The 228491-nt window shown below is 60.0% G+C and carries 221 protein-coding genes, 1 tRNA gene, 1 other RNA gene and 4 pseudogenes (2 of these 227 cut by a window edge); 111 read left to right on the forward strand and 116 right to left on the reverse strand.

Annotated elements, in window-relative coordinates; genetic code table 11:
* From QO002_RS18625 to QO002_RS18635, 3 genes are all read left to right on the forward strand, one after another.
* On the forward strand, positions 1-474 hold the 3' portion of the coding sequence (locus tag QO002_RS18625; protein ID WP_307232364.1) for an electron transfer flavoprotein subunit beta/FixA family protein. 273 nt of this gene lie to the left of the window's left edge; only the last 474 of its 747 coding nucleotides appear in the window; its start codon lies off the left edge, out of view; its stop codon occupies positions 472-474.
* Between the two features lie 25 nt (positions 475-499).
* Entirely contained in the window at positions 500-1423 is a 924-nt protein-coding gene (locus tag QO002_RS18630) for an electron transfer flavoprotein subunit alpha/FixB family protein (protein WP_307232366.1), read from the forward strand.
* 215 nt (positions 1424-1638) lie between these two features.
* The gene (locus QO002_RS18635) at positions 1639-2511 is read left to right on the forward strand and encodes a 3-hydroxybutyryl-CoA dehydrogenase (protein WP_307232368.1); all 873 of its coding nucleotides are present in this window, start codon (positions 1639-1641) and stop codon (positions 2509-2511) included.
* 3 nt (positions 2512-2514) lie between these two features.
* Here QO002_RS18635 and QO002_RS18640 read toward each other — a convergent pair whose 3' ends face one another.
* Together QO002_RS18640 and tlpA are read right to left on the reverse strand one after the other, a co-directional pair.
* Positions 2515-2763: a type II toxin-antitoxin system VapB family antitoxin gene (locus tag QO002_RS18640; RefSeq protein ID WP_307232370.1), complete on the reverse strand. Its 249-nt coding sequence runs from the start codon at positions 2761-2763 to the stop codon at positions 2515-2517.
* Positions 2763-3431 carry a thiol:disulfide interchange protein TlpA gene (gene tlpA, locus QO002_RS18645; RefSeq protein ID WP_307232372.1) on the reverse strand — a complete coding sequence of 223 codons (669 nt, stop codon included), beginning with the start codon at positions 3429-3431 and terminating at the stop codon, positions 2763-2765. The genes QO002_RS18640 and tlpA overlap by 1 nt, the downstream gene beginning before the upstream one ends.
* A gap of 44 nt (positions 3432-3475) precedes the next feature.
* Here tlpA and argH point away from each other — a divergent pair, with 44 nt between their 5' ends.
* The 4 genes from argH to QO002_RS18665 all read left to right on the forward strand — a co-directional run bounded on the left by argH (position 3476) and on the right by QO002_RS18665 (position 9268).
* Positions 3476-4879, forward strand: coding sequence for an argininosuccinate lyase (gene argH / locus QO002_RS18650; RefSeq protein ID WP_307232374.1), 1404 nt, complete (start codon positions 3476-3478; stop codon positions 4877-4879).
* A gap of 87 nt (positions 4880-4966) precedes the next feature.
* On the forward strand, positions 4967-5158 hold the full coding sequence (gene lptM / locus QO002_RS18655; protein WP_307232377.1) for an LPS translocon maturation chaperone LptM: 192 nt from the start codon (positions 4967-4969) through the stop codon (positions 5156-5158).
* Positions 5159-5187: 29 nt separating this feature from the next.
* Entirely contained in the window at positions 5188-6456 is a 1269-nt protein-coding gene (gene lysA / locus QO002_RS18660; RefSeq protein WP_307232379.1) for a diaminopimelate decarboxylase, read from the forward strand.
* Between the two features lie 184 nt (positions 6457-6640).
* The gene (locus tag QO002_RS18665; RefSeq protein WP_307232381.1) at positions 6641-9268 is read left to right on the forward strand and encodes a TIGR02302 family protein; all 2628 of its coding nucleotides are present in this window, start codon (positions 6641-6643) and stop codon (positions 9266-9268) included.
* 1 nt (position 9269) lies between these two features.
* On the opposite strand, the gene QO002_RS18670 is transcribed toward QO002_RS18665, so the two are convergent.
* The 3 genes from QO002_RS18670 to QO002_RS18680 all read right to left on the reverse strand — a co-directional run bounded on the left by QO002_RS18670 (position 9270) and on the right by QO002_RS18680 (position 11174).
* Complete coding sequence (locus QO002_RS18670; RefSeq protein ID WP_307233509.1) at positions 9270-9632, reverse strand: response regulator; 363 nt, start codon at positions 9630-9632, stop codon at positions 9270-9272.
* 173 nt (positions 9633-9805) lie between these two features.
* Positions 9806-10351 carry a hypoxanthine phosphoribosyltransferase gene (gene hpt / locus QO002_RS18675; protein ID WP_307232383.1) on the reverse strand — a complete coding sequence of 182 codons (546 nt, stop codon included), beginning with the start codon at positions 10349-10351 and terminating at the stop codon, positions 9806-9808.
* A gap of 70 nt (positions 10352-10421) precedes the next feature.
* Positions 10422-11174 carry a hypothetical protein gene (locus tag QO002_RS18680; RefSeq protein WP_307232385.1) on the reverse strand — a complete coding sequence of 251 codons (753 nt, stop codon included), beginning with the start codon at positions 11172-11174 and terminating at the stop codon, positions 10422-10424.
* A gap of 189 nt (positions 11175-11363) precedes the next feature.
* Between QO002_RS18680 and ftsE the strand changes: the two genes are divergently transcribed.
* The 4 genes from ftsE to QO002_RS18700 all read left to right on the forward strand — a co-directional run bounded on the left by ftsE (position 11364) and on the right by QO002_RS18700 (position 14718).
* Entirely contained in the window at positions 11364-12023 is a 660-nt protein-coding gene (gene ftsE, locus QO002_RS18685; protein ID WP_307232387.1) for a cell division ATP-binding protein FtsE, read from the forward strand.
* Positions 12016-13026, forward strand: coding sequence for a cell division protein FtsX (locus QO002_RS18690; RefSeq protein WP_307232389.1), 1011 nt, complete (start codon positions 12016-12018; stop codon positions 13024-13026). Before ftsE ends, QO002_RS18690 begins: the two co-directional genes overlap by 8 nt.
* Before the next feature lie 90 nt (positions 13027-13116).
* Positions 13117-13815: a YdcF family protein gene (locus tag QO002_RS18695; protein ID WP_307233510.1), complete on the forward strand. Its 699-nt coding sequence runs from the start codon at positions 13117-13119 to the stop codon at positions 13813-13815.
* Positions 13816-13923: 108 nt separating this feature from the next.
* Positions 13924-14718, forward strand: a complete 795-nt coding sequence (locus QO002_RS18700) for a lysophospholipid acyltransferase family protein (protein WP_307232391.1) — start codon at positions 13924-13926, stop codon at positions 14716-14718.
* A 17-nt stretch (positions 14719-14735) separates the two neighbouring features.
* Here the strand turns inward: QO002_RS18700 and QO002_RS18705 are convergent, their stop codons facing one another.
* On the reverse strand, positions 14736-15263 hold the full coding sequence (locus QO002_RS18705; protein ID WP_307232393.1) for a gamma-glutamylcyclotransferase: 528 nt from the start codon (positions 15261-15263) through the stop codon (positions 14736-14738).
* 156 nt (positions 15264-15419) lie between these two features.
* Between QO002_RS18705 and QO002_RS18710 the strand changes: the two genes are divergently transcribed.
* Entirely contained in the window at positions 15420-16439 is a 1020-nt protein-coding gene (locus QO002_RS18710; RefSeq protein WP_307232395.1) for a DUF2125 domain-containing protein, read from the forward strand.
* Between the two features lie 6 nt (positions 16440-16445).
* On the opposite strand, the gene QO002_RS18715 is transcribed toward QO002_RS18710, so the two are convergent.
* From QO002_RS18715 to QO002_RS18725, 3 genes are all read right to left on the reverse strand, one after another.
* Positions 16446-17369 carry a prephenate/arogenate dehydrogenase family protein gene (locus QO002_RS18715; protein WP_307232397.1) on the reverse strand — a complete coding sequence of 308 codons (924 nt, stop codon included), beginning with the start codon at positions 17367-17369 and terminating at the stop codon, positions 16446-16448.
* Between the two features lie 2 nt (positions 17370-17371).
* Positions 17372-18472 (reverse strand): histidinol-phosphate transaminase, encoded by a 1101-nt coding sequence (gene hisC / locus QO002_RS18720; RefSeq protein ID WP_307232399.1) that lies wholly within the window; start codon positions 18470-18472, stop codon positions 17372-17374.
* Positions 18473-18553: 81 nt separating this feature from the next.
* Positions 18554-19318 carry a class I SAM-dependent methyltransferase gene (locus QO002_RS18725; protein ID WP_307232401.1) on the reverse strand — a complete coding sequence of 255 codons (765 nt, stop codon included), beginning with the start codon at positions 19316-19318 and terminating at the stop codon, positions 18554-18556.
* Positions 19319-19391: 73 nt separating this feature from the next.
* Here QO002_RS18725 and gloB point away from each other — a divergent pair, with 73 nt between their 5' ends.
* Positions 19392-20162 (forward strand): hydroxyacylglutathione hydrolase, encoded by a 771-nt coding sequence (gloB, locus tag QO002_RS18730; RefSeq protein ID WP_307232403.1) that lies wholly within the window; start codon positions 19392-19394, stop codon positions 20160-20162.
* A 1-nt stretch (position 20163) separates the two neighbouring features.
* Positions 20164-20601, forward strand: coding sequence for a cupin domain-containing protein (locus QO002_RS18735; RefSeq protein WP_307232405.1), 438 nt, complete (start codon positions 20164-20166; stop codon positions 20599-20601).
* Here QO002_RS18735 and yddG read toward each other — a convergent pair whose 3' ends face one another.
* The 3 genes from yddG to QO002_RS18750 all read right to left on the reverse strand — a co-directional run bounded on the left by yddG (position 20602) and on the right by QO002_RS18750 (position 23585).
* Positions 20602-21492, reverse strand: a complete 891-nt coding sequence (gene yddG, locus QO002_RS18740) for an aromatic amino acid exporter YddG (protein ID WP_307232407.1) — start codon at positions 21490-21492, stop codon at positions 20602-20604.
* A gap of 148 nt (positions 21493-21640) precedes the next feature.
* A complete protein-coding gene (locus QO002_RS18745) occupies positions 21641-22534 on the reverse strand; it encodes a sensor domain-containing diguanylate cyclase (protein ID WP_307232409.1) in 894 nt (297 codons plus the stop codon).
* Between the two features lie 274 nt (positions 22535-22808).
* Entirely contained in the window at positions 22809-23585 is a 777-nt protein-coding gene (locus QO002_RS18750; RefSeq protein WP_307232411.1) for a DUF3108 domain-containing protein, read from the reverse strand.
* 337 nt (positions 23586-23922) lie between these two features.
* Here QO002_RS18750 and rpmB point away from each other — a divergent pair, with 337 nt between their 5' ends.
* Complete coding sequence (rpmB, locus tag QO002_RS18755) at positions 23923-24213, forward strand: 50S ribosomal protein L28 (RefSeq protein WP_307232413.1); 291 nt, start codon at positions 23923-23925, stop codon at positions 24211-24213.
* A 139-nt stretch (positions 24214-24352) separates the two neighbouring features.
* Positions 24353-24997, forward strand: a complete 645-nt coding sequence (locus QO002_RS18760; RefSeq protein ID WP_307232415.1) for a queuosine precursor transporter — start codon at positions 24353-24355, stop codon at positions 24995-24997.
* A 43-nt stretch (positions 24998-25040) separates the two neighbouring features.
* Here QO002_RS18760 and QO002_RS18765 read toward each other — a convergent pair whose 3' ends face one another.
* From QO002_RS18765 to QO002_RS18780, 4 genes are all read right to left on the reverse strand, one after another.
* Entirely contained in the window at positions 25041-26072 is a 1032-nt protein-coding gene (locus tag QO002_RS18765) for an esterase-like activity of phytase family protein (RefSeq protein ID WP_370878520.1), read from the reverse strand.
* Between the two features lie 106 nt (positions 26073-26178).
* Entirely contained in the window at positions 26179-28083 is a 1905-nt protein-coding gene (gene cobT / locus QO002_RS18770) for a cobaltochelatase subunit CobT (RefSeq protein WP_307232417.1), read from the reverse strand.
* A 3-nt stretch (positions 28084-28086) separates the two neighbouring features.
* Positions 28087-29082 carry a cobaltochelatase subunit CobS gene (gene cobS, locus QO002_RS18775; protein WP_307232419.1) on the reverse strand — a complete coding sequence of 332 codons (996 nt, stop codon included), beginning with the start codon at positions 29080-29082 and terminating at the stop codon, positions 28087-28089.
* Positions 29083-29159: 77 nt separating this feature from the next.
* On the reverse strand, positions 29160-29798 hold the full coding sequence (locus QO002_RS18780) for a J domain-containing protein (RefSeq protein ID WP_307233515.1): 639 nt from the start codon (positions 29796-29798) through the stop codon (positions 29160-29162).
* 141 nt (positions 29799-29939) lie between these two features.
* On the opposite strand from QO002_RS18780, the gene QO002_RS18785 reads away from it, so the two are divergent.
* A complete protein-coding gene (locus QO002_RS18785) occupies positions 29940-30221 on the forward strand; it encodes a BolA family protein (RefSeq protein WP_307232421.1) in 282 nt (93 codons plus the stop codon).
* Between the two features lie 60 nt (positions 30222-30281).
* Here QO002_RS18785 and QO002_RS18790 read toward each other — a convergent pair whose 3' ends face one another.
* The 3 genes from QO002_RS18790 to QO002_RS18800 are packed head-to-tail and all read right to left on the reverse strand — an operon-like array spanning position 30282 to position 33294.
* Positions 30282-31589 carry an HlyC/CorC family transporter gene (locus QO002_RS18790; RefSeq protein WP_307232423.1) on the reverse strand — a complete coding sequence of 436 codons (1308 nt, stop codon included), beginning with the start codon at positions 31587-31589 and terminating at the stop codon, positions 30282-30284.
* The gene (aroB, locus tag QO002_RS18795) at positions 31586-32704 is read right to left on the reverse strand and encodes a 3-dehydroquinate synthase (RefSeq protein ID WP_307232425.1); all 1119 of its coding nucleotides are present in this window, start codon (positions 32702-32704) and stop codon (positions 31586-31588) included. The genes QO002_RS18790 and aroB overlap by 4 nt, the downstream gene beginning before the upstream one ends.
* Before the next feature lie 11 nt (positions 32705-32715).
* Positions 32716-33294, reverse strand: a complete 579-nt coding sequence (locus tag QO002_RS18800; RefSeq protein WP_307232427.1) for a shikimate kinase — start codon at positions 33292-33294, stop codon at positions 32716-32718.
* A gap of 243 nt (positions 33295-33537) precedes the next feature.
* On the opposite strand from QO002_RS18800, the gene QO002_RS18805 reads away from it, so the two are divergent.
* The 5 genes from QO002_RS18805 (at position 33538) to QO002_RS18825 (ending at position 37606) form a co-directional block, all read left to right on the forward strand.
* The gene (locus QO002_RS18805; RefSeq protein ID WP_307232429.1) at positions 33538-33687 is read left to right on the forward strand and encodes a hypothetical protein; all 150 of its coding nucleotides are present in this window, start codon (positions 33538-33540) and stop codon (positions 33685-33687) included.
* Positions 33684-34637 carry a site-specific tyrosine recombinase XerD gene (xerD, locus tag QO002_RS18810; RefSeq protein ID WP_307232431.1) on the forward strand — a complete coding sequence of 318 codons (954 nt, stop codon included), beginning with the start codon at positions 33684-33686 and terminating at the stop codon, positions 34635-34637. Before QO002_RS18805 ends, xerD begins: the two co-directional genes overlap by 4 nt.
* Positions 34638-34703: 66 nt before the next feature.
* Positions 34704-35657 carry an acetyl-CoA carboxylase carboxyltransferase subunit alpha gene (locus QO002_RS18815; protein ID WP_307232433.1) on the forward strand — a complete coding sequence of 318 codons (954 nt, stop codon included), beginning with the start codon at positions 34704-34706 and terminating at the stop codon, positions 35655-35657.
* Positions 35658-35891: 234 nt separating this feature from the next.
* On the forward strand, positions 35892-37370 hold the full coding sequence (locus tag QO002_RS18820) for a L,D-transpeptidase family protein (RefSeq protein ID WP_307232436.1): 1479 nt from the start codon (positions 35892-35894) through the stop codon (positions 37368-37370).
* The gene (locus QO002_RS18825; protein WP_307232438.1) at positions 37370-37606 is read left to right on the forward strand and encodes a sulfurtransferase TusA family protein; all 237 of its coding nucleotides are present in this window, start codon (positions 37370-37372) and stop codon (positions 37604-37606) included. Before QO002_RS18820 ends, QO002_RS18825 begins: the two co-directional genes overlap by 1 nt.
* A 13-nt stretch (positions 37607-37619) precedes the next feature.
* Here QO002_RS18825 and QO002_RS18830 read toward each other — a convergent pair whose 3' ends face one another.
* Together QO002_RS18830 and QO002_RS18835 are read right to left on the reverse strand one after the other, a co-directional pair.
* Positions 37620-38756, reverse strand: a complete 1137-nt coding sequence (locus tag QO002_RS18830; protein WP_307232441.1) for a CobW family GTP-binding protein — start codon at positions 38754-38756, stop codon at positions 37620-37622.
* Positions 38757-38795: 39 nt separating this feature from the next.
* Positions 38796-39866 (reverse strand): D-alanyl-D-alanine carboxypeptidase family protein, encoded by a 1071-nt coding sequence (locus tag QO002_RS18835; protein WP_307233518.1) that lies wholly within the window; start codon positions 39864-39866, stop codon positions 38796-38798.
* A 183-nt stretch (positions 39867-40049) separates the two neighbouring features.
* Between QO002_RS18835 and QO002_RS18840 the strand changes: the two genes are divergently transcribed.
* Entirely contained in the window at positions 40050-41213 is a 1164-nt protein-coding gene (locus QO002_RS18840; RefSeq protein WP_307232443.1) for a M20 aminoacylase family protein, read from the forward strand.
* Between the two features lie 7 nt (positions 41214-41220).
* Positions 41221-41685 carry an Lrp/AsnC ligand binding domain-containing protein gene (locus QO002_RS18845; protein WP_307233520.1) on the forward strand — a complete coding sequence of 155 codons (465 nt, stop codon included), beginning with the start codon at positions 41221-41223 and terminating at the stop codon, positions 41683-41685.
* A 126-nt stretch (positions 41686-41811) separates the two neighbouring features.
* Here QO002_RS18845 and QO002_RS18850 read toward each other — a convergent pair whose 3' ends face one another.
* Complete coding sequence (locus QO002_RS18850) at positions 41812-42852, reverse strand: NAD(P)-dependent alcohol dehydrogenase (RefSeq protein WP_307232445.1); 1041 nt, start codon at positions 42850-42852, stop codon at positions 41812-41814.
* A 216-nt stretch (positions 42853-43068) separates the two neighbouring features.
* Here QO002_RS18850 and QO002_RS18855 point away from each other — a divergent pair, with 216 nt between their 5' ends.
* Positions 43069-44010 carry an AraC family transcriptional regulator gene (locus QO002_RS18855; protein WP_307232449.1) on the forward strand — a complete coding sequence of 314 codons (942 nt, stop codon included), beginning with the start codon at positions 43069-43071 and terminating at the stop codon, positions 44008-44010.
* Positions 44011-44179: 169 nt separating this feature from the next.
* A complete protein-coding gene (locus QO002_RS18860) occupies positions 44180-44440 on the forward strand; it encodes a hypothetical protein (RefSeq protein WP_307232451.1) in 261 nt (86 codons plus the stop codon).
* A 94-nt stretch (positions 44441-44534) separates the two neighbouring features.
* On the opposite strand, the gene QO002_RS18865 is transcribed toward QO002_RS18860, so the two are convergent.
* A complete protein-coding gene (locus tag QO002_RS18865; protein ID WP_307232453.1) occupies positions 44535-45017 on the reverse strand; it encodes a transglutaminase-like cysteine peptidase in 483 nt (160 codons plus the stop codon).
* Between the two features lie 385 nt (positions 45018-45402).
* Here QO002_RS18865 and QO002_RS18870 point away from each other — a divergent pair, with 385 nt between their 5' ends.
* The gene (locus QO002_RS18870; RefSeq protein WP_307232455.1) at positions 45403-46071 is read left to right on the forward strand and encodes a GntR family transcriptional regulator; all 669 of its coding nucleotides are present in this window, start codon (positions 45403-45405) and stop codon (positions 46069-46071) included.
* Between the two features lie 76 nt (positions 46072-46147).
* A complete protein-coding gene (locus QO002_RS18875; protein WP_307232457.1) occupies positions 46148-46822 on the forward strand; it encodes a GntR family transcriptional regulator in 675 nt (224 codons plus the stop codon).
* A gap of 3 nt (positions 46823-46825) precedes the next feature.
* On the opposite strand, the gene QO002_RS18880 is transcribed toward QO002_RS18875, so the two are convergent.
* Entirely contained in the window at positions 46826-48721 is a 1896-nt protein-coding gene (locus QO002_RS18880; RefSeq protein WP_307233522.1) for a bifunctional sugar phosphate isomerase/epimerase/4-hydroxyphenylpyruvate dioxygenase family protein, read from the reverse strand.
* 251 nt (positions 48722-48972) lie between these two features.
* On the opposite strand from QO002_RS18880, the gene QO002_RS18885 reads away from it, so the two are divergent.
* The 7 genes and pseudogenes from QO002_RS18885 (at position 48973) to QO002_RS18915 (ending at position 53753) form a co-directional block, all read left to right on the forward strand.
* Positions 48973-49803, forward strand: a complete 831-nt coding sequence (locus QO002_RS18885) for a transporter substrate-binding domain-containing protein (RefSeq protein WP_307232459.1) — start codon at positions 48973-48975, stop codon at positions 49801-49803.
* A gap of 110 nt (positions 49804-49913) precedes the next feature.
* Positions 49914-50357, forward strand: coding sequence for a type II 3-dehydroquinate dehydratase (gene aroQ, locus QO002_RS18890; protein WP_307232461.1), 444 nt, complete (start codon positions 49914-49916; stop codon positions 50355-50357).
* Positions 50358-50387: 30 nt separating this feature from the next.
* Positions 50388-51056, forward strand: a complete 669-nt coding sequence (locus QO002_RS18895) for an amino acid ABC transporter permease (RefSeq protein WP_307232463.1) — start codon at positions 50388-50390, stop codon at positions 51054-51056.
* 11 nt (positions 51057-51067) lie between these two features.
* Positions 51068-51712 (forward strand): amino acid ABC transporter permease, encoded by a 645-nt coding sequence (locus QO002_RS18900; protein ID WP_307232465.1) that lies wholly within the window; start codon positions 51068-51070, stop codon positions 51710-51712.
* A gap of 85 nt (positions 51713-51797) precedes the next feature.
* Complete coding sequence (locus QO002_RS18905) at positions 51798-52526, forward strand: amino acid ABC transporter ATP-binding protein (protein WP_370878560.1); 729 nt, start codon at positions 51798-51800, stop codon at positions 52524-52526.
* A gap of 55 nt (positions 52527-52581) precedes the next feature.
* Positions 52582-52779 (forward strand): annotated as a pseudogene (locus QO002_RS18910) (gfo/Idh/MocA family oxidoreductase); the annotation flags it as partial.
* Between the two features lie 140 nt (positions 52780-52919).
* Complete coding sequence (locus QO002_RS18915) at positions 52920-53753, forward strand: shikimate dehydrogenase family protein (RefSeq protein ID WP_307232468.1); 834 nt, start codon at positions 52920-52922, stop codon at positions 53751-53753.
* 64 nt (positions 53754-53817) lie between these two features.
* Here the strand turns inward: QO002_RS18915 and QO002_RS18920 are convergent, their stop codons facing one another.
* The 3 genes from QO002_RS18920 to QO002_RS18930 are packed head-to-tail and all read right to left on the reverse strand — an operon-like array spanning position 53818 to position 56399.
* Positions 53818-54594, reverse strand: a complete 777-nt coding sequence (locus QO002_RS18920) for an ABC transporter ATP-binding protein (RefSeq protein WP_307232470.1) — start codon at positions 54592-54594, stop codon at positions 53818-53820.
* A 3-nt stretch (positions 54595-54597) separates the two neighbouring features.
* Positions 54598-55431 carry an ABC transporter permease gene (locus QO002_RS18925; protein WP_307232472.1) on the reverse strand — a complete coding sequence of 278 codons (834 nt, stop codon included), beginning with the start codon at positions 55429-55431 and terminating at the stop codon, positions 54598-54600.
* A gap of 8 nt (positions 55432-55439) precedes the next feature.
* A complete protein-coding gene (locus QO002_RS18930) occupies positions 55440-56399 on the reverse strand; it encodes an aliphatic sulfonate ABC transporter substrate-binding protein (RefSeq protein WP_307232474.1) in 960 nt (319 codons plus the stop codon).
* Between the two features lie 325 nt (positions 56400-56724).
* Here QO002_RS18930 and QO002_RS18935 point away from each other — a divergent pair, with 325 nt between their 5' ends.
* Positions 56725-57354 carry an RBBP9/YdeN family alpha/beta hydrolase gene (locus tag QO002_RS18935; RefSeq protein WP_307232476.1) on the forward strand — a complete coding sequence of 210 codons (630 nt, stop codon included), beginning with the start codon at positions 56725-56727 and terminating at the stop codon, positions 57352-57354.
* 64 nt (positions 57355-57418) lie between these two features.
* Here the strand turns inward: QO002_RS18935 and QO002_RS18940 are convergent, their stop codons facing one another.
* From QO002_RS18940 to tauA, 3 genes are all read right to left on the reverse strand, one after another.
* On the reverse strand, positions 57419-58258 hold the full coding sequence (locus QO002_RS18940) for an ABC transporter permease subunit (protein ID WP_307232478.1): 840 nt from the start codon (positions 58256-58258) through the stop codon (positions 57419-57421).
* On the reverse strand, positions 58255-59064 hold the full coding sequence (locus QO002_RS18945) for an ATP-binding cassette domain-containing protein (protein WP_307232480.1): 810 nt from the start codon (positions 59062-59064) through the stop codon (positions 58255-58257). Before QO002_RS18945 ends, QO002_RS18940 begins: the two co-directional genes overlap by 4 nt.
* Positions 59065-59135: 71 nt before the next feature.
* Positions 59136-60146: a taurine ABC transporter substrate-binding protein gene (gene tauA, locus QO002_RS18950; protein ID WP_307232482.1), complete on the reverse strand. Its 1011-nt coding sequence runs from the start codon at positions 60144-60146 to the stop codon at positions 59136-59138.
* 277 nt (positions 60147-60423) lie between these two features.
* Between tauA and QO002_RS18955 the strand changes: the two genes are divergently transcribed.
* Positions 60424-61881 (forward strand): FAD/NAD(P)-binding protein, encoded by a 1458-nt coding sequence (locus tag QO002_RS18955; protein WP_307232484.1) that lies wholly within the window; start codon positions 60424-60426, stop codon positions 61879-61881.
* 23 nt (positions 61882-61904) lie between these two features.
* Here the strand turns inward: QO002_RS18955 and ssuD are convergent, their stop codons facing one another.
* Entirely contained in the window at positions 61905-63074 is a 1170-nt protein-coding gene (gene ssuD / locus QO002_RS18960; RefSeq protein WP_307232486.1) for an FMNH2-dependent alkanesulfonate monooxygenase, read from the reverse strand.
* A 181-nt stretch (positions 63075-63255) separates the two neighbouring features.
* The gene (locus tag QO002_RS18965) at positions 63256-63447 is read right to left on the reverse strand and encodes a hypothetical protein (RefSeq protein WP_307232488.1); all 192 of its coding nucleotides are present in this window, start codon (positions 63445-63447) and stop codon (positions 63256-63258) included.
* 547 nt (positions 63448-63994) lie between these two features.
* On the opposite strand from QO002_RS18965, the gene QO002_RS18970 reads away from it, so the two are divergent.
* A complete protein-coding gene (locus tag QO002_RS18970; RefSeq protein WP_307228781.1) occupies positions 63995-65374 on the forward strand; it encodes a transposase in 1380 nt (459 codons plus the stop codon).
* 158 nt (positions 65375-65532) lie between these two features.
* Here the strand turns inward: QO002_RS18970 and QO002_RS18975 are convergent, their stop codons facing one another.
* Together QO002_RS18975 and QO002_RS31135 are read right to left on the reverse strand one after the other, a co-directional pair.
* A complete protein-coding gene (locus QO002_RS18975; RefSeq protein ID WP_307232490.1) occupies positions 65533-65829 on the reverse strand; it encodes an immunity 53 family protein in 297 nt (98 codons plus the stop codon).
* 155 nt (positions 65830-65984) lie between these two features.
* Positions 65985-66766 (reverse strand): annotated as a pseudogene (locus QO002_RS31135) (IS5 family transposase).
* 531 nt (positions 66767-67297) lie between these two features.
* Between QO002_RS31135 and QO002_RS18990 the strand changes: the two are divergent.
* Both QO002_RS18990 and QO002_RS18995 read left to right on the forward strand, forming a co-directional pair.
* On the forward strand, positions 67298-68782 hold the full coding sequence (locus tag QO002_RS18990) for a sugar ABC transporter ATP-binding protein (RefSeq protein ID WP_307232492.1): 1485 nt from the start codon (positions 67298-67300) through the stop codon (positions 68780-68782).
* Positions 68779-69810, forward strand: a complete 1032-nt coding sequence (locus QO002_RS18995) for an ABC transporter permease (RefSeq protein ID WP_307232494.1) — start codon at positions 68779-68781, stop codon at positions 69808-69810. The genes QO002_RS18990 and QO002_RS18995 overlap by 4 nt, the downstream gene beginning before the upstream one ends.
* 114 nt (positions 69811-69924) lie before the next feature.
* Here QO002_RS18995 and QO002_RS19000 read toward each other — a convergent pair whose 3' ends face one another.
* Positions 69925-71340 (reverse strand): LLM class flavin-dependent oxidoreductase, encoded by a 1416-nt coding sequence (locus QO002_RS19000; protein ID WP_307232495.1) that lies wholly within the window; start codon positions 71338-71340, stop codon positions 69925-69927.
* Positions 71341-71733: 393 nt separating this feature from the next.
* On the opposite strand from QO002_RS19000, the gene QO002_RS19005 reads away from it, so the two are divergent.
* Positions 71734-72756: a substrate-binding domain-containing protein gene (locus tag QO002_RS19005; RefSeq protein ID WP_307233524.1), complete on the forward strand. Its 1023-nt coding sequence runs from the start codon at positions 71734-71736 to the stop codon at positions 72754-72756.
* A 170-nt stretch (positions 72757-72926) separates the two neighbouring features.
* Complete coding sequence (locus tag QO002_RS19010; protein WP_307232497.1) at positions 72927-74138, forward strand: acyl-CoA dehydrogenase family protein; 1212 nt, start codon at positions 72927-72929, stop codon at positions 74136-74138.
* A 115-nt stretch (positions 74139-74253) separates the two neighbouring features.
* Here the strand turns inward: QO002_RS19010 and QO002_RS19015 are convergent, their stop codons facing one another.
* The 10 genes from QO002_RS19015 to QO002_RS19060 all read right to left on the reverse strand — a co-directional run bounded on the left by QO002_RS19015 (position 74254) and on the right by QO002_RS19060 (position 86064).
* Positions 74254-75468, reverse strand: coding sequence for an SfnB family sulfur acquisition oxidoreductase (locus QO002_RS19015; RefSeq protein WP_307232499.1), 1215 nt, complete (start codon positions 75466-75468; stop codon positions 74254-74256).
* Between the two features lie 27 nt (positions 75469-75495).
* Complete coding sequence (locus QO002_RS19020; RefSeq protein ID WP_307232501.1) at positions 75496-76500, reverse strand: ABC transporter permease; 1005 nt, start codon at positions 76498-76500, stop codon at positions 75496-75498.
* A 1-nt stretch (position 76501) separates the two neighbouring features.
* A complete protein-coding gene (locus QO002_RS19025) occupies positions 76502-77551 on the reverse strand; it encodes an ABC transporter permease (RefSeq protein ID WP_307232503.1) in 1050 nt (349 codons plus the stop codon).
* Positions 77541-79079: a sugar ABC transporter ATP-binding protein gene (locus QO002_RS19030; protein WP_307232505.1), complete on the reverse strand. Its 1539-nt coding sequence runs from the start codon at positions 79077-79079 to the stop codon at positions 77541-77543. Before QO002_RS19030 ends, QO002_RS19025 begins: the two co-directional genes overlap by 11 nt.
* Positions 79080-79145: 66 nt before the next feature.
* The gene (locus QO002_RS19035; RefSeq protein WP_307232506.1) at positions 79146-80150 is read right to left on the reverse strand and encodes a sugar ABC transporter substrate-binding protein; all 1005 of its coding nucleotides are present in this window, start codon (positions 80148-80150) and stop codon (positions 79146-79148) included.
* Between the two features lie 259 nt (positions 80151-80409).
* Positions 80410-81471, reverse strand: coding sequence for an ABC transporter ATP-binding protein (locus tag QO002_RS19040; protein WP_307232508.1), 1062 nt, complete (start codon positions 81469-81471; stop codon positions 80410-80412).
* A gap of 9 nt (positions 81472-81480) precedes the next feature.
* Positions 81481-82989, reverse strand: coding sequence for an apiosidase-like domain-containing protein (locus QO002_RS19045; RefSeq protein WP_307232510.1), 1509 nt, complete (start codon positions 82987-82989; stop codon positions 81481-81483).
* Between the two features lie 2 nt (positions 82990-82991).
* A complete protein-coding gene (locus QO002_RS19050; RefSeq protein ID WP_307232512.1) occupies positions 82992-83858 on the reverse strand; it encodes a carbohydrate ABC transporter permease in 867 nt (288 codons plus the stop codon).
* Complete coding sequence (locus tag QO002_RS19055) at positions 83855-84739, reverse strand: carbohydrate ABC transporter permease (protein ID WP_307233527.1); 885 nt, start codon at positions 84737-84739, stop codon at positions 83855-83857. Before QO002_RS19055 ends, QO002_RS19050 begins: the two co-directional genes overlap by 4 nt.
* A gap of 77 nt (positions 84740-84816) precedes the next feature.
* A complete protein-coding gene (locus QO002_RS19060) occupies positions 84817-86064 on the reverse strand; it encodes an extracellular solute-binding protein (RefSeq protein ID WP_307232514.1) in 1248 nt (415 codons plus the stop codon).
* A 236-nt stretch (positions 86065-86300) separates the two neighbouring features.
* Here QO002_RS19060 and QO002_RS19065 point away from each other — a divergent pair, with 236 nt between their 5' ends.
* Positions 86301-87515, forward strand: a complete 1215-nt coding sequence (locus QO002_RS19065) for an ROK family protein (protein WP_307232516.1) — start codon at positions 86301-86303, stop codon at positions 87513-87515.
* A gap of 205 nt (positions 87516-87720) precedes the next feature.
* Here QO002_RS19065 and QO002_RS19070 read toward each other — a convergent pair whose 3' ends face one another.
* Genes QO002_RS19070 through QO002_RS19080 form a run of 3 tightly spaced genes read right to left on the reverse strand, consistent with a single transcriptional unit; the run spans position 87721 to position 90504 of the window.
* On the reverse strand, positions 87721-88860 hold the full coding sequence (locus QO002_RS19070) for a mandelate racemase/muconate lactonizing enzyme family protein (RefSeq protein ID WP_307232518.1): 1140 nt from the start codon (positions 88858-88860) through the stop codon (positions 87721-87723).
* An 11-nt stretch (positions 88861-88871) separates the two neighbouring features.
* Positions 88872-89792: a dihydrodipicolinate synthase family protein gene (locus tag QO002_RS19075; protein WP_307232520.1), complete on the reverse strand. Its 921-nt coding sequence runs from the start codon at positions 89790-89792 to the stop codon at positions 88872-88874.
* Complete coding sequence (locus QO002_RS19080) at positions 89785-90504, reverse strand: GntR family transcriptional regulator (protein WP_307233529.1); 720 nt, start codon at positions 90502-90504, stop codon at positions 89785-89787. The genes QO002_RS19075 and QO002_RS19080 overlap by 8 nt, the downstream gene beginning before the upstream one ends.
* A gap of 125 nt (positions 90505-90629) precedes the next feature.
* Between QO002_RS19080 and QO002_RS19085 the strand changes: the two genes are divergently transcribed.
* From QO002_RS19085 to QO002_RS19105, 5 genes are all read left to right on the forward strand, one after another.
* Positions 90630-92225, forward strand: a complete 1596-nt coding sequence (locus QO002_RS19085) for an ABC transporter substrate-binding protein (RefSeq protein WP_307232522.1) — start codon at positions 90630-90632, stop codon at positions 92223-92225.
* A 75-nt stretch (positions 92226-92300) separates the two neighbouring features.
* Positions 92301-93314, forward strand: a complete 1014-nt coding sequence (locus tag QO002_RS19090; protein WP_307233531.1) for an ABC transporter permease — start codon at positions 92301-92303, stop codon at positions 93312-93314.
* 5 nt (positions 93315-93319) lie between these two features.
* The gene (nikC, locus tag QO002_RS19095) at positions 93320-94225 is read left to right on the forward strand and encodes a nickel transporter permease (protein ID WP_307232525.1); all 906 of its coding nucleotides are present in this window, start codon (positions 93320-93322) and stop codon (positions 94223-94225) included.
* Positions 94218-95069: an ABC transporter ATP-binding protein gene (locus tag QO002_RS19100; protein ID WP_307232527.1), complete on the forward strand. Its 852-nt coding sequence runs from the start codon at positions 94218-94220 to the stop codon at positions 95067-95069. The genes nikC and QO002_RS19100 overlap by 8 nt, the downstream gene beginning before the upstream one ends.
* The gene (locus QO002_RS19105; protein ID WP_307233533.1) at positions 95069-95827 is read left to right on the forward strand and encodes an ABC transporter ATP-binding protein; all 759 of its coding nucleotides are present in this window, start codon (positions 95069-95071) and stop codon (positions 95825-95827) included. The genes QO002_RS19100 and QO002_RS19105 overlap by 1 nt, the downstream gene beginning before the upstream one ends.
* Positions 95828-96001: 174 nt before the next feature.
* Here QO002_RS19105 and QO002_RS19110 read toward each other — a convergent pair whose 3' ends face one another.
* Entirely contained in the window at positions 96002-96403 is a 402-nt protein-coding gene (locus QO002_RS19110) for a hypothetical protein (RefSeq protein ID WP_307232528.1), read from the reverse strand.
* 241 nt (positions 96404-96644) lie between these two features.
* A complete protein-coding gene (locus tag QO002_RS19115) occupies positions 96645-99986 on the reverse strand; it encodes a M10 family metallopeptidase C-terminal domain-containing protein (RefSeq protein ID WP_307232530.1) in 3342 nt (1113 codons plus the stop codon).
* 415 nt (positions 99987-100401) lie between these two features.
* Here QO002_RS19115 and QO002_RS19120 point away from each other — a divergent pair, with 415 nt between their 5' ends.
* The 8 genes from QO002_RS19120 (at position 100402) to bioZ (ending at position 107574) form a co-directional block, all read left to right on the forward strand.
* On the forward strand, positions 100402-101352 hold the full coding sequence (locus tag QO002_RS19120) for a lytic transglycosylase domain-containing protein (protein WP_307233535.1): 951 nt from the start codon (positions 100402-100404) through the stop codon (positions 101350-101352).
* A gap of 336 nt (positions 101353-101688) precedes the next feature.
* Positions 101689-102357, forward strand: a complete 669-nt coding sequence (locus QO002_RS19125; protein ID WP_307232532.1) for a GntR family transcriptional regulator — start codon at positions 101689-101691, stop codon at positions 102355-102357.
* A gap of 197 nt (positions 102358-102554) precedes the next feature.
* On the forward strand, positions 102555-103559 hold the full coding sequence (bioB, locus tag QO002_RS19130) for a biotin synthase BioB (RefSeq protein WP_307232534.1): 1005 nt from the start codon (positions 102555-102557) through the stop codon (positions 103557-103559).
* Positions 103556-104704 carry an 8-amino-7-oxononanoate synthase gene (locus tag QO002_RS19135; protein WP_307232537.1) on the forward strand — a complete coding sequence of 383 codons (1149 nt, stop codon included), beginning with the start codon at positions 103556-103558 and terminating at the stop codon, positions 104702-104704. The genes bioB and QO002_RS19135 overlap by 4 nt, the downstream gene beginning before the upstream one ends.
* Positions 104704-105336 (forward strand): dethiobiotin synthase, encoded by a 633-nt coding sequence (gene bioD / locus QO002_RS19140; protein WP_307232539.1) that lies wholly within the window; start codon positions 104704-104706, stop codon positions 105334-105336. Before QO002_RS19135 ends, bioD begins: the two co-directional genes overlap by 1 nt.
* Positions 105333-105659 (forward strand): aminotransferase class III-fold pyridoxal phosphate-dependent enzyme, encoded by a 327-nt coding sequence (locus QO002_RS30920; RefSeq protein ID WP_370878522.1) that lies wholly within the window; start codon positions 105333-105335, stop codon positions 105657-105659. Before bioD ends, QO002_RS30920 begins: the two co-directional genes overlap by 4 nt.
* A gap of 2 nt (positions 105660-105661) precedes the next feature.
* Complete coding sequence (locus QO002_RS19145) at positions 105662-106588, forward strand: aminotransferase class III-fold pyridoxal phosphate-dependent enzyme (RefSeq protein ID WP_370878523.1); 927 nt, start codon at positions 105662-105664, stop codon at positions 106586-106588.
* Positions 106588-107574: a 3-oxopimeloyl-[acyl-carrier-protein] synthase BioZ gene (gene bioZ / locus QO002_RS19150; RefSeq protein ID WP_307232541.1), complete on the forward strand. Its 987-nt coding sequence runs from the start codon at positions 106588-106590 to the stop codon at positions 107572-107574. The genes QO002_RS19145 and bioZ overlap by 1 nt, the downstream gene beginning before the upstream one ends.
* Before the next feature lie 77 nt (positions 107575-107651).
* On the opposite strand, the gene QO002_RS19155 is transcribed toward bioZ, so the two are convergent.
* The 6 genes from QO002_RS19155 to QO002_RS19180 all read right to left on the reverse strand — a co-directional run bounded on the left by QO002_RS19155 (position 107652) and on the right by QO002_RS19180 (position 113361).
* On the reverse strand, positions 107652-108242 hold the full coding sequence (locus QO002_RS19155) for a phosphate/phosphite/phosphonate ABC transporter substrate-binding protein (protein WP_307232543.1): 591 nt from the start codon (positions 108240-108242) through the stop codon (positions 107652-107654).
* 92 nt (positions 108243-108334) lie between these two features.
* A complete protein-coding gene (locus QO002_RS19160) occupies positions 108335-109378 on the reverse strand; it encodes a carbohydrate kinase family protein (protein WP_307232545.1) in 1044 nt (347 codons plus the stop codon).
* Entirely contained in the window at positions 109375-110406 is a 1032-nt protein-coding gene (locus QO002_RS19165; RefSeq protein ID WP_307232548.1) for a beta/alpha barrel domain-containing protein, read from the reverse strand. Before QO002_RS19165 ends, QO002_RS19160 begins: the two co-directional genes overlap by 4 nt.
* 50 nt (positions 110407-110456) lie before the next feature.
* Positions 110457-111239, reverse strand: a complete 783-nt coding sequence (locus QO002_RS19170) for an ATP-binding cassette domain-containing protein (protein WP_307232550.1) — start codon at positions 111237-111239, stop codon at positions 110457-110459.
* Positions 111239-112225 (reverse strand): ABC transporter permease, encoded by a 987-nt coding sequence (locus tag QO002_RS19175; protein WP_307232552.1) that lies wholly within the window; start codon positions 112223-112225, stop codon positions 111239-111241. The genes QO002_RS19170 and QO002_RS19175 overlap by 1 nt, the downstream gene beginning before the upstream one ends.
* Positions 112226-112347: 122 nt before the next feature.
* A complete protein-coding gene (locus QO002_RS19180) occupies positions 112348-113361 on the reverse strand; it encodes a substrate-binding domain-containing protein (protein ID WP_307233537.1) in 1014 nt (337 codons plus the stop codon).
* 335 nt (positions 113362-113696) lie between these two features.
* Here QO002_RS19180 and QO002_RS19185 point away from each other — a divergent pair, with 335 nt between their 5' ends.
* Positions 113697-114932 carry an ROK family transcriptional regulator gene (locus QO002_RS19185; protein WP_307232555.1) on the forward strand — a complete coding sequence of 412 codons (1236 nt, stop codon included), beginning with the start codon at positions 113697-113699 and terminating at the stop codon, positions 114930-114932.
* A gap of 40 nt (positions 114933-114972) precedes the next feature.
* Here the strand turns inward: QO002_RS19185 and QO002_RS19190 are convergent, their stop codons facing one another.
* The gene (locus tag QO002_RS19190) at positions 114973-115410 is read right to left on the reverse strand and encodes an Lrp/AsnC family transcriptional regulator (protein ID WP_307232557.1); all 438 of its coding nucleotides are present in this window, start codon (positions 115408-115410) and stop codon (positions 114973-114975) included.
* Positions 115411-115529: 119 nt separating this feature from the next.
* Between QO002_RS19190 and rocF the strand changes: the two genes are divergently transcribed.
* The 3 genes and pseudogenes from rocF to QO002_RS19205 all read left to right on the forward strand — a co-directional run.
* Entirely contained in the window at positions 115530-116450 is a 921-nt protein-coding gene (gene rocF, locus QO002_RS19195) for an arginase (protein WP_307232559.1), read from the forward strand.
* Between the two features lie 27 nt (positions 116451-116477).
* Positions 116478-117539: an ornithine cyclodeaminase gene (gene ocd / locus QO002_RS19200; RefSeq protein ID WP_307232561.1), complete on the forward strand. Its 1062-nt coding sequence runs from the start codon at positions 116478-116480 to the stop codon at positions 117537-117539.
* Positions 117532-117783: pseudogene (locus QO002_RS19205) on the forward strand (hypothetical protein); the annotation flags it as partial. The gene ocd and the pseudogene QO002_RS19205, both read left to right, overlap by 8 nt.
* 44 nt (positions 117784-117827) lie before the next feature.
* On the opposite strand, the gene QO002_RS19210 reads toward QO002_RS19205, so the two are convergent.
* The 3 genes from QO002_RS19210 to QO002_RS19220 form a co-directional block, all read right to left on the reverse strand.
* A tRNA-Met gene (locus QO002_RS19210) sits at positions 117828-117904 on the reverse strand.
* A 153-nt stretch (positions 117905-118057) separates the two neighbouring features.
* The gene (gene mnmA / locus QO002_RS19215) at positions 118058-119254 is read right to left on the reverse strand and encodes a tRNA 2-thiouridine(34) synthase MnmA (RefSeq protein ID WP_307232565.1); all 1197 of its coding nucleotides are present in this window, start codon (positions 119252-119254) and stop codon (positions 118058-118060) included.
* Between the two features lie 213 nt (positions 119255-119467).
* Positions 119468-120199: a LuxR C-terminal-related transcriptional regulator gene (locus tag QO002_RS19220; RefSeq protein WP_442417765.1), complete on the reverse strand. Its 732-nt coding sequence runs from the start codon at positions 120197-120199 to the stop codon at positions 119468-119470.
* Positions 120200-120694: 495 nt separating this feature from the next.
* Between QO002_RS19220 and sciP the strand changes: the two genes are divergently transcribed.
* Together sciP and QO002_RS19230 are read left to right on the forward strand one after the other, a co-directional pair.
* A complete protein-coding gene (gene sciP / locus QO002_RS19225; RefSeq protein ID WP_062455190.1) occupies positions 120695-120970 on the forward strand; it encodes a CtrA inhibitor SciP in 276 nt (91 codons plus the stop codon).
* Positions 120971-121173: 203 nt separating this feature from the next.
* Positions 121174-121455, forward strand: a complete 282-nt coding sequence (locus QO002_RS19230) for a GNAT family N-acetyltransferase (RefSeq protein WP_307232575.1) — start codon at positions 121174-121176, stop codon at positions 121453-121455.
* A gap of 153 nt (positions 121456-121608) precedes the next feature.
* On the opposite strand, the gene QO002_RS19235 is transcribed toward QO002_RS19230, so the two are convergent.
* Complete coding sequence (locus QO002_RS19235) at positions 121609-121959, reverse strand: flagellar export protein FliJ (RefSeq protein WP_307232577.1); 351 nt, start codon at positions 121957-121959, stop codon at positions 121609-121611.
* Between the two features lie 443 nt (positions 121960-122402).
* On the opposite strand from QO002_RS19235, the gene ctrA reads away from it, so the two are divergent.
* Complete coding sequence (gene ctrA / locus QO002_RS19240) at positions 122403-123101, forward strand: response regulator transcription factor CtrA (RefSeq protein ID WP_024270822.1); 699 nt, start codon at positions 122403-122405, stop codon at positions 123099-123101.
* Between the two features lie 222 nt (positions 123102-123323).
* Here the strand turns inward: ctrA and QO002_RS19245 are convergent, their stop codons facing one another.
* Both QO002_RS19245 and chpT read right to left on the reverse strand, forming a co-directional pair.
* Positions 123324-123686 (reverse strand): response regulator, encoded by a 363-nt coding sequence (locus QO002_RS19245; protein WP_307232583.1) that lies wholly within the window; start codon positions 123684-123686, stop codon positions 123324-123326.
* A gap of 122 nt (positions 123687-123808) precedes the next feature.
* Complete coding sequence (gene chpT, locus QO002_RS19250; RefSeq protein WP_307232585.1) at positions 123809-124456, reverse strand: histidine phosphotransferase ChpT; 648 nt, start codon at positions 124454-124456, stop codon at positions 123809-123811.
* A gap of 276 nt (positions 124457-124732) precedes the next feature.
* On the opposite strand from chpT, the gene QO002_RS19255 reads away from it, so the two are divergent.
* Positions 124733-125323, forward strand: a complete 591-nt coding sequence (locus QO002_RS19255; RefSeq protein WP_307232586.1) for a DUF1134 domain-containing protein — start codon at positions 124733-124735, stop codon at positions 125321-125323.
* Positions 125324-125481: 158 nt separating this feature from the next.
* Complete coding sequence (locus QO002_RS19260) at positions 125482-126651, forward strand: coiled-coil domain-containing protein (protein ID WP_307232588.1); 1170 nt, start codon at positions 125482-125484, stop codon at positions 126649-126651.
* Positions 126652-126662: 11 nt separating this feature from the next.
* Here the strand turns inward: QO002_RS19260 and QO002_RS19265 are convergent, their stop codons facing one another.
* Positions 126663-127490 carry a TrmH family RNA methyltransferase gene (locus QO002_RS19265; RefSeq protein WP_307232590.1) on the reverse strand — a complete coding sequence of 276 codons (828 nt, stop codon included), beginning with the start codon at positions 127488-127490 and terminating at the stop codon, positions 126663-126665.
* Positions 127491-127504: 14 nt separating this feature from the next.
* The gene (locus QO002_RS19270; RefSeq protein WP_307232592.1) at positions 127505-127888 is read right to left on the reverse strand and encodes a hypothetical protein; all 384 of its coding nucleotides are present in this window, start codon (positions 127886-127888) and stop codon (positions 127505-127507) included.
* Between the two features lie 33 nt (positions 127889-127921).
* Here QO002_RS19270 and QO002_RS19275 point away from each other — a divergent pair, with 33 nt between their 5' ends.
* The 3 genes from QO002_RS19275 to rpoH all read left to right on the forward strand — a co-directional run bounded on the left by QO002_RS19275 (position 127922) and on the right by rpoH (position 130480).
* A complete protein-coding gene (locus QO002_RS19275) occupies positions 127922-128953 on the forward strand; it encodes an RluA family pseudouridine synthase (RefSeq protein ID WP_307232594.1) in 1032 nt (343 codons plus the stop codon).
* Positions 128954-129044: 91 nt separating this feature from the next.
* The gene (locus tag QO002_RS19280; RefSeq protein ID WP_307232596.1) at positions 129045-129302 is read left to right on the forward strand and encodes a DUF2171 domain-containing protein; all 258 of its coding nucleotides are present in this window, start codon (positions 129045-129047) and stop codon (positions 129300-129302) included.
* Positions 129303-129577: 275 nt separating this feature from the next.
* A complete protein-coding gene (rpoH, locus tag QO002_RS19285) occupies positions 129578-130480 on the forward strand; it encodes an RNA polymerase sigma factor RpoH (protein ID WP_307232597.1) in 903 nt (300 codons plus the stop codon).
* 210 nt (positions 130481-130690) lie between these two features.
* On the opposite strand, the gene QO002_RS19290 is transcribed toward rpoH, so the two are convergent.
* Both QO002_RS19290 and QO002_RS19295 read right to left on the reverse strand, forming a co-directional pair.
* Entirely contained in the window at positions 130691-133084 is a 2394-nt protein-coding gene (locus tag QO002_RS19290) for a hypothetical protein (protein ID WP_307232599.1), read from the reverse strand.
* 77 nt (positions 133085-133161) lie between these two features.
* A complete protein-coding gene (locus tag QO002_RS19295) occupies positions 133162-134460 on the reverse strand; it encodes an adenylosuccinate synthase (RefSeq protein ID WP_307232601.1) in 1299 nt (432 codons plus the stop codon).
* A gap of 219 nt (positions 134461-134679) precedes the next feature.
* Between QO002_RS19295 and QO002_RS19300 the strand changes: the two genes are divergently transcribed.
* Positions 134680-135582, forward strand: coding sequence for a DMT family transporter (locus QO002_RS19300; RefSeq protein ID WP_307233539.1), 903 nt, complete (start codon positions 134680-134682; stop codon positions 135580-135582).
* A gap of 32 nt (positions 135583-135614) precedes the next feature.
* Here QO002_RS19300 and QO002_RS19305 read toward each other — a convergent pair whose 3' ends face one another.
* The 14 genes from QO002_RS19305 to tolQ form a co-directional block, all read right to left on the reverse strand.
* A complete protein-coding gene (locus QO002_RS19305; RefSeq protein WP_307232603.1) occupies positions 135615-136124 on the reverse strand; it encodes a GNAT family N-acetyltransferase in 510 nt (169 codons plus the stop codon).
* Between the two features lie 147 nt (positions 136125-136271).
* Positions 136272-137867 (reverse strand): phosphoglycerate dehydrogenase, encoded by a 1596-nt coding sequence (gene serA, locus QO002_RS19310; protein WP_307232605.1) that lies wholly within the window; start codon positions 137865-137867, stop codon positions 136272-136274.
* Between the two features lie 85 nt (positions 137868-137952).
* On the reverse strand, positions 137953-139131 hold the full coding sequence (locus QO002_RS19315) for a phosphoserine transaminase (protein WP_307232607.1): 1179 nt from the start codon (positions 139129-139131) through the stop codon (positions 137953-137955).
* 143 nt (positions 139132-139274) lie between these two features.
* Positions 139275-140147 (reverse strand): outer membrane protein, encoded by an 873-nt coding sequence (locus tag QO002_RS19320; protein ID WP_503128897.1) that lies wholly within the window; start codon positions 140145-140147, stop codon positions 139275-139277.
* 152 nt (positions 140148-140299) lie between these two features.
* Entirely contained in the window at positions 140300-141067 is a 768-nt protein-coding gene (locus QO002_RS19325) for an outer membrane protein (RefSeq protein WP_307232609.1), read from the reverse strand.
* A 220-nt stretch (positions 141068-141287) separates the two neighbouring features.
* Entirely contained in the window at positions 141288-142640 is a 1353-nt protein-coding gene (gene glmM, locus QO002_RS19330; RefSeq protein ID WP_307232611.1) for a phosphoglucosamine mutase, read from the reverse strand.
* 340 nt (positions 142641-142980) lie between these two features.
* Positions 142981-144915, reverse strand: coding sequence for an ATP-dependent zinc metalloprotease FtsH (gene ftsH, locus QO002_RS19335; RefSeq protein ID WP_307232613.1), 1935 nt, complete (start codon positions 144913-144915; stop codon positions 142981-142983).
* Positions 144916-145013: 98 nt separating this feature from the next.
* Positions 145014-146360: a tRNA lysidine(34) synthetase TilS gene (gene tilS, locus QO002_RS19340; RefSeq protein ID WP_307232615.1), complete on the reverse strand. Its 1347-nt coding sequence runs from the start codon at positions 146358-146360 to the stop codon at positions 145014-145016.
* 10 nt (positions 146361-146370) lie between these two features.
* A complete protein-coding gene (gene ybgF, locus QO002_RS19345; protein ID WP_307232617.1) occupies positions 146371-147384 on the reverse strand; it encodes a tol-pal system protein YbgF in 1014 nt (337 codons plus the stop codon).
* A 180-nt stretch (positions 147385-147564) separates the two neighbouring features.
* Positions 147565-148089, reverse strand: coding sequence for a peptidoglycan-associated lipoprotein Pal (pal, locus tag QO002_RS19350; RefSeq protein ID WP_307232619.1), 525 nt, complete (start codon positions 148087-148089; stop codon positions 147565-147567).
* A gap of 175 nt (positions 148090-148264) precedes the next feature.
* On the reverse strand, positions 148265-149575 hold the full coding sequence (gene tolB, locus QO002_RS19355; protein ID WP_307233543.1) for a Tol-Pal system beta propeller repeat protein TolB: 1311 nt from the start codon (positions 149573-149575) through the stop codon (positions 148265-148267).
* A 26-nt stretch (positions 149576-149601) separates the two neighbouring features.
* Positions 149602-150675, reverse strand: a complete 1074-nt coding sequence (tolA, locus tag QO002_RS19360) for a cell envelope integrity protein TolA (protein ID WP_307232622.1) — start codon at positions 150673-150675, stop codon at positions 149602-149604.
* Between the two features lie 9 nt (positions 150676-150684).
* Positions 150685-151140, reverse strand: a complete 456-nt coding sequence (gene tolR / locus QO002_RS19365; protein ID WP_307232624.1) for a protein TolR — start codon at positions 151138-151140, stop codon at positions 150685-150687.
* A 40-nt stretch (positions 151141-151180) separates the two neighbouring features.
* On the reverse strand, positions 151181-151900 hold the full coding sequence (gene tolQ, locus QO002_RS19370) for a protein TolQ (protein WP_307232627.1): 720 nt from the start codon (positions 151898-151900) through the stop codon (positions 151181-151183).
* Positions 151901-152210: 310 nt separating this feature from the next.
* Here tolQ and QO002_RS19375 point away from each other — a divergent pair, with 310 nt between their 5' ends.
* From QO002_RS19375 to ligD, 3 genes are all read left to right on the forward strand, one after another.
* Positions 152211-152483: a hypothetical protein gene (locus QO002_RS19375; RefSeq protein WP_307232628.1), complete on the forward strand. Its 273-nt coding sequence runs from the start codon at positions 152211-152213 to the stop codon at positions 152481-152483.
* Positions 152484-152615: 132 nt separating this feature from the next.
* Complete coding sequence (gene ku / locus QO002_RS19380) at positions 152616-153476, forward strand: non-homologous end joining protein Ku (protein ID WP_307232630.1); 861 nt, start codon at positions 152616-152618, stop codon at positions 153474-153476.
* A 12-nt stretch (positions 153477-153488) separates the two neighbouring features.
* Positions 153489-156074, forward strand: a complete 2586-nt coding sequence (gene ligD, locus QO002_RS19385; RefSeq protein WP_307232632.1) for a DNA ligase D — start codon at positions 153489-153491, stop codon at positions 156072-156074.
* A 3-nt stretch (positions 156075-156077) separates the two neighbouring features.
* Here the strand turns inward: ligD and ybgC are convergent, their stop codons facing one another.
* From ybgC to ruvC, 8 genes are all read right to left on the reverse strand, one after another.
* The gene (ybgC, locus tag QO002_RS19390; protein WP_307232634.1) at positions 156078-156521 is read right to left on the reverse strand and encodes a tol-pal system-associated acyl-CoA thioesterase; all 444 of its coding nucleotides are present in this window, start codon (positions 156519-156521) and stop codon (positions 156078-156080) included.
* 79 nt (positions 156522-156600) lie between these two features.
* The gene (locus QO002_RS19395) at positions 156601-156921 is read right to left on the reverse strand and encodes a hypothetical protein (RefSeq protein WP_307232636.1); all 321 of its coding nucleotides are present in this window, start codon (positions 156919-156921) and stop codon (positions 156601-156603) included.
* Positions 156922-157063: 142 nt separating this feature from the next.
* Positions 157064-157582, reverse strand: a complete 519-nt coding sequence (locus QO002_RS19400) for an NUDIX hydrolase (RefSeq protein WP_307232638.1) — start codon at positions 157580-157582, stop codon at positions 157064-157066.
* A 1-nt stretch (position 157583) separates the two neighbouring features.
* On the reverse strand, positions 157584-158624 hold the full coding sequence (gene ruvB, locus QO002_RS19405; RefSeq protein ID WP_307232640.1) for a Holliday junction branch migration DNA helicase RuvB: 1041 nt from the start codon (positions 158622-158624) through the stop codon (positions 157584-157586).
* On the reverse strand, positions 158621-159025 hold the full coding sequence (locus QO002_RS19410) for a type II toxin-antitoxin system VapC family toxin (RefSeq protein WP_307232641.1): 405 nt from the start codon (positions 159023-159025) through the stop codon (positions 158621-158623). The genes ruvB and QO002_RS19410 overlap by 4 nt, the downstream gene beginning before the upstream one ends.
* Positions 159022-159306, reverse strand: a complete 285-nt coding sequence (locus tag QO002_RS19415; protein WP_307232643.1) for an AbrB/MazE/SpoVT family DNA-binding domain-containing protein — start codon at positions 159304-159306, stop codon at positions 159022-159024. The genes QO002_RS19410 and QO002_RS19415 overlap by 4 nt, the downstream gene beginning before the upstream one ends.
* A 65-nt stretch (positions 159307-159371) precedes the next feature.
* The gene (ruvA, locus tag QO002_RS19420; RefSeq protein ID WP_307232645.1) at positions 159372-159989 is read right to left on the reverse strand and encodes a Holliday junction branch migration protein RuvA; all 618 of its coding nucleotides are present in this window, start codon (positions 159987-159989) and stop codon (positions 159372-159374) included.
* Positions 159990-160066: 77 nt separating this feature from the next.
* Positions 160067-160579, reverse strand: coding sequence for a crossover junction endodeoxyribonuclease RuvC (gene ruvC, locus QO002_RS19425; RefSeq protein ID WP_307232647.1), 513 nt, complete (start codon positions 160577-160579; stop codon positions 160067-160069).
* Positions 160580-160751: 172 nt separating this feature from the next.
* On the opposite strand from ruvC, the gene QO002_RS19430 reads away from it, so the two are divergent.
* The gene (locus tag QO002_RS19430) at positions 160752-161768 is read left to right on the forward strand and encodes an LLM class flavin-dependent oxidoreductase (RefSeq protein ID WP_307232649.1); all 1017 of its coding nucleotides are present in this window, start codon (positions 160752-160754) and stop codon (positions 161766-161768) included.
* Positions 161769-161957: 189 nt separating this feature from the next.
* Here QO002_RS19430 and QO002_RS19435 read toward each other — a convergent pair whose 3' ends face one another.
* From QO002_RS19435 to QO002_RS19455, 5 genes are all read right to left on the reverse strand, one after another.
* Positions 161958-162704 (reverse strand): YebC/PmpR family DNA-binding transcriptional regulator, encoded by a 747-nt coding sequence (locus QO002_RS19435; RefSeq protein ID WP_307232651.1) that lies wholly within the window; start codon positions 162702-162704, stop codon positions 161958-161960.
* A gap of 86 nt (positions 162705-162790) precedes the next feature.
* A complete protein-coding gene (locus tag QO002_RS19440) occupies positions 162791-163264 on the reverse strand; it encodes a hypothetical protein (RefSeq protein ID WP_307232654.1) in 474 nt (157 codons plus the stop codon).
* A 49-nt stretch (positions 163265-163313) separates the two neighbouring features.
* Positions 163314-164153: an MBL fold metallo-hydrolase gene (locus QO002_RS19445; protein ID WP_307232656.1), complete on the reverse strand. Its 840-nt coding sequence runs from the start codon at positions 164151-164153 to the stop codon at positions 163314-163316.
* A gap of 141 nt (positions 164154-164294) precedes the next feature.
* On the reverse strand, positions 164295-165119 hold the full coding sequence (locus QO002_RS19450) for a TIGR00282 family metallophosphoesterase (RefSeq protein ID WP_307232658.1): 825 nt from the start codon (positions 165117-165119) through the stop codon (positions 164295-164297).
* On the reverse strand, positions 165116-165706 hold the full coding sequence (locus QO002_RS19455) for a 5-formyltetrahydrofolate cyclo-ligase (protein ID WP_307232660.1): 591 nt from the start codon (positions 165704-165706) through the stop codon (positions 165116-165118). The genes QO002_RS19450 and QO002_RS19455 overlap by 4 nt, the downstream gene beginning before the upstream one ends.
* Positions 165707-165969: 263 nt before the next feature.
* Between QO002_RS19455 and QO002_RS19460 the strand changes: the two genes are divergently transcribed.
* Entirely contained in the window at positions 165970-166182 is a 213-nt protein-coding gene (locus tag QO002_RS19460; protein WP_307232662.1) for a helix-turn-helix domain-containing protein, read from the forward strand.
* 77 nt (positions 166183-166259) lie between these two features.
* On the opposite strand, the gene ssrS is transcribed toward QO002_RS19460, so the two are convergent.
* The 3 genes from ssrS to QO002_RS19475 all read right to left on the reverse strand — a co-directional run bounded on the left by ssrS (position 166260) and on the right by QO002_RS19475 (position 167203).
* A non-coding RNA gene (gene ssrS / locus QO002_RS19465) (6S RNA) lies at positions 166260-166418 on the reverse strand.
* 108 nt (positions 166419-166526) lie between these two features.
* Complete coding sequence (locus QO002_RS19470) at positions 166527-166904, reverse strand: cell division protein ZapA (protein ID WP_307232664.1); 378 nt, start codon at positions 166902-166904, stop codon at positions 166527-166529.
* 26 nt (positions 166905-166930) lie between these two features.
* Positions 166931-167203, reverse strand: a complete 273-nt coding sequence (locus tag QO002_RS19475; protein WP_307232666.1) for a DUF4164 domain-containing protein — start codon at positions 167201-167203, stop codon at positions 166931-166933.
* A gap of 331 nt (positions 167204-167534) precedes the next feature.
* On the opposite strand from QO002_RS19475, the gene tkt reads away from it, so the two are divergent.
* From tkt to QO002_RS19505, 6 genes are all read left to right on the forward strand, one after another.
* On the forward strand, positions 167535-169517 hold the full coding sequence (gene tkt / locus QO002_RS19480) for a transketolase (RefSeq protein ID WP_307232668.1): 1983 nt from the start codon (positions 167535-167537) through the stop codon (positions 169515-169517).
* A gap of 74 nt (positions 169518-169591) precedes the next feature.
* A complete protein-coding gene (gap, locus tag QO002_RS19485; protein WP_307232670.1) occupies positions 169592-170602 on the forward strand; it encodes a type I glyceraldehyde-3-phosphate dehydrogenase in 1011 nt (336 codons plus the stop codon).
* A gap of 4 nt (positions 170603-170606) precedes the next feature.
* Positions 170607-171170, forward strand: coding sequence for a putative glycolipid-binding domain-containing protein (locus QO002_RS19490; RefSeq protein WP_307232672.1), 564 nt, complete (start codon positions 170607-170609; stop codon positions 171168-171170).
* 10 nt (positions 171171-171180) lie between these two features.
* Positions 171181-172383 carry a phosphoglycerate kinase gene (locus QO002_RS19495; RefSeq protein WP_307233545.1) on the forward strand — a complete coding sequence of 401 codons (1203 nt, stop codon included), beginning with the start codon at positions 171181-171183 and terminating at the stop codon, positions 172381-172383.
* 200 nt (positions 172384-172583) lie between these two features.
* On the forward strand, positions 172584-173609 hold the full coding sequence (locus QO002_RS19500) for a class I fructose-bisphosphate aldolase (RefSeq protein WP_307232674.1): 1026 nt from the start codon (positions 172584-172586) through the stop codon (positions 173607-173609).
* Between the two features lie 143 nt (positions 173610-173752).
* Positions 173753-174604 carry a hypothetical protein gene (locus QO002_RS19505; RefSeq protein WP_307232676.1) on the forward strand — a complete coding sequence of 284 codons (852 nt, stop codon included), beginning with the start codon at positions 173753-173755 and terminating at the stop codon, positions 174602-174604.
* Between the two features lie 9 nt (positions 174605-174613).
* On the opposite strand, the gene QO002_RS19510 is transcribed toward QO002_RS19505, so the two are convergent.
* Positions 174614-174769: a hypothetical protein gene (locus tag QO002_RS19510; RefSeq protein ID WP_307232677.1), complete on the reverse strand. Its 156-nt coding sequence runs from the start codon at positions 174767-174769 to the stop codon at positions 174614-174616.
* 176 nt (positions 174770-174945) lie between these two features.
* On the opposite strand from QO002_RS19510, the gene QO002_RS19515 reads away from it, so the two are divergent.
* The 3 genes from QO002_RS19515 to rcdA all read left to right on the forward strand — a co-directional run bounded on the left by QO002_RS19515 (position 174946) and on the right by rcdA (position 177373).
* On the forward strand, positions 174946-176232 hold the full coding sequence (locus QO002_RS19515; RefSeq protein WP_307232679.1) for an MFS transporter: 1287 nt from the start codon (positions 174946-174948) through the stop codon (positions 176230-176232).
* Positions 176229-176420: a DUF1192 domain-containing protein gene (locus QO002_RS19520; RefSeq protein ID WP_307232682.1), complete on the forward strand. Its 192-nt coding sequence runs from the start codon at positions 176229-176231 to the stop codon at positions 176418-176420. Before QO002_RS19515 ends, QO002_RS19520 begins: the two co-directional genes overlap by 4 nt.
* 434 nt (positions 176421-176854) lie before the next feature.
* Entirely contained in the window at positions 176855-177373 is a 519-nt protein-coding gene (gene rcdA / locus QO002_RS19525) for a protease adaptor protein RcdA (RefSeq protein ID WP_307232684.1), read from the forward strand.
* Between the two features lie 160 nt (positions 177374-177533).
* Here rcdA and rpmE read toward each other — a convergent pair whose 3' ends face one another.
* Positions 177534-177755 (reverse strand): 50S ribosomal protein L31, encoded by a 222-nt coding sequence (gene rpmE / locus QO002_RS19530; RefSeq protein WP_307232686.1) that lies wholly within the window; start codon positions 177753-177755, stop codon positions 177534-177536.
* A 204-nt stretch (positions 177756-177959) separates the two neighbouring features.
* Between rpmE and QO002_RS19535 the strand changes: the two genes are divergently transcribed.
* Positions 177960-179759: an ABC transporter transmembrane domain-containing protein gene (locus QO002_RS19535; RefSeq protein ID WP_307232688.1), complete on the forward strand. Its 1800-nt coding sequence runs from the start codon at positions 177960-177962 to the stop codon at positions 179757-179759.
* Positions 179760-180006: 247 nt separating this feature from the next.
* On the opposite strand, the gene QO002_RS19540 is transcribed toward QO002_RS19535, so the two are convergent.
* From QO002_RS19540 to QO002_RS19560, 5 genes are all read right to left on the reverse strand, one after another.
* Positions 180007-181038 carry a peptidoglycan -binding protein gene (locus QO002_RS19540; protein ID WP_307232689.1) on the reverse strand — a complete coding sequence of 344 codons (1032 nt, stop codon included), beginning with the start codon at positions 181036-181038 and terminating at the stop codon, positions 180007-180009.
* Between the two features lie 3 nt (positions 181039-181041).
* Positions 181042-182130: a MotA/TolQ/ExbB proton channel family protein gene (locus tag QO002_RS19545; RefSeq protein ID WP_307232691.1), complete on the reverse strand. Its 1089-nt coding sequence runs from the start codon at positions 182128-182130 to the stop codon at positions 181042-181044.
* Positions 182131-182267: 137 nt separating this feature from the next.
* Positions 182268-183068, reverse strand: coding sequence for an inositol monophosphatase family protein (locus QO002_RS19550; RefSeq protein WP_307232693.1), 801 nt, complete (start codon positions 183066-183068; stop codon positions 182268-182270).
* A 282-nt stretch (positions 183069-183350) separates the two neighbouring features.
* Positions 183351-184517: a tetratricopeptide repeat protein gene (locus QO002_RS19555; RefSeq protein WP_307232695.1), complete on the reverse strand. Its 1167-nt coding sequence runs from the start codon at positions 184515-184517 to the stop codon at positions 183351-183353.
* A 9-nt stretch (positions 184518-184526) separates the two neighbouring features.
* Positions 184527-185180 (reverse strand): thiamine phosphate synthase, encoded by a 654-nt coding sequence (locus QO002_RS19560; RefSeq protein WP_307232697.1) that lies wholly within the window; start codon positions 185178-185180, stop codon positions 184527-184529.
* 99 nt (positions 185181-185279) lie between these two features.
* Between QO002_RS19560 and QO002_RS19565 the strand changes: the two genes are divergently transcribed.
* Both QO002_RS19565 and QO002_RS19570 read left to right on the forward strand, forming a co-directional pair.
* Positions 185280-186059: a sulfite exporter TauE/SafE family protein gene (locus QO002_RS19565; RefSeq protein WP_307232699.1), complete on the forward strand. Its 780-nt coding sequence runs from the start codon at positions 185280-185282 to the stop codon at positions 186057-186059.
* Between the two features lie 151 nt (positions 186060-186210).
* Positions 186211-186471 carry an ArsR/SmtB family transcription factor gene (locus tag QO002_RS19570; protein WP_307232701.1) on the forward strand — a complete coding sequence of 87 codons (261 nt, stop codon included), beginning with the start codon at positions 186211-186213 and terminating at the stop codon, positions 186469-186471.
* 47 nt (positions 186472-186518) lie between these two features.
* On the opposite strand, the gene QO002_RS19575 is transcribed toward QO002_RS19570, so the two are convergent.
* Positions 186519-186692, reverse strand: a complete 174-nt coding sequence (locus QO002_RS19575; protein WP_307232703.1) for a YdcH family protein — start codon at positions 186690-186692, stop codon at positions 186519-186521.
* Between the two features lie 211 nt (positions 186693-186903).
* Between QO002_RS19575 and QO002_RS19580 the strand changes: the two genes are divergently transcribed.
* From QO002_RS19580 to QO002_RS19605, 6 genes are all read left to right on the forward strand, one after another.
* A complete protein-coding gene (locus QO002_RS19580; protein WP_307232705.1) occupies positions 186904-187107 on the forward strand; it encodes a YdcH family protein in 204 nt (67 codons plus the stop codon).
* A gap of 51 nt (positions 187108-187158) precedes the next feature.
* Positions 187159-187623 (forward strand): 5-(carboxyamino)imidazole ribonucleotide mutase, encoded by a 465-nt coding sequence (gene purE / locus QO002_RS19585; RefSeq protein ID WP_307233547.1) that lies wholly within the window; start codon positions 187159-187161, stop codon positions 187621-187623.
* Positions 187620-188675: a 5-(carboxyamino)imidazole ribonucleotide synthase gene (locus tag QO002_RS19590; protein ID WP_307232707.1), complete on the forward strand. Its 1056-nt coding sequence runs from the start codon at positions 187620-187622 to the stop codon at positions 188673-188675. The genes purE and QO002_RS19590 overlap by 4 nt, the downstream gene beginning before the upstream one ends.
* A 178-nt stretch (positions 188676-188853) precedes the next feature.
* Positions 188854-188979: a type B 50S ribosomal protein L36 gene (gene ykgO, locus QO002_RS19595; RefSeq protein ID WP_018327898.1), complete on the forward strand. Its 126-nt coding sequence runs from the start codon at positions 188854-188856 to the stop codon at positions 188977-188979.
* A 162-nt stretch (positions 188980-189141) separates the two neighbouring features.
* Positions 189142-189741 (forward strand): tetratricopeptide repeat protein, encoded by a 600-nt coding sequence (locus QO002_RS19600; RefSeq protein WP_370878524.1) that lies wholly within the window; start codon positions 189142-189144, stop codon positions 189739-189741.
* 64 nt (positions 189742-189805) lie between these two features.
* On the forward strand, positions 189806-190831 hold the full coding sequence (locus QO002_RS19605) for an alpha/beta fold hydrolase (RefSeq protein WP_307232712.1): 1026 nt from the start codon (positions 189806-189808) through the stop codon (positions 190829-190831).
* 57 nt (positions 190832-190888) lie between these two features.
* Here the strand turns inward: QO002_RS19605 and pyk are convergent, their stop codons facing one another.
* Positions 190889-192328, reverse strand: a complete 1440-nt coding sequence (gene pyk, locus QO002_RS19610) for a pyruvate kinase (protein ID WP_307232714.1) — start codon at positions 192326-192328, stop codon at positions 190889-190891.
* Positions 192328-192753, reverse strand: a complete 426-nt coding sequence (locus tag QO002_RS19615) for a DUF1036 domain-containing protein (protein WP_307233550.1) — start codon at positions 192751-192753, stop codon at positions 192328-192330. Before QO002_RS19615 ends, pyk begins: the two co-directional genes overlap by 1 nt.
* Before the next feature lie 242 nt (positions 192754-192995).
* Between QO002_RS19615 and QO002_RS19620 the strand changes: the two genes are divergently transcribed.
* From QO002_RS19620 to QO002_RS19630, 3 genes are all read left to right on the forward strand, one after another.
* On the forward strand, positions 192996-193826 hold the full coding sequence (locus QO002_RS19620) for an N-formylglutamate amidohydrolase (protein WP_307232716.1): 831 nt from the start codon (positions 192996-192998) through the stop codon (positions 193824-193826).
* Entirely contained in the window at positions 193813-194118 is a 306-nt protein-coding gene (locus QO002_RS19625) for a DUF1244 domain-containing protein (protein ID WP_307232717.1), read from the forward strand. The genes QO002_RS19620 and QO002_RS19625 overlap by 14 nt, the downstream gene beginning before the upstream one ends.
* A gap of 106 nt (positions 194119-194224) precedes the next feature.
* The gene (locus tag QO002_RS19630) at positions 194225-194488 is read left to right on the forward strand and encodes a DUF2312 domain-containing protein (protein ID WP_307232719.1); all 264 of its coding nucleotides are present in this window, start codon (positions 194225-194227) and stop codon (positions 194486-194488) included.
* 78 nt (positions 194489-194566) lie between these two features.
* On the opposite strand, the gene QO002_RS19635 is transcribed toward QO002_RS19630, so the two are convergent.
* Together QO002_RS19635 and QO002_RS19640 are read right to left on the reverse strand one after the other, a co-directional pair.
* Positions 194567-196417, reverse strand: a complete 1851-nt coding sequence (locus tag QO002_RS19635; protein ID WP_307232722.1) for a peptidoglycan L,D-endopeptidase MepK — start codon at positions 196415-196417, stop codon at positions 194567-194569.
* A gap of 183 nt (positions 196418-196600) precedes the next feature.
* Positions 196601-198142: a sigma-54-dependent transcriptional regulator gene (locus QO002_RS19640; RefSeq protein ID WP_307232724.1), complete on the reverse strand. Its 1542-nt coding sequence runs from the start codon at positions 198140-198142 to the stop codon at positions 196601-196603.
* Between the two features lie 270 nt (positions 198143-198412).
* Between QO002_RS19640 and QO002_RS19645 the strand changes: the two genes are divergently transcribed.
* The 3 genes from QO002_RS19645 to QO002_RS19655 are packed head-to-tail and all read left to right on the forward strand — an operon-like array spanning position 198413 to position 202073.
* Entirely contained in the window at positions 198413-200275 is a 1863-nt protein-coding gene (locus tag QO002_RS19645) for a M3 family oligoendopeptidase (RefSeq protein WP_307232726.1), read from the forward strand.
* Between the two features lie 17 nt (positions 200276-200292).
* Positions 200293-201450: an aminodeoxychorismate synthase component I gene (locus tag QO002_RS19650; RefSeq protein WP_307232728.1), complete on the forward strand. Its 1158-nt coding sequence runs from the start codon at positions 200293-200295 to the stop codon at positions 201448-201450.
* Positions 201447-202073: an aminotransferase class IV family protein gene (locus QO002_RS19655; protein WP_307232730.1), complete on the forward strand. Its 627-nt coding sequence runs from the start codon at positions 201447-201449 to the stop codon at positions 202071-202073. Before QO002_RS19650 ends, QO002_RS19655 begins: the two co-directional genes overlap by 4 nt.
* Before the next feature lie 11 nt (positions 202074-202084).
* Here QO002_RS19655 and QO002_RS19660 read toward each other — a convergent pair.
* Positions 202085-202992: pseudogene (locus QO002_RS19660) on the reverse strand (GGDEF domain-containing protein).
* 152 nt (positions 202993-203144) lie between these two features.
* Between QO002_RS19660 and QO002_RS19665 the strand changes: the two are divergent.
* From QO002_RS19665 to QO002_RS19700, 8 genes are all read left to right on the forward strand, one after another.
* On the forward strand, positions 203145-204050 hold the full coding sequence (locus QO002_RS19665) for a heme-dependent oxidative N-demethylase family protein (RefSeq protein ID WP_307232733.1): 906 nt from the start codon (positions 203145-203147) through the stop codon (positions 204048-204050).
* 128 nt (positions 204051-204178) lie between these two features.
* On the forward strand, positions 204179-205630 hold the full coding sequence (locus QO002_RS19670) for a homospermidine synthase (protein ID WP_307232735.1): 1452 nt from the start codon (positions 204179-204181) through the stop codon (positions 205628-205630).
* A gap of 168 nt (positions 205631-205798) precedes the next feature.
* Positions 205799-206164, forward strand: coding sequence for an outer membrane lipoprotein Omp10 (omp10, locus tag QO002_RS19675; RefSeq protein ID WP_307232737.1), 366 nt, complete (start codon positions 205799-205801; stop codon positions 206162-206164).
* 223 nt (positions 206165-206387) lie between these two features.
* A complete protein-coding gene (locus QO002_RS19680; RefSeq protein WP_307232739.1) occupies positions 206388-208217 on the forward strand; it encodes a 5'-nucleotidase C-terminal domain-containing protein in 1830 nt (609 codons plus the stop codon).
* A 129-nt stretch (positions 208218-208346) separates the two neighbouring features.
* Positions 208347-209381, forward strand: coding sequence for a ferrochelatase (gene hemH, locus QO002_RS19685; protein ID WP_307232741.1), 1035 nt, complete (start codon positions 208347-208349; stop codon positions 209379-209381).
* Between the two features lie 167 nt (positions 209382-209548).
* A complete protein-coding gene (locus QO002_RS19690) occupies positions 209549-210553 on the forward strand; it encodes an SPFH domain-containing protein (RefSeq protein ID WP_307232743.1) in 1005 nt (334 codons plus the stop codon).
* Positions 210554-210556: 3 nt separating this feature from the next.
* A complete protein-coding gene (locus QO002_RS19695) occupies positions 210557-211015 on the forward strand; it encodes an NfeD family protein (protein ID WP_307232745.1) in 459 nt (152 codons plus the stop codon).
* 88 nt (positions 211016-211103) lie between these two features.
* Entirely contained in the window at positions 211104-212585 is a 1482-nt protein-coding gene (locus tag QO002_RS19700) for an outer membrane beta-barrel protein (protein WP_307232747.1), read from the forward strand.
* Positions 212586-212663: 78 nt separating this feature from the next.
* Here the strand turns inward: QO002_RS19700 and galU are convergent, their stop codons facing one another.
* Positions 212664-213551, reverse strand: a complete 888-nt coding sequence (gene galU, locus QO002_RS19705; RefSeq protein WP_307232749.1) for a UTP--glucose-1-phosphate uridylyltransferase GalU — start codon at positions 213549-213551, stop codon at positions 212664-212666.
* Positions 213552-213904: 353 nt separating this feature from the next.
* On the opposite strand from galU, the gene QO002_RS19710 reads away from it, so the two are divergent.
* Both QO002_RS19710 and QO002_RS19715 read left to right on the forward strand, forming a co-directional pair.
* Positions 213905-215077 (forward strand): lytic murein transglycosylase, encoded by a 1173-nt coding sequence (locus QO002_RS19710; protein WP_307233553.1) that lies wholly within the window; start codon positions 213905-213907, stop codon positions 215075-215077.
* Positions 215078-215269: 192 nt separating this feature from the next.
* The gene (locus QO002_RS19715) at positions 215270-216499 is read left to right on the forward strand and encodes an SGNH/GDSL hydrolase family protein (RefSeq protein ID WP_307232751.1); all 1230 of its coding nucleotides are present in this window, start codon (positions 215270-215272) and stop codon (positions 216497-216499) included.
* 81 nt (positions 216500-216580) lie between these two features.
* Here the strand turns inward: QO002_RS19715 and QO002_RS19720 are convergent, their stop codons facing one another.
* Together QO002_RS19720 and gltB are read right to left on the reverse strand one after the other, a co-directional pair.
* Positions 216581-218038: a glutamate synthase subunit beta gene (locus tag QO002_RS19720; protein ID WP_307232754.1), complete on the reverse strand. Its 1458-nt coding sequence runs from the start codon at positions 218036-218038 to the stop codon at positions 216581-216583.
* Between the two features lie 105 nt (positions 218039-218143).
* Positions 218144-222859: a glutamate synthase large subunit gene (gltB, locus tag QO002_RS19725; RefSeq protein WP_307232756.1), complete on the reverse strand. Its 4716-nt coding sequence runs from the start codon at positions 222857-222859 to the stop codon at positions 218144-218146.
* 526 nt (positions 222860-223385) lie between these two features.
* On the opposite strand from gltB, the gene QO002_RS19730 reads away from it, so the two are divergent.
* On the forward strand, positions 223386-224432 hold the full coding sequence (locus QO002_RS19730) for a threonine aldolase family protein (RefSeq protein WP_307232758.1): 1047 nt from the start codon (positions 223386-223388) through the stop codon (positions 224430-224432).
* Here the strand turns inward: QO002_RS19730 and QO002_RS19735 are convergent, their stop codons facing one another.
* On the reverse strand, positions 224433-225305 hold the full coding sequence (locus tag QO002_RS19735) for a LysR family transcriptional regulator (RefSeq protein WP_307232760.1): 873 nt from the start codon (positions 225303-225305) through the stop codon (positions 224433-224435). It lies immediately after the preceding gene.
* An 89-nt stretch (positions 225306-225394) separates the two neighbouring features.
* Here QO002_RS19735 and QO002_RS19740 point away from each other — a divergent pair, with 89 nt between their 5' ends.
* Positions 225395-226396 carry a bile acid:sodium symporter family protein gene (locus tag QO002_RS19740; RefSeq protein WP_307232762.1) on the forward strand — a complete coding sequence of 334 codons (1002 nt, stop codon included), beginning with the start codon at positions 225395-225397 and terminating at the stop codon, positions 226394-226396.
* A gap of 65 nt (positions 226397-226461) precedes the next feature.
* On the opposite strand, the gene QO002_RS19745 is transcribed toward QO002_RS19740, so the two are convergent.
* Positions 226462-226938, reverse strand: coding sequence for an Hsp20 family protein (locus tag QO002_RS19745; protein ID WP_307232764.1), 477 nt, complete (start codon positions 226936-226938; stop codon positions 226462-226464).
* A gap of 451 nt (positions 226939-227389) precedes the next feature.
* Here QO002_RS19745 and QO002_RS19750 point away from each other — a divergent pair, with 451 nt between their 5' ends.
* Positions 227390-228397: an alpha/beta fold hydrolase gene (locus tag QO002_RS19750; protein WP_307232766.1), complete on the forward strand. Its 1008-nt coding sequence runs from the start codon at positions 227390-227392 to the stop codon at positions 228395-228397.
* Here QO002_RS19750 and hisN read toward each other — a convergent pair whose 3' ends face one another.
* On the reverse strand, positions 228398-228491 hold the end of the coding sequence (gene hisN / locus QO002_RS19755) for a histidinol-phosphatase (protein WP_307232768.1). Its footprint extends 680 nt past the window's final position; only the last 94 of its 774 coding nucleotides appear in the window; its start codon lies beyond the right edge, outside the window; its stop codon occupies positions 228398-228400.

Raw genomic sequence — 228491 nt, forward strand, 5'->3', positions numbered from 1 at the left:
GTCGAGCCGCTCACTGTGGCCAAGATCGTCAAGGGTGTGGCCGAGGCTGAGCAGCCGGGCCTGATCATCGTCGGCAAGCAGGCGATCGATGACGATAGTAACCAGACCGGCCAGATGCTGTCGGCACTGCTCGGCTGGGCTCAGGGCACCTTCGCTTCGAAGGTCGAGATATCCGATGGCAAGGCAACCGTGACCCGCGAAGTCGATGGTGGCCTGCAGACGATCGACATCAAGCTGCCGGCCGTGGTCACCACCGACCTGCGCCTGAACGAGCCGCGTTATGCGTCGTTGCCGAACATCATGAAGGCCAAGAAGAAGCCGCTCGACAAGAAGACACCGGCTGATTTCGGTGTCGACACGACGGCACGCCTGAAGGTCCTGAAGACCGAGGAGCCGGAAGGCCGCAAGGCCGGCGTCAAGGTGAAGTCCGTCGCCGAGCTCGTTTCGAGCCTGAAGACCGCTGGCGTCCTGTAACCGGAAGATTTGAGGAGATATCACCATGGCCATTCTTCTTCTGGCTGACCACGACACCACCCACCTGTCCGACCAGACCGCCAAGGCGCTGACGGCAGCTTCCCAGATTGGCGGCGACGTCCACATCCTCGTGGCCGGCCCCAGGGCAATCGCCGAACAGGCCGCCAGGCTTGCGGGCGTCGCGAAGGTGCTCGTTGCTGACGATGCCGGTCTTGCCAACAATCTGGCGGAACCGCTCGCAGCGCTGATCGTCTCGCTGTCCGGCAGTTACGACACGATCCTCTCGGCGGCCACCTCGGTCGGCAAGAACGTGCTGCCGCGCGTCGCAGCCCTGCTCGATGTCGCCCAGATCTCCGAGATCACCGAGGTTGTCTCGGCCGATACCTTCAAGCGGCCGATCTATGCCGGCAACGCCATCCAGACGGTTCAGTCCACCGATGCCAAACGAGTGATCACCGTGCGCACCGCCTCCTTCGCTTCGGCTGCGGAAGGTGGTTCGGCTTCGGTCGAGAGCGTCTCGGCGGCTGCCGATCCGGGTCTGTCGACCTTCGTCAAGGATGCGCTGTCGTCGTCGGATCGTCCGGAGCTGACCTCTGCCAAGATCATCATCTCCGGTGGTCGTGCACTCGGTTCGTCGGAGAAGTTCCAGGAAGTGATCCTTCCGGTTGCCGACAAGCTCGGTGCTGCTGTTGGCGCCTCCCGCGCGGCCGTCGATGCGGGCTATGCGCCGAACGACTGGCAAGTCGGGCAGACCGGCAAGGTGGTTGCCCCGCAGCTCTACATCGCCTGCGGCATCTCCGGCGCGATCCAACATCTGGCGGGCATGAAGGACAGTAAAGTCATCGTCGCCATCAACAAGGACGAGGAAGCCCCGATCTTCCAGGTCGCTGACTACGGATTGGTCGGCGATCTCTTCGTCATCCTGCCGGAGCTTGAGAAGGCCCTCTAAGACAGCAATCGCCCTTTCCAAGGCGGCCGCGCGGACCTCGTGCGGCCGCCTTTTTATTGACCCTATTGATTAAGCCTGATGCGCGAACAGGCACGAAAAAGGCTGGAAACTTCGGGCATATCGCTTTATCACTGGCACCCGGAACCAAGTCCACCACACGGCTTGACCCGGCCCTGTGACCCGCATGGCCGTTGCAATGATGGAAACCCGGCTCAATGATCAAGACAATCGGAATTGTAGGTGCAGGACAGATGGGCTGCGGTATTGCCCAGGTATCGGCTGCGGCCGGCTACAAGGTCCAGATCTACGATATCTCCGCAGACCGGGTTGAACAGGGACTTGCTACCATCAACGGCAACATCTCGCGTGCGGTTTCTGCCGGCAAGCTTTCCGACGAAGAGCGCAAAAGTGCTTTGGCCTTGATCAAGGGCTCGTCCGACGTCAACGACCTCTCCCCTGCCGATCTCGTCATCGAAGCCGCAACGGAAGACGAGAGCGTCAAACGCAAGATCTACGGCGTCATCTGCCCGGTGCTGAAGGCGGACGCCATTCTTGCAACCAATACCTCCTCCTTGTCGATCACGCGGCTTGCATCCGCGACCGACCGCCCCGAACGCTTCATGGGCATCCACTTCATGAACCCGGTTCCGGTGATGAAGCTGGTGGAACTGGTGCGCGGCATCGCCACCGAGGAGGGCACCTTCGCCACCGCCAAGGCCTTCGTCGCCTCGCTCGACAAGACAATCACGGTGGCCGAGGATTTCCCCGCCTTCATCGTCAACCGCATCCTGCTGCCGATGATCAACGAGGCGATCTACACGCTTTATGAAGGCGTCGGTACGGTCGACGCGATCGATACCGCCATGAAGCTCGGCGCCAACCATCCGATGGGACCGCTGCAGCTCGCCGATTTCATCGGTCTCGATACCTGTCTCTCGATCATGCAGGTGCTGCATGACGGGCTGGCAGACTCGAAATACCGCCCCTGCCCGCTGCTTGTGAAATATGTCGAAGCCGGCTGGCTCGGCCGCAAGTCCGGCCGCGGATTCTACGATTATCGCGGCGAGACGCCCGTTCCGACGCGGTAAGCGTCAGGCCTCAGAACCGAACCAAAGACTATCGATCTCTTCCTTATCGAGAGGCCGGCCGTGAGGCCCAGCCAGTCGTGCGAGATCGTTGGCGGTAAGCGCTATGCGATCCGGGAGGCTTGTCTTTTGGTATTCCCGGCGCAACTCCCCTTCCAATGGTTGAATGACCACGGCTGTCATCGTCACGCCTCGCTTACTTGCGAGTTGCGCCGCAAGACTACGGGCGTGGGCGCTTCCGATTTGGAGCCTCATCACACCCCGCCCGTAGCGGCCTTGATCAGCGCCTTCGCATCGTCGCTATCCCAGGCGGCCGGACCGTTCATCGAAGAGATGAGGCAGCCCTTGTCGTCCATCAGGAGCGTGACCGGCAGGCCGAAGGCGAGGCCTTCCTTTTTCAGGGTGTTGAAGACGCCCATCGAGGCATCACGGTAGAAGCCGAGGTCGTGCACGCCGGTCTCGTCGAGGAAGGCCCTGGGTTTTTCGTCACCGCCGGTATCGATGTTGACGGCGATCACCTCAAAGCGGTCGCTGCCGGCCGCCTTTTGCAGGGCGTTCAGCGCCGGCATCTCCTCGCGGCAGGGCACGCACCATGTGGCCCAGAGATTGAGAAGCACGGTCTTGCCGGTGAAATCGGCGAGCGTCAGGTCCTTGCCATCTGCCCCGTTGAAGCTGAGGCCTGGAAGGGGGCGTGGTTCGGGAACCGGCGACATGGCGGCAACCTGTCCCTTCAGGAACGGCGTGATCGCGGCGCCCTTTCCAGCGGCCGTCGGGCAGCCTGCCGCGTCAGCAGTTTTGGCGCCTGCGCCATTGCCAGACCCGCTTTCCTTCACGTATACCACCGCCGCACCGGCGATCAGCCCCGCAAGGGCGGCGAGCGCCACGATCTTGGCGGCGGGAAGGCTCTTCTTCTGGTCTGTCATGTCAATTTCCAAGGCAACGGGTCATTTCAGGGCGGGCATACTTCATGGGCGACGGCACATCCGAAAGCAAATCCTCCAACCAGATGTGGGGCGGACGTTTCGCTTCGGGTCCGGATGCGATCATGGAGGAGATAAATGCCTCGATCGGCTTCGACAAGAAGCTTTTCGCGCAGGATATCCGCGGCTCAAAGGCGCATGCGACGATGCTCGCGCATCAAGGCATCATTTCGGCCGAAGATAAAGACAAGATCCTTCACGGCCTCGACACGATCCTGTCAGAGATCGAGAGCGGAAAGTTTGAGTTTTCCCGCCGCCTCGAAGACATACACATGAACATCGAGGCAAGGCTTGCGACCCTGATCGGCCCGGCCGCCGGCCGCCTGCACACCGCCCGCTCGCGTAACGACCAGGTGGCGCTCGACTTCCGCCTCTGGGTGAAGGAAGAGCTTGCGAAGACCGAGACCATGCTGACCGCATTGATCGCGGCCTTCCTTGATCGTGCGGAAGAACATGCCGAGACCGTGATGCCCGGCTTTACCCATCTGCAGACGGCGCAGCCGGTGACCTTTGGCCACCATTGCATGGCCTATGTCGAGATGTTCGGCCGCGACCGGCAGCGGGTGCGCCACGCCATCGAGCATCTGGACGAAAGCCCCATCGGGGCTGCAGCCCTTGCCGGCACCGGCTTTCCGATCGATCGTCACATGACGGCGAAGGCGCTCGGTTTCCGCGAGCCGACCCGCAACTCGATCGACACCGTTTCCGACCGCGATTTCGCGCTGGAATTCCTCTCCATCGCCTCCATCTGCGCCGTGCACCTGTCGCGGCTGGCTGAAGAAATTGTCATCTGGTCGACGCCGCAGTTCGGTTTCGTGCGTCTTTCCGACGCTTTCTCGACCGGCTCGTCGATCATGCCGCAGAAGAAGAACCCGGATGCGGCCGAGCTGGTGCGCGCCAAGACCGGCCGCATCAACGGTTCTCTGATCGCGCTCCTGACTGTGATGAAGGGCCTGCCGCTCGCCTATTCCAAGGACATGCAGGAAGACAAGGAACAGGTCTTCGACAGTGCAGAAAGCCTGGAGCTGGCGATTGCCGCCATGACCGGCATGGTCAGAGACCTGACCATCCGCACCGACAGGATGAAGGCCGCGGCGGGCTCGGGTTTCTCGACCGCCACGGATCTTGCCGACTGGCTGGTGCGCGAGGCGGGCCTGCCCTTCCGCGATGCTCACCATGTCACCGGCCGTGCCGTGGCACTGGCGGAGGAGAAGGGCTGTGAGCTGGCTGAGCTTTCCCTCGCCGACCTGCAGGCTATTCATCCTGATATCACCGACAAGGTGTTTAGCGTGTTGACGGTCGAGGCATCAGTGGCAAGCCGGACCTCCTTCGGCGGTACCGCGCCAAGCGAAGTAAAAAAGCAGATCGCCTGGTGGCGTAGCCGGAATTGAGATCAACAAAGAGGGTGCACAACATCCTCAAAAATCGATAATGCTTTTTCAGATTGATCCGGCAGGCGCCGGCACCGGGAAAACGACATGCTTTCGCGTAAGACGACCTATTTCCTCCTTGCCATCGCCGCTGCCGGCATCGTGCTCTCGGGTTGCGGTCGCAAGGGCGATCTCGACCGGCCGGGCGCAACCACGATCAACAGGAAAGCCGCTCCCGGCACGACCGAGAAAAAACCCGAGGCTCCTGAACGACCCTTCCTTCTCGACCCTCTTCTTTGAGCCCCTTTTCCGAGCCTAAGAGCAAAACCGTGAACCACTTCGAATATCGCGACGGCATTCTTTTTGCCGAAGACGTGTCCGTCATCGACATCGCCAAGGCCGTCGGTACCCCGTTCTACTGCTACTCCACGGCGACGCTTGAGCGCCATTATAACGTCTTCGCCAAAGCCTTCGAGGATGTCGATGCCCTCGTCTGCTATGCGATGAAGGCGAATTCGAACCAGGCGGTGCTGAAGACGCTCGCCCGGCTCGGCGCCGGCGTCGATGTCGTGTCCGGCGGCGAACTGCGCCGCGCCTTGGCCGCCGGCGTTCCGGCAAACCGCATCATGTTTTCCGGCGTCGGCAAGACCGTGCAGGAAATGGATCTGGCGCTCGAGGCCGGCATCTACTGCTTCAACGTCGAATCCGAACCGGAACTGGAAATCCTGAACCTGCGTGCCATTCGTCTCGGCAAAAAGGCGCATGTCTCCTTCCGCATTAATCCCGACGTGGACGCCAAGACCCACGCCAAGATCTCGACCGGCAAAAAGGAAAATAAGTTCGGTATCGGCTATGAGCGCGCCCGCGCCGTCTATGCCCATGCGGCCACCTTGGCCGGTATCAAGGTCACCGGGATCGACATGCATATCGGCAGTCAGATCACCGCGCTGCAGCCCTTCGAGGATGCCTTCAAGGTGCTGCGCGAGCTGGTCGATACGCTGCGCGCCGATGGCCATGCGATCGATCATGTCGATGTCGGCGGCGGTCTGGGTGTCCCCTACAAGGAAGACAACAATCCGCCGCCCCTGCCGGACGCCTATGCCGAAATCGTCAAGAACCAGCTGCGCGACCTCGCCTGCAAGATCGTCACCGAACCCGGCCGGCTGATCGTCGGCAATGCCGGTATCCTCGTGACCGAGGTGATCTATGTGAAGGACGGCGGCTCGAAGACCTTCGTCATCGTCGATGGCGCGATGAACGACCTCATCCGCCCGACGCTGTACGAGGCCTATCACGAGATCCGCCCGGTGAGGATTTCCGCGGCCAATGCACCGCGCATCACCGCCGATATCGTTGGTCCGGTCTGCGAGACCGGCGACTATCTGGCGCTCGATCGCGAGATGGCGATGCCGAAACCCGGCGACCTGATCGCCGTCGGCACGGCCGGTGCCTATGGCGCGGTACAGGCCGGCACCTACAATTCCCGCCTTCTGGTGCCGGAAGTGCTGGTCAAGGGTAATCGCTTCCATGTGATTCGCCCCCGCGGCACCTATGAGGATCTCATCGGCCTCGACCGCATCCCGGACTGGCTTGACTGAACGGCGCCTAGTGGAACAAGGCTCACATTGCTGCGCAATCCCATCACGTTTTCAGGATCGCCCTCGTCTTCGCCACAAACAATGTTATCTTCGTTCCCACAGGTGACAACCCGTAAGGGAAACGAGGGAACGTGACCGGATGGCGCAAGGGCCGCAGCGGCGACCGACCGAGGAAAAACCAAAGATGCAGACCGGCGAGCTTGCCAGGACACTGAGCTTCAAGCGCGCTTTGGCCCGCTTCGTAATCTTGGCCGAGGGCGCCATACCTCGGCTGCTGCCGCCGATTGCCCTGCTCCTGCTGCTGGCTTCTGCCGCCTGGTTCGGGCTTTTCCGCATTATGCCCTTCTGGCTGCACGCCGGCCTCCTTGCCATCAGCGTGCTGGTGTTTCTCGTTCTCCTCGCCCCATTGGTGCGACTGCGCATGCCGGATACCAATCAAACCGATCGGTTCCTGGAGGATCGCAACGCGCTGCCGCATCAGGCCATCAGCGTTCAGGCGGATACCCCGGCAACGGATGGCGCTTTCGGGCTTGCGCTGTGGCAGGAACACCAGCTGCGCATGGCCCGCATGATCGATGCATTGCAGACGGGCCTTCCTCGCCCGGATATTGCCCGTTTTGACAGCTATGCCCTCAGGGCTATTCCCGTCTTGCTCGCCTGCGTCGCCTTTGCCTTTTCCTTCTCGAACAGGGCCGGCAGTCTTGCGGACGCGTTTCGCCTGCCGCAGGCGCCGGTCATTCAATCGGATGTGCGCATCGACGCCTGGGTGACGCCGCCTGCCTATACCGGCAAGGCACCGATATTCCTGACAGGTCGTGAAACCACGCCAGCAGAGGTGCTGAACATTCCGCAGTTCAGCGAAGTGACGGTGCGCGTTGTGAGCGACGAGACCATGCCCGTGACGTTCCGCGAAAAAGGGACTGCCGAGGCCGTTTCCATACCCTTGCAGGAACAGGAGGTCGCCAAGGCAGGCGCAGGAGGCCCGCGGGATCCGCTGCCGGCTGGTGCCATTGCCTCCGCTCAGCAGCCGGCCGCAAAACCGGTATTGCCCGGCAGCCAGACCCATCTCTACAAGATCAGCCGCGACGGCGAGCTTTCCGTCGGTGGCCAGAAATGGACCTTCACCGTTATTCCGGACGGCGTTCCCGAAATTGCCTTTGACGGCATTCCGAAGACGACCGTGAATGCAGCCCTGGAAATTGCTTTCGCTGCCAGGGACGATTACGGCCTTCAGGATGCCTGGGCCGAGATCAAGCCACTTGACGAAGCGTCCCCGAATGCGCGTCCGCTCTATCCCCTGCCCGAATACCGGCTGGATCTGCCCAAGCGCAATGCGCGCGGGGCAAAGGGGCTGACCAGCCGCAACCTTTCGGAACATCCGCTCTCCGGCAAACGCGTACGCGTCACGCTCGTCGCACGGGACGCAGCCGGTCAGGAAGGCCGCAGCGTACCCCAGGACATGATCCTGCCGGCGCGGCAGTTCTTCGAGCCGCTGGCGGGCGCCGTTGCTGAAGAGCGACAGGTGTTCTCGCTTGATGCAAACGCCCTGCCCCGCGCAATCGACCTTAATGACGCGATCACGGCATTGGCTGAAGAGACGATCCCCAAGCTCACCCACTTCCTGCTGCTGAAATCGGCGCGCGCCCGGATGGAACTGGCCCGCGACGACGACATGCTCAGGGGTGCCGCCGATCATTTGTGGGAAATCGCGCTTGGCATCGAGGACGGCGATCTGGCCCTCGCCGACCGCAAGCTGCGCGACGCACAGCAGAAGCTTTCCGACGCGCTTGAGCGCAATGCATCGGACGAAGAAATCGCCAAGCTGATGCAGGAACTGCGCCAAGCCATGCAGGAATACATGGAGGCGCTGGCAAAGCAGGCCGCCAAGAACCCGCGCATGGCCGCCAACCCCAATCAGAACAACGTCGTCGATCAGCGCGATCTGCAGAAGATGATGGACCAGATCGAAAACCTCGCCAAATCCGGCGCCAAGGATCAGGCCCGCCAGATGCTGTCTGAAATGCAGCGGATGATGAACAACCTGCAGGCCGGCCGCTCGCAGCAGCAGATGCAGCAGGGCCAGGACAACAGCGAAATGCGCAAGCAGATGGATAAGCTCGGCCAGTTGATGCAGGACCAGCAGCGTCTGATGGATGAAACCTTCCGTTATGACCAAGCCCTTCGAGATCGCATGCAGCGCGGCGATCCGCTCGACGGGGAGGATCAGGAACTGTTCGATCAGGACATGCCACTGCCGCCGGGGCAGCAGCAGGACCAGAATGCCGGCGAACAGAGCCCGCTCGACCAGATGACCGAGGAACAGCTCAAACAGGCCCTCAAGGACATGAAGAGCCGGCAGGAGGCGCTGTCCAAGCAACTCGGCGACCTTCAGAAGGGCCTTGAAGGCATGGGTATCAAGCCCGGCAAGGGCTTTGGCGAAGCCGGGCGCGAGATGAAAGGCGCATCCGGCGCGCTCGGCGAAGGTCAGGGCGAAAAGGCTGTCGGCAACCAGGGACGGGCGTTGCAGGCGCTACGCGACGGCGCGCAGGATATGATGAACCAGATGCAGGGACAGGGCCAAGGTCCGGGACAAGGACAGGGCATCCCGCAATATGGGCAGAATGGCCGCGATCCGCTGGGCCGCAGGCAGCAGAACGCCGGCCCGGATTTCGGCGATCAGGTGAAAGTCCCGGACGAGATCGACACGCAGCGGGCGCGGGAAATCCTCGAGGAAATCCGCCGCCGCCTTGGCACCAACGCCTCTCCCGAAATGGAGAAGCAGTATCTGGAGCGGTTGCTGGATATTCGGTGAACTACGCCACCAGCGCCAGCGCCACAGCCTTGCGGATATCGGGTAATGTGAAAGGCTTGGATACGACGTCGAGCACCTTGCCGGAGAGATTGTCGGCGCGCTCGCGCTGCTCTGCATAGCCTGTCATGAGCAGGATCTTCAGCGAAGGAAATGTGGCGGACGCCTGCAGGGCGAGCTCGATCCCGTCCATGACCGGCATTCGGATATCGGACAGCAGGAGATCGAAGCTTTCGTCTTTCTTCAGAAGCGCAAGCCCTTCGGCACCGTCGGCCGCCTCGACCGTCTCGTGCCCATCCAGCTGCAGGGCACGCGCCACGAAGCGGCGCAGACTATCCTCATCTTCGGTAATCAGGATTTTCGCCATCATGGCCTCCATGGTTCAGATTGGCCGCTGCACGGGTTGCGGAAGTCATCTCCGGGATCGAATCACCGCAGCAACGGAGCGGCTTCTGGCCGCCCCCACTAAACCATCAGATTTTTCTTTGCTTTCCGTAAACGGGCCAGAGCGAGATCACACGGTGATCGTGCCGAAACGGATCACTCCGCGTCGCCGGTCACAATGCCGACGAAGGGAAGCTCGCGAAACGCGTAGGCGACGTCCATGCCATAGCCGACGACGAAATAGTCGGGGCATTCGAAACCGACATAATCGGCCTCAAGGTCGATCTGGCGTTTCACCTTCTTGTCGAGCAGCACGGCGAGCGACACCGACTTGGCGCCGCGCTCGTACATCAACTCCTTGGCAAAGCGCAGCGTGCGGCCGGATTCGAGAATATCATCAATGAGAAGGACATCGCGGCCATGCACGTCGCTATCGATATCCTTGATGATTTTCACGCCCTGGGAAACGGTCCCGGTGCCATAGCTGGAAAGGGTGATGAACTCCACTTCCGGGGCAAGACCTGCCGCATGCATCGCCCGGATCAGGTCGGCGGCAAAGATGAAGGAGCCCTTGAGCACGGAGATAACCAGCAGATCATCTGTCTTGCCCATGACGATTTCATTCGCCATTTCCTGGTTTCGCTTGGCGATGACGTCAGCGCTATAAAGCGGCTCGATATTTTTTCCACGAACGACGGGCATAAGGATATTCTCCGAAAACAAAAATGGAGACAGCCTCGGACGCCCCCGCAAGCATAGCCGCTTAGCACAGTCAGCGTGCGGATGCATCCGGCTTGCTGAATGAAACCTGCACGTCAGGCAGTTTTCCCCCGACGTGCGGAACGCGGGCCGCAAAGGGGCGACTTTCGCCAGGCGCCAGCATCGTTGCACCGGAAAGGACGCGGGCCGCCGTCTTGCGTCTGCCTTCGGTATCCACGTCAATCTGGATCACCGGCACGCTTTGCAGTTCGTTCGTCCGGTTTTCGACAACACCGTAGACCGAAATCACCTTCATGCCGTTGGCATCGCCGATCCGCGTCGTCACGTCGGAAATAACAAGCCCTGGCGTTGCCCCTGCCGACCCACCGATGAAGCCGACGACAAGGAAAACCACGGCGCAGAGCCCGGCCACCAGGGCAACAAAGGCACCGGGCGAAGCCAGACGAAGCAGGCGTTCGACATGCGCCATGGCTTCCGCGAGTATCGCAATCAGCAGCGACCCGACGCCCATTTCATCCGAAGGGTGCTTTTCCGCAGGCCGGCTGGCGGACGCGCCGCGATTGTTGTTGAAGATCGGATGGGAGGGACGGCGGCTGGGAAAACCTACGGTTTCGAACTCGACATCGACGATATCGGCGCGCCGGGCGACAGGCTTGGCCTGCGTTCGCGCCGCGTGTTCGGGCGGCAGGAAATCCATGCGCCGGGCGCCCTGCTCTTCCTGAAAGCGGAAAGCCTGCATCGCCTCTCCTTTCGCGGTCCAGAACCGCTCCGGAATGCCGGACGACCACAGGCCAGAATCCGGCATTGAAACAAATCTTTCCGACACGTAAACCTAAATGGTTAATGCTTCGAAAAGACTGCCCATAATCCGGCACGTTTTCATGGAAAATTAACCGGTGTTTAACCATGTTGGACCGGCCCCCGCGGTGACCGGAAGAACGTTTCAATCGACCGCGGGAGGCGGCAAACGCATGACGAGAGCTGGACTGCCCCGTTGATTCATTTTGAGAACGTTGGATTGCGCTACGGCATGGGCCCGGAAATCCTCCGAGACCTGACCTTCGACATTCCGCGAAAGTCGTTTCAGTTTCTGACGGGACCTTCGGGGGCCGGCAAGACAACGCTGCTGCGCCTGCTGTTTCTGTCGCTGAAGCCTACGCGCGGACTGATTCGCATGTTCGATCGCAACATATCCGCCATCCCGCGTGACGAATTTCCGATGCTGCGGCGGCGTGTCGGCATCGTCTTCCAGGATTTTCAGCTCCTCGACCATCTGACGACCTACGAAAATGTGGCGCTTCCACTGCGCGTGCGCGGCAAGGACGAATCATCCTACCGCGCCGACGTTCTCGAACTGCTCGGCTGGGTCGGCCTCGGCGAGCGCATCAATGTCCTGCCGCCGGTTCTTTCCGGGGGAGAAAAACAGCGCGCCGCCATCGCCCGCGCGCTGATAGACCGGCCGGAAATCCTGCTTGCAGACGAGCCGACCGGCAATGTCGATCCGCCGATGGCCCGCAGACTGCTTAATCTCTTCCTCGAGCTCAACCGGCTCGGCACCGCCGTCGTCATCGCAACGCACGATCTCTCGCTGATGGATCAGGTCGAGGCGCGGCGCATGATCCTCTCTGAGGGGCGGCTCGACATTTATGAGTGAAGCCCCCATCGCCAGCAAGGCGGAGCCAACAGGAGCTCAGCCTCGAAGAGCACCGTTGAAGGTGCGCGCGACCGCGCCGATCGTGCCCTCGACGAATGTTTCCGGCAATGCGCTGATGCTGGTCATCGCCATCATGGCGTTTCTCGCCTGCCTGACACTCGGCGCCGTCAGCATGGTGCACGCGACCGCGCAAAGCTGGCAAAGCCAGATTTCACGCGAGATCACCATCCAGATCAAACCGGACGAAAACCTGGATATGGAGAAGGCTCTCGCGGATGCGCGCGACCTGGCACTGACCTTCGACGGTACCACCGAAGGCAACATCGTGGATAAGGAAGCCACCGCACGACTGTTGGAGCCTTGGCTCGGCGAAGGGCTCGACCTTGACGAGCTACCCGTACCGCGGCTTGTGATCATTACCATTGATGAGCAAAATCCGCCGGATTTTGCCGCCATGCGCTCCGCCCTCGCGAAAGCCATCCCGCAGGCCTATCTGGATGATCACCGTACCTGGGTCGACCGGCTGGTCGCCATGGCGCGGACAACCGCGCTGATTGGCACCGGTGTCCTGGTTCTTGTCTTCTCGGCCATGGTCCTGACCGTGGTCTTTGCCACCCGCGGCACCCTGTCCGGCAACCGTCATATTGTCGAAGTCCTGCATTTCGTCGGCGCGGAAGCAAGTTTCGTGGCTTCCGAATTCCAGAAGCATTTTCTGAAGATCAGCCTGAAGGGTGCCGGGGCCGGCGGCCTGCTCGCCGCCCTTTGTTTCGCCGCAGCCGGCTTCTGGCAATCAAGGTCGCTTGCAACCCCGGAGAGCGACCAGGCGACCGCGCTCTTCGGCACGTTCACCATCGGTTATATGGGCTATGTCGGCATCGCCGCGATCATGATCGTGATTGCGCTTTTGACGACGCTGACGGCCCGTTTCACCATCATGCGCACGATCTACGAGATCGATCAGATCCGCTCGGATCCGGCGCGGATAGACACGCACCAGAATTGACCCCATGATGACGGCCCCATCCATCTACTCCTTGCCGCAATCTGCCGCTATGGACGAATCATGATGGCTGGGGAACCCGCAGGACAGGACATGCCGGAAGACGGCTCGACGCACCAGAAGCGAGCGTTCGTGCGCAGACACGTCAGCCTGCGGCGCCGGGTCGTGCGCGCGACGTTTTATGTCCTGCTGCTGGTGGCCGGCTGCGCGGCTGCAGGATTTCTTTATTTTGCGGATCAGGTTGCCTCGCTTCAACCGCCCGCCAATCCCCGGGCGGATGCCATCGTGGTGCTGACCGGCGGGTTCCAGCGCATCGATCAGGCGGTCGACCTTCTGAAATCCGGTGCCGGCAAGCGGCTGCTGATCTCAGGCGTTCACCCGTCCACGACCGGCGGACAGATCCGCCGCAACACCCAGAGTTCGGCCGATCTGTTCAAATGCTGCGTCGATATCGGCCATGACGCCATCGATACGATCGGCAATGCCAACGAGACGGCCAACTGGATCCGCGACAATCGCTATCAGAGCATTCTGGTGGTCACCAACAACTACCATATGCCCCGCAGCCTTCTTGAACTGCGCCGCGCCAATCCGGGTATCGAGTTCATTCCCTATCCGGTGGTGAACTCGGATCTGAAGAGCACCAACTGGCTGCGAAATCCGATGGTGCTGAAATCGATCCTGCTCGAATACGCAAAATTTTCAGCAGCCTCGGTCCGCGAGGCACTCGGCGCCCATCCATCCAGCGGATTGCGCACAACCCAGAACACGACCCCGATCGTAACCCAATAGAACGCCGGCCCCCTGTTTTCCTCCGCCTGATAATCGTGTACGCAGCCTGACGAATTCCTGCGTCAGCGCTGTGCCGATGCCCCGCCCGCTACCTGCGAAAGCCTGTCGATGATCATTCTGCGCTCGGTCCTGTTCAACATCGTGTTCTACGCAAATCTGATCCTGCAGATGGTCGTGATGACACCCTTCTACTTCATCGTTCCACGAAAGACGTCGTGGTTCGTGCCGAAGAACTGGGCGCGCAGCAACAACTGGCTGTTCGAAAAAATGGTGGGGACGACCTTCGAGATCGAAGGTCTGGAGAACCTGCCGGAAGGCGGCTATATCTTCGCACCGAAGCATCAGTCCTTCTGGGACGTCTACGCCCTTCTGCCCTGGCTTTCCGATCCCTTCTACATCCTCAAGCGCGAACTGACGTGGATCCCGCTGTTCGGCTGGTATGTCCGCAAGCAGCGCATGGTGCCGGTCAACCGGGCCGCGCGGGGCAAGGCGATGGCAGCCGTGATGGAACGCACCCGCCTGGAAATGGCAACGGGACGCCAGTTGATCATCTACCCCGAAGGCACCCGCCGTCCGCCGGGTGCTCCGCCGGAATATAAATACGGCATCGCCCGCCTCTACCGCGATCTCGGCGTGCCGGTCGTGCCGGTTGTCATGCATCCCGGCCTGTTCTGGCCGCGCCGTAAGTTCCTGCGCTTTCCCGGGCACTTCAGGGTTCGCATCCTGCCTGCGATCGCACCGGGCGACGATCCCGATCATTTCCACCAGACCCTGATGACCACGATGGAAGCGGCAAGCGACGCACTGCTGGTGGAAACAATCCGCGCCAATCCCCACCTGCCGCTGCCACCGACGGCTGCGCAGCGCTATCGGGAACTGACGGGGGATACCAGCCGGGGGTGAGGCGGCAGCTCCAAAACCTATCGCAAATATCCCGCCACCTCTTCCAGCCACGGATCGCGGATGGCCATCTCATTGAGATGGGCCAGCGTATTGACGACATACTCGCGGTTCAGCCCTGATTTGCCCTGCGCACCGGCAATGATATCGGCCGCATCACCCGTGGCAAGACCGCCGGCGTATTGGTGATGATTGCGGTCGACCACATAGGCGAGCGCCTGTACGCGGCGTCCGTCGGCCAGCGTCACCGGCAGGGTCCGTTCGAGATAGACATGCGTTACCAGTTCGCGCTCGCGCAGATAGGAGAGAACCGCGTCGCGCTGTCCCGAATGAACCTCGAATGCAACCCCGCGGCAGGAACCGCCACGATCGAGGCCCAGCACCAGCCCCGGCCTATCCGGCGTACCCCGATGAACGAAGGAGCGCACGCAGAGCGAGCGTCGATAACCGAAGGTGCGGGCAGCGATCTTGCTTTCAAACAGGAAGCCTGGATTCCACATCAGTGAACCGTAGCCAAACACCCAAAAATCGTCCATATCCGATGCCATCAGCAATATCGTCGCAGCGCGATCCGACCATCATTCTGAACTTTTCCTAACGCATATTCCCCTTCATCGGAATCAGTTTCGAGCCCTTCGGTCGGCAAAACCGCCCAGAGCGAAAGACAGTCCCGGCCCTGAAGGAGTCGATTATCGGAGACGGACATGACAGCAGCAGACCTTGCCGGCGATTCGGGCACAGCGAAAAAGTTTCGTCGCCTGACGATTGCCGTCGTCGCTGTGGTGATTGTCTATTGCGGCGCTTGGTTCATCGCGGCACAGCAGATCGAAAGCCGGCTGCAGCGCTTCTTCGACCAGACCAGGGCCGGCGGGTTTTCTGCAGAATGCAGCGACATGGATGTCCGCGGCTTTCCCTTCCGCATCGGCGTCTTCTGCGACAAGGTGCGGCTGGACGACACCGCATTCGCCGCTTCTGCCTCCTTCGGGGAACTCAGATCGGCGGCACAGGTTTACCAGCCCGGACATGCCATCCTCGAACTGGATGGCCCGGCCGAGGTTCGCATTTCGCCGGGGCTGACTGTATCGGCGGACTGGTCTCTGCTGCATGCCAGCGTGAATGCCGGTTTTTCCGGCGTAAACCGCTTTTCCGCGACCTATGATCAGATGAAGGCAACCGCGATGCTGCCGCTGACCGGAGACAGGCTCGATCTGGCCGCTTCCCACGGTGAAACCCATCTGCGCCGCAATGGCCCGGATCTCGACGTGGCTGCGAATGTGGAAGCGCTCGATGTCCGCGTTGATGACGATCCAAGCCTGCTGCCGCCAACGGCAGCAGCGGTCGATCTGACCTTGTTTGACCGGGCCGATCTCGTGGAGATGAAGCCGGTCAACCCGCATTTCCTGCGGGGATCAAAGGGAGAACTGCGCAATCTGACCCTGGATTTCGGAGGCGGGATGGTGGGCACGGCGTCCGGCCCTTTCAGCATCGATGACAAGGGACTGATTTCCGGGGAGTTCAAGGTGACGATCAAGGAGATCGCCAACCTTCGCCCCCTTCTGGTCAAGGCCTTCCCCGATGAAAAATCGGTAACCAATATCAACAACACCGCCAATATGCTGCGTGCGCTCAACGACGGCGGCGACGAGGCGACAGTCAAGATCGACGTGCGCGACGGCAATGCCTGGCTCGCCTTCTTCCCGCTCGGAGAACTGCCGGTTCTATAAGCCCTGCTACTTCTGATCCATGGCATGGCGGCCGAAGTCGGCCATGTCGGTATCCTGGCCGGCCTGAACGATGGAGCGGCGGATGGCGCGGGTGCGCGTGAAGAGATCAAACAGCTTGTCGCCATCGCCCCAGCGGATCGCCCGCTGCAGATAGGCGAGGTCTTCCGAGAATCGCGCCAGCATCTCAAGGATCGCATCCTTGTTGTGCAGGCAGACGTCGCGCCACATGGTTGGATCAGACGCCGCAAGACGGGTGAAATCGCGGAAACCCGAGGCGGAATATTTGATGACTTCCGATTCGGTCACCGTCTCCAGGTCATCGGCCGTGCCGACGATATTGTAGGCGATGATATGCGGCAGGTGGGAGACGATCGCCAGCACCTTGTCGTGGTGTTCCGGGTCCATGTCGTCGACCATGGAGCCGAGCGTTTCCCAGAAAACTCGCAGCTTCGCCTTGGCGTCTGCGTCCGTATCCGGCAGCGGCGTCAGGATGCACCAGCGGCCCTTGAACAGGCCGACGAAACCGGCGTCCGGGCCGGAATATTCCGTGCCGGCAATCGGGTGGCCGGGAATGAAATGCACATGGCTTGGCATATGCGGCTTCATCTGGGCGATGACGGACCCTTTGGTCGAGCCGACATCCGTCACGATGGCACCGCGCTTCAGATGCGGAGCAATTGCCTCTGCGACAGCGCCGGAGGCGCCGACGGGGACGGAAACGATCACCAGATCGGCATCCTTCACCGCATCGGCAGCACTCAGTGTATAGCGATCACCGAGGCCGAGCTGTTCTGCCCGCTTCAGCGTGTCCGGGCTTCGGCTTGAAACGACAACTGTCGAAGCCAGTCCCTTGTCCTTGATCTCGCGTGCCAACGACGAGCCGATGAGGCCGATGCCGATCAGCGCGATGGTTTCGAATTGCTTCGTCATGATCACCGGCCCATGAATTCGGCGAGCGCGGCAATCACGCCCTCATTGGCTTCCTCCGAGCCGATGGTCATGCGCAGGGCATTAGGGAAGCCATAGCCGCGCACGGCGCGCAGGATGTAGCCACGGCTCGTGAGGAAGTCGTCTGCATCCGATGCCCGCTTGCCATCGATATCTGGGAAGTGGATCAGGACGAAATTGGTGACGGACGGGGTAACCCTGAGATCGAGCGAGGACAGCGCCCCCGTGACACGGCCGAGCCATTCATTGTTGTACTCGATGGCCGTGGCGACAAAGGCCTGGTCGCGCATGGCGGCAGCACCGGCGGCAATAGCCGGCGAATTCATGTTGAATGGGCCGCGCACGCGGTTGAGCGCATCGATCACGGCCAGCGGGCCATACATCCAGCCGATACGCAACGCCGCAAGACCGTAGATCTTGGAGAAGGTGCGGGTCATCACGACGTTCTGGTTGGACGAGACCAGCTCGACGCCGGCTTCATAGTCGTTGCGACGGACATATTCCGCATAGGCTGCATCCAGCACCAGGATGACATGCTTCGGCAGGCCGGCCTGCAGGCGGCGGACGTCCTCGACCGGGACATAGGTGCCGGTCGGGTTTGCCGGATTGGCGAGAAAGACGATCCTGGTCTTCTCCGTCACGGCAGCGAGAATGGCGTCGACATCGACACGGCAATCCTTTTCCTTGACGACGACTGCCGTAGCACCCGCGGCCTGGATCTGGATCTTGTAGACGAGGAAGCCGTGCTCCGTGATGATGCCTTCGTCGCCGGTGCCGAGATAGACGTGGCAGAGCAGGCCGAGAAGTTCGTCGGAGCCGTTGCCGCAGATCAGGTTGGCCGTGTTGAGCCCATAGGTCGCGGCGATCGCCTCACGCAGCTCAGTCGCCTGACCATCCGGGTAACGCTCAAGGCTGGCGGCGGCCTTCTGGAAGGCTTCGATCGCGCTGGGGCTTGCGCCCAGCGGTGTCTCGTTGGAGGAAAGCTTGTAGACCTTGGCGACGCCCGGAGCATGCTCCTTGCCCGGCACGTAAGCGGCGATATCGAGAATACCGGGGCGCGGCGCGGGGGCGTTTGCAGTCGTCATGGGATTGGGCTTTCGAGAGCTGTTAAACAAGGCCTTTGGCAATAGCGATCCAAGGCGATCTTGTCGAGGGTTTCGCCGCGGTCACCGCCCCTTCGCCACGCTTTCACGGGTCGTCGGAACGCCCTGCGGTGCAAGGACCGGCACGAAGACCCGGCGCGAGGCGCGGGCGGCAACCGGAAGCCCCTGGTAAAGCCGCTTTTGCGCTTCGACGATGATGACACCGGAGAAGACGGGCCAGAGCGAACGGCCCAACTTTTCAAACCCGCTTCTGAGCTTCAGCACCATCTTCAGCTTCGAGGGCGGGAAGAACAGCGCTTCTGCCGAAGCACCCGGTGTGAAATTGGTCTCGCGCAGCAGCGAGGTCAGCTGGCCGCGCGAATAGGGACGACCTGAACCGAAGGGTGTATGCTCCATGCGCGCCCACACGCCACGACGATTGGGCACGACGATGACGAGGCGTCCGCCCGGCGCCAGAACCCGCCAGAGCTCCTTCATCGTCTCGCGCGGGTTTTCGGCGAACTCCAGCGAATGCACCATCAGCACCCGGTCAATCGACGAATCGGGCAAGGGCAGCTCCTCGTCAAAGACGAGCGCCGTGGAGGAGAGCTCAGCCACCGGCCAGTTCACCGCCCCCTGCCCCGCCGGCATGAATGCGAAGGTACGCTCGGTATCGGCACGGAACCGGTCGAGATAAGGGATGGTATAACCAAGGCCGACCAGTCGCTCTTCCGGCAGCCGCGCCCAGAGCGACGACAGCGCCATGGAAATAGACTGCTCGGCGAACCGGCCGAGCTGGGAATGATAGAACTGGCGAAGGTCGACGATATCAGCGTGCATGGGGCTCATGTTAGTTCGCCATGGCTGGACTTCAAGCCATGTCCCGCTACATTCCCTGCGACTCAGCTGAACGGGAACCGTCATGGCCGCGCTCGAAATCGAACTCTTCCTTTGCCGTACCGACAATTTCGGCGTGCTGCTCCATGACCCTGAAACCGGTACCACCGCCTCCATCGATGCGCCTGAAGAACAGCCGATCCTCGATGCCCTCCAGCGTCGCGGCTGGATGCTGACGCATATCCTGACCACGCATCATCATCAGGACCACGTGGCAGCCAATCTGGCGCTGAAGACGCGGTTCGACTGCGCGATCATCGGGCCTGCCAAAGAAGCATCGAAAATCCCGGGCATCGACATGACAATCGGCGGCGGCGGCGACTTCGATTTCGCGGGTCATCCGGTCGAGGCGATCGAGACGCCCGGCCATACGGGTGGCCACATCTGCTTCTACTTTCCAGACGATAAGCTGCTTTTCGCCGCCGACACGCTGTTTGCGCTTGGCTGCGGCCGCCTGTTTGAGGGCACGCCAGCCGATATGTGGTCGTCGCTGTCGAAGCTCATGCTGCTCCCGGACGAAACCACCGTGTATTTCGGCCATGAATATACACTGTCCAACGCCCGTTTCGCCGTGACCGTCGATCCCGACAATCAAGAGCTTGCAAAGCGCGCCGCAGATATCGAGGCGTTGCGCGCCAAGGGAGGTTTTACCGCGCCGACCACGATCGGCCTGGAGAAGCGCACCAATCCTTTCCTGCGGGCAAAGGATCCAGCGATCCGCAAACATCTTAGGCGCGAAACGGCATCGGATACCGAGGTCTTTGCCGAAATCCGCAAGCGCAAGGACAATTTCTGAGATGAGCGAGACCTTGCAGACGGCGGATATCATCCGCGCGCTCAAACTCGAGCCGCATCCGGAAGGTGGCTGGTACTTCCAGACCTTCCGCGACCTGCAGGGCGGCTCGCGCGGCCACTCCACGGCGATCTATTACCTGCTCGAAGCCGGCGATCGCTCGCACTGGCACCGCGTCCGCGACGCCGCCGAAGTCTGGCATCATTACGCCGGAGCGCCCCTGGCCTTGAGTTTTGCCGAAGAGGGCAAGCCGGCGAGCACGATCACGCTCGGCAAGGATATTCTGGCTGGCGAGAGGCCCCAGGCATTGGTCCCACCGAATTGGTGGCAGGCGGCGGTATCGCTGGGAGACTGGACGTTGGTCGGCTGCACGGTTTCCCCGGGCTTCGTCTTCTCCGCCTTCGAGATGGCCGCTGACGACTGGCAGCCGCCATCCGCCTGATCACTCGGCCGGCTGCGTCTCCCTGCGCATCTTGCGGAAGATCACGTCGCGCGCCGCAAGCACGGCGCCGCCGGTGACGAACACGCAGGCGAGCGCGATGCGCCAGGACGGCTCGGCAAAACCGAAGAGAACGAGAATGAGCGTCGACAGAACGGGCGCGGCATAACTTGCCACGCCGAGAAGCTGGATATCGCCGTTCTTGACGCCATAATCCCAGGCATAGAAGGCAGCACCCACCGGCAGAAGGCCAAGGCCGAGCACGGCCAGCCACTGCGCCGAGGTTTCGGGCCAGACGGTCTGCTCAAGCCCGAGATGGCAGATGAACGAGAGGACGGAGGTCGCAAGGCAGAAGGCCGTGACAACATCCGTCGAGACGGCATCGAAGCGGCGGCTGAGCAGCGAATAGGCCGACCATGTAAATGCACAGGCCAGTGCGGCACCGTAACCCAGCGTATAGGCCTCGTCGAACTGCACGCCATTGCGGGCGACGATCAGGATCGTTCCGAACAGGCCGCAGACCGCGCCAACGATATGAAACCAGCGCAATCTCTCGCCCGGTAGCAGGGCCGAGCCGACGACGATCAGCAGCGGCCAGAGATAGGCAATCAGCCCGGCCTCGACGGCAGGCGCATTCCGGAGCGCGGTGAAATAAAGGAAATGATAGCCGAACAGGCCGGCAATGCCGACGATCCAGACCTTGGCCGGCTGCTTCAAGAGCGCCAGCCGCTCCGGCTTCCAGATCAGGACGGCGATGCCCGGCAGGCTGCCGATGGCAAAGCAGATGGCGCTGAGCTGGAAGGGCGGCATGGTGCCGGAGGCGGCCGTGAACAGCGCCAGCAGCGACCACATGAGAATGGCGGAAAAGCCGATCAGCGTTGCCTTGACATTCACGTCGTTCTCCGTGGACATTTGAGGGCGGTGTACACGATAGTCTCAAATGTCGCTTCTGCCTCAAAAGGCCCCGGTTGTCACTTGGCTATGCGCACCATTCCGTTGCCTTATTCGGCCCTGCGGCGCAACGAAACATCGCGATGGGCATTTACAGAGCCGACACCCGGTTGCGCCCGGCCCGTTTCGACAGATAAAGCCCTTCATCGGCGCGTTTCAGGATATCGCTGGAAAAACGATCGGGTTGGCCAAATTCGCTGACACCGCCGCTGATCGTCGATTCGCAACGCAGACTTTCCCTGAGAACGATCGGAATATTTTCGCGCAGTCGCTCAGCGATTTCCAAGGCATCGCCACGACGGGTGCCAGGCATCACAACGACGAATTCATCTCCACCGAAACGCGCAATTACATCGCTCTGGCGCAGATGCTGGCGGCATAGCCGCGCTATTTCCACGAGGGCCGCATCACCCGCATGGTGTCCCATCTCATCATTGAGCCGTTTGAAATTATCCAGATCGAAAACCAGGACCGAAGTCTGGGACCTTTCGCGTTCAAATATCTCCAACCGGTGGTCCAGGGTCTCGAGCAGCTTCCGTCGGTTGTATAGTCCCGTCAGGGCGTCCGTTTCGCTCAGTTGGCGCAGCTTTCGCTGAACGTCGTTCTTTTCGGTGATATTGCTCGCCACCCAAACGACGGCAGCTTCGCCCTCGACCGGAAAACTCAGCGCCTGAACACGTCCTTCGAACCAGATGGAATAATCGGGTCCGTCGCCAGCTCCTTTCACGTCGCTGCCGCTAAGTTCATATTCGACGATATGAAGGACACCGCTTTCTAGTGCCTTTTCAATTTCGGCGGCGAACCATTGCGCCTTCTCCTCCTTCAACACATCAAACATGCTGCGCCCGACAAGCGTGCTACCATCGTGATAGTGCCGGAGGTCCTTCCCGCCGAATATTGCCGCATAACGGCCACTGCGCGTGAGAATGAATGCGGGATCTGGAAGGGAGGAAAGAATTGAAGTTAATTGCTGCTGCGTAAACAAGGGTCACTTTCCCACGTACCTAACGACACGGCCCTGCGAGAAAAATACCCGAAATGTGCACTCGCTCACTGCGCGTATTTCTTTTGCAAATCAGCCTCCTAGTTCCTCCAGATTACCACGGTAGCATTTCATTTTTCTAAATGCTGGGCGCTGGAACAACGAAGAACATCCTCGATTGGTAGCTTGATGGGCCCTTGGCGCCCAAGCGATCAACCTCGGCGCCTTCACCGTTCGTCTCGGTTGCCTTCGGCCTCAGCAAAGGGGGGTCCCCTCATCAGTCCCCAAACCTAGTCGCCCAGACCGTCACCGGCCCCAAACTCGTCGGTATCCGGACATAGACCGGGGCATAGACATTCACTGTTTCAGCCATGGCAAACCAGATTTCCATCGATTCGAGCTTTCGCAGGTATTCCACGTCGTCGCGGCCCTTGCGGTAGCCGGATTTCGGCACGAACTTCACGCCGCAGACGATGACGTCGCCGCTGAACCCTTCGGTCTTGAACGGCCGCGTGCCCTTGGAGGACAGCTTGAGGTCCATCCGCGATTCGCCGTCGAAGATCGGCAGGGTCTTGGGGCAGACACGGGTTTTTGCGGGGAAGATCAGCCCGGAGAGCGGATCCACGACATTGCGCAGGTCGCCCTTGGTGACCGGCACCCAGTTTTTCGGGATGCGGCGGGCCGGCGTCATGGTCGCGGATGTCACGTTGCCATTTGCAAACTGCACATCGATCGCGCGCGCCTTCTTGCCGCTTTGATAGCGCATGGAATATTCCGAGGCATTCAACCGATCGCTCCCGACAGTACCGGATACGGACGTCTGACCCGATGTGCTGGCCAGGATATCGGCTATCCCCGCGGATTTCAGCGTGCCGGAAATCCGATAGTGACCCGAATCGAGCTCCGTATGGAAGGAAGCCTTGGCGATCGGCAGGCCGGCGAGCGAAATGCTGTAGTCGGTAACGTGCTTGATCTCGGTGGCTTGAACGCTTCCTGTGGATAAGGTCATGGAGACCAATGCCACGAGCACGGCCACATTGCTCCGCCAGTTCATTCCGTCACCTTCTACGATCAACACAATCTTAGCAGATAGGGCGTCTTTGCGGCATTTCTGCGCCGCTTCTGTTCTGCCTATCCTTAATGGAGGGCTTTCAAAAGTGGAATTGCCAGCGTATCTCTTCGCGCAACCAAATCGGGTGATTTATTTGGGAAAATGCTGGCGAAGGCGGCCAGCGATTCAAGAGTTTTCCCTGAAATGGAAGGTTTGGCTTGACGCGCCAAGCTTCTCTGACTATAGAACCGCAACTTTCCAATCATGGCCAGTGGGAATGCGGCCTGGGCTCTAGGCCCGCAAACGCATTGTACGACGGCGAAAAGAAAATAGGTGCACAATGTCCCGTAGTTGCGAATTGACCGGCAAGGGCGTCCAGTCGGGCAACAATGTCAGCCACGCTAACAACAAGACCAAGCGCAAGTTCCTTCCGAACCTGTGCAACGTCACGCTGATTTCCGACGCGCTCGGCCAGCGTTATCGTCTGCGCGTTTCGGCTGCGGCCCTGCGCTCGGTCGAACACCGTGGCGGCCTTGATGCCTTCCTGCTGAAGTCCTCTGAAAACGAACTGTCCATGCGCGCTCGTCTGCTGCGCCGCCAGATCGCCAAGAAGACCGCAGAAGCCGCTTAATCGGCTCTATCCGGTTTGAACAAAAAGGCTTGCCTTTCAGGAGGCGAGCCTTTTTCGTGTGACCGCTTTACTTTCATCCGCGTGCGGACTTCCGCAGGCGACCGTCCCTCCAACTGGTGGCATACCCCAGGATAAAAAAATGCTTCAAGCACGCACGTTTGCACTTTATGTCGCGATGATGACCCTCGTGGTCATCGCCTCCAACATTCTCGTCCAGTACCCGCTCCCCGGCAGCATCGCCGGCATGCAGCTCGGCGATCTCCTGACCTGGGGCGCCTTCAGCTACCCCATCGCCTTCCTCGTCACCGACCTTACAAACCGCCAGTTCGGCCCGGCCATTGCACGCCGCGTCGTGATTGCCGGCTTTGTCGTGGCCATCGGCTTCTCGATCTTCCTCGCCACACCGCGCATCGCCATCGCCTCCGGCTCGGCCTTCCTGCTTGGCCAGTTCCTGGATATCTCGGTGTTCAACCGCCTGCGTCGTCAGAGCTGGTGGCGTGCGCCGCTGATCGGCTCGCTGGTTGGCTCGCTTCTTGACACAGCGATCTTCTTCTCGTTTGCCTTTGCGCCGTTCTTCGTGATCTTCGGGCCTAACGATCCCTTCGCGCTGGATAACGCGCCGATCCTCGGCCTTCTTTCCGCAGAGGCGCCTCGCTGGATCTCCTGGGCGCTGGGTGACCTCAGCGTCAAGATCACCGTCGGCCTGGTGATGCTCCTGCCCTACGGCGCACTGATGAGCGTGATCAAGCCGATGCCGGGCCTGAAGGCTTCCGCACAGGGTTGATACATTGAAGGACGCCGCTGGCGCCCTTTCTTTGTTCAGGCAATTACTGCTTCAGTCGGAATTCCAGCATCAGGTTTCGTTCCAGAATCGAGTGATTGTCATCGGAAACGAGGATGATGCGGATGTCGCCATCCGGCATGATGACGATATCCAGCCCTTCCATATTGTCGATCTGATTACCCATGTCGGCCTGCATCAGCACCTCGCCTTTGGCAACAGCCCCCGGGCGAATCTCGCTGCCTGGAATGCGGCGGATCTGCATGCCGATCCCCTGCGAGAAGCTGAAGCGGCGTTCTAGCAGAAGAAGATCGCCATTCGGCAGGAAGGCGCCATCCGTCACGGCAAAGGGCGCCTTGTGGATAACGCCGAAGGTACCCTTCAGCGGGCCATCGAGGATGGCGGCAAAGAGGTGATTGTTCCTGTCGAAGCTCGCCTCCGTCACGATGACGGCCGCGCCCCCGAGCGGGCTTGACAACGGGGCAACCGCAAGCGTTTCCAGCGAGCGGTTATCGCGAAGCTGCTTTACCGGGAGCAGAAGCGGCAGGCTGCGCAGCGGCTTTGCCTGCGAGAAGCCCGGGTCGGGATAGGCATCCACGCGGTGCAGGCCCTCACAGCTCACCAGAACTTCACCGTTACGAAAGGCAAGGCCCTCGGCATCCATGCGGCTCTTGACCTGCTCTGAGCGACCATTCTTGTCCATCATCGAGGTGGCCGTCAGGTCTTTGACCCCACTGAGCTTGCCATTGGCATCGCGAACAATCCTGCCCTCCAGCCAGTGGCCCGTATCCATGACCGCAACGAAGGACTGGTGGTCCGGACGGAACCGGATCGAGGAGATGGCGCCCAGCAGGGCGTTGGAAGACGACATCTCGATGCCGCCGATGAACTCCAGCTTGCCAAAGACCGTGTCGTCCGAGCCTATCTTGAAATTGGTAATCTGGCGGCTTTCGACCGGTACGACCTCCTGCGGAGGAAGGGGATCGGCGTACGTGAAAGACGCCGACTGCAACAGCAGCGCGGCACAAAGGGCAATCGACGTCGCTCTCAAATGAAAGTCCTTCCGGCAAGCGGGCATTAAAATATCAGAAGCGATTTCAGGAAAATAAGCAGGTTTGCAGTCGCATCAAAACAATGAGATGAAAAAAGCTGCCTGGGTTTCCCAAGGCAGCCTCTGTTGAAAATCAGCCTGTCCGGCGCATCGCACCGGCCGACCGGCGCCGCGTGCTTTCATCGTCGAAGAGCGAGGCAAGCTGCTCGGTCATCGCACCGGCCAACTCGTCAGCATCGACGATGGTGACGGCGCGGCGGTAGTAGCGCGTCACATCGTGGCCGATGCCAATCGCCAAGAGTTCGACCGGCGAGCGTGTCTCGATCTGTTCGATGACAGCGCGCAGGTGCCGCTCCAGATAGTTGCCGGGGTTTACCGACAGGGTCGAATCATCGACCGGCGCACCATCGGAGATCATCATCAGGATACGACGCTGCTCGGGGCGACCGAGCAGGCGATTGTGCGCCCAGATCAGCGCCTCGCCGTCGATGTTTTCCTTGAGCAGGCCCTCACGCATCATCAGGCCGAGATTGCGCCGGGCACGGCGCCACGGAGCGTCGGCCGACTTGTAAATGATGTGGCGCAGGTCGTTGAGGCGGCCGGGTGCCTGCGGCTTGCCGCTTGCCAGCCATTTTTCACGCGCCTGCCCACCCTTCCAGGCCTTGGTGGTAAAGCCGAGGATCTCGACCTTGACGCCGCAGCGCTCCAGCGTGCGCGCCAGGATATCGGCGCAGGTGGCGGCAACGGTGATCGGACGCCCACGCATGGAGCCGGAATTGTCGATCAGCAGCGTCACCACCGTATCGCGGAAATTGGTATCCTTTTCCCGCTTGAAGGAGAGCGGCTGCATCGGGTCGATGATCATGCGCGTCAACCGCGCCGAATCGAGGTAACCCTCTTCGAGGTCGAATTCCCACGAGCGGTTCTGCTGCGCCATCAGGCGGCGCTGCAGCCGGTTGGCGAGACGACCGACGGCGCCCTGCAAATGGGCAAGCTGCTTGTCCAGGAAGGCGCGAAGGCGATCGAGCTCCGCTTCGTCGCAAAGCTCTTCGGACGAGGTTGTCTCGTCAAACTCCTCGGTGAAGATTGCGTAGTCGACCTTCTCGTTGAAGTCGTCGAAGGGCGTTGCCGGGCGTTTGACTTCGCCGGGGGTCTCGCTGTCGTCCTCTCCATCATCGGACATTTCGTCCTCGGAGATTTCGGCACCGTCCATCTCGCCTTCTTCCATCTGCTCTTCGGCAGACTGGTTTTCCTCGGCGGGGGCGGCTTCGTCGCCGGCATCCTCATCGGAGCTGTTTTCGTCCTGCTCCTGGCTGCGCGGCTGGTCTTCGTCCGTCTGGGTGTCCTGATCGTCCGGCTCGATGTCATCGTCGCCGTATTTTTCCGCCACATCCATCGCGGTCAGCATGTCGCGAACGACGCGGCTGAAAGCCTGCTGGTCGTTGACAACAGCAGAGAGGTTCGTGAAATCGCCGGCAGTCTTTTCCTCGATGAAATCGCGCCAGAGATCGACGACCTTGCCGGCGTTCGACGGGGCGCGGCGGCCGGTCAGCTTTTCGCGCACGAGAAGCGCCAGTGCCTCGGCAAGCGGCGCATCGGCCTGACGGTCGATCGCGGCAAAGTTCGATTTCGAATATTTCTCCTCGAGCATCGAGGAGAGATTTTCGGCAACACCTTCCATGCGGATCGCGCCGATTGCCTCGACACGAGCCTGCTCGACTGCGTCAAAGATGACACGGGCATCCGCACCCTGCGGTGACATGGTCGCGTGAATGCGATTGTCATGGCAGGCCTTGCGCAGCGCCATAGCGTCGCCAAGTCCGCGGGTGACCGCAAGTTCGTGGCGCGTCGGGCGCTTGGAGATTTCCGGCAGGCGGATGCGCTCGCCGGCAAGGCCGGGGCGCTCGTTGGCAAACACCACCTCGACCTCGGCATCGCCCGCGATGGCGCGGACGCAGCCGGTCAGGGCCCGGCGGAACGGTTCGACATCGACAGTTCCGGTCGGCCTGGCTTTTGAATTGTCGCCCCGCCCCGCCATGGATCAGGCCGTGGCTTCGAGCACGATGTTGGCGGCACTTTCCTTCAGCTCGACACCAAAGGCGCGCTGATAGTGCTCGGCCACGAGCGCACGCTCGAGTTCGTCGCACTTGTTGAGGAAGGTGACACGGAACGCAAAGGCGATATCACCGAAGATATAGGCGTTTTCGGCCCAGGTGATCACCGTACGCGGGCTCATGACGGTCGACAGATCGCCGTTGATGAAGGAGGCGCGGGTGAGATCCGCCACGCGCACCATCTTCGACACCGTGTCGCGGCCGCGGGCCTGCGTGAAGCCCTTGACCTTGGCGGCAACGATATCGACTTCGTTGTCATGCGGCAGGTAGTTCAGCGTGGTGACGATCGACCAGCGGTCCATCTGCGCCTGGTTGATCTGCTGCGTGCCGTGATAGAGGCCGGTCGTATCGCCGAGGCCGACGGTATTTGCGGTTGCAAACAGGCGGAATGCCGGGTGAGGACGGATGACGCGGCTCTGGTCGAGCAACGTCAGGCGGCCGGATGATTCGAGCACGCGCTGGATGACGAACATCACGTCCGGCCGGCCGGCATCATATTCGTCGAAAACGAGAGCGACATTGTGCTGGTAGGCCCAGGGCAGGATGCCGTCCTTGAACTCGGTGACCTGCATGCCGTCCTTGACGACGATCGCATCCTTGCCGACGAGATCGATACGGCTGACATGGCTGTCGAGGTTGACGCGCACGCAGGGCCAATTCAGGCGCGCTGCGACCTGTTCGATATGGGTGGACTTGCCGGTGCCGTGATAGCCGGAGACCATGACGCGGCGGTTGTGGGCAAAGCCCGCGAGAATGGCGAGCGTGGTTTCGCGATCGAAGAGATAATCCGGGTCCGCATCCGGCACGTAGGCATCGGCCTTGGAATAGGCCGGCACGCGCAGGTCGCTATCGATGCCGAAGGCTTCCCGGACGGAAACGGTCGTATCGGGAAGATTGGAAATATCGAGGTCTACCTTGCTCATCATGTCTCCAGCACGGAAACATCAGGGCGTTCCCGTATATCGTCTTCAAAATGTCGCGACTGTATTAGAACGGGTTCCTAGCAGAAGCCAGCCTGTTTTAACAATTGGTAAGCCTGGATAACCGCGCGAAAACGCTCTTCGGAACCCCTGTCTCCGCCATTTGCGTCAGGGTGATGCTTTTTCACCAGCTCCTTGTAGGCCGCCTTGATCTCGGCGGCCGTCGCATTCGCATGGACGCTGAGGGTCTCGAACGCCTTTGCCTCCAGTGTCTTCAGCTTGCGCTGGCGCGGCTCCTGCTTGGGCGCGCGGGCACGCGCCTGCTCTACGAAGCCGAAGGGGTCACGCATGCGGGCCTGTGCACCGGCGGATCCGGAGCGCATCTGCGACTGGGTCGGCGCGTTCTTGGCATTCTTGTTGACGCCGACGGTCCAGGTCGGGCGATGGCCGGTGAGCGCCTCCTTCTGGTAGCGGGCGATCTCGTTGTCGGAGAGGCCGGAGAAGTAATTGTAGCCCTTGTTGTATTCCTTCACATGCTCGAAGCAGAACATGAAGAACTCGTTTTCGGCATTGCGGCCGACCGGCGCGCGATGCACGCCGTTTTCCTCGCAGCCGTCCCACTGACAGACAGGCGCCATAGGCTCCGGCTTCTGGGCTGCGCGGCGGCGACTGGTGCGTATCCCGTCGAAATATTTTGAATCGAGTTTCATGGCGCTAATTATGGGGTGTAGCTGGGATCACAACAAGAATTGACAAATGGGAATGTTGCAGGCTCTTTGCGACTATTTTGCACCGCGCAGGCATCCCGCCGGAGCGCAACGCGCAACCCTGCGGTAAAGCCAGAAGAACGGGGCCAAAACATGTCACTTCAGCAGTCTATCGAAACAAAACTGACCGAAGCTTTCGCTCCGGAACGATTGATCGTTTTGAATGAGAGCCACCTGCATGCGGGACATCAGGAAAGTTTTGACGGAAGCGGCGAAACCCATATGCGGGTCAGGATCGTTGCGAGCGTTTTTTCGGGCATGAGCCGGGTGGCCCGGCACCGGGCGATCAATGAACTGTTGAAGGCGGAACTGGATGCCGGGCTGCATGCGTTGGCGGTGGAGCCTGCGGCACCGGGTGAAGCGACGCGGTGGTGAAGTTTTTCTTGCCGTTTTTTTGAGTTTTTGGCGTTTATCCCCCTCTGAACCCGCCCAAAATCATTCCCCCGGAGGCACATCCTCCGCAGGCCTAATCCGCAATCGCGTAATCCGGTTCTTCACCCGTTTCATGACGATGAAGCGCTTGCCGTAGAAGGTGAAGGCCTGGCGTTCTTCCGGGATGCTGCGTGATTCGTGTATGACGAGGCCCGCGACGGTGGTGGCTTCCTCGTCAGGAAGCGACCAGTCGAGTGCGCGGTTCAAGTCACGGATCGGCACGCTGCCATCAACGACGATCGAACCATCAGCTTCCGTGCGCACGCCCTGGATGGCGATGTCATGCTCGTCGGCGATATCACCGACGATCTCTTCCAGAATATCCTCCAGCGTCACCAGTCCCTGCATCTCGCCGTATTCGTCGACGACGATGGCGAAATGGACCTTGCGGCGCAGGAAGGCGTTGAGCTGGTCCTTGAGATTTGTCGTATCGGGCACGAACCATGGCTTCTGCGCAATGCGGACGATATCGACGGTTTCAGGCGTAACGTCCGGTTCTGCGAGTGCCCGCAGGAGATCCTTGGCATGCAGAACGCCGATAATATTATCAGCCGTGCCGCGCCAGACGGGCATGCGTGTGTAGGAGCTATCAAGAACCGACCGCACCAACACTTCCGGCGCCTCGTCGGCGTTCAGCGCACGCATCAGCGTGCGGTGGATCATGATGTCGGAGACTTCGAGTTCGCCGAGATCGAGCACGCCACCCAGCCGGTCGCGATCGGCCTTTACGAAAGAGCCTTCACGATGGAGGAAATCGACGGCGCCGCGCAGTTCTTCATGTGCGGTCAACATGGAAATCTCCCGCGAAAGACTGACGCCGAACAGGCCCAGGATGCGGCGTACGATACCGTTGACCAGGCTGGACACGGGACCAATGATCAGCACGACAAGCCTGACTGGCCGCGCAACCGCCAGGGCGAAGCGATCGGGCGCAGAAATGGCCCAGCTCTTCGGCAGCACTTCGGCGAAAACCACGAGAATTATAGTCATGCCGAGAGTTGCATACGCCACGCCTCTAGCCCCGAACATCTGGAGCAAGACGCTGGTCGCGATCGAGGACGACAGAATGTTGGCGAGGTTATTTCCGATCAGAAGCGCCCCGATCAACCGGTCCCGACGCTGAATCAGTTGGGTCACAATGCCGGCGCGCTCGTCGCCATTGACTTCAAGGGTATGGATACGGGCGCGAGAAGCGGCGGTCAGCGCCGTCTCGGAGCCGGAAAAAAACGCCGACAGCCCGATCATGAGCACGATGATGGCGATGCTCACCCCATTATCTGCCAGAAATCCAGCGAACGCGTCGAGCATCATGCCGGGTGTTTCTCCTTCAGGAACGAGAGCACTTCGGAGGCCGGAACGTCATCGGCGACGAAAGCCTCGCCAAGGCCGCGTGTGAGGATGAAGGTGAGCTTGCCGCCCTTGACCTTCTTGTCCTGGGCGATCGCATCCATCAGCACTTCAGCAGGCGGCAGGGTGCCGGGGATTTCATCCATCGACGTCGGAAGGCCGACGGTCTTCAGATGGCTCTCGACACGTTTTGCCACGTCCGGGCTTGCAAGGTTCATGCGCGACGAGAACTGGTGGGCAAGCACCATGCCGATCGACACGCCTTCGCCATGCACAAGCCGTGTACCGTCATAGGCGGTTGCGGCTTCCAGCGCATGGCCGAAGGTGTGGCCGAGATTGAGCAGCGCGCGCTGGCCGTTTTCCCGCTCGTCGGCGGCGACGACATCGGCCTTGGCCTGGCAACTGATCGCGACAGCCTCGATGCGGGCATCGCCACCGGCAAAGACGGCCTGCCAGTTCTTTTCCAGCCATTCGAAGAAATCCGGCTTGTCGATCAGGCCATATTTGGCAACTTCCGCATAACCGGCGCGAAATTCACGCGGGCTTAGCGTATCGAGCACATCAGTATCGGCCAACACCAGATCCGGCTGGTGGAAGACGCCGATGAGGTTCTTGCCATGGGGCGAATTGATGCCGGTCTTGCCGCCGACGGAGGAATCGACCTGCGCGAGAAGCGATGTCGGGATCTGGATGAAGCGCGAACCGCGCCGGACAATACCAGCAGCAAAGCCGGTGAGATCGCCGATGACGCCACCGCCAAGCGCGATGACAGCATCATTGCGCTCTATGCGCGCGCCGAGGATCGTTTCGCAGACGGGGATCAGATGCTCGAAGCTCTTGGTCTTCTCGCCGGCCGGCAGGATTGCGCTGACCGCCTCGATACCGACGCTCGCCAAGCCATCCATAAGCGCGTCGAGATAAAGAGGGGCGACATTGTTGTCGGTAATCACGGCCATGCGACGGCCCTTGAGGCGCTTTGCAATCTCGGTCGCGGCTGAAGCGATGAGGCCCGGGCCGATCAGGATATCATAGGAACGATCGCCAAGTTCGACGCGAACGGTACGGGGGGATGCGGTCATGCAATCTACACTCACTTCTTTTCGAGTGAGGCAAGCGCGGTCAGCACTTCCTCGACCATGATTTCCTTCTTCACGTCGCGAGACACAACGGTGAGATCGGCCTGTGCATAAATGGGATAACGGACATTCATCAGGTTCTGGAGCGTCTGCTTTGGGTTTTCCGTTTTCAACAGCGGCCGCGTATCCCGCTTGTTGACCCGTTCCCACAATACGTCGAGATCGGCGTTCAGCCAGAGCGACAGGCTGTTCTTCTTGATGTGCCGACGGGAGCGCTCATTGACGTAGGCGCCACCGCCGGTGGAGACGACGCGCGGCCCGGAATTCAGCAGGCGCTTGATCACCCGTGCCTCCAGTGCACGGAACTCCTCCTCACCATAAGCTGCAAAAAGCTCTGATATGGTCATGCGCGAGACACGCTCGATCTCGTGGTCGGAATCGACGAAGGGAATGCCAAGAACCTGCGCCGTCATCCGGCCGATGGCCGACTTGCCAGCGCCCATCAGACCGACGAAAACCAGGTTGCGCCTGCCGAGAGCGGCCTTTGCCTTGACCAACAGCGCCTCTGAAACCGGTTCGATCACGTCGTTCATAAAGTCACACTTCCCCGTTCCGCTCCGGTATCGACAAAACGACGGAAAGCGTCAAGGGATTGGGCTGTGAGAAAGGTGGCCCCAAGCGCCTTCTTCTTGCACTTCCAAACCTGCATGATCATATAGACCGCGTACCTAAAGCGCGTCGCGATCCTCCAGATGCGCTTTAGGTCTTTGTTTTTGCGCATGCCGTTATCGCAAAACCGCTGCACACTTTTGCGCGACATGCTTCAGGAGTTGAAAATGCCCAGCCTGTTCCGCTTCCTGTTCATTTGCGCGGTCATTGCGGGCGTCATCTATGGAACCATGCTGGCCCTCGTGACCTTCGTAAACCCCGTGGAACGGGACGTGACCATCCGCATTCCCTCCGAACGGATCAACAAGCCCCAATGAGCGATTTTTCAGGCCTTCACGTCGAATCCTTCCTGGAAATGATGAGCGCCGAACGCGGCGCGGCAAACAACACGCTCGTCTCCTACGAGCGCGATCTTGAGGACGCCTGCTCGTTCCTCAAGACGCGCGGCGTCAAGGCGATCGAGGCGGGCTCCGAGGACCTGCGCGCCTATCTCGCCCACCTCTCGCAGCAGGGCTTCATGGCCTCCTCCCAGGCGCGGAGGCTTTCGGCGCTCCGGCAATTCTACAAGTTTCTCTATGCCGAAGGCTTGCGGCGCGACGACCCGACGGGCGTGCTTGATGCGCCGAAGAAGGGCCGCTCGCTGCCCAAGACGCTCAGCGTCGATGACGTTACCAAGCTGATCGAACGCGCGGAACTCGAAGCGAAAGAAGCGGGGCCGGCAGCGCTCGCAAAGCTGCGCATGCATGCACTGATCGAGCTGCTCTACGCCACCGGCATGCGCGTGAGCGAACTCGTCTCGCTGCCGGCAAGCGTGCTTTCACAAAACGGCCGCTTCCTTGTCGTCAAAGGCAAGGGCAACAAGGAACGTCTCGTGCCGCTTTCCCGCTCCGCGATCAGCGCGGTCGAGACCTACGGCAAGGCACTCACAACGGAGACGGCCGCAAACGAGAAGGCTGAAGACAGCCCCTGGCTGTTCCCCTCCTCCGGCAAGGCGGGCTACCTACCCCGGCAGGTTTTCGCGCGCGACCTCAAGGATCTGGCTGCGCGTGCCGGGATAAGAGTGGCGACGATCTCGCCGCATGTGCTGCGTCATGCCTTTGCAAGTCATCTTCTTGCCAATGGAGCCGACCTGCGCGCCGTGCAGGAACTCCTGGGCCATTCGGACATTTCAACAACACAAATCTATACGCATGTGCTGGAAGAGCGGCTTCACCAGCTCGTCCAGAACCATCACCCCCTTGCCAAACAGGCGAAAAAACGGGATTAGGACCGCCAGAACCCTTGGATCGCGCCCAGCGCGCCCATTGGCGCAAAACGATCGGAAACGTATCTCATGCACAACTACCTCGATTTCGAAAAACCCATCTCGGATCTCGAAGGCAAGATTCACGAGCTGAAGAAGCTGGCCGGCGAAGACGAGAGCATCGACACGAGCGATGAAGTTGGCCGTCTTGAAGTGCGTGCGCGCGAGGCGATGGTCGATATCTATTCCAAGCTCAACCCGTGGCAGAAGACCCAGGTCGCGCGACATCCGCAGCGTCCGCACTTCGTCGATTATGCCGCCGGTCTCTTCACCGAATTCACGCCGCTCGCCGGTGACCGCAAGTTCTCCAACGACGAAGCCATCCAGGCGGGCCTCGCCCGCTTCCGCGGCACGCCCGTCGCCGTGATCGGCCAGGAGAAGGGCAACGACACCAAGTCGCGCATCAAGCACAATTTCGGCAGCGCCCGGCCAGAGGGCTACCGCAAGGCGATCCGCGTCATGGAAATGGCCGATCGTTTCGGCCTGCCGCTCGTGACCCTCATCGATACGGCCGGCGCCTATCCGGGCATCGGTGCTGAAGAGCGTGGCCAGGCGGAAGCCATCGCCCGCTCCACCGAGATGTGTCTCAACGTGAAGGTGCCGATCATCTCCGTCGTCATCGGCGAAGGCGGCTCCGGCGGCGCGATCGCGATCGCGACCGGCAACCGCGTTTACATGCTCGAGCATTCGATCTACAGCGTCATCTCGCCGGAAGGTGCAGCCTCTATCCTGTGGCGCGATTCCACCCGCGCCCGCGAAGCGGCGACCAACATGAAGATCACGGCCGAGGACCTGAAGTCGCTCGGCATTATCGACGGCATCATTTCAGAGCCTGTCGGTGGCGCCCATCGCGATCCGGATGCGGTGATCGAGCGGACCGGCACTGTCATCGCCGACGCGCTGAAGGAAATGTCCGGTCGCAACGGCGAACAACTGCGCTCGGACCGTCGCCAGAAGTACCTGAATATCGGCCGCCATCTCTAATCAGGATGGGGTTCCGTAGATGCAGGCTGGCAACGCTGCCAGCCTAACTGTGGGAAATACGGCAATAAGGTGAGTTAAAGCCAAATCTTGGCCATAATCATAGGGTCAGGGAATGGTAGGCACGGGGCGGGCCTGCAAGGTTAATAATTTGTGAAGTATAAGGACGTATTGATTCCGGTGCTCCGTCTCGGGGAATCAGTAGATTTGACTGCAATTCATAATGGGCTCTTGCCAATGCGTCTGAGAAATCTCGTTATCATAGCTGCCGTCGCTGCCCTGCTTGCAGGCTGCACGAACGAGACGCTCGATGCATTTGATCAGGCCGACGTCGATATCAAGAGCGTCAAGAACAAGACAACATACGAGCTTTCCGGCAAAATCGTCGCCAATATGCGGGCGGCAAATATGCCGAAGAACTCTCCGGTCATGATCCGCATCTTCAAGGAAGAGGGCGCTCTCGAAATCTGGAAGGCGACCGCCGACAACCGTTTCGCGAAACTGCGTGAGTACAAGATCTGCGCCTGGTCCGGCAAGCTCGGCCCCAAGGTCAAGGAAGGCGACCGCCAGGCGCCGGAAGGCTTCTATCCCCTTGGCCCCGGCCAGATGAACCCGAATTCCAGCTATTATCTCGCCATCAACACCGGTTTCCCCAATCGCTACGACCAGGCGAATGGCCGCCATGGCACCGACCTGATGATCCATGGCGCCTGCTCGTCTTCCGGCTGCTATTCGATGACCGACGAGCAGATGCAGGAAATCTTCGCGCTCGCACGCGACGCCTACAAGGGCGGCCAGCAGACGATCCAGCTTCAGGCCCTGCCCTTCCGCATGACCGCGGAAAACATGGCCCGCCACAAGAACAGCCCGAACATCGAATTCTGGAACATGCTGAAGGTCGGCTACGACCAGTTCGAGATCACCAAGCGGCCGCCGGAAGTCAACATCTGCGAAAAGAAATACGTCTTCAACCAGCAGACTGACGGCAAGTTCAATCCAGCCAGCCAATGCCCGGCTATGTCGACGCCATCAACGATGCAGGTGGCGCTGGCGAGCTACAACAAGAAATACGACCAAGACTACACCAAGGCCCTGAAAAAATACGATGGCATGGTGTGGTACGAGCCGAGTGAAGCCGAACGCAAGGCCATTGTCGCCAAGCAGCGCGTCGGCAAGGAACTCGCCTATGCGCCGACCGGCACGTCGCTCGACGCCGGCAAGCTGATGAAGGCCGAGGAACTCGAAAAGCTCGAAGCAAAGCGCGCCGAACTCGCGGAAGCCAAGAAGGCGATCGAGATCCAGACGGCCGAGCTTGAAAAGAGCACCCGCGGCGGCAAGAACGTGCCGGTTCCGGTCGAAAACCCGATGCCGCGGCCAATCGAGCAGGCGTCTGCCGAAACGACGACGGCCAAGAAGAGCTTCTGGAGCCTGTTTGGCGCCAGGGACGTAGCGGAACCGCAACCAGCCCCCGCCTCGACATTGGTTGAAGGTGGACCGGATGCGGCTCAGCAGCCAGCCCAGCAGACCGCCTCCGTCCCCGCACAGCCTGAGAAGGCCGTGCAAACGTCGGCGACAGAAGCAAAGCCTGCCGCCGCAGCAGCGGCTGCCCCGCAGGCCGCACAGGCTGGCGACATAGCGGCAACCGATCAGGCTGTCATCGGACAGCCGGAAGAAGCCCCCAAGAAAAAGCCGTTCTGGAAGTTCTGGGGCAAGTGATGCCCGATACGGATGCCGTGGTTTATGACCTCAAGGGGCTGAAATGCCCCCTGCCGGTCCTGAAAACCCGCAAGCGCATGCGCACGCTCACCCCCGGCGCACTGATCGCGATCGAAACCACTGATCCGCTGGCGGTCATTGACGTCCCGCACTTCTGCAACGAGGACGGCCACACGCTGGAGCAGACAGATGCCGTGACCGGCGGCCACCGCTTCCTCATCCGCAAGAAGGCGTAGCGAGCCCGGACAGTTACATCTTCAAACCGGGAACCGCGAGCGGATTGTCTTCCAGCGCCTGACGATCAGCCCGGTCGATGGAGGGGCGGCCGGTGAAGGCATTGAAGAGATCACGCACAAAAGCCTCTTCCAAACCCTTGGTGATGATCACCATGCGGGTGCGCCGGTCATTCGGATCGGGCCAGGCGGCCAGCCGCTGCGGCGGATGGAAGACACTCTGGACACCGTGGAGGATCAGCGGTCGCTCCGGCCGGTCGGACATCGCAACGACGGCCTTCATGCGCAGGAGCTTTTCACCATGCGCCGAGCGCAGCAGATCAATGAACATGTCCAGCGCCATCGGATCGATCGGCCGGTCATGGACGATGCTGAAGGAACGGATATCCGAACCGTGACGGTTCTCGTCATGATGGTGGTGATGATCGTGTCCATCATGATCGTGGCCGCAATGATCGTGGCCAGCATGATCGTGGCGGGCTTCGTCCTGCAGCCAGCGGCCGACATCGGCAATCTTCGTCGTGGGATCATAGAGGCCGCAGTTGAAAAGCTCGGCCTTGCCGGCGAAGGGCGTGTCGCCGTCAATCAACTGGGCGCGGGGATTGAGCGCCAATAAGCGTGCCTTCAGGGCTTCAATGGCTTCAGCCGAGGCGAGCGTGGCTTTCGACAGCACCAGCCGGTCCGCCATCGCCACCTGCTTGGCGGCCTCTTCGTGATTGTCGAGCGTCGAGACGCCATTGACCGCATCGACGACGGTCACAACGCCGTCCAACTGGTAGCTCTGCGCCAGGATGGGATTGCCGATGACCGATTGCAACACCGGCGCCGGATCGGCAAGGCCGGTTGTTTCGATGACGACGCGCTTCAGCGGCCGGATGCGGCCCGTCTGCATGCGGTCCATCAGATCCGCGAGCGTATCAACGAGCTCGCCACGGACGGTACAGCAGACGCAGCCATCGGCAAGCTCGATGATACCATCGCTGGAGGCTTCGACCAGCAGATGATCGAGCGAGACATCGCCGAACTCATTGATGATGACGGCCGTATCGGAAAGATCCGGATCCTTCAGCAGCCGGTTGAGCAGCGTTGTTTTGCCGGCACCGAGAAAACCGGTCAGGATCGATACCGGCACCGCGTTCGAAGATGCAGTCATGAAATGTCCGATCGGATAAGGCGACGCCCGAAGCTGCTTTTAGAAAGTCGGCCGCGGAACCGGGATCGGCACGTTGGCTGCATCCCCCTGCCCGCCGGCCACCTGGCCCTTGGTGTCAGTGGAGCCGCTGCCCGGCAGCAGTTCGGCCGAAACCAGCCGCAGGGGCCGGTCGATCTGGTGGATGAAGGGCGACAACAGCTTCTGGCGACCCGCCTCGTCGCGACCTTCGCTGCGAACCTTGGCGGCATGGGCCGAGCAGATTTCCTTGCTGACATCCGCAACCGTATCGCGGGTCTCGCCATAAGGCGCAATCTCGCCGAGGCCCGGCTTGCTGGCGCTGCTTTCGGTGAGCGCCATCTGCAACAGGCGTGCGGATTCATCGGCACGGCCACCGAGGCTGTCGGCACCCAGCACCACCGAGACGACGCTGCGGCCATTGCGGGTCGCGGATGAAACCTGGTTGAAGCCGGAAGCGCAGATGAAGCCGGTCTTCATACCATCGGCACCGTCAAAGCGGCCGATCAGCATGTTGTAGTTGGGAACCTTTTTCTTGCCGGTCTGGAAACCTTCATAGGCGAAGTAAGGCGCATATTGCGGGAACTCGCGCTTGATGGTGATGGCGAGAACCGCGAGATCGCGCGCCGTCGTGTATTGTCCCGGCGCCGGGAGGCCGTTCGGATTGACGAAATGCGACGACGTCATGCCGATGCGGCGCGCTTCCGCGTTCATCATATCCACGAAGGCTGGCTCTGAACCAGCGACCGTCTCGCCGATAGCAACCGCGACGTCGTTGGCGGATTTGATCAGCATCATCTTGAAGGCGCTGTCGAGCGTCATTGCCTGACCGGGCTTAAGGTACATCTTGCTCGCAGGCTCGGCGGCGGCGTTCTTGCTCATGACCACCGGGCTCTCGATCGTGAGGCGCCCGGCCTTAATGGCGCGGAAGGCCGTATAGGCCGTCATCAGCTTGGTCAGCGACGCCGGATACCAGCGCTGGAAGATATCTTCCTGCTCGTAGACCTTGAGCGAGCTGACATCGACAACCAGCCGCGGGTTGGCCGCTGCCGGCAGCATGCTCGACATGAGCGTTGCGCAGCTCGCCGCCAGAATGGCAAACCTTCTGCCCCAGCCGCCCATACGATTTACCTTGTTCACCACAATAGAACCTCGAAAAATCGGGAATTGCCTCGTGTCGTCCCGCTATTTAACCTATATGGCAAGGTGATGGCAAAGACCTTTCTTTCAGTGTCCAAGCCATTTCCATGCCCCGCAAAGGACCGACAGGAAAGAACAATGCCCATTCTCAACCGCGCCGCCGAACTCCAGAACGAAGTCACCGAATGGCGACGCCACCTGCACACGAAGCCGGAACTCCTGTTTGCGGTGGAAAATACGGCAGCCTTCGTCGAAAAGAAACTGAAGGAATTCGGCGTTGACGAAATCGTGACCGGTCTCGGCCGCACCGGTGTCGTCGGGCTGATCCGCGGCAATCTCGGCGAAGGCCGCACCATCGGCCTGCGCGCCGACATGGATGCCCTGCCGATGACCGAGACAAGTGGCAAGCCCTGGGCATCGACCACGCCGGGCAAGATGCATGCCTGCGGCCATGACGGCCACACCGCCATGCTTCTGGGTGCCGCGAAGTATCTTTCGGAAACGCGCAACTTCAGGGGCGCTGTTGCTGTCATCTTCCAGCCGGCAGAAGAAGGCGGCGGCGGCGGCAACGAGATGGTCAAGGACGGCATGATGGAGCGCTTCTCGATTGTGGAAGTCTACGGCATGCACAACATGCCGGGCATGCCGGTTGGCGAGTTCGGCAGCCGCGTCGGCCCGATCATGGCGTCGACCGACGAATTCATCGTCACCATAGACGGCCGCGGTGGTCATGCCGCGCAGCCTCACAAGACGATCGATCCCATCGTCATCGGCGCGCAGATCGTCAACGCGCTGCAGACGATCGCGTCCCGCACCGCCGATCCGCTGGCCTCGGTCGTCGTCTCCGTCACCAAATTCAATGCGGGTTTTGCCCACAACATCATTCCGGAGCAGGCCGTGCTGGCCGGCACCGTGCGCACCCTGATGCCGGACATGCGCGACATCGCTGAAAAACGCATCCAGCAGATCGCCGAAAACCTCTGCGCGGCCTACGGCGCCAAGGCAACCGTCCGCTATATGCGCAATTATCCGGTGACGGTGAACCACGCCGCAGAAACAGCGTATGCGCTTGAGGCTGCACGGTCGATCGCCGGTGAAAATCAGGTTTCCGATGGGCTCGACCCGATGATGGGCGGCGAGGATTTTTCCTACATGCTGCAGGCGAGACCCGGCGCTTTCGTCTTCATCGGCAATGGAGATACGGCAGGCCTGCACAATCCCGGCTACGACTTCAACGACGAAGCAATCCCCCACGGTATTTCGTACTGGGTGAAGCTCGCCGAAAGCCGGCTTGCCGCCTGACATGTCGATACACGACGTCGATAAAATCGATCGAAAGATCCTCAACATCCTGCAGGGCGACGGCCGGATCACCAACCTGGAGCTGGCCGAGCGCATCGGCCTGTCTCCTACCGCGACCAGCGAACGGCTGCGCCGGCTCTTGAAGGACGGATATGTCTCCGGCTTCGGTGCCCGGCTCGATCCCCACAAGCTGGGTTTCGGCCTGCTGGTCTTCATCGAGGTCATGCTCGACAAGACCACCCCGGAGGTTTTCGATAATTTTGCGGACGCCGTCCGCAAGGCGCCGGCCGTGCTGGAGTGTCATATGGTGGCGGGGGGGTTCGACTATCTCGTCAAGACGCGCTTCGAGGACATGAACGCCTATCGCAACTTCCTCGGCCAGGTGCTGTGGACACTGCCGGGAGTGAAGGAAACGCGGACCTACGCGGTCATGGAAGAGATCAAGAACGACGGGCCGTTGCAGTTGTTGTGACAGGCTTCTCTTCTCCCCGCGGAGGAAAAAAGAGAAACATGCTGCACGACCAACAATAAAAACCCTCCCGTTTCCGGGAGGGCTCGTAACAGGCTTATGGCCTGAAACCGCAGGAACTCGTTGACGCTACAGCGTCGCCATATCGATCACGAAGCGATAGCGCACGTCGCTCTTGATGACGCGCTCATAGGCCTCGTTGACCTGATCCATGCGGATCATTTCGATTTCCGAGACAATGCCGTGCTCGCCGCAGAAATCCAGCATTTCCTGAGTTTCCTTGATCGAACCGATCATCGAACCGGAAATGCTGCGGCGTGCAGGAACCAGCGAGAACGCATGGACCGGTACCGGCTTTTCCGGAATACCCAGAAGAACCAGCGTGCCATCGACCTTCAGAAGGCTGGCATAGGCGTTCCAGTCGAGCTCGGCCGAAACCGTGCACAGGATCAGGTCGAAGGCACCTGCGAGTGTCTTGAAGGTCTCCGCATCGCTGGTGGCGTAGTAATGATCCGCACCCAGCTTCAGGCCGTCTTCCTTCTTCGACAACGACTGGCTGAGAACCGTCACGTCGGCACCCATCGCATGGGCAAGCTTGACGCCCATGTGGCCGAGGCCGCCCATGCCGACAACTGCGACCTTCTTGCCGGGGCCAGCATTCCAGTGACGCAGCGGCGAATAGAGCGTGATACCGGCACAGAGCAGCGGCGCGGAAGCTGCGAAATCGAGGTTCTCAGGGATGGAAAGCACGTAGCCTTCCTTGACCACGACGCTATCGGAATAGCCGCCATAGGTCGGCGTCGTGCCATCGGCTTCGAAGCTGTTGTAGGTGCCGACGAGGCCGGGCAGATATTGCTCGATATCGAGGTCGCGCGAGGCGCAGGCCGTGCAGGAATCGACGAAGCAGCCGACGCCGACGCGGTCACCGACCTTGAACTTCGTCACACCCGAGCCGACCTCGGTGACAACACCGGCAATCTCGTGGCCGGGAACCATCGGGAAGCTCGAATTGCCCCATTCGTTGCGGGCTTGATGGATGTCGGAATGGCAGATGCCGGAAAATTTGATGCTGATGACGACGTCGTCCGCATTGGGCGCACGTCGTTCGAAAGTGAAAGGTTCAAGCGGCTTGGACGCATCGGTCGCCGCATATCCTCTTGCCAGGGCCATGGATTGCTCCTTAAATTTCCTGAGATGGGACTATGAAAGCTCGATTGGCTTCTCCCGCCGCCAATATGCATCGGAACGAAACCGGCCGTTAGAGCAATCCTGCAAAATTTTTGCACGATCCTGCAAAACGCCGGCCCACAGATTTGCAGGTGGATGCGCAACTCCTAAATTCGGAATACAAAAATCGTGGTCCACGCATCGGAGAGACACGTCATCATGAAGGAGGGCACGCTTTTGCGCCAGCAGGAACTTATCGACACCATCTCCTCCCTCGTCACCAGGGATGGAGAGCATATGACCCCGATCAGGGGATTGATGATCAATCGCCTCTCCACCATCGGCATGCCCGTCTGTTCCGCGTTCAAGGCAAGTTTCGGGCTGGTTGCGCAGGGGATGAAGGAAGTCGTGCTGGGTGATGAAACCTATCGCTACGGCGGCAGCGACTTCCTGCTGACGTCCCTCGACCTGCCGGTGACCAGCCGCGTGGTCGATGCCACGACGGACCAGCCCTATCTCAGCATCGGCTTCGAAATCGACTTTGGCAAGCTGGCAAGCCTTATCCAGACGCTTGGCCCCGCCTCCCCGAACGCGGAGGTCAGCGAGCGCGGCATGGTGGTTACCCAGGTTACGGAAGATCTCATCGATGCGGTGATCCGGCTGCTTCGCCTCCTGGATCGCCCAAATGACATCCCCGTCCTGGCGCCACTTATCGAACAGGAGATCCTCTTCCGGCTACTGTCGGGACCTCAAGGCGCGCGGTTGCGTCAGATGGCGATGGCCGACAGCCAGTCCCACCAGATCAGCAAGGCCTGCGCCTGGCTCAAGGAATACTACGCGCTTCCGCTTCGCATCGAGGAACTTGCAAACCGCGTCAGCATGAGCGTCTCGTCGCTTCACCACCACTTCAAGGCCGTTACCGCCATGAGCCCGATGCAGTACCAGAAGCGCCTGCGGCTGCAGGAAGCGCGCCGGTTGATGCTGGAGGAGATGCTGGATGCCGGCTCTGCCGGCCATCAGGTCGGTTACGACAGCCAGTCCCAGTTCAGCCGCGAATATGCCCGCCAGTACGGCGAACCGCCTTTGCGCGACGTCGGGCGAGCGCGACGTTCGCTGCTCGATCGTTTTACTGGCAACGGCGAACTCATGACCGAAGGCTGAACGGAGGCGAATATTCAACCATAAGGCGAGATAACTATTTCAGGAGCCTGAATAGGTAGCGGAAGCAGGTCTTTTTTTGGGCGCGTTTCGCTTTCATCCGCTGCATTGCTTTACAACCTGCCGCCTGTGGTCTCTCATCATCTGGCATCTTCGAAGCGAGGGCGTTGCTATGCTTTGCTGGGATCTGCAATCCAGATCGATCAAGAGAATTTACTACGACGGCGCCGAACGACTGCTGGGTATCGTCTCGGCACGGGGGCATCTGCGTGTCTTCGATTGCCCCGATCGTTTTCTCGTCGACAGGATGGTCCAGGCCGAGAAACCTGGCACATTCTTCGAACTGGTCATTGCACCGGAGGTGAAGCAGCTTTCGTCCCTGTCACTGCGGCGTATGCGGTTCAGCCGGAGAGTGAAACACTCCACTCCTTGAGGAGTGCCCGCGGCGGAGCTGTCTCCAAAGCGCCGCATGGAACATGTGAAAATTCTTGCTCCAAAGCGTGTCGCGCAAAACCGTGCGACATCCTCTAGAAACGCCGGATCACCCCAGTTTTCAAATTATCCAGTTCGAAGGTGCCCTGCGTCGTGCGCACCAGCAGCGTGACGTGCCCCTGCCCGTCAGCGAGCCGAAACACCTTCACACCCATGGCAGTCGCCGGGATGCCGGCATTGATAAGCCGCCGTCGTTTGGTCATCACGTAGTCGTCGCAATCACCGGCCGCGACATCGGCCTGCCAGACGTCCTGCTGCTCCATGCGCGGCACAATTTCCGCATTCACCTGATGTTGCACATAGGCGATCGCCGACAGGATCTGCGGGGTCAAGGACACCCGCTTCGGACCCTTCGCCGGGCATTCGACGATATGCTTCAGGCAGTAAAGGGAAAAGGCAACCGGCGGGAGCTTCGGGTTAGGTTTGTCATTTGTTGGAGAAGGGGGGGAATAGTGGAACTGCAGCGCTGCGATAAGCACTGCGGAAAACGCCACGGAAATCCAGAAGCTCTTGCCCACCTGCCGCCACCATAAAATTGCACGAGGCGGCGTTCAAGACCGCACCGGACCGAATTATTCTCCCCCTTCCGGCCGCCATTTCAACGACAACCATCTTTCTCCCAACATACTCAATGAAACTCTAAAAAAGTGGCAATGACGAGGCCCAGAACACCCGTCAGGAAACAATTGCGCACTTCATGCCGGGCGACGTTACCGCTTCGATGTCCACCGGCAGGCCGATTTAGCTGCCGAAACCCCGTCACAAGCCATCCTTGGGAAACCAGCGACAGTCGAAACACCGATCATGTGACAAATTTCCGCTTGAACCTGATACGCCGCCATGTTGATTGAAACCGCCAGATCGAGATATATCAGATAATGCAACAAACGTCAGAGCATTTCCATGTCGCAGCTGCCTACCAATGAGACCATTGCCGAGAGCACCTATCGGCGAATTCGCGCCGATATCATTTTCGGCCGGCTCGTTCCCGGACAAAAGCTGAGGCTGGAAAACGTAAGGGAATCCTACGACACCAGCATCAGTACATTGCGGGAAATTTTGAACCGGCTTTCTTCCGAAGGGCTAGTCGTTGCAGAGGGACAGAAGGGGTTCGAAGTCTCTCCGGTTTCCGTGTCCGACCTGAAGGAAACGGCAGCTCTGCGGCTTCTCCTGGAGACCCACGCCATCGAGCAATCGTTCATGAATGGGGATGTCGACTGGGAAGCTCCCCTGGTCTCCGCGCACTACAAGCTGGCGCGCATGGAGCAGGTCATGGCATCCGGCGATACCAGCAGGGCGGAGGACTGGAAGCGCTACGATTGGGAATTCCATCAAGCCCTGATATCTGCCTGTGGATCAAAATTGCTTAGGGAGACCCACTCCGTGATCTTCGATCGATACCTCAGATATCAGATGGTCGCCTTGTCCTATCGCGGCGATGTCGCAGCAAACGAGCACCAGCAGCTTCTGGACGCGGCGCTACGGCGGGACGCGGAGACGGCAAAGCGGGTGCTGGCGCTGCATATCCAGGGTGGGGTCGAACATGCGCTGGCAAGAGGGACGCTCAGATGACGATGGTTCGAATAGGCCCTCCCAGCTTGAATTTACATCATCTGCCACTGCCACTGGTTGGGATGGAGGGGAAAACATGCTGAAGCAGGTCCATGAGCCAGCGGAAACGGTAAGCGAGGTCGTATTCCGGCAGATCCGCCAGGACATAATCTCAGGGACATTGCCGCCGGGTACCAAAATCAAGCTTGAGCAGGCAAAGGAGCGCTACGGGGTCGGCATTTCATCCCTTCGTGAAATCCTCAGCCGCCTGACTGCGGAGAACCTTGTTGTCGCGGAAGGGCAGCGCGGTTTTGAGGTAAGCCCTGCCTCGCGGCGCGAGTTGCTTGAACTCGCCGACCTCCGGATTGTCCTTGAGACGCACGCGATCGGTCTTGCGTTCGCTGCAGGAAATCTTGAATGGGAAGGCCGCATCGTAGCGGCGCACCACAGGCTTGCTGCCGCCGAACGCAATCTGCTTGCAGGCGATGTTTCGCGAACCGTCGATTGGGTCCGATACGACTGGGAGTTCCATCAGGCGATCGTTTCGGCCTGCAACTCGTCAACACTTCTGGCGACGTTGTCGTCGGTTTTCGACCGATTTCTTCGCTACCATATGCTCGCGGAAAGCTTTCGCGGAAAACCGGTCGTGGAAGACCACAAGCTCCTGTTCGAACTTTCCATCCGGCGCGACGTTGCCGGGGCAACCGACGTTGTCAGGAGACACGTTCAAAGCGGTGTCGAGCACGTGCTCAAGAGCGGCCGGATTCTGTAAGGTTCAAAGCGCGTCTTTCGGTATCCCTTCAGGACGCATCTGCCTCTTCAGGGCAGCAATCCGGAAGATTGCATTCGGCGCGCCGTATCCGCGATAGCCGCGGCGTTCGACGATCTCGAAAAAGAACCCCTCCCCGTATGTTCCGCTGTAAAGCTGGAAATACTCGCCCTGCTCGTCGCGGTCATAAAGGATATTGTCCGCCTTCAACCGCTCGGTCAGCGCCGGATCGAGGCCGAAGCGCGCTTCGACGTCGTCGTAGTAGTTCGGCGAGATATGCAGCGGTTTGAACCCACAGCTTTGCAGGTCACGGGCGGTCTTGAAGATATCGTCGGTGAGAAACGCCAGATGCTGGATGCCCGATCCGAACTTCTCGGCAATGAAATGCCCCGCAAGTGTGCGCCGGTTCTCCGCTCCGTTCATAGTTATGCGCAGGGCTCCGGATTCATTTTCAACAACCTGGCTTCGAACCACCCCCGCGGGGTCGATGATATCGACCATCGGGGTTTTCCTCGTCTCGAAAATCGAAGTGTAGAACAGCAACCACGTCAGCATTTCGTCATAGGCAACGGTCTGGGCGACATGATCGATCCGCAGAAGGCCGGCTGACGGCCCCTCATTGCCGTCAACCACCGGTCGAAAGTCGATTTCCGAAAACCGGCCCAGGGTGCTCTTGTCATCGATCAGATAGACAACCCCGCCGCCGACACCGCGGATGGCCGGCAACTCAAGCTCACCCTCCGCAACTGGCTGGATGAAGGCCTCGGCGTCCAGAGCGAGAGCGCGGGCATAGGCTTTTGCCGCGTCGTCAACAACGAGTGCGATCGCGTATGCAAAGGTACCGTGGACGGCATAGGCGGCATTCGCAAAGCCTTCCTGGTCGACATTGACCAAAATCCGTATCTCACCCTGCTCGAAGAGAAAGACCTTTTTCGTGCGGTGGACAGCAGTCTTGCGGAACCCGAGAGCATGCAGCAATGCCGTCAGCTCGACAGCGCCCTCTTCGTCCGTCGCAAACTCCACGAAACCGACACCTTTGACAGGCGCCCTTTCCGGCATATCCGGTCCCGTCATCGTCCCGCTGCCGAGACTGCGGCGCACCTGATCGCCCAGGTAAATCAGCGAGCGATGACCATCGGCGGCGATGGCTCGCGACGAGCCGCCACGAAACTGATCATTGAAGATCTCCAGCGAGAGGTAGCCGTCGTATCCTGTCGCAGCCACCGCCTCGGTGAAAGCAGTCACGGGGAGATCACCTTCTCCGGGCATGTTTCGGAAGTGACGGCTCCAGTAGAGCAGGTCCATGTCGATCAAGGGAGCATCGGCAAGCTGCACGATGAAAATCTTCTCCTTGGGAATGGAGCGGATCGAATTGACGTCGATCTTGCGCGACAATGTGTGAAAGCTGTCGAGGATAAGGCCGATATTCGGATGGTCGGCGCGGCGCACGATTTCCCAGGCGTCCCGATGGTCGCTGATATGCCGTCCCCAGGCGAGAGCCTCGTAGCCCACTCTCAGACCGCGCTTGGCAGCGCGTTCACCGAGTTCATGAAAATCTGCCGCCGCGCGATCGATGCCACCGACGGATGCCGGCGAAACATTTGAGCAGACGAGGACGAGATCCGTCCCGAGCTCCTGCATGACATCAAACTTGCGCTCTGCACGGTCGAAGGTGCGGCTCCGAAGCGGCTCCTGCATGCCCTCGAAATCGCGGAATGGCTGAAACAGGGTGATCTCCAGGCCATGATCCCGGACGAGCTTTCCGACATCTGCGGGACTGCCATCGAATGCAAGAAAATCATTCTCGAAGATCTCGACGCCATCAAAGCCGGCCCGCGCGATTGCCTCGAGTTTCTCCGGGAGTTCCCCACTGATTGTTACTGTCGCAATCGAGGTCTTCATTTCATAACCCTCCCGGTCTTGCACGACGGAATTCATGACCTGCGGATCGAACGATCCGTCAGTCGAAAAATCGAGCGCTGTCATTATTACAAATCTATCCGGAAATTCAAATAGGCTGCTGTGTTATAAATTCTCATATGATTTTGAAAAACTCTGTTGATTTGATCGCCATTGTCTGGCAATTATGATCTCACAGTCAAAGGTGAGGGTGGCTGTCCGGTCAAGCGACCGCCAAAGGAGGAGGAATACTTATGTTCAAATCTATGCTGACACGCAGAAATGCGATGCTTGGAGCCGTAGCCTTGGTGACTGCCGTCACCCTGACAAAACCTGCGGCGGCTATCACGCCGGATGAAATCAAGGCACGCGGCAAGATCATCGTCGGAATTCAGGGTGACAATCCCCCATGGGGCTTCGTCACCAGCGGCGGCAAGCAGGATGGACTGGATGCCGATATGGCGGCACTGTTTGCCCAGGAACTGGGCGTGACCGTCGAGTTCGTGCCGCTTGAAGTCAACAACCGCATTCCTGCGCTGACGGCAGGCCGCGTCGACGTCCTGTTTGCCACGATGGCAATGCTGCCGGACCGTGCAAAGGCGGTTCAGTTCAGCAAGCCCTATGTTGCCAACGCGATTGTTCTGATCGGGCCGAAGTCCGCTGAAATCAAGACAAATGCCGACATGGAAAAGTTCAGTGTCGGCGTCGCAAAGGGTGCGGCCCAGGACACGCAGGTCACGAAGAATGCACCGGCGAACACGACCATCCGGCGCTATGACGGTGACGCTGCAAGCGTTCAGGCCCTTGTTTCCGGCCAGGTCGACACGCTGGGCGGCAACATCTTCTATATGGACCGCGTGGAAAAGGCTCGCCCGGGCGAGTTCGAGAACAAGCTCGAGTTCCAGAAGCTTTACAACGGCGCCTGCACACGTCTCGGCGAGACGGAAATAAACGCGGCTCTCAACACCTTCATCGACAAGATCAAGGCAAACGGCGAGCTCAAGAAAATCTACGACAAGTGGATGAAGGTGCCGGTACCGGAATTCCCGGAAACCCTTGAAGGCATCCCCTTCACCGCAAAATGACAACTCCATAGATTGAGCGTTCGATCAACAGGTGGGCATCCTGACGATGCCCACCGATGCCACTGCCATGTTCAGAGACCGGCTCAGATCCGCGTCCGGGGAACACGATCATGAACAAGACAATCTTTGTGCTCAACGGACCGAACCTCAATCTTCTTGGTCAGCGCGAGCCGACGATCTATGGTACAACCACTCTTGCAGACATTCGCGAGCGATGCGTCGCGAAGGCGAAGACATTAGGCTTCGAGATCGAGTTCCGGCAGACCAATTTCGAGGGCGAACTGGTTGAAAGCGTGCACCAGGCCCGCACCGACGCCTGCGGCATCATCATCAATCCGGCAGGCTATACCTTCACGTCGATCGCCCTCCTGGATGCGCTGAAGACATTCGATGCGCCGAAGATAGAGCTGCACATCTCCAACGTGCACGCGCGTGAAAGCATCTATCACAATTCGCTGATCTCGCGCATCGCCACCGCCATCATGATCGGCTTCGGGGCGGATGGGTATGAACTGGCTATCCAGGCTATGGCTGGAATGGTCAAGCGGGACTGAATTTCAGGAAGACAGTCCGGAAAGAGCGCCATGAACTATAAGTTGGATTTCACACCCGTGATCGATGGCATGCCGAGCCTTCTGCTCGGCTGTCTGGGTACTTTCCTGCTCGCCATTTGTGGAATGCTGCTCGCCACCGTGATTGGAATTGGCGGCGTTATCCTGCGGGATTCCCGTTTCAAGCCGGTGCGGTGGATGATCATCGGTTTCGTCGAACTGATCCGCAACACACCTTTCCTGGTCCAGATCTTCTTCATCTACTTCGCCCTCCCCTTCGCCGGTGTCAGGCTTGATCCGACGCCGACGGCGATTATCGCGCTCGGCATCAACGGGGGCGCCTATGCAATCGAGATCATCCGCGGCGGCGTCCAGTCAATTCCCAAAGGACAGATGGAGGCGGGCCTGGCGCTTGGACTGCACAAGGCGCAGGTCTTCAGGCTGATCATCCTCAAACCGGCACTGAGAGCGATCTATCCCTCCCTGACCAGCCAGTTTGTGCTGTTGACGCTCTCCACCAGCATCGCATCGGCGATCTCGGCCTATGAGCTCACATCGGTTTCGCAGCGCATTGAATCGGAAAGCTTTAGAAGCTTCGAGGTCTATTTCACGGTCACGGTTTTCTATTTCGTGATCTCCTGGCTGATGATGCGCATGTTTGCGCTCTTTTCAGCGCGCTACTTCAACTATCCCGTCAAGTAAGGAGGAGCGTCATGGGTCACGATGAATTCGTCTTTCTCCTGATCGGCCTGAAATGGACCGTTGTCCTGTCCGCTGTCGGCTTTGTCTGCGGCTGTATTGCCGGGCTTGGTGTCGCTCTTGCACGCGCCTCGGGCATTCCGCTGGTGGAGCGGATAACAGCGGGCTACATAGCCATATTCCAGGGGACGCCCCTCCTGATGCAGCTCTTCGTGGTCTACTACGGCCTCGCACTGCTGGGTTTCGTGCTCGATGCGTGGGTGGCCGTCGCAATCGGCCTGACGCTTCATGCCAGCGCCTATCTCGGCGAGATCTGGCGCGGGGCGATCGAAGCGGTGCCGCGCGGCCAGACCGAGGCTGCAAAGGCTCTCAGCATCAGATACGTTTCGCGCATGAGGGATGTCATCCTGCCGCAGGCGCTGCGCATCTCCCTGCCCGCAACAGTCGGCTTTCTCGTGCAGCTGATCAAGGGGACCTCGCTCGCATCCATTGTCGGCTTCACGGAGCTGACTCGGGCCGGCAACATCATCTCCAACCAGATATTCGAGCCCTTGACGGTCTTCGGGATCGTTGGAGCGCTGTATTTCCTGATGTGCCTGCCGTTGACCATTTTCGGCGCCCGTCTCGAACGCAGATTTGCCGCCGCAACGGCGCGCTGACCCGCGCCGCCTGACGTCGCTTAGCCAGTACCCCCGTGGAGCCTTGCCTATGACCAACCTGACAACTGCCATCGGCGCAGAGACGATGATCACCATGGAGCGGGTGGAAAAGTGGTATGGCGCCTTTCAAGCCCTCCACGACATCAACATGTCGGTCCGCAAGGGCGAGCGGATTGTCCTGTGCGGCCCTTCCGGCAGCGGCAAGTCGACGCTCATCCGATGCATCAATCACCTGGAGAGCTACAACAAAGGCGAAATCCGCGTTGGCGGCATCCTTCTCAACAACCAGGCAAAAATCATTGATGCCATCCGCCGAGAGGTTGGCATGGTCTTCCAGCAGTTTAATCTGTTTCCGCATCTGACCGTGATCGAGAACTGCATGCTCGCGCCCATGCGGGCGCTGGGCATCGGCAAGGCCGAGGCACAGGAGCGGGCACGCGGACTGCTTGATCGGGTCAAGATCCTGGAGCAGGCGGAGAAGTATCCGGCCCAGCTCTCGGGCGGCCAGCAGCAGCGTGTCGCGATCGCCCGCGCGCTGTGCATGCGCCCGAAAGTGATGCTGTTCGACGAGCCGACCTCGGCTCTGGACCCGGAAATGGTCAAGGAAGTTCTCGATACGATGATGGGTCTCGCCGAAGAGGGCATGACGATGATCTGCGTTACCCACGAGATGGGCTTTGCCCGCCAAGTGGCAGACCGCGTGATCTTCATGGCCAGCGGTGCAATTGTCGAGGAAGCGCCGCCCGCCGAATTCTTCACGAATCCGCAACATGAGCGAACCCGAAAATTCCTCGGAGAAATTCTGCATAGGTAAGCGATCTGCGCGACCCGACGTCGCCGCATAGTCGCAAAATTCCGGGAGCCGGCCAATGAAGCCGCTAAAGATTGCAGTCATGGGAGCAGGCCTTATCGGCAGGCACCATGCAGAGCGTATTCTCAGTGAACCGGCAACTAAGCCCTCGGCAGGCGTCGCCCCTTCCGTGGCCGGTCGCGACTTTGTCGAACGCGCAGGCATCCCGTGGTATCGAAACTTCTCGAAGATGGCAGCCGGAGACAGGCCTGACGGCGATGTAAGGCTCCCGGCGATTGGGCAGCAAGGTCTCGCCACCCTGCGGGTCATCGAAGCCATCAAGACATCAGCGCGGACAGAGCAAACGGTTCGCCTTTCGACATCTGTGCCTCTCCCGATCTCCAGAAAGTCCAGCAAATGATCACCGGCACGACCAAACTCATTGCCCATCTCGGCTACCCCACGGAATCCTTCAAGGCGCCGCTGATCTACAACCCCTATTTCGAGAAGCACGAAATCGATGCCGTTGTCGTACCCATGGGCTGCAAGCCGGAAGAGTATCCGGCGTTCCTGAAGTCTCTCTTCCGCCTGTCCAACATACACGGCGCGCTCGTCACGATGCCCCACAAGATATCGACGATGGCACTCCTTGATGAGGCATCGACCAACGCCAAGGTCGCGGGTTCCTGCAATGCTGTCCGCCTCGCTCCCGATGGGAGACTGATCGGGGATATGTTTGATGGTGAGGGTTTTGTTCGCGGGGTCCTGCGAAAGGGTAGGAAAGTGACCGGAGCCCATGCGCTCGTTGTCGGCGCCGGTGGGGTCGGCTCGGCGATTGCGGCCTCGCTGGCGAAGGCAGGCGTGGATCGCCTGGCGATCTTCGACGCAAACGAGGTAACCGCCACCGCACTGCTCGAACGGCTGACGAAATTCTATCCGGACCTGCACGTCACCACCGGCTCCACCGACCCTTCCGGATTTGACATCGTCGTCAACGCAACACCTCTTGGAATGCGTCGTGGCGATCCCCTCCCGATCGACGCCGAACGCATTTCCCCGTCCACATTCGTCGGTGAAGTCGTCATGACGGAAGAGATAACGCCGTTTCTGAAGGCCGTGCGTGCCCGGGGATGCGCATTTCAGGTCGGGACCGACATGCTGTTCGAACAGATCCCCGCTTATCTCGAATTCTTCGATTTTCCGACCACGACAGCGGATGAGTTGCGAGCAGTCGCAAGGATCGGCAAATAAAATCTGCCAGTCTTTGCCTTATCCTGCGAAACTCGTCGAAAGCATACCGGCGGAAGGCTTCATTCTATCCTTGAACGGATTTCAATGCAGAACCGTTCACCGAGGGCAATTTCCCCAGCGAACGATGCAATAGCTGACGAAGATGCTGACGGATATCGCCAAAGGCTGGGCTATGCCGATCGGGACGTTCGGGAAGGTCGATGTCGAGCACCTGCATGATGCGGCCGGGCGAAGGCTGCATGATCACAATGCGCCGCGCGAGGAACAGGGCTTCGTCGATATCATGCGTAACGATGATCATGGTCGGTTTCGACGCCGCCCAGATATCCAGGAGATGATCCTGAAGATCGGCGCGGGTGAAGGCATCCAGCGCTGAGAAGGGCTCATCGAGCAGAAGCACTTCCGGATTGACCACCAGCGCGCGGGCAATCGCGACACGCTGCGCCTGCCCGCCGGAAAGCTCCTTCGGCCAGCGCTCCGCATAGTCGGAGAGCCCGACACGGGCAAGGCCACTTGCGACGATCTCATCACGGGCCGTCCGGTCGAGATCTGCAAGTCCGAAACCGACGTTCCCGGCCACGGTCAGCCATGGCAGCAGGCGCGGTTCCTGGAAAATCATGTTGATGCGAGGATGCGGCTCGATAACCGTCTCGCCGTCGATACTGACCTTTCCCCTGGTGGGCGTTTCCAGCCCGCTGACCAGGCGCAGAAGCGTGCTCTTTCCGCAACCCGACCCGCCGATGACTGCGGTGATCTCGCCATGCGGAACCGACAGCGAAAAACGCTCCAGAGCATGCTGGCCGTTGGGGTAAATCTTGGTGAGGTCCCTGAGGTCCAGCATGAATCAGCGCTCCCGGCGAAAGTTGTCCTGCCACCGCAGAAGCGGCGCAGTCACAGCCACGAGCATACTGTCGGTCAGCTTGCCGACAACAGCGAAGACAAGGATGGCCGCCATGACCTGATCGGGCTTGCCGAGCTGCTGGCCATCGACCAGCAGATAGCCCAATCCCTCCGACGCCCCCATGAACTCCGCCGCAACGACAAACATCCAGCCAAGGCCGAGACCGGCGCGCAGAGACAGCACGAAGGTCGGCAGAACGGCGGGCAGCAGGATACGGCGGACGAGATCGAAGCCGGACAGACGGAAAATGCGTCCCACCTCGACGATCTTGCGATCGACACCCAGCAAGGCGCCAACCACGCCGAGATAGACGGGAAAGAAGACGCCGACCGCAATCAGCATGATCTTGGAAGCCTCGAATATCCCGAACCAAAGAATGAATAGCGGCACCCAGGCAATGGACGGGATCGCCCGCAACGCCTGCAGCGTTGGATCTACCAGCCGGCGAACCGTCGCAAAATATCCGACAACCGCGCCGATAACCGTTGCTGCCGCAGCCCCGAAGACGAAGCCCAGCGCAACACGAAGGGTCGTCGTCCAGATATGCAAGGCAAGCTCGCCAGTGGCGGCGAGGCTTGAGAGCGTGGCGATGACGCGCGATGGCGGCGGAACAAGGCGACCGTTGATCAGCCCGACGGTGGCCGCAGCCTCCCACAGGAGCAGAATACCCAGCGGAAAAACCACCGATAGCCCGATCCTCGCAAGGGGCAGCCTCTGCCGGACCTTATCGGAATAGCTCGCCTGCAAGGCGAGCCTCTCTTCCACCACGTCGGCCATGTCCTATCCTATTGAGTAACCGCAAAACGCGTGTCGATCAGATCTGAAACGGTCTTGGCGATATCGGCATCGGCCGGCAGCACGCCAGCCTGCTGAAGCGCTAGACCGGCAGCGAGGATGGTTTCGCGCTGCTTGTCGCCGATGACCGGCTGGGAAAGATCTGTCCGCTCAAGCTGCTTTTCGATGACTGGCTCCGGAAGCTTCGCAGCCTCGACCAGCGCTGCCTTCAGGGCGGCCGGATCGGCGATTGCCTCGGCGCGGGCGGCCTCATATGTCGCAATCACGCGAGTGACGATATCCGGGTGTTCATTGGCAAACGTCTCGGTGGTGTTCAGCACGCCCCAGCTGTTGTTTTCCGGTTTACGGAAGAAGAGTTTTGCATCGCCTTCGAGCTCAGCGGAGGCCATCAGCGGATCGAGGCCTGCCCAGGCATCGACATCGCCCCGCAGAAGCGCAAGCTTTCCATCAGCATGCTGCAGAAGCACGATGCTGACATCCTTCTCGGTCAGTCCTGCATCTGCGAGCGCCCGTATCAGGAAGATATGCGGATCGGTTCCACGCGTGACGGCGATCTTCTTGCCCTTCAGATCCTCGACCTTGGCAATGCCCGTGTCGGCGCGGGTTACCAGCGCCGTCCATTCCGGTCGCGAATAGACATAGATGGATTTGATCGGATTGCCGTTGACGCGGGCGATCAGCGCAGCCGCTCCCGCGGTCGAACCGAAATCGATCGACTCCGCGTTGAGGAATTCGAGTGCCTTGTTGGAACCGGCAGATTGAACCCAGGTGACCTTGATGCCGTCCTTCTCGAATTCCTTTTCCAGCAACCCCTCCTTTTTCAGGAGCACGCTGACGGGATTATAGGTCGCCCAGTCGATGCGGATTTCCGAAAGATCAGCTGCGTGGGCGCCGAAGCCGAGGCCGAGCGACGCCGCAAGTCCGAGGACTGCGCTACGAATAAGGTTCATGATCGTTCCCCTTGAGTTTGAATATTCCATTGGCCATCAAGGTAACGGCAACGAGGGGTAATCTTGAGAAATAATCTACCAATTTTGTTGATATAGTGGGAAATTACGTAGCGTGCGCTGGCGCATGGCGCGCATCCACGCGTCGCGAGCGCGATACCCACCACGGCATGTCAGCACACAGACCACCACGCCTTGCATCGGCGTGGATAAGGATATTCTACGAATTTTATATAGAATAGGCCACCATTCCTTAGCGGCGCGGCTGGGCTGCGGCATACTTCCTCCATCGTCCGTGATGGGCGTCCGTGATGGGAAAGTGAGACACATGGCGGAAGAGGGTTGTAGAGTATCGATAGACACATTGGTCCTGCCGGGCTTGAATGGATCCGGCGAGGGACATTGGCAATGGCACTGGCTGCGCGATCACGCAAATGCCCGTGGCGTCGAGCAGGACAACTGGATCTGCCCCGATCTCGACGATTGGCGCGCCCGTCTCCAGGCATCCCTGACCGAAGTTCGCAGCGTATGGCTCGTTGCCCATAGTCTCGGCTGCATTCTCGCGGCCAATCTCGCAGATAGCCCGCTGGCATCGCGGATCAAAGGCGCGCTGCTGGTCGCGCCCTGCGATCTCTCCGTCGTCGAGGAACTGCACCCCTGCGCCGTGAATTTCGGCGCAATGCCATTGAAACGTCTGCCGTTTCCGAGCCTCGTCGTCGGCAGCCTCAATGATCCCTATATGGATTTCAACATGACCCAACGCGTTGCGCAGGCTTGGGGAAGCGAGTTGATCGACCTTGGCCACGCCGGTCACATCAACATTCGCAGCCGCTTCGGTCGCTGGCCGCAGGGCTATGACCTACTTCGGCTGCTGCAGACCAACATCAAGAAAACAACGATCGCCGCAGCAACCGAGCGGAGATCGCTGAGACCATCGACGCAAGCTGCATATTCCTGAGAAACGAGCAGTCTCCGGCCGAATCTCGCCGGCCGAAGGCATCAGCGAACCCCAATGTCGCGTTTCAGTTGGCCCGCGCCCAGGGAGCAATCCACCGCTCCAGCAAGCGGGCAAGCACCTCGAGCAAGATGGCAATAACCGCAATGACAATGATGCCGGCGATGACGACGTCGGTCACCAGGAACTGCGCCGCAGACTGTATCATGAAGCCAAGCCCTCGCGTTGCCGCCACCAATTCGGCGGCGACGAGCGTCGACCAGCCGGTGCCGAGCGCAATGCGCGTTCCGGTGAGGATGGAAGGCACGGAGGACGGAAGAATGACATGCAGCAGAACCTGAATACGGGAAGCACCGAAGGAGCGTGCGGCATTGATGTGGTCCTTCGGCACCGCCCGCACCCCGGCCGCCGTCGCGATGATGATCGAGGGCAGCATGGAAAGGGCGATGACCGTAACCTTCGATGCCTCCCCAATCCCGATCCAGATGATGATCAGCGGCAAGTAAGCCAGCGGCGGTAGCGGCCGCAGAAATTCCACCACCGGATCAAGAATGCCGCGCCCGATCCTGCTGGTTGCGATCAGCAGACCGGCGGGAATGCCGATCGCAACCGAAACGACCAATGCCGCAAGCACACGCCCCAGACTTGCCGCGGCATGTTGCGCAAGCGTGGAATCGACAAAGCCCTCCGTTATCAACGTCCAGAGTGATGCTCCGACAACAACGGGGGAAGGCAGGAAAATCGGTGAAACCAGCTCGGCGGCGGCAGCGAGATACCAGACGACAAGCAGCCCGAGCACCGTCAGCGTAGAAATCACCGCCACGGGTATCTGGCGACGACGCACGGCAGGCACTGCCTGCTCCACATCGTCAGGAATTTTCAGGGATGGCTCGGCAACGATGGTCATGCGGCAAGCTCCTCCTCTGGCGAAAGCGTGTGGATGAGATCCGTCAGCTGTTCGTGGATGCTCTTGAAAAGCGGCGTCGCGCGAAGGGTCTCTGGCTTGGCACCGGCAAGCAATTCGGCCCCGAAACCAGTCTCGAACGTTGCGGCGATCCGCCCTGGATTTGGCGAAAGCACGATGATGCGGGTGGCAAGCAGCAGCGCCTCGTCAATGCTGTGGGTGATAAGCAGCGCGCCTGCGCCACTCTTCTTCCAAATATCGAGAAGGAAGCCCTGCATCTTGGTGCGGGTCAGGGCGTCGAGGGCACCCAGCGGCTCGTCGAGAAGCAGGAAACTCGGTTCGGATGCCAGTGCCCGCGCGATCCCGACGCGCTGCCGCATACCACCGGAAAGCTCCCAGATACGGCGATCGGCGGCATGGGAAAGAGCGACAAGCGCAAGCAACGCATCGGCTCGTGCACGCCGTTCTGCTTTTGAAAGCCCCCGAAGCTTCAGCGGAAAGGCCACGTTGTCCCGCGCATTGAACCAGGGATAAAGCGCATCGTCCTGGAAGACGACGGCACGTTCTGCACCGGGCCCGACGATACGCGCGCCATCGAGCAGGACGCCGCCCTCGGTCGGCACCTGGAAACCCGCGGCGAGGTTGAGCAGGCTCGTCTTGCCCGAACCCGAGCGGCCGATGATCACCACGAACTCGCCGCTGGACACCGAGAAATTGATGGAATCCAGAACCTGCTGCGGCAGCCCTTTCCGCTCACGCGACGGATAGGACAGACTGGTCTTGGTGAAGGTAAGCGTGCTGCGTGTCATCTTGGCCTCTCATGAAGAGGCGCGACGCAGCTTGCGGCTGCGTCGCGCTCGGATATCAGGTGCAGGTCGGGTCAGAAGGAAAGCTTGGCAGCTTCTTCGACCCAACGGGTTGAGACGTAGGGCTTGTAGTCGTCGAGGATGGCGGGGATCTTGCCCTGCTCCTTCAGGAACGCCGACGTTTCAGCCACGGCCTTCACCGTTCCGCCGCCGAGAAGATCGGCACCGGCCTGCTCTTCGAGCGTCGGGAAGATGTAGCCCTTCAGCAGCGCCGGCACTTCTTCCTGCTTGGCGCCGGTCAGGCGGGCAATCTTTTCAGCTTCCGGCGACTTGGCATCCCAGCTTTCCGGCTTGGCGCGGTAGGCTGCCGTTGCATCGCCCGTTACCTTGACGAAGGCTGCAACCACATCCGGATGCGCTTCAGCAAAAGTCTTGCTGACAATCCAGGCATCGAAGGTCGGGCCGCCCCAGCTCGCCACGTCGGCGGAAGTGGCAAGCACCGTGCCGCTCTTCTTGAGCTCGGCGAGAACCGGATCCCACACATAGGCACCGTCGATATCGCCGCGCTGCCAGGCGGCTGCGATTTCCGGTGGCCGCAGGTTGAGAATTTCGACCGACTTCGGGTCGATGTTCCAGTGCTTCAGGGCCGTCAGCAGGCTGTAGTGGGCGGTGGAGACGAAGGGGGTGGCGATCTTCTTGCCAGCCAGATCTTCCGGCTTGGCAATGTCACGCACGGCAAGCGCCTCGGCTTCGCTGATCAGGCCGACCAGCGCAATCGTCTCGATCGGCAATTGGCGGCTTGCGGCCGCGGCGAGCGGCGAGGAACCGACATAACCGATATCCAGCGAGCCGGATGCGATCGCCGCAATGACATCGGCGCCGCCGTCGAACTTCTGCCAGTTGATCTTGGCGCCGGTAACCTTCTCATAGGTGCCGTCTGCCTGCGGAACGCGCGAGGGCTCGACGATTGGCTGGTAGCCGATGTTCAAGGTGACATCGTCAGCGAAAGCCGTCGAAAAGCTGACTGTGGAAACGATTGTTGCAGCAGCAAGAGCCGCAAAAGTGCGTCGCGTGATTTTGGTCATGGGGTCCTCTCTCATAAACGGCGATGCCGAGTTCCCCTAAATTCTCATAGTCAATAGAATTAGTAGAGGAAAAGCCAACTCAATTTCGGTACATTTTGGCACTTAGTTTTCTCCCGCCTCTTGCAATCGTGAGGATCGATATGCGTCTGGAAGCGAGTTCAAGGGTGTAAAAAAATCCACATATGATTAAATCTATAGAATGACCTCTTTTTCACTCTCGCCTCGCTTGGTTTAGGTTCACCGGAATACGGACATCGGTCCGTTCAGGAGTTCGAGCATGCCGTTTCAAAAAAGCGTTCCCGTCGTCGGCATTGTCGGAGGCGGTTTTACCGGCGCCACGGTCGCATTGCATCTCGCAAATACGTTTGGTAAGCGTAAGCCACCCAAGATCGTCGTTTTCGAACCGAGGGAACGGCTGGGCGCAGGCCTCGCCTATGATACAGCGGAGCCTGTTCATCGCATCAACGTGCCCGCCGGCAGGATGAGCGCTTACCCGGACGACCCCGAAAGCTTCACACGCTGGCTTGAGAAGACGGACGCACTCGTCGACGATCCCGAAGCCTTTTCTGCAGACGGCACTCCTTTCCCGCGACGCGCAATATTCGGCCGATATGTGGCAGCCCAGCTTGCCCCCCTGCTCTCCTCGGGCATCGTGGAACACAGACGCACCACTGTTTCGGAGATTGCGCGCGACGCCGGGCGTTGGATCGTGCAGCCACAGGATGGCCAGACGACCGAAGTCGATATCCTTGTTGTCGCCGTCAGCCACCCCTCTCCCTCCCTGCCGCGTTCCTTGCGGGCCATTGCGAGCCACCCAAAGCTGATTGGCGATGCAACGAGACCGGATGCGCTTGCTCCGATCGAACCTTCAGATCGGGTGCTTGTAGTCGGCAACGGGTTGACCGCAGCCGACGTCATCGCCGCCCTTCGCAGGCGTGGTCACCGCGGCGCCATTACCGCCATCTCGCGCCGCGGCCTGCGTTCGCGTGGTCATTCAAAATCCGTCCAGGACCCTTTCGGCGACTTCCTTGATCACCCCTCGCCGACAGCCTCCCATCTTCTCCATCGGGTGCGCCAGCAAATTGCTGCTGCCGTACGGGCCGGCTTCACCTGGCATGCCGTTCTCGATACCGTGAGAAGTCAGGCCCAAACGATCTGGGCAGGCCTGCCGGTTGCAGAGCGGCGACGGATCGTGCGTCATCTGCGGCCGTTCTGGGATGTCCACCGCTTCAGGATTGCGCCCCAGGTGGAACACGCGCTCGATGAGGCTGTCGAGGACGGCAGCCTGTCGATCCTCGCCGCCTCCGTCCTCTCCGCCAAGCAGGGCGATGATGGCTTTCACCTGCTCCTGCGCAAGCGGCACGCGACGGAACCCATGCCGCTTGTTGTCGATGCCGTGGTTGTGACCACCGGCCCCGGCCACGGAAGCATCCTGCAATCCCAGCCATTCCTCTCCGGGCTGGCCGAAAATGGTCTGCTGACCCTCTGCCCGACAGGTCTCGGAATCCTGAACGACCGCACTGCGCGGGCGGTGACCGCACAGGGAGAGCATCTCGAGACGCTGTTCATTGCCGGGCCGCTGGCCCGCGGCACGGTTGGCGAACTCATGGGGCTTCCGCAAGTCACCGAGCATGCGGTGCTTGTGGCGCAGCAGGTGGCCGACATTCTGTCCGCTGGTCCCACCGGAGATCCGGTGAAACCAGCGGCATTCAAAAAGCAGGCCGCTCTTCCATAGGCTGCGGCCCGCCTATCGCCGCCTCAAGAAGCCGATGCGAGCTTGACGTTGCCGCCATGGCCGCCGCCACCGAAGACCTGCCGCTCGCCGAAGGACGAGCGGATCTGGTTGCGCGGACCGCCGAGGCCGATTTCCGGGAACAGCAGCTCGGAGACGCGATAGGCCTCTTCCAGATGCGGATAACCGGAGGCGATTACCGTATCGATGCCGATCTCCTGATATTCGCGAAGCCGCGCCGCCACCGTTTTCGGGGATCCGACAAGCGCCGTTCCGGCCCCGGTGCGCACGAGACCGATGCCGGCCCAGAGATTGGGAGAAACTTCAAGCTTGTCGCGACGGCCATTGTGCAACGCCACCATGCGCGCCTGCCCGACGGAATCCGATGCTTTGGCAAAAACGGCCTGAGCGGCTTCGATCGCTTCGTCCGAAAGCTTGGAGATCAGCCGGTCTGCCGCTTCCCAGGCCTCATCATCGGTCTCGCGGACGATGAAATGCAGGCGGATGCCGAAGGAGACCTCACGCCCCTTGGCTGCGGCGGACTTGCGCACGCGTTCCACCTTTTCGGCAACCTGTGCCGGCGGTTCGCCCCATGTGAGGTATTTTTCGATCATGCCGCCGCAAAAATCGATTGCGGCATCGGAAGAGCCGCCGAAATAGAGCGGTGGCCGCGGTTGCTGCACCGGCGGAAGACCAAGCCGCGCATCGATCGCCTTGATGAACTTTCCATCGAGCGTGGATTTGCCGGTTTCCAGAAGCTCGTTGAACACTTTGAAGAACTCGTCGGCATGATCGTAACGCTCATCATGCCCGAGGAAGACGCCGTCACCCGCCAGTTCCTGGGCGCTGCCGCCCACGACGATATTCAGGAGAAGCCGGCCATTGGACACACGGTCGAGGGTTGAGGCAAGCCGGGCATAATAGGCAGGCGACGCCGTGCCCGGACGGACGGCCACAAGGAATTTCAGCTGTTCGGTGCGCGCGGCAAGATCGGCCGCCAGCACGAAGGATTCCTCGCAGGCAACACCGGTCGGGATCAGCACGCCCGAATATCCAAGCCGATCGACGGCCGTGGCGATCTCGCGGAAATAACCGGGGTCCACAGGACGGCTGAGATCGTCGGAACCGAGATAGGCTCCGTCCCCCGACGAGGGGATGAACCAGAGGAAATCGAGCGGCTTGTCAGTGGCGGCCATGGAAAGATCCTTTTGAACGAAGCTGTGCCCGAAGGACTGCTCCCGCAGCGGGATACGCGCCAGGGGGAAAACAATCGTCCCCGGCAGCCCCTCCCACCGCAGGCGTCAGCCAAACGGGCATTTCGGAAGAAGAATAGAATTTTCTATAATTTCAGTAAGGAATATTTTTCCATGGAGCCGCCTATGCGTGGATTTCTGTCATCGTTTTCTTTTCAATCGGGCTTTTGCGGCGTGTACACCGCATAGCGCGCACCGCAATTGCCTTCCATAGCCGCGCGTGATCGGCGGCAAGCCGTCTTTCGTATTCGGTGAAATCCTCTGTCGTCATGGTTGGCTCCGTTTGGCTGGACAGCGGAAAGCGTTCACGCGGCATCTTTTCCGCCCGTGGCTTAAGTTTTCATCATCCCTTTCGCTTTGAAAGCGGCGGCGGGATCGGCCGGGGCACATCGGGTGCCTGATTGGTAAGTAATAGATGACACGCGATGTGCCCCGTCTCGGTGGTTTTTACCTGCAACTCCGGTTCCTCTGCAAAGACGGTACCCCTTGCGGTGGGACCGAAGTCAGGAGGCATTTGCGCCACCAGCCGTCTGCTTGTGTGCCTCACAGGCACGCCCCGCTCTCTTTCAAGCGAGAGGGAAACCATTTTCTGCAAGCCCCCTTGGCCGCGCCTGCGTTTCAAACCCAGGCCAAGGGCACCGGCCCCACCTCGCCGGCAACGCTTTCCGGTGTATCCGATGGCAGGACGGGAGGAGTGTGCCACGGGGGAATGGGGCGGGGATTTGGGGGGAGGATGGATATAAGAGATTGCCGATACGGCTGCAGAATAACCGCTATTGGGCCGATACTGTTGAAAAACTAACCGTTGTCGGCATTGGGATGTCATGATTCAATCGTCGCATTGATTTGCGGGGGATTGAGTGATGATGGGATGCCAGACAGCTCCAGCGCAGCTCTTCTACGACTTCTGCCTTGATGATCACGTTCCTGCCGACCACATGCTGCGCGGGATCGACCGCCATCTCGAACTCGACAGCGTACGAGCGCACTTGAAGCCTTTCTACAGCGCCACGGGTCGCCCCTCGATTGATCCCGAGCTTATGATGCGAATGCTGATCATCGGCTATTCCATGGGCATTCGCTCGGAGCGACGGCTTTGCGAAGAGGTCCACCTCAATCTCGCCTATCGCTGGTTCTGCCGCCTCGGTCTGGACGGCAAGGTCCCTGATCACTCAAGCTTCTCGAAGAACCGCCATGGCCGGTTCCGGCAAAGCGACATCCTGCGGCATATGTTCGAAACGGTAGTGGAGCGCTGCCTCTCTCAAGGGTTGGTTGGTACGGAAGGATTTGCAGTCGATGCCAGCTTGATCGCGGCGGATGCAAACAAGCAGCGCTCGGTACCAGGATCGGAATGGGAAGCCAAAGAAGATGCGGGACGCTCGGTACAGGAATATCTGGCTGTTCTCGATGATGCTGCTTTCGGCGCTGCCTCGCCGGTCACGCCGAAGTTCATCTCCTCGTCTGATCCGGCCGCCCAATGGACCGGTGCCCACAAAGGCCACGCCTTCTTCGCCTATGCGACCAACTATCTGATCGATACAGACCACGGCGTCATTCTGGATGTGGAGGCGACACGGGCGATCCGCCAGGCGGAGGTCGGTGCATCCCGCACAATGCTCGGCAGGACCGAGAACCGCTTCGGCTTGCGGCCCGATTACCTCGCGGCCGACAGTGCCTACGGTTCTGCCGACAACCTCGCCTGGTTGGTCAACGAGAAGGAGATCGCGCCGCACATTCCGGTCTTCGACAAGTCGAAGCGGACGGATGGCACCTTCTCGCGTTCCGACTTCACCTGGGAAGCCGAGAAGGAGCAATACCTTTGCCCTGCCGGAAAGGAGCTGAAACAATTCCACCGCACTTACGACCCACCCAGATCGGGGATCACGGCCGAGGGAACCCGGCTTTATCGTGCCAGCAAGAAGGACTGTGATCAGTGTGAACTGAAGCCTCGATGCTGCCCGAACATGCCTATGCGCAAAGTACCGCGCGATCTCAATGAGGATGCACGCGATGTCGCCCGAGCGATTGCCAAGACACCGGAGTATGAGCAGTCACGGCATCGTCGAAAGAAGGTCGAAATGCTCTTCGCTCACCTCAAGCGCATACTACGGATGGCACGTTTAAGGCTTCGAGGGCCGTGTGGTGCGAGAGACGAATTCCTGCTTGCCGCAACCGCACAGAACCTGAGGAGGCTGGCCAAACTCAGGCCTCAGATGCCGCCATGCGGTGCCATCGCCGCTTGAGGGCGGCATCGACCGATACCCTGCGCTAAGGCGTAGGCAGATCGCAGCATAGTGCACCGCCCAAAAGACCGAAAAGGGCGTGTGAGCGGATAATCCGTCGAGTTTTTCAACGATATCGGGCCCAAAGCGGCCATCCGGGTACGCGGCATGATAATCGGCTACGAGAGGCTTCTCACCCAATCCCGAAATGCCTCAAGAAGCGAGCGCAGATTTTCAGGGCCGCCAACACCGCGAAAGGAATTGTCCTCTGTCCAACACGCCCACCAATCCTGCTCGGCCTCAAGACTATGGGAAATTCGGTCTAACGTCTTTCCGTCGAGAGCCGATCCTTTGAGATCGACTTTTAACGTAAACCCAGGATTATCGAGGGTGCCGATCTCGAAGCCGAAGTCATGCTCCCAATCGCCGTTACATTGTGCGTTGTACCAAGAGACCAAGAAATCTAGTGCGTCCACATTCTTCACCATAGGCCCCGACACGATCAGTGGCCCCGACCGGTAAGTCCTTGCTATACCGAGAAATGGACAGTCGCAACGAAATTGCACTGTACGCTTCTGGGCGCAAAGCGGTCATGAACGATTCCATTTCAACCGAGGTTGGCCCTGATATATTAGGTTCTGTTGACAAAGTAGGGTAGCCAAATCTTTGCGGCAGCCAACGCGAGGAAGGCTTCAAAGGAAGCTCTGGTCTTATCGTATCTGGTGGCGATCCTGCGAAACTGCTTGAGACGATTAAACATCCGCTCGATACGATTGCGATCCTTGTATGCTCGGTAGTCACAGGCAGGCGGGTTCTTCCGGTTCGCTTTTGGCGGAATAACGGGACGGATGCCGCGCATCAAAAGCTCTTCCCGGATAGAGTCGCCGTCATACCCCTTATCTGCCAGGAATAGCCTGGGCTTGTTGACTGGCATGGCCAACAGAGCCGGAACGGCATTGTAGTCCGAGGTCTCGCCACCCGTCAGGATAAAGCCAAGAGGGCGTCCCTGACCGTCCGCTCTGGCATGGATTTTTGTCGTAAAGCCGCCGCGTGATCGACCAAAAGCCTCCTTATGAGTCCCCCTTTAGCGCCCGCTGCCTGCGAATGGCCGCGAACTGTGGTGCTATCGATCATGTGCTGCCAGTCGTCAGTCAGGCCAAGGCCGACCAATGTTTCCAGAAGGGCATCCCAAACGCCGTGCTCAGCCCATCGCCGGAAACGGACATAGACCGAATTCCATTTGCCGTATCGTTCGTGCATATCCCGCCAAGGGCATCCGACGCGCAGAACGTGCAGCATCCCGTTTAGAAAGCGCCGATTATCATGGGCAGGACGGGATTTTCGTCCGCGCTCCGCAGGCAAAAGCCCTTCAATAATCCGCCATTCGACATCCGAAAGATCGCCACGAGCCAAAGCAGCCTCCTAAAAGACAGCGTTGAATCATGCTTCAGGTGATTTGCAAACCCACTTTGTCAACAGGACCTAGAGATTTTAGAAAAAATATGAATCTTTCCTCAGTTCTAAAAACTATTTTTACAATAGTTATTATTATCTTCCAGCGGACTTTCCTTATTCTTGTGAAACTTCCGTCGGTTTTTGCAATCTCGTACATCTACTCCCCCGGAAAAGTTGCTGTTTTAGTCCACTGCTGTCGTGACCGCAATTGGGCGCAAAGCTGCCGAGACGGCCCCTTCCAATTCCGTTGGCTGAATTGAGTGCAGGAGGATTCGGCATCGCTTTTTGCGAGACCTGAAATCCTCTAAATCCATGTATTTATTTATTTTTAGCGAAATCTTCTGAAAAAAGCGTAATGCAACAGCGCCACAACACGCCTAACTCACTGGAATAATTTTCTTTTTCATCCATCCCCGACGCAAAGCGCATCCTTGCAGACCGGCCGTGCTCCCTGCCAGATAGGGCTCATTCCAAGTCTGGTGGATACCGATGCCCCTTCTTCAAGCGCAAGCGCTTTCCCGGTCCTTTGGATCGACGCGGGCGCTTGCCGATTTCAGCTTTTCGATTGACCCCGGCGAGATAGTTGCGCTGATGGGCGCCAACGGCGCGGGCAAATCAACCTTCGTCAAGATCATCTCCGGTGTCCTGCTGGCAGAGAGCGGCAGCCTTACTTTCAAGGGGCAATCCTTTGCCCCGGCAACACCGGCCGAGGCGACGGCGGCCGGCATTGTCACGGTGCACCAATCGACCGATCTCGTCGGCATTCCCGGCCTGACGGTGGCCGATGCGTTGTTGCTCAACCGCTTTGTCGATCCCAGGCAGCCCTTCTTCGTTTCCCGCGGCCGTATTCGGCGCGAGGCGCAGGCCATGCTGCGGGAAGCGGGCTTCGACCTGCCTGTCGATCGCGATTTTGCCGATCTTTCCGCCGCCGAGAGGCAGCTTGTGGCGATTGCCCGCGGGCTCGCCAACAAGGCCGAGCTGCTGATCCTCGACGAGCCGACTGCGAGCCTTTCGGCCACTGAATCCCGGCGCCTCTACGCAACGCTGCTCGACCTGAAGAAGCGTGGCATCGCCATTCTCTATATTTCCCATCGCACCGCCGACCTCGAAGCGCTCGCGGATCGTGTTGCGGTGTTACGGGGTGGCCGGCTCGTTGAAACCTTCAAGCGGCCGGTGAACTTCGATGCCGCGATCGAGACGATGATCGGCAGGCCGCTTGCCTCCGCCCGGCCGGATGCCCGCGCCCTCACCGGAGACCCCGTGCTGGAACTCTCCGGCATCCGGCTTCTTCCCGGCAGCGATCCGTTCGACCTCACCCTCCATCGTGGCGAGGTGGTGGCGATCACCGGCGTTCTCGGCGCCGGCAAGAGCCGGTTGCTCTCGGCGATCTTTGGAAACGGCAAGCTTGCTGCCGGTGAGATGCGGCTGGAGGGCCGGCCCTATGTGCCGGCAAATCCGCGGCGCGCGGTGGATGCAGGTGTCGCCATGGCCGGCGAGGACCGGCACCGCTCCTCGCTCATGCCTGCCGGCTGGCCCGGCGAATCCATTGCTGCGACCATCAGCCTGCCGCACCTTCACCGCTGGTATCCGGGCGGTCTGATCCGGCCGCGGCAGGAGCGAGAAAAAGCGGAGGCAGCGATCAACCGGCTCGGCATCCACGCTTCCGGTCCCAATGCGTCCGTCTGGACGCTTTCAGGTGGCAACCAGCAGAAGGTGGTGCTTGCCCGTTGGGAAGCGGAGCCCGGCAAGCTGCTGCTGCTCGACGAGCCTTTCCAGGGCGTCGATGTCGGCGCTCGCCATGACATCATCACCGCCATCCGCAGCCGCAGCGACCGTGCCACCCTGATCGCCACTTCCGACCCCGAGGAAGCCATCGAAGTCGCCGACCGCGTTGTCGTCATGGACCACCAAACGCTCCTTCCAGACCGCCGTGACGCCGGCGCCAGCCACGACAACAGGGAACTCGCCCGATGACGACCGCACACGAAAATGCTCCCGCAGCAACAGTCGGAAACACCGGCGATGGTCTTCGCGAAATCCTGCGGTCCGGCGCGGTGTTCATCCTGCTCGCCGCCATGATGATCGGCTTTGCCATCGCCCAGCCGGCCTTCATCAACCTCAACAACCTGATGAGCATCCTGCAGGCGGTTTCCGTTGTTGCCATCCTCGGCGCCGGTGTCACGGTGACGCTTGCCGTTGGCGGTTTCGACCTGTCGATCGGCGCGGTCGCGGCATCCAGTGTGATGGCCGCAAGCTATTTCATGATTGTCTGGGGTTTTGGCGCGGGCGCGACCGTCGTGCTGGTGGTGTTTCTCGGCGCCGGCATCGGCCTTCTCAACGCCCTGCTGATCGTTCGCCTCAAGGTGCCAGACCTGCTGGCGACGCTCGCCATGATGTTCCTGCTGACGGGCCTGCAGCTCATTCCGACCGCCGGCCGTTCCATCTCGCCGGGCCTGATCCTGCCCGATGGCGCGACGGCAACCGGCAAGTACGATCCGCTGTTTCTCGCCATCGGCCGCTCCAGTGTGTTCGGCGTGGTGCCGCTGCCCGTCATTCTCATGGCCATCGTCGCCATCGCGCTGTTCGTTCTGACGGAGCGAACCCGCATCGGCCGCCTGCTGTTTGCGACCGGCGGCAATGAGCTCGCGACCCGTCTTGCCGGCGGGCCGACCAACCGGCTGAAGACGCTTGCCTATGTGATATCAGGCACGCTGGCCTCCGTTGGCGGCATCGTGGTTGCCGCCCGCGTGGGGCGCGGCGATGTGTCTTCCGGCGGTTCGCTGCTGATGGATGCCGTTGCCGCTGCTCTCATTGGCTTTGCGGTGCTTGGCCTGCGCCGCCCCAATGTCTTCGGCACGATCGTCGGTGCCGTCTTCGTCGGCGTGCTGCTCAACGGGCTGACGATGCTGAATGCGCCCTACTACACCCAGGATTTTGTCAAGGGGGCAGTGCTCGTCGGGGCCTTAGCGCTCACCTACGGGGTCGCGCGTGGGCGGTCCTGATATCTGCGCGTTGATTGTCGGAAAGGAGCAGCCCGCCCTTTCGGGCAGCGTCTCCCCGCCAGGCGGCAGGGAGAGCGGGTGGCGGGATTTTTCCGGTGACGACCGCCGGCCACCTCACCCATTCACCGATTTCAGGGTTGGCGCCTGCTCCGCCTCGCGCCGTTTGACAGCCTCGATATCCCGATAGCCATCCGCGGGATGGCTCTTCGGCAGATAGGGTCCATCCCCGAACAGCTTTTCGCGCAGCGTGCCCGGCTTATAGGCTGTCGGATAGGCGCCGCGCTTCTGCAGCTCCGGCACGATATGGCCGACAACATCCTCGAAGCTGTCAGGCGTCACCGCATAGGCGATGTTGAAGCCATCGACATCGGTGTCCTCGACCCATTCCTGCAGGATATCTGCAATACGCTCCGGCGCGCCGACGAAGACCGGACCCATGCCGCCGATACCGCCGAATTGCGCCAGTTCGTCGATCGTCCAGGACTTGTCGCCGCCGGCAATGTGCTCGACGAAGGAATGGATGGCGTTGGTTTCGATCCGCTCCACCACATCGGTTGGCGCATATTGCCCGAAATCGATGCCGCTCCAGCCGGACATGAAGGTCAGCGAGCCGTCATAGGAAACGTAACGCTTGTATTCCTCGAACTTCGCCTGCGCCTTCTCTTCCGTCTCGTCGGTGATGATGGTGACGAGCGTGTAGATGAACACCTTCTTCGGATCGCGGCCAGCAGCGGCGATGCGCTCGCGGATTTCGGCGACATAGCCCTTTAGCACCGATTTCGTCGGGGCGGCGACGAAGATGCATTCGGCATGGCCGGCGGCGAAGGTCTTGCCCGGACCGGATGCCCCGGCCTGATAGAGAACCGGCGTGCGCTGCGGCGACGGCTCGCTCAGGTGATAGCCCGGCACGTCGAAATACTTGCCCTTGTGGGCGATCTCGTGAACCTTGGAGGGATCTGTGAAGATGCGGTTTTCGCGGTCGCGCAGCACCGCACCCTCTTCCCAGCTGCCCTCGAACAGCTTGTAGAGCACCTCGACATATTCGCTCGCGACCTCGTAGCGGTTGTCGTGGCCGCGCAAGCCGCCCTGCCCGACATTCTTGGCACCGCTTTCGAGATAGGAGGTGACGATGTTCCACCCGACGCGACCCTTGGTGTGATGATCGGCGGTCGCGAGCCTGCGGGCGAAGGTATAGGGATGCTCGAATGAGGTGGAGGCCGTGATGCCGATGCCGAGATGCTTGGTAGCAAGTGCAATGGGGGCTGCGAGCTGCAGCGGATCGTTGACCGGGATCTGCGCCGCCTGATGAATCGCGTGATAGTTCGAGCCCTTGTAGACGTCGTAATAGCCGATGACATCGGCAATGAAGATGCCGTCGAATATCCCCTGCTCCAGCGTGCGGGCGAGATCCTGCCAGTAATCCAGATCCTTGTATTTCCACGACTTGTCGCGCGGATGGGCCCAGAGACCCGGCGACTGGTGGCCGACACAGTTCATGTCGAAGGCGTTGAAGCGGATTTGGCGGGCCATGGATATCTCCGGATTCCTGAAGGGGCGCCAGGAAGACGCCGATGGAAACCGAAGATAGCGGCTCGCGGGAGCGGATACAGAAATTCTATCATTTTTGTATACTATATAGCGGAAGAGTTTTGCGTTGACGGACTCTGAAGCGTCCCCGCGTCCGGAGACGCCAATCGCGCTGCAGAGATTTCGCAGGACCACTTTTCGCGCGGTTCCAGAGACCGGCAGCAAAATATTCTCAACTCCATGCCGTAGATTGGAAGACCATAGTTATCAATAAATTTTATAGATTTTATTCTATTCCCAAGCCGCATCATCGGAAGCGGGGACCGATCCGCAGAGCGATGCTCTCGATCGGCATTTCAGGGAGCACAGCATATGCGACAGGCGATCAAGACTTTCATGGCCGCAACGGTGGCCACTTTCACCCTCCTCAGCGTCGCGCAGGCCGACGGCATTGCCGGAGCCCCGGCCCCCTTCGACAAGGGCGACGTCAAGGTGGCGCTGATCTCCTTCATTTCAGCAGGCGATTTCTTCCAGGCCTATCAGGCCGGCGCGGAAGCGCAGGCCAAGGCGCTCGGCATCGACCTGCGCGTTTTCCCCGGCCGCCAGAATGCCGCCGAGCAGCGCGACCAGATCCAGCAGGCGATCAATCTCGGCGTGCAGGGCATCGTCATCGACCATGGCCAGCCGGAATCGCTGACCGACGTCGCCCAACAGGCACTTGATGCGGGCATCAAGGTTGTCGCCTTTGACGTGAACCTCAACAACCCGGCCATCCCGCAGGTCGAGCAGAGCGACCACGAGCTCTCCCGCCTCGCACTGGAACAGGTGGCGAAGGACAACGGCACGTCGTTCAATGCCGGCTATGTCTATGTCGCCGGCTTTGCGCCGCTCGATCGCCGCAACGAGGTCTGGGACAAATTCAAGGCCGAGAACAAGGGCGTCGTCGAAAAGGCCCGCTTCGGTGCCGTCAACGACACGACCGCGACCAGCACCGCCGATCAGGCCAAGGCCGTGCTGACGGCAAACCCGGATATATCAGTCATCTTCGCGCCCTATGACGAGTTCGCCCGTGGCGTGAAGCTTGCCGCCGCCGATCTTGGCATTGCCGACAAGCTGAAGATCTATTCGGCCGACGTTTCCACCGCCGATATCCAGGAAATCACCGAGGAAGGCAGCCCGTGGGTTGCGACCGTCGCCACCAACCCGGCCGTTGTCGGCGCCGTGTCGATCCGTGCCGCGGCGCTGAAAATCGCCGGTCAGGATGTGCCTGCGCAAATCCTCGTCAAACCCGCACTGCTGACCCAGGCGGCGCTGCGCGAAGCCGGCGTCAAGACGATCGAGGAACTCGCCGCCAAGGTGCCGGCCTTCAACGACAGCGACGCGGTGACCGCCGACTGGATCCCGGCAAAACTGTTCTGACCTGCCTGACGACAGGACTTGCCTCGTCAGGTCGCTGCTCATGTCAAAAAGCCCCCTTCCGTCATGCTCGACACGAGGCCGAGCATGACGGAAGGGCGAGGCCGGTTTTGTGAGCGAGTTGGCATAGCAGAGGTCAATTTTTCCTTTTACATGAACATCAGGAGTCTTCGATGACCGCACTGCAACTGCTCAAGGAGCGCGGACAACAGGATCAACGGCAAGCGCTGTTTGCCAAGGCAGAGGAAATCTCGGCGGATCTTGGCCGCCGCGGCGCTGAACTGGATACCGAAGGCAAGCCGCCGATCGCTGAGATTGCCACGTTGAAGGCGGAAGGCTTGCTCAATGCACTGCATGCGACCGACATCGGCGGCGGCGGGCTCGACTGGATCGACGGTCTCAGGCTGGTGCGCATTCTGGCGCGCGGCGAAAGCTCGATCGGCCAGCTGCTCGGCTATCACTACGTCAACAGCCAGTATCCCTATTGGGCCGCCCAAGACGCACAGAAGGCGCATGACCTCGGTGTCGAAACGGTTGCGAAATCGCTCTACTGGGGGGCCGCGGTCAATCCGCGCGATCCGGGCCTGACGCTGACGACGAGCGGCGATCACTACCTGCTCAACGGCCGCAAGACCTTCTCGACCGGTGCCCATGTTTCGGACCGCATCAACGCCAATGCCGCCTTCGGCGACCAGATCGCCAATGTCACCCTTCCGACCGACCGCCCCGGCTATATCGCCAATGATGACTGGGACAATATCGGCCAGCGGCTTTCCGACAGCGGCAGCGTCGAGTTCAGGGATTTTCCGGTCTACGAGAGCGATTTCCTGTTTCCACTGGCGGATAAGGATGCGACGCCGGCGGTGCAGGCGACCTTCAACACGCCGCTGATCCAGCTGGTCTTCGTCAACTTCTATCTCGGCACCGCCGAGGGCGCGCTTGCGGCTGCAACGGAATACGTTCGCACGACCACGCGCCCCTGGCTCACCTCCGGCGTCGATGCCGCCCGCGAGGACCCGTATATCCTTGAGCGCATCGGCGAGTTCCGGGCGGCACTCAAGGCATCCGCGGCGCTTGCGGATGTTGCGGCGGACGCTGTGCAGTCCGCCCTGTCGCGTGGCCGCAATGTAACCGAACGCGAACGCGGGGAAGCAGCGATCGAGGCCTACGAGGCCAAGGTCAATGCCACCCATATTTCGCTCGATGTCACCTCCCGCGTCTTCGAGCTGATGGGCGCGCGCGCAACGGCTTCCAGCCATCGCTTCGATCGTTACTGGCGCAATGTCCGCACCCACACCCTGCACGATCCCGTGTTCTACAAGGCCCGCGAAGTCGGTGATTTCGCGCTCAACGGCCGGGTGCCGGAGCCAAGCCTTTACAACTGAGCTTTTCCTCGCACCAATCCGCGGCTCGCCACCGCGGATTTTTCTTGGCCCATAAAAAAGGCCGCAATCCCGAAAAATTTGCGGCCAGTTTGCACCACTCAGAGGAGCTTTGAAATCAGAGCGCGCCACTCTTCGGCGGCGTGACGCGGTTCAGGTGATAGTTGCCGACGACGTGGTATTTCCAGCGCACGGGATCGTGCAGCGTATGGGTGCGGGCATTGCGCCAGTAGCGCTCGAGATTGAGACCGCGCTTGGTGGAAGCCGTCCCTGCCAATTCGAACAGAACATTGGTCGCGTCGATGGCGAGTTCCGTCGTCAATACCTTTGCCGCAGCGACTGAAAGAGTGGCGGCAACGGCATTTTCCTCGTTCAACGTGATCTGCGCCTGATCGACCCGGCGCCCGGCCCTCTCCAGTGTCGCTTCCGCCGCCTCGATACGGATTGCGAGTTCGCCGATGCGCGAGATCGTCAACGGGTCGTCGGATGCGCGCTCGACACCGCTGTCTGTCCAGGGGCGCGCGCGCTCCCGCACGAAGGTGATGGTTTCCTTCAGCGCTGCCCGCGCTATGCCGAGATCAATGGCGGCGTGGATGATCTGGCCGACCGAGCCTATCGTCGTCGGCCGCTCGAACCCCTTGTGATGGCGCACTACGGCATCGGACGGCACATAGACGTCGTTGAGGATCGTCGTGCCGCTTCCGGTCGTGCGCTGGCCAAAACCATCCCAGTCATCGACGATCTCGATCCCGGCCGTGGCGCGCGGCACGAAGGACATGGTCAGGCGATCGTCGGCATCGACGGCGAAGATAGTCACCCAATGGGCAAAGAGCACGCCCGTCGAATAGAATTTGCGGCCATTAATGCGATAGCCGACGCCATCCGGCGTGATACGGGTGTTATAGGTGCCCACGGTCTTGGTACCGACCTCCGACAGGGCATTGCCGAAGCGATCGCCCGCCAGCGCCCGGCCGAAAAAGAAACGCTTCTGCTCCTCGCTGCCGTCGTGGCGCAGCGCTTCCAGGATGTAGAAATGGTTCTGCGGAATCTGACCTATCGAGCTGTCGGCTTCCGAGAGGATTGCGGTCACTTCGGCGAGCACCGCATTCGAGACATCGATCCCGCCATATTCGGACGGGACGGTGATGGCGAGCAGGCCCGAAGCGGAAAGCCTGTCGAGCTCTTCATGCGGAAGGCTGCGCTCAAGGTCGCGCCGACTTGCGCCCGCGGCAAAATCCTCGGCGAGATCGCGCGCAACGGCAAGTGCTTCTTCCTCGCTGGCTATCCGGTGGACAGCGTCCTGAGGGTCAGCGAGCTGGATGACATGGCTCATGGCATTTCCTTTCAAGCGTTTCGTGCATCACGCCCTTGTAGTGGCCTTGCGGTTGGCAAAACCGATAGCGAGAACCGTGAAGATCAGAAGACCCGTGGCAACCTGTTGCCAGTAGAAGTTCAGGCCGGAGAGCAGCAGACCGTTGGCAACGATGCTGAGCAGCAGCACGCCGAGCACCGTGCCCGGAATATTCGGACGTCCGTTCGGATCAAGCGTCGTGCCGATGAAGGTGGCGCCGATAGCATTCAGCAGGAACGCATTGCCGGACGACGGGATGTAGACGGTCACCGTCGAGGTGACGACCAGCCCGGCGACGGAGGCGATCAGGGAAACCAGCACATAGGTCGCAGCCGTATAACGCGACAAGGCGAGACCGGAATAGCGCACGACACTCGCCTGGATGCCGGTTGCCAGTATCACCCGGCCGAAGCGGGTGCTCGACAGCATGATCCAGGCAACAGCAACGATCGCAAAGGTGATGACAAGCGGAACCGGCACGCCCGCAATGGCGCCATGGCCGAGGAAACGGAAGGCTTCAGGAACCCCCGATGGCGGCAGGTAGACGGGATTGCCGCCATTGGTCAGCAGTTGCTGGGCACTGCGGCCGACGAACAGCGTGCCAAGCGTCGCAAGAAACGGCGAGATGCCGATGCCCGAGATCAACAGCGCATTGAACAGGCCGACGAGGCTGCCGCCGGCAAGACCACCGAGAATGGCAAGCGGGATCGGCTGGCCGGCCAGCACCAGCGAAACGAAAGCGAAGCTTGCAAAATCGATAGCTGTGCCGACCGAAAGATCGATGCCGCCCGTCGAGACCGCAAAGGTCATGGCGATGGCGACAATGGCGAGCAAGGCGAAATTGTTGACGAGCACGCTGAGCAGGTTCGACCCGGTGAGGAAGGCCGGCGCGACGGCTGCAAACACTGCAAAGACCACGATGAAGGCGGTCACGAGTGCATAGCGGACAAGGCCGCTGACAATGGCCAGAATGGGAAATGAAGCCAGAATTGTTGATGAGGACCGGGCCGGCATGTCACTGGCTCCCCTTGCGTTGCAGAAGCGTCGTTGCCGACACCACCAGCAGGATCAGCAGACCCTGAACGCCGCTGACCAGCGTGCTGGAGATGTTGAGGAGCTGGAAGCCATTGATCAGGAAGGAGACAAACAGCGTCGCAAGCAGCGTTCCGCCGATGGTCGGCACCAGACGGCGAGAAAAGACGGAGCCGAGCAATGCGGTGACGACAACAGGCAGCAGCATGTCGCCTGCCCCGGTCGTGCTGCCACTCAGATAGGAGACGGAAAGAATGCCGGCAAAGCCGCCACACAGACCGCTGGCCAGGAATGCGCCTGCAATGAAGGCCTTCACCCTCAGACCGGCAGCACGGGCCGCCTCCGGAAACTCGCCAACCGCATAGAGCCGGAGACCGAGCGGCGTATATTGCACGACAGCCGTCGCAAGCGCCGTGAAGCCCAGGAGAACATAGGCGAGCACCGGAATGCCGAAGGGACCGGAAGCCGAGAGCGTCGACAGGAATTCGGTCGATGCGGGCACGACCGTATTCTGGGTCAGCACCAGTTCCAGCCCGGCCACAACATTCATGACAGCGAGCGTCGCAAGCAGGGGAACGATGCCGGCCAGCGTGATCGCCAGCGCATTGACGGCGCCGATCAGCAGCCCCGTGCCGAGCGCGCCGAGGACCGCAACGACATCGCCATGGCCCGCCTGAACCAGCGAGGCATAGACGGCGGCGCTCAAGCCCATATTGGCGGCGAGCGACAGATCAATGCCGCCGGTGACGACATTCGACCCGCCGGCGATGATCACCACCGTCAGCCCGATCGCCAGCACGCCGGCAATGGCGGACTGGCCGAGCACATTGCCGATATTGCCGACGCTCAGGAAAAACGGCGCTGCAATGGAAAAATAGACGAGCACGCCGATGAAAACGGCAAGTGAACCCTGTCGCAGGGCAACGACGGCGAGCTTGCGGCTGAGCGCAGGTTTGGGTGTATCCGCCGATCGTCTTGCAGACGGAAGGGAGCCGTCGAGCGGGGGCGACAGATAGCTGGTATCAACCGACATGGCGAAGCGTCTCATTGGCACCCGTCACCTCGGCAAGAACCTGGTCGGGGCGGGTTTCGGCTGAGATGAACTCCCTGATAATCCGGCCGCGGAAGAAGACGAGCACACGGTCCGTGATTCCCAGCAGTTCATCGATATCGGAAGACAGCACGATGATGCCGACGCCGCGCGCAGCAAGCTCGCCGATCAGCGTGTAGATCTCGACCTTGGCCGCGATATCCACACCGACGGAAGGCTCGTCGAGCAGGTAGATTTCGGATTGACGGCTCAGCCATTTGGCAATCGCCACCTTCTGCTGGTTGCCGCCCGACAATGTGCGGACCAGCGCGTCGGCACTATCGGTCTTGATCTGCAGCCGCTCGATCAAATAACGGGCCTGCTGTTTTTCCGAACCTCTGTCGAGAAGACCGGCGCGGGAAAAACGATCGAGACTTGCAAGCGTGGTGTTTTCGGTGACGGAGAGATCGAGCGCCACACCGGCGCGCCGCCGATCCTCGGGTACCAGCGCCAGCCGCTTTGACGTTGCCTGAACAGGACTTGCAGAAAATACCGTTTCGCCATGGATCGTCACTGTGCCCGTCGTTGCGCTTTCAAGCCCGAAGAGGGTGCGCAGCAATTCCTTCGCTCCCGAGCCGACGAGCCCCGTGAGGCCAAGCACTTCGCCCTGGCGCAGGCTTAGCGATACATCGGCGTAACGATCGGCAAGGCCGAGGCCTTCGATCTGGAGAAACGTCTTGCCAAGACTGACCTGCGGCTTCGGATAAAGCTCGGCAATGTCGCGGTTGACCATCAGCGAACCGATTTCCCTTGCGGACGTTTGCTTGACCGGCAGCGTCGCCACGTCGCGGCCGTTGCGCAGAACCGTCACGGTGTCGCAGAGATCGACGATCTCGCTGAGATAATGGGAAATGTAGAGGATGGTGATGCCCTCGTCGCGCAGGCGGCGGATGAGGCCGAAAAGCAATTCGGCCTCCCGACGCACGAGCGCTGCGGTCGGCTCGTCGAACACCAGAACCTTAGGCTCATCAAGCAGCGCGCGGGTGATCTGCACGATCTGTTTTTCAGCCGCCGTCAGCTCGCCGATGAGAGCCGAATTCGGCAGGCGCAGGCCAAAATAGCGATCCAGGATTTCAGCGGATTTCTGCCGCATCAGCTTCCGCTCGAGGAAGGGCGTGCCGGCAATGCGCGGCTCGCGGCCCAGAAACAGGGCTTCCCCGACCGTAAAGGTCGGCACCAGCAGCCGATCCTGATGGATGAAATGAATGCCGAGGTGCTCCACCTGCTGTGGGCTTAAACCCGCATAGACAACGCCATCGATTTCGATTTCGCCCCCATCCGGCCGGTGCAGCCCGGCGAGAAGCTTGATCAGCGTCGACTTGCCGGCACCGTTCTGGCCGACCAGACCGTGCACCGTGCCACGCTTGACCGCAAGCGAAGCGCCTGACAGCGCCTGCGCACCGCCGAACGTCTTGACGATCCCGCTCAGGCGAACGATGTCACCCGTCTCCTGCCACTTCACCGACGCCATTGCGATCTATCCCTTTCCAAGAGGAAAGCCGCGGCGCAAGGGCCGCGGCGCACCGAGAGTGGCGGATCAGCCGATGCCGAGCTTTTTGGAGATTTCGCCGACATTCTCCTTGTTGGCGAGCAGCGCTGGCACATAGCTCTCGCGCGGCAGCGTGCCGCCGGCGAGATGGCGGGCGACATTGCGGATCGCCGTGCGGCCAAGCTCTGCCGGCTGCTGGGCGACGTTGCCCGAAGCGGGCGAGTTCGCGTCGGCAACGAGCTGCAGCACTTCCGGGCTGCCATCGACGCCGTAGGTCTTGATTTCGGTGCGGCCGGCGGAGGTCAAAGCCTGGGTAGCGCCGAGCTGCGGGATGTCCCAGGCCGACCAGATCGCCTTGATCGATCCCTTTTCCGGATATTTGTTGAGGATCGCGGTGATCTGGGTAAAGGCGTCCTGCACCGTGTTCGGAATGACGTCGCGCAATTCCGGCTGGATGATCTGCACCTTCGGGAAATACTTGATGACGTTGACCAGCTGGTCGTAGCGGATCGCGCAGGGGGTGACGCCGTAAAAGCCGTTGAAGACGACGATATTGCCTTCGCCACCGATATCGGAGACGAGCTGGAGCGCCAGGTCCTTGCCGATTGCCCAGTTATCCGAGGTCGAGTTGTTGATCGAATTCGTCGTGCCGACATCGATGGTCAGCACCGGAATGCCCGCATCGCGCGCCTTCTTCAGCCACGGATCGATGACGCTGACGGTGCCGAGCAGCTGGACGATCGCATCCGGCTTCTGGGCAATCAGCGTCTGGAGCTGGGAAACGAGCTTGCCGTCATTGCGGCCGGCATCGACAGCGATCGGTTCGCCGCCCAACCGCTTCACTTCCTCGATCTGGGCATTATAGGCCTGCAGGTCGAAGAAATGGTCGGTGCCGGCGGTGCTGATGCCGATGCGCTTGCCCTTGAGAGAGAACTCCTCCCCGGCAAAAGCGGTGCGGCTCGTCAGGATCCCCGCACCGGCGACCATACCGGCGGCGGCAGTCAGCTTCAAAAGATTACGACGGTTCACACCAGCTGGGAATTCATTGCTCATGGCGGCCTCCAAATTGTCCATAATATCTATATATTATTAGATCAAAAGCTGGAGACAGGCAGGATTTTCCAATTCTGAAGTGCCGCGCAGAAAATCCGGCTATGACTGAGGACCGCTCGCTCCGAATTCAATGTCGATCGGTCCTGGAGGATGTCTGGTTCAGATTGAACCAGACATCCTCTATATTCCTTTGTTTTCGTTTGTTTTTCTGGAAGACCCGCTTCCACTTTTCCCTGACAAACTCCAGAGCGCTTCTTTGTTAAGAAGCGTTGTAGATCCGCTTGCCGCTCGCCGTTTCGAAGACATGCGAGCGTGGCGATGCGAGACCTACCATCAGCATTTCACCCGGTTTGATCAACAGTCGGTCCTTGGAAACGATGGTGATTTCCTGACCGGCAAGACGGGCCGTGACATGGGTTTCCGCACCGGTCGGCTCGACAACCTGAACCTCGACCGGAACAGCCCCTTCGCCACGGATGACGATGTCGTCGGGACGGATGCCATAGGAAATTTCCGTTCCAACTGCAGCATTCGGCTTGCCCGGAAGCTGCGCAAGACCGGCAACGGTGATGCCGGTTTCTGTAACTTTCGCCGGCAGGATGTTCATCGCGGGGCTCCCCATGAAGGTCGCGACGAACAGATTGTTCGGATGGTCGTAAAGCTCCAGCGGCGAGCCTATCTGCTCGACGCGGCCGCCATTCATGACCACGATCTTGTCGGCCATGGTCATGGCCTCGATCTGGTCGTGGGTGACGTAGACGATGGTCGATTTCAGGCGCTGGTGCAGCGCCTTGATCTCGGCTCGCATCTTGACGCGGAGTTTTGCATCGAGGTTCGACAAGGGCTCGTCGAACAGGAAGACCTTGGGATGACGCACGATGGCGCGCCCCATGGCAACGCGTTGCCGCTGGCCGCCGGAGAGCTGCGCCGGTTTGCGATCAAGGAGCTGCGTCAGCGAGAGGATGTCGGCGGCCTTGTCCACCTCCGCCTTGATCTCAACCTTGGATCGACCGGCAAGCTCCAACGCGAAGCCCATATTCTGGGCCACCGTCATCTGGGGGTAGAGCGCGTAGTTCTGGAAGACCATGGCAATGTCGCGGTCCTTGGGCTCCAATTCGTTGACCCGCCGGCCGTCGATGCTGATTTCGCCGGAGGTTACACTCTCCAGCCCCGCGATCATCCGAAGAAGCGTGGATTTGCCACAGCCGGAAGGCCCGACCAGGATGACGAATTCGCCATCCGCGATGGGAACGTCCACACCATGCATGACCGGCACGGCGCCGTAGGACTTCTTCAGGTTGGAGATTTCGACGGTTGCCATGGGAATACCTCAGTCGAGTTTGCGGATGCGCAGCGCAAGGTTTGGACGGCCCGGAAGCTCGATGCCGAATGCCGCTTCCGCCTTGCCGCCGCGAACGATGTTGCCGTGGCGCTGTGGGTGAGGAATGTGGGCGGTGATACGCTTTGCCGGCGTCACCGTCATGTTCCAGGTGTCGATCAGGTCGATTTCATAATTGCCGTCTTCTGTCGGAAGGCCGGTCGTCCACTGGTTCGGCTGGTGTTCGCCGAAATAGATGAAATCCACCTTGCCGCCGAGATCGCGCGCGCCGGAAATGCGGCTCCACGGCCACTGGTCGTTCATACCCATGGGCTCCAGCCCTTCGAGCCTGTCTTGCTGCAAGAGCTTAAGCAGGAACTTGATGCGCTTCCAGCTTTCGCCATGCAGCGTACCGCCCTTGGCCCACCAGATCAGATCGTCCGGGTCCGCATAGGTCTCGCCGTGACCGGCGTAACCGCCGCGCAGAACGGTCGTCCAGAAACGATGGACGAGTTCCTGTGCCGTGATATTGCCCCAGCTCGGCCAGATGTTGCCTTCGTATTCCGGCTCGTCGTTGACCACGGGTTTCCCATAGGCGACGCGCCATTCCGGCGTGCGTTTCACATCCCAGTTCTGGATGCAGACATGGGTGATCCACGGCTTGCGGTGGTCGAAATTCATGTTCTGGTCGCCGTTATGGATCGACCGTAGATGCTGGCCGGGATCGTTTTCTTCCAGGAGATGGCAGAAGCGGTCCCAGGTCTGGACCGGGATCGTGTCGAGCAGGAAATCGTATTCGTTGGCGAGCGCCCACCAGATGTTGCGGAAGGCGGAAAGGCGAGCTGCCGCATATTCCACATACCGCAGGTTCTGCTCTTCCGTCATGGTGGCATAGCCCCAGCGGTCATAGGGATGGAAGAGGATCAGATCCGCTTCGATGCCGAGTTCTCCGAGACGGGCGATCTGCTTTTCGAGATGCGCGAAGGCTGACGGGTTCGGGCGATCGAAATCGATGCCGCCGCCTTCCTTTTCCAGGAAGATCGGCTGCAGCGGTTCATTGGTATTGAAGGGATAATCCTTCGGGAAAACTGCCATGCGGATCTTGTTGAAACCGCTCATCTCGAGGCTTGCGAGCGTGCGCTCCTGCATCTCCAGCGGCTGGTGGGTCCAGGCGTAGCAGGTGGTGCCGAAGGGGTAGTAAGGCGTGCCGTCGTCATAGGCGAAGTGGAAGCGGTTGCGGACGCGGACAGCGCCGTGCACGCCTTCACGCGCTGCCGTGACTGTCAGCGAACCAGACTTGCCATCGAGTTCCGCAACGGAGGACGAAGTGGTGAAGGTCCAGTCACCGACCGTGTCGGGCATGAAGCGGATGACATAATCCTCACCGTCATCATGAAAGCCGGTAACGCGGACCTTGCGGTTGCCCTGGCTGAAGTGCGCATGAAACGTCACGTCGAGATAGGGATTGCCACTGGCCGGGCCTTTGAAGCGGGCTTCGAAAATATCGTACAGATGGGTCATGATTATTCCTTGACCGCCCCGGACGTCAGGCCGGAGACGAAATAGCGCTGGAACATGAGATAGACGATGGCTGCGGGAAGCACCGTCATGATGATGGCCGCATTGAGCTGGCCGTAATCGCTCTGGAACTGGCTCTGGAAATTCATGAGCCCGAGCGGAAGGGTCCACATGCGCGGGTCCTGCAGGATCACCAGCGCCATGGCGAATTCATTCCAGGTCGCCACGAAATCGAGGATCAGCAGCGCCGACAGAACCGGCAGCGACACCGGCAGGAAGATCCGCCAGAAGATGGTGAAGTGCGAGGCGCCATCGATACGGGCGGCTTCCGACAGCTCCTTCGGCACGGCGGAGAAGAAGCCATAGAGAATGAAGACCTGATACGGAATGCCGAAGGCCAGATAGGGCAGGATAATGCCCGGATAGGTATTGATCAGGCCGAAGGCATTCACCTGCCGGAAGATCGGTGCCAGCATGACCTGGAAGGGCAGCATGGTGCCGAACACAAAGAGCGCAAACAGCGCCTTGTTCATCCGCATCGGCACCTTGGCGAGCGCATAGCCTGCCATGGCCGATACGAACAAACCGAGCGGCACCTTGATGACGGTGATGACGATGCCGTTGAAGGCCGTCGTCGAGAAATTGCCGCGGTTCCACGCCGAGACGAAATTGCCGAAGGCAAGCTCGGTCGGCGGGCTGAAGGCGCTTGCGCCCATCACCGTCGAATTCGACTTAAGCGATGTGAAGACGATGAACATGAATGGCGTGATCCAGATGATCGCGAGCAGGATGAAAGCGATCCAGAGGGCCACGAGCACCGGATCGACCTTGTTCGAGCCGACAGGACGGAACGCCTGGGAAAACATCTTCATCGTCCCATCTCCTCCCGCTTGAACATCCAGCGCATATAGGGGATCACGACAACCAGCGTGATCAGGAGCAGCACCACGGACACGGCGGCACCGCGCCCGAAAACCCCGAGCTGCATTGATTGGGTATAGGCCCACATCGCCAGCATCTGCGTCGATTGCGCAGGCCCGCCGCCGGTCATGCCGTAGACGATGTCGAAGGCCTTCAGCGAATTAATGAGCGACAGCACGAAGACAACGGTGATGGTCGGCGCGAGCGCCGGCAGCGTCACATAGCGGAACACGCCCCAGCGCCCTGCCCCGTCGATGCGGGCTGCCTCGATCAGCGTCGTGGAAACGCTCTGCAGGCCGGCGAGAAACAACACCATGGAAAAACCGACGGACTGCCAGACATGGGCAACGAACACGGACCAGAGCGCGATCCTCTTGTCGCCCAGCCAGTCCATGATCCAACCGGTCAGCCCCCAGCTGGTCAGCAGCCCGTTGAAGAGGCCGAAGAACGGGTCGTACATCCACTTCCAGATGGTTGCGACGGCGATGGAGGCGATGATGACCGGCAGATAGAAGATGATGCGCAATCCCGATTTACCGGGAATGTTCTGGTTGAGCGCAAGCGCCACGCCGAAGGCGATCAGGTTCGGCACGATGACCGCCGTCGTTGTCCAGATCAGCGTGTTCCAGAGCGCGCCCCAGAACACCGGATCCTGCGTCATGATCGCCCGGTAGTTGGCGAGCCCGACGAACTTCGCCTGCGGACTGAGGCCATTCCAGGAGGAGAACGACATCTTGATGACGTCTATCATCGGATAGACGGCAAAGAGAAGATAGACGATCAGGGCGGGAGCCAGCAGGATATAGCCCTGCATGCTCGGCCGCAGCGACATCAGCATTTTGGACATAGGATTTCACCGGGTCGGCGCGAGGCCCCGGAGCATTGCTCGCGGGGCCTCGCCTTGGGAGGTTAGCCTCGGTTGGCGATGAAGGTCTGCATGGCCTTGCCGGCATCTTCCGGCTTGATGTTGCCGGACGCCACTTCATTGATGACGCGGAAATATTCCGTGGTCACATCGAGCGGGAAAGCCTGATCGCCGTTCATGTAGATCTTGTCGTGCTTGGCGAAGATATCCATCCACTTCTGATCAAGCGGCTCGACCTTGTCGTACTTCACATTCGCGTTGATCGAGATCGAGCCGAAAGCGCCGAGATTGTCCTGCTGCACCTTATCGGAGAGCATGTAATCGAGGAACTTCGCCGCCGCATCCGCCTTGCCGCTCTTCGAGGAGACATAGAGATACTCCGCGAAGCCGTAGAGACGATCGGTGCCCGTCGGGAACGGGAAGAGATCGAAATCGGCAAGCCGGTTCTCGTTGCGCAGCTGGCTGACCAGCCAGTCACCTTCGAGCATCATGGCGGCACGACCGGCCAGGAACAGGTTGAAGCTCTGCGAATTGTCGATGCCCATGAACGGCGAGAGAATGTAGTTCTGCGACCAGTCGTTCAGCTCCTGGAAACTCGCCGTGGCGCAGGCCTCGGTGGACCAGTCGACCTTCATCGCCATCAGCTGATCATGCTGCTCGGCACCGCACTTGGCTTCAAGAATGACGTCCATCAGGCGCATCAGGTGCCAGTTGACCGTGCCGCCGAACGTCATGGCCGGAATGCCGGCTTCCTTCAGCTTGGCCGCATCCGCTTTCAGCTCGTCATAGGTTGTCGGGAGCTGGGTGATGCCGGCCTTTTCAAACAGAGCCTTGTTGTAATAGATGCCTTCGCCGTGGAAAGTATAGGGAACGCCGTGGCGACCGCCCTCATAGATCTTGGAGAAGCTGCCGGCCGTTCCGACCAGACGCTTATCCCAGCCGTATTCGTCGTAATATTTGTCGAGCGGCTGCGACAGGCCGGCATTGACGAATTCGCCGCCGAGGCCAAGACCCGCCCAAATGAAATAGATGTCCGGCCCCTGGCTGGACTGTGCCGCCACGCGCAGGGCGGCCTTGTGCTCGTCCACCGAGCGGTTCTCCAGCGAAATCGTGATATCCGGGTTTGCCGCCTGGAATTCCTTGATGATCTTCTGCCACGCGACGTTGGCGGACTCATTGTCGAAAGAAAGGGTCCAGATCTTCAATTCTTCGGCAGCAGCCGAAGTCATGCCAAGCCCGGCGGCGACCGCCAACGCAGAAAGCGTCGTGGCAAGAGTATTCTTCATTCTCATAAAAGCCTCCCTAAGAGCGGTCCTCTCCGCCGCCGAAAATCGCGGGCACCAACTTCTTTGTCAATCACTTTTTTCATAATCGAAATAAATGATTTTAAAATATGGGTTTTGCGCCTATATTTATGGTCAAAACAGGCATTACGAGGTGTTTTGCATCGCAACATACTTCAATGTCGAAAAATATTGCGTTGCGGTCGCGAGTCTGAACTAGAATTGCGGCGGAGGGGAAAAGACGCATGCAAGATGTAAAAGAGCTTTTCAGGGATCAGGAAGCGCCGGCCGGCAGGATCGTCCGCGCGATTGCCGCGATCGGCGCGGCGACGGCGACACAGCTGGTAAAATCCACAGGCCTCGCGCGCTCCACGGTCTCGACACTTCTTTCGGAATTGAAAGATGGGGGCATCGTTCTCGATCTCGACACCAAGAGCAACGGCTTCGGCCGTCCCTCACAACTTCTCTCGCTCAATCCCGCAACGGGCCGCTGTGCCGGCGTGCTGCTTGGCCTCGGCGAAATCCGCATCGTCATCTGCGATCTTGCCCATACCGTGCTGTCGGACGTCTGGTTCGAGATGCGCCGCGACTATACGCCGGAGGAAGCCGCCGAGCAGATCAGGGACAATCTGACCCGGCAATGCGCATCGCTCGGCCTTGCGATCAAGGACTTGCTAGGTGTCGGCCTCGCGATCTCTGCACCGCTCAGCTATGACGGGCGCGTCCTCAACGGCGATGTCTTGCCGACCTGGGGCGGCGTCGATCTTGCCGCGATCTTCTCGAAACATCTGGACTGTCCGCTGCATGCGGAGAACGAAAGCCATTGCGGCGCGCTTGCCGAGATGACCTGGGGTGCGGCGATCGGCGAGAAGGACTTCGTTCTCTACAAGTTCGACCTTGGCGTCGGCGGCGCGATTGTGCGTGATGGCGTCGTGCAACGCGGTTTCAACGGCAGTGCCGCCGAGTTTGGCCATATCGTGCTCGATACCAACGGCAGCCTCTGCCGTTGTGGCAACCGGGGCTGCCTGCAAACCTTCACAGGCGGCTATCATCTCATGCAGCATGCGGAAAAATTCGGTGGCCAGCCGGTGACCATCGACCAGTTCATCGAGCGGACCCGCGAAGGTCGCCTTGGCTACAGCCGGTTGATCGAGGATGCGGCGGAAAAGGCCGGCTGGGGCATGGGCATCACCGCCAGCATCCTCAACCCACCATTGTTCATCATCGTCGGCAAGCTCGCGACGATCGGCAAGGCTTTTACCGAACCATTGGAGCGCAGCTTCGCGCGCCACACGCTTCCCCCACCCGATCAGGTCGCCGACATGCCGAGACCGCGTTTCGTCGTCGGAAAGTTCCTCGGCAACGACGATACGGTTCTGGGCGCGGTGGCGTTGGTACTGCACCAGCATGGGCGGATCAGTGATACTCCAACATCGAATATCAAGCGCCTGGTCGTATAAGAGCGGATGACCCCGGCGCCGACGATGCCCTCGTCGCGGCCGGGGATCGGGCAATTGCCTCGCACGGGCCAGATCATCACTGGTCTCTACAAGCTGATCAGACGTTGCGGTTCGTCACCTCGAGTGTATCGATATGCAGGCCGGAAACCTGTGGCGCCACCCCTCCCACCGGCGACACATGTCTCGCGGTCCACACAAAATGAATTCACGGATACGCCGTTGAACCATCAGGCTTGCGGGTGATCTTGCGCTCCCAGTGGATGTAGTCGTCCTTGGCCAGGACCTTTTCATCGATCTCAATACCCCAGCCGGGGCGGTCGGGGCGAAGTTCCATGTGGCCATCGACCGGCATATAGGGGTCCAGCGCCCACGGCGCGTGCACATGCGGCTTGAATTCAAGGATCTTGAAATTCGACTGTGCGGCGCAGAAATGCACGTTTACGGCTGTCGCCAACGGCCCCATCGGGTTGTGAGGAGCAACCGTCACATAATGCGCTTCGGCAATGGCGGCTATGCGGCGCATTTCGGTGACGCCGCCGACCACGCAGATATCGGGCTGGATGATATCGGCGCCGCGGGCGGTGAGCAGCGACAGGAACTCGAAGCGATTGTAGAGAGATTCTCCCGTGGCCAGCGGAACCGTGACCTTGGATTTCAATTCCGCCCACGCCGGAATATGCTCGGGCCGGATCGGCTCCTCGTAGAAGAGCGGGTCGTTCGGGGCAAGTGCCGCCGCCAGTTGCACGGCCTGATAGGGCTCGAAAATCTTGGCATGGGCATCGAAAGCAAATTCATAGTGCGAGGGCGTGATTTCGCGAATCTTGCCGAAGTAATCGCCGGTTTCCTTGACAATTTCGCCCCAACGACTGCCATGCAGATCCCGGCGATAGGGGCTGAGCTTGAAGGCGGTATAGCCGTAGTCCTGGTTTAGCTTCAGGGTCTGATCGAGCGCGTGCTGCGGATCGGGCGCGGTGTAGACGCCGCAATAGACCTTGACCCGGTCGCGGACATGGCCACCCAGAAGCATGTAGACCGGCAGTCCGGCGGCCTTGCCAGCAATATCCCAAAGAGCGTGATCAATGGCGGAGATCGCGGCCAGGCCAAGTGCTCCCGGCGGGAAGCGGCACTGCTGATTGAGCTTCAACACCAGAAATTCGACACGGCGCGGATCTTCACCTTCGATCTGATGGAACAGATAATCGAGCAGCGGCGGCAATGCCCAGTCGGGTCCGTGATTGTAGCATTCCCCCCAGCCACTGATGCCTTCGCTCGTTTCGATCTTCAAAAGCAGACGCGGACGGTCATCGACACGCTGCATGTAAGTCTTGATGCCAGTGATATGCACGTCAGATCTCCTTAAGCCGCACGCTGCTCGGTGATGACCCGGTCCACCACGCCGCGCAGTATGGCGCGTTCCCCGTCATTCAGCGCGACGACGCCCGGAATGCGAACCGGGCCGACATCAGTGCCAAGCATGCCCAGAGCTTCCTTGACGACGGTGACATTGGCTCCGTTGTTGTATTTCGTGCGCAGCGCCTCGAATTCGGCGATGCCGTCGATCAGCTTGCGCGCACCGGCATAGTTTCCGGCCTCGAGAGCCGTATGAATGGCGTGGGACCGTTGCGGAAAAACGTTGACGAGGCCCGAGGTGAAGCCACGGGCGCCGAGTGCATAAAAGGCGGGTGCCCAGCCTTCAGCCAAGCCGCAGACCCAGATGGCTGGAGCGTCATCAGTTGAGCGGATCACCTCGGCCAGCAACATCAGGTTGGTCGATGCGAACTTGATGCCGGCAATGTTGGGATGCAGCGCAAGCTGGCGGAAGTCAGCAACGGAGAAACCGTCGCTGCGAACATAGGCGATCACCGGCACAGTGCAGAAATCGGCGAGTTCCAGGAAATAGCGGGCCTGATAGGAGGGGCCGGCGAACGGGTCCATGGGATGATGACCCATGATCGCATCGGCACCTTCAGCAATCGCATCCTTGGCAAGGGCTTTGGCATCGCTCAGCGAGCGACCCACGGCGGCACTCACCAGAGACTTGCCGCCGGCAGCCGCGATGGTGGTGCGATGCACGATGCGGATCTCGTCCATGGTGAGGGTGAAGAACTCACCTGTGTTGCCTGCCGCCATGAGGTTGTGAACGCTGGCGGCGGCAAGACCTCTGATCAATGCACCCAACTTCTCGACATCGATGCTGCCGTCCTGGGAATAGGGTGTAACGGGTACGCCTGAAATGCCAGTAAGCGCTTTTCTAACGGTCTCGAGCTTCTCACTCACCTTGGATATCCTCTTTTTTTCCGAATACGATTGACAGGTAGGTCTCGCCCGAGCGGACGACATGATTGCGCATATGCCGTTCCGCACGCTCGGCATCTCCGTCGATAATTGCGTCAGCGATGGAACTGTGCTCGCGCAGCGCCTTGTTGCGCTCCGCAGGATCGGAATGGATGATCCTGCGAATGCTCGCATCGTAGAACTGCTGGCGCTCGATCAGTCGCGCCAGATACTGGCAGCGCGACGCGCGGTGAATTTCGTCGTGGAAGGCTTCATTGAGCACAATCAGCTGGTCCGCATTGCCGCTGGAAGTCGCCGCCTCCATCAGGTTGACCGTCGCCCTGAGCGCAGTCTTTCCCTCATCCGCAATGCGGCGCGCGGCCAGATGGCCGATCATGGATTCCAGCGCGGCGCGGGCCAGGATCATCTCCTCCGCCCAGTTCATGTTGAACTTGATGAGCACGCCTCGCCGGGGGAGCGCCTGCACGAGGCCTTCTGCCTCCAACAGCCGCAAGGCCTCCTTGATCGGCGTAGTGCTGACGCCGAACTGCTCCGCCAACTGACGTTCATTGACCTTTTCATCGGGGGTGAACCGACCGGCGATGATGGCGCCGCGCAGGATGCGGTGCACGTGATCGCGCACCGTCAACTGAAGTTGGGGATCCAGCTTCTCGATGCCGCCCATTCCGCGCTGAAGATCAGTTTCATTCGCCATTGCTGCAAAATCCTGTTGACGATCAAATCGACTTGTGAAATTTGATATATCAGATTTCAAATTGATGTCGATACGCAATTTGATGAAACTTAGAGGTTGAGGAGCCTCACCTGGAGGAAACGAATATGTTCAGACGCCACTTTTTGACCCTCGCCAGCGCTGTCGCGATTGCCACTGCGCTGCCTTTCGTCGCAACGGCCGCAACGCCGAGTGATCAGTTGGTCATTGCGACCAACATGTCCTCCATGCGTGGCCTGGACCCCCATGAACTCAATCAGCTCGAAGCCGCCGAGGTTGTCGCCAATCTATACGAGCGCCTGATCGTTCTGCCGGCTGACAACATTACGCAGCCCCAGCCAGGCCTTGCAGAAAGCTGGACCGTTTCCGAGGATGGCAAGACCTTCACCTTCAAGATCCGCTCTGGCGTGACGTTCCATTCCGGCAACCCCCTGACAGCCAAGGATGTCGAATGGTCGCTGCGCCGTTTGGTGAAGCTGGGGCTTGCTCCCTCCACCGATCTTCGCCAATGGGGCTTCTCGGCTGACAACGTCGACAGCCTCATCCGCGCCACGGACGAACACACTGTCGTCGTCGAGACCAAGGAAGTCTGGAACGCAGACCTGATCCTGCTGTCGCTTGCCAGTTTCTCCACGTCGATCCTGGACAGCGCCTTTCTTGCCGACAAGGCCAAGAACGATGACATGGGTCGGGAATTCCTGCAGACCGCGGATGCCGGATCCGGTCCCTATTCGCTGCGCAGCTGGCGGGCCAACGAACTGCTGATCGCCGATGCCTTCAAGGACTACTGGCAGGGTGAGCCGGCCATGCGTCGTGTCGTTCTGCGCCACCTGCCAGAATCCTCTGCGCAGCGCCTGCAGATCGAAAACGGCGATATGGACATCGCGACCCGTTTGTCCTCCACCGATCTTGCAGCGCTCGAAGCCGGCGGCAAGGTGGATATCCAGAAGACACCGGGATTCGGTTTCTACTATCTGGCGCTGAACCAGAAAGACGAGATCCTCGGCAACCCAAAGGTTCGCGAAGCCTTCCGCTACCTCATCGACTATGATGGCCTCGCCAGCACAGTCATGAAATATTACGGCATCAAGCAACATAGCATCATTCCCGCCGGCTTGCCGGGCGCAATGACGGAAAATCCCTACAAGCTTGATATTGAAAAGGCCAAGCAGCTGCTTGCCGAAGCCGGATATCCCGACGGCTTCTCCAAGGTCTACTATGCCACACCGGTCACGCCGGAATTCGAAATCGCCCAGTCGTTGCAGGCAAATGCGGCAAAGGCGGGCATCAAGCTCGACCTGCAGGGCGGGGACCATATCGGCAAATTTCGTGAACGGGCCTTCGAGATTTTCTCGGCGCGCTCGGGCGAACGCCTGCCCGACCCGCATGCAGTGCTCGCTTCCTACGCAACCAATGCCAACAACGCCGACGAAGCCAAGCTGACCGGTCTTCTGGCGTGGCGCTCGGCATGGGACGTGCCGAAGGACATTCAGGATATGGTGCAGGCCGCGGCCCACGAAACCGACAAGGCCAAGCGTGGCGAACTCTATGCCAAGATCAACAAGGCCTATCTGGCATCCTCGCCGGCATTGGTCACATCTTTCCAAAGAACGGATGCCAAGGCTGTCAGCAAGACGGTGAAAGGCTATACCGGCCACTCAACCTGGTTGACCCGCTGGGACACCGTGACCAAGGGCGAATAATCGCCTCCAGCAAGGACACTTGACTTGACCTCCTCCCAAGCGACCGCCAAGAACGGCCCGGACAGCAGCAGAAAGCTGTTGTCCAGTGCCGGTAAAATCGCGACCTCTTTCGCAGTAATCCTGACAACCCTGTTCGGTCTTTTGGTTATTACGTTCGTGATCGGACGCCTGGTGCCAGCCGATCCGGTCATTGCTGCCGTTGGCGACCAGGCCGATCAGGTAACCTATGACCGCGTGTACAAGGAGATGGGCCTCGATCGCCCCCTCTACGTACAGTTCGGACACTACCTGGCCGACGTGGTGCGTTTCGACTTCGGTCAATCGCATATCACCAAGAACAAGGTATCGGACGATCTCGCCCGCGTGTTCCCCGCCACCCTCGAACTGGCGACACTGGCGACGCTGATCGGGGCCGGTTTCGGGGTGCCGCTGGGCGTCGTCTCCGCGGTGCGCAAGGGGACATGGGTCGACCATCTCGGCCGTGTCATCGGTCTGCTCGGTTACTCGACACCGATCTTCTGGCTTGGCACGGTCGTCATTCTGGTCTTCTACGCCAAGTTAGGACTGATCCCCGGAGGAGGACGAATAGATATCTACAACGAGGGTCTGGTCGAAGGGCCGACCGGTTCGTTGCTGGTGGATTCCATCATCGCCGGAGAATGGGGCGTATTCTGGAGCGCGCTTCATCATGTGCTCGCGCCAGCGCTGATTCTCGGCTACGCCGCCATGGCCTATCTCAGCCGCATGAGCCGCAGCTTCATGCTGGAGCAGCTGCGTCAGGAATACATCCTGACGGCGCGCGCCAAGGGGCTCAGCCAGAATTCCGTGGTCTGGCGCCATGCATTCCGCAATATCCGCGTGCAGTTGCTGACCGTGGTGGCGCTGGCCTATTGCGGCCTTCTGGATGGTACCGTGCTCATCGAAACAGTTTTCGCGTGGCCGGGCCTTGGCCAGTATCTGACATCAGCGCTTTTCTTCGCCGACATGAACGCGGTGCTCGGCAGCGTGCTCCTGATCGGCATCATCTCCATCGCGATCAATCTTCTCTCGGATATTGTCTATCGCTTTATCGATCCGAGGACACGGTGACACCAATGGAAAAACCTGCTTCCCTGCATGACTGGCTGATCAACGAAGACTTCACATCGACGCGCCAGGCGCGGCTGCACAAGATGTATGTCGCCTGGCTGAGCCTGCTTGCCAACCCCCTCGCCTTCACCGGTTTTCTGGTCATCCTGGGTTTGATCCTGGTCGCGATTTTCGGTCCGATGATCATCACCTACGACCCTTATGCCCAAGACCTTTCCAAGGCGCTGCAGCCGCTGTCTTCGACACACTGGTTCGGCACCGACGAATTCGGCCGCGACGTCTTTACGCGCCTGGTCTACGGCGCCCGCACGACGCTCTACATCAGCATTCTAGTTACCGTCATCGTCGGCCCGATCGGCTTCGTCATCGGTGCAACGTCAGGCTATCTCGGAGGTTGGGTCGACGTGGTGCTGATGCGCATCACCGATATTTTTCTCTCCTTCCCGAGCCTGGTTCTGGCGCTGGCGTTTTCCGCGGCCCTCGGCCCCGGCATCGAGAACGCGGTCATCGCCATCGCGCTCACCGTCTGGCCGCCAATTGCCCGCCTGGCGCGCGCAGAAACCCTGACCTTCCGCAATGCCGACTTCGTCGTCGCGGCCGAGCTGCAGGGGGCGGGCATGATGCGCATTCTCCTGCGTCATATCGTGCCGCTTTGTGCGCCGTCTGTCGTTGTGCGCCTGACGCTTAACATGTCGAGCATCATTCTGACCGCCGCGGGCCTCGGATTCCTCGGACTGGGCGCCCAGCCCCCGATGCCCGAGTGGGGCGCCATGGCGGCATCCGGGCGGCAATACCTGCTCGACGCATGGTGGCTGACCACCATTCCCGGCATCGCGATCTTGACCGTGAGCCTCGCCTTCAACCTGCTCGGCGACGGCCTGCGCGACATTCTGGATCCTAGAAATGCATAAGTCTGCGGATACCATTCTGACGATCGAGAACATGTCCGTCGAGTTTCCGACATTGTCTGGCTCCGTCATGGCAGTGCGTGATGTCTCCTTTAGCGTCGGTCGCGAGAAAGTCGGCATCATCGGCGAATCCGGATCGGGCAAGAGCACCACCGGCCGCGCCATCATGGGGCTCCAGCCGCCCAAGGCGCGGGTAAAGGCGGATCGCATGGCCTTTGAAGAGGTGGACCTCTTGAAGACCACCGAGCAGGACATGCTGAAGATTCGCGGACGCCGCATCGCCATGATCCTGCAGGATCCGAAATATTCGCTGAACCCCGTCATGAGCGTCGGCGAGCAAATCGCAGAAACCGTATTGTTGCATGAAGGGGTATCCCGCAAGGAAGCGCGTGCCCGCACGCTCGCCATGCTGGAACGGGTCCGAATCCGCGATCCCCATCGCGTGTTCGATCTTTATCCGCACGAAGTCTCCGGCGGCATGGGTCAGCGCATCATGATCTCGATGATGCTGATCGCTTCCCCCTCGCTGATCATCGCCGACGAGCCAACATCGGCGCTCGACGTGACAGTGCGCCAGCAGGTGTTGTCGATCCTCGACGAGCTGGTGGCGGAACGCAATATCGGGCTGATCTTCATCTCGCACGATCTTAATCTGGTGCGCAGTTTCTGCGACCGGGTGATCATCATGTACGCCGGGCGCATCGTCGAGACCATCACAGCGGCAGAGCTGGACAATGCCCGGCACCCCTATACCCGCGGCCTGCTCAATGCACTGCCGAGCCTCGATCACCCGCGTGACCGGCTGGACGTCCTTCAGCGCGATCCGGCCTGGCTGGAGAACAAATGATGTCCATGATCAAGGTGGAAAACCTTGCTGTATCCTACGGCAAGCCCGGTAGCGAAGTTCGCGTCGTCAAGGATGTGTCCTTCTCCGTGGCCCGGGGCGAAGCCTTCGGCCTGGTTGGCGAAAGCGGCTGCGGCAAGTCGACGATCCTCGGCGCGCTGGCCGGCCGCAACAAGCAGTGGACCGGCCTTATCGCCATCGACGGTGAGTCCATAGAACAGAAGCGCACCCGCGCCCAGCTCGCCAAGCAGCAGATGGTGTTCCAGGACCCGTTCGGCTCGATCCACCCGCGCCACACAATCGCGCGCACTTTGCTGGAGCCTTTGGAAATCCATGGCATCGACCGACGACAGGAGCGTGTCGCAAAGGTGCTGGACGATGTGGGTCTGCCGCAGAATTTCCGCTACCGTTTTCCGCACCAGCTTTCCGGCGGCCAGCGCCAGCGCGTCGCCATCGCCCGCGCCCTGATCCTGTCGCCACGCATCCTGCTGCTGGACGAGCCAACGTCCGCTCTCGACGTCTCTATCCAGGCGGAAATCCTCAATCTTCTGAAGGACCTGCGCGAGCGAGAAGGCCTGACCTATATTCTTGTCAGCCACGATCTCGCAGTTGTCTCCCATCTCTGCGACCGCGTTGCCGTGATGCAGGATGGCGGCTTCGTCGAAATTGCTGAAAAGAGGCAGCTGATCGAGGGGACGGTCACCCACCCCTATACCCGCACCCTGATGGACGGCAGCCGCGGCTATGTTCCCGCGATCTAACTGTAATTTCATCGCAGGTGACCCCATCGGAACGATGGAGCGGAGTTTTGGCAGCTTGCCGTATCCGTGGTTTCTAGAGCTTGTCAGGAAAAAGTGGAAACCGGTTTTCCCGAAAAGACAAACGAAAACAAAAGAATATAGCGGATGTCCGGTTCAATCTGAACCGGACATCCTCTAATACATAACCGTGTTCAGCGTGAGGGTGACGGGCTCACCCGGCTGGAGTTGTGTGCTGCCCCGCGCCACCAGCCAGCCATCCGCGCGCTCCAGGCGCGCAACGATCCGCAGCGTTTGCGAAGCCCCTGAACTTGCGGGCGGGGTCAGGGAAAAGGCTATCGTCTTCGACCCGCCGTCGCTTTGGAGGCGCTTCTCCGCGGTGCGACGGTGCGCACTGTCCTGAACGGCAGGGTCCTCGAGATAGATCTCAACATGACCTTGCGGGATAACAGCGCCGTTTTCAAACACGATGGAACCGCGAATATCGGTCGATTGCGCAGCGGCTGACCCGGCCACCGCGGCGACCGCCGCAACTCCGACAGTCATCAACATTGTGCGGCAGTCGGTAGGGCGTTTCATCACACACTCTCCATGATAGTCCCGCAAGATTTGTGCAGGGCAAGACTTGTGCAGGCGCGGCATTGCCGCTCAGCTTGTCGTTCATCTGAAAAGCGCACAAGCAGCGCGGTAAGTGGGGCGCTTGAAAGCGCCCCATCTCCGTTAGAGTTTGTCGGGGAAAAGTGGAAACCGGTTTCCCCGAAAAGACAAACGAAAACGAAAGAAGTAGGGGATGTCCGGTTCAATCTGAACCGGACATCCTCTAGACGACAATGAAGTCGGACGCCGAGAGGCTCAGATTTTTGCTCAACTGCGCAAACTGAATGGCTGCAACGCCTCCACCGCCATCGGCATCATAGGACAAGGCGCCGCTATCGGTGTCGTAGATAATGCGGTCATCGGCGTCATGAGCGGCTCCGGACGCACTCCGGTAGAATGCACCCAAGGCAAGAGCCCCGTCGCCACCAACACTCTCAAAGATGAGATTGTCCAGCAGGATCGTGTCGTCGACGACCCTGAAGTCCTTGATCCAGTCGATATTGCCATTCCCAAGTGCCGTCGAGAAGCGGAATGCATCCTCTCCTGCGCCGCCAGTAAGCGTGTCAGCCGCAAGACCGCCATCCAGGAAGTCGCTGCCGGCGCCGCCGATGAGCGTATCGGAACCCGCGACACCCGGCTGAGCCGGCGCAGGGGGAAACTCGACCGATACGTTCACCTTGTATGTCGAGCCCGCCGGCACGGCTTCCGCCCAGCCATCGCCCGGAGCTGTCTCCGACCAGCTGCCTTCCAGGATGTAGTAGGTTCCGGTTTCCTGAGTGACGAAGACCAGGCTTGAATCCCGGCTGCTGGTGGAGCCGGGGTCGCCACCACCATCATCGTTCTGGGCGACAATATGGCCGCTGCTGTCGAGCAACCTGACCCAACTGTCGTGGACATTCGGATCTGCAATTCCGTCAATGTCTATCGTGATGACCGTGCCGGCCGCCAGATCGACCTTGTAATATCCGCCCTGGCCGTTCCCGGTGGCGTTCACGGTCGTATGCAGGGTTGTCGTCGAATCGAAGATATCCGGGTCGCTCACCAGGGAGAAATTGTCGGAGACATCGAACGCGGTTGCGATCGAGTTGTTCGCCGCGCCCGGTCCCAGCGTTGCATAACCGGTTCCCATGCCCGGGCGTGGCGGCGCGTCGCCCTGATAGGCGTAATCGCCGAGCAGGGTGTCATCGCCGCGGCCGCCGTCGAGCACATCGTTGCCGCCCTGGCCGGTCAACACGTTGGCCGCGCCGTCGCCGGTCAACCGATCGTTGAAGCCCGAGCCGGAGAGATTTTCAATGGACACATAGGTATCGCCGCCGGACCTGCCTCCCAGGAGGCTGAGCCTTACCCCGCTGGTGGCGTCGGCATAGTCTGCCGTGTCGCTGCCGGCGCCGCCGTTCAGTCTGTCGGCCCCACCGCCGCCGGTCAGGATGTCATCGCCTGTACCGCCGGAGAGCTTGTTGGCCAGGGCATTGCCGATCAGATGGTCGTCGAAGGACGAACCGACGGCATTTTCAAAGCCGACGAGCATATCGTGCCGGATAACGGCACCCCGGCCGACGATCTGCACCGGACCGTCGCCATCGCCACCATTGGCCGTTCCCTTGAGAAGATCGATCGTCACGCCATCGGAACTACCCGCATAAACGACCGTGTCGATCCCGGAGCCACCATCCAGATAGTCCTGGCCGGAGCCGCCGATGATCGTGTCGTTGCCGGCTTCGCCGTACAGGATGTCGCCATCGGCACCGCCGTCCAGAATGTCATTGCCGCCGCCGCCGTTGAAATAGTCGCCGCCGCCCTGGCCCCAGAAATGGTTTGCTGCGGACGTGCCGATAAAGCGGTCGATGCGGTCATCGGAACCAATCAGGTTCTCGATGCTGTAGAACGTGTCGCCCGAGGCGGTGCCACCGCTAGCGACGTTCTTAGCGAGGTTGACGAGCAGCTGGAAAGGGCTCTCCTTGCTGAAATCGACTGTATCGACGCCTGCGCCGCCCCTGAATATATCCACTCCGTCCTGGCCGCTCAGCGTATCGTCGCCGCTGCCGCCATCGAGAATATCGTTACCCTGGCCGCCAAGAATGGTGTCGTTGCCACCGCCGCCGTAGAGCGTGTCGTTACCATCGTCACTTTCGGTCTGGTCTTGAAGGTCCTCGACATCGATGGTGTTGTTGATATCGCGGCTAGCCAGAGAATCCCGGCCACCGATGATCAGGTCGTCACCGCCCTGGCCGAAGATCGTGTCGTCGCCGGCGCCGCCGTCGAGCGTATTGTTGCCGTTGTCGCCGAAGATGATGCTGGTCATCGTGTTGTCGCCAACACTGGGCGGGGTCTCGCTGCCGCCACTTCCGGGCGGGAGAGTCGACTCGTCGGCATAGATGATGTGTTCGACGTTGGCGATTTTGCGGATATGCAGGTTGCGGGACAGAAGGACGACGGTATCGTTGCCACCATTGGCCGCCTCACGCACGACGTCATTAAGGGAGTCGACGAAGTAGATATCATCGCCGCCGTTGCCGGCCATGCGGTCGCCGCCGCCGCGCCCGTCAAGGACGTTGGTTCCGTCATTGCCGATCAGGATGTCATTATACCGGCTGCCGATGCCGTTCTCGACATAGTAGTCGGTCCCGTCGGGGTTGTGCCCGGCAAAGATCGACACGTTGTTGCTATGGCCGTTGACGCTGGAAAACTGTCCGGCGCGCAAATCGAGGATCGTGCCGGCCGTGGAGCCGGAAAAGTCGAGCGTGTCGGTGCCGCCGGTGTCGTGGATCACGAAACCGATATCGTGCTGCATACCCGAGGGGGTAAGGCGGTAACCATCCTGCGCGCTGCCGAAGCCGTAGACATTGTCCCCTGTGTTGAGATCAATTTGCTGATAGGTGCGCACGCCGTTTGCATCGACGGTTGAGAAAAAGCGGCGAATGACGGCCTCGATGTCGGCCATCAGCGGCGTCGAGGCCGACCAGCGGCTGGTTTCGCCGACATCGATCCCATCGAAATAGGACATGACGCTGTATTGCTGGCGATCATACGTCCAGGTCGCATTGTTCAGATAATTGATCTGCACACCTCCGGGACCGCTGTAGTTGTAGAGCCCGGGATGGTTCAGGCCAAATTCATGGCCGAATTCATGGATGAAGGAATCGAAGACGTACCCGCCGATATCGGTCTTGTTCGGCTCCGTGTCGTGGAAACGCTGGCCGATGCTGACATAACGATTGCTCGAATAGGCGCTGCCATCGTCCTGCTCGCCGAGTTCGGGGCTGACAACCTCGATCCAGTCCGTCGTGCTGTTGAACGGCGCGTTATCGACGATCTCGAATTTCAGAGGGGTGACAGACGCCCACATCTGCAAGGCGCCAATCGCGGCAGCCTTGTATTCGGGATGGTCATTGAGCTCGTAGACGTTGATTCTCAGCGTTCCCGCAGCGATCGCCGGCGTCAGGCTACGCTGCAATGCCCCAAGATAGTCAAGGAAGGACTCGTAATCCTCGCTCTTGCCATAAGGGTTGTCCGGGGTCTGATCGTTGACCCACCATTGATCACTGGTCTGGCTTGGATTGGGCATCGTGAGGTTCCTCTCTGAAGATTGTGAGCAGCGCGGCTATGCCGTTCTGCAACTGCCAATTTTCCACAGGCATCGCGTGCGTCTGCCTGTCACCCCCCTGCCCCTCCAAGCAATGTAGGTCGGATCATCAATTTTGTACCCCTACAAAGACGGGGGAAATGTCAGGTTCAGCAATTGAAAACGCAGACGACCGCCCCGGGGGCGACCGATAGGCCGCGAACGCGTAGCCGTACCCGACCGACTGTCGCCTCTGGCGGCCATTCCCAGCGCTTACGATCAGGAAGGGTGCCGGCGTGTGAATATACTAACCAAAACCGCCGGGCTCTCGTCGTGGCCGGAGGAAAGTTCAGTGGCAGATCGGCCGCTCTCCCGAAATCGCCGCATCGGTGCTATCAAGAACCGTCGAGACGTTTGGATGGTCCAAAGGGTGCGGAATAGACAGCGACATGGTGCGAAACGGCAAGCGGCAGTGTTTGGCGCAACCCTTGCCATCAGTGTCGCGCCAACCTTTACGCCTGTTGCCGCCCAGTCGGAATGGCAGGCGCCGCCGTGCATCTATTCCACCACAACTGCAAAAACGACACTCTGCGTCCGCGCTAAAAACTACAGTCGCGACATCTGCGCCGCCCTTGGTCATTTCGCGGAAGCAAATGCCCTGCCCCCCGATTTCTTCGCCCGGCTGATCTGGAAGGAAAGCCTGTTCCGGCCGGATGCCGTCAGCCCGAAGGGGGCGGAAGGCATTGCGCAGTTCATCCCCTCGACAGCGAAACTGCGCGGCCTGTCAAACAGCTTCGACGCACTGGAGGCGCTCGGCAAATCGGCCGAATATCTTGATGCGCTACGCGACCGGTTTGGCAATCTCGGCCTTGCAGCCGTGGCCTACAATGCCGGTGAAGGCGGGTTGGGTACGTTTCTGCGCACCGGCAACCTGCCCTATGAGACGCGCGCCTATGTGCTCGCCATTACCGCCCATCCGGCGGAGGAGTGGAAGGATAACCCGCCGCAGACGCTCGACCTGCGGCTCGACAAGGACAAATCCTTCTATGACGCCTGCACGGCGCTGGCCGACAAGCGCCAATTGAAGGAGATCGAATTTGAGGAGGAAGGGACGTGGGCGCCATGGGGGGCGCAGCTTGCGGCGCATTTCCAGAAATCGGTGGCGCAGAGATTGTTTTTGACCACCATCAGCCGCACGCCGGCGCCGCTCAATGCGGAAAAACCGCTGATTCAGCGCGAGCGCAACGCCCGATTCGGCACCCGGCTGCGCTACACCGCGCGCATCGGCCGTGACACCCGCGCCGAGGCCGACGCGGTGTGCGTGCAGGTTCACAGGACCGGCGGCGCATGCATCGTTTTCAAGAACTGATCGACGTGGGCACAATCGACCGTTCCGTGACCGGTTTGGACGACCGGGTGAAGATGTACGGTCGTCCGGGCTTTCCGGCTGGGCAACCGAGGGCCGACAATGATCGGCAATGCAATCGATCATTCCTGCGGATGTGCCAGATGTGCCGACACTATCCCGTTCACCTTTTCAATTCATCGTCTTGGTTCTTGGAGAATGGCCGGTTCGGATTGAACCGGACATTCTCTGGATTTTTTTGTTTGCGTTTGTCTTTTCGGGAAAACCGGTTCCCACTTTTCCCTGACAAACTCCAGACATGGCCTCGACAGTGTTGCCACGGCAAATTATCTATAAAAAATGACCTCGACTAGCGAAGATACGATTGCGAGCCGCATCAGCCGCATCCTTGCAGACCGGATCGTGACTGGAAAGCTCGATCCGGGCACGAAACTCCGTCAGGATCATATTGCCGAGGAGTTCGGAACCAGCCATGTGCCCGTTCGCGAAGCCTTCCGCCGGCTGGAGGCACAGGGCCTTGCGGTGAGTGAACCGCGCCGTGGCGTGCGGGTCGCAGCCTTCGATCTCAAGGAAGTGCGTGAAGTTGCGCAAATGCGGGCAGCACTCGAGGTGCTGGCGCTTCGCCACGCAGCGCCGCACCTCACGGCCTCGATCCTCGACCTCGCGGAAGAGGCGACAGTCGCCGGCGACAACTCTTACGATGTTCGATCCTGGGAGGAAGCGAACCGTCGGTTTCACAGCCTGATCCTCGCGCCCTGTGGCATGCCGCGTCTGCTTGCGGCGATCAACGATCTGCATGCGGCGAGTGCCCGCTTCCTGTTCGCCAGTTGGCGCTCGGAATGGGAAGTCCGCACGGACCACGACCACCGTGCGATACTGACATTTCTGCGTCAGGGGAACGTCGAGAACGCCGCGGCTGTTCTTGATCGCCACGTGCAGTGGATTGGGCAAAAACCCGTCCGAAATGTCTCCGGAACGACACGGGACGCATTCGCGATCGTCGGCTGACATCAGCCTCTCCCTGACCGGAATTTCCGACCGGTATGCTCGATTCTTCGCCGCTCAATCTCTCGCTATGATTGACGATCATCCCATCCTCAACGAGAGGATGCTTGCATTTGTTCGTATCGTCATAAATTATAGATAATATGTCTTGTTATCTATAATTATGACAAATCAGACATGATCGAGGGAGAGGACCGGAAATGCACCAGGGAAATATCACCCAAGACCGCCCCAGAGCGCAAATTTCCACCCCGAGAGAAGAAGTATCGTTCGAACAGGCACATATTATCTATAATTTCCCATTCAGCGATCTGTTGTTCCGCGCCCAAGTCGTTCATCGGGAAAATTTCGATCCCAACGCCGTGCAGATCAGCCGATTGCTATCGATCAAGACCGGGGGCTGCGCGGAGGACTGCGGTTATTGCAGCCAGTCGGCGCATTCGCCTACCGGGCTGAAAGCTTCAAAGCTGATGATGGTCGAAAAGGTTGTTGCCGAGGCGAAGAAGGCGAAGGCCGAAGGCGCCACCCGCTATTGCATGGGTGCCGCCTGGCGGAGCCCCAAAGACCGCGACATGGAAACGCTCGTTGCGATGGTCGGCGGCGTCAAAGCGCTCGGCATGGAGACCTGCATGACGCTCGGCATGCTCTCGCCCGGCCAGGCCGAGGCGCTGGCCAATGCCGGTCTCGACTACTACAACCATAATATCGATACGTCGGAAGAGTTCTACGCGCAGGTCATCACCACCCGCACATTTGCCGACCGGCTGGACACGCTCTCCAACGTCCGCGAGGCAGGCATGAAGGTTTGCGCCGGCGGCATTCTCGGGATGGGCGAGACGGCGAATGACCGCATCTCCATGCTGGTGACCCTCGCCACTTTGCGCGAGCCGCCCGAAAGCGTGCCGATCAACATGCTGATCCCAATTCCAGGCTCCAGGCTTGCCGATGCTATACCCGTCGACCCGATAGAATTCGTGAGGACCATCGCCCTTGCCCGCATCCTGATGCCGCGGGCCTATATCCGCCTGTCTGCCGGCCGCACGCAGATGAGCGATGAAATGCAGGCGCTCTGTTTTTTTGCCGGTGCCAATTCGATTTTTGCCGGCGACACGCTGCTGACGGCAGGGAACCCGGGAGAGGATCACGATAGAGCACTCTTCCGTCGTCTCGGTTTGAAATCGATGGAACTGGAGCCGGATGAATGACGCTGACGGGGCTCGTTCGTCATGAAGCGACGCTGGCGGGGCTGCAGCGAAAGGAAAGGCTCCGAACCCTGATTAAGCGGGATGGCGCTGATTTCACCTCGAACGACTATCTCGGCTTCGCCGGTTCGACGCGGCTGGCCGCGGCTGTCAATGCCGCGCTTGAGCGTGGCGTGCCCGTCGGCGCCGGCGGCTCGCGTCTATTGCGCGGCAATCACCCGGAGCACGAGACCCTGGAAACGGAGGCCGCTGCGTTTTTCGGCGCCGAGCGTGTCCTTTATTTCGGCAGCGGCTACGCCGCCAACGTCGCGCTTTTCTCAACCCTGCCGCAGCGCGGTGACCTCATCGTGCACGACGCCTTGGTGCATGCCAGCGCGCACGAAGGCATGAACGCCAGCCGGGCGCTCTCAACGCCGGCCGCGCATAACGATGTGGGGGCTTTTGAAGAGGCGATCCTGCGTTGGCGGCGCAAGAGCGGAACCGCCGGCAACCTGTGGATTGCCGTCGAAAGCCTCTACTCGATGGACGGCGATCGCGCACCACTTGCCGAACTCGCGGCCCTTGCCGAAAGGCATAACGGCTTTCTGGTGATCGACGAGGCGCATGCGACCGGCGTGTTCGGCACTAGTGGCCGCGGTCTGGCCGCCGGTCTGGAGAATCGCGGGAATGTTATCGTCCTGCACACATGCGGCAAGGCACTTGGGGCCTCGGGCGCGCTGCTCGGCGCGAGCGCAACGCTCTGTGATTATCTGGTCAACCGGGCGCGCGGCTTCATCTATTCGACTGCACCATCGCCTTTGATGGCCGCTGCGGTACGTGAGGCACTGCGAATGCTCGTCGATGAGCCAGATCGTCGGATGACTTTCGACGCGTTGTGCGCCTTTGCCAATACGGAACTTACCGCAAGGCTCGGCGTGGCAGGCAGCGGCTCCCAGATCCTGCCTGTGCTGATCGGCGACAATGGCCGCGCGGTGCGGATTGCCGCGCGCATGCGAGCCGAAGGCTTCGATATCAGGGCAATTCGCCCGCCGACCGTTCCAGAAGGCACGGCACGGCTCAGAATTGCCATCACGCTCAACGTCGACAGGGCCACGATCATGCGAATGTTCACCCGGCTAACTGCAATCATGGCAGAGGAGAGGATGTGATGCGGTTCGTCGTGACTGGCACCGACACCGGCATCGGCAAGACGGTGTTTTCGGCGGCGTTGGTTGCTGCGCTCGGCGGCGCTTACTGGAAGCCGATCCAGGCCGGGCTCGACGAAGAGACCGACAGCCAGACCGTCGGCCGGCTGGGGCGTCTTCCCGCGGAACGTATTCTGCCCGAAGCCTACAGGCTGCGCACTCCGGCATCGCCGCATCTTGCCGCACGGCTCGATCAGGTGACAATCGAGCCGGAGCGTCTGACACCGCCCGTGACAGACGTCCCGCTCGTCATCGAAGGCGCCGGCGGCCTGTTGGTGCCGCTGACAGACAGCCAGGTGTTTGCCGATGTCTTTGCGCGCTGGCGCATCCCCGTCATCCTTTGTGCACGCACAGGATTGGGCACGATCAATCATACGCTGCTATCGCTCGAAGCGCTGCGCAGCCGCTCGATTCCGATACTCGGCCTTGCCTTTATTGGTGAAGAGCAAGCTGAAACGCAGCGGATTATCGCCGCGATGGGACAGGTGCGAGCGCTCGGACGCCTGCCCCTGCTTGATCCGCTGACGCCGAAGCGACTGCAGCAGGCCTTTCGCGACCATTTTACTCTTTCTTCCTTCCAGGAGAAGACGGCATGAACTCACCAGTCTGGCATCCCTTCACCCAGCACGGGCTTGAACCGCCGATAAAGCGCATCGTGCAAACCGATGGCGCCTGCCTGATCGACGAAGACGGGTCGCGCATCCTCGATGCCATCTCCTCGTGGTGGGTCATCACCCATGGCCACCGGCATCCCGGGATTATGAAGGCGATACAGGCGGCATGCGAGACCTACGACCAGATCATTTTCGCCGAATACACCCACGAACCCGCCGAGGCCCTGGCACGTGGTCTGCTGGAGATCGCCCCGGCGGGTCTTCAGCATGTGTTCTATTCCGACAGCGGCTCGACCTGCGTCTGAAAATGGCGCTTGGATTCTTCCACAATTGCGGCACGCCGCGCAGCCGCATCTGCGTCATGGAAGACGGCTATCACGGCGACACGATCGGCACGATGTCGGCGGGCGAACGTGGCGTCTTCAACCAAGCCTACCAGCCACTGTTGTTTGGCGTCGATCGCCTGCCGTTCCCGGCGCCCGGCTGCGAACAGGCAACGCTCCACGCCTTTGAACGCTTTTGCCTCACCGGCCAGGTGGCCGCACTCCTGATCGAACCGCTCATTCTCGGCGCCGGCGGCATGCGCGCCTATCCGGCGTCGGTCCTCGCTGCGTTAAAGGAAATCGCTGAAAGGCATGGCACCCTGTTAATAGCAGACGAAGTGATGACGGGCTGGGGGCGTACCGGCAGCCTGTTTGCCTGCGAACAGGCCGGCGTAGCGCCGGATATCCTCTGCACCTCCAAAGGGTTGACCGGCGGTTCACTGCCGCTCGCAGCCACGCTCTGCACGGCGCAAATTTTCGACGCGCACCTCTCTACGGACCGTCGCCGCACATTTTTTCATTCCAGTTCCTACACCGCCAATCCGATCGCGTGCGCCGCCGCGGTCGCCAATCTGGCGGTCTGGAACAACGAGCCGGTACGCGAGCGGGTTGGCACGCTTGAGCGGATGCAGAGGGAGAAGTTGCCGCGCTTCGAAGCCAATCCGCGCTTCGCCAACGTCCGACAGGTCGGCACGATCACCGCCCTTGACCTTGTGGTACCGGCGGGCGGCTATCTTTCGCAGGTCGGCCCGCGGCTCAGAGCTTTCTTTCGTGCGCGGAAATTGTTGATCCGACCGCTGGGAAACATCATCTACCTGATGCCACCCTATTGTGTCACCACAGCCGACCTCGACCGCGCCTATGACGCGATTGAGGAAGCGGCCGTGTGCTTCGCGGCAGGACAGCTATAATGGGTGCTCGTTCTTCCCGCCTTGCGGGGTTTGGCCACAGTGTTCCGGGGCGTCGCGTCGAAAACGCCGAGATCGAGGAAAGCCTTGGCCTTGAACCCGGCTGGATCGAGCGTCGGACCGGCATCCGCGCGCGGTATTGGGCGGAGCCGGGCGATACACTGTCCGGTCTTGCGGCGAAGGCCGGAGCAGCCGCCATTGACGACGCCGGCATCGCCCGGGCCGATGTCGCGCTCACGCTTCTCGCCACGTCGACGCCCGATCATCTGCTGCCGCCTTCCGCTCCCCTCCTCGCCCACCGTCTCGGCCTTGCCAATTCCGGGGCGGTCGATCTGGCTGGTGCCTGTTCTGGTTTTCTCTACGCCCTGACGCTCGCCGACGGCTTTGTCCGCGCGCAGGGTCGGCCGGTACTCGTGGTTGCGGCCAATATATTGAGCCGCCGCATCAACCCCGCCGAACGGGCAAGCGCCGTGCTGTTCGCCGATGCGGCTGGCGCCGTCGTCCTGATGCCGTCCGGGGACCCGCAAACAGGGATTCTCGGCGTTGACCTCGCTTCAGATGGCAGTCGATACGGCCTCATCTCAATCCCGGCAGGAGGAAGCAACAGGCCTTTTGCAGCCGATGTTGCGGCAAGCGAATGCCTGATGACGATGCGTGATGGGCGGGAGGTGTTTTCCCAGGCCGTCGAAATGATGGGACATTGTGCGGGACGCGCGCTCGAAGAGGCACGGATGTGCCCCGCGGATATCAGCCACTTCGTTCCGCATCAGGCCAACGCGCGCATTTTCGACGCCGTTTGCAGTCTTCTCGGAATTGAACCGCAAAAAACCGTTCGTACGATCGTGGAGTATGGAAACTCCTCCGCGGCAACAATCCCGCTTTCTCATTCGCTTGCCCATCGGGCTGCGCCTTTCGCCATCGGGGAAAAACTACTCCTGACCGCGGCAGGCGCCGGACTGACGGGTGGTGCCTGTATAATCGGGACGTAAAAGATTACAGCGCTTCATTGTTATCGCGCATTCATCGATCATCGTCGCGGACGAGCCCGGGCTGCTGTCGTCATGCCTCAGGCGATGGTGGGGTAACCTTGGTCAGCGGCCTCCCGATCCAGCTCCGCCAGCACTTCATAATCGGCATCGCCGAGCAGGCTGATGCCGCGCAGCGAGAGCGTGTCGCACACTGCGGCAAGCTCAGGATCGGCAATGGTTTCCGAGAGGGCGCGGCGCAGGATGATGAGGTCCCTGGCCGGCGTCGCGGCGCCGGTGATGAACGGCAGGCCCGGTCCCCGGGGCGTCTCCGCGAGGATTCGTACGCCCGCGACACGATCGGGATCGAAACGCAGGGTATTGCCGAAGGTGACGCAATCGATCGCCGCGACATCCGCCTCTCCGCTCGAAACCGCGTCGATGCTCGCCCGGTGGCCACCGGTCTCCTTGACCGAGGAGAAGAACCGGCCATCGACGGCATGCGGCGCCACGAAGGCCCGAAACAGGTTGTAGCCGGAATTGCTGCCGGGTTCATTGATGGCGGCCCGTGCGCCGCGCAGTGCATCGAGCCCATAACCGCGAATACGCTTACCGAGCACCTCCCAGAACAGCCGCGTCGCCTCCGCAATCGGGGCCGGGCTGACATACATGGCGAGACTGGCAAGCGACATCGGGAAGACTCCGGAAAAACAGTTCGAAAACCTATGCGATACATAGATTTAAACTTTGGAACACCGCCTCGTTGACGAATCTAGCGAGGCGATCAACCCCGAGCGACGGAAACGCCTGACAAAAATGATCGCGACCCCCAGCGTTGCGCGAGATCCAGGCATTCGCGCCAGGAAACGATGGCACCCGTGGTTGAAACGCTGCGGAGAGAGACGGCCGCGCAGGCGTGGGCAAGGCGGAGGCTCTCTTGCGTGCTCCAGCTTTCGTGAATGCCGTAGAGCATGCCGGCTGCAAAGGCATCGCCGGCACCGTTTGCTCCCTTGATCTCGGATTCCGGAATAGCCACGGAAGGCAGGACCGTCCGTTCGCCATCGCGCGTTACCACGATTGCGAAGGTTGGGCAGTGTACCGCGACGAGCTTCATCGCGCCCTTTTCAAGCACCGCACGCGCCGCCCGTTCGCAGGCATCTTGATCCGTCGTATCACCACGGATCGTCTCGATACCGGCAATTGCCCCGATCTCCAGGTCGTTGACGACAAGGAAATCGAGATGCGGCAGGCAGGGCATCACCAGGGCGGCCATCAGCCGCTTTTCGACGCTCGCAAGCTCCAGATTGGTCATCAGACCCGCGGCCCGCGCCGCCTTGAGGACTGCGACCCATCCGTTCGGTTCGTCCTTCCACGGCGCATCGAGAATACGGTGCACCCCGGGCAGACCGAGATGCAGATAGCGCATCGTTGTGGTCGAAAAGTTGAAGTGATCGGGCGTCAGAAGGGCCGCGGTACCCGCATGGAAGATGTGGGTACGCCGATGCGACTTGCGCGAGACATAGGCATCGCAGAACTGCGTGGCAGCATCCGTTACCACCATCTGGCTGACATCAAGCCCCGCCGCCGCGGCGGTATCCCTGAGATAGCGGCCATCGTCGTCATCCCCGACAAGCCCGATCGTCTCGATCGGGATCGACGGGTCGAGATGCTTGATGTCAAGCGCCAGGTTGCAGCTCGATCCACCGCCATGGCGCTCTTCCTCGAAGAGCTCGGCGAGGCCGTCCTCGCCCGGCCAATGGCTGACGCTGCGGTTATAATCCACGCACCATGTACCGCCGGTGAGAATACCCCGCCTCTCGCTCATCATTTGGTCTGTTCCGCCTTGAGGACGGCTTCGGTGACGGCGTTGTCGGCGGAAAGGTCGCGGTGCGGCGCAATGCCGTCCTTCTGCAGGCTGCCGTGATAGGCCTTGACCGCCTCTCCCGGCAGGATACTGCCGGAAGCGACCTCGCGCATGAACCGCACCATGGCAAGCGGATCTTCCGCCAGATTGATCTTGCGGCCGAAGAGTGCGACGCGGGCACCATATTTTTCGGCCTGATAGAGCAGCTCGAAGCAATCGCGGGTCGTGCCGGCTCCGCCGCCGAGAACGCCGACGATGACACTCGGATCGTACGATGCGAGTTCATCCAGCGCCTTTGCGCCATTGTACGGGATCTTCAGGAACTGCGGACGATCCGCTTTCATCACGCCCGCAAGGCAGCGCATCATGACGTCGTTGACGTAATGCGGCTGCAGCTCCGGATCGATCCCGGAATCGACGTTCGGGTTGAAGACCTCGAGGAAGTATTTGAAATTGTTGCGCGCGGCATCGTCGCGAAAATCGGCGAACGCTTCCAGCGCGTGATAGTCATGGTCGAGATCGTTGTTGAAGGTGATGGAATAGAGGCCGAGATCCGTGCCGGTGATCGGAGCGCCGGGGGCGGGATCGATGGTGCCGGTGGCGACACGGGAGAGCGACGCGGAGCGGAACGCCCGGGACGGCTGCTTGGCATAGGTCGCACCGCGGCAAACCCAGACATCCGTCGTGTCATTGGCGCGGATCGCCGGCTTGACCGCACTGCCCCGGAAGACGCCCATGTCGGTCAGTGCTTCCATGTTGGAGGCCGATGTCAGCATGATATCGACGATATCCTGCTCGACGACGGCGCGGATGTTTTCGAGGAATTCCGGGCGCGTGTAGTGGCGCGACCAGCTTCCATCCTTCTGGCGCTTGGGGCCGCAGGAGGTCATGCTAGGGCCCATATCGCCGTCCTTTGCGTCAGCGATGATGAAGTCGTTGCGGGTATATTGGCCGGCACGGATGCGTGCGAGCTTCTGATCCAGGCGATACATGATTTGCTCCGTTCGATGGGGTCCGGCCCGAAAGAGCCGGACAGGATTTTTCAGGCGGTCGCGGCACCGGTCATGATGGCGACCACGTCGTTCATGGTGTGGGTCTTCGGCGTGACGACAGCGGCACGCCGGCCAAGCCGCATGATGTGGATGCGGTCGGCAAGGTCGAAGACATTGGGCATGTTGTGACTGATCAGCACGACGGGCAGGCCGCGATCACGAATGGACCGGATGAGCTCCAGCACCTGCCCCGTCTCGCGCACGCCAAGTGCTGCGGTCGGCTCGTCCATGATCACCAGCTTGCGCGCGAAGAGAGCCGCGCGGGCAACGGCCACCCCCTGGCGCTGGCCGCCGGACAGCATTTCCACGGGATTGTCGATTGCGGGCAGGCGGAACTTCAGCTCGTTCATCGCCTTGCGCGCTTCCTCCCGCATCCGCTTCTTGTCGAGGCGGCGGAAGAGGCTGCCCATGATGCCCGGCCTGCGCAGTTCGCGACCGAGAAAGAGATTCGAGGCGATATCGAGCGCAGGCGCCACGGCAAGGTCCTGATAGACGGTCTCGATCCCGGCATGGCGGGCATCGAGCGGTCCCCGGAAATGAACAGGCTCGCCATCGAGAAGGATCTCGCCGCTGGTCGGATGCAAGGCCCCAGTCAGCGCCTTGATCAGCGTGCTCTTGCCGGCGCCGTTATCGCCGACCACGGCGAGGATTTCGCCGGCCCGCAATTCGAAATCGACGCCATCGAGAGCCGTGACATGACCATAGGTCTTCACGACATTGCGTGCTTCCAGAACCACGCGCGGCATAACGTCATGTGCGATATCGGCCGCCATTATCGTCTCCTCCGGGACATCTGGTCGAGCGCGACGGCGATGATGACGAGGATACCCGTCACGAGGTCCTGCCAGAGCGGGTCGATGCCGGCGAGGGTCAGGCCGTTGCGCAGCACGCCGACGATCAGGGCGCCGATCAGCGTGCCTATCAGGCCGCCGCGACCGCCAAAAAGGCTGGTGCCGCCGATGACGACCGCGGTGATGGAATCGAGGTTTGCGGTCTGCATCGCGTTGGGATCGGCATTGGGGATGCGTCCGAGCGCCAGCCAGGCGCCGATGCCATAGATGAGGCCTGCAAGCACATAGACGGACATGAGGTGCCGCCGGACCGGAATGCCGACAAGGCGGGCTGCCTCGGGGTTATTGCCGATGGCATAGACATGCCGGCCCCATTTCGTCTCATTCAGGAAATACCAGACGACGGCGTAGAGCGCGAACATGATCACCACGCCATAGGTGATGACAAAGCCGCTGAGCTTCATCGTATTACCCGTCCAGGACAGGAACGGATCACGCACCGCAAAGGCGCCGCCTTCCGAGATCAGCCGAAGGGCTGCAGTCAAAATGCCGAGAATGCCGAGCGTGACGATGAAGGGTGGAAGCCTGAGCCCGCTGACGAGCCCGCCGGCCGCAAGCCCGGATATCGTGCAGATCAGGATTGCAAAACTCATCGAAAGAACCGGATCGTAGCCGAGATTGACCAGCTTGCCGGCAACGATCGTGCCGAGCACGCAGATCGCACCGACGGCGAGATCTATGCCGGCCGTCAGGATCACCAGCGTCTGGCCTATGGCCAGGACACCGATTATAACGGTCTGCTGCAGGATGATCGACAGGTTGTGGGTTGCGAGAAATCTTGGATTCGTGAAGGCGAAAATCACGCAGAACGCGATGAGAACCAGGAACGGGCCCGCCGAAGGAGCGCCGAGAATGCGGGCCTTCCAGCTTCTCGGCGCATCGGTCGCGGAAGCAATGACTGTGGTCATGCAAACCTCATGCATCAGGGTCTTGTGCGACAGGCTTGAGCCGTCCGCGCGGGGCGAACGATCGCCCGGCCGGGACCGCGACCGGCACGAGGCCTGACGCGATCCCGCCGGGAGAAACAGGATCAATCACCCCAGCAGTTTTCCAGACCCCAGGCGGTGTCCTTGGATTCCAGACCATCGACAGGCTTGTCGGTGATCAGGAACGAGCCGGTGTTGACGAAACCGCTCGGCTTCTTGCCGGAGGCCGCATAGTCGGCGACGGCATCGACGCCCATCGACGCCATCTTGTGGGGGAACTGCATGACGGTGGCGGCGATCTTGCCATCCTTGACGTCGCGAACGCCGGCGCAGCCGCCGTCGATCGAGGTCAGCATCACGTCGCTTTCCTTGCCGAAGGATTTCAACGCCGCATAGGCGCCGGCTGCGGCCGGCTCGTTGATCGTGTAGACGGCATTGATGTCGCCATTCTTGGAGAGCAGATTCTCCATGCCGACTTGCCCCTTATCCTGCGCCCCATTGGTAATGGCAGCACCGGCAATCGATGGATCGCCCTCGGCGATGCCGAAGCCCTTCAGGTAGCCGTCATGGCGGAAGGTATCAACCGTGCCGCCGGGGGTCCCGTCGAGCATGGCAACCACGGCCTTCTTGTCGCCCATTGCCTTGCGGGCATAGGTACCCTGCTGCACGCCGGCTTCGAAATTGTCTGTCGCGAAGGTGGCGTCGACGGCATCGGCCGGGTCGGTTGCCGTATCGAGCGCGATCACCAGCACACCGGCTTCGCGCGCCTTCTTGATGATATCGAGCATGCCGGACGAGTTGTTCGGCGTAACGAGAATGCCCTTGGCGCCGGCACTGATCAGATCCTCGATCGCGGCGACCTGCCCTTCGTTGTCGCCGTCGAACTTGCCGGCACGGGCGATCAGTTTCAGGCCCTTTTCCTTGGCGCGGGCCTCGGCAGCCTGACGCATCTTGACGAAGAACGGGTTAACCTCCGTCTTGGTGACGAGGCCGACGATGACCTCCTGTGCGGAAGCCGCGCCTGCGCCAAGGGCAAGACCGACAGAGAGACCGAGCGCGCTGATGCCGGCCCGGACGAAATTGGAACGTGCGGAAATGCGCATGCAATGAAGCGACATGAATTCCTCCCAAAAGTGCAATGCCATCGAGCCCCTCCGGCCCCTGGCGAGCTTGGCCTCTCCTCAAAGGCCAAGGGGATTAGGTCATCACTTTTGCATAAAGTCAAATAGCAAAATCGAATCTTTTGTATATTTTTATACAAATATTGCATCGCAATCAAATTATTGGCACGTTGCCGCAGAGCAGCATGGCTGCCGTGCCACCCCAAACCAAAAACCAACATGGAAATGCAATATTATGTCTGAAATTATACATAACTACCCATCCGCAGAAAAACTCTCGCTTTATCTCCGCTCGCGTTGCCGCTAAACCGGGATAGGATCAGGAGTTTGGAATGGGCAGGCCAGGATCGGGACACGGCAAGCCGACGCTGGAAGACGCGGGCGGCATACTTTCTCTGATCGCCACCCGGAGCGCATCATCGCGAGCCGAGCTGCTGCAGGCGTCCGGCCTGTCGCGCGTCACCGTCACCCAGCGCCTGAACGCACTGCTGCTCAGTGGCCTCGTGCACGAAGCGGAGGAAACCCTGCCGAGCGGCGGAAGACCGACGCGGGTGCTGGCCATCAATGCCACAAGCGGCTTCGTGCTCGTCGCCAATATCGGCGAGACGCACATCCACCTCGCCGCCATGGATCTCAAGCCAGCTGTTATCGGGCAGACGACGCTCCCCTTCACCGTCGAAAGCGGACCTCACATCACCCTGACACAGATCGAGGAGGCATTTGCCTATCTGGCAGCGGAGGCGGAAAAGACCCACGGTTTCTTCGTCGGCATCAGCCTCAGCCTGCCGACACCGGTGGATTTCAAACGTGGCTGCGTGGTTGGCCCATCCGTTCTGCACGGCTGGGACGACTACGATATTATCGGCCGCCTCCGGGTTCGTTTCGACGTTCCCGTCTATGTCGAAAACGACGTGAACCTGATGACGATCTGCGAGCACAAGCGCCGCTTCCCGACCGTCGAAGACATGCTGTTCGTCAAGGCCGGCACCGGCATCGGCAGCGGCATGATAGCGGGGGGCCGCATGTTTCGCGGTGCACAGGGCGCTGCCGGTGATATCGGTCATATCCAGTTCCTGTCCGGTGATGCTCCCCTCTGTCGCTGCGGCAAGTTCGGCTGCATAGAGGCGCGCGCGGCCGGCTGGGCGATTGCCCGTGATCTTTCCGCCCGCGGCTTCAAGGCAGAAACCGCCCGCGACGTGATCGAACTCGTAGAGCAGCGCAAACCCGAGGCTTTGATGCTGCTGAGAGCCGCGGGGCGGACGATCGGCGAAGTCATCTCGGATGTCGTCAGCATCATCAACCCGAGCCTCATCGTCATCGGCGGAACGCTGGCACAGGGCGGCGACCTGTTGCTGTCGGGCGTGCGCGAATTGGTCTACCAGCGTTGCCTGCCGCTGGCGACCCGCGACCTCTCCATCGAACTTTCTACCGCGCAGGAAGACAGTGCCATGTTCGGCGCTGCTTACCTGTTGCTGGAGGATGCTTTCGCACAAACGAACATCAGCCGCCTGATCGAACGTTTTGCCACGCGCGCCTCCAACCACGCCCCCCAGGGCCAGCGCGCCTGAGACCCCTACTCACCATTTTACGCGACCTCATCCAAAAACGTCACAGCTTTGCTCTCGTTGATCGAGGCGTCGATAACAGCAAATTCGTCTCGCTGTTCGTGATCCCCGGCACAAGCCGGATCTTGCGCAGCACGGCATCAAACTCGGTGAGGCTTGAGGCGCTCAGTTCCACCAGGAGGTCCCAACGACCATTTGTCGTGTGGATTTGCGAGATTTCCGGAAAGCCTCCGAGGGTGCGGATGACGCGATCCGTCACATGTCCCTCGATCTCGATCATCATGACGCCCCGGACGACGTCTTCAAGGGCATCTGCGCGAAGCATCACGGTGTAGCCGAGAATGGTCCCGTCGTGCTCCATGCGTTCTATCCGGGCGCGCACAGTTGCACGCGATGCGCCGGTTTCGAGCGCAAGATCCGAAACGCTTCGGCGTCCATTCCCGCGTAACAGCGTTACGATTTTCTGATCGAGATCGTCCATGCCATTTTGATCTATGAGCTAATCATTTTGGTCAAATTAGCATGCCGACATGCCAAATTTCAATATTCAATGTGCCACTCTCGTCCGCTAACCTTCCCGAAATCTAACGGGAGTATGTCATGGAATGCACGCTGATCGGCGCCCCCTTGCAAATCGGAGCGGGGCAGCTTGGCTGTGAAATGGGACCGAGTGCTCTTCGCATCGCCGGCCTTCGTACGGCGCTTGAGGAGCTCGGCCATACCGTGAAGGATGTTGGCAATCTCACACCTCGCAGCTTCGACGAGATCCCCCACCCCAATGGCGCGGTCCATCATCTTGGAGAGACCGTCGCCTGGGTCGAGGCGCTGTCGTCGGCTGCCTACGAACACAGCGACAATGGCATGCCCATATTCCTGGGTGGCGACCATGCGATTTCAGCCGGCACGGTTCCCGGCCTCGCCCGCCGGGCTGCAGAGCTTGGCCGGCCGCTGTTCATTCTCTGGCTCGATGCCCATACCGATTTCCACAGCCTGGAGACGACAACAAGCGGCAATCTGCATGGGACACCCGTGGCCTATTACACCGGTCAGGCCGGCTTCGATGGATATTTTCCCACGCTGGTGCACGCGGTACCCACGGAAAACGTCTGCATGATCGGCATTCGCAGCGTCGATGCAGCCGAGCAGGCCGCGATTAAGCGCACCGGCATCACGGTCCACGATATGCGCGTTATCGATGAACATGGTGTTGCCGTTCTCGTGCGGAACTTCATCGAGAAGGTAAAGGCTGCCAACGGCCTCCTGCATGTGAGCTTCGACGTCGATTTCCTGGAGCCCGACATCGCGCCCGCAGTCGGCACAACAGTGCCGGGCGGAGCGACCTACCGCGAGGCGCACCTGATCATGGAAATGCTCCATGACAGCAATCTTGTGACGAGCCTCGACATCGTCGAGCTCAATCCGTTTCTCGACGAACGCGGCAAGACCGCGAAGCTGCTCGTCGATCTTGTCGCCAGCCTTATGGGCAAGCGGGTGATGGATCGCCCGACGCTTGCAGGCTGACGATCGACATTACTTTTGGAGGACAAAATGAACACTGAGCAGAAACTGAACATCGTCCCGTTCGTCAGCGTCGATCACATGATGAAGCTGGTCCTGAAGGTTGGCATCGACCGGTTCCTCGTCGAGCTGGCGGCCGTCATCGAGGAGGATTTCCGCCGCTGGCCGGTCTTCGACAAAACGCCTCGTGTCGCCTCCCATTCCGAAGAAGGTGTCATCGAGTTGATGCCGACAAGCGATGGAACGCTTTACGGCTTCAAATATGTGAACGGTCACCCGAAGAACACCCGCGACGGCCGGCAAACCGTAACGGCCTTTGGCGTGCTGTCTGACGTCGGCAACGGCTACCCGATGCTGCTGACGGAAATGACGATCCTCACCGCGTTGCGCACGGCAGCGACATCAGCCGTCGCTGCAAAATACCTCGCTCGTCCAGACGCCCGCACGATGGCAATCATCGGCAATGGCGCCCAGAGCGAGTTCCAGGCCCGCGCGTTCAAATCTCTTCTTGGGATCGACAAGCTGCGGCTTTATGACATCGACGCCGCAGCGACGCGCAAATGTGCCCGCAATCTCACCGGTCTCGGCTTCACCATCGAGGAATGCACGTCGGTTGAAGACGCAGTCGAGGGTGCTGATATCATCACCACCGTGACAGCCGACAAGCAGTGCGCAACCATCCTGTCGGGCAACCATGTCGGCCCTGGCATCCACATCAACGCGGTGGGCGGCGACTGCCCCGGCAAGACGGAACTGAGCAGGGATATCCTGCTGCGCTCGGACATCTTTGTGGAATATCCGCCCCAGACCCGCATTGAAGGGGAAATCCAGCAGTTGCCGGCCGAGCATCCCGTCCTCGAACTTTGGCAGGTGATGACCGGCGAAATCGAGGGCCGCAGAAGTTCAGACCAGATCACCCTCTTCGACAGCGTGGGTTTCGCGATAGAGGACTTTTCCGCTCTCCGCTATGTCAGGGAGAAAATCTCGGAATTCGGGATGTTTGCGGAACTGGATTTGCTGGCCGATCCCGATGAGCCGCGCGATCTCTATGGCATGCTTCTGCGGTGCGAAGCGAAGTCACAGGCTGCCTGACGGCGAATACCCCTTCCATGATCGCGATGTGCCGGTGACCAACTGCGGCCGCATCTGCATGCATCGCAAGAAGATCAACATCTCATCCGTCATGGCAGGACAACGCCTCGGCATAGAAGAAGTCGATGACGGCATTTGGCTTGTCAGCTTTATGCAGTACGATCTCGGATATATCGACCTGGAGCAGAGAACTTTGCAAACCATCGACAACCCGTTCGGCACGAGGTTGTCACCCATGTCTTAGGGACAAACTGTTACCTATGTCTCCGGGCCGGACAAGTGGAAAGGTGGTAGCGGGAGAGGGACTCGAACCCCCGACACGCGGATTATGATTCCGCTGCTCTAACCACCTGAGCTACCCCGCCATCCAACGCGGCGGGCTTGGAAAGCCGCTGCCGTCGTCATCAGTCGGGCGGCTTATAAGGTGCGGTTCATGCCGGTGTCAAGCGAGCCGTTTCAAATAATTGCAGATTCGAAACGGCCGGTGGACAAGCCGTGATCCTCCTGTCAGCAGCCGATCAGGCTGCAGCCGAACTCTGCAAAAGATCGCGTAGCGCTGCCTCTGCAGCGGCTTCCCGTTCCGAGCGCAGGATGAAGCCGCCGCCATAGACGCGCGCGTCCTCGCCGACGCCGGAATAGAGCGCACAGGCCTGGCCCGGGGCAACGCCGGCTTCCCCTTCGGCGAGCTCGACGTAAATTCCGCCGCCGTCAGCGTGGAGCGTGGCAGGGGCCGGCTGCCGTGTGGAACGAACCTTGGCAAAGCAGGCAAAGCCATTCCTGGCAACGTCATGAATGTCGCCATCGCCCAGCCAGTTGATGTCGCGCAGATAGAGCCGCCGGGTTTCCAGCGCTTCCTTAGGCCCGACAATGACCCGGCGCGATCTTGCATCGAGATGCACGACATAGAGCGGCTCGCCCGTCGCGACGCCGATACCCCGGCGCTGCCCGATCGTGTAGTGCAAAATACCGTCATGGGTGCCAAGCACCCGGCCATCCAGATGCACGATATCGCCAGCCAACGCCGCATTCGGCTTCAACTTCGAAACGATATCGGAATATTTTCCCTGCGGCACGAAACAGATGTCCTGGCTGTCGGCCTTCTTGGCGACAACAAGACCCATGTCTTCGGCAAGGGCGCGGGTTTCCGCCTTGGTCAGATGGCCGAGGGGGAAGCGCAGATAGTCGATCTGCTCCTGCGTGGTGGCGAAGAGGAAATAGCTCTGGTCGCGATCGGCGTCGGTCGGCCGGTAAAGTGCACGACGGCTGGGAGCACCCGGAGCAGGGTTCGGTCGGGAGCGGATGTAGTGGCCCGTCGCCAAAGCATCGGCACCGAGATCACGTGCCGTCGCAAGCAGGTCCGCGAACTTGACCGTCTGGTTGCAGGCAACACAGGGGATCGGCGTTTCGCCGGCGACATAGCTTTCCGCAAAGGGGTTGATCACGGTCTCGCGGAAGCGCTGCTCGTAGTCCAGGACATAATGGGGAATGCCGAGCACCTCGCAGACGCGGCGTGCATCGTCGATATCCTGCCCTGCACAGCAGGAGCCCGCCCGGTGAACGGCCGCGCCATGATCATAGAGCTGCAGCGTGATGCCGAGAACATCATAGCCTTCCCGCTTCAGGATGCCGGCGACGACCGAACTGTCGACGCCGCCCGACATGGCGACGACAACACGCGTGTCTTCCGGCTTGCGATCAAAATCGAGACTGTTCAAGGCAATGAATCCGGCATTCGAGGTTTCAGGCGGCGCTGTTCGAGCGGGAACGGCACTTTACCCTGTTTAAGCCAAACGGCAAAACGCTTGCGGCCCACCAGGGCCGCTCCTATCACATCTACAGCGCTTTATACCTGCTGTACTGCCGATCATATAGAAAGTTTACGCTCGGCGAACAAGAGCACAGACCATCCGGCAAATCGGGGCTGCCTCTTATATCAACTTCAACCGCATGGCGCGGGCGATCGCCTGCATGCGGTTGACGGCGTCGAGCTTGCGGGTCGCAGTCTTGAAATAGCTGCTGACAGTATAGGCGGAAATACCAAGGATGATGGCGATTTCATCACTGCTCTTGCCGGCGGCAGCCCACCGCAGACACTCGATCTCACGCGCCGAAAGCTTGTCGCGCGCCGATGCTCCCGCCTCGAAGGTCCGCTCAAGGCATTCGAACAGCTTCACGAGCGCGAGGTAGATATCGGCGGTTTCGCGCTGGTCGGGGAGATCGCGGCCACCTGACAGCGTGACAATGAAGGATTCGCCATAGGTCGTGTGCAGGTGAGCCGCAAAGGTATTGTCCATTCCGTCCCAGGAAAGGTCTGCCTTTTCCGCATTTTCGGGCTGCATCAGCCGCCCGGTTTCGGCAAACAGCGGCAATTTGGTCTGCCGCAACCGCTCGACGAGCGGGCTCGCGCCGAAGCAGGCCGCGTTATCGTAGCGGCGCACGAGATCGGCCGGCCAGCTGCTCAACACGAGGCGCTCGGCAAAACGCTGGTTTTCTCCCAGGGGGAATCGCACAATCATGAAGTTGCCGAATCCGAACTGCGCGGCGCACTGGCGCATCAGATGCAGCACTTCGTATTCGGTCTGTACCGTCGAACTGCTCATGCCTGAAAGCAAATCAGCATAAGCGTCGTTCCGCAAGACCACCATCTCCGGGTCCCTCATATTCAATCACCAATCTATCGGCTTTGGCCGTTTCAAAAAACCTGGACCCCGACAACCCCCGCGCAAAGCGACTGCCAAAACAAAAACCGCCCAAGACAGCCGGGGCTGCTGGAACACATGATGCTGATCTGGAGAAAATAACTGCCTCGCGAGCGTCTGGAGCATCTTAATAATGCTTCATGCTCAATTTCGCGGCGGATATAGCTAAAATTTTAGCCAAACTAAATAGCAAAATTTGCATGGCTCCCATGCGAGAAGCCCGCATGTCGATAATCCTCATGGTTGTTGCCATGCCTGCGGCAGGCCGTGAGATCCGCTTCTTGGCTCAGCGCGATGTCACCAGACGGCAACCATGGATCGTTTCCGCTACCTGCGCGCGACCCACTCGTCGACCACCTGAAATTATGAGTGAATTGTTACTATGCGTTTAGGCAAATGTTAAATGTGGCAGGGTAAGTTGCGGGAATATGGTCTTGAGTATGTGTAGAGAGTCCAATGACCGAAATGATACGACCCCGCGTGAAATATGTCATCGGCCCCGATGGCAGCCCTTTGACGATTGCCGATCTGCCGCCCGCCAATACGCGGCGATGGGTCATTCGCCGGAAGGCAGAGGTTGTCGCCGCCGTTCGCGGCGGATTGCTCAGCCTGGAAGAGGCATGTGAGCGCTATACGCTGACAGTAGAAGAATTTCTCTCCTGGCAGGCCTCGATCAACGACCATGGTCTTGCAGGCCTGCGCACAACCCGGATCCAGCAGTACCGCCATTAAAGGCAGCCGCGAACGGGACCATCTCGATGCTGGATGGGTCCCGTTCACATCCACACCCCTGCGTGTGAAAATCCGAAGACCATATTTTGCGGGCGGCTTTCTGAACCAGAGGCCGCCTGAATACTTTTCTGCGAAACGGTGCGTCTTTCCCGTGGCATCGCTCGCATGCCATTGTGCCCGCACAACCCTAAGGAGGCGGCGACATGGACATCAGCCAGGAAGAAAACGGATCACACGGACGATACAGCGCAACCCTTGAAGGTCACACCGCGGAGATGACCTATTCCCGCTCGTCGCCCAGTTTGATCATCATCGATCACACTGGCGTGCCGGATGCATTAAGGGGCAAAGGTGTCGGCCAGGCGCTTGCCCTCTACGCAGTCGAGGCCGCACGTAAAGGCGGCTGGAAGATCATCCCGCTCTGCCCGTTCATGCGGGCGCAGGCACAACGTCATCCCGAATGGCAGGATGTCATTCAGGCCTGAAAGACAAACATGCGAAAGACCCATCCTACCCGTCCCCCTCGGGCGGTAAGATGGGTCTTTCGATTCCATGTCCAGGGGTTTGTTCAACCACTGTCCAGGCATGTCCCTGGCCAGCCGGAGGTGCCGTTTTGAGACGGCATCACCGGTCGGCCGTCAGGCGCGCAGCCGCACGTTGCTGTCGCGTTCTTCCAGCGCAGCTGCCTTTGCGTGCTCGGCCTGGACTTCCTCCAGAGCCAATTCCGCAGCATCCTGCTGGATCCTTAACTCGCGTACGGACACCTGCAAATTGTCAGCGCGCTGACGGGCGGCCTTTGCAAATGTGGGATAGGCGAAATGAGAAGGATCGGTGATCCCCGACTTCTTCTCCTCGAAGTTGATCTGGCTTTCCAATTCCTTGGTCATCCGGTCAAACTCGGCCATCATCATTTGAAGCTGGTTCAACTGACGCTGCTTTTCCTTCACCTGAAATTCCTTCAGGCGCACAAGGCTTTCACGTGACTTCATACGCAATACTCCGTGGATAACGAGACCCCGGTCACAGAATTTTAGCCCGATCGGACGATCGAACCGCACCGAAAACAAAAAAATGCCAGCGATCTTAACAAATACCTACCGCTGGTAACCTTTCGTTTACGGGCATCATTAATCATAGGGACGATCATTTAAGGGTCGGTAAACGCCATTTCTCATATTCGAGGATCGGCAGAGATTGAGTCACCGGAGTCAGTTAAGCGTCGTTCTTAATGTTGTACATTAGAATGCCGTATAGCGAATTCTAAGGAAAAACAGGAGCCTGCGAAAAATATTTAACAAATTCGGTGCTCTTGCCAGAGTGAATCAGAATTTGTTAACCATTTGCTGGCAGCCTCCAAATCAGGCAACGACTGGATCCGTATCGCGTCAGGGGGCCAAGAACTTACCTTTCGGCGGCGGAAAAGGGGACAATTATGCGGGTTCTACTGATTGAAGACGACAGCGCGACAGCGCAGAGCATCGAATTGATGCTCAAGTCGGAAAGTTTTAACGTTTACACCACCGATCTCGGTGAAGAGGGTGTCGATCTCGGCAAGCTCTATGACTACGACATCATTCTGCTGGACCTGAACCTGCCGGACATGTCGGGTTATGAAGTTCTGCGCACGCTGCGCCTGTCGAAGGTCAAGACACCGATCCTCATCCTCTCCGGCATGGCCGGCATCGAGGACAAGGTTCGCGGCCTCGGCTTCGGCGCCGACGACTACATGACCAAGCCGTTCCACAAGGACGAACTGGTTGCGCGTATTCACGCGATCGTCCGCCGCTCCAAGGGTCATGCCCAGTCGGTCATCTCGACTGGCGAACTGATCGTCAATCTCGACGCCAAGACCGTCGAAGTCGGCGGCCAGCGCGTCCACCTGACGGGCAAGGAATACCAGATGCTCGAGCTGCTCTCACTGCGCAAGGGCACGACGCTCACCAAGGAAATGTTCCTCAACCACCTTTACGGCGGCATGGACGAGCCTGAACTGAAGATTATCGACGTGTTCATCTGCAAGCTGCGCAAGAAGCTCGCAAATGCCGCCGGCGGCGCGAACTATATCGAAACGGTCTGGGGCCGGGGCTACGTGCTTCGCGAACCGGACGGCGATTTCGCAGAAAGCGCCTGATTGTTCCAAACCGGTCGCAGGCGATCGCCCCGTCCCGCATAACGGCTGCTTCGCCGCCGGTTTGAAACCGATTTTCCGAAAAGCCCGCTCCCGCAGCGGGCTTTTTGCATGGCGAACACGTCCCGGCGCAACATCTCCGGGCACCCCGCAACCGCACACATGCAAAAATGCGCGCTGCTGTCGGGCAACGCGCATTATGGACGGATCGGAACGGGAAATTCGTCAGGCGGCGATCGACAAGGCGGCGAAGACGCTTGTGAGGATCTTGCGATCGAAGGGCTTTAGCAGGAAGTCGTCGGCACCGGCGCGCTTGCCGGCCATCATCTTCTTCAGATCCGCCTCGACAACGCAGTAATAGATGCGCACGGACTTGCCCTCCGGCAGGCGGCGGATATTGCCGATCAGCTCCAGGGCACCATCCAAAGCAGCATCGACGATAATGATGTTGGGCAATTCTGCCTGGCAGCGCACGAGGGCTTCAAGGCCGTTTGCGGCTTCCGAGACGAGAAACCCCATCCCGGAGAGAATCCGCTTTCCAACTTTTCTTACGACGTCGGAATCATCGGCAATCATCAAGCGTTGCATCGTCGGCTCCATAAGCCCCGTTTAACCTGGGCGGGAGAAACTCCCCTGACAACAACTCTAGACGGCTTTGGCAAACAATCAGTTACCAGGGAAACGAAATTGCCGCCTTTTCCCGTTTCGGATCACGCTTCCTGCGCAATGGTGCGCGCGGAAAAGACGATCTCTTCCGGTGTCGAACCGATCTCGATCTCCATGCCGGATTCTTCTGCTAGAAGAACGGTATAGTAGGGTTGGATCGTATGGGCATCGACGGCTTCTTCCAGCGTTCCGGCCAGAAGCTCCACTAGCCTTGGCGGCACCCGCATCATCTTGCCCTTGGCGATCAGCTTGAAAACCGCGTCGTATTCCGGATTTTCAAGGATGACATCCACCGAACCGCCACGCGGGATCGCGCCATAGGCGATCAGGAACAGATTGAGCAGCAGCTTGACCCGGTTCTTCGGAATGATGACGCGGGGCCCAGTCCAGCTCACTTCGGTCTTCTTTTCGACGGAAGCGAAATCGCGGGCGGCCTTTTCGGCCTCGCCGGTGTCGATCGATGCGCCAACCGAACCGGAAGCACCGAAAGCCAGGCGGGCGAATTTCAGCCGAACCGAGGCATTGAGAGCGCTGGTGCGGATCAGATCCATGGCATCGGCATCGGCACCGCCCTCGTCGAGCAGTTCCAGACCGTTGTTGATGGCTCCAACCGGCGAGATGATGTCATGGCAGACGCGGCTGCACAGAAGAGCAGCCAGATCGGGACCGGTCAGGGTCAAATTCTTTACCATCGTCTTTTCCTCAAAGCCTAGTTCGGCTGCCTTTGCTGCGGCGGTCTGGTGCGCTTGCGTCGCAATCTCTCTAACGTACGAAGATTGCGCGGACATAGCGCCAGGATGAAGTTTATCGAAGTTCATAATGACACCACATTTGGTAAACCGATTGTTAAGATGATCGGTTCAAATTGCTGCAATCAGCCGGGCACATGATCCCGCCCCCTTGAAACGCGGCAGCAGCCCGTCAAGGACGGCGTGGAGCGTTTCCGGTCCGCCTCATGGAGGATAGAAATGCAGCCATTGATCACGCCCGCCAAGGCAGCCTGCCTGCGCATCGCCATCGCCTTTTTAGCCGTCCTCGGGTTCATCGCTCCCACCAGCGCCCAGACCGCCGGCAACACGCAATATTCGATGCAGGAAATTGTCGATGCCGGCCATGGCTTCTTCGGTTCGACCTCGGGCGGGCTGGCAAAAGTGGTCGAACGCGCCTTCCAGAATTACGGTTTGCCGAATGGTTATATCCTCGGCCAAGAGGGTTCGGGCGCTTTCGTGGCCGGCCTCACCTATGGCGAAGGCGATCTCTATACGAAGAACGCCGGGCAGCACGATGTCTTCTGGCAAGGCCCTTCGCTTGGCCTCGACTGGGGTGGTCAGGGCAGCCGCACGATGATGCTCGTCTATAACCTCCCGAGCGTGCCGACCCTCTACAAGCGTTTCGGTGGCGTCTCCGGCTCGGCTTATGTCGTAGCTGGCTTCGGCATGACGGTTCTCACGGACGAAAATGTCGTGCTCGTTCCGATCCGCACAGGTCTTGGTGCCCGTCTTGGCGTCAATGTCGGCTACCTCAAGCTGACGCAGCAGCCGACCTGGAATCCCTTCTGACGCTGCCCCCAAGGCCGCATCTGCCTTAAATCAGCCGGTGCAACCCGCAAAAATCATGATACTCTGATCGATAGAAATTGGCCGCACCCTGCGGCCGTTTCCTCAGACCTCCCCATCGGCACGGCGGCCAGACGCCGGCCCAAACCGAATGGCCGCCTGTGATCCAATTCCTGCTTCTGTTTTCTCTGGGTTTTCTGACGGCGGTCATGCTCGGCGTCCTGGTGGCGCCCCTTGTCTATAAACGGATCATCCGCTTTGCCGAAGACCGCCTGAAGGCGACGATGCCGCTCTCTCCCCAGGAGGTCCGCGCGCAGAAAGATGCGGCGCGCGCCGGCTATGCCGCGGAAAATGCCCGCACGGAACAGACCTTGAAGCGTGAACGCGAAAAGACCGTCGGCATCATGCTGGAAAAGGAAAGAATCCTGAAAAACATGCAGCGGCTTGCCGGCGAAACGGCGGACCTGCATGCCCATGTCGAAACGATGAACGTGGAAGCCGGCGACTTTCGCTCGCAAGTCCGGCGCCTGGAACAGAACATCGACCGGCTGACCAATTCGCTTGCCGCTACGGAAAAGGGCGATGATGCGAAGAAAGCGGAGATCTACACGCTCTCCCGACAACTGAACGCGGTTTCCATAGAAGTCGATAACCTGAAAATCGATCTCGCGGCACGTAACGCCGAAGCGGAGAACCTCAAGAGCCGCATTGCAAACTTGCGCGACGAGCGCGACGCCTCCCGGGCGCAGGCAAAGGGCGAGAGCAACAGGGCGCGCGAATTAGAGGTCCGCCTCGCCCGCGATGAAGCACGCTTGCGGCAGGTGGAGCAGCGTCTGAACCGCGAAACCGCCAGCAACGCCGACAAGGATGCGTTTCTGGAGCGCCGGGCCGCAGAAATCGATCGGTTGAAGCAGAAGCTGAAAGACAACAACAATGAACTTCGCGATGCGCTGAAGACCATGCGCGCGACAGGCTCGAACGGCGCGTCCCGCAAGGAACGGAAAGTGGTGACCGCCGGCGCTCCGTCGGGGGCAACCATTGAAACGGCCTCCTTCATTGGAACCCCATCGCCCGAACTGTCCTTCGATCACGCTCGCAATCGCGTTTCAGCCCTGTCGGAGCGCCTGGTCAATGCCAAGGGAGAAACGCATGATGCGGCGCTTCGCGAGGAAATCGCTGACATTGCCGCTTCCGTGGTCGCCATGACGGCAGCGCGGGAAGGAGCCGGATCGCCAATCCACACGCTGCTCGACGGCGCTGCCTCCAAGACCGACGGAGATCGTCTCAGCCTTGCGGCCCGTGCTGCACAGCTGATGCCGCCAGAAGCCTGAATTGGCAAATATCAGACGAGACCGTTGATCGTTGCGACCTGATGCAGTGCTATCCCGGTCGCAGTTGCCACGTTGAGACTGTCCAATCCCGGTCGCTGCCGAATGCGAGCCGTACGGATCGACGACAGGATCGATTGCGGAAGCCCCTCGCCTTCCGTTCCCATCAGCAGCGCGGTTCGCGGCGCAGGAGCGATATCACCGAGCTCCGTCGCGCCGCGGGGCGACAGACCCCAGATCACAAAACCTTCGCCCTGCAGCTTTGCCAGCATCGCCTCGATCGAACCCTCGCGGCTGTAAGGTACCGAAAGCACCGAGCCGACCGATACGCGGATTGCCTTGCGATACATCGGATCGCAGCAGGTCTCGTCGAACAGGATCGCATCCACCCCGAACGCGGCAGCATTGCGGAACATCGAGCCCATATTGTCGTGGTTGGAAATGCCGCACGCGGCAAGGACGAGGCTACGCGGGCCAAGGCCGCCGATCAGCGTATCCATAGAAGGCACACCCGCACGTCGGCCAAGCGCCAGCACACCCCTGTGCATGTTGAACCCGGCGATAGCATCGAAGACAGCGGCACTGGCAACATAAACCGGGACTTCCTTCGGAAATTCGCAGAGCAGACCCCGCAGCCCGTCAACGCGATTTTCAAGAAGCAGGATCGCCTCGGCGGCTATGCCGCCGCCCGCCTTGTGCGCGGCTGCAAGCATGCGCAGGACGACCGTACCCTCAGCGATGAACAGCCCTTGCCGCCCCGTCAGATCGCGCTCGCGGATCGAAACGAAACCGGCGATGCGCTGATCTGCGGGATCATCGATGCGTTGAAGAGGAGTATCCACGACAGGTGGCAGCCTCAGTTCGTCTTGACGGCAATATCCGCAACGATGCGGCCGGCGGCGATATCGAAGACGATTGCCTTCTGCTCGCCGGTTGCGGTTGCCCCATAGAACAGGATCTGTCCGCCGGCAAGCGCAACATCGGCTACCACGAAACCGGCAGGAAGCGCTGCAACGCCGGAGATCGGCGCATCACCCGGGACGGTCACACCAGCAGTCTGCGGCGCCGGTTTGCCGTCCGTACGCGTCACCTTGTAGACAATCGCGCCAAGCACAGCCATAAGCATGACCAGCATGACACCGGCCGAGACGAGCTGTAGGCGAACCATCTTGCGGCGGACGTTTTCCATCACCGGATCGAGCGGCTTGTCTTCCTGTTCGTCTGGTTCCTGAAGCGACATGACTGGCCTTACCCTGCGGGATTGAAAGAAGCGATGAACGACCCCTTTAAACAAGCGGCAGCCAATAGGAAAGTCCTGACGGCAAACGAGGACGCAAGCGGCCGCATGGATGCATACCTGACCGAGGCGCTGGAGGGCGAGTTTTCCCGCAACCGGATCAAGGCCCTCATCGAGCAGGGTGAGGTCAGCGTCAACGGCAAGACCGTCACGGAACCGAAAAAGAAGGTGCAGCCCGGCGACATCTTCGAGATCGGCCTACCGGAACCTGAGGATCCCGAGCCCAAGGGCGAGGACATCCCGCTCGACGTGCTTTACGAAGACGACGACCTGATCGTGCTCGTCAAACCTGCCGGCCTCGTCATGCACCCGGGCGCGGGCAACTGGACCGGCACGCTCGTCAATGCGCTGATCCACCATTGCGGCAACAGTCTTTCCGGCATCGGCGGCGTCAAGCGGCCGGGCATCGTCCACCGGCTCGACAAGGATACCAGCGGCGTGATGGTCGTTGCCAAGAACGATATCGCCCACCGCCACCTCTCCGACCAGTTCGCCGACCATGGCCGTACCGGACCGCTGGAGCGGGCCTACTATGCCATCGTCTGGGGACGTCCGCGCGGTCTGAAGGGCACGATCGACGCCCCGCTCGGCCGCGCCGGCGACCGCGTCAAGCGGGCAGTCAAGCGCGAGGACGCCGACGATGCACGGGAAGCCATCACCCATTACGAGGTGATCGAGCGCTATCTCGAAAAACCCGATGCAACCTCGCTGGCGTCCATGGTCGAATGCCATCTGGAAACCGGACGTACTCATCAGATCCGCGTCCATATGGCTCATATCGGCCACCCGCTGATCGGCGACCCGGATTATGGTGCCGCTTTCCGCACCAAAGCCAATCTCTTGCCGGACAATGCGAAAGCCGTCGTCAATCGCTTCCCGCGCCAGGCCCTTCACGCCTTCATGCTCGCCTTCGAGCACCCGACGACCGGGGAAACCATGCGCTTCGAGGTGCCGGTTCCCGACGACATGCAGGAACTTATCAAGGCGCTCAAAGGTGGCCTCGCCTGAAATTGCCGTACGGCGACAATGATTTTTTGATCGACGACGCATCCTTTGCGGACGTTCATGCGTTGAAAGACCATCGAAAAGGAGAAAACCGATGGTCGATACTACGCAGATCAGAGAACATGCCGAAGTCATCAGCGCCGACGGCATCCACGTCGGCACTGTCGATCGCGTCGAAGGCGATCGCATCAAGCTGACCCGCAAGGACAGTGGCGCCGGTCACGAAGGCCACCACCATTTCATCCCCCTGGATCTCGTCACCAGCGTCGATGACAATCGGGTGCGGCTGAGTTCGAACAGCACGGACGTGGTTGGTCAGGAAGAAGAAGCCGACCGCTCGTCTATCCACTGACCGTCTTGCAATAGATTTTCCGACCCGGCGCTCCTCTGAAGCTCGCCGGGTTGGATACATGAAATTTGCGACGAGGCCCTTGATATTCTCGTGATGGGCACGATCTAAACCCTGCAACCCACATGAAGAAAACGCAACGCTGGTATCACGTCGTCGTGAAACTGGTGTTCTTGAATCATGCTTTCGCCGTACTTATCTGAGACATCGTGGGGTCGGATAGACCCACATGCCCGGCCTGCCAGCAGGAGGCCGGAACGCGAAAGGGGGGTGCAATCATGGCCCGCAGTACGATGCCGACAATCACCGCGGAAGGTGGTCTCAACAAATATCTCGACGAAATTCGCAAATTTCCCATGCTCGAGCCGCAGGAAGAGTACATGCTCGCCAAGCGCTATCAGGAGCATGATGACCGCAAGGCGGCCCACCAACTCGTTACCAGCCACCTGCGTCTCGTCGCAAAGATTGCGATGGGCTATCGTGGGTATGGCTTGCCGATCGGTGAAGTTGTTTCCGAAGGCAATGTCGGACTGATGCAGGCCGTCAAGAAGTTTGACCCGGAGCGCGGCTTCCGCCTTGCCACCTACGCGATGTGGTGGATCAAGGCCTCGATCCAGGAGTATATCCTGCGGTCCTGGTCGCTGGTGAAGATGGGCACGACTGCCAACCAGAAGCGCCTGTTCTTCAACCTGCGCCGCTTGAAAGGCAAGATCCAGGCACTCGACGATGGTGATCTGAAGCCGGAGCATGTCAAGCAGATCGCCACGACCCTGAATGTTTCCGAGGCCGAAGTCATATCGATGAACCAGCGCCTCTCCGGCGATGCGTCGCTCAATGCGCCGATCAAGGCGAGCGAAGGCGAGAGCGGTCAATGGCAGGATTGGCTGGTCGACGATCATGACAGCCAGGAAGAAATGCTCATCGAGCAGGACGAACTGGAAAGCCGCCGCGCGCTCCTGGCAACGGCCATGGGCGTGCTGAACGATCGTGAACGCCGCATATTCGAAGCACGCCGCCTGACGGAAGATCCGGTAACGCTGGAAGATCTGTCGACCGAGTTCGATATCAGCCGCGAGCGCGTTCGTCAGATCGAAGTTCGCGCCTTCGAAAAGGTCCAGGGCGCCGTCCAGAAAGCTGCGCTTGAGCGCGCGCAGCAACTGCGCGTCATCGAAGACGCCTGATCGCCTCGATGCATGCAAAAACGAGAAAAACCGGTCGGAGCAATCCGGCCGGTTTTTACAGGATGTCTGGTTCAGATTGAACCAAACATCCTCCAGATTCTTTTGTTTCCGTTTGTCTTTTCGGGAAAACCGGTTTCCGCTTTTCCCTGACAAACTCTAATGTCTGACTGACTTGCGATTGAGTACGGCCAGAGCAGACCGTTTCTCCGATTACTGGCCGCTCGCCGCCGGTGCGCGACTCCAGGCCTGCAGCGCCTTGGTAAAGGCTTCCGTCCCTGCCGGACCCTTTTCCAGGGTCAGAAGTGCACGACGACCATTGCGATAGGTCAGGGGAACATCGACCCAGCTGCGCGTCCGCAGAAGCTCGGTGTTGGTCGCGACCGCCTCCGGATAATCGTTCAGCGCGATCATGTGGAAGTCGTCCGTGATCTTGGCTGGCACGGCGATCAGGGCATCGCCCCGCGCCTGTTCTGTCTGCTTCATCGATACGCGCTGGACGCTGTCGATGCTGCCGCCTTCGAAATTCTCGGGCAACGAGAAGACAAACTCGATGACATGGCTTGCAGGCAGCGATGGGTCGGTGTTTCGCTTCAACGTCATCAGCGCCGTCAGGCCACGCTCGGGCACGCTGATCTGCGCCTGAACCGTCGGTTCCGGCGGAGCGTCGTTGCCTGGAGATTCTTCCTTGAGTGACCAGGCAACCGTTCCCTCTATCGCCGTCGGCGACGATTGGCCGAGACGCTCCTCGTAGAGGAACATCTTCTGAGCGCCCTCGGGAACTTGAACGTTTGCAGGGGTTGGCGACTGCCCGGTTCCCGTTGCGGGGGTTGTCGCAGCACCGGCTGCGGGATTGGTCGCGGTGGTGGCGGCATTGGCCTGGGCAGCCGGCGTTCCGGCTTCGGTCTGGGCAGCTACGGATTTGCCCTCGGCTTCGCTGCTGGCATCGCCGGTCGGCAAGGCAGCCGGACCGCTGTCAACCTCGGAGCCATCCGTCTGGAGGCGTTGCGTGAACTTCGTCGCACTGCTGTCCAGCGATGCAACATCCGTCTTGGGCTGCGCGCTATCGGTATTCGTTGCTGCTGGTGTTTCCGTGGCAGGCTTGGATGTAGCCGGTGTTTCCGTCGTCGTTGAAACAGGTGTCGTCGAAACAGGTGCAGATGTGGTGACCGAAGCAACGGTTTCAGTGACCCACTTATTCACGACATCACGGTTCAGCCAGTAAGCATAACCGCTGCCGCCGAGCGCAGCCAGGAGAACCACTGCAATGCCGGCGATCTTGAGACCCGACCCCGAGCGTCGCGGCTCGACGCGATAGGAGACCGGGCGCGCGGGCGCCGCCATGGTCTCTGGATCCGGCACGGAAGGCGTGGCAGCGGGTTGTGCCTGCTCACCCTTGTCAAGCAACTGGTCGATATCGTCCCAATGGGCGGTTGGCAACCCTGCGGGAGCCTCAGGCGTCACGGGCTTCTCGACCGGCCATGACCAATCGGAAACAGCGGGCTCACTGCCTTCCACGGAGGCTGTCTTGGTCGGTTGCTGGAAAGGATCGCTGTCGTCCCATTCCCAGGAGTGCGACGGCTCGGTCGGAGCGCCCTGCCGGGCACCACCAGCAGCAGATTCCGGCGGCATATAATCGGCCAGATCGACCACCTTGCCGTCGGCATCATCCGAGGCGCGTTCTGTCCAGACAGGCTCGACAACCGCACTCGCCGCCATGGGTGCCTGTTGTTCCCATTCCGGAAGATCCCATTCGGAACCGGCGATTGGCGCTTCTGCCTCGGCGCGGGTATCCTCAACCGACGGCATCTCGACGGGCTCGACCGAAGCTGGCTCCTGCCATGGCTCTTCCGACTGAACGAAAGGCACGTCTTCGACTGCCTGATGCTCCCGTGTATCCACCGGTTCTACTTCAACGGCAGGCTCCGCCTCGACCGGCGCAGAGACAGGCTCCTCCTCGTCGATGGAAACGACGTCGTGATCCTCGGCTGACGCATGATGCTCAGGCGAAACGAAAGGCTCGGAGGCGTCAGCGGTCTCGGGCTCGGACCACTCGGGTTCCGGCGCTACCGGCGTGTCGTGATAGGCCTCGGCTTCGGTATACTCGGGAGCATCCTGCAACACCCCTGTCACCGGCTCGGCGTAGGCCTCCTCGACACCGGGGTCGTGCTGTGGCGCAGGCTCGACAATCGGCGCCTGGTCTTCGGCAGCTTCGATCTGCTCAGGTTCGGATGCAGGTTCCGGCTCGGCTTCTGCTACTGGCTCGGGCTCCGCCGGCTCGGCGTATTCTGCGGCAGCCTCCGATGGCGCGGGTTCCGGCTCCTGCACAACCGGCTCGTGATAGACGGCAGCGGCCGCCTCTGGCGCGAAATCGGCATCCTCGATCGCCGGCAGGGCTTCGTCGTAGTCGCTCTCGACCTCGTTGATCGCCGCCTCGAGCTTCGTCATCTGACGCTCGATCATATGGTCCGAAGGACGCGGCTTCATGCTTTCAAGTTGACGGCGAACGGCACTCCGGGCCTTTTCATAGACCTTCGACCGCATTTCAGGAACATTGTCCGAGAGACCATCAACGGTCCTTCGAATAACAGCAACAAAATCCGCCATCAGAACTTTCTCATACCCTGCAGGGCGCTCGGCTCTTTCAGAGCCGAGCCATTCTTTTCCAGATCAGACCACGAAGATTAGTCTTCAAATGGGTCTGTCACAAGTATCGTGTCGTCGCGCTCCGGGCTTGTGGAAAGAAGAGCGACAGGGGCGCCGATCAACTCCTCAACCTGACGAACATATTTGATCGCCTGCGCCGGGAGGTCCGCCCAGCTGCGCGCGCCGACCGTCGATTCCTTCCAGCCTTCGAGAGTGATGTAGACCGGCTTCGCCTGCGCCTGCTGGGCCTGGCTTGCCGGCAGGTGATCGATTTCGACGCCATCCAGCGTATAGCCGATGCAGATCTTCAGTTCGTCGAGACCATCGAGCACATCGAGTTTGGTCAGGGCGATGCCGGTGATGCCGTTGGTGGCGACCGACTGGCGCACGAGCGCCGCGTCGAACCAGCCGCAACGGCGCTTGCGGCCGGTAACAGTACCGAACTCATGACCCTTTTCACCCAGGAACTGGCCGATCTCGTCATGCAGTTCCGTCGGGAACGGGCCTTCGCCGACACGAGTCGTGTAGGCCTTGGTGATACCGAGGATGTAGCCGAGCGCGCCTGGACCCATGCCGGAGCCGGCAGCAGCCTGTCCGGCGACCGTGTTGGACGACGTCACGAACGGATAGGTGCCATGGTCGATGTCGAGCAGCGTACCCTGCGCGCCTTCGAACAGGATGCGGGCACCCTTGCGGCGCTGACGGTCGAGCAGCAGCCAAACGGTATCCATGAAGGGCAGAACGCGGGCAGCGATCGAGGACAGCTCCTGCATGATCGCCTCGTGGCTGACTTCGGCCTCACCGAGACCGCGACGCAGCGCGTTGTGGTGCGTCAGCAACCGATCGACCTTGGCCGGCAGCGTATTGAGGTCAGCCAGATCCATGACGCGGATGGCGCGGCGGCCGACCTTGTCTTCATAGGCAGGGCCGATACCGCGACGGGTCGTGCCGATCTTGGTGCCGCTGTTGGAAGCAGCATCTTCGCGGATGCCGTCAAGCTCGCGGTGCAGCGAAAGAATGAGAGTCGCGTTGTCGGCGACGCGCAGATTGTCCGGGGTGATGGTCACGCCCTGCTTGTCGAGCTTCTCTATTTCCGCAATCAGCGCATGCGGATCGATGACGACCCCATTGCCGATGACGGCGAGCTTGCCGGGGCGAACGACACCCGAAGGCAGAAGCGAGAGCTTGTAGCTGATACCGTCGATGACGAGCGTATGACCGGCGTTATGGCCGCCCTGGAAGCGCACGACGATATCAGCGCGTTCCGACAGCCAATCGACAATCTTGCCCTTGCCTTCATCGCCCCACTGCGAGCCGACCACCACGACATTCGTCATTTCCGTTTTCCCGTTGCTCGGCGCGTGTCACGCAAAGCCTTACAGCGCGCCACCTTCAAACCCGCGCATCTATACTGGTTTGTTTTTTGGAAAGCGACCCTGTTAGGCAGGTGAATCAGGGTTTTTGCATGACAATTGCGACCTTTAGCCTATATCACGAGGCCTCTATCGCCCCGATTGCGTGAGTCCGACGCCATGAAATACAAGAAAATGCTCTCCATGAACCTGCAGGCCTACATCATCCTGTGCATCACGACGGCCATATGGGGAGGCAATTCAGTGGCGGGCAAGATGGCGGTCGGCCACGTCAGCCCGATGACGCTGACCACCAGCCGCTGGGTGATCGCCTGTCTCGTGCTGCTGGTCTTTGCCGCCCCCCAGGTGAAGCGTGACATGCCGGCCATCGCCAAAAACTGGTTGCTGCTGCTCGGCTACGGCACTGTCGGCTTCACGGCGTTCAATGCATTTCTTTACTCGGCTCTGCAGTATACCAGCGCCATCAACGCGGTCATCGAGCAGGCCGGCATTCCGATGGTCATCTTCCTGATGAACTTCGCGCTGTTTCGCACCGCGGTTTCCTGGGCCCAGATTGCCGGCTTCACACTCACCCTTTTCGGCGTCGGGCTCACCGCTTCCCACGGCAATCCGGCCACCCTCCTTTCCCTGCAGCTCAATCAAGGGGATGCGCTTATGATGGCCGCCGTGCTCGTCTATGCCGGCTATACGGTAGCGCTCCGCTGGAAACCCGCAATCCATTGGAAAAGCCTGATTGCCGTTTCCGCCTTCGGTGCCCTCCTCAGCAGCCTGCCGCTTCTGGTTTGGGAAATCGGACAAGGAAACTTCATTTTCCCGGACACGGAGGGCTGGATGATCGTTGCCTATGCCGGATTGCTGCCGTCACTTGTGTCGCAGATACTCTATGTCCGCGGCGTCGAACTCATCGGGCCGAACCGGGCCGGGCTCTTCATCAACACGATCCCGATCTTCGGCATGCTGCTCTCGATCCTCCTGATCGGAGAAACGCTGGAAACCTTCCACATGATCGCCATGGCTCTTGTGCTTGTCGGCATTGCGGTGGCCGAACGCGGGAGGCCAAAGCCTGCCGAAGCACAAGCTGCTTGAATTGATCGAAGCCTGATCCCTCGTTGGAGCCTTCAGGGAAGCTTCCGCTCCATGTAGGCGGCCCCATCGCCATAGCTCGCGAGCTTTTCCGCCAGCATCGGATTGGTCTCCACGACAAAATGTTGCTTACGCCAGAATGGGCGTGAGCCACCGACAGACACCAGTCCGATGAAGCCGTATCCCTCATCGTGAGCGAGCGTCATGAGTTTCGCGACGATTCCTGCCCCCGCTCCGGATCCGCGCGTCATCGGCAGCAGCGCCAGGTCATGCAGATACCAGCAGTCGGCATCATCAGGAACGGCGCCGAGCGGCCGATTGAGCGGCGGCGGCAGGCAACGTTTCCAAGGATGGCTCAGCAGATAGCCATGGACTTCGTCTCCATCAACCAAGACGAAACAGCCCTTGGGACAAAGCGCCAGCCGCTCGGCCAGCACGGCCTTGTCTTCGGGGAAATCGGCATGGGCGATGGCCTGGATGGCAAGGATCGCATCGATATCGCCCGGCGACGCTTGCCGCCATTGAAACTTCCGCTGTGCCTGCATCATCATCGTCCACGGAGCTTGACTATAAACACGGTCATTATTGAACAGATATGGCGCGCCGATGAAGATCGGCGCGCCATGAAAGCCAGTCTTGAGAGAAGCTGACGGTAAAAGCACCTGCCGCCCAGGGAGCAGCAGGCGGCGACATCAATCGACGTTGAAGGTCAGAAGCTTAGCCTGACGGATGGCGTCATTGGCACGCAACTTGTCCAGAACCTCATCAGAAACCGGGCCATCGACGTACAATAGCGCGATAGCATCCGAACCCGCATCCTTGCGGCCGAGCTGGAAGTTGGCGATGTTGACGCCGGCATTGCCCAGCGTCATGCCGATGAAGCCGATCATGCCGGGAACGTCGGTGTTGGTGACGTAGATCATGTGGTTACCGACATCGGCATCCAGGTTGATGTCCTTGATCTGGATGAAGCGCGGCTTGCCGTCGGAGAAAACGGTACCGGCAACGGACCGTGTCTGGTTGGCGGTGGTCACTGTCAGCTTGATGTAGCCATCGAAGACGCCCGACTTGTCGCGCTTGACCTCGGAGAGGATGATACCCTTTTCCTTGATCATGATCGGCGCGGAAACCATGTTGACGTCGGCCACCTGGCTGCGGATCAGGCCGGCGAGCGCCGCACTGGTCAGCGCCTTGGTGTTCATACCGGCGGTCGAACCGTCGTAGAGGATCTCGATTTCCTTGATCGCGCTTTCCGTGACCTGGCCAACAAAGGCGCCGAGCACGTCTGCAAGCCTGATGAAGGGCTTCAGAAGCGGAGCTTCCTCAGCCGTGATTGAGGGCATGTTGATCGCGTTGGAGACGGCACCCTTGACGAGGTAATCCGACATCTGCTCGGCAACCTGCAGCGCCACGTTCTCCTGCGCTTCCGTGGTGGAAGCGCCGAGGTGCGGCGTGCAGACAACGTTCGGCAGGCCGAAGAGCGGGCTTTCCTTGGCAGGCTCGACCTCGAAGACGTCAAAGCCTGCACCAGCGACATGGCCGGACTTGATCGCGTCGGCAAGGGCCGCCTCGTCGACCAGACCGCCGCGCGCGCAGTTGATGATGCGCACGCCCGGCTTGGTCTTGGCAAGGTTTTCACGGCCGAGAATGCCGCGCGTCTTGTCGGTCATCGGAACGTGCAGGGTGATGAAATCGGCCTTGGCCAGCAGTTCGTCGAGCTCCACCTTGGTGACGCCCATTTCCTGGGCGCGCTCGGCCGACAGGAAGGGATCGTAGGCCAGAACATGCATGCCGATGCCGATCGCCTTCTTGCAGACGATGCCGCCAATATTGCCGGCCCCGATGACGCCGAGCGTCTTGCCGGTGATCTCGACGCCCATGAACTTCGACTTTTCCCACTTGCCGGCCTGGGTGGAGCTGTCGGCGGCGGGAAGCTGGCGGGCCACGGCGAACATCAGCGCAATGGCGTGTTCCGCCGTCGTGATCGAGTTGCCGAAGGGCGTGTTCATGACGATGATACCGCGGCGCGATGCAGCCGGAATGTCGACGTTATCAACACCGATGCCGGCGCGGCCGATAACCTTGAGGTTGGTCGCGGCCGCGATCAGCTTTTCGGTCGCCTTGGTGGCGGAGCGGATGGCAAGGCCGTCATAATTGCCGATGATTTCGGCAAGCTTGTCCTTGTCCTTGCCGAGTTGCGGCTGGAAATCGACTTCGACGCCACGATCGCGAAAGATCTGGACAGCGGTTTCCGACAGTTCGTCGGATACGAGAACGCGAGGTGCCATGATGGGCTTCCTTCAAAAACGGTCAGCGATGAAAATAGTGGGAATGGAAGGCTTCGCCCGCTGGCGAAGCCCTTGGCATGTCACGTCAGGCAGCAACCTGTGAAAGCGTTGCCTTCTGGGTCTCGAAAGCCCAGGAGAGCCACGGCATGAGCTTTTCCATGTCGGCAGCTTCGATGGTCGCACCGGCCCAGATGCGCAGGCCCGAAGGCGCATCGCGATAAGCGCCGATGTCGTAAGCGACGCCTTCCTTTTCCAGGAGGGTGACGACACCCTTGGCAAAACCAGCCTGGCCATCGGCATCCAGCGCTTCGACGTCCTTATCGACGATCCGGAGGCAGACTGAGGTGTTTGAGGCCGTTTCCGGCTTCACGGCCAGATTGGCGATCCAGTCATTGGCGGCAACGAAATCGGTGATGACCTTGGTATTGGCATCCGCACGCGCAATCAGCGCCTTGAGGCCGCCGATCTTCCGCGCCCAGAGCAGTGCATCGATATAGTCCTCGACGCAGAGCATGGAGGGCGTGTTGATGGTCTCGCCCTTGAAGATGCCTTCAGAGAGCTTGCCACCCGAAGTCATGCGGAAGATTTTTGGCAACGGCCAGGCCGGGGTGTAGGTAAGCAGACGCTCGACAGCACGCGGCGAGAGGATGATGACGCCATGGGCGCCCTCACCGCCGAGAACCTTCTGCCAGGAGAAGGTAACGACATCGAGCTTGGCGAAATCGAGGTTCTGCGCGAAAGCCGCCGAGGTGGCGTCGCAGATTGTCAGGCCCTTGCGGTCAGCCGGAATAAAATCGGCGTTCGGAACACGGACGCCAGAGGTGGTGCCGTTCCAGGTGAAGACGACATCACGGTCGAAATCGACGGTGGTCAGGTCCGGCAGCTCGCCGTAACCGGCTTCAATGCGGCGGACGTCCTTGAGCTTCAGCTGCTTCACGACATCAGTCACCCAGCCGGCGCCGAAGCTTTCCCAGGCCAGCATGTCAACGCCGCGCTCACCGAGCAGCGACCAGAGCGCCATTTCGAGAGCGCCAGTATCGGACGCGGGCACGATGCCGATACGGTAATCCGCCGGCACCTCCAGAATTTCACGGGTAAGATCTATGGCCTGCTGCAGCTTGGTCTTTCCGACTTTCGCACGGTGCGAACGGCCAAGCGGCGCGTCGGAGAGAGCATCGAGCGTCCAACCGGGGCGCTTCGAGCAAGGGCCAGAAGAAAAATGGGTATTTTGCGGACGTACGTCCGGCTTTGCGGTCTTCGCCATCTGCTATCCTTCCAGATAGATAGCTCCTCGTTGGGGAGGAGTGTCCCGCCGCCGTGAATATTCTCGGAGACTCCGGAAGTCAAGAAACTTGTGTCGCAGGGGGCAAAATTTTTGGCGCTGCGGTAACAGCCGCCACGCGCCATCTACCAGAGAGAGAAGCGCAAGCCCGCACGGAATTCATGACGGCTAAGGCCATCATCCTTGCCACGTAAATTTGTGCCGCGGAAGATATCGCCGCCGGTGATATCGGAATAGCGATAGCCAAAATCGAGTTTCAACCGGTCGCTGAGATCATAGGAAAACCCTGCCATGAGCGCATAGGTGAAGCGCCAGCTGTTTTCGCCATTGAAGTCATCGGCCGTCGCAGGCCCGCCGGCGCAAGCCCCGGCGCCGTCAATGCAGACACCGCTCACCGAGACGCTGTCCCAGCTCAGGTGGGTCGAACCAATGCCGCCACCGATATAGGGCGTGAAGCCCGCAAGCGTTCCAAGATCAACATAGCCATTGGCCATCAGACCGATCGCCCTGTAGTCCGCATTCGCATTCAGCCCACAGGAGGTGCCAGCCCCCTCGCCTGCACAAGGTGCAGCGCTTTCGCCCCTGCCCTCGAACCGATCCTTGAAATAATCCGTGGTGAAATCGGCACGGACCATATCGTTGAACTGGTAGCCGATGCCGACACTACCCGAAAGCGGCTTGCCGAAGCGGGCGTCATCGAAAGTGACACCGGCAAGGCCGGCCGGTGCCGGCGCATCGAAACGAAGTGAGGGGTCGCCTTCGCTGCTCCAGGGCGCATAGCCGATATCACCCCGCAGATAGATCCCGCTCGTTGCGTTTTCGGCAGAGGAGATCGTGACTTCGGGCGCATCGAGCAGGTCGTCGGCCGCATGAGCAGACGATGTAAAGCCAGGAGCGATGGCCAGAACAAGCGGCGCCGAAGCCGCCAGGAGAACATGCCGCCAGTTTATCATCGTATCCTTGCCTGCCTGTTGCGGCGACACACGAATCGATGCCACCCCGTTTACAAGTGTTAACTATTGCAAGGACTGGTTAAGCGGCGGTTAACCATATCGCTTCGCAAAACGTTAACCGATGGTGCACGGGGTTCAGCAACGAAAAAGGGCCACCGATCGCCGGCAGCCCCTTTTGTCTTTCCTGTCCGCAATTCCTATTGCAGCGCGTAACGCATACCCATCTTGAAGTCATGCGACGTGATGTTCTTGAACGTCATCGGCGTGTTGGTGACAGAGTCGTCATACGTGTGGATCTTGGCCGTCTTGCCATCGCCAAGATCGAGGTAGCTGTAACCGAAGTCGAGCGTCAGGCGATCGCTTGCCTTGAAGGCGATACCGGCGTGAAGCGCCCAGGCCAGATCCCAATTTTCAGCGCCGTCCGCATAGGCGAGACCGCGTGTGGGGAAATTGACATCACGGAAATTGGAAATCGTGTTGCGCGAAGCACCGATACCGGCACCGACGTAAGGCGTGACGCCGTACCATTCGCCGATATCGACGTAAGCGTTTGCCATCAATAGCCATTCAGACTTTTCACCGCTGTAAGCGTTGGTACCGTCCCAGACAACGCCATCGTCTTCGTTGTGGCCGTAGCGGTCAGCACCGCTGAACTCTGCCTTGCCGCGGTACTGAACGATACCGTCGGCGCGCAGCCAGTCGTTGAACTGATAACCCACACCGAACTGAGCCGTGGGCGCACTACCGAAGTCGCCACCGTCAGCCATGTCATGAATTTCGACATCGTCGAAGAGCGGATGCTCCAGACGGCCAAGGCCCTGATTGCTCATGCCAATGTCGCCGCGGAGATACCAGCCACCCATTGGCACAACAACCGGCGGGGGTTCTTCATAAAGCAGGTCTGCCGCCGAAGCGGAAGTACTTGCGAGCATAGCCGCCGCCAGGGCAATCAGATACTTTTGCATCGACATCTCCGATAACGTTCCAATGTGTAACTGCGCTAGGCAGTATTTGCACTGGGGCCATCCTCGCAAACCTCGGTTAACATTGGATTAAGCATAGAAATTTACTATGTTTGGTAACGTATCCGCGCATGAAAATTCAGCCTCGAAACGCAAAACACCGGCCATTGAGACCGGTGCCCATTTCGTCGTTCTCGCTCGGAATATCCTATCGTCGCCGCGTTCACGCAGCGGTACGAACATTGCCGATGACGCCGATGAGTTCATCGACGATACGCTCGACCTGCGCGCGATCGTCACCCTCCGCCATGACGCGGATAAGCGGTTCTGTCCCCGAAGGGCGGATGAGCAGGCGACCGTTCCTGGCAAGTTCCGCTTCGGCGTCGGCAATCGCCTGGCGCACCATCGGCTCCTCCAGCGGCTTGCCGGCCGACATGCGAACGTTTTTCAGCACCTGCGGAACAGGCTCGAAACGATTGCAGACCTCGCTCACCGGTTTGCCCTGCCGCTTGACACAGGCAAGAATTTGCAATGCCGCCACGAGACCGTCACCGGTGGTGCCGAAGTCCGACAACACGATATGGCCTGACTGCTCCCCGCCAAGGTTGAAGCCGCCCTCACGCATGCGCTCGACTACATAGCGGTCGCCAACCTTGGTGCGGTGCAGTTCAAGCCCCTTGGACTGCAAATGCCGCTCGAGGCCAAGGTTCGACATTACCGTCGCGACAATACCGTTGCCAGACAATAGCCCGTCCGCAGCCCAGCTATCGGCAATGACCGCCATCAGCTGGTCACCATCGATGATCTTGCCACGCTCGTCGACGATCAGAACACGGTCGGCATCGCCATCGAGCGCGATACCGATGTCGGCGCGGACCTCATGGACCTTGTGCGAAAGCGCCTCCGGATGGGTCGAGCCACAATCCAGATTGATGTTCTGACCATTGGGCTCCGTGCCGAGTGTCACCACGTCGGCGCCAAGTTCCCAAAGAGCAGCAGGGGCAACCTTATAGGCAGCACCGTTGGCGCAATCGATCGCAACGCGCAGGCCCTTCAGGGTCACATCACGGGTCAAGGTGCGCTTGGCATGTTCGATATAGCGATCATGGACACCATCTATGCGCTTGGCGCGCCCGATATCATTGGACTTTGCCAGCTGGCCGGAAAGGTCCTGATCGAGCAGATCTTCTATCTGCGCTTCGATATCGTCCGAGAGCTTGTAGCCGTCAGGACCGAAGAGCTTGATGCCATTGTCCTCGAAAGGATTGTGGGATGCGGAGATCATGACACCGATATCTGCACGCAGGGACCGGGTCAGCATGGCCACGGCCGGCGTGGGGATAGGGCCGAGAACAAAGGCGTCGACGCCCGCTGCCGTGAACCCGGCAACCATGGCGTTTTCGAGCATGTACCCGGAAAGGCGGGTATCCTTGCCGATGACGACCCGGTGACGGTGGGCGCCCCGGCGAAAAATCGTGCCGACGGCGATGCCCACGCGCATGGCGAGATCGGGCGTCATCGGAAACAGATTGGATTGACCGCGGATACCATCCGTGCCGAAATATTTGCGCTTCATAATCACTCCATTCGATGGGCGGGCGGCGGTCTCGGCGGGCGTGTCAATGCCCGGGACTGCTACAACTCGTTTGCTTCTCCTGGCGGCCGCGCGCTTCTCGGATCCAGAACGCATACAGGCACCTCACATTTCTGCCTTTGCAACCAGCGCCTGCTCACAATACCAGTCGGCGGCATTGCAGTCGGATTTCGAACTTTTGCCACAGATTGGCGGTCGCGACAGCCCGTTGTAACATCAGAAATCGTTACAGGACGTTACCTTCGGAAATTGCTGCGAACAACGCATGCAAAAGCCGCCCCTTGAGGAGGCGGCTTCAATCATTTGGCTGAGCAACCTGCCCCTATTGGGGCTGCGGCTCGAAACCGCCCTCAGCTTCGTCGCCCTTGTTGCCGGCATCTTTCTTGCCAGCGGAAGGAACGGCCGAGCCACGATGTGGCGTGGAATCGTCGCCAAGATCGCGCGCCGGCTTCTCGCCACGGATCAAGGCCTTGATCTCTTCCCCCGTCAGCGTTTCATATTCGAGCAGCCCCTCGGCGATCGCGACAAACTCGCTGTTCATCTCGGTGATGATGCGGGTCGCTTCAACGTAGGCTTCGTCGATCAGGCGGCGTACTTCGCTGTCGATTTTCTGCGCCGTCGATTCCGAGACGTTCTTCGACTGAGAGACCGAATGGCCGAGAAACACCTCCTGCTGGTTTTCACCATAGGCAACATGGCCCAGAACGTCGGAGAAGCCCCACTGCGTGACCATCGCACGCGCTAGCTTGGTCGCCTGTTCGATATCGGACGATGCGCCGGATGTGATGTTTTCCTTACCAAACGTAATCTCTTCCGCAACACGGCCGCCCATCATGATCACGAGGCGCGATACCATCCACTTGTAGCTCATGGAATAGCGGTCGCCTTCCGGCAACTGCATGACCATGCCGAGCGCACGCCCGCGCGGGATGATCGTTGCCTTGTGCAGCGGATCGGCAACCGGCACCTTGAGCGCGGTGATGGCATGGCCAGCTTCGTGGTAGGCGGTCAGCTTCTTTTCGGCTTCGGTCATGGCGGAGGAGCGGCGTTCCGCACCCATCATGATCTTGTCCTTGGCGTCTTCGAATTCGAGCATGGTGACGACGCGCTTGTTGCGACGTGCCGCCATCAGGGCCGCTTCGTTGACGAGGTTCATCAGATCGGCACCGGAGAAACCGGGCGTACCGCGTGCCAGAACCTTCAGGTCGACATTCGGGGCCAGCGGCACGTTGCGAATATGAACCTTGAGAATACGCTCGCGGCCGTTGATATCCGGGTTCGGAACGACAACCTGACGGTCGAAACGGCCTGGACGCAAAAGCGCCGGGTCGAGAACGTCGGGCCGGTTGGTCGCGGCGATCAGGATGATGCCTTCATTGGCTTCGAAACCATCCATCTCGACCAGCAACTGGTTCAGCGTCTGTTCGCGCTCGTCGTTGCCGCCGCCGAGACCGGCGCCGCGATGACGACCTACGGCGTCGATTTCGTCGATGAAGATGATGCAGGGCGCATTCTTCTTGGCCTGCTCGAACATGTCGCGGACGCGGCTTGCACCAACACCGACGAACATTTCAACGAAGTCGGAACCCGAGATCGTGAAAAACGGCACATTGGCTTCGCCGGCAACCGAGCGGGCAAGCAGGGTCTTGCCTGTGCCGGGAGGGCCAACAAGCAATACGCCGCGCGGGATACGGCCGCCGAGGCGCTGGAACTTCTGCGGATCGCGCAGGAATTCGACGATTTCTTCCAGGTCCTGCTTGGCTTCGTCTACGCCGGCGACGTCATCAAACGTGACGCGGCCATGCGCTTCGGTGAGCAACTTCGCCTTGGACTTGCCGAAACCCATCGCACCACGCGAACCACCCTGCATCTGGCGCATGAAGAACAGCCAGACACCAAGGATCAGCAGCATCGGCAACAGCGTGCCGATATAGCTAAGGAAACCGGAGGATCCATCTGATTCCGGGCGCACGGTAACGGTCACGTTCTTGGATTCAAGGCGCTCGGTCAGCGTCGTATCGATCGCCGGCGCATAGGTCTGGAAGGTCGCGCCACTTTCGGCATAGGAACCGATCACCTTGTTGCCGGTGATCACAACTTCCTTGACGCGGCTGCTGTCAACTTCCTTCAGGAATTGCGAAAAGGGAATCTCACGCGACCCGGTCCGTTCGGCTGGTTGCTGAAACATGCTGAACAGCGCGATCAGCAACAAGGCAATGATTGCCCAGAGGGCAAAATTTCGAAAATTAGGGTTCATCGAACTCCCCGGAACCTGTCGTCGCAACCACAAATGATTTGAGGTCACATTCTGCTGATAACATAGGGTTGAGGGAGCGCCTTGCCAAGGCAAACCGCTCAATCACCCTTCATTTCCGTCAATACATCGTGAACCGGAGGTGCCAAATACCGATTACGGCCGAAAAGCGCGGCAAGACGATTGGCAAGTGTCAGGTCGAAACGCGGCAAAAAGGTGTCGTAGAGGGCGATATGGCGCTCAAGTTCGACGTTTGTCGGCCCCTTGCCCGAGATTTGCGAAATCGATGGCATTGCGGCTGGCGCGGCGCGGCGGGCAATTGCCGGGGGCACCCCTGCGGCGATCAGTCTCGCCTCGACGGCACCCAGCTCCGGCTTGGCGAGCGGTGTGAGCCGGATCCTCGATCGCTCCTTGTTCCGAACAAGAAAACGACCATCCCAGATACGGGTTTCTCCAGGAGCAATCTCCGAGACGGCCAGCCCCCTGTTTTCACGGTAGAGATAAAGGGCATCCCGCCTGCGGTCAAAGACTGCGCGGGAAGTCGTGATTCGACCGGGCATCCCGTTCGCCAGAAACGCGGCAACACGGTCAACCGCATCATGGCCCGGCACATGCGCAACGCCGCCGATGACTGCAGCGAGCAGCGGAATGGCATCACGCACGTCCGGCTGCTCAATGTGGCTGACCAAGGTTGGCTCGATCCGGGCGACAAGCCCCCCGGCGACAGAAACTCCAGCAAACAACTGCGCCATGCGATCAGCGCGCGCCATGCGCCGTTGGCCCGAAGGGCCGGATGATGGGGCGGCTGGCACCTGTCTATCATCCTCCTGGGAAAGCAGGTTGCGCATCCTCACCCGTTCGAATGCCGGATTGGCATTGCTGGGATCGTCGAACCAGCCCTCTCCCCGTTCCCGCAGATACTTGCGGATGGCCTCACGGCGAAGAGAGAGAAAGGGCCGCATGATCCAGACCTGCCGGTCATAGAGTACCGCATCCGCCATGCCCGACAGCCCCACCGTCCGCTCCGTTGAGCGAGCCTTGCGCATGGCGATGGTTTCAGCCTGATCATCCGCGGTATGGGCCGTGACGATGCATATGGCGTCGAGATCGACAGCAGCTTCACAAAGCATGGCATATCGCGCCTCGCGCGCGGCGGCCTGTAGGCCGGCCGACGGTTTTTCACCTGTCCAGCTTCGGATCGTGTGGGCAACGCCGAGCCCGGCGCAGAAGTCAGCAACATCCCGCGCCTCCGCGTCCGAGCCTTGCCGCAGACCATGATCAACCGTACAGGCAGCCAGCGTGAACCCGCTTGTTTTGTCGAGCGCAGCCCTCAGCGCGAGCAGCAATCCTTTCGAATCACTGCCGCCGGAAATGGCGACGAGGATGAGGCCGGGAGAGGAGAAACGGTCAAGAAGGCGGCGGGCCGCAGCAAGGACAGGATCGGTCACGATCCACGCCTCAGCAGGCGAGACGGCTCTGCTCGCTTTTCACCTTGGCATTCACAGCGGGAGATGCCTTCGGATAACGTTTGCTGACCTCCCTGAGAGTAGCGCAGGCCGTATCCTTGTTGTCGAGCGCAGCAAGCGACATACCAAGCTTCAACAGCATTTCCGGTGCCTTGGGCGATGTGCCAAAGGCCTGATGTGCGTTCAGGAATGTCTTGGCGGCGTCATTGAACTTACCCTGCGAATATTGGGCCTCCCCCATCCAGAAGCTCGCATCAGCAGCCTTTTCGCCGCTCGGGAAAGCATCGAGATAGTCGCGGAATTCACCTTCCGCCACGCTGTAGTCACCCGACAGCACATGGCCGTATGCAGACTGGTAGAGGTCGCCTGGATTATCCAGCGCGGCCGTCTGCTGTTGGGTGTCGGGCGTCGTGTTCAGGCCCTGATCGACGCCGGGAGGTGTCGTATCGAGGTTTGCCTGGCCGTTGTCCAGCGGCTGGGCATCCTGGTTGGCGGCAATCGGATTGCCGTTTTCGTCGAAGATGATCTGGCCGAGCGTCGCTGGCGGCGTGCCGGTGGACGCAGAATCCGATCCCAAACCTGCGTTGGGATCGGCAATTGTAGGCTGGCCGTCCGTCACCTGCGGGGCAACGGAAGCTTGATCATTCGTGCGCGGGGTTTCCAGCGCGCCGCTCTTCTTGGTGGAAGCACCCGACTTGCCGCCTTCCAGATCCTGGAAACGGAACTCGTTGTCTTCCTGGAACTTGCGAATCTGTTCCTGCATCTGCAGAAGCTGGAAGCTCATTTCCTCGATACGCCCGTTGAGCTGGCGGATCTGTTCCTCGAGCTGGCCGATCCGCCCGACTTCGCTGGACTGGACGTTGATGACCGGCTGCTTGGCTGCGGGTGCGGTCTCACCATGCAGCGCACGATTGATCAGTGCGGAAAGCGGCATGGCAGTTGCTGTCTGGCCAAAGCCCGCAAGCGCAGAAAGGCCGATCATTCCCGCCACGACAAAATGTTTCATGTCATGAGTCCTGTTTTGAGGTTCGCCGACGCGCATAGACTGGCATGAAAATCAGCCCCCGCACGATGTCCGCACAGTTTTCCAATTGTCGTCAAAAAGCAACGGAGTTCGGTAAAAGTGTGACGAAAAAGAAAGGCGGCTTTGAGGGCCGCCTTTCTCGCATTCTGATGGTTGCGGCAATTACATGCCGGCGCCACCAAGCACCGTGACGGCGCGGCGGTTCTGCGACCAGCAGGAAATGTCGTCGCAGACGGCGACCGGCTTTTCCTTGCCGTAGGAGATCGTCTTGATGCGCGAAGCCGGGATACCACGCGAAGCGAGGTAGTCGCGGGTCGAAGCCGCACGGCGAGCGCCGAGCGCAAGGTTGTATTCGCGGGTGCCGCGTTCGTCTGCATGGCCTTCGACGGTGATGGCGTAGTTCGGATATTTCTGCAGCCACTGGGCCTGACGATCGAGCGTCGATTGTGCATCGGCACGGATCGAGGTCGAATCGGTATCGAAGAAGATGCGGTCGCCGACGTTGACGGTGAAATCCTGCTGCGAGCCCGGGGTCGCGGCGTTGAGGCCGAGTTCACCGGCGCTGTTCGGCAGGTTCTTCTTCGAGGCGCAGCCGGCAATGGCAAGCGTCATGAACAGGGCAACCATGACCGGATTGCGAGCGATGGAATTCATGCGGCCTGCGGCCGGGGCGTGAATGCGGCTCATGGGCCGGTCTCCTTGGATGTCTAATTTCAGGGTTGCCAGACTGTAACCGGAAGCGGTTAATTGACTTGCAACAATTATGGTTAACAGATCGTCAAAAGGTTGATGGAGCGTTGCTAATCAAGACTTTGCGGCAGGAAAGCGGCAGGCCGCCACATTTCCCGCCCCACTTTCGCAACTACTCCAGAAGCGGCGACCAGGCTGGATCGGATGCGAAACCCTGGGTCGGAACCTGCTGCTCGTTGTAACCTGTCAGGTCGATCGAATAGAGCTGCGGGCCACCGGCACCGGCGTTCTGGCGGAAGAACATCAGCACGCGGCCGTTCGGCGCCCAGGTCGGGCCTTCGTTGTGGAAACCCGTCGTCAGGATACGCTCGCCCGAACCGTCGGTCTTCATCACGCCGATCGAGAACTTGCCGCCCGACTGCTTGGTGAAGGCGATGAGGTCACCACGCGGAGACCAGACGGGCGTCGAATAGGAACCGTCACCGAAGGAGATGCGGGTCTGGCCGGAGCCGTCTGCGCCCATGACGTAGAGCTGCTGACGACCGCCACGATCGCTTTCGAAGACGATGCGGCTGCCGTCCGGCGCATAGGACGGCGACGTATCGATGGCTGCGGTGTTGGTCAGGCGGGTCGTGGTGCGCGAACGCAGGTCCATCGTATAGATGTTGGCGTTGCCATCCTGCTGCAGGCTCATGATCACCCGCTGGCCATCCGGCGAGAAACGCGGAGAAAAGGTCATGCCTGGGAAGTTACCGACGACTTCGCGCTGTCCGGTCTCGAGTTGAAGCAGATAAACCCGCGGCTCGTTGCCCTCGAACGACATGTAGGTGATTTCCTGCTTGTTCGGCGAGAAACGCGGCGTCAGCACGATATCGTTGGAATTGGTGACCGCACGCGCATTGGCGCCGTCCTGGTCCATGATCGCGAGCTGGCGTTTGCGGGCCGTCTTCGGGCCGCTTTCAGCGACATAGACGATGCGTGTGTCGAAATAGCCCTTTTCACCGGTGATCTGCTCATAGATCGCATCGGCAATGATATGGGCAACACGGCGCCAGTTTTCCGGCTGGGTGAAGAACTGCTGACCGGTCATCTGCTGGCCGGCAAAGGTATCCCACAGGCGGAACTCGGCCTTCAGGCGACCATCACCTTCCTGGGTAACGCGACCGGTGACGAGTGCCTGCGCATTAATGATCTTCCAGTCTTCGAAGCGCGGAGCGGCATCCGGATTGGAAATCTTCTCGATGAAGGCGTTGCGATCAATCGGCGCAAAAAGTCCGGAACGCTTCAGGTCGGCTGCGACGACATCGGAAATCTTCTTGCCAAGATCACCCTGCAGAAAATCGCTGATGGCGATCGGCATGGGCTCGACATTGCCCTTGTTGATGTTGAGCTCGACGAGCGCGTGGGCCGGTGCGCTCATCAGCGCGACCATTCCCGTCAGCGCGACGAGGAATCGAAAGAAGTTGCGTCTCAGCATGATCAAGAAGCCTTTCAGCCATTCGTTCTGTGTCATTGGATCGACATGGAGCTCGGGTCGAAATTGACGACCATCTCTCTCCATGAGTCGTATTTATCTGCTGGCAGGCCCTCGAAAGGCAGCGACTTCAGGATGGCGCGGCGCACGCTGCCGGCCATTGTCCGCTGGGCCGTTGCCGAGCCGCCATTGGTCTCGACCTCGGGATCGCCGATAATGTTTCCCTGCGGATCCAGCTCAAACTTCACTGTCAGGATCATGCCATCAAGACCTTCGATGCCAGCAAAGGCGCTCCAGTTTTTCTGGATCTGCCCGCGCAACGCATCCATCTCGTTCTGCGACAGCGTGTTGCCGGTTGTCTTGGATGCTCCAAAAGCCTTCTGTGTCTTGCCGCTCTTGGCGCCACCGTTGGCTGGATCGGTCTTGTTGAGAAGGGCGGCAACCTCATCCGCATTGAAATCGGAATCGTTGGCGGAAGAGGCCTTTTTCTTTTCCTTCTGGTTTTCTTCCTTCTTGCGGTCAGGCGTCTTTGCCGTCTGGGCCGGCTTCTCCACCTTGGGCTTCGCCATGGGCGTCGGCACCTTGTCCGGAAGCGCTTCAGCATCCGGATTTTCCGCCGGCTTCTCTTCCGCCGGCTGCTCTTCTGGCTTCGCGTCCGGCTTTACTTCTTCCTTCGGCTCGGGAAGAGCCGCAACTTCGGTCGCAGGCTCGGAGGCCGGCTTTTCTTCGGTCACCTCTTTGCTGTCTTCCTTCACCGGGTCAGGCGTCGGCGGCGTTTTTTCCGCCTTTTCCGGCGCTGCCGCAGCTTCGACATTGTTCGGCTTGGCGTCCGGCTTTGGCGGCGTCTTCAGGTCGATCTTGTTCTCGCCGACATTCTCAGCGTTTTCGACGGTATCGGGGCGTTTAGTCGGCATGACGGACGGGATTTCCGCTTTGGGCGCTTCCTTGTCGCCCTGCTGCAGCTTCGTCAGCTCTTCAATCGGGACCATATCGACCGGCATCGCCTCGACATCCGCAACCTGGAAATCAGGCGGACTGCCCAGCGAGACCAGGGCCCAAATGAGCACAAGGGCGTGCAGCACAGCGGATGTGACGAGACTTGTCTTCATCGCAGCGCTCTACTGGTCCTTCTTGGGTTGGGTCACGAGGCCGATGTTCTTGAAGCCAGCCTCCTGGATGCGCGACATGACGTCAGCGATCACGCCATAGGGCGACGTGGCGTCGCCACGCACAAAAATCCGCTCGCTGTAACCTGTCGTCGCAATCGCTTCGAGCTTGGCAGCAACTTCCTCGACCGGGATCGGGGTTTCCTGCAGGAAGATCTGGCCGTCGCTCTTCACGGAGATGGTGATCGGCTGCGTTTCGGAATTCAGCGCTTTTGCCTGCGTCTCGGGAAGATCGATCGGCACGCCGACCGTCATCATCGGTGCTGCGACCATGAAGATGATGAGCAGAACAAGCATGACGTCGACAAACGGCGTCACATTGATTTCACTCATGATGGCCTTGTTGCGCCCGCCGCGACGACGGCGACCGCCGCCAGAACCGTTGGAACCGCCTACTGCCATACCCATGGGTTTTCTCCGTCCTTTAAGCCCGCTTTAACGCGCGGCCTTACTGCGCGGCTTGGCGCGGCTGCAGCTTCTCATCGATCTGGCGCGAAAGGATGGCCGAGAACTCGTCGGCAAAACCTTCCATGCGGCCGGTGATCTTGCCGGCATCGGCAGAAAACTTGTTATAGGCGATAACCGCCGGGATAGCTGCCAGAAGGCCGATAGCAGTTGCCAGAAGCGCCTCGGCGATACCCGGTGCGACAACCGCGAGGTTGGTCGACTTCGAGCCGGCGATCGCCTGGAACGAGGTCATGATACCAACGACCGTACCGAACAGACCGACGAAGGGGCCGGCGGAGCCGATGGTTGCAAGCGATCCCAGACGGGCCGACAGCGTCTCGGATTCCCGCGCCAGCGTCACGTCCATGGCGCGGTCGATACGCATCTGCAGGCCGATCGGCGAGCGGGCGCCGCGCTCGAAACTCTTCTTCCATTCGCGCATGGCCGAGACGAAGATCGCGCCCATGCCCGAGGTCTGGCGATCCGAGAGGGTGCGATAAAGCTCCTCAAGCGACTGCCCGGACCAGAATACCTGTTCAAAGGCATCGGCCTGACGGCGGGCCTTGGCGAAGCTCAAGGTCTTGTCGACCACGATCGCCCAGGTCCAGACGGAGGCGCCAATCAGCCCCAGCATCACCAGCTTCACAACGAAGCCTGCCTGCATGAAGAGCGACCAGAGCGATACGTCGGTCGTTGCGGCTGCCAGTCCTACCTGTTCCATTCGTAAATCCCCGAATCCAAACACCCGGCGGGAGCACCGATTTGCTCACGGCCAGGTAGCTCAAACGTCCTTGCTAAAGATTGACCCGGCATAAGCCTCTGGATCTGCCCCTGAGCTGATCTTCAAGCCCTGTCTTTCTGCCTTTTTGCGGTCAATCTTGGTCAAAGGATGACGTGCACTGCACAAAACCCTAATACAACGCATTAAGACATCATTATGGTTAAGAGACCGTTACTTCCCGGAAAGATAAGGCGGAAACATCAAAGGCTGGCGCCGGGGAACCTTCACAGGTCCCCAGCGTTATTTGGCCATGACAATCATACCGCCGAAGAACAAATCCAAGACCACCACGGAACGAGCTTTCGACCGTCGCGACCGGCTGATTCTGGCGCTTTATGCCCAGCTCAAGGCCGAGAGACAGACGCGCGAAGCGCTCGAATGGTCTATCGCCAACGGCGTGCTCTCACGCGAAATTCTGGAGGCCATGGCGGCCGATCCCGTTCCCGCCGTTACCAGCGATGATGCGGCTGCACTCGAAAGGCTGCTCGCGCGCGATGGACGCACCAAAGGAATACGCCACTAGAGGATGTCTGGTTCGGATTGAACCAGACATCCTCTAGCTTCTTTTGTTTTCGTTTGTCTTTTCGGGGAGACCGGTTTCCACTTTTCCCTGACAAACTCTAGACCGGAGACCTCGCACCAGAAGGAAAAGCAGATGGTATCGCATGCTTTATGGAAAGGCCAGTTGCGGCTTTCGCTGGTTTCCATTCCCGTCGAAGTCTATAGCGCCACCCGCCCCGGCGCCCGCTTCTCCTTCCGCCAGATACACGAGCCTTCCGGAAAGCCCGTGCACTATGACAAGGTCGTGGAAGGCGTTGGTCCCGTTGACATGGATGAGATTGTCAAAGGCTATGAGTATGAGAGTGGCAAATATGTGCTGCTTGAGCCGGAGGAGATCGATGCGGTCAAGCTCGAGACGAAGAAGGCACTGGAAATGGTCCAGTTCGTCGACTCCGCGGAAATCTCGCCGATCTACTACGACAAACCCTATTATGTGGTTCCGACCGACGACCTTGCTGAAGATGCCTACCGCGTCGTGCGCGATGCCCTGCGCAAATCCGGAAAGGTCGGGCTTGGCCAGCTGACACTTCGTGGCCGCGAATATATCGCCGCGATCCGCCCCTGTGGCGATGGCCTGCTTCTGGAAACGCTTCACTACGCCGATGAACTGAAGAAGGCCGATCCGATGTTTTCCGGCCTTTCCGGCAAGACATCGGACAAGGAACTGCTGGAGGTCGCAACGGCTCTCATCGACCGGAAATCCGGGAAATTCGATGCGGCCAGCTTCAAGGACAACTATTCGGCCGCCCTCAAGGAACTCGTGAAGAAGAAGCTCAAAGGCAAGAAGATCATCGACGTCAATGACGACGAGGAAAAATCGGAAAGCCGCAGCGACAATGTTATCGACCTGATGTCGGCCCTGAAGAAGAGCCTCGAAGGAGGAGAGGAAAAGAAGGCCCCCGCAAAAAAGCCGGCAGCCAAACCGACCGCTCCGCGCAAGAAGAAATCGGCGTGACGGGAGACGACGATGGCACAGGACCAGCTTCAGGAATACAATCGCAAGCGTGATTTCTCAAAAACGGCCGAACCCAAGGGGTCCGCAAAGCGAGCCAAGGCAGGCAATCGCTTCCTCGTGCAGAAGCACGACGCCACGCGGCTGCACTATGATTTCCGCCTCGAATGGAACGGCGTATTGAAAAGCTGGGCCGTGACCCGCGGTCCGAGCCTCAACCCCGACGACAAACGCCTCGCAGTGCGCACAGAAGACCATCCTCTCGCCTATGGTGATTTCGAGGGCACGATCCCCGCCAAACAATATGGCGGCGGTACCGTGATGCTCTGGGACACCGGCTCTTGGGAACCGGACAACGATCCGGACGAAGGGCTTCGCGAAGGCAAGCTGAAATTCCACATCCATGGCGAGCGCATGCATGGCGGCTGGACCTTGGTACGGATGAAGCCGCGCAACGGTGAAAAGCGGGAAAACTGGCTGCTGATCAAGGAGCGGGACGAAGACGCCAATGAAGATGGCGAAAGCCTGATCGAGGACAACTTCACCAGCGTCAAGACCGGTCGCCTGATGGACGAGATCGCCGCCGGCAAGGGTGCCTCCAAGGATGCGGCCCGCGTCTGGAACTCCAATCAGGCCGTTGCGAAGAATGTGGAGGCGCAGCCGCAGGAGCCAACGCCGCAAAAACATGCCGGAAAACGCCCTGTCTTTGTCGAGCCACAGCTTGCGACGCTTGTCACACGTGCGCCGGAAGGTGGCACGTGGCTGAGCGAGGTCAAGTTTGACGGCTACCGGCTGCTGGTCGCCATTGGCGGTGGGGAGGTCACCTGCTTCACCCGGACCGGCCTCGACTGGACCGAGAAATTTCCCGATATCGCCAAGGGCTTTGCCGCGCTCCAGTGCAAAAGTGCGCTCATCGATGGCGAGGCTGTCGCGGTCTCCGGTGAAGGTTCGAAGTTCTCGGCGTTGCAAAGGGCGCTGAAGATCGGTGGCGAGACGCGGTTCTATGCCTTCGATCTGCTTTCACTGGATGGCAAGGATTTGCGAAAGAAACCATTGATCGAACGCAAGGAGACATTGAAGACTTTGCTTTCCACGCTCGGCCCGGAGCGGCGGGTACAGTATAGCGAGCATGTCCAAGGAAACAGCAACAAGGTTTTCCAGGCGATGTGCAAGGCCGGCCAGGAAGGCATCATCGCAAAGCGGGCGAATGATCCTTATAAATCAGGGCGCGTCGGCAGCTGGGTAAAAGTCAAATGCACTCGGCGCCAGGAATTCGTCATCGGCGGCTATTCCCGCTCGGACAAACGCGGCCGGGCCTTCGCCTCGCTTCTGGTCGGCAGCTATGAGGGCGATAAGCTTGTCTATCGCGGTCGTGTCGGAACGGGTTTCGACGAGACCACGATGGAGGATCTCGCCGGGCGATTTACGAAGCTGAAGCAAGAGAAATCGGCGTTCGAGAGCGTCCCGAAGGACATTGCGCGCGGTGCCGTCTGGGTCAAACCGCAGCTTGTCGCCGAAATTGATTTCGCCGAGTTTACCGATGACGGCCATATTCGCCACGGAGCTTTCGAGGGTCTGCGCGAAGACAAGGAGGCCAAGGCTGTGACTTTGGAAAGCACGACATCAACGGATAAGGCGGCCATGCCCGAAGATACCACGAAACCGGCCCCCAAAGCCGCAAGCGGGAGTAAAGCAACGAGCAAGGAGAAAGAGGGCAATGTCCTCGGCATCCGCATCAGCAGCGGCAATCGCACACTGTTCTCCGATCCCGAGATCACCAAGCTGGATCTCGCCCGCTACTACGGTGTTGTCGCCGAGCGGATGCTGCCATTTATCGCAGAACATCCGGCCTCGATCTTGCGCTGCCCGCAGGGTCCGGATCATCAATGCTTCTACCAGAAGCACGCAAGCGACGGCTTTCCCGATGAAATCCTGCAGATACCGATCGAGGAAGCCGATGGCGACATCGCCAACTATCTCTATGTGAAGGATGGCAAAGGGCTGGTCTCCGCGGTGCAGATGGGGACGATCGAATTCCATATCTGGGGATCGCGCATCGACCGATTGGACATGGCCGATCGCCTAGTCTTCGATTTCGACCCTGACCCCAGCGTCACCTTTGAAACGGTGAAGGCCGCCTCTCTCCTGCTGCGCGACCGGCTGGAAAAACTTGGCTTGAAATCGCTCGCCATGGTCAGCGGCGGCAAGGGCGTGCACGTGATCGTGCCGCTTTCGCGCCGTGCATCATGGGAAGATGCCAAAGCCTTCGCCAAGACGCTGTCTTCGAAGATCGCTGATGAAGACCCCGAGCACTACATCGCGACCATGTCCAAGGCCAAGCGCAAGGGCCGTATCTTCATCGACTGGCTGCGCAACGAACGCGGCGCGACGGCGATTTCGCCCTACTCCGTCAGAGCCCGCGCAGGGGGCCCGGTGGCGACGCCCGTTAGCTGGGACGAGCTTGAAACGCTTGATGCCGCCAACAGCTTCCACATTCCAGACATTCTGGAGCGACTGGAAACGGCCGATCCATGGCAGGAGGCGAGCGGCTGGAAGCAGGGGCTGACCAGGACGATGCTGGAAAAGGTCGGCGTGGAATAACCGTCAGGTGTTGCCGAGGAATTTCTTGGCCAGCGTTTCAGGCAATCGGCGTGGCCGACCGCCGGCATTGATGACGGCGATGATCACCTTGGCAGCGATCAGCAACGTGCCTTCCCGACGTATTTCCTGGAGCAAAACCATCTTGGCGCCGCCAGCCTTCTCTGTTGCTGTCGTTATGGTGAGCACGTCATCCATGCGTGCCGGCGCCTTGAAGTCGATCTCCATGCGATGAACGACGAAGACCAATCCTTCGCTTTCGCCTTCGATGGCAAGCGTCGCCTGCTCGACGCCGAGGAGACGCAGATAATCCGTGCGGGCACGCTCCATGAAATGCAGATAACGGGCATGATAGACGACACCGGAAAAATCCGTGTCTTCGTAATAGACCCGTTGGATCAGCCGGTGTCCGGTTTCAGTCAACTCGCCGGAAAGCGCAATCAATGTCATCGCATGCCCCAGGATTTTATTCTGAGGGGACGACTAGCACTGGCTGCCGGGTTCCGGAAGTGGAAAGGCGCTGAAGGCCTCAGGAATGCAGGTCCGCCTTCTGCTTGCTCGCCCAGTCACGCCCGGCATCGCCGCCCCAGAGCAGCCAGGCGATGTAACCGGGCGACGGGTTACTGTCATTGCCGAAATCGGCGCTTTCCTTGTCGATGTTGTGGCGGGAAAAGAAGCTCGCCATCCGCTTGATCGTATCGTCCGACAGCGAGCGTCGGTTTTTCAGGTCTCGTGCGCGGGCCACTCCGATCTGCGTGCCGCCACGATGAAACCTGCGCCTCAGCGCAAGCCCTTTCTCCGCCGCCTTGGCCACTGCCACGGGCGGGACATGTCCGCCGATATCGCTCATGACCCTTTCCCCACTTCAGAAGCGCTTTTTTCCTTCGGCGCGTCCCCGGCCCATTGCCAGGTGGTGACGGAACCTTTCCTGATCGCTGACATGTCCATTCTCCTTGTCATCAGGAAGAATGCGCACCCGCCGTGGAGGTTCCTTATCGATCGAGGTTACCGTCATCCCAGATGATATGCCGGGGCGTGAGAGGCAGATCCTCGATCTGCTCGGCGATGAAATAGGGTGGGATATCCAGCTCGGTCAGCGCCTGTCGCGTGGCCTTTGCCCATTTGAACTCGAGATCGTTCTTCCCGTCCTTCAGCCGATGGATGATTTCCGTCGGGTGGAAGGGCAGGCTGTCGGGCAGTTCCATGAGGTAGTAGAAGCCGATCTCGTGGAAATCGCGCTTCTCATAGTGAAAGAAGTTCTCGACCATCCAGAGCATGCGCCCGACTTTTACGGTGACGCCGAGTTCTTCCATCATCTCGCGCTCGATCGTCTGGGCAGACGTCTCTCCGATCTCCGCGCGACCGCCCGGAAAGGTCCAGAAATCCTCGTGCGTTGCCCGGTGGACGAGCACGTAGCCGTCGCGGAACCCAAGGCCGGCAATGCGAAAATTAAAGCGTGCGGGCTTGGCGTCGATGCGGATCATCTTCCGCTTTTTCTTGCCCTTCGACATCTCAGTCGTCTTCCTGGAACAGACGGAACTGGGTGGCCTCAAGATCCTTCGGCACGGTCAGCCCCAGATGCTTCCAGGCATTGGCCGTCAGCACGCGCCCGCGCGGCGTGCGCTGGATAAAGCCCTGCTGGATCATATAGGGCTCGATAATGTCCTCGATCGCATCGCGCGGTTCGGAAAGCCCCGCCGCAATGGTCTCGATGCCGACCGGGCCACCGCCAAAATTGAGCGCGATCATCGTCAGGTAGCGCTTGTCCAGCTGGTCGAAGCCCATGTTGTCAACAAGCAGCCGCGTCAGCGCCTCGTCCGCAATCTGTTTGGTGACGGCCTCTGCCTTGGCCACTTCCGCAAAGTCACGCACGCGGCGCAGCAGCCGGCCGGCGATGCGCGGTGTGCCACGCGAGCGGCGGGCGATCTCGCGGGCGCCCTCGTCCGTCATACCAAGCCCCATCAGCCGCGCGCCACGGCGCACGATCGATTCCAGCTCCTCGACCGTGTAGAAATTCAACCGAACCGGAATACCGAAGCGATCCCGGAGCGGTGTCGTCAAAAGCCCGAGACGGGTGGTGGCGGCAACGAGCGTGAACTTTGAAAGGTCGATCTTCACCGAGCGGGCGGACGGGCCCTCGCCGATGATCAGGTCGAGCTGGAAATCCTCCATGGCCGGATAGAGGATTTCCTCAACCGCCGGGTTGAGCCGGTGGATTTCGTCGATGAACAGCACATCGCGTTCTTCGAGATTGGTCAGCAGCGCCGCAAGATCACCCGCCTTGGCGATGACCGGACCCGAGGTCGAGCGGAAATTGACGCCGAGTTCCTTGGCCATGATCTGCGCCAGCGTTGTCTTGCCAAGGCCGGGCGGGCCAACGAAGAGAACGTGATCCAGCGCCTCACCGCGGTTCTTCGCCGCCTCGATGAAAATCTTCAGGTTGGCGCGTGCTTCCGCCTGCCCCGTGAATTCATCGAGCGACTGCGGCCGCAGCGTCGTATCGATATCCTCGCCGCGCTTTTCGGGGGAGATGAGACGGGCGGGATCATTCATGCGAGACGTTCCATTCCAAGGACATTGCGGGCAGCCTTCACGTCGAAAGTTTTGATGGACTGGCAGCTCTCTTCAAGAGAGCGGCAGGCAATCAGGGCATCAGCGAAATCCGCGTTGTTCGATTCGACAAGCCGAAGGGCTTTTATAACCAGCGTATGATTTTCCACGACCAGCCCCCGCGTATGGAGCAGTCGGTCAATGGCAAGCACGACGTGCTTTTTGGTGTAGCGATATTGCGATCTCAAGGCCCAATCGAGCTCCAGCAAGCTCACCAGCGTGATGAATGCCGAATATTCCCGGCCGAGTCCCTGGCCAAAATCCAGTGCAGCCGCCCTTTGCGTTGGATCATCATCGACAAACAGGCGCAGCACGACATTCGTATCGAGGCCAAAAACAATCATGCCGCAGCATCCGATTGGGCAACATCATCCGTGTCGACAACATTGGCACCGCCGGCTTTGAGAACCGAGGAATCGACCTCATCCAGGCTCGCCACCCCAGCGGGTGGTTTACCGAGGAGCCCGCCCAGATCGTTGAAATCCACGTTCTTGGGCGTGACGACCACTTCGCCATCGATAAAAGAATAAATGAGCTGATCGCCCGGACGAAGGTTGAGAGCCTCCCGCATTTCCTTGGGGATAGTGACCTGCCCTTTCGGCGAAAGCGTAAGCTCCCAAAACATCGAGAAATTCCTACAAAATTCGTTTCGGAAGAAATTTTAGCAAATTTCCGCCGTTTCGCAACAACCTATCGCGACAGCTCCTTCAACCCCAACCGGATAAGCTTGGCGCTGTCAGCACCCTCGCCGCCGTTCTTCAGGGCGGCGGCAACAGCGTTTGCGGCCTGATCGCGGGAATATCCGAGGTTGGTCAGCGCCGAAACGGCATCCGAAACCGGCGCCGAGGCAACGCCCTCGCCCAGTTCCTGTTTGAGGCCAATATTGGCGGAAGCCTCGCCTGCGAAGGCCGGCGCCTTGTTCTTCAGTTCCGTGACGATGCGCACCGCGACTTTCGGGCCGACGCCGGGCGCGCGCGAAACCGAAGTCTTGTCCTGAAGTGCGATCGCGTTGGCAAGTTCGCCGGGCGTCAGAACGGAAAGAACGGCCAAGGCCACCTTGGAGCCGACGCCTTGAACGCTCTGCAGCAGGCGAAACCATTCGCGTTCCAGGGCTGTCAAGAAGCCGAACAGCCGCAGCTGGTCTTCACGGACATAGGTCTCGATGAACAGGATTGCGGCTTCACCCGAGGAACCGAGCTTCGACAGGGTGCGCGCCGAGCAGTATGCAACATAGCCGACGCCGTGCACGTCCAGAACCACATGGTCCTCGCCGATCTCATCGATCGTTCCCTTCAACTTGCCGATCATCGGTCATTGTCCTTTGCGTATGGAAATCGCTTGGCTGCGGTGGCGGAATGGGGTGACCCGCAGCGTCGCATCAGTGGTTAGCCGGCCAATGCCGCAAGCCGCGATGACAGGGCTTGCCGGTTGTGCGCATGGCAGATGGCGATGGCGAGCGCATCGGCGGCATCATTGCCCTTGAAGACGACCTTCGGCATCAAGACCTTCAGCATCATGTGGATCTGCTGCTTTTCACCATGACCGACGCCGATCACGGCCTTCTTGACAGCATTCGGAGCGTATTCGGCAACCTTGAGTCCAGCGCGGGCCGGCACCAGCATGGCGATGCCGCGGGCCTGACCGAGCTTCAAGGTCGCAACCGCATCCTTGTTGACGAAGGTCTGCTCGACCGCCGCCTCGTCCGGCTTGTAGCTGTGGATCACCTCTGCAAGACCGTCATGCAACTGGCACAAGCGCGAGGCGAGATCCATGTCGCCATCCGAGGTCACCGTGCCGGAGGCGACAAAGCGCAGCGAGTTGCCGAGCGTATCCACGACACCCCAACCGGTGCGCCGCAGACCGGGGTCGATGCCAATAATGCGAATCGTCGTCGTCATGCCGTGAACCCTAATGTCATCGGCGGAAAGCTGCCAGTAAAATGTGAACAAAACAAAAACAAACCACAGGCGCTCCCTCCCGACCGAGGCATCAATCCGTCACCTTTCCGCCTTGGATTCGCGACGGGAGCACTTACATGAGGGAAAAGATCCATTTTCCCAGGGCATGACGATGATCCCCTTTTCCATCCTCGACCTTTCCCCCATCACGCAAGGCTCTACCGTTTCGCAGGCGCTGGCGAATTCCCGCAGGCTTGCGCAGGAAGCCGAAGCGCAAGGCTACAAGCGCTTCTGGCTTGCCGAACATCACGGCATGAAAGGTATCGCCAGCGCCGCGACCTCGATCGTCATTTCCCATGTGGCGGCAGGCACCAATACGATCCGCGTCGGCTCGGGCGGCATCATGCTGCCGAATCATTCGCCGCTGGTGATTGCAGAGCAATTCGGCACGCTGGCCGCCCTTTATCCGGGCCGCATCGACCTGGGGCTTGGTCGGGCGCCGGGAACTGACATGCGCACGGCAGCGGCGCTGCGCCGCAACATGGAGGCGAGCGCCAACAATTTCCCGAATGACGTCGTGGAACTGCAGGCTTTGCTTGCGCCAGTCGGTGAAAGCCAGGGGCTGATCGCCATTCCGGGCGCCGATAGCAATGTGCCGATCTGGCTCCTCGGCTCCAGCCACTTCAGCGCCCATCTGGCCGGCATGCTCGGCCTGCCCTTCGCCTTCGCCTCACATTTTGCACCGGACATGCTGATGTCGGCTCTGGAAATCTACCGCGAGCGCTTCGAGCCTTCAGAGTATCTCGACCAGCCGCATGCGATGGTCGGGATCATGGGCGTCGCCGCCGATACGGACAAGGAGGCAGATTATCTCTTCACTTCCATGCAACAGTCCTTCGTGGCGCTGCGCCGCAATGCCCGCGGCCAGTTTCCGCCACCAGTCGACAGCATGGATGGCCTCTGGCACGAAAGCGAAAAGGCTTTCGTCGATCAGGCTATGACCTATGCGGTGGTCGGCGGGCCTGAGGCGGTGGAGAAAAAGCTCAAAACCTTCATCCGAAATACGGGCGCTGACGAACTGATCGTCTCCATGCCGATCTTCGACATGGATGCGCGGTTGAAATCGGTGCGGCTCTTTGCCGACGCGCAGAAGAAACTGGCCGCAGCCGACGGTCGCGACGCCGCCTGAGCTTTCATCAGGCAACGAAAAGCCCGCCTCCGGCATCCGGAGCGGGCTGAGTTTGTTCCGGCCTCACACTCCGCGTCATCCTAGAGTCGAGGATCTTCCAGCCTATCTTCACAAATGGAGAGACTGATAGAGGCTCGGCTCAAGGCCGAGTATGACGGAACAGAGATGGGAATGTGACACTCCTCAAAATCAGGCCGAAAGCTTGGCCATGACTTCGTCGGAGACTTCGAAGTTGGTGTAGACGTTCTGGACGTCATCATCGTCTTCCAGCGTATCAATCAGCTTCATCAGCGACTGCGCCTTTTCCTCGTCGACCGGAACGGTGTTCTGCGCGCGCCAGATGGCTTTTACGGTTTCAGCTTCGCCGAGCGTCGCTTCGAGCGCCTTGGAGACTTCGCCGATATCCTCGAAACCGCAGATGATCGTGTGGCCTTCCTCGTCGGTGCTCACGTCCTCGGCACCTGCCTCGATCGCGGCTTCCATGACCTTGTCGTCATTGCCAACGGAAAGCTTGTAGGTGATTTCGCCGACACGATCGAAGGAGAAGGAGACAGAACCGGTTTCGCCAAGCGCGCCGCCGGCCTTGGTGAAGGTCGAGCGGACGTTGGAGGCTGTGCGGTTGCGGTTGTCGGTCAGCGCTTCAACGATGACGGCGACGCCGCCCGGGCCATAACCCTCGTAACGCACTTCGTCATAGTTCTCGCTGTCGGCACCGGACGCCTTCTTGATGGCGCGCTCGATGTTGTCCTTCGGCATGGACTGGGCCTTGGCGTTCTGGATCGCCAGGCGCAGGCGTGCATTCATGGAAGGATCGGGCAGGCCTCCCTTGGCGGCAACGGTGATTTCGCGCGCGAGCTTGGAGAACATCTTGGAGCGGACGGAGTCCTGCTTGCCCTTGCGGTGCATGATGTTCTTGAACTGTGAATGGCCGGCCATGGCGCCCTCTTTGCAATGCTTGTCGTGTCAGGATTGGGGCGCCTTATAGTTTCATCGGCGCTTTTCGTCCAGCAGGGGGCGATTTTTTAGTTTGTCTCGATGCGCGCGCGGCTGAGAAAGAAGGAATGGCCGTCGTCGCGTTTGCAGGCGAGCCCCTTGCGTGTGGAGAGGCAGCTGAAAGGACCTGCCGACCAGCGTTGGCCATAGTCCAGCACCGGGCCTGCTGAACAGCAGCTGGGATCACCGACGTCCCGCAGCAGATCCCCCGGCCCTGTTCGAGAAAGCACAGCCCTGACATAACGCGGTTCCACCCGATCGCAGACAAGCTCCGGCCCTCCATCGGCAGGGCGATACACGTCCGTGCCACCTTTCGGAGTGTAGATACAGCCGATATTGCCGGAGGGCAGGACGAACTCTTCCTGCTCACCCATGGATCCGGCGACATCTGGCGTCGCCTTGGTCGCGCTACCCTCCGCGGTCGGCATTCGCGGCGGCGGGACGCCCTCAGCCTGCGCGACCAGCGGCAGCAACACGAGAAACAGCAGCGCACGAAGATACATGGGGCGATCTCCAAAGACATGCCGCGGGATGGTCCCATGCAAGGCTATGTCACACGCCCTTGAGGATATAAATCAAAGGCTTGCCTGGCAAGGAGCGGAGCGAGACGATAACGTTGTCGCTCTCGGCAAATGAACGATCGAACTTTTCATCAAACATCGAGAGAAAATTATCGATCGGCGGCCCGCGGCGATGCATCGGCAGGATGAGCGCCGACCGCAGGCGGCTCACGACCCGGCTCATGCTTTCCGCCCCCATCGTCAGGCCGCCATCGACCGGCACCATGACGACATCCAGCCGGCCAATCTCTGCATAATGGCTGTCGTCCAGTTCGTGATGCAGGTGGCCGAGGTGGCCGATACACAGGCCTGCGACTTCGAAGATGAAGATCGAATTGCCGTTCGGTTCCATGGCGCCGTAGCCGGAACGGATATCGGTGGTGACATTGCGGATGGAGACATCACCCACCACGAGATCGTGGTCCGCCGGCTTTCCGTCATCGCTCCAACCGTGCAGGACATGCTTGATTGCGGGATCGGGCGTCAGCGTGAAATGACTGGAATGCGCCTTGTTCATCGTTACGACCGTCGGCAGGCGCGGCGGCTTGTACCAGCCGCTATAATCCGTCGCGATCGCAATGCCGCCGGGCGTTTCGATCAGGAAGGTGGAATGGCCGACATAGGTGATCGACACCTCCTCCCCTGCGGCCTGGGCCGGGAAAATCGGTGGCGTGAAGCTTGCAAAAGTAGCTGACGGCAGCGCGCCGGCAATCGCCTGGCACTGGCTGACCCTCGGCACCGGGGTTGCCGATTGGGCATGGGCCTTCATTGGCCAGAGGGTATGCAAAAGCACGATCGCGGCAAATGTGTAGATGGCATAACGCAGCATCATGCACCTCGCTTGCAAGGATTTGCACGGCGCAGGATAGGCATGAGCGACATCAGGTAAAGCGGATTGCGCGCCGGCTATTTCACAATCGCGTCATCGCCAGGCTCAGGCGCGAACGGCTTAGGAGGCGAGCCCGGTGTCATCTCACTCCCAGAACGCCGGAATACTTTCAGCAAGACGTGGGCCGATTCGAAGTGGAGCCACGGCTTCTGCAAGGCCGGTGCGATCGGAGATTTCGACACCGAGGCCGCAGATCGTCGCGGGGCCGGACGCTGCCTCGAAGCGGCCCTTCGGCATCTTGGAGATGAACCGGTTGAGCGGTTCTTCCTTTTCCATGCCGAGCGAGCTGTCATAGTCGCCACACATGCCGGCATCGCTCATATAGGCGGTGCCGCCATTGAGGATCTGGTGATCGGCGGTCGGCACATGGGTATGGGTACCGACCACGAGGCTGGCGCGGCCATCGACGAAGTGGCCGAAGCATTGCTTTTCGCTCGTCGCTTCGGCGTGGAAATCGAAGATGATGGCATCGGCCTGCTCCTTCAGCGGACATGCCGCAAGGATCGCCTCGGCCGACTTGAAGGGATCGTCAAGCTCCGGGTGCATGAACACCCGGCCCATGATATTGGCGACCAGCACGCGCGCGCCGTTGCGGGCGAAATAGAGGTTGGAACCGCGTCCGGGCGTCCCCGCCGGATAGTTGGCAGGTCGCAGGAACTGGTCGTGCCGTTCGCAGAACACCACGGCCTCCTTCTGGTCCCAGACGTGATTGCCGGTGGTGACGACATCGGCACCGGCATTGATGGTTTCGAGGAAGATTTCCTCGGTGATGCCGAAGCCGCCGGCGGCATTCTCGCCGTTGACGATGACGAAATCGAGCTTCAGGTCGCTGACGAGGCCGGGCAATCGATCCCAGACCGCCGTACGGCCGGTCTTGCCCACCATGTCACCCAGAAACAGAAGTCTCATCCGTCGATCCCCGATCCAAAAATACGAAAGCCGCTTTCCGTCAGCATGGCATCGAGCGCCACGTCATGCGGTTCGGCGGGCACTGATGCCACTTCCTGGCAGTCGAATGCAATCCCGATCAGCTTCGGTGTCTTACCTTTGGCCCGCAATCGGTCGATCGCCCGGTCGTAATAGCCGGCGCCGTAGCCTATGCGATGGCCGCCTCTATCGAATGCCGAAAGCGGCACCAGCATGATGTCCGGATCCAGCACGGCAGCATCCGGTCCCGGCCCTGACGTCCCGAAGCCCGTCCCGATCATATCCGCAGCCTGCGAAAACGCGCGAAAGACGATAGTCTCCTTGTCGATGATGGCCGGCAGGCAAAGCCGCGCGCCCCGCTCCTGCAAATGCACCATCAGCGGGCGAACATCGATTTCCGAGCGTATGGGCCAGAAGCCGGAAACCACCGTGTCCGGCGAAAGCTCGATCGCTTCTCCCGCATGCTCAAGGATGGACAGGCTTGCTGCAATGCGCGCCTGGGGATCGAGAGCATCGCGCAGAGCAAGCCGCTCCTTGCGCAGATTATTTTTCAGTTCCCTGGGTGTCACTGGAATAGAGCCCCTGATGTCATCGTCTTCTCTCCGGATCTGTCGTGTCCCCGGCGCAATAAACTGCAACCTGCGCAACTTTTTAAGCCCGCGCAACGTCTTGCTCGAAATGAAACATGGTTAGCAGTCTGTTCATCATCCTGCGGGGTTTCGCTGTCCAAGCCCGATCGAGCGGTGCAAGAACAAGCGAAATCAGCAGAAACACAGTTCGGTGGCCACGGGGTTTTTCCGCGGAGAGCTGTAGAAATGGGAATGGCATGTCCATGAAGGACAATTTGCTTCAGGAACTCAATGCACTGGAATTGCGGTGCCTTGCGCTCGCGGCCCGTGGACGGACCCGCAACGACATCACCCTCGAAACCGATATTTCCCACGACCGCATTGATGATGCATTCGTCTCGGCCATGCGCAAGCTGCAAGCCGGCAACGTGGCGGAAGCAATCTTCCGCGCCGCGCGCATGGACCTTATTTCCTGATACCCCAGTCGAAATTATCATCTCTGCGCGCGCAGCACGCGTTGTCGTTCGTGATAAAATCCAGGGAAAAGGGAAAAGTGCGATCCACGACAACCGATGGATGTTTACGATCCTGGGTGCCTACAAACGTAGGTGGGCGCCATATGTCCAGGCCCACGAGCCTGGTCAGGGACAGCTCCCGTTGGATCGAGTATGGCCCCAGGGATTGTGGTTCCTGTCGGGAAGCGCAGACCGCATCGGGAATATAGTGTGCTTTCGGGATGGGCGCCAGTGGTCCCCGGAAACTAATCGGACCATCAGCGAAAAGCTTCGGCCTCCCCTCCCCGAACATGAAGATGGTCTCGTCAGGCCGAAGGCTTGGCGGGTGGCACGCTGACTTTGGCGGCAATGACTTCTATCTGCGAGGTAACCTCGGAAAGGGCCATAGCCAGCGCTTCCTCGGATTTCGCATGATCCAGCACCGCCTCATCGCGGGCGCGCTTCAGATTGCCGACTTCGGTTTCCAGTGCCTTCAGCCTGCGGTTCACTTCGCTGAGTTCGTCCATGACCATGATGCCGGCCATGACCGTTAGCCGCAGGTCACCAATTTCGCCGAACTGGGTCTTGAGGTGACCGACATACTGATCGAATCGCCCGGCAAGCTCTTCCAGATGGCTTTCCTGACCTTCCTCGCAAGCCATACGATAGGCCTTGCCATCGATCATTACCGTTACTTGCGCCATGCCTCACCTGATCCCGTTTGACCGCCCTAGCGGTCGAGAACTGCCCTGATCGTTTCCATGGCCGTCACCAGACGACGCGACACTTCGCGGTTGACCTCCTCCAGACGGTTGGCGCGAAATTGTGATTGATCGAGTTCCTGGGCCAGCCGGGAACGATCCGTGTTGACGCGCCGGACCTCGCTCTCGATCTCGCCTTGGTCCAATTCGCGGTCGAAACGCCGGTCGATCGCGCTTTCCAGACCGGCCACGGCGCCGCGCAGGTCCTCGATCGCTGCCCTGACTGTCTTTCCTGACGTCATGTCGTCCTTCCGGCCCGCGCCGAATCGGCGCAGCGGCCTCGCATGTCCTGTGGTCCCAACGCTATTAAACCCATTCCGCTGATGGGAACAACGGCAACAGCCCCGCAGTAAGGCAGAAGCTGTGGATCAAGCATCTTTTAAATCGATTTGTATCCGCACACCCATGCAAAGGGCCTTGCTGCTTCGACCACTCGAAAATGTGCCATCGCGCCGGTCAAAAGGGCCGTTTTTATTGACTCCAACGAAGCAGGTGCTATGTGTCAGCCGCTTCTGATACGGTCTTTGGAGGATAGAGACCGTTCCCTGTCCACGAACTCAAGCGGAACAGTCTATGATCTCTCGCGAAAAACATGACCGGATGGCAAATGCGATCCGATTCCTCTCCATGGATGCCGTCGAAAAGGCAAACTCGGGTCACCCGGGCCTGCCGATGGGCGCAGCCGACGTGGCAACGGTTCTATTCTCCCGTTACCTGAAATTCGATCCGAAGGCGCCACTCTGGGCTGACCGTGACCGCTTCGTGCTGTCCGCCGGCCATGGCTCGATGCTGCTCTACTCGCTGCTCTATTTGACGGGCTACGAAGACATGACCATCGAGGACATCAAGCAGTTCCGCCAGCTCGGCTCCAAGACTGCCGGCCACCCGGAATACGGCCATGCCTCGGGCATCGAAACCACCACCGGCCCGCTCGGCCAGGGCATCGGAAATGCCGTCGGCATGGCGATCGCCGAGCGCAAGCTCGAAGAGGAGTTCGGCTCCGACCTGCAGAACCACTTCACCTATGTGCTCTGCGGCGACGGCTGCCTGATGGAAGGCATCAGCCACGAGGCGATCGCACTTGCCGGTCACCTGAAGCTCAGCAAGCTCGTTCTCTTCTGGGATAACAACAACATCACCATCGACGGCGCCGTTTCGCTTTCGGATAGCACAGACCAGATCGCCCGCTTCAAGGCTGTTCATTGGAACACGATTGAAGTCGACGGCCATGACCCGGAACAGATTGCAGCTGCGATCGAAGCTGCCCAGAAGTCGGATCGTCCGACCTTCATCGCCTGCAAGACGACCATCGGCTTCGGCGCCCCGAACAAGGCCGGCACCCACAAGGTTCACGGCTCGCCGCTCGGCGCGGAAGAAATCGCCGCAACCCGCAAGGCGCTGAACTGGGAAAGCCCGGCGTTTGAGACCCCGGCCGACGTTCTCGACGCATGGCGCGCTGCCGGCACCCGTTCCGTCGATGCCCGCAAGGCATGGGAAGGCCGCCTTGCCGCGACCGAAACAACCAAGAAGTCCGAGTTTACCCGCCGTTTTGCCGGCGAACTCGTTGGCAACTTCGACGAAGCAATCGACGCCTACAAGAAGAAGCTCGCTGAAAACCCGCCGACAGTTGCCACCCGCAAGGCTTCGGAAGACGCGCTCGAGGTCATCAATGGCATCCTGCCGGAAACACTTGGCGGCTCTGCCGACCTGACGCCGTCGAACAACACCAAGACCAGCCAGATGAAGTCGATCACCCCGACCGATTTCTCGGGCCGCTACATGCACTGGGGCATCCGCGAACACGGCATGGCTGCCGCCATGAACGGCGTCGCGCTGCACGGTGGTCTGATCCCCTACTCCGGCGGCTTCATGATCTTCTCGGATTATTGCCGTCCTTCGATCCGTCTTGCCGCTCTCATGGGCATCCGTGTCATCCACGTCCTGACGCATGATTCGATCGGCGTAGGCGAGGATGGCCCGACCCACGAGCCGGTCGAGCATATGGCCGCTCTGCGCGCCATCCCGAACCTGCTGATGTTCCGCCCGGCTGACGCGGTTGAAACCGCCGAGTGCTGGCAGCTTGCCCTCGAGAGCCAGCATCGTCCCTCCGGCCTGGCGCTGACCCGCCAGAACCTGGCACCGGCGCGTCTCGAATATGTTGCGGAGAACCTTTCGGCGCTGGGTGCTTACGAACTCATTTCCACCGCCGATGCCAAGGTTTCGATCTTCGCTTCCGGTTCGGAAGTCGAGCTTGCCGTCAAGGCAGCGGCCGAACTGAAGGGCAAGGGCATCGCTGCCCGCGTCGTCTCCGTTCCCTGCGTCGAACTCTTCGATGAACAGTCGGATGAGTACAAGAAATCAGTGCTCGGAACGGCTCCAGTCAAGATCGGTGTCGAAGCTGCCGTTCGCCAGGGCTGGGACCAGTTCATCGGCGCCGACGGCACTTTTATCGGCATGCGCTCCTTCGGCGCCTCCGGCCCGGCCAAGGACCTGTTCAAGCACTTCGGCATCACCGTGGAAGCGATCGTCGCTGCCGCTGAAGCCAAGGTTTCCTAACGCATTGCGGAGCGCGCTTTGACGGTGCGCTCCGACCCCGCCTTCCCAAGAACCTTTTATAGGGAGATTCCCGCATGACAGTGAAAGTCGCCATCAACGGATTTGGCCGTATCGGCCGCAATGTTCTCCGCGCCATCGTCGAATCCGGCCGCACCGACATCGAAGTCGTCGCCATCAACGACCTCGGCCCGGTCGAGACCAACGCCCACCTGCTGCGCTACGACTCGATCCACGGCAAGTTCCCGGCCGACGTCAAGGTCGAGGGCGACACGATCATCGTCGGCGGCGGCAAGCCGATCAAGGTCACCGCCATCAAAGACCCGGCGACCCTGCCGCACGGCGAAATGGGCGTCGACATCGCGCTCGAATGCACCGGCATCTTCACGGCTCGCGACAAGGCTGCCCTGCACCTGACGGCTGGCGCAAAGCGCGTTATCGTATCGGCACCGGCCGACGGCGCTGACCTCACCGTCGTCTTTGGCGTCAACCACAACGAACTGACCAAGGAACACCTGGTCATCTCCAACGCATCCTGCACCACCAACTGCCTCGTTCCGGTCGTAAAGACCCTGGACGACGTTGTCGGCATCGATCATGGCTTCATGACCACGATCCATTCCTACACCGGCGACCAGCCGACGCTCGATACCATGCACAAGGACCTGTACCGCGCCCGCGCTGCAGCGCTCTCCATGATCCCGACCTCGACGGGCGCTGCCAAGGCCGTCGGCCTCGTGCTGCCGCACCTCAAGGGCAAGCTCGACGGCACCTCGATCCGCGTGCCGACCCCGAACGTCTCGGTCGTCGACTTCAAGTTCGTTGCCAAGCGCGACACGACGGTTGCCGAAATCAACGGTGCGATCAAGGCTGCTGCCGACGGCGCCCTCAAGGGTATCCTCGGCTACACCGACGAGCCGCTGGTGTCGCGTGACTTCAACCACGACAGCCACTCCTCGATCTTCGCCAACGACCAGACCAAGGTTCTCGAAGGCAAGTTCGTGCGTATCCTTTCCTGGTATGACAACGAGTGGGGCTTCTCCAACCGCATGGCCGACACGGCCGTTGCGATGGCAAAGCTGATCTAAAGCCATGTTTCGCGCCCTTTCCCCGACCACGGCCCGCTGGCGCCCGCTGGACGGGGAAGGGCTCGAACATCTGAGCTTGGGTCCTCACGCCGACGGCATTCGCGCCTCAAGCGTGCTGATCGGAGAGCGCGGCCGCCGCCCTTACGGCGTCCACTACATCATTGATTGCAACGCTCATTGGGCAGTGCTTTCCTTCCGCGTCGAAACCACGGATGGCAGGCGACTGGCACTTACGTCCGACGGAAATGGGCACTGGCGCAACGAAGCGGACGTTCCCCTTCCCCTGTTCGACGGCTGCATCGATATCGATCTTGCCGGAACCCCCTTCACCAATACCCTGCCGATCCGTCGCCTCGCGCTCAAACCGCAGCATGGCACCGCAAAGTTAGACATGCTCTACGTGCCGTTCGATACGTTTGAGCCCTTGCGGGACGCACAGCATTACACCTGCCTCGACGAAGAAAAGCTCTATCGCTATGAAGCAGAGGACCGCAGCTTCACGGCCGAGCTTCCCGTCGATGCGGATGGGCTGGTGACGGATTACCCCACCCTTTTCAAGAGACTATGACCGGAGAAAACTGATGACCTTCAAGACCCTCGACGATCTCACCGATATCGCCGGCAAGCGCGTGCTCGTGCGCGTCGATCTCAACGTTCCGGTCAAGGACGGCAAGGTGACCGATGCTACCCGCATCGAGCGCGTCGTGCCGACCATTCGCGAACTATCCGAAAAAGGCGCAAAGGTAATCCTCCTCGCCCATTTCGGCCGTCCCAAGGGTGAACCGGTCGCCGACATGTCGCTCTCGACCATCGCACCTGATGTCGAGGACATCCTCGACCACCGCGTCCAGTTCGCAGCCGATTGCATCGGCGAAAAGGCCGGGACGGCCGTGACTGCCATGAACAATGGCGACGTGCTGCTGCTTGAAAACACCCGCTTCCACAAGGGCGAAGAAAAGAACGATCCGGATTTCATCAAGGCGCTGGCCGTCAATGGCGACATCTACGTCAACGATGCCTTCTCGGCCGCCCACCGCGCCCATGCCTCGACGGAAGGTCTTGCCCAGGTCCTGCCCGCCTATGCCGGCCGCACCATGCAAGCGGAGCTTGAGGCGCTGGAAAAGGGCCTCGGCAATCCGAAGCGCCCGGTCGTCGCCATCGTCGGCGGCGCCAAGGTCTCGACCAAGATCGACCTGCTGATGAACCTCGTGAAGAAGGTCGATGCGCTGGTCATCGGCGGCGGCATGGCCAACACCTTCATCGCGGCACGCGGCACCGACGTCGGCAAGTCGCTCTGCGAGCATGATCTCGCCGAAACCGCCAAGAAGATCATGATCGAGGCAGCTTCCTCGGGTTGCGCCATCGTGCTTCCGGTCGATGGCGTCGTCGCCCGGGAATTCAAGGCTGGTGCCGACAACGAGGTTGTCGATATCGATGCAATCCCGGCCGATGCCATGGTGCTCGATGTCGGCCCGAAGTCGATTGCTGCCGTCAACGAATGGGTTTCCAAGGCCGAAACGCTCGTATGGAACGGTCCGCTCGGCGCCTTTGAAATCGCCCCCTTCGACAAGGCAACCGTTGCCGTTGCCAGGCACGCCGCTGCTCGCACCAGGAGCGGTGCTCTGGTCTCCGTCGCCGGTGGCGGTGATACAGTTTCGGCCATGAACCATGCTGAAGTCGCAGACGACCTTTCCTATGTTTCGACGGCCGGCGGCGCCTTCCTCGAATGGATGGAAGGCAAACCGCTTCCCGGCGTCGATATCCTCAACCAGGCGAAGTAATCCGTCTTTTGATATTGCAATGGAAACCCCGGCTTCGCGCCGGGGTTTTGCTTTCACGAACGATCTTCAAGAAAATTACTGCAGAGTTTCAATCGATTAAAATTATTTCAATCGTTTTAAACATTTTAATTTTAATTTGCATCGCGTTATTCTTCTGCTATCGGCGAACTGTACGTCCGAACCAAACAGGGAGAATGCTGATGAGCGAAAGACTGGAAGATATTGCCGCCGCCATGGTCGCCAAGGGCAAGGGCCTGCTGGCTGCCGACGAATCCACGGCAACGATCGGCAAGCGCTTCGAAACCATCGGCCTGGAATCGACCGAAACATCCCGTCGCGATTACCGCGAGATGCTGTTGCGCACTGACGATGCGATGAAATCCTGCATCTCCGGCGTCATTCTCTATGAAGAAACCCTGTTCCAGAAGGCTGCCGATGGCACGTCGCTGGTTGATGTCATCCGCGCCGCCGGCGCCGTACCCGGCATCAAGGTCGACACCGGCGCAAAGCCGATGGCGAAGTTTCCCGGCGAAACCATCACCGAAGGCCTCGACGGCCTCGCTGCCCGCCTGAAAACCTATTACGACGCCGGCGCCCGTTTCGCGAAGTGGCGCGGCGTGATCTCCATTTCCGACGTACTGCCGACCCGCGGTGCTGTCCGCGCCAACGCCCAGGCGCTTGCTCGCTATGCCGCCCTTTGCCAGGAAGCCGGCATCGTTCCGATCGTCGAGCCGGAAGTGCTGATGGACGGCACGCCGGGCGATCATACAATCGAGCGCTCCTATGAAGTCACGGAAAACGTCCTGCGCATCGTATTTGAGGAGCTGGCCGAAGCGCGCATTTCCCTCGAAGGCATGATCCTGAAGCCGAGCATGGTCATCGACGGCAAGAAGAACCGCAAGGCTTCCGTCAACGAAGTCGCGGACCGCACCATAGAAGTGCTGAAGCGCACGGTGCCCTCCGCCGTGCCGGGTATCGCCTTCCTGTCCGGTGGCCAGTCCACGGAAGAAGCAACCGCTCATCTCTCGGCCATTGTCGCCGGCCACACCCTGCCCTGGGGCCTCACCTTCTCCTATGGCCGTGCTTTGCAGGCCGAGGCGCTCACCGCCTGGGGCGGCAAGCCGGAGAATATCGCAGCCGGTCAGCGTGCCTTCCTGCACCGCGCCCGCATGTGCAGCCTCGCCGCGACGGGCGGCTGGAAGAAGGACCTCGAAAAGGCAGCCTGATAACCGTTTCAGGAGGAACAGGGGAAGCCCGGTCCGTGCAAGCGGCCGGGCTTTCAGAAATACAATAATCTAAATTAGTTTTTCCTTCAAAATACTACGAAAAGTTGTATTGTTGCTTCGCTCAAGTTTCAGCGGAGGCGACCGTGTCCGAAGGCGACTCAGTAACGCAATTTGCAAATTCAAAACCCAGTGTGGAGGAAATAGAGCTGCGACGGTACGAAGCCCGTCTTGGCGTCTGGAAAGTCGTCTTGGGAACTTTCATCGTCGGTCTCGCAGGCGTTCTCGTACCGGGTTTTATCAATTTTTACAGTGCGCTTTTCGAAAACTGGCGAAAAGAAGCCGAGTTGCGAGCAGCGCAGCAGACGGCACATCAGCAATATATCAAGGACTTCCTGACCACCGCGGTAAATCAGGACATTGAGCTTCGAATACGCTTCGCAAATTACTTTTCCAAACTTTCCGAACCCGGACAGCAAGATATGTGGGTTGTCTATCGGGATGAACTGACAAAACAGCGCGACGCCAAGCGTATTATGATCAATGAACTCGAAGCGCGTGCGTATGCGCTGGCGGAAGACCCTGCGCCCAATAAAATAGAACAGGAACTTGTGGCCCGCACACTGATTTGGACATATGCGGAGATTGGGTACGTACCCTTTGAACAAAGCAAAATCGCCGTCGTGACAAACACGCAGCAGCGCCTCTACCGCGAAACGACCGCTCTTGTGAACCGGCTGGTAACCCTTGAAAACCCCATCGACAAGACATCCCAGGATTTTATTCGCTTCTGGGAATTGTATCGGCGCGAATTGATCGGTGTGGAGAGCCCCGCATTCGCGGCAAACATGATTGCCCTGGGCAGGCTCATCAACACAAATGTTGCCAATCAAAGACCACCCGACGAAGAAATGCGCCGACTGGCAGATGAATTGGAATCCATTAGCGAAGCAGAACTAAATGCCGACGCGGTAAAAACTGCCGGCGAGAAACCGTAACAAAGTTAATCAGGGCCTGACCAGCACGGTCACCATCATCGCGGCGATCGCCACGACTGCGATCTTCCAGAAGTCGCGCCGGCGTTTGAGCCCGGGCAGGCCGATCGGCTTGAGGATATGGATGGCCATCATCAGCAGGAACAGGATCGTCAGGATTTTCGGCATCGCATTTCCAGTCTGCGGATCACGTATAAGCGGCAACGAAGCCGCATTTTTAAGTACGATCAGGGCTATGCGCTGCGACTGAAATTTGCAATCTCCGACATCAGGCATTTTACGACTGGCATTTGCCGGCGCATCGCCCTAGTTTTTTAAACGCGCCCGGAACCAGCGGATTTCATATGAGAAAGAACCTTTTACCCGTCGCCGCACTTCTGCTCGGAACTTTGTTTCTGTTCCTCGGCAATGGCCTGCACAGCCTGCTACTGCCGATGCGCGGCACGACGGAAGGATACTCTGCAACCCTGCTTGGTCTGCTTGGCACGTCCTGGGCGACTGGCTTCGTGCTCGGATGCCTTCTGGCGCCAACACTGGTCCGGCGCGCGGGTCACGTGCGGGCCTTCAGTGGCTTTGCTTCGCTGCTTGCAATCATCGCGCTGCTGACCGGCCTTCTCGTCGATCCGATCTGGTGGGTCGTGCTGCGCGCCTTCACCGGCTTTTCGACGGCCGGCACCTCGATGATTATCGAAAGCTGGCTGAACGAGCGCGCCACCAACGAAAGCCGTGGCGCGATCTTCTCGCTCTATATCGCCATCACGCTCTTCGGCGTCGTCGGCGGACAGATGATGATCCCCTTCGGCGATACCAACACCACACTGTTCTTCATGATCTGCGGTATCGTCTATTGCCTGGCGATGCTGCCAACCCTGCTTTCGACCGCGGTGTCTCCCCAGCCGCTCAAGCAGGTGTCGCTCGACCTTCGCGGTCTTTATCGCAACTCGCCGGTTTCATTCCTGGGCATCCTGCTCATCGGCATCGCCAACGGTGCCTATGGCACGCTGGGCGCCGTGTTCGGCCGTCAAGCCGGCCTGACGGATAGCGATGTCGCTCTCATGGTCAGTACGGTCATCTTTGCCGGTGCCGTCATGCAGTTTCCCGCCGGGCGCCTGTCGGACCGGATGGACCGCCGTTACGTGCTGGCCGCTCTCGCCGCGATTGCCGCCGTTGCCGGCCTGCTGATCTATCTGGTGGAACCATCGGGCGTCATCCTGCTGATCAGCTTCGTCGGCATTTATGGCGCGACCGCGAATGCGCTTTATCCGATCGCCGTGTCCCATGCCAACGACTTCGCCTCGCCGGAAGATTTCGTCAAGATTTCCGGCGGTCTGCTTCTGCTCTACGGTATCGGCACGATTATCGGCCCCACCATCGGCGGCCCGATCATGACGATCATGGGGCCTTATGGCCTGTTCATGATCACCGCCTGCGCCCATACCCTGATCGCCGTCTATGCGATCTTCCGCAGCCGGATGCGCGCCCCCGTTCCCGTGTCGGAACGCGACGCCTATTCTACCATCAACCCCGGCACTCTCACCACGCCTGAAAGTCTGCAGCTTTCGCCCCGGGCGGCACCTTTCGAGGAGAATAACGAGACGACGCCGGATCCAGACAGGAGGGCAAACCCATGAGCCTGTTCGATGACGAGGTGCCCAAGAAAAAACCGGTTCACGAGATCGGCAGTGACCTTTCTCAACTTTCCGTCGATGAGTTGAACAACCGGATCAGCCTTCTGAAGGAAGAAATCGAACGCCTGGAAGCGGCGCGATCGGAAAAATCTGCAAGTAAATCGGCGGCAGAAAGTTTCTTTCGCCGCTGATTGCGCAACAGAGGCAACAGAACGCCGTTTCATTGCAAGCGTGACGGACATCGGCTCACTGACGTCGAACCCAACCATCATCCAGATGACGCTAAGGGGTATCAATTCCTCGTGAATCCGGCCCTCTTAAGGCTTTGTTAAGCATTACAAGATATTACTAGGTTATCCAGATCGCTCTGGACTCAGACAATTTCCCGTTTGGCGAATGGTCTGATTTTTCTCCCTGTTTTACCTTGAGAGCCGCTTTTGCGGCTCTTTTTTTGTTTTTTTCCACTTTAACCAAAGAAGTGTGGAGATTAACCCTTTCTTAAGAATGGGCTTGCGCGAAATGGTCTATGGGATCATGCTTGAACTATAAGAACGGGCGATGGAAACATTTTGTCGCATGGCCCGTTACCTGATCAAGTTAATGCGTTTAACAGGGATTTGAAAACATGTCCGAGCGGGGATTGAACACCGTGAGTTTCGCTGGCCATGCTGCGTCGTCCGCGCAGTTCAAGGCTCTTTACGCGGAAGGCATGGGCCTCGTAGAAGAGACCGCGAGCTATCTCGACGGTCCGGGTCGCGCAGCCTCCAAGGTTTTGCCGCGCATGGCATCGGTGCTTTACGCCGCTGAATCCATGCGGCTGACGACCCGTCTGATGCAGATGGCCTCCTGGCTCCTGCTGCAGCGCGCCGTCAACAATGGTGAAATGAGCCGCGATCAGGTGCTCTCGGAAAAGAACAAGGTTCGCCTCGACAGCTTCAACGTCGATCGCACTGCCCCAGGCTGGAACGATCTTCCGGAAGGCTTCCGCGACCTGATCGAGCGTTCGCTGCGCCTGCAGAATCGTGTTGCCCTGCTCGATCGCGAAATCTACCGCCCGCAGGAAGCCTCCAACTTCGTTCCGGACAACCAGAACGGCGTCAAGGCACAGCTCAACCTGCTGCAGACGGCCTTCGGCAACAACTGATATCAGACAAGCAAGCGTTCCATTTCAAACCCGGCTCACGCCGGGTTTTTTATTGCCTGATTTCCGCGAAGACGCTCAAAAACCAAAAAGCGCGCAACAAAAAAAGCCCGGGCAATGCCGGGCTTTTTGTCCGCATGCTGCCGAGACAGCGTGCGAAATCCTAGACGTTGAGGCCTTCGAAGCGCTTCTTGAACTTGGAGACGCGGCCACCGCGGTCCATGAGCTGCTGGTTGCCGCCAGTCCAGGCCGGATGCGACTTCGGGTCGATCTCAAGGTTCATGGTCGCGCCTTCCGAACCCCATGTCGAACGGGTTTCGTATTCGGTGCCATCGGTCATGACTACCTTGATGGTGTGGTAAGCGGGATGGATACTAGCCTTCATAACAATCTTCCTGCAGTTCCAGGGTCCAATTGTCGCAAGGCATTGCGGCAGGCGGACCGAACACGTAAATGAAGCCGCAGACCGCTTGCGGGCGACGGCTTCCCAATTTGATGCCGTGCCTATACATGATGGTCGCTTGGATAACAAGTACCGCCGAAGAAGGTTCATGCGAGTTTCGCCGCTTCTTCCGCGATTGGAGGTCATGTGGCAAACGAGGTTCCCCCGGCGGCAAGACGAACGTCGCTGCGTCCGCTCGGACAACTTCTCCCCTATGTCAGGCGATATCGTCTGCTGGTGATCGGGGCTCTGGTTTCTTTGGTCGTTGCAGCCGCGACCACGCTGACCCTGCCGATGGCCATTCGACGCATGATTGATCACGGCTTCTCGACATCCGATTCCGGTTTCATCAATACCTATTTCTCGATGTTGATGGCCTTGGCAATCGTGCTCGCACTGGCGAGCGCCACACGCTACTACTTCGTCATCACCCTTGGAGAGCGCATCGTCTCGGACCTGCGCCGGGATGTCTTTGCCCATGTCACGAAACTTTCCGCTTCGTTTTTCGATGTCAACCAGTCCGGCGAGATCGTTTCGCGCCTGACGGCAGACGCCACCCAGCTGAAATCCGCCGTTGGAGCTACCGCGTCCGTCGCGCTAAGGAACCTGATCCTCTGTCTCGGAGCGATCGGCATGATGGTCTATACCAGCCCCAAGCTTTCCAGCCTCGTGCTCGCGGCCATCCCGCTTATCGTCTTCCCCCTCGTGGGCTTCGGCCGCTCCGTGCGCAGGCGCTCGCGCGAAGCGCAGGACACGCTTGCTGCCGCTTCCGCCTATGCCAGCGAAGCGATCGCGGCCAGCCGTACGGTCCAGGCCTTCAATGGCGAGCAGGCAGCGCAAGCGCGCTACGCAGGCGCCGTGGAGAACGCCTATGACGCGGCGCGCGGTGCGGTCAAGGCGCGCTCCGTGCTCACCGCCTTTGCCATCACCATGATCTTCGGCAGCGTCGTCGCGGTTCTTTGGTTCGGCGCGCAGGACGTGCTTTCAGGAACCACATCGCCGGGCACGCTCAGCCAGTTCCTGCTCTATTCGGTGTTCGCAGCCGGCAGTCTCGGCTCACTGTCCGAAGTCTGGGGCGAACTTTCGCAGGCCTCGGGTGCAGCAGAACGCTTGAATGAACTGCTGGCGGAAAAACCCGAGATTGCTGCTCCCGCCAATCCGGTGTCGTTGCCCGTGCCGGCGGAAGGCCGCGTCGTTTTCGACAACGTACATTTCTCCTACCCGGCCCGACCTGACGAGAAGAGCCTGAAGGGGCTGGATTTTTCGGTAAGGCCCGGAGAGACAGTCGCCATCGTCGGCCCTTCAGGTGCTGGAAAGAGCACCGTGTTTTCGCTGCTCCTGCGCTTTTACGATCCCGCCAAGGGCGCCATCCTGATCGACGGCGTCGACGCGCGTGAAACAGATCCAGACGACCTCCGCCGACGCATGGCCATCGTGCCCCAGGATGTAACGATCTTTGCGGCCTCGGTGCATGACAACATCGCCTTCGGCACATCTGGCGCCTCGCGAGAAGCAGTCCGTGCCGCGGCTGTTGCCGCCCAGGCGGATGAGTTCATCTCACGCCTTTCATCCGGTTACGATACCCATGTCGGTGAGCGGGGCATCACCCTTTCCGGAGGTCAGCGTCAGCGTATTGCGATTGCGCGGGCGATCCTCAGAAACGCGCCCATCCTGCTACTCGATGAAGCAACATCCGCGCTCGATGCCGAAAGCGAAGTGCTGGTTCAGAAAGCACTGGATAGCCTGATGCAGCATCGCACCACCCTGGTTATTGCCCACCGTCTCGCGACCGTGCTGAAGGCTGACCGCATCCTGGTCATGGACCAGGGCCGGATCATCGAGGAAGGAAACCACGCCTCACTGATCCGCCAGGGCGGGCTCTACGCCAAGCTTGCGCGCCTGCAGTTCGACCATGGCTCCGAAGACCTCAGGGTCGTCGGAAGCTAGAGGATGTCTGGTTCAGATTGAACCAGACATCCTCTAGATTCTTTTGTTTTCGTTTGTCTTTTGGAGAAAACCGGTTCCCACCTTTCCCTGACAAACTCTAGACACCAAAACGCGAAGCAGATTGCAATCCATGCTTTTCCTCTCGGCCAGCTTCTGGAAGCTTATGCGGACGCAAGGGTAGCAGCAGAACCACGTGTATGCTTGCAACCGCGGCTGCAGCCAGCACCGTAGCCGCCGGATGCAGAACCTATTTCTCCGTCAGTTTCAACTCGATACGGCGGTTCTGGTCGCGGGCTTCCTTGCTGTCGCCTTCGGCGATCGGCTGGAACTCGCCGAAACCCGCTGCAACGAGCCTATCTGCCGGCACGCCCTTGGAAATCAGAAATTTCACCACCGAGGTCGCACGTGCAGACGAAAGCTCCCAGTTATCCGCGTAGCGGCCAGAGCCGGAAAGCGGCACGTTGTCGGTGTGACCATCGACACGCAGAACCCAGTTGATCTCCGAGGGAATTTCCTTGGCAAGATCCAGAAGCGCCGCCGCAAGCTTTGCCATCTCCTCCTGCCCTGCCGGGTTGAGTTCGTTGCCCCCCGATGGGAACAGAACCTCGGACTGGAAAACGAAACGGTCGCCGACAATACGGATATTTTCGCGATCGGAGAGAATTTCCCGGAGACGCCCGAAGAAGTCGGAGCGGTACCGATTAAGCTCCTGCACCCGCTGGGCAAGCGCGACATTGAGCCGACGACCGAGATCGGCGATCTTCGTCTGGGACGCGGTGTCCTTGGCCTCCGAGGCCTGCAGGGCATTCTCGATGGCAGCAATCTGGCTTCGAAGTGCTGCGATCTGCTGGTTGAGCAGATCGATCTGGCTCATCGCCCGTGCGCTCACCTGTTTTTCAGAATCCAGCTGCCCGGTAAGGTCTCCGATCCGTTGCGTGGCCACATCCGAACTGCCGGCACCCTGATCCAGAAGAGCCTGAAGCCGCGAGCGTTCGCCCTCCGACGTCGCAAGCGAGGCCTGCAGGTTGGCAAGCGAATCTTCGATATCCTGTTTGCCGCTCTTTTCCAGGGCAAGCAGCTGGGTCAGCTCGTTGATCTGGTTGTTCAGCCTGTTGAGGACATCGTCCTTGCCGCTGATCTCGCGACTGAGCAGGAACTGCGCCAGCACGAAGACCGAGAGAAGGAACATGATCGCCAGGAGAAGAGTCGACAGGGCATCGACGAAGCCCGGCCAGTAATCGACCGTACGCTGGCTTCGGCCCTTGCGTGCCAGAGCCATGGATTATTCTCCCGCTTCGTCGCGCATCGCGCGACCGTGCCGCTCGGCCTGGGACGGTTTTTCGACACCACCGATACGGGCCGACAGCTTATCGAGCGTCTTGCGCATCGACTTGGCTTCCTCCTGCTGGGCCTCGATCCAATCCCGCAGCATCTGCTGTTCGCCGCGCATGTTCTTGACAAGGCCCTGGATGCCTTCTGCGAGGCTGGCCATGGCAGCCGTGGTGCGCTGGCTCATGCCGCCATCCTGGTTCAGCCGGGAAAGCTGTTCGGTCAGGGCGCGCAACTCTTCGACCGGTGCGGCCGAAGGGGAATCGGAAACAACGGCGATATCGGAGCTGACATCGGTCACCGATGACAGCCAGTTTTCAAGCTCGGTATAAAACCGGTTCTGCGCACGGCCGGCCTGCAGATCGAGAAAGCCGAGGATCAGCGAGCTGGAAAGACCGAAAAGCGACGTGGAAAAGGCGGTCCCCATGCCCGAGAGCGGCGCCGAAAGGCCGGTCTTCAGGGCCGAAAGCACATCATCCGTACTGCCGGTGCCGGCATCGAGCGATTGGATTACCGTGTTGATCGAGCCGATCGTGCCGAGAAGCCCCCAGAAGGTTCCGAGAAGGCCTAGGAAGACGAGAAGGCCGATCAGATAGCGCGAGGTATCGCGTGATTCATCCAGGCGCGTGGCGATCGAATCGAGGATCGAGCGCAATGCCGTCGTCGAAATCGCCATGGAGTGGCGCTGACCGATCAAGGCCCGCATCGGCGCAAGCAGCACCGGATCGCGACCAACCTTGTCGGCACTGCCGGCAGCACGGAACGAATTGAACCAGCGCACTTCCGGGCGAAGACCGAGAACATGATTGAAAACGAGCAAAATACCGATCAGCAGAACGCCGAGAATGAGGCCGTTCAGCCCCGGATTGCTCATGAAAGCCGCATGCGCCTGGCGAAACAGGATGGCGCCGACAAAACCGACGATGATCAGAAAAATCACCATGATCCAGAAAAAGATCATGGGACTGGTCAATTTGTTGGGATTGTATCCTTCGCCCAAGCCACCGGCAGCATCCCAACCCGACAGTTCCAGTTTCGCCATGAGGCTTCAGTCTCCGCTTTTCCATTGCATCGCAACGCGCACTGGCAGCGCACGTTCCGATGTTGGCGGGAGACTAGAGGAACTTTGCGCCGAATTGAAGAGCAAAGGCTGGCCTTTGCACCTGTGGCGTACCGAGCTTACTTGCCCGGAATCGGCCGGTGCAGCACGTCATGCAGCGCCTTGCGGATATATTCGTTGCCGGCGACGATCGAACCGTCTTCCATTGGCTTGTTGCCGCCGTCGATATCGGCAACCCAGCCGCCTGCTTCGCGGATCAGAAGTATCCCTGCAGCAAGGTCCCAGGCGTGAAGGCCGCGTTCCCAGAAACCGTCAAACCGGCCGGCGGCGACATAGGCCAGATCGAGAGAAGCCGCACCCATGCGGCGAATGCCGGCAACTTCGCCCATGACGTGACGCAGTTCGACGAGGTAGGAGCCGTGATTGCCGTGACCGAGATGCGGCGTTCCGGTGCCGATGACGGCATCGGACAGGTTCTTGCGGGCAGCCACGCGCAGGCGGCGGTCGTTGAGGAAGGCGCCACCGCCGCGCTCGGCAGTGTACAATTCGTCAGTTGCCGGGTTGAGCACGGCTGCAGCAACGATCTCGCCCTGACGCTCCAGCGCAATGGAGATCGCGAAATGCGGAATACCATGAAGGAAGTTGGTCGTGCCGTCGAGCGGATCGACGATCCAGCGATGTGCGCCGTCGGTGCCGATGATCTCTTCGCTTTCTTCTCCGAGAAAGCCATAGGTCGGGCGGGCCTTGAGAAGCTCGTCTCGGATCAGCTTTTCAGCCTTGCGATCGGCCTGAGAAACGTAATCGCCAGGTCCTTTCAACGAGACCTGCAGGTTCTGCACCTCGCCGAAATCGCGAGCCAGGCCTTTACCGGCCTTGAATGCGGCCTGAACCATGACATTGAGAAGAGCAGAACGGGCCATCTTGGCTTCCTTCGGAATGGAAATGCCGGCCGCGCAGACGACCGGCAGAAAACATATTCTTTGAGGACGGCATCTCAAGAGACGCAAACGCACTCAACTATTTACATCGGAGCCTCGGCATGCGCCTCGGATGACACCATCGGGAGGTACAAGCATCGCCGGACCATCAAGGCGCAGCGCAAAGCGCGCAGCATTGCTGCCCAGTTGCCCCGTGATCAGCAGATCGGGGGCTTCAAGACCACAAAAGCGGTCAAAGTTCAAGCCTTCCCGCAAAAAAGAGCCTTAACTGCCGCGGTGCTTGTTGGCGGCATCGAGTGCGGCCTTTTGCTGATCATCCTCCAGACCCAGATAAAAATCCTCCAGCGTCGGGTCGGTCAGCCCTGCCCTTCGCGACAGCACATACCACTTGGCAGCCTCGATCGGATCGGGCCGCGTGCCAATCGCATTGATATAGAGATGCGACAGCTTGTTCTGGGCCACGACGTTGCCTCGCTCCGCAGCACGACGCATCCACTTGAACCCTTCGTCGAGATTACGGTCCCCGCCGACGCCATCGACAAGCCAGATGGCGAGATCGAGCTGAGCCGTGTCGTAGCCTGCCTTCGCCGCCCGCTCCAACCAGCTGCGTGCGGTTTCTCGCTTGGTCTCGTCGATCCCGTCGACATTCAGGTAAATCTGCGAGAGCGCGTATTGCGCATCGGCTATGCCCTGCTCGGCGGACTTCTCGTAATAGGGAAGAGCAGCCTTCAACCCCTTTGGCCCGGGCGTATCGGCAACGAGGAGCTGGCCATAGTTGAACTGCGCAAGCGCATTGCCCAAATCGGCCGCTTTCTTCATCAGCTCTTCGGAGCGTTTGCGGTCGCGGGGAACATCACGGCCCTCCATAAGGATCAGGGCGTATTTGAACATTGCCGCGGGATTGCCGGCTTTGGCGGCCTGCCCGTACCAGAAGGCCGCATCCTTGGTATTGCGGGCGACACCGAGCCCTTGGGAGAAAATTTCCGCCACCAGCGTCTGCGCCGCCGGATCGCCGAGCTGGGCCCTTGGCAGGGCAAGCTCGACCGCCGTCAGATAGTATCCGCGCTGAAACGCACCGTAGGCGTCATCCGGCTTGCCATCGAAGGGCTTCTCCGCCGGCAAAGCCGGTAACATTGCGCCCATCCGGTCAAAAACGCCCACGCCCGCGGAGGGCTCGATCGTCTCTCCGGCCTTCGCATCGCCTTTCTGCGCATCCACGGGAGGCTGAAGCGGCGGTACCTCATCCTCGGGAAGGGCTGCCCCATTGAAGGGCGTGATGCGGCCACGTTTTTCCGTCGGGGCTTCCGCAGGCTCCCGCGTGACACCGGGTAGCGCTTCCTGCGCGGAAGCAAGGGAGTGCGCGCCCGCGACAAGACCCACGGTCAAACTGAGGCAAAAGAGACTGTTGGTCAGGCGGCGGAGATAAGACATGGAAAGGTCTTAATCTTCAAACCGTGGCGCTTTTTCGTCAAGCATGGCATTGACCGCCGAAACAACCGAGGCCGCCTGACTGACATCGGCGAAGACGGCAAGACGAAGAGCAACGAATTCGGCACCCGTTTCCGCCACCGCAAGCGCCGAATCCGGATCGGTGCCGCCCATCACGATGGCCGGAATCTCGACCATCGACGCCCACCACTCGCCAAGTGCAAGGTTCTTCGGATGTGCCTCCGGCTTGATGTCGCCTTCGAGCTTGCCAAAGAAGATGTAATCGGGCCGCACCTCTCCCATCTCCAAAGCGTGATGGCGATCGGCAGCATTGCCGCCGCCGACGATAAGCTTGGGCGTGAACTTCTCAACGGCTTCGGCCAGAGCCTCCGCATTGCCGGTTACGTGCAGGCCGTCGGCCTTGGCACGCCCGGCAACGCGGCTGTCTCCGGCGATGAGCGCCGCCGCACCGGCTTCCTGGATAACCGGCACAAGGGCTTCGGCCTGCTTCTGGAAGGCATGCTCGTCCAGACCGTATTGTGGCAGGATGACGGACGCGACATCCCCGCCCCGCAACGCATCGCCCACCACCCGCGCGGTCTCTTCCGCCTCGGTCATTTCGGGAACGATAAGGACAAGCCGGCAGCGGTTATGTGTGGTGCTCATGATGGTCCTGCTCCTTGAGGGCAAGCAGATCGCAGGCCCTACTCGATTTCAATCTGGAAAAGCGATAGACCGTGCGGACAAAAGGATCAACCGACACGCATGCTTCCCGATTTTGATTTCTATATGATCGCCATTCCCGCCGTCCTGCTGGTCGGCTTTGCCAAGGGGGGAATGGGCGAAGCGCTTTCCCTGATGGGCGTACCGCTAATGTCTCTGGCAGTACCGCCCGTCGAGGCCGCCGCGCTCCTGTTGCCGATCCTGATCGCCATGGATCTCGTATCGCTGTGGATGTGGCGCCATCATGGTGATGCCAAAACGTTGCGCATACTGCTGCCGGGCGCCATGGTCGGGATTGCTATTGGTTGGGCGGCGTCGGCCTATGTCCAGCGCGACGCCTTGCGCCTGATCATCGGCATCATCGTCGTCCTCTTCGTGCTCCGCTATGCTTACAACGCCTGGCGTGCCCGATGCGGCATCGTGATCGCCGCGAAACCGCAACGGGTCGGCCCAGCTGCTATCCTGGGCGCTTTTTCCGGATATGGCAGCTTCGTTGCCCATGCCGGCGGCCCGCCTTTCCAGATCTATACGCTGCCGCTGCAGCTTCCACCGCGGGAGTATACGGGAACGATCGTCCGCTTCTTCGCAATCCTCAATGCCGTGAAGCTGGCGCCCTACTTCGCACTCGGGCAGCTCGATCTCAGCAACCTGAAAACCTCAATGACGCTTTTTCCTCCGGCCATGCTCGCGACGGTTGCCGGGGCATGGGTGGTCCGGCGCATGCGGCCGCAGGTGTTTTACCCCTTCATGTACACGATGGCCTTCCTGGCAGGCACGAAGCTGGTCTATGACGGCACGGCAGCGCTGTTCATCGGCCCGTGAACCGATTCAATGCTCGGCGTTTCTATCCGCGGATAGACCCTGAATGGTCTGAAAAGGCAGGGATACCGGTCATTGCTGCGCTTGCGAAATTATCGCTTTCGCAATGCACAATTCACTTGCCGGGGGGCGGGATTTCACTTAGCTTTTTGCCATGTCACACGCTGATCCTTTCGATGCAATCTCCGATCCGAACCGGCGGCATCTGCTGGAGGAGCTCCGACGCGCGCCCCGCACCGTCAACGAACTGGCGGAAGGACTACCGATCAGTCGGCCGGCCGTCTCGCAGCACTTGAAAGCGCTGCTCGATTCCAATCTGGTATCGGTATCTGCGAGTGGGACGAAGAGGATCTATGCGATCAACAAGCCCGGCTTCGACCGGGTCAATCTGTGGCTGGACCAGTTCTGGTCCTGATGCAGGCCGCCCGGACACTCAGCCCCGGCGGCCGCAATAGCTAAGCTTTAATGGGACGAGCTACGCAGCTTTTCAATCTCATCCTTCAAGCGCAACTTGCGCCGCTTGATATCTGCAATGTCCTGGTCCTTCATTGAAGGCTGGATAAGCGCCGAGTGGAGCTCTTGCTCCAAGGCGCCGTGTTTTTTCTCAAGCGTTGCAAGATGAGCCTCAATGGTCATGTGGCAGTCCCTTCCGTTAGCTTGCACCCGATCTTTGAAGCCGGATGTTCCAGGTTTAACACTAGAAGTGTGCCACGCTATTTTTCATTTGTCGAAGGCGAAATCGTGACGAAGGATAACTTCCCGTTACCGGCCATTTCGTGCTAGAGCGACGCAGAATTGATGTGGATAGCGACATTACCGCTACTGCGCCGCCGACGGGGACCATTGAATGCCAGACCAGGATCAGGCCGAACTCAGACTGGGCGTAGCGCGGCTGAGGCAGGAACATGAAGACTATGACGTCGCCATCAACGCCATGATTCAGACCGGCTGCGATGCCCTTCGCATCCAGCGGATGAAGAAGAAGAAGCTGGCGATCAAGGACAAGATCACCAAGATCGAAGACCAGATCATTCCCGACATTATTGCCTGAATGGAGCGAGCCTAAGTGACCAGAGCCGCGACCCCGCCCGTCGCCATCATCATGGGTAGCCAGTCCGACTGGGAAACCATGAAGAACGCCGCCGATACGCTCGATGCACTCGACATCGCCTACGATGCCCGCATCGTTTCAGCGCACAGGACGCCGGACCGGCTTGTCAGCTTCGCCAAGGGCGCCCGCGACGAAGGTTTCAAGGTCATCATTGCCGGCGCCGGTGGCGCCGCCCATCTGCCCGGAATGGCGGCTGCCATGACGCCGCTCCCGGTCTTCGGGGTACCCGTTCAGTCGAAGGCCCTTTCAGGCCAGGACAGCCTTCTTTCAATAGTGCAGATGCCGGCCGGTATTCCCGTCGGCACGCTGGCAATCGGGCGAGCCGGAGCGGTCAACGCCGCTCTTCTCGCCGCAGCCGTTCTTGCCCTCTCCGACGCCGAGCTTGCCGGCCGCCTCGACGACTGGCGCGAGGCGCAGTCTTCATCCGTGGCCGAATATCCGGTCGATGCCGCATGAAGACGATCGGCATCATTGGCGGCGGCCAGCTCGGACGCATGCTGGCCATGGCAGCCGCACGGCTTAATTTCCGCACGGTTATCCTTGAGCCGCAGAAGGATTGCCCGGCAGCCCAGATTGCCAACAGCCAACTCGTCGCGGCCTATGACGACGAAGCCGCTCTTTTGCAGCTTGCCCGCGAATGCGACATCATCACCTATGAGTTCGAGAATGTGCCCGTTGCCGCCGCAACGCTTCTCGCCCGCTCCAGGCCGATCTATCCGCCCCCGAAAGCACTGGAAGTTGCCCAGGACCGGGTGACGGAAAAGCGCTTCCTGAATGACAGCGGCATCGAGACCGCCCGTTTCCACGTTGTCGGTAATCAGGCCGACCTCGAAGCTGGCCTCGCCGACTTCGGCGGCAAGGGTGTTCTGAAGACCCGCCGTCTTGGCTACGACGGCAAGGGCCAGAGAGTGTTCAAGGGTAACGAGGACAGGTCCGTCGGCGCCTTCGAAGCGCTGGGTGGTGTGCCGATGATTCTGGAAAGCTTCGTGCCGTTCGTTCGCGAGATCTCCATCATCGCCGCGCGCGGGCAGGATGGCGCGATCGCCTGCTTCGACCCGGCAGAGAACGTCCACCGCAACGGTATCCTTCATACATCGACCGTACCGGCCGCTATTTCGGGCGACACCGTCGCAACAGCCAAATTCGCCGCAAAGGCAATTCTCGAGGCGCTCGATTATGTCGGCGTCATCGGTGTCGAGTTCTTTGTCACCGCCGATGGCGGACTGATCGCAAACGAAATTGCCCCGCGGGTCCACAATTCCGGTCACTGGACAGAAGCGGCCTGCGTCGTTTCCCAATTCGAGCAGCACATTCGTGCCGTGGCCGGGCTCGCGCTCGCCGACGGTTCGCGCCATTCCGATTGCGTAATGCAGAATCTGATCGGCGACGACATCGAGGATGTGCCGGCATGGCTGGCAAAACCGGCAACGCTTGTGCATCTTTATGGCAAGAGCGAAGCCCGTCCGGGCCGTAAAATGGGCCATGTCACCTGGCTTGTGAAACCTTGAAAACTACAGAAAAGCCGGTCGGGATCACGAAAACCGGCTCTCCGCGGTTGACAATTTTCCGGCCTCGGGTTACTTGCCTGCCAACCTAAGAGCGCGCCCGTCCTATCTCGGTCAGTTGGTGCGCTTTTGATTGTTAGAGACCCGGGAACATGTTCCCCCGAAACTGCGGATCAGAAAAATGAAGATCAAAAATTCGCTCAAGTCGCTGAAGGCTCGTCACCGCGAAAACCGTCTGGTTCGCCGTAAGGGCCGTATCTACATCATCAACAAGCTGAACCCGCGCTTCAAGGCTCGTCAGGGCTGATTGTATTCTCCAGCCCGAGCATGATCGGGCGGATGAAGCGGGCATGCGACAAGGCGCCGGGCATTCTTTCAAAAGATGCCAGCGCCTTATTCGTCTGGCGATACCACAAATTTGATTTGATCTTCGGCCATGGCGCGATACCTTTCCGTCATGGCTAAAAGCATGTCTCCATATCTCTTATCTCTCGCTGTGGTTCTACTGGTTTCGCCGGGCGTCGCGATGGCCCAGCAAGCGGACAATGCTTCAACGTCGGCGACCTCTTCTGCGGAGCTTCCGACACAGAAACAGCACCTCGACACGTTGTTTTCGGAACTGAAGCACACCGGCGACGCCGACAAGGCCAAGGAAGTCGCGGACCGCATCCGCCTTGAATGGCAGGACTCCGGCAGCGCATCCGTCAATCTCCTGATGCAATGGGCCGCCAAGGCTTCGGAATCGAACAAGCAGACCATTGCGCTCGATCTTTACGATCAGGCAATCGCACTGGCGCCCGACTATGTCGAGGGCTGGAATCAGCGCGCAACCCTCCACTACCTGATGGGCAACTATCGCAAGTCGATGTCGGACATCAACCATGTCCTGATGCTGGAGCCGAGGCATTTCGGTGCCCTTGCCGGCATGGCAGCTATCCTCACCTCATCCGGCAAGGACGAACTTGCCCTGCGGGCCTGGGAGCAATTCCTTGCTGTCTATCCGGCCGATCGCAAGGCACAGGAGCAGTTTGGAGAGATCGAGGAAAAGCTCGCTGGCAATAGGACCTAATCCTTCTGGCGCTCGGCAATCCTCCCATGCCATCCGTCTTTTTTCCCTGTTCATGGTCCGATTGATGCTGCTGCTTTCTTCTCTGGCACTTCTTGTTCTTGCGACGGGCTACGGTTACAGCGCCTACCAGACGGGTATTTTCGAGGGAAATCGCAAGAACGAAGGCGAACTGATCGACGTCGGCGGCTTCCTCATGAACAATGTCCATGTACCCCGCCCCGCGGGTGCCGACCTGCCGCCGATCGTCTTCATCCATGGAGCAAGCGCCAGTCTGCTGGATCCGCTCCACGCATTTTTGAAGCCACTTTCGGGGCGCGCCGAGATGTTGTTTCTCGATCGGCCGGGGCTTGGCTATTCCCAGCGCGGCGGCCCGCGAAATGCATGGCCGGATGGTCAGGCCGATGCGATTGCGGCGCTGATGGAGAAACGGGGGATCAAAAAGGCAATCATCGTCAGCCACTCTTTCGGTGGCGCGATCGCCGCAAGCTTTGCCCTCAATCACCCCGATCGGGTAGCAGGCCTGCTTTTCCTAGCGCCAGCAACTCATCCCTGGCCCGGCGGGATCGATTGGTACTATCGGGTTGCGCGGGCACCCGTAATCGGCTGGATTTTCAGCCGCGTGCTCGCTGCACCGATCGGCAGCCTGCTGCTCGACAAAGGCGTCGAGGCTGTTTTCGCCCCCAATCCCGTGCCGGCAAACTACGTGACCGAAACCAACACCTACCTGGCACTGCGCCCAACGACATTTCGCAACAATGCGACAGACGTAGCCAACCTGCTGGACTATGTGGAGCGCGTCTCGCCACGCTACCGGGAAATAAAGGCGCCGACCATCATCATCACCGGCGACAGGGATGGCATCGTCTATCCGCATATTCATTCACGCCAGCTTCATGAAGCAATTGCCGGCTCCCGTCTCATCAGCATCCACAATCTTGGGCACAAACCGGATTATGTCGCCAACGACCTGGCTGTGGCAGCAATCGAAACGCTCGGAGGCAAGGACCGAGACCTCGACGCAATCGCCGCGCGAGTCGCGGCCCGGATAGCCCGGGACGGAGTTGATAGCGAACCTGCCGACGGACAATAAATAAGCCGACGGCTCATTTCCGAGCGGCCGGCTTTCTTTTTGCAATCGTAAAGGTGCTTAGACGCCGCTCAGGCCATCGGAGCCGATATAGGCGATGCGCAGCATGTTGGTCGCACCCGGCGTTCCGAGCGGCACTCCAGCGGAAATGATGACGCGGTCACCAGGCTTGCCGAAACCTTCGGAAGCAACGATGCGGCAGGCGCGATTGACCATGTCGTCAAGGTCAGTCGCATCGCTCGTAACCACGCAATGCAGACCCCAGACGACCGACAGACGACGGGCGGTCTGAATGACCGGAGACAGCGCGAGGATCGGCACCTGCGGACGTTCGCGGGCTGTACGGAGACCCGTCGTACCCGATGATGTGTAGCAGACGATTGCCGAAAGCTTCAGCGTCTCGGCAATCTGGTGAGCGGCCAGCGAGATTGCATCGGCGCCGGTTGCTTCCGGCGGCGTGCGCTGGGCGTAGATGATGCCGGAATAATGCGGATCGCGCTCGACCTTGCTGGCAATCGACGCCATAGTCGAGACGGCTTCGACCGGATAATCACCAGAGGCGGATTCAGCCGAAAGCATGACGGCATCGGCACCTTCGAATACGGCCGTTGCAACGTCAGACACTTCAGCGCGCGTGGGCACCGGCGCCGATATCATCGATTCCAGCATCTGAGTTGCGACCACCACCGGCTTGCCGGCGCGCCGACATGCACGGATCAACTGCTTCTGCAGACCGGGAACGGCCTCGAGCGGCATTTCCACGCCGAGGTCACCACGGGCAACCATCAGCGCATCAGAAAGCTCGATGATCTCGTCGATACGCTCGATCGCCTGGGGCTTTTCGATCTTCGACATGAGACCGACGCGGCCGCGCGAAACCTTGCGGACTTCGGACAGATCTTCCGGGCGCTGGATGAAGGACAGCGCTACCCAATCGACTTCATCGGTTTCCAGCACCGCGTCGAGATCGGCACGATCCTTTTCCGTCAGCGCGCCGACGCCGAGCAGCGTATCGGGCAGACTTACGCCCTTGCGGTCGGAGATCTTGGTGCCGGAAATGACTTTGCAGACGATCTTCGTACCATCGGAGCTTTCGGCCTCAAGGTGAAGCTTGCCGTCATCGATCAGAAGACGGTGGCCAGCCTTCACGGCTTCGAGAATTTCCGGATGCGGCAGATAGACGCGCGTGTTGTCCCCCAGCGCGTCGTTGTTATCCAGCGTAAAGGTTTGGCCGGGAACCAGATCGGCTTTACCCTCGGCAAACTTGCCGACACGCAGCTTCGGCCCTTGCAAATCGGCAAGAATACCGATCGGCCGACCACAGCGCGCCTCGACGTTGCGGATACGCTTGATCAGCGTGCGCATCATATCGTGGCTGGCGTGGCTCATATTAATGCGGAACAGATCGGCTCCCGCCTCATGAAGCTTCTGGATCATCTCTTCTTCGTTCGACGCCGGGCCGAGCGTTGCGAGGATTTTGGCTTTTCGGTTCCGTTTCATCAATTTTGGCTTTCTTGGGTGCCTGGGGTATCGGAAAGCTGAACCATCCAGCTGCCCTGACGCCCCGTGTCATATTCTTTGAACCCCATGCGTTGGAAACCGCGGGCGAAACAATCCTGCACGCCGGTGATCTTGAACTCGTTCTCGGCCACGCACATGTTGACGTCGCCAGTCCAGCGGCCACCGCGGGCCGCGTCCTCCGCATAGAGGTAATAGTAACGCGATTGGAGTTCGCCTTCGATCAGCGTCGCACAGGTGGTTGCGGGCACTTGCCACCAGCCTTCAGTGATCCAGCCCTCTTTCGCGCGATAGCCGATCGCCACGCCGATCAGATTCTGCGTCCCATTGCAGACGCGGAACTCCGCCCTCGCCTCTCCGGGTGTGAAGAATGGTATGCCTGCGGCGAGGAGAAACAGCCCGAGAATACCGGTGAAACGGCGTGGTACGCTGAACCTTGGGGAAAGATGTTCGGACACGGTTTCCACTGGGTCTCCGTTGCTATTTGTCGAGGGACTTTCTTGCGACGAGGCGGTCGGAATGTCAACGTAAGTCTAATCGATTACATCTGGCTTTTTGTTGACCGAAAGGCAGCAAGCAAGCCCCGCCTTGCGATCGCCGCCTCGCCATGTCATCAAATTTTCATGAATGGACGAAACGAGTTGCACCCATGCAAGATGACATGCCCTTCGAAATCATTGATGGCGACACGACGCGCGGCCTTGTGCTTCTGGCCGATCACGCTACCAACAAGTTACCGCCGGAATATGGCAGCCTCGGCCTGCCCGCCAGCGCTTTCGAACGCCACATCGCCTATGATATCGGCATTGAGAAGCTGACACAGCGATTGGCGCAACGCCTCGGTGTGCCGGCCGTCATGAGCCGTTTTTCGCGCCTCCTGATCGATCCGAACCGCGGCGAGGACGATCCGACGCTGATCATGAAGATTTCCGACGGCGCGATCATTTCCGGCAACCATCCGATCACGCCCGAGGAGAGCGACGCACGCCTCAACCGCTTCCACCGGCCTTATCATCGCGCCGTTTCCCAGACGATCGCGCGTGTTGGAGAAGAGAGCGGAAAAGCGCCTCTGGTGATTTCATTGCACTCCTACACGCCGGCCTGGAAGGGTGTGCCACGTTCCTGGCACGCTGCCGTTCTCTGGGATGGTGATCCGCGCGCCGTTCATCCCCTGATCCAAGCGTTGCAGGCACCCGGCGATGTCATGATCGGAAACAACGAGCCCTACGACGGCGCCCTGCGGGGGGACACCATGTATCGCCACTGCATGGAGACCGGTCTTGCCCACGCTCTGCTCGAGGTGCGTCAGGACCTGATATCCGATGATGATGGCGTGGCTGCGTGGGAAGCGCGCCTCGCGCCTATCCTTGAAGAGATCAATGCACGAGCCGAACTTCATGTCGTCAAACGCTACCCATCCCGCACGGGCGATTACGCCTTCGGAAACCAGCTTCAGGGAGACAACGATGAGCAAACCTGACATTCGCCCGGAAACAGAATTCGAAGCCGCAGCCTTTCGCCGGCTTGTCGCCCATCTGCGCGAGCGCAACGATGTCCAGAACATCGATCTCATGAACCTCGCCGGTTTCTGCCGCAACTGCCTTTCCAACTGGTATCGGGAGGCCGCCAACGCCGCGGGCGTGGAAATGGATAAGGAACAGTCCCGCGAGATCGTCTATGGCATGCCCTATGAGGAGTGGCGCAGCCAGAACCAGATGGAAGCTTCGGCCGCACAACAGGCCACTTTCGAGAAAAACCGTCCGAAAGAATAAGGTCATTTCGAGAAATGCGCTGCTGACCCCGCAATCTCACTTGACCTTAAGCAGACTTCGCGGCAGGTCACAGCCTCTGAATTTCTATCCCCAGAAGGAGATCATCATGTCGGATGCACACGGCGTTGCACGCGATCAGCTCCGCTCGTTCATCGAGCGCATCGAACGCCTCGAAGAAGAAAAAAAGACGATCGCCGACGACATCAAGGATGTCTACGGCGAAGCCAAGGGCACGGGCTTCGACACCAAGATCCTGCGCAAGGTCATCGCAATCCGCAAGCAGGACAAGGATGAGCGCATGGAACAGGAAGCAATCCTCGACACCTACCTCGCAGCACTTGGCATGATCGACGCCCCGAGCGCCGAGTAAATCAGACCGAACAGCCCAACAAAAAACCCGCCGGTCAGTCCAGACCGGCGGGTTTTTTATGTGCTTTGTTCGTCGATCTCAGTTGGTGTCAAACTTCTTCACTTCGAGGAAGTTGACGGCCGAGCCGCTGAAACGTGCGGTATCGACAGTTCCCAGATTGCTCTGGAAGCCGGCTGAATAGACGGTCGTCGGAGAAGCGCGCAGCGTCTTGCTGACGAAGCGCGGCGCCTTGACCGGTTTCGACAAAGTCGCCATGCGGCCAGTCGTCAGCGCCCATTCGGAAATGATCTGCTGGGTGAGCTTCGGCTCGATGCGAACGGAAGACCGGGTCGCGGCAGCAGCCTCTTCCTTCTTCGGGCGCCTGCCCTTTGCCGGGACTTCCGCGGCGCCATCAAAAACATTGTCAAACATGGCTGCGCGCGCATCGGCACCCGACTGCGGTACAAATGCCGCAAGCTCGATCGGTCGCTCCGTCGGAGAGGCAAGCGCGACACGGGTCTCCGCTTTCGCCTCGACGGGCTCCTGGGCAAGAGCCGTGCCCTGCGGTTGTACCTTTTCGTTGAATTCAGGCACGGCAACATAGACAGCGGCCGCAGCCATCATCGCTGCTTCGCCGGCCGGGCGCATGGCCGGGACGGGAACGAAACCAAGCGCTTCGGCATCTGCACCCGTGGTTTCAGCCGAAGCCAGCATCATCCCGTTGCCGGCATCGCCGTTCATACCGCGTTGGCCGAGCATCTGCGGAACGGGAATCTTGTAGCCATTGAGATCGGTAAATTCAGTCTCCGGCTTGGCTTCTGCCGGCATCGCAGCTGCAAGGGCGTCCTGAGCCGGGTTCTGCACCGGCGCGACAAGCGCGACTTCAACGCCGCCATCGGCAGGCAGATCCTTGAACGCCGGGCGAACGAGTGGCACCGGCGCCTTGACTTCGGCAACTTGCTGCTGCTCGACCTGCTGGTTCTCGGCACCAATCACACCGGCAAGAACCGGCTGACCTGCGGTCGCTGCAGGAGCCGCCTTGGCCGCGGGTTGCTCATCGCCACCACCTTCGTCGGACGCAGCACTGGCGATTGCTTCAGGTTCTTCATCCTCGTCGCCACCCTGGCCGAAGAGCATGGCAAAGAGGGTCGCCTTGCGCTTGGTCGTGTCCTTGTCGCCAGCGCCCTTGGCGCCACCGCCAGCAACCTCGATCGACCTGTCGCCGACGCGGCGCTTGTAGTCGGCCACAGCCATATCATAGCCAGGAAGTGGCTTGCCATCGGACGGAACGTGCAGGGTCTTGCCGTCTGGGAACAGACGAACAAGTTCGCTGCGGCTCATGCGCGGCCAGGCGCGAACGCCGCCGACGTCCATATGCACGAAGGGGGAGCCGGAGGTCGGATAATAGCCCACGCCGCCAACCTGGAATTTCATGCCGATTTCGCGCAGCGTCTTCAGCTTTACGTCGGGCAGGTAGAAGTCCATCGCCTTGCCGAGCATGTGCTGGCTCTTCTTCGCGACACCCTTGGTGCGCGAACGCAGCATGTTGTTGGTGGCTGGAGAACGGTAGGCGGAAACGACGTGGATGTACTCGCGCGATCCGCTCTTCTGGTAAACTTCCCAGATGAGGTCGAGCAGGCGCGGGTCCATGTTGGTGGGCTCATTGCGACGCCAGTCGCGCAGCATGCGGTTGACCTGCTGCAAGCCTTTCGGATCATAGCGGCCATTGCGCTTGAAAGTGATCTCGGCCTTTTCCTGGGTGTGGATGAAATAAATCTTCAGGGTCCGTGTCTGCCCGGCCGCTTCGACTGTCGGCGCCACGCCCGGAGAAACCATGGAAGCCGCGATCAGCAGGGAAGCCAAAAGGCGCGGCATCCTACGGATTGCGCCGCCGCAAACGTCGCGGAACGCTTTGCCACTGGGCTCTCTCAATCCGAACAAATTTTTCAAACCTGATCCCCGTCCGACGGACAACGCGTCCAGTGGCTGCCAAATGGCTGTCAATTAAGGTAACAGCATGGCAAATATGCCACAGTCATCACTTATCCTTATAATATAGTGAACGGTTCACTAACAAGGTCTAAACGACGACTGTTAAATTCGACGGACGGGGAGAGTGTGTTATCCCTAACTTTATGCGGCTTCGCTGAACGGATCGTCCGGATCAATACCGTAGTCCTTGAGCTTGCGGTAGAGAGTCGAACGGCCGATTCCGAGCTTCCGAGCCACCTGGCTCATCTGCCCGCGGTAGAATTTCAGCGCGAAACGAATCAGTTCCTCCTCGACATCAGCAAGCTTTCGAACGTTTCCACCATCATCCACGCTGGCAATGGCGCCATTCTGGGCTTCATCTTCTGCAACCGCGGTCGCCTTTTCGGCGGCACCGAAATGCGGATAGACGGGCGGCAACATTTGCGCTTCCACGATCGGCATGCGAGACGGGCCGGTCTCTTCCCAGACGAAGCCGGTCTTTTCGGCAACGACATAGCCGGGGATCTGCGTCGCGATCTGCGGAAAATCCTTGACGGTCAGTTCGCTGCCCTCGGCAAGCACAACTGCCCGGAAGATCGCATTTTCGAGCTGGCGAATATTGCCAGGCCAATCATAGGCGGTCAGCAATGCGAGCGCACCGGAGGTGATGTTCAGGGGAGCGGTAAGTCGCTGCTCGGCAGAGAACCGTTCGACGAAGGCACGTACCAGCACCGGCACATCTTCCTTGCGCTTGCGCAGCGCCGGGATGGTGATGGGGAAGACGTTGAGCCGATAATAGAGATCCTCGCGGAAGCGGCCTTCCCGCACTTCGTTGATCAGATCCTTGTTGGTTGCCGAGATCAGCCGGACATTGACCTTCTGGGGATGGCGCGCCCCGATCGTCTCGATCTCGCCTTGCTGGACGGCGCGCAGCAACTTGACCTGGACTTCGAGCGGCAGATCACCGATCTCGTCGAGAAACAGCGTGCCGCCATCGGCATCGACGAACTTTCCGGTGTGTTTTTCGGTCGCACCGGTGAAAGCGCCCTTCTCATGGCCGAAGAGGATGCTTTCGACCAGATTATGAGGGATGGCACCGCAATTGACAGTGATGAACGGCCTGCCGGCCCGGTCGCTCGACGACTGGATGGCCCGGGCGACCATTTCCTTGCCAACGCCGGATTCGCCTTCGAGCACGATCGGAATATTGGACTGGGCTGCACGACGGGCGAGATCCAGAACGCGAATCATCGCCGGGCTTGCCGAGACGACATCATCAAAGCCGATGGCGCCGGAACGGGAGCGCTTGGGCGGCCGGCCACGGCTTTCCTGGTTTTCCATCTTCAACGCATTGTTGAGGGCCACCGAAAGTCGCTCCGGGGAAACGGGCTTCACGACGAAATCGAAAGCACCGGCCTGCATGGCGAGGACGACGGTTTCGATACCACCCTGTCCCGTCTGCACGATCACCGGAATATCGATGCCGCGCTCAGCGACCGCTTCCAGAAATCCATGGCCGTTCATTTCCGGCATCATGAGATCCAGCAGGATGACGCTGATATTGCCGCGCTTGCGCTCCAAAAGCTCCAGACCACTTCGACCATTATCGGCAAGATGGGCGATATGGCCCAACCTTTCGATCATGTTGGTCAGAAGTCGACGCTGGACGGGATCATCATCGATGACAAGAATCTGTGACGTCATGGAAGCCTCCTGCTCACTGTTTTCAACAAACCGGCAACGTCATGTGCCGCACGATGGGACATTCCTGTCACAGAGGCCTGAACATCCCCTTTTGAGAAATGTTCGCATTTTAATCATTGCGAACAACGATATGCCGGCCCCGCCGGAGGGTGGGAAAAGGCTGTCGTGACGATGTAGAAGTTGGTTCCGGTTTAAGGGGTTATGCGCTAGGTTCTGCCTCCGATCGCGCCCCGCGAAGCAGGCGGCGCACCCCGAAGCGAGAGTGAAGCCATGTATCGTCCGTTTTCCGCCCCGATCCTGAACCGCCCCCTTCATGCCACCGCGACTGCCGGTGCGCAGGCTGCGGCCGATCTCGGGGATCTGCCAAACTGGCGGCTGGAAGACCTCTATCCTTCGCCGGCATCAGAGGAATACCGCAACGACCTGGCCAAGGCCGAGACCGACAGCCTTGCCTTCGAAGCGAAATGGAAAGGCAAGTTGGCCGAGGCCGCGTTGAAGGCCGGCGATGAGGGCATCGGTGCAGCCGTGCGCAAATTCGAGGCTCTGGAAGACCTGATGGGCAAGATCGGCTCCTACGCAGGCCTCACCTATTTTTCCGATACGACGAACCCCGCCAACGGCAAGTTCTATGGCGATGCTCAGGCCAAGCTCACCGATCTCGCAAGCCATCTCCTGTTCTTCTCGCTGGAGCTTAACCGCATTGATGACGCGGTGATCGATGCCGCCTTCGCGACTGATGCTTTGGCCGCCCACTACCGCCCGTGGCTGATCGATCTGCGGCTCGACAAACCCTACCAGCTCGATGACAAGCTGGAGCAGCTCTTCCTCGAAAAGTCGATGACCGGCGCCGGCGCCTTCAATCGCCTGTTCGACGAGACGATGGCGTCGCTGACCTTCAACGTCGATGGCGAGGAACTGCCGCTGGAAGTCACGCTCAGCATGCTGCAGGAGCCGGAGCCGGAAGCACGCCGCAAGGCGGCGCAAGCATTGACCGCGACTTTCAAGGCCAACAGCCGCGTCTTCACGCTGATCACCAATACGCTCGCCAAGGACAAGGAAATCTCCGACCGCTGGCGCGGCTTCGAGGATATCGCCGACAGCCGCCACCTCGCCAACCGCGTCGAGCGCGAAGTGGTCGATGCGCTGGCCGCGGCGGTGAAGGATGCCTATCCGCGCCTGTCGCATCGTTATTATCAGATGAAGGCGAAGTGGCTCGGCATGGAACAGATGGAGTTCTGGGATCGCAACGCGCCACTGCCGGAAACCCCGACCGCGCTGATCTCCTGGGCGGATGCCAAGGAGACGGTGCTATCCGCCTATCACGGCTTTGCGCCCGAGATGTCCGAGATCGCGGAACGCTTCTTCAGCGGCGGCTGGATCGACGCGCCGGTTCGCCCCGGCAAGGCGCCGGGCGCCTTTGCGCACCCGACCGTCCCCTCGGCCCACCCCTATGTGCTCGTCAACTATATGGGCAAGCCGCGCGACGTGATGACGCTCGCCCATGAACTTGGGCACGGCGTGCATCAGGTTCTCGCCGGAGAACAGGGCGCCCTGATGGCCTCCACGCCGCTGACGCTGGCAGAAACCGCCTCCGTCTTCGGCGAAATGCTGACCTTCCGCGCTCTACTGGAAAAAACCACGGACGACAGCGAGCGCAAGGCAATGCTCGCCCAGAAGGTGGAGGACATGATCAATACGGTCGTGCGCCAGATTGCCTTCTACGAATTCGAGCGCAAGGTACACACCGCCCGCAAGGAAGGCGAACTGACGGCCGAGGATATCGGCAAGCTCTGGCTTTCGGTACAGTCGGAAAGCCTCGGGCCGGCGATCCGCATTTCGGAAGGGTATGAAACCTACTGGTCCTATATCCCGCACTTCATCCATTCGCCCTTCTATGTCTATGCCTATGCCTTCGGCGATTGCCTGGTGAACTCGCTTTACGCAGTCTACCAGAAGGCCGACGGCGGCTTCCAGGACAAGTATTTCGAGCTCCTGAAGGCCGGCGGCAGTAAGCATTATTCCGAACTTCTGGCGCCTTTCGGGCTGGATGCCAGCGATCCGTCGTTCTGGGCAAAGGGCCTGTCGATGCTGGAAGGCCTGATCGACGAGCTGGAAGCGCTTGATAAGGCGTGAGATCGCCAGGTTGAGATATGACTGACAACGGCCCCTTCGTCCTCTTCCGGGATGACAGCGAGGACAGAACCACTGTCTTCGCCGAGCCTTCACGCGTCATCGCGGCGCGCACCAAGGCCGAGTTCTGGCGTGGACTTGCGGAGATGGAGAAAGCGCAAGCTGCCGGCCAATGGCTTGCCGGCTTCATGAGTTATGAGGCGGGCCATCTGTTCGAGGACAAGCTCGCACCTCTGGCGCAGGAAAATCGGCCAACGCCGCTCATGTCCTTCGGCGTCTTCGATGCGCCGCGGGAGGACCACGCCCTTGCGCAGCCAAGGCAGCGGATCGAAAACGAGCCAATTCTGACGGAGCCCAAGGCAGGCTGGGATTTCGCCGCTTACCGCGAGCGTTTCCTCAAGCTGCACCAGCACTTGCGCCAGGGCGATTGTTATCAGGCGAACCTCACCATGCCGATATCGGCCCGTTGGTCAGGCGATCCGCTGGCCGCCTTCTGGTCACTGATCGAGCGGCAGCCGGTAAAATACGGCGCGCTCGTCGGGCTTGACGGGCCGATCCTGCTGTCGCGCTCGCCGGAACTGTTCTTTCGGGTAGACAAGGACCGGTGGATAGAGACCCATCCGATGAAGGGCACCGCACCGCGCGGTGCCACGCTTGCTGAAGATGAAGCGCTGATCGCCGAGATGAAGGCTGATCCGAAATCCCAGGCCGAAAACCGCATGATCGTCGATCTGCTACGCAACGACATCTCGCGCATCACAGAGGTCGGTACGCTCGACGTGCCGAGACTGTTCGACGTCGAAACCTACCCGACCGTCCATCAGATGGTAAGCCATGTGCGGGCGAAGCTTCGTCCCGAAATTGGTATCCGCGACATCTTCGAAGCGCTCTTCCCCTGTGGTTCGATCACAGGCGCGCCGAAGATGCGGGCGATGGAAATCCTTCACGATCTGGAGGATGGCCCGCGCGACGCCTATTGCGGCGCCATCGGCTTTATCGCGCCGGATGGCACCATGCGCTTCAATGTTGCGATTCGCACGCTCTCGCTCTTTGCGGACGGGAAAGCCATCTTCAATGTCGGCGGCGGCATCGTGTTCGATTCCAATGCCGAATCCGAATATGCCGAATGCCTGCTGAAGGCGCGCTTTGCGCTTGGCGATATCGAGGTCGAACAATGACCGATTTCTCGCTGATCGAGACGATGCGCTTCGAGCCGGGCACCGGTATCGTCCGTCAACGACTGCACATGGCTCGCCTCACCCGCTCGGCTGCACGACTTGGGTTTCCCGGCGCCATCAATGCACCGGAAAAACTGGCGGAAATCCTCAAGGACCAGCAGCAAGCCTTGCGGGTCCGGCTGACGCTTTCGGCTAAAGGCGAAATCGCCATTACGACCGCCCCCTTTGTCCCACTTGCAGACAATATGGTCTGGCATGTGCGCATTGCCCATCAACGTCTGCAGTCAACCGATCCCTTGCTGCGATACAAGACCAGCCGCCGAGCGGCCTATGAAGCCGCACGCGCCGAATATCCCCCCGCAGAAGCCGATGAAGTGCTGCTCCTCAACGAAAAAGCAGAGGTATGCGAGGGAACGATCACGTCGCTTTTTCTCGACGACGGTTCCGGAGTGTTGAAGGTACCGCCGATCTCCAGCGGCCTGCTGGCCGGCGTGCTGCGCACGCAGTTCATCTGCGAGCGGCGCGCCCGCGTTCAGCGCTTGACGCTGGAAGACCTCAAAATCGGCCGCGTTTTCATGGGCAACTCTCTTAGAGGCTTGATCGCCTGCACGCTCGAAGAGTGAGTCCAGCAATCTTATCGGGCGCCGATCATGATGCGGTCGCGGCCGGATTGCTTGGCGGAATAGAGTGCTGCATCGGCGCGTGCATAAAGCACCTTGGCGCTGTCTCCGACAGCCATGGTCGCAAGCCCAGCCGAGCAGGTGTAGCGAAACAAAGGCGCACCCGACAAGGGCCGTGAGGCCCGTACGATCTCCATGATCCGCCGCACGATACCTTCACCCTCCTCGGCGGACGTATCTGGCAAGAGCAGCATGAACTCCTCGCCGCCCACCCGGCCGAAACAATCGTGCCGCCGGACGATCGGCTGCACCCGACGGGCAAAGTCCAGCAGCACGTCATCGCCGGTCTGATGCCCATAGAGATCGTTGATGCCCTTGAAAAAATCGATATCGAAAATGCAGAGGCAGCCTTCACGCGGCTGATCGGGCAGATTGCGCATGATCATCTCTTCGAGCTTGTTCATGACATAGCGACGGCTGGAAATTCCGGTCAGCTCGTCAGTCTGCGAGGCTCGCAAGGCCAGATCACGGTCTTGCCTCAGATCGCGCTCGTCTGCCCGCAAATGCGTGATATCGCTGGCAATGCAGAGCATCCAGCCGTCGCGGTTGACCGTCTCCGTCATCCACAGCCAGCGCCCGTCGACAAGATCGGTCTCGTAGGCCCTGAACGGCAGTTGCCGCGTCGCGATTGCGCCGAAGTGACCCAGGCCTCGAAATCATCGACCCGGATGATTGTGCCGAGACCCAGCGACCGGTTGCGGCGCATCAGGTCAGGCCAGAGCGGGGTTTCTTCCGGGTCGAGCGCAAAGGTCGCGCGAAAGGCCGCATTGGCATATCGCAACCGGTCATCTGCGTCGTAGAGCGCAATCAGGACATCCGTCGCATCCCGCAGAGAGGCCAGGCTGGCCGAAATCTCATCCATGGCATCGATCTCGCATGCAGGGTTCAGTCTATAGGCAATGCCCGAGCGCATGAACCGCAAAATATTATGGATTGCACGCCAATACGCCGCCGTGCCATCCCTAAGCTTAACGAACTGTCCGGATCGTCCGAATAAGGAACAGATAGCGCATCATGGACGAACGCATAGTATTGAAACCTGCCCAGACGCCCTATGACGGCTCGTCCAAGCCGTTCACGATCGGCCTTGCGCAGCTGAAACAGGACCATTGGATCGCGCCGGACAGCGATCTTGCGTTCTATCTTGCCGAGAAGCGGGCGTTGCTGGCAAGCGACCGTGCGGCGGTCTTTGCCGCTGAACCCGACACCGAACCCGCGCAGCAGGAGCTTCTTGATCTGCTCGTCGAGTTCCTGCCGAGAAAACACCCTTCCATTTACTGTCGCCGCGGCGACAGCATCGAGGTGGCGGGACAGACGTTTGCCCTGACAGGCGAGGCCCCGCTTGTAACCGCAGGCCTGCTTGTCCAGGACGATTTTGCCATCATGCGGCGCAAGGAAACTGGCTGGCATCTGGTCGCCGCCTTCATCGCCTTCCCCTCCTCTTGGTCTCTCGCCGAGAAGTATGGCCGTAGCATGGATGAAATTCATGCACCGGTGCCGGGCTTCGAAACCGGAACCCGCAATGCCGAACTGATCTCTCGCATGTTCGACAATCTCCCGCCCGCCCGTTTCGTCGAGCGGTTCAACTGGGCCGTGAACTCCGAAGGTGCGCTGCATTTGCCGAAATCCAAATCGGAGGATGCGGAGGCCAAATCTGTCGAGCTGTCGGAAGATTCAATTTTCCTGCGGGTCGAACGGCAGACGCTTCGCAAGCTGCCGAAGACCGGCGATATCGTCTTCACGATCCGCATCTATTCCGACCCGCTGGCCGTGCTGCAGGCACGCCCGGATCGCGCAGCATTGGCATCCTCGCTTGCCGCGCAGCTCGAAGCGCTTTCGCCGCAGGAAGCTGCCTACAAGGGGTTGGCAAGCAAGCGAAAGGCGCTGTTTTCCGCGCTCGACAAGCTTTCCGAAGGTTAAGCACGACCGCAGCCACTTGCCCCCCACCTCTTTATTGTGACAGAAATCTGTGCTCTAGGGCCTTCCAAAGCTATATCGGGGCGATTTTCGCTCCAAAACAAAGCGCTGTCCGTAGGAGAAAGACCAAAATGGCAGAAACCACGTATCCGGTTCACGGCGAAATCACCGGCCCGATCGTCATGATCGGCTTCGGCTCGATCGGTCGCGGCACCCTGCCGCTGATCGAACGCCACTTCAAGTTCGACAAGAGCCGGATGGTTGTCATCGACCCGCGCGAAGACGCTGGTGATATGGAAATTCTCGCCAGGCACGGCGTTCGCCACATCAAGGCACATGTCACCAAGGACAACTACAAGGAACTGCTCAAGCCGCTGCTCACCGAAGGCGAAGGCCAGGGCTTCTGCGTCAACCTGTCGGTCGATACCGGCTCGCTGGACCTGATCAAGCTCTGCCGCAAGCTCGACGTGCTCTATATCGATACCGTCATCGAACCATGGCTCGGCTTCTATTTCGACAAGAGCATGAAGAACTCGGAGCGCACCAACTATGCGCTGCGCGAAACCCTCCGCAAGGAAAAGGCCAAGAACCCGGGCGGCACGACTGCCGTTTCCACCTGCGGCGCAAACCCGGGCATGGTCTCGTGGTTCGTGAAGCAAGCGCTGGTCAATCTCGCCAAGGATCTCGAACTGAAGTTCGAAGAGCCGGACCAGAACGACCGCGAAGGCTGGGCCAAGCTGATGAAGAAGGTTGGCGTCAAGGGCATCCACATTGCCGAGCGCGACACCCAGCTGACCAAGAACCCGAAGCCGCTCAACGTCTTCTGGAACACATGGTCGGTCGAAGGCTTCATCTCGGAGGGCCTGCAGCCGGCCGAACTCGGCTGGGGCACCCATGAAAACTGGATGCCGAAGAACGCCAAGAAGCACAAGAAGGGCTGCCAGGCGGCAATCTATCTCGAGCAGCCGGGCGCCAACACGCGTGTTCGTACCTGGTGCCCGACCCCCGGCCCGCAATACGGCTTCCTCGTTACCCATAACGAGTCGATCTCGATCGCCGATTACTACACGGTCAAGGATAGGGATGGCGACGTCAGCTTCCGCCCGACCTGCCATTACGCCTACCATCCCGCCAATGACGCCGTTCTGTCGCTGCATGAAATGTTCGGCAACGGCGGCAATGCCCAGCCGGTTCACCACGTCCTCGACGAGAACGAGCTTGTCGAAGGCCTCGACGAACTCGGCGTGTTGCTCTACGGCCACGACAAGAATGCCTACTGGTACGGTTCGCGCCTGTCGCTGGAGGAAACCCGCCGCATCGCGCCTTACCAGAACGCAACCGGCCTGCAGGTGACCTCGGCGGTTCTCTCCGGCATGGTCTGGGCACTGGAAAACCCGAAGGCCGGCATCGTCGAAGCCGACGAGGTCGACTACAAGCGCTGCCTCGAAGTGCAGACGCCCTATCTCGGCCCGGTCGAAGGTCATTACACCGACTGGACGCCGCTCGAAGGTCGCCCGGGCCTGTTCCCGGAAGAGCTCGACGAGAAGGATCCGTGGCAGTTCAAGAACATTCTCGTTCGCTAAGCGCTACTGCCGATCGAATATTCGAAGACGCCCGGGGAACATCCCCGGGCGTTTGTCGTTGGCAGAAGATCAATGATCTGTGTCGGGGCTGCACTTGCATTCGGCCATCGTTCACGGCATGGTTTTCAAAGAAAGCCGCAGCTTTTTCGCGCATACCGGGAGATAGTAATGAAGCCGATCACCATCCTCACCATCCTGTCCGCAGTCGGGCTCGCCGCTTGCCAGGGCCCGCGCGAGGTGGCGGTATCGCAGCCGCAGCGGGTTGCGCCTGCAGGCGTGGAAGGCAACTGGGTGGATCCCAACGGCATCGTCTCTTCGTTCTCCGCAGGAACGTTCGCCACGCGAACCACCGACACTAACCAGCTTCTCGCCTCGGGCAACTACATCAACATCTCCCCGACGCTGGTGGAGATCAACATGACCTCGATGGTTCGCAACACCCAATCCAAGGTCAATTGCGCGCTCGTCAACCCCTCTCAGCTCAACTGCACGACAGACAGCGGCGCCCAATTCTCGTTGACGCGTCGCGTCTGAGATCATCGGGCACAAAACTGATCGAGCCGCTCCGCGATGATCCGCGCGGGCGGCTTTCTCTTTGCCGTTAACTCTGCCCTGGATCGACGCGGCCGAGGTGAAATTACGGCTTGATGTCGGCGCAATCGGATGAAACGATCCTTCCCGAGCCGCAGCATCCTTAAAGGAGCGCGGTGGTCCAAGCCGCCGGACCGACCGGCGATCCGACAACCGGGAGACTTCCATGATCAGACATTTGCGAACCGGGCTGATGACAGCCTCGATCCTTGCCCTTTCCTCAGGCGCAGCCTTTGCCGATTATGAGCTGAACATCCTGCATATCAACGACCTCCATTCGCGCATCGAAGCGATCAACAAATACGATTCCACCTGCTCTGCGGAAGAAGAAGCCAAGAACGAATGCTTCGGCGGCGTTGCGCGATTGAAGACTGAGATCGACGCAAAACGTGCCGAGCTTTCCGGCAAGAATACGCTGCTGCTCAATGCCGGCGACAATTTCCAGGGATCACTGTTCTTCACCACCTATAAAGGTGCTGCCGAAGCCGAATTCCTCAACCTCATGAAGTTCGACGCCATGACCGTCGGCAACCACGAGTTCGACGAAGGCGAAGACGGACTGGTCGGGTTTCTCGACAAGGTCACCTTTCCAGTCCTGAGTTCCAACGTGCTGCCCGGCTACAAAGCCAAGCTTGGCGACCGCATCATGCCTTCGCTGGTGCTTGATGTCGGCGGCCAGAAGATCGGCATCGTCGGCGCCGTTGCCAATGATACGCCGGAACTGTCTTCAGTCGGTGACGACGTGTTGATCGCCCAGGACGTCGATACGATAACCACGGCTGTCGAAGAACTGAAGAAGCAGGGCGTCAACAAGATCATCGCGCTCACCCATGTCGGCTATCCGCGGGACCTTGCCGTCATCGCCAAGATTCCGGATGTCGATGTCGTGGTCGGCGGCCACTCGCACAGCCTGCTTTCCAACACCGACGAGAAGGCTGAAGGTCCCTATCCGACGATGGTCGATAATCCCGGTGGCTACAAGGTGCCGGTGGTGCAGGCCGGCTCCTACAGCAAGTATCTCGGCGATCTCATCGTCACCTTCGATGACAGCGGCGTCGTCAAGGCCGCAAAGGGCGATCCGATCCTGATCGATAGTTCCATCAAGCCGGACGCCTCGGTTCTCACCCGCATCGCCGAGCTTGCCAAGCCGATCGAGGAACTGCGCAACAAGGTTATTGGCAAGTCGGATGCACCGATCAATGGGGACCGCAAGGTTTGCCGCTACCACGAATGTGAAATGGGCAACCTCGTTGCCGACGCCATGCTCGATCGCGTCAAGGGTCAAGGTGTCACGATTGCTATCGCCAATGGCGGCGGCCTGCGTGCCTCGATCGATGCCGGCGACGTCACCATGGGCGAGGTGATCACCGTCCTGCCGTTCCAGAATACGCTTGCAACGTTCCAGCTGAACGGCGCCGGCATTACCGAAGCGCTTGAGAACGGCCTGAGCAAGATCGAAGAGGAAGGCGGCCGCTTCCCGCAGGTGGCAGGCCTGAAATTCTCGTTCGACAAGTCGAAGCCGGCCGGCAGTCGTCTCATCTCTGTCGAGGTAAAGGAAGGCGATGGTTTCGTACCGCTCGATCCGGCCAAGACCTACAGCGTCGTCTCCAACAATTTCATGCGTGCCGGCGGCGATGGATACAGTGTTTTCAAGAAGGGTGAGAACGCCTATGACTACGGCCCGGGGCTCGAAACGGTCGTGGCCGATTATCTCGCAGCGCACCAGCCCTATAAGCCGATGACGGAAGGCCGCATCACCGAAGTTGTCGCGGCGGCTCCGGCTGAAACAGCGAAGCCGGATGCAAAGCCAGCCGAACCGGCAACCGCGCCGGGCAGCGAAACCAAGCATGTGATCGTCAAGGGCGACACGCTCTGGGACCTTGCCAAAGCCACCTATGGTGACGGTGAACTCTGGCATCGCATTTCCGACGCCAATGGCAAGCCCGCGCCACGCAAGCTGGAAATCGGCATGGAACTGGCGATTCCCGCCAAGTAAGACAATTTGTCTCTATGGAGACGGCCGGTCCGGGCTTTCCCGGACCGGCTTTTCTTTTTATGAACGGCATGAACCATACGACATCCGTCGTCGTACCGGTGCCGTGCCCATAATTCCCAGGAAGCCCGAATGACATCTGCTGCCTATATGCTCTCCGACAACCACCCGCCCGTCGCCCATGGCAAGGTCGGTGTGTTGCTGGTCAATCTCGGCACCCCCGATGGTACCGACAAGGTTTCGATGCGGCGCTACCTCAAGGAATTCCTCAGCGACCGGCGCGTGATCGAGTGGTCGCGCCTGTTCTGGTATCCGATCCTCTACGGCATCGTGCTCAACACCCGCCCCGCCAAGGTGGGCAAGGCCTATGAGACGATCTGGAACAAGGACCTGAATGAAAGCTACCTGCGCACCTACACGCGCAATCAGGCCGAGCTGATGGCAAAGTCGCTCTCGGGTTTCTCCAATGTGGTGGTCGATTGGGGCATGCGCTATGGTCAGCCATCCATTGCATCACGGATCGAGGCCCTGCAAAAACAGGGCTGCGAACGTATTCTCGTCTTTCCGCTTTATCCCCAATATGCTGCCGCGACGACAGCGACGGTGAACGACGAAGCCTTCAAGGCACTTCTCAAGATGCGCTGGCAGCCGGCGCTTCGCACCGTTCCGCCTTACCATGACGACCCCGTCTACATCGAGGCTTTGGTGAATTCGATCCGCCAGCATCTGTCGACCCTCGACTGGGAGCCGGAGGTTGTACTCACCTCCTTCCACGGCATTCCGAAATCCTATTTCGAGAAGGGCGATCCCTACTACTGTCAGTGTCAGAAGACCGCGCGATTGCTGCGCGAGAAACTAGGGTGGTCAGAGAAAAAGCTGCAGGTGACCTTCCAGTCCCGCTTCGGGCCTGAGGAATGGCTCCAACCCTATACCGACAAGACCGTCGAGAAACTTGGCCATGACGGCGTCAAGCGCATCGCCGTGATCAATCCCGGCTTCGTCTCCGATTGCCTCGAGACGCTGGAAGAAATTGCCGAGCAGGCGGCCGAGAGTTTCCACCATGCCGGAGGCGAGAAGTTCACCCACATCCCCTGCCTCAATGACAGCGTCGATGGCATGGCAGTGCTTGAACATGTTGTTCGCCGGGAATTACAGGGCTGGATCTAGCCCCGAAAGAGACAGTGACTGACCTCCATTTTGGGTCCGGTTGCATCACCGCCGCGTGGGAAACGGTAAAAAGCGGCTACAATTGACATGTGTGGACAAATAATCCGCGCAATTCCAACGTCTTGGCCTAAAATGCGTGCGTGCATCCGACCTAACAGGAGAAGCCCATGCCGCTTGCTGGTCTCGACATCGCCGTCATAGCCTTCGTCGTCTTAGTAATTCTGGTAATCTTTGCCGGGATCAAGACGGTGCCACAGGGCTTTCGCTATACCGTCGAACGCTTCGGGCGTTACACCCGCACGTTGGAGCCCGGCCTCAACCTGATCATCCCTTTCATCGACAAGATCGGTGCACGGATGAACGTCATGGAGCAGGTGCTCGATGTTCCAAGGCAAGAAGTCATCACCCGCGACAATGCCGGCTGCTCCGCCGATGCAGTTGCGTTCTATCAGGTACTGAACGCCGCAGAGGCTGCCTATCAGGTCTCCCATCTGGAAAGCGCCATCCTCAACCTCACCATGACCAACATCCGCTCCGTCATGGGGTCCATGGATCTCGACGAGCTGCTCTCCAACCGCGACACCATCAACGACAAGCTGCTGCGGGTCGTCGATGAGGCCGTCGGTCCCTGGGGCATCAAGGTCACGCGCGTCGAGATCAAGGATATCCAGCCACCGAAGGATCTGGTCGATGCCATGGCACGGCAGATGAAGGCTGAACGTGAGAAGCGTGCGCAGGTGCTCGAAGCCGAAGGTTCGCGAAACGCGCAGATTCTACGCGCCGAAGGTGCCAAGCAGTCGGCGATCCTCCAGGCAGAAGGCCAGCGGGAAGCCGCGTTCCGGGATGCGGAAGCCCGTGAACGCCTCGCGGAGGCCGAAGCCAAGGCAACCATGCTGGTTTCAGAAGCGATCGCCACCGGCAACGTGCAGGCCATCAACTACTTCGTCGCCCAGAAGTATACGGAAGCCATGACGGCGATCGGCACCGCCGGTAACTCGAAAATCGTGCTGATGCCGATGGAAGCTTCCTCACTCATCGGCTCGCTCGGCGGCATCGGCGCCATTGCCCGAGAAGTGTTCGGTGACGCTGGAAACGCTCCGGTCCCGCGTCCGAGTGCGGCGCGCACCCCGATCGTGCGCAATCCCTTCGATCCTTCCCGCAACGAGACCTAACCGATGATCGAGCGAATTCTCTACGAGCTTGGCCCCTGGGGTTGGTGGGTTCTGGGCCTTGTGCTTCTGGCCGCCGAAGTGGTCATGCCCGGTGTGTTTCTTGTCTGGATCGGGATCGCTGCCATCCTGACCGGGGCGCTTTCACTGCTGCTCTGGTCGTCCGGATTCTGGATGTGGCAGACACAGCTGGTGATCTTCGCACTGTTTTCCGTCGCGGCCGTGTTGGTCGGACGGCGACTGGTCGTTCGATCCGGCAATACCACGGACGAGCCTTTGCTCAACCAGCGAGGTGCGCGTCTGGTGGGCCGAACTGCCGTTCTCGAAGAACCAATCAGCGAGGGGCGTGGACGCATCCGTCTTGATGACACGACATGGCCTGTCGAAGGTCCGGATCTCTCGCCCGGATCGCGTGTCCGCGTCATCGCGAGCAGCGGCCGGCAGCTGACCGTCGAGGCCATCTGAGCCGAAATACGCACCATTTAAAGGATTGATTAACCACATCGGTTTACGGTTGATCAATACTTTCAAACGGTTTGCGGGCATGCGGCTGATGGCGCCAGATTTTCAACCGACCAGGGGCCGTAGCGGCTCTCGTCCGGCGACGACAGTCGCCTGGCTTCTGGCTGGCTGCGCCTTCCTCGCGCCAGCCTTTGCATTGGCACAAAGCCTCGACCCAAGCGCCGACCAGGCCTATCCATCCGCCGTTTCCGGCAACGCGGTGCCGGGACAGGCTGCAGACAGCAGTACTGGCGATCCGGCCGCCGCCCAGACGCCGTTCTTGACCGACGCTAGCGACGGTATCGATTCCCAGTCCGGAGATGCGGCCTTTAACGAAGAGTTCAATCGCATCAATCTGCGCGAAGGCACCGTCGACGGCCTTCGTACGCGATATGACAACAATCGCAGCGAAGCTGCCGGTATCCGTATTGGCACCTTCGTCCTGAAACCCACGCTCGGACAAAGCTACAACCACGAAATCAACAAGGGCAACGGCGACGACAGCGACCGCGGCTACCTTGAAACAGGACTGAAGGGTACGCTGACCTCCGACTGGTCCCGCCACCAGCTGACGGTGACCGGCGAAGGCATCTGGCAGAAGAATGTTTCGGGCGATGGAGAGACCGAACCGCTGGCCGATATTGACGCCGAACTGCGGCTCGATTTCACGGAAGACACTATCGGGCGGCTGCGCGCCGGCTATCATTTCGAGCGCGAGGATTCGACCGACCCGAACGCGATCAACCTGGCGACGACCCAATCCGGCATCAACCAATATACGTTGGGTGCCGGCATCGAACATGATTTCGGCTTGTTGCGTGGCTCGGCGCGGGTCGACTACGATCGTTATGTCTATGGTGATGCCGAATTCGACAATGGCACGACCCTGTCCATGGACGACCGCAACCGTAATGAAGGCACCATAACCGGGCGGATCGGCTATGAACTTTCGCCAGCCATCATCCCGTTCCTGGAGGCCGCTGCCGGAAAATCCGTCTACGATCAGCGCAACGACCGGTTCGGTTATGAACGTTCCTACGACACGTATGCCGGTCGGGCGGGCGTCCAGGCCGATCTCGGTGAAAAGCTCAACGGCGAAATCGCTCTGGGCTACGAAACCTATCGTTTCGACGATGCGCGCCTCAACGATGTCAATGGCTTTACGCTTGACGGCATCCTGAATTGGTCACCGATGCGCGGAACGAACATCGCCTATGGAATCACTACAGGCATCGAACCCTCAACGATGCCTGGTGAAAGCGGCGCGCTGGTCTACACGCTGAACAGCCAGGCCAGCCATGAACTGCGATCCAACCTGATAGCGCGACTGTCGAACAGCCTCACCTTCCGCAACTATCCGGGGGAGAGCCTCTCCAGCGACCAGACTGTCTGGAATACCGGTGCAGGCCTGACCTGGGATCTGAACCGCTATCTCGCCTTGACGGGCGATGTCAGCTACGAAAAGACCAACCAGGACAGCGCGCCATCCTCCAGCGTCACAAAGCTCGGTGTCGGCCTGACGCTTCGAAGATAAACGCCACGCTCACCCACGAACAAAAACGCCGCCTGCTGGAAGAACGGGCGGCGTTTTGATTTCGTTTGATGACGGCGCTTACTTGAGCCCGGCGACAAGTTCCCTGAGCGGGCCTTCTACAGCCGATCGCATATCCGCACGCTGCAGCGCAAAAGCAACATTCGCCAGAATGAACCCATCCTTGGCGCCGCAGTCATAGGTCGTGCCCTGGAAATGATAGGCCGCGAATGACTGGTCCCTCGATAGCTTGATCATGCCATCGGTCAGCTGGATCTCGTTGCCTGCGCCACGCTCCTGCGTTTCGAGGATCGGGAAGATTTCCGGCTGCAGGATGTAGCGTCCATTGATGAAGAAGTTGGAAGGTGCGGTGCCCGGGGCCGGCTTCTCGACCATTCCGGTGATCCTGTAGCCTTCGCCGATCCGGTCGCCGACGCCGACAATACCGTATTTGTGGGCCTGGTCCGGAGCGCACTCTTCAACCCCGATAACATTGCCGCCGCTCTGTTCGTAGAGCTCGACCATACCCTTCAGGCAACCCTTTTCACCCTGCATGATCATGTCGGGAAGCAGCAGCGCGAAGGGCTCGTTGCCGACCAGCTCACGGGCACACCAGACCGCGTGGCCAAGGCCAAGCGGCGATTGCTGGCGGGTAAAGCTGGTGGTTCCGGCCGGGGGCAGGATACCTTCGAGCAAGGTGAGCTCAGCCTTCTTGTTTCGTTCGCGCAGGGTTTGATCGAGTTCGACCTGAATGTCGAAATAGTCCTCGATGACTGCCTTGCCGCGACCGGTGACGAAGATCAGGTGCTCGATGCCCGCATTGATCGCCTCATCGACGACGTATTGAATGACCGGCTTATCGACGACGGTCAGCATTTCCTTCGGCACGGCCTTGGTGGCCGGCAGGAAACGGGTTCCGAGACCCGCGACGGGGAACACGGCTTTGCGGACTTTACGCTTGTCACTCATTGACATCTCCGAATCACGATAATGTGAAATCTAACTGAATTGGTAGCAATGGGGGCGGGAATACAGGGGAATTGCTATTTTTTTGCAAAGGAAGACGATGTCACCAGTTCATGGTAAAGAATTTGTTGACCTCATTTTCTTACACTTCGCTCTTGGCACAGTCGTAAACGCGTCTGTTCCTCGAAACGATGCAGCAGGTTCCTCATATTTTCAGGGAATGCCGGTTGCAAGCCTGTAGAATGTGTAGCTGATCCGCCGGGTCTCAAAAGGCAAGGCGGAGGCGAGAAACGGAACGACAGTCCATGACAAAGAACAGCACATCCTTGCTTTGCCGCGCGGCTGCCGTCGCGTTCATGACCGCCGCGACCTTCATGTCATCCACGCCGGCCTTTGCCGATCAGGGCTTCCAGACATGGATCAACAGCTTTTACGAAACCGCCGCTAAGGCAGGGATCAGCAAGGCAACCTATCGAGCGGCATTTTCCGGCGTCAAGTCGCCCGATCCGGTCGTCCTGGAAAAGGCCGCCTATCAGCCTGAGTTCAAGCACAAGATCTGGGAATATGTCGATAGCCGCGTAAACCCCTATACAGTGCGCATCGGCCAGGAAATGGCTGTGAAGCATGCTCGCACGCTGGCCGCTCTGGAGCGGCACTTCGGCGTCGAGCGCTCGGTCATCCTGGCGATCTGGTCGATGGAATCCAACTATGGCGCGGTTCTCGAAAAGGACGATCGCCTTCACTACGTGCCGCGTGCGCTCGCAACGCTCGCCTATGCCGATCCGAAGCGCGCGAAATATGCCAAGACCCAGCTCGTCGCGGCCCTGAAAATCCTGCAGAACGGGGACGTTTCTCCGCGGGAGCTCAACGGTTCCTGGGCAGGCGCCATGGGCCATACCCAGTTCATCCCCACCAGTTACCTGCTCTATGCGGTCGATGCCGACGGTAACGGCCATCGCGACATCTGGAACTCCATTCCCGATGCGCTCGCAACCACAGCCAACCTCCTGAAGAAGAATGGTTGGCAGACAGGCCAGACCTGGGGTTATGAGGTCGCCGTGCCGGCGAACGGCAGCCAGTATGCCGGCCAGACAAAGTCGCTAGGCCAATGGGCAGCCCTAGGTTTTGCCCGTCCGAACGGCAAGGGCTTCCGCAATCCTGACCAACGCGCGGAGCTCAAAATGCCGGGCGGCGCTGGCAGCCCGGGCTTCCTGATGGCCAAGAACTTCTTCGTCATCAAGCGGTACAACGCCTCTGACTCTTATGCACTCGGCGTCGGCCTGCTTGCCGACGAGATCGCCGGCTACGGCGGCATGCAGCAGGCCTGGGCGCGCCCCGACGGCACGCTGGACATAAAACAGAAGTTCGAGCTGCAGAATCGTTTGAAGGAGCTCGGCTATTACGACGGCGAGGTCGATGGCAACTTCGGCTCCGGGTCTAAGGCAGCGATCCAGGCGTTCCAGAACCGCAACGGCATGTCCCCGGATGGCGAACCAACGCAGCAGCTCCTGAAAGCCCTGCGCAACTAACCCGTCATCATCACGGTATGACCCGCCTGGGTGATACCTCAGGTAGAGACAACATGGGGCGCATTCGTACGCCCTATGTTTTTGACAGTGACAATTCTGTTGCCACAGAACTGCTATGGTCGCATGCTTGCTGCACAAGGCGCATTTGCGAAGTTCGATGGAACAGGAAGGCGCAAAAAGCAGCGTCGGAAGATGACGACGGTCAAGATGATTTCAAGATTTCTTCAACGCATCACACGCTTCACGGTTCTGGCAATAACCGTCGTTGCGCTTGCGGTGACCACCGTCGTTATCGTTTCGCCTCCTGAGGCCGCGGCCCAGGAGCGACGCACGCTTCTGCAGTTCCTGTTCGGTCGCCCGAAACCGCGCCAACCAATCTATGATGACGTCCCCGTCTATCAGCCGCGACAACAACGCCAGCAATCGCGGCCGCAGAAGAAACGCCAGAAAGCCGTGGTGACCGTCACGACGGAACCACCACCGCCTGTCATCCAGAAATCGGAAAATGCCAAGAAGGTGCTTGTGGTCGGCGACTTCGTTGCCGGAAGCCTTGCCGATGGGCTGGATACCGCCTTTGAAACCACGCCCGGTATTGTCGTGGAAAGCCGTTCCAGCGGATCGTCAGGCCTTGTGCGCGAGGACTATTTCAACTGGCAGAAGACATTACCGACCTATGTCGCCGAGCTGAAACCGGATCTGATCATCATCAGCCTCGGCGCCAACGACCGGCAGCAGATGGCGATCGGTGACGGAATGGAGAAGTTCAAGACCGAAACGTGGCTTGGCGAATACACCCGGCGCGCGGCCTCGCTTGCGAGCCTTGCCCACAGCAATGGAACCCCGCTTCTGTGGGTCGGCATGCCGGCCTTCCAGTCTACGGCGATGACGGCTGATATGGTGACCTTCAACACCCTCTTCCGCACGGAGACGGAAAAAGTCAACGGCACCTTTGTCGATGTCTGGGATGGTTTTGTCGACGAAGGCGGCAAGTTCGTCATGACTGGCTCCGATATCAATGGGCAACAGGTTCGTTTGCGCGGATCCGACGGGATCAACCTGACCAAAGCCGGCAAACGCAAGCTCGCCTTCTATGTCGAGAAAGATATCCGCAAGATTCTCGGCGATGCTGCAGCTTCGAGCTCCGATATTCCCGGCGGTGATGACCTGAAGGACCTGATCGTCAGCGCGCCCGCGGCAAACGAGGATATCATCCAGACCCAGCCCATCAGCCTCAAGGATCCCGACCTGGATGGCGGCAGCGCCCTGATGGATGCCAACGCGATCCCTGCCGGCAGCGGCAAAAGCCCCCGCGACCTGCTTGTCGAGAAGGGAGAGGTGGCCGCCGCTCCGGAGGGCCGGGTTGATGACTTCCGACTTGCCAAGCCCGGCACCGTTCTCAGCAATCCGGTGATCCGTAACTGACGAGAGCGTCTTGGCTATCGATCACAAACGCGAAAGGCCGGATCTCCCCGGCCTTTCGTTTGGATCAGACGCGGATGAATATCAGCGCGGTAGGACCGTCGACCCCATCAAGGCCTCATCGATAGCGCGCGCGGCCTGGCGGCCCTCGCGGATCGCCCAGACGACAAGCGACTGGCCACGACGCACGTCACCGGCAGTCCAGAGCTTGTCGACGGAGGTCTTGTAGTCGCTGTCCTTGGCGATGACGTTGCTCGATCCGCGATTATCGGTGTTGATCGCAAGGCGATCCCCGAGGTCCTTCAGCACGCTGTCGGTGAAGGGGCCGCGGAAGCCGATGGCTATGAAGGCGAGATCGGCCTTGATGACGAATTCCGTACCGGCGATCGGCTTGCGGCGCTCGTCGACCTGACAGCACTTGACGCCGGTCAGGATACCATCCTCATCGCCGACGAACTCGAGCGTTGCCACCTGGAATTCGCGCACCGCACCTTCCGCCTGGCTGGAAGAGGTCCGCATCTTGGTGGCCCAGAACGGCCAGACGGCGAGCTTGTCTTCCTTTTCCGGTGGCTGCGGGCGGATGTCGAGCTGCGTCACCTTGACGGCACCCTGGCGGAAGGCGGTGCCGACGCAGTCTGATGCCGTGTCGCCACCGCCGACAACGACGATATGCTTGCCGCCGGCCAGGATCGGATCGGACGGCCAGCCGACGCTGTCTATATTTTCGCGGCCGACGCGCCGGTTCTGCTGGACGAGATAGGGCATGGCGTCATGCACGCCGGCAAACTCGACGCCGGGGATGCCGGCATCGCGCGGCGTTTCGGAGCCGCCGCAGTAGAGTACGGCGTCGTGTTCTTCCATCAGGCTGTCGACGGTGCGGTCGACGCCAACGTTGACGCCGCAATGGAAAGTGACGCCTTCGCCGCGCATCTGGTCGACGCGACGGTCGATGAAGTTCTTCTCCATCTTGAAGTCGGGGATACCGTAGCGCAGCAGGCCGCCGGGCTTGGTCTCGCGCTCAAAGACATGGACCTCGTGGCCGGCGCGTGCCAGCTGCTGGGCAGCCGCCATGCCGGCGGGCCCGGAGCCGATGACAGCGACCTTCTTCCCGGTTTTTACGACGGCCGGCTGCGGCACGATATAGCCCATCTCATAGGCCTTGTCGGCAATCGCCTGCTCGACGGTCTTGATCGTGACCGGTGCGTCCTCGAGGTTCAGCGTGCAGGCTTCCTCGCAGGGTGCGGGGCAGATGCGACCGGTAAACTCCGGGAAGTTGTTGGTCGAGTGCAGGTTGCGGATCGCCTCGTCCCAGTTGCCGTTGTAGACGAGATCGTTCCAATCCGGAATCTGGTTGTGCACCGGACATCCCGTCGGGCCGTGGCAGAAGGGAATGCCGCAATCCATGCAGCGTGCCGCCTGCTTCTGCACTTCCGGCTCGGACATGGGGATCGTGAATTCGCGGAAATGGCGAATACGATCGGAAGCCGGCTGGTACTTTGCCAGTTGCCTGTCGATTTCCATGAAGCCTGTAACCTTGCCCACTATCATTCCTCACTTCAAAATCTGGCGCTCTGCGCCTGGGCCTGCTGGTCATTTCTCCAGACAGACGTTTATCCCTGATCACGCGAAACTTGAGCTTTCGCCGCGTTATTCCGCGGCGACGCTCATGCGCATGCGCTCCATTTCCTCAAGCGCACGCCGGTACTCGATCGGCATGACCTTGCGGAATTTCGGACGGAACTCGACCCAATGGTCGAGGATTTCCTTGGCGCGCGGCGATCCCGTGTAGTGCAGATGGTTCGAGATCAGCTGATAGAGACGCTCGTCATCGTGGCGCGTCATGTCGCCGGCAACATCGACCATGCCCTTGTGCATGAGATCACCGCCGTGATGATGCAGCTTCTCCAGCATGTCGTCCTCTTCCGGAACCGGCTCAAGTTCGACCATGGCCATGTTGCAGCGTTTCGGGAAGTCGTCACTTTCATCAAGCACATAGGCAACGCCACCCGACATGCCGGCTGCAAAGTTGCGGCCGGTTTCGCCAAGAACGACGACCACGCCGCCGGTCATGTATTCGCAACCATGGTCACCCACGCCTTCGACGACTGCGATCGCGCCAGAGTTGCGCACGGCAAAACGTTCGCCGGCCACACCGTTGAAGTAGCATTCGCCGGCGATTGCGCCGTAGAGCACCGTGTTACCGACGATGATCGACTGGGCCGGCACGATCCGGGCGTTTTCCGGCGGATGCACGATGATCTTGCCACCGGAGAGACCTTTGCCGACATAATCGTTGCCGTCGCCAATCAGCTCGAAGGTGATGCCACGCGCCAGGAACGCCCCGAAGGACTGGCCTGCAGTGCCGCGCAGCTTGACCGAGATCGTGTCGTCCTTGAGCCCCTTGTGCTTGTAGCGCTTGGCGACTTCGCCCGAGAGCATGGCGCCGGCCGAACGATCAACGTTCTTGATCTCGGTTTCGACCACGACCGGAGTCTTCGATTCGAGCGCCGGCATCGCCTCGGCGATCAGCTTGCGGTCGAGGATGTCGTGGATCGGATGGTTCTGCTTCTGGGTCCAGTAGGTTGCCTCCTTCGGCGCATCGACCTTGTAGAAGATGCGGCTGAAGTCGAGACCATTGGCCTTCCAGTGCGAGATCATCGCATCCTTTTCGAGGAGTTCCGAAAGGCCGATGATGTCATCGAACCGCGCAAAGCCAAGCGAAGCCAGAATTTCACGCACTTCTTCGGCGACGAAGAAGAAGTAGTTGATGACATGCTCGGGGGCGCCCTTGAAGCGCTTGCGCAGGACAGGGTCCTGCGTGGCCACGCCCACCGGACAGGTGTTGAGGTGGCACTTGCGCATCATGATGCAGCCGGCGGCAATCAGCGGTGCGGTCGAGAAACCGAACTCGTCGGCACCGAGCAGCGCGCCGATGATGACGTCACGGCCGGTCTTCAGGCCGCCGTCGACCTGCAGCGCGACGCGCGAGCGCAGGCCGTTCAGCACCAGCGTCTGGTGGGTTTCGGCAAGGCCGATTTCCCAGGGGCTACCGGCGTGCTTGAGCGATGTCAGCGGCGAGGCACCGGTGCCGCCGTCATAGCCGGAGACGGTGATATGGTCGGCGCGCGCCTTGGCGACGCCGGCGGCAACCGTGCCGACGCCGACTTCCGAGACGAGCTTGACCGAGATATCGGCGGCCGGGTTAACGTTCTTCAGGTCGTAGATCAGCTGTGCCAGATCTTCGATCGAGTAGATGTCATGGTGCGGCGGCGGCGAAATCAGGCCGACGCCCGGGGTCGAGTGGCGGGTCTTGGCAACGGTCGCATCGACTTTGTGGCCGGGCAGCTGGCCGCCTTCGCCGGGCTTGGCACCCTGTGCCACCTTGATCTGCAGCATGTCGGCATTGACCAGATATTCGGTCGTGACGCCGAAGCGGCCGGAGGCAACCTGCTTGATCGCGGACCGTTCCGGGTTCGGCGAGCCGTCATGCAGCGGGAAGTAACGATCGCTCTCCTCGCCGCCTTCACCGGTGTTCGACTTGCCGCCGATCCTGTTCATGGCAATTGCAAGCGTGGTGTGCGCCTCGCGGCTGATCGAGCCGAAGGACATCGCGCCGGTCGAGAAGCGCTTGACGATATCAGCGGCCGATTCCACCTCGTCCACCGAGATCGGCGAGCGGCCGAGGGCGCTCGCATCCTTGATGTTGAAGAGGCCGCGAATGGTGTTCATGCGCAGAGCCGCGCCGTTCACCATCTGGGAGAATTCGGTGAAGCGATCCTTGGCATTGCCGCGCACCGCATGCTGCAGCGAGGCAATCGAGTCCGGTGACCAGGCATGGCCTTCGCCGCGCATGCGGTAGGCATATTCGCCACCGATTTCGAGCGTGCGGCTGAGCAACGGGTCGGAGCCAAAGGCCGACTGGTGGCGGGTGAAGGTTTCCTTGGCGATCTCGTCGAGGCCGATGCCTTCGATCTGCGTCGCGGTGCCGAAGAAGTAGCGGTCGATCAGCTCCGTGGACAGGCCGACAGCGTCGAAGATCTGGCCGCCGCAATAGGACTGGTAGGTCGAGATGCCCATCTTGGACATGACCTTCAGGATGCCCTTGCCGATCGCCTTGATGTAGCGATAGACGACTTCGCTGGCATCAACTTCCTTCGGGAAATCGCCGCGCTTGTGCATGTCGAGCAGGGTATCGAAGGCGAGATAGGGGTTAATCGCCTCGGCGCCGTAACCCGCAAGCAGGCAGAAATGGTGCACTTCGCGCGGTTCGCCGGTTTCGATAACGAGGCCGACGGAAGTGCGAAGCCCCTTCCGGATCAGATGATGGTGCACGGCGGCCGTTGCGAGCAGCGCCGGGATCGCAACGCGGTCCGGGCCGATCTGGCGGTCCGAGAGCACGATGATGTTGTAGCCGCCCTTGACCGCCGCTTCGGCGCGCTCACAAAGGCGATCGAGGATTTCCGGCATGCCTTCGGCGCCGCGTGCGACGTCATAGGTGAAGTCGAGCGTCTTGGTGTCGAAGCGATCTTCCGTGTGGCCGATCGAGCGGATCTTTTCGAGATCGCCGTTGGTCAGGATCGGCTGGCGCACTTCGAGCCGCTTGGCGTGCGCCGCACCCTCGTGGTCGAGGATGTTCGGACGCGGACCGATGAACGACACGAGGCTCATGACCAGCTCTTCGCGGATCGGATCGATCGGCGGGTTGGTAACCTGGGCGAAGTTCTGCTTGAAATAGGTGTAGAGCAGCTTCGTCTTGTCCGACATGGCCGAGATCGGCGTATCGGTACCCATAGAGCCGATGGCCTCCTGACCAGTCGTCGCCATCGGCGACATCAGGATCTTGGTGTCTTCCTGGGTGTAGCCGAAGGCCTGCTGGCGATCGAGCAGCGACACGTCGCGGCGCAGCGCCCGGGGTTCTACCGGCTTCAGGTCTTCCAGGATGAGCTGGGTGTTGTCCAGCCACGTCCGATAGGGATGGCGGGTTGCGAGCGACGATTTCAGATCCTCGTCGGAAATGATGCAGCCCTCTTCCATGTCGATCAGCAGCATCTTGCCGGGCTGCAGGCGCCACTTCTTGACGATGCGCTCTTCGGGAACAGGAAGCGTGCCGGCTTCCGATGCGAGGATGACGCGGTCATCATCGGTGACGAGATAACGGGCGGGGCGCAGGCCGTTGCGGTCGAGGGTGGCGCCAATCTGGCGGCCATCGGTGAAACAGACGGCAGCCGGACCATCCCACGGCTCCATCAGGGCAGCGTGATATTCGTAGAAGGCTTTGCGATCAGGCTTCATAAGCTGGTTACCCGCCCAGGCCTCGGGGATCAGCATCATCATCGCGTGGGACAACGCGTAGCCGCCCTGGACGAGGAATTCTAGCGCGTTATCGAAACAGGCCGTGTCCGACTGGCCTTCATAGGAGATGGGCCAGAGCTTGGAGATATCGTCGCCGAAGAGCGGCGAGGACACCGATGCCTGACGTGCCGCCATCCAGTTGACGTTGGAGCGCAGCGTGTTGATTTCGCCGTTATGGGCGACCATGCGGTATGGGTGCGCCAGCTTCCAGGACGGGAAGGTGTTGGTGGAGAAGCGCTGGTGCACGAGGGCGACAGCAGACTCGAAGCGCGGATCGGCCAAGTCCTTGTAATAGGCACCGACCTGATAGGCGAGGAACATGCCCTTGTAGACGATGGTCTTCGAGGACAGCGACACCGGGTAGAAGCCGGTCTCCGCACCCTGATAGGCGTCGTAGATACGGTTGGAGATCACCTTGCGGAGCGTGAACAGGCGGCGCTCGAATTCGGCGTTGGTCGCAGCATCGCGACCGGCGCCAATGAAGACCTGCACATGGCGCGGCTCGGTGGCGGCGATATCAGGCGCCTTGGAGAGCGAGGCATTGTCGACCGGCACGTCGCGGAAACCGAGCAGAACCTGGCCTTCTTCCGCCACCACATCGGTGATCACCTTCTTGAAATGATCAACCTGGGTCTCGTCCTGCGGCATGAACAGATAGCCAACTGCATAGTCGCCCGCCTTCGGCAGGGTGACGCCCTGCGCCGCCATTTCCTCGCGGAAGAAGCGGTCCGGAATCTGCACGAGAATGCCCGCGCCATCGCCCATCAGCGGATCGGCGCCGACGGCTCCACGGTGCGTTAGGTTTTCGAGGATGAACAAGCCGTCCTTGACGATTTGATGCGACTTCTGCCCCTTCATATGGGCGACGAAGCCGACACCGCAGGCATCGTGCTCGTTGCGCGGATCGTAGAGGCCCTGTTTTTTCGGGAGACCGGACGTGGCTTTCTCAGCCGTCGTCGCCTCAAGCGCGCGGTTGAGATCCAGTTCCTGTGATGGCGTGAAATCCGTCATCGTCTTCCCTCCTGTTTGGCCCCTTGTCGGGCGATCCTGCAGTCCGGGGCGGGGCCGCGGATATTCCGCATGCTGCACCGGCATTATCGTTGCATGATCCTGATCCGGTCGCAAATGATGCGTCGCACAATCAGGCAGATTGTTCGCGACCGTGGCGATGTGAGCGCAAGCCGTTTTCGGCTGCGACTTTCGATCGTCGGCCATGTGCATCTGGAATGCTTTCACGGCCGGTTCCGGTCTCGAGACCGAAATAGGACAGGCATACTGTCCTATTTCATAGGTTCTATGCCAGAAAGCACCGAGGACCGCAAGAGTACCAATACAAAATAATCGGACAGATTTTGCCAAACATTGCCGATAATTTCATTTTTGAGTAATTTAATTTCGCCAACCAGCATATTTCTTCAATTTGGTTTCAAACTGGTATTGGATTGTCCTTGTCGCAACGAATGGGTTGCGCCGCCTGAACATCGGGTTATGGTCTGCCTCGACCGCATTGGCGGGTGTCATCCACAGGACTGCATTCATGATCTTCTCTTCCGATAACTGGGCTGGCGCCCATCCCATCATTGCCGAAAGCCTTGTCAAGGCGTCCACCGGGTTTGCCTCGGCCTATGGCACCAGCGATCTCGACCGCAAGGTGGAAAAGAAGCTCTCTGAAGTCTTCGAACATGATGTTGCGGTGTTTTTCGTCGGCACAGGCACGGCTGCAAACTCGCTGGCCCTGGCAAGCGCCAACAAGCCGGGTGGACATATATTCTGCCACCGCGAAGCCCATGTGAACGTCGATGAATGCGGCGCACCAGAATTCTTCTCCCACGGGGCGCGCATGGCGCCGGTCGATAGCGAAAACGGCCGGATGGACCCCGCCAAGCTGGAAGCCGAGATCAAGCGCTTTCCACCCGGTTTCGTCCATGGCGGCCAGCCGATGGCCATCACCATGACCCAGGCGACGGAAGCAGGTACTGTCTACGGGGTTGATGAGATCGATGCGATCTCATCCATCGCCCGCCATTATCATCTGCCGCTGCACATGGACGGCGCGCGCTTCGCCAATGCGTTGGTGACGCTTGGCGTCACGCCCGCCGAAATGACTTGGAAACGTGGCGTCGAACTTCTCTCCTTCGGCGGCACCAAAAATGGCTGCTGGTGTGCGGAAGCACTCATTCTTTTCAATCCTGCCCGGGCAGCAGAGATGCACTACCTGCGCAAGCGCTCTGCCCAGCTCTTCTCGAAATCACGCTTCATCGCGGCGCAGTTCGATGCCTATCTGGAGAACGACCTCTGGCTCGATCTCGCGAAGCATTCAAATGGCATGGCAGAGCGTCTCGCCAAGGGCATTGAGGCTTCCACCTCAGCGCGTCTAGCGTGGCCGAGCGGTTCCAACGAGCTTTTTGTCATCCTGAAGAAGACCGTTGCCGAGACGCTGCAGAAGGATGGCGCGGTGTTCTACGACTGGCCGGTGCCGCACCAGCTGGCAAGCTCGGTGACAGCCGATGAAGGCCTCTACCGCCTCGTCACCAGCTTTGCGACAACCGACGCGGATGTGGACGCCTTCCTGAAGCGTCTCTGATCAGGACAATCCTGCGTCGGACCCGATCTGCGGGCGGCCAACGGCAGCCATGATCTCGTCCGACAGCGCCTTGATCAGCGCCGGATCGGCAGCCTTGCGGGCGACGAGCACAAACTCGACATCCTCAAGGCGAGGGAGGCGGCTGATGCCGACCTCCCGCAAGCCAGTCGGCGCAAGGCTCTTCGGCTGGACAAGCACCCCCATCCCAGCGCGCGCCGCTGCCGTCAGTCCTGTGAGGCTGCCGCAGGTGCAGACGATGCGCCACGCGATGCCTGCCCGTTCCAAGGCTTCCAGCGCAACACTTCGGGTGATACTGGGCGGGGGGAAGGCGATCAGCGGCAGCGCCTCGTCGCGCAGCACCCGCTCGGGGTCGCGCGCCAGCCAGACCAGCGGCTCGCGATAAACAAGCCTGCCGCGCGGATCGCCGACGCGCCGTTTCGCCAGCACCAGATCGATCGCGCCTTCATCCTGCATCTGGTAGAGCGCACCGCTCAGCGCCACCGTCAATTCCAGATCGACCGACGGATGGGTTCGCGCAAAATCCTCCAGGATCGATGGCAGCCGGCTCGCCACAAAATCCTCCGAGACCCCGAGATGCAACCGACCCCGCAGACGCCGCTCGGTGAAAAGCGCGTGAACCTGACCGTCCAGCGACAGCATGGCGCGTGCCGGCCCGAGCAGCGCCTCCCCATCCGGCGTGAGGGAAACCCGGTGCGTGTCACGCTCCACCAGCTTGCGTCCGAGATCGTCTTCCAGCCGGCGGATATGCTGGCTTACCGTGGATTGCCCGATGCCCAGACGCTCGGCTGCGAGGGTAAAGCTTGCCATCTGCTGGACAACGAGAAAGCTGCGGAGTTGCACCAAGTCCAGCATTATCATCTCATTTCATGATGACTATTATTTCTTGCATTCGATATCATAATGACAATGATGCCGCCATCCTCATCAGAGCTTTGATCGCCATGCGCCGTTTCCTGCCCGATACTTTTACCATGCTGCTCGTTCTCACCGTGGCGCTCGCCTCGGTATTGCCGATCTCCAGTGCACCTGCCGAATGGTTTGGTTTGGCGACCAAGATCGCGATCGGGCTTCTCTTCTTCCTGCACGGCGCACGCCTGTCGCGGGATGTCGTGCTGGCAGGCCTGCTGCACTGGCGGCTGCACCTTGTCATTCTGGCAACGACCTTCGGCTTCTTTCCGCTGCTTGGCCTTGCTGCCGCACTGATCCCTGCATCGATCCTGCCGCCGGCGCTCTACACCGGCATTCTCTTTCTTTGCGTGCTCCCCTCGACGGTCCAGTCATCCATCGCCTTCACCTCAATGGCTGGCGGCAATGTTCCCGCAGCAATCTGCGCCGCCTCGGCGTCCAATATTTTCGGCATGTTCCTGACGCCGCTTCTGGTCGGCCTGCTGTTTTCGGCCAGCGGCAAGGGCGGGTTCTCGCTCGATGCGCTCGAACAGATCCTGCTGCAACTGCTGGCGCCGTTCCTGCTCGGCCAGATCCTTCAGCCCTGGATCGGCGACTTCATTCGCGCTCGTAAGAAGTTGCTGATGCCGGTCGATCGCGGTTCGATCCTGATGGTCGTCTATCTCGCCTTCAGCGAGGCGGTGACGGAAGGCCTGTGGCACACCTTCTCCGTCCGCGATCTCGCTGTTGTCATCGGTCTCGATATCCTGCTGCTGGCGATCGTCCTCACTGTCACGATGTTCGGCAGCCGCAAGCTTGGCTTCTCCCGCGAAGATGAGATCACCATCACCTTCTGCGGATCTAAGAAGAGCCTGGCGAGCGGCGTTCCCATGGCCAATGTCATCTTCGCCGGCCAGAGCATCGGCAGCATCGTGCTTCCCCTGATGCTGTTCCACCAGATCCAGCTGATGGCCTGTGCCGTGATCGCCCAGAAATATGCCGAATATGGCCGGCGCAAGCTGGAATCTGCGGCACCAGCCGAACCGGCCCGTTCCTGATGGCAAAAAGGCGGCGCCGAACCGGCACCGCCTTCATTCTATAGGTCCTAATTGCTTGACCGGCCTTAGTTGGCCGCACCCTCGATCTGGGTCGCTTCGATCTGCTTCGGCTGCGAGGCCGCGGCGACGATGTCGATCCGGCGGGGCTTTGCAGCTTCCGGGATCTCGCGCAGGAGATCGATATGAAGCAGGCCGTGCTTCAGTGAAGCGGACTGGATCTCCACGTGGTCGGCAAGCTGAAAGCGGCGCTCGAAGGCACGCTTGGCGATACCGCGATAGAGGAACTGGTTTTCGGCGGCTTTTTCGTCGCTCTTCTCACCCTTGACGGTCAGCGTGTGCTCGCGTGCTTCAATCGAAAGTTCGGTTTCGTCGAAGCCCGCAACGGCCATGGTGATCCGGTAGGTGTTATCGCCCGTCCGCTCGATGTTGTAGGGCGGATAGGTCTGCGACTGGTCGGGCTGACCCAGACTGTCGAGCATGGTGAAGAGGCGGTCGAAACCGACGGTGGAGCGATAGAGAGGGGAAAAATCAACGTGACGCATGGTGTCCTCCTGAAAGAGCAACTGTTGTGCGATCTTGATCCCGTCACCCCGAATGCGGCGATGGCGGAACCGGTGAACGGGCCCGTCTTCGGCGCCCGTGGAATGAAGATGGGAATGCTTCCTTTCGGGTTCAAGACCTCCCGCGCGATCGTCAAAATCCTTTCATAAACGCAGGATGAACGGCCGGTTGCGCCTACGTTCAGCTAGAGGGGAATAGAACCGCAGTATCGGATCAGCCAAGGCGGTGCGGGCGGTGAACGTCCCTTCTCCCGACCTTCCCGCCAAGGCCCCCGACCCCATGGCCGGAAGCGGTACATCCAGTCCCCCACCGTTTCCGGCCCTTTTTTCTTTGACGCCACCGGGGGTGCCGGCCTATCCCTCTAGATCTAAACGATATCGAAAGCCGATTGACGGAAACTTCGTCGACTGAGCTGCCAATCAGCGGATACCGATGACAACCATCCTGCACCCCACGAGCGACAATCCGATCCCCGCCGGCAAGGTGCACGGCCACACGGTCAGCTTCTTCGAGGGAGCGGCGGGACGCAAAATTCGCTACGCAATCTTCCGCTCGGACGCGCCCGTGGCAAAGGGGACGGTGGTTCTGCTGCAGGGGCGCAACGAGTCGATCGAGAAGTATTTCGAGACGATAGGCGAACTGCTTGAGCGCGGCCTCTGGGTCGCGACCTTCGACTGGCGCGGACAGGGCGCTTCGGATCGCGTTCACAAGGTCATCCGCCGGGGCCATGTGCGGCGCTTCTCGGACTATGAGCAGGATCTCTCCACCTTCCTCGAAAGGATCGTCCTACCGGACACCCGCCTGCCCTTCTTCATGATTGCCCATTCGATGGGTGCACTCGTTGCCCTGTCGCAGGCGCCTTATCTCGCAAGCCGCATCGATCGGCTTGCCTTGCTTGCCCCCTTCGTGGAGCTTGGCGGCCAGGCCGTCGGTCATCGGACGATCGGATTTCTTGCAGCCGTGGCCACATGGTTGGGGCTTGGTTTCCTGCCGCTGTCACGCGACAAGGGCTCCCTTCCCTTCTCCCGCAATCTTCTGACACACGATCCGGCCCGTTTCGCCTGTAACAACGCTATTGTCGAAGCCCAGGCCGGTCTTTCGCTCGGCCCGCCTTCCGCGCGGTGGCTGCATGAAACCTTCAAGGCGATCCGACGCGTTTCGCAACGCGAGCACCTCACCCAAATCCGGGTGCCGACGATCGTGCTTGCGCCGACACAGGACAGGCTTGTCCCATACATCGCCGTGGAACGGCTCGCCCGCAACTTTCGCGCCGGACACCTCATTCCGATCGATGGAGCTCGGCATGAACTGCTGCACGAGAGCGATCGCTATCGCGCCCAGGCCATAGCCGCGATTGAAGCATTCATTCCCGGCAATAGCCCCGACATAATCGACGACATCGTCGGGGATGAAACGATGGAAGCCTCTATCGAATATTGATCAGGCGTTGAGGATTTCCAGGACCTGCGCATGCAGCGCCGGGTCGCCGGCCGCGATCACCTCGCCACCCATTTCCGCCGGACCGCCCGCCCAG

This window comes from Pararhizobium capsulatum DSM 1112, from assembly GCF_030814475.1.
Classification (GTDB): Bacteria; Pseudomonadota; Alphaproteobacteria; order Rhizobiales; family Rhizobiaceae; genus Pararhizobium; species Pararhizobium capsulatum.

Bases quoted from the DNA above. Each gene is read 5' to 3' on its own strand.
- rpmB (WP_307232413.1), top strand. From the start codon at position 23,923: ATGTCCCGTAGTTGCGAATTGACCGGCAAGGGCGTCCAGTCGGGCAAC.
- gltB (WP_307232756.1), bottom strand. From the start codon at position 222,859: ATGACGGATTTCACGCCATCACAGGAACTGGATCTCAACCGCGCGCTT.
- QO002_RS18885 (WP_307232459.1), top strand. From the start codon at position 48,973: ATGTTCAAATCTATGCTGACACGCAGAAATGCGATGCTTGGAGCCGTA.
- nikC (WP_307232525.1), top strand. From the start codon at position 93,320: ATGGAAAAACCTGCTTCCCTGCATGACTGGCTGATCAACGAAGACTTC.
- QO002_RS19105 (WP_307233533.1), top strand. From the start codon at position 95,069: ATGTCCATGATCAAGGTGGAAAACCTTGCTGTATCCTACGGCAAGCCC.
- ftsH (WP_307232613.1), bottom strand. From the start codon at position 144,915: ATGAACCCTAATTTTCGAAATTTTGCCCTCTGGGCAATCATTGCCTTG.
- QO002_RS19410 (WP_307232641.1), bottom strand. From the start codon at position 159,025: ATGATTGTTTTTGGCCTCGATACGAATGTCGTGCTGCGCCTGTTTGTC.
- tolR (WP_307232624.1), bottom strand. From the start codon at position 151,140: ATGGGTATGGCAGTAGGCGGTTCCAACGGTTCTGGCGGCGGTCGCCGT.
- QO002_RS19545 (WP_307232691.1), bottom strand. From the start codon at position 182,130: ATGGCGAAACTGGAACTGTCGGGTTGGGATGCTGCCGGTGGCTTGGGC.
- QO002_RS18925 (WP_307232472.1), bottom strand. From the start codon at position 55,431: ATGGCCGACGTGGTGGAAGAGAGGCTCGCCTTGCAGGCGAGCTATTCC.
- QO002_RS18860 (WP_307232451.1), top strand. From the start codon at position 44,180: ATGCTTTGCTGGGATCTGCAATCCAGATCGATCAAGAGAATTTACTAC.
- QO002_RS18990 (WP_307232492.1), top strand. From the start codon at position 67,298: ATGCCCCTTCTTCAAGCGCAAGCGCTTTCCCGGTCCTTTGGATCGACG.
- rcdA (WP_307232684.1), top strand. From the start codon at position 176,855: ATGTCCGAGCGGGGATTGAACACCGTGAGTTTCGCTGGCCATGCTGCG.
- QO002_RS18825 (WP_307232438.1), top strand. From the start codon at position 37,370: ATGCCCGATACGGATGCCGTGGTTTATGACCTCAAGGGGCTGAAATGC.
- QO002_RS19000 (WP_307232495.1), bottom strand. From the start codon at position 71,340: ATGGCCCGCCAAATCCGCTTCAACGCCTTCGACATGAACTGTGTCGGC.
- QO002_RS19510 (WP_307232677.1), bottom strand. From the start codon at position 174,769: ATGCCGAAAATCCTGACGATCCTGTTCCTGCTGATGATGGCCATCCAT.
- QO002_RS19490 (WP_307232672.1), top strand. From the start codon at position 170,607: ATGTTTCGCGCCCTTTCCCCGACCACGGCCCGCTGGCGCCCGCTGGAC.
- QO002_RS30920 (WP_370878522.1), top strand. From the start codon at position 105,333: ATGAACTCACCAGTCTGGCATCCCTTCACCCAGCACGGGCTTGAACCG.
- pal (WP_307232619.1), bottom strand. From the start codon at position 148,089: ATGAGCCGCATTCACGCCCCGGCCGCAGGCCGCATGAATTCCATCGCT.
- QO002_RS19435 (WP_307232651.1), bottom strand. From the start codon at position 162,704: ATGGCCGGCCATTCACAGTTCAAGAACATCATGCACCGCAAGGGCAAG.
- QO002_RS19100 (WP_307232527.1), top strand. From the start codon at position 94,218: ATGCATAAGTCTGCGGATACCATTCTGACGATCGAGAACATGTCCGTC.
- QO002_RS19740 (WP_307232762.1), top strand. From the start codon at position 225,395: ATGCGCCGTTTCCTGCCCGATACTTTTACCATGCTGCTCGTTCTCACC.
- QO002_RS19035 (WP_307232506.1), bottom strand. From the start codon at position 80,150: ATGAGCAATGAATTCCCAGCTGGTGTGAACCGTCGTAATCTTTTGAAG.
- omp10 (WP_307232737.1), top strand. From the start codon at position 205,799: ATGAAGCCGATCACCATCCTCACCATCCTGTCCGCAGTCGGGCTCGCC.
- QO002_RS19185 (WP_307232555.1), top strand. From the start codon at position 113,697: ATGGGCAGGCCAGGATCGGGACACGGCAAGCCGACGCTGGAAGACGCG.
- rpmE (WP_307232686.1), bottom strand. From the start codon at position 177,755: ATGAAGGCTAGTATCCATCCCGCTTACCACACCATCAAGGTAGTCATG.
- QO002_RS18905 (WP_370878560.1), top strand. From the start codon at position 51,798: ATGATCACCATGGAGCGGGTGGAAAAGTGGTATGGCGCCTTTCAAGCC.
- QO002_RS19395 (WP_307232636.1), bottom strand. From the start codon at position 156,921: ATGAGCGATATCGGCGGACATGTCCCGCCCGTGGCAGTGGCCAAGGCG.
- QO002_RS19030 (WP_307232505.1), bottom strand. From the start codon at position 79,079: ATGGCGTCGGTGAAGTGGCAGGAGACGGGTGACATCGTTCGCCTGAGC.
- QO002_RS19620 (WP_307232716.1), top strand. From the start codon at position 192,996: ATGCAAGATGACATGCCCTTCGAAATCATTGATGGCGACACGACGCGC.
- QO002_RS19445 (WP_307232656.1), bottom strand. From the start codon at position 164,153: ATGATGCTGCGTTATGCCATCTACACATTTGCCGCGATCGTGCTTTTG.
- argH (WP_307232374.1), top strand. From the start codon at position 3,476: ATGGGCGACGGCACATCCGAAAGCAAATCCTCCAACCAGATGTGGGGC.
- QO002_RS18765 (WP_370878520.1), bottom strand. From the start codon at position 26,072: ATGCCCGCTTGCCGGAAGGACTTTCATTTGAGAGCGACGTCGATTGCC.
- QO002_RS19055 (WP_307233527.1), bottom strand. From the start codon at position 84,739: ATGTCGCTGCGGCCGAGCATGCAGGGCTATATCCTGCTGGCTCCCGCC.
- QO002_RS18830 (WP_307232441.1), bottom strand. From the start codon at position 38,756: ATGACTGCATCTTCGAACGCGGTGCCGGTATCGATCCTGACCGGTTTT.
- QO002_RS19430 (WP_307232649.1), top strand. From the start codon at position 160,752: ATGATCCCCTTTTCCATCCTCGACCTTTCCCCCATCACGCAAGGCTCT.
- QO002_RS18665 (WP_307232381.1), top strand. From the start codon at position 6,641: ATGCAGACCGGCGAGCTTGCCAGGACACTGAGCTTCAAGCGCGCTTTG.
- QO002_RS19135 (WP_307232537.1), top strand. From the start codon at position 103,556: ATGACGCTGACGGGGCTCGTTCGTCATGAAGCGACGCTGGCGGGGCTG.
- QO002_RS19305 (WP_307232603.1), bottom strand. From the start codon at position 136,124: ATGCAGGCACAGCGGAAGTTTCAATGGCGGCAAGCGTCGCCGGGCGAT.
- bioZ (WP_307232541.1), top strand. From the start codon at position 106,588: ATGGGTGCTCGTTCTTCCCGCCTTGCGGGGTTTGGCCACAGTGTTCCG.
- QO002_RS19170 (WP_307232550.1), bottom strand. From the start codon at position 111,239: ATGGCGGCCGATATCGCACATGACGTTATGCCGCGCGTGGTTCTGGAA.
- tauA (WP_307232482.1), bottom strand. From the start codon at position 60,146: ATGACCAAAATCACGCGACGCACTTTTGCGGCTCTTGCTGCTGCAACA.
- rpoH (WP_307232597.1), top strand. From the start codon at position 129,578: ATGGCCCGCAGTACGATGCCGACAATCACCGCGGAAGGTGGTCTCAAC.
- cobS (WP_307232419.1), bottom strand. From the start codon at position 29,082: ATGAGCAAGGTAGACCTCGATATTTCCAATCTTCCCGATACGACCGTT.
- QO002_RS18805 (WP_307232429.1), top strand. From the start codon at position 33,538: ATGCCCAGCCTGTTCCGCTTCCTGTTCATTTGCGCGGTCATTGCGGGC.
- gloB (WP_307232403.1), top strand. From the start codon at position 19,392: ATGGCCGCGCTCGAAATCGAACTCTTCCTTTGCCGTACCGACAATTTC.
- bioB (WP_307232534.1), top strand. From the start codon at position 102,555: ATGCACCAGGGAAATATCACCCAAGACCGCCCCAGAGCGCAAATTTCC.
- ku (WP_307232630.1), top strand. From the start codon at position 152,616: ATGGTATCGCATGCTTTATGGAAAGGCCAGTTGCGGCTTTCGCTGGTT.
- tolQ (WP_307232627.1), bottom strand. From the start codon at position 151,900: ATGGAACAGGTAGGACTGGCAGCCGCAACGACCGACGTATCGCTCTGG.
- QO002_RS19470 (WP_307232664.1), bottom strand. From the start codon at position 166,904: ATGGCGCAAGTAACGGTAATGATCGATGGCAAGGCCTATCGTATGGCT.
- QO002_RS19400 (WP_307232638.1), bottom strand. From the start codon at position 157,582: ATGTCGAAGGGCAAGAAAAAGCGGAAGATGATCCGCATCGACGCCAAG.
- QO002_RS19655 (WP_307232730.1), top strand. From the start codon at position 201,447: ATGACCGATTTCTCGCTGATCGAGACGATGCGCTTCGAGCCGGGCACC.
- QO002_RS19565 (WP_307232699.1), top strand. From the start codon at position 185,280: ATGCTTCCCGATTTTGATTTCTATATGATCGCCATTCCCGCCGTCCTG.
- QO002_RS19630 (WP_307232719.1), top strand. From the start codon at position 194,225: ATGTCGGATGCACACGGCGTTGCACGCGATCAGCTCCGCTCGTTCATC.
- QO002_RS19415 (WP_307232643.1), bottom strand. From the start codon at position 159,306: ATGTTTTGGGAGCTTACGCTTTCGCCGAAAGGGCAGGTCACTATCCCC.
- QO002_RS19080 (WP_307233529.1), bottom strand. From the start codon at position 90,504: ATGGCGAATGAAACTGATCTTCAGCGCGGAATGGGCGGCATCGAGAAG.
- QO002_RS19290 (WP_307232599.1), bottom strand. From the start codon at position 133,084: ATGGCGGATTTTGTTGCTGTTATTCGAAGGACCGTTGATGGTCTCTCG.
- QO002_RS19175 (WP_307232552.1), bottom strand. From the start codon at position 112,225: ATGACCACAGTCATTGCTTCCGCGACCGATGCGCCGAGAAGCTGGAAG.
- ybgF (WP_307232617.1), bottom strand. From the start codon at position 147,384: ATGAAACATTTTGTCGTGGCGGGAATGATCGGCCTTTCTGCGCTTGCG.
- tkt (WP_307232668.1), top strand. From the start codon at position 167,535: ATGATCTCTCGCGAAAAACATGACCGGATGGCAAATGCGATCCGATTC.
- QO002_RS19745 (WP_307232764.1), bottom strand. From the start codon at position 226,938: ATGCGTCACGTTGATTTTTCCCCTCTCTATCGCTCCACCGTCGGTTTC.
- QO002_RS19015 (WP_307232499.1), bottom strand. From the start codon at position 75,468: ATGAGCCATGTCATCCAGCTCGCTGACCCTCAGGACGCTGTCCACCGG.
- QO002_RS18785 (WP_307232421.1), top strand. From the start codon at position 29,940: ATGTCACTTCAGCAGTCTATCGAAACAAAACTGACCGAAGCTTTCGCT.
- QO002_RS18955 (WP_307232484.1), top strand. From the start codon at position 60,424: ATGCCGTTTCAAAAAAGCGTTCCCGTCGTCGGCATTGTCGGAGGCGGT.
- QO002_RS19640 (WP_307232724.1), bottom strand. From the start codon at position 198,142: ATGACGTCACAGATTCTTGTCATCGATGATGATCCCGTCCAGCGTCGA.
- QO002_RS19715 (WP_307232751.1), top strand. From the start codon at position 215,270: ATGACGACGGTCAAGATGATTTCAAGATTTCTTCAACGCATCACACGC.
- QO002_RS19690 (WP_307232743.1), top strand. From the start codon at position 209,549: ATGCCGCTTGCTGGTCTCGACATCGCCGTCATAGCCTTCGTCGTCTTA.
- QO002_RS18895 (WP_307232463.1), top strand. From the start codon at position 50,388: ATGAACTATAAGTTGGATTTCACACCCGTGATCGATGGCATGCCGAGC.
- QO002_RS19120 (WP_307233535.1), top strand. From the start codon at position 100,402: ATGGTCCAAAGGGTGCGGAATAGACAGCGACATGGTGCGAAACGGCAA.
- QO002_RS18670 (WP_307233509.1), bottom strand. From the start codon at position 9,632: ATGGCGAAAATCCTGATTACCGAAGATGAGGATAGTCTGCGCCGCTTC.
- ctrA (WP_024270822.1), top strand. From the start codon at position 122,403: ATGCGGGTTCTACTGATTGAAGACGACAGCGCGACAGCGCAGAGCATC.
- QO002_RS19600 (WP_370878524.1), top strand. From the start codon at position 189,142: ATGTCTCCATATCTCTTATCTCTCGCTGTGGTTCTACTGGTTTCGCCG.
- ligD (WP_307232632.1), top strand. From the start codon at position 153,489: ATGGCACAGGACCAGCTTCAGGAATACAATCGCAAGCGTGATTTCTCA.
- QO002_RS19580 (WP_307232705.1), top strand. From the start codon at position 186,904: ATGCCAGACCAGGATCAGGCCGAACTCAGACTGGGCGTAGCGCGGCTG.
- QO002_RS19315 (WP_307232607.1), bottom strand. From the start codon at position 139,131: ATGGCGAAGACCGCAAAGCCGGACGTACGTCCGCAAAATACCCATTTT.
- QO002_RS18630 (WP_307232366.1), top strand. From the start codon at position 500: ATGGCCATTCTTCTTCTGGCTGACCACGACACCACCCACCTGTCCGAC.
- xerD (WP_307232431.1), top strand. From the start codon at position 33,684: ATGAGCGATTTTTCAGGCCTTCACGTCGAATCCTTCCTGGAAATGATG.
- QO002_RS19180 (WP_307233537.1), bottom strand. From the start codon at position 113,361: ATGTCGCTTCATTGCATGCGCATTTCCGCACGTTCCAATTTCGTCCGG.
- sciP (WP_062455190.1), top strand. From the start codon at position 120,695: ATGACCGAAATGATACGACCCCGCGTGAAATATGTCATCGGCCCCGAT.
- QO002_RS19275 (WP_307232594.1), top strand. From the start codon at position 127,922: ATGAACGACCCCTTTAAACAAGCGGCAGCCAATAGGAAAGTCCTGACG.
- QO002_RS19190 (WP_307232557.1), bottom strand. From the start codon at position 115,410: ATGGACGATCTCGATCAGAAAATCGTAACGCTGTTACGCGGGAATGGA.
- QO002_RS19570 (WP_307232701.1), top strand. From the start codon at position 186,211: ATGTCACACGCTGATCCTTTCGATGCAATCTCCGATCCGAACCGGCGG.
- QO002_RS19005 (WP_307233524.1), top strand. From the start codon at position 71,734: ATGGCCGCAACGGTGGCCACTTTCACCCTCCTCAGCGTCGCGCAGGCC.
- QO002_RS19665 (WP_307232733.1), top strand. From the start codon at position 203,145: ATGGACGAACGCATAGTATTGAAACCTGCCCAGACGCCCTATGACGGC.
- QO002_RS19700 (WP_307232747.1), top strand. From the start codon at position 211,104: ATGGCGCCAGATTTTCAACCGACCAGGGGCCGTAGCGGCTCTCGTCCG.
- QO002_RS19160 (WP_307232545.1), bottom strand. From the start codon at position 109,378: ATGATGAGCGAGAGGCGGGGTATTCTCACCGGCGGTACATGGTGCGTG.
- purE (WP_307233547.1), top strand. From the start codon at position 187,159: ATGGGTAGCCAGTCCGACTGGGAAACCATGAAGAACGCCGCCGATACG.
- QO002_RS19295 (WP_307232601.1), bottom strand. From the start codon at position 134,460: ATGACGAATGTCGTGGTGGTCGGCTCGCAGTGGGGCGATGAAGGCAAG.
- lptM (WP_307232377.1), top strand. From the start codon at position 4,967: ATGCTTTCGCGTAAGACGACCTATTTCCTCCTTGCCATCGCCGCTGCC.
- QO002_RS18695 (WP_307233510.1), top strand. From the start codon at position 13,117: ATGCCGGAAGACGGCTCGACGCACCAGAAGCGAGCGTTCGTGCGCAGA.
- ruvB (WP_307232640.1), bottom strand. From the start codon at position 158,624: ATGAATGATCCCGCCCGTCTCATCTCCCCCGAAAAGCGCGGCGAGGAT.
- glmM (WP_307232611.1), bottom strand. From the start codon at position 142,640: ATGAAGCGCAAATATTTCGGCACGGATGGTATCCGCGGTCAATCCAAT.
- QO002_RS18875 (WP_307232457.1), top strand. From the start codon at position 46,148: ATGCTGAAGCAGGTCCATGAGCCAGCGGAAACGGTAAGCGAGGTCGTA.
- QO002_RS18965 (WP_307232488.1), bottom strand. From the start codon at position 63,447: ATGCCGCGTGAACGCTTTCCGCTGTCCAGCCAAACGGAGCCAACCATG.
- QO002_RS18640 (WP_307232370.1), bottom strand. From the start codon at position 2,763: ATGAGGCTCCAAATCGGAAGCGCCCACGCCCGTAGTCTTGCGGCGCAA.
- QO002_RS18930 (WP_307232474.1), bottom strand. From the start codon at position 56,399: ATGAACCTTATTCGTAGCGCAGTCCTCGGACTTGCGGCGTCGCTCGGC.
- QO002_RS19125 (WP_307232532.1), top strand. From the start codon at position 101,689: ATGACCTCGACTAGCGAAGATACGATTGCGAGCCGCATCAGCCGCATC.
- QO002_RS19280 (WP_307232596.1), top strand. From the start codon at position 129,045: ATGGTCGATACTACGCAGATCAGAGAACATGCCGAAGTCATCAGCGCC.
- QO002_RS19375 (WP_307232628.1), top strand. From the start codon at position 152,211: ATGACAATCATACCGCCGAAGAACAAATCCAAGACCACCACGGAACGA.
- QO002_RS19625 (WP_307232717.1), top strand. From the start codon at position 193,813: ATGAGCAAACCTGACATTCGCCCGGAAACAGAATTCGAAGCCGCAGCC.
- QO002_RS19555 (WP_307232695.1), bottom strand. From the start codon at position 184,517: ATGTCTTATCTCCGCCGCCTGACCAACAGTCTCTTTTGCCTCAGTTTG.
- QO002_RS18935 (WP_307232476.1), top strand. From the start codon at position 56,725: ATGGCGGAAGAGGGTTGTAGAGTATCGATAGACACATTGGTCCTGCCG.
- QO002_RS19050 (WP_307232512.1), bottom strand. From the start codon at position 83,858: ATGAAGATGTTTTCCCAGGCGTTCCGTCCTGTCGGCTCGAACAAGGTC.
- QO002_RS18855 (WP_307232449.1), top strand. From the start codon at position 43,069: ATGAAGGAGGGCACGCTTTTGCGCCAGCAGGAACTTATCGACACCATC.
- hpt (WP_307232383.1), bottom strand. From the start codon at position 10,351: ATGCCCGTCGTTCGTGGAAAAAATATCGAGCCGCTTTATAGCGCTGAC.
- QO002_RS19650 (WP_307232728.1), top strand. From the start codon at position 200,293: ATGACTGACAACGGCCCCTTCGTCCTCTTCCGGGATGACAGCGAGGAC.
- QO002_RS18815 (WP_307232433.1), top strand. From the start codon at position 34,704: ATGCACAACTACCTCGATTTCGAAAAACCCATCTCGGATCTCGAAGGC.
- QO002_RS19230 (WP_307232575.1), top strand. From the start codon at position 121,174: ATGGACATCAGCCAGGAAGAAAACGGATCACACGGACGATACAGCGCA.
- QO002_RS19605 (WP_307232712.1), top strand. From the start codon at position 189,806: ATGCTGCTGCTTTCTTCTCTGGCACTTCTTGTTCTTGCGACGGGCTAC.
- QO002_RS19550 (WP_307232693.1), bottom strand. From the start codon at position 183,068: ATGGCCCGTTCTGCTCTTCTCAATGTCATGGTTCAGGCCGCATTCAAG.
- QO002_RS19220 (WP_442417765.1), bottom strand. From the start codon at position 120,199: ATGAGGGACCCGGAGATGGTGGTCTTGCGGAACGACGCTTATGCTGAT.
- tlpA (WP_307232372.1), bottom strand. From the start codon at position 3,431: ATGACAGACCAGAAGAAGAGCCTTCCCGCCGCCAAGATCGTGGCGCTC.
- QO002_RS18900 (WP_307232465.1), top strand. From the start codon at position 51,068: ATGGGTCACGATGAATTCGTCTTTCTCCTGATCGGCCTGAAATGGACC.
- QO002_RS19115 (WP_307232530.1), bottom strand. From the start codon at position 99,986: ATGCCCAATCCAAGCCAGACCAGTGATCAATGGTGGGTCAACGATCAG.
- tolA (WP_307232622.1), bottom strand. From the start codon at position 150,675: ATGAAGACAAGTCTCGTCACATCCGCTGTGCTGCACGCCCTTGTGCTC.
- galU (WP_307232749.1), bottom strand. From the start codon at position 213,551: ATGAGTGACAAGCGTAAAGTCCGCAAAGCCGTGTTCCCCGTCGCGGGT.
- QO002_RS18790 (WP_307232423.1), bottom strand. From the start codon at position 31,589: ATGATGCTCGACGCGTTCGCTGGATTTCTGGCAGATAATGGGGTGAGC.
- QO002_RS19060 (WP_307232514.1), bottom strand. From the start codon at position 86,064: ATGAGAATGAAGAATACTCTTGCCACGACGCTTTCTGCGTTGGCGGTC.
- QO002_RS19270 (WP_307232592.1), bottom strand. From the start codon at position 127,888: ATGTCGCTTCAGGAACCAGACGAACAGGAAGACAAGCCGCTCGATCCG.
- QO002_RS18940 (WP_307232478.1), bottom strand. From the start codon at position 58,258: ATGACCATCGTTGCCGAGCCATCCCTGAAAATTCCTGACGATGTGGAG.
- cobT (WP_307232417.1), bottom strand. From the start codon at position 28,083: ATGGCGGGGCGGGGCGACAATTCAAAAGCCAGGCCGACCGGAACTGTC.
- chpT (WP_307232585.1), bottom strand. From the start codon at position 124,456: ATGGTAAAGAATTTGACCCTGACCGGTCCCGATCTGGCTGCTCTTCTG.
- pyk (WP_307232714.1), bottom strand. From the start codon at position 192,328: ATGAAACGGAACCGAAAAGCCAAAATCCTCGCAACGCTCGGCCCGGCG.
- QO002_RS19025 (WP_307232503.1), bottom strand. From the start codon at position 77,551: ATGTCGGTTGATACCAGCTATCTGTCGCCCCCGCTCGACGGCTCCCTT.
- QO002_RS18760 (WP_307232415.1), top strand. From the start codon at position 24,353: ATGCTTCAAGCACGCACGTTTGCACTTTATGTCGCGATGATGACCCTC.
- QO002_RS18715 (WP_307232397.1), bottom strand. From the start codon at position 17,369: ATGACGAAGCAATTCGAAACCATCGCGCTGATCGGCATCGGCCTCATC.
- ykgO (WP_018327898.1), top strand. From the start codon at position 188,854: ATGAAGATCAAAAATTCGCTCAAGTCGCTGAAGGCTCGTCACCGCGAA.
- rocF (WP_307232559.1), top strand. From the start codon at position 115,530: ATGGAATGCACGCTGATCGGCGCCCCCTTGCAAATCGGAGCGGGGCAG.
- QO002_RS18850 (WP_307232445.1), bottom strand. From the start codon at position 42,852: ATGGCCCTGGCAAGAGGATATGCGGCGACCGATGCGTCCAAGCCGCTT.
- QO002_RS19590 (WP_307232707.1), top strand. From the start codon at position 187,620: ATGAAGACGATCGGCATCATTGGCGGCGGCCAGCTCGGACGCATGCTG.
- QO002_RS19010 (WP_307232497.1), top strand. From the start codon at position 72,927: ATGACCGCACTGCAACTGCTCAAGGAGCGCGGACAACAGGATCAACGG.
- QO002_RS19145 (WP_370878523.1), top strand. From the start codon at position 105,662: ATGGCGCTTGGATTCTTCCACAATTGCGGCACGCCGCGCAGCCGCATC.
- QO002_RS19540 (WP_307232689.1), bottom strand. From the start codon at position 181,038: ATGGCTCTGGCACGCAAGGGCCGAAGCCAGCGTACGGTCGATTACTGG.
- bioD (WP_307232539.1), top strand. From the start codon at position 104,704: ATGCGGTTCGTCGTGACTGGCACCGACACCGGCATCGGCAAGACGGTG.
- aroB (WP_307232425.1), bottom strand. From the start codon at position 32,704: ATGACCGCATCCCCCCGTACCGTTCGCGTCGAACTTGGCGATCGTTCC.
- QO002_RS18635 (WP_307232368.1), top strand. From the start codon at position 1,639: ATGATCAAGACAATCGGAATTGTAGGTGCAGGACAGATGGGCTGCGGT.
- QO002_RS19045 (WP_307232510.1), bottom strand. From the start codon at position 82,989: ATGACCCATCTGTACGATATTTTCGAAGCCCGCTTCAAAGGCCCGGCC.
- QO002_RS19710 (WP_307233553.1), top strand. From the start codon at position 213,905: ATGACCGCCGCGACCTTCATGTCATCCACGCCGGCCTTTGCCGATCAG.
- QO002_RS18870 (WP_307232455.1), top strand. From the start codon at position 45,403: ATGTCGCAGCTGCCTACCAATGAGACCATTGCCGAGAGCACCTATCGG.
- QO002_RS19645 (WP_307232726.1), top strand. From the start codon at position 198,413: ATGTATCGTCCGTTTTCCGCCCCGATCCTGAACCGCCCCCTTCATGCC.
- QO002_RS18735 (WP_307232405.1), top strand. From the start codon at position 20,164: ATGAGCGAGACCTTGCAGACGGCGGATATCATCCGCGCGCTCAAACTC.
- QO002_RS18995 (WP_307232494.1), top strand. From the start codon at position 68,779: ATGACGACCGCACACGAAAATGCTCCCGCAGCAACAGTCGGAAACACC.
- QO002_RS19065 (WP_307232516.1), top strand. From the start codon at position 86,301: ATGCAAGATGTAAAAGAGCTTTTCAGGGATCAGGAAGCGCCGGCCGGC.
- QO002_RS19735 (WP_307232760.1), bottom strand. From the start codon at position 225,305: ATGCTGGACTTGGTGCAACTCCGCAGCTTTCTCGTTGTCCAGCAGATG.
- QO002_RS18750 (WP_307232411.1), bottom strand. From the start codon at position 23,585: ATGAACTGGCGGAGCAATGTGGCCGTGCTCGTGGCATTGGTCTCCATG.
- QO002_RS19500 (WP_307232674.1), top strand. From the start codon at position 172,584: ATGAGCGAAAGACTGGAAGATATTGCCGCCGCCATGGTCGCCAAGGGC.
- QO002_RS18800 (WP_307232427.1), bottom strand. From the start codon at position 33,294: ATGAACGACGTGATCGAACCGGTTTCAGAGGCGCTGTTGGTCAAGGCA.
- ybgC (WP_307232634.1), bottom strand. From the start codon at position 156,521: ATGACATTGATTGCGCTTTCCGGCGAGTTGACTGAAACCGGACACCGG.
- QO002_RS19750 (WP_307232766.1), top strand. From the start codon at position 227,390: ATGACAACCATCCTGCACCCCACGAGCGACAATCCGATCCCCGCCGGC.
- QO002_RS18680 (WP_307232385.1), bottom strand. From the start codon at position 11,174: ATGCCGGATTCTGGCCTGTGGTCGTCCGGCATTCCGGAGCGGTTCTGG.
- QO002_RS19670 (WP_307232735.1), top strand. From the start codon at position 204,179: ATGGCAGAAACCACGTATCCGGTTCACGGCGAAATCACCGGCCCGATC.
- ruvC (WP_307232647.1), bottom strand. From the start codon at position 160,579: ATGACGACGACGATTCGCATTATTGGCATCGACCCCGGTCTGCGGCGC.
- QO002_RS18945 (WP_307232480.1), bottom strand. From the start codon at position 59,064: ATGACACGCAGCACGCTTACCTTCACCAAGACCAGTCTGTCCTATCCG.
- QO002_RS19085 (WP_307232522.1), top strand. From the start codon at position 90,630: ATGTTCAGACGCCACTTTTTGACCCTCGCCAGCGCTGTCGCGATTGCC.
- hisC (WP_307232399.1), bottom strand. From the start codon at position 18,472: ATGACGACTGCAAACGCCCCCGCGCCGCGCCCCGGTATTCTCGATATC.
- QO002_RS19040 (WP_307232508.1), bottom strand. From the start codon at position 81,471: ATGGCAACCGTCGAAATCTCCAACCTGAAGAAGTCCTACGGCGCCGTG.
- QO002_RS18690 (WP_307232389.1), top strand. From the start codon at position 12,016: ATGAGTGAAGCCCCCATCGCCAGCAAGGCGGAGCCAACAGGAGCTCAG.
- QO002_RS18915 (WP_307232468.1), top strand. From the start codon at position 52,920: ATGATCACCGGCACGACCAAACTCATTGCCCATCTCGGCTACCCCACG.
- QO002_RS19450 (WP_307232658.1), bottom strand. From the start codon at position 165,119: ATGAGACTTCTGTTTCTGGGTGACATGGTGGGCAAGACCGGCCGTACG.
- QO002_RS19165 (WP_307232548.1), bottom strand. From the start codon at position 110,406: ATGTATCGCCTGGATCAGAAGCTCGCACGCATCCGTGCCGGCCAATAT.
- QO002_RS19575 (WP_307232703.1), bottom strand. From the start codon at position 186,692: ATGACCATTGAGGCTCATCTTGCAACGCTTGAGAAAAAACACGGCGCC.
- QO002_RS19520 (WP_307232682.1), top strand. From the start codon at position 176,229: ATGAGCCTGTTCGATGACGAGGTGCCCAAGAAAAAACCGGTTCACGAG.
- QO002_RS19300 (WP_307233539.1), top strand. From the start codon at position 134,680: ATGAACCTGCAGGCCTACATCATCCTGTGCATCACGACGGCCATATGG.
- QO002_RS19560 (WP_307232697.1), bottom strand. From the start codon at position 185,180: ATGAGCACCACACATAACCGCTGCCGGCTTGTCCTTATCGTTCCCGAA.
- hemH (WP_307232741.1), top strand. From the start codon at position 208,347: ATGACATCTGCTGCCTATATGCTCTCCGACAACCACCCGCCCGTCGCC.
- QO002_RS18840 (WP_307232443.1), top strand. From the start codon at position 40,050: ATGCCCATTCTCAACCGCGCCGCCGAACTCCAGAACGAAGTCACCGAA.
- QO002_RS19235 (WP_307232577.1), bottom strand. From the start codon at position 121,959: ATGAAGTCACGTGAAAGCCTTGTGCGCCTGAAGGAATTTCAGGTGAAG.
- QO002_RS18820 (WP_307232436.1), top strand. From the start codon at position 35,892: ATGCGTCTGAGAAATCTCGTTATCATAGCTGCCGTCGCTGCCCTGCTT.
- QO002_RS18920 (WP_307232470.1), bottom strand. From the start codon at position 54,594: ATGCTGGACCTCAGGGACCTCACCAAGATTTACCCCAACGGCCAGCAT.
- QO002_RS19245 (WP_307232583.1), bottom strand. From the start codon at position 123,686: ATGCAACGCTTGATGATTGCCGATGATTCCGACGTCGTAAGAAAAGTT.
- QO002_RS19020 (WP_307232501.1), bottom strand. From the start codon at position 76,500: ATGCCGGCCCGGTCCTCATCAACAATTCTGGCTTCATTTCCCATTCTG.
- QO002_RS18710 (WP_307232395.1), top strand. From the start codon at position 15,420: ATGACAGCAGCAGACCTTGCCGGCGATTCGGGCACAGCGAAAAAGTTT.
- QO002_RS19475 (WP_307232666.1), bottom strand. From the start codon at position 167,203: ATGACGTCAGGAAAGACAGTCAGGGCAGCGATCGAGGACCTGCGCGGC.
- QO002_RS19155 (WP_307232543.1), bottom strand. From the start codon at position 108,242: ATGTCGCTTGCCAGTCTCGCCATGTATGTCAGCCCGGCCCCGATTGCG.
- QO002_RS19730 (WP_307232758.1), top strand. From the start codon at position 223,386: ATGATCTTCTCTTCCGATAACTGGGCTGGCGCCCATCCCATCATTGCC.
- QO002_RS19515 (WP_307232679.1), top strand. From the start codon at position 174,946: ATGAGAAAGAACCTTTTACCCGTCGCCGCACTTCTGCTCGGAACTTTG.
- ocd (WP_307232561.1), top strand. From the start codon at position 116,478: ATGAACACTGAGCAGAAACTGAACATCGTCCCGTTCGTCAGCGTCGAT.
- QO002_RS19110 (WP_307232528.1), bottom strand. From the start codon at position 96,403: ATGAAACGCCCTACCGACTGCCGCACAATGTTGATGACTGTCGGAGTT.
- QO002_RS19680 (WP_307232739.1), top strand. From the start codon at position 206,388: ATGATCAGACATTTGCGAACCGGGCTGATGACAGCCTCGATCCTTGCC.
- QO002_RS18880 (WP_307233522.1), bottom strand. From the start codon at position 48,721: ATGAAGACCTCGATTGCGACAGTAACAATCAGTGGGGAACTCCCGGAG.
- QO002_RS19460 (WP_307232662.1), top strand. From the start codon at position 165,970: ATGAAGGACAATTTGCTTCAGGAACTCAATGCACTGGAATTGCGGTGC.
- QO002_RS19255 (WP_307232586.1), top strand. From the start codon at position 124,733: ATGCAGCCATTGATCACGCCCGCCAAGGCAGCCTGCCTGCGCATCGCC.
- QO002_RS18700 (WP_307232391.1), top strand. From the start codon at position 13,924: ATGATCATTCTGCGCTCGGTCCTGTTCAACATCGTGTTCTACGCAAAT.
- QO002_RS18970 (WP_307228781.1), top strand. From the start codon at position 63,995: ATGATGGGATGCCAGACAGCTCCAGCGCAGCTCTTCTACGACTTCTGC.
- QO002_RS19325 (WP_307232609.1), bottom strand. From the start codon at position 141,067: ATGCAAAAGTATCTGATTGCCCTGGCGGCGGCTATGCTCGCAAGTACT.
- QO002_RS19695 (WP_307232745.1), top strand. From the start codon at position 210,557: ATGATCGAGCGAATTCTCTACGAGCTTGGCCCCTGGGGTTGGTGGGTT.
- ssuD (WP_307232486.1), bottom strand. From the start codon at position 63,074: ATGGCCGCCACTGACAAGCCGCTCGATTTCCTCTGGTTCATCCCCTCG.
- QO002_RS18705 (WP_307232393.1), bottom strand. From the start codon at position 15,263: ATGGCATCGGATATGGACGATTTTTGGGTGTTTGGCTACGGTTCACTG.
- aroQ (WP_307232461.1), top strand. From the start codon at position 49,914: ATGAACAAGACAATCTTTGTGCTCAACGGACCGAACCTCAATCTTCTT.
- QO002_RS19440 (WP_307232654.1), bottom strand. From the start codon at position 163,264: ATGTATCTTCGTGCGCTGCTGTTTCTCGTGTTGCTGCCGCTGGTCGCG.
- ruvA (WP_307232645.1), bottom strand. From the start codon at position 159,989: ATGATCGGCAAGTTGAAGGGAACGATCGATGAGATCGGCGAGGACCAT.
- serA (WP_307232605.1), bottom strand. From the start codon at position 137,867: ATGGCACCTCGCGTTCTCGTATCCGACGAACTGTCGGAAACCGCTGTC.
- gap (WP_307232670.1), top strand. From the start codon at position 169,592: ATGACAGTGAAAGTCGCCATCAACGGATTTGGCCGTATCGGCCGCAAT.
- QO002_RS18725 (WP_307232401.1), bottom strand. From the start codon at position 19,318: ATGAGCCCCATGCACGCTGATATCGTCGACCTTCGCCAGTTCTATCAT.